Here is a 229764-nt window from a genome sequence, read left to right as displayed (position 1 = left end):
TCACGGACCGCTTCGAGTACAAGCGCTACTTCGAGGACCAGGGCGTCGAGCACGAGGTCTGTGCCGTCCTGCAGGCGACGCTGACCGACACCGACCTCGATCCCGACGAGGGGGAGGTCGCTGGCGTGCTCTGGGCGCCGTACGATCGACTGCACGAGAACCCGCGCTGGTACCGGCAGCTACGACTGTGTCCGTGGTTCGAGATCGCGATGCGGCGGGACGTGGACTGAGGGGAGTCCGGGACCGCTTTCGGTGACTATCCTCGTCTCTGTAGAAGTCTAAGCAAACAGCCCTCAGGGTCTAAACAGGGGTTCATCATCCAGATACTGCTCCGCAGTTCCCCTCACTTTTCGACCGGGAGTAGTCGAACTCGTCGATGTATTCAGTCGGATATCTTGGACCAACCCGCACCCGATCATCTGTTATCTCTATGACGTCTTGATTCAGCTCTGGAATCTCGGTAAATCTGGATGGGCGACGAAGACGTATCGTGGTTGTCGATTCAGTGACAGAGTGAACGGAAATGCCGCGTGCGTTGCATTCATCGACCCGAGCTCACTCGACGCAGAACGGCTCCCTGCTCCCCGTATGCACAGATCGTGAGGCCATCGAGATCTTGGTATCTGGAGTCCACTATTCGCATTCTCACCTCTCCTGCAATTGGATACTGGTCTGAGTCGTTGGGGATGTCGAACGAGATGTCCACACGGCTTTCATATGTGTCAACGTATTCTTCTCCACGTTGATCTCCGGTGTCGATACACCCTCCGAGAAGTACCATCGAACCGACCACGGCGAATAGTAGAATGAGTTGAATTACTCTCATCGATCTATTGATTCTATATTGACATAAGGGATTTCTTCAATTCTAGCAGGTCACAGTACTCATGTATTTGGCACTAACGCTAATTCATCACGGTCGGTTGCTCTTTCGGGCCGGTAGCCAACTCCGTCAATGGAATCCCGAACGTAGTACATTATCAACGTCTTCCCGTCCCAGAGGTCGTCAGAGTGGATTATGATGTATTCCGGGATTTCATCTGTAGAAATGGAGACTGGGAGGGGAGTAGAGTCATTGTAGATGGTTCCCAAGTTCTGGCTATCGATCAATTCGTATTCTTCTGAATATAGATATATCGTGATGTTTTGGTATTTGTCCTGAGGCGGGGTAGGACCTGAGAGCTCGACTTCTCCGTGTATCGCGAATGACTCGTCCTCGTCGGTGGAATTCCCGTCATACTCAATGGTCGCACCTTTCCTGGATCGATGGAGCAGCCACTCATCGCTGCCATGATTACGACGACGCCAATGCCCATCTCCGCTTCATGATTCCTCCACCGTTATCAACATTCCAATAGTCCGTTTTCTGACGTCGCGTGGTTGGACGCCAGTCGCTCGGATTCGTCGAAGTAGCAGTAGGACGTTTCGACGAAGGTCGGATACGCCGTCATATTAGCCAGATTGAATTAACAGTCCAACAACTCCTCATTCGAGGAGGCCCGATTGAAGCCCCATCGTTCCTCTGACTCAAGATAGCAATACGACGCGACAGTCATGTCCTCGTGCCAGAAGTCTGGTGAAGTGAACGTAATGTACTGAGTGGATCGAGGGAGCGTTGTAGAGACGTTCAATCGTTCGTTTGCACTGAGGGTACCGATTCGCTCCTGGTAAATGACAGATCGGTTCCGGTCATATGCCGATACTGTCACATTCTGATAGTTGCCCTGCTCCTCTACCCCATTGATATACAAGTACCCAGTGAGGACAGTACCGTTTCCAGTCTGCTCCATGCGACCTTCGTAGCTCACTCTGGCAGTGTCGTCAGTTGGGGTGTATCCGCACCCAGCGAGGAGAGTCAATATGACGAGTGAGACCGCGATGTAGGAGATTCTGCTTCGGCTCATAACGAATCAGATGTCTATGTCCTCTTCCAAGTATTGCAGCAACGACCGATCCTCATCATAGTCATTCGCCGTGAACAGTTCCTGTATACTGAAGGCGAAATATCGAGAGCCATTATAAGTGTGACTCATTTGAGTATCCCAGCCCGGACCCATTATACTCCAAATTCTTGCGTCAGGTCCGGACACAAGGCGCTCCTGGCTTGGGTCGTCACCCGTATTAGTGTATATTTCCCAGTTTTGTCTTATCATATCGATATCGATGCTGATGGGTGGCCATTCAACTCCCCAACCGACTGTATCTTGGAGTGCTGCATCATCTGCCCGTCCAATATTTACGCCATGGCCGATCTCATGGATGAGTGTTTTCGCTCCAACGACTTCGATTGGACTATCATAATATCGATACTCTGGCATGGTTGCTCTATCGACGCTATTGGCCTCATTGGATAGACCGTCGGTGAACAGTGCGATATGTCGAAGCTTCCAGAGATTGATCCCGGTTTGGTCCCCTCCTCCCGGAATGTTTCCACCGGATCTATCTAATACTAGAACATTCTCGTCATTGTTCCCCGAATCCGATAGATCTGCGATTCCTCGAATTTCCAGGAAACCAAATCCATTATTTGAGTCAGTTACATGGCTGTCAACGAAATTCGCGGAGAGGGTTTGGTCCCTAACAATATTAATATCATATCCATACAACGCGTAATTTGCTTCGATGCCCCTTGTCCAGTTTGAGGTATGCAGTCGTAGATCAGCGTTGGTGTAATAGTCAATTTCATAGGTGGCACTTGGTGAAGGTATTCTACTGTCCGAAGTAGGATCGGTTCCCCAGTGGAGTTCGCCGAGATGTGTTCGAAACCTCGTTCGTCCCGTCATTATCAATGTCCGCACCTCTCGTGGAAGGAGCTTCCGTCACTTCGTGCAGTCCCACCTGGTTTTCAACGATTTCATGTCCTGAAATACCGTCGCCAGATTGGAGGTTCTCTCGATAGAGGATGACGGTATCAGACCTTCCGGCTCCGTACACGCCAATCCAACCATCCCACCAGCCGTCACTGTCGGTGTCTGCATCGGTTGGATCGGTTCCGGATTCATCGAGTGTGTACCGGGCGAACGTCGTGGTAACTGTTCTAGCTGTCCCAGGCAAGGTATACTCGGCACGTCCGTACTCGGGAATCCCGTGCACTTCCTGCCCGTCAGTGAGCCCGTCGTCGTCGGAATCGGGGTCCCACATGTCCAGGCCTCGATTCAGCTCCGCTTCGTTCGGTAGCCACACGTCAGCCCGCTCCGACCCGTCGAGAGCGGTGAACGAGAACTGTCCGAAGCCTGGCTCCCGTTCTTGGTACCCGTCTGCCGTCACGAAGTCGAAGTCGTCGGTGCCGTCGTCGAGTTCCCAAGTCTCGAGTTCGCTAACGGAGTCTGGGTTCCAGTCTTCGTCGTCGACGAAATTCGTCCGTTGTAGGCTGTTGACGTAGTGCTGGTGCGCCTGTGGGAATGTAGTGCTCTCGTATTCGTCTTCGACGTCGACGACAGAATTGATGACGTGTTCTTGGTGCTCCCTGGTGATCTCGTAGGTAACCCGCGATTCGGGGTCGGTGTGATACCGGACCTTCTCTTCGTAATCCGTCAGGCCGTCCAGATCGGTGTCCGAAAACAGCGGACTCGACGTGAAGTTCACTGTCTCCCTGGACTCGCCGGGGTGGAGTTGCTCCGTGCTATTCCAGCGGTACATCGCGTTGTTACGGTTCACCACCGCGACGGTCCAGTTGCCCGCCTCGACGGAGTCGTTTAGCCGGTCGCCGTCGGTGTCGATCTGGTCTGGATGGCTGTTGAGCCGGTAGAACTCCTGTTCCACGCTGTGTAGCTCGCCGTTGACGAAGTCCGCCTGCTCCTCCGATACGAACTCGCCGATCTCCTCTTCATCGTCCAGACCGTCGCCATCGGTGTCGGGGTCGAGCGGATCGGTCGAGATCCGCCCGTAGAACGCGGTCTCGAACCCGATCCGTTCGCGCTGGTCGGTGAAGCCGTCGCCGTCGGTGTCCTTCCAGATGGTGACGCCATCGAGACGCGCGCCAGCCAGGCCGGTGGTTTCGATGCTGAGCGTGAGCTCGTCGCTACTGGCCGACGGCGAGAGGTCCTCGTAGGTCTCCGAAAAGGAGAGGGTGCCGTTGCTCGTCGCCGACGCGAGTACGACGTCCCTGACGCCAGCGACCTCGACGGCGACCTTGGAGTTGTCGCCGACGACGGTCGCCGACCCGCTCCCGGTGATGGTGACGTTAGCGACGTCGCGCGGGATCGGGACCGAGTAGACCGAGACGGCCGAGTCGGGACACTCCCGCTCCTGATCGCCCGGGACGGTCTGGCACAGGTCGATCGGGGTCCCACCGCCGCCACCGTTGTCTTCTCGGGTGTAGTCGATCGAGAGGGAGCGAACGCTCAAGGAAGCAGGCCTGCGGCCAGACACGAGGAGCTGGACCCTCTCCCCACCGTCGACCGAGATGGTTTCTACAATACGCTTGTCGTCGACGCTGCCGCTGTTGATGTCGTAGATGGAAATGCCCCCAGCCAGGAAGGAGGCGCTCGAACGCGGGCCGGCGCTTCCACTGACCGTCGCCGATATCGTCATATGGGTGGCGTCCGCCGGAGTCGTGACGGTACGGACTGTATCTTGGAATCCACTCAACGCAACGAGTTCGCGATCGGTGTCCACTGAGGACGAACTCAGTGAGGTGCCCTGAGCGCCGACGACTCCCCGACCGGTCCCACGACGAGATTGCCGCCATCGACGCCACACTCGCCTTCGCAGTCTGCGGGCTCTTCGAATGATTCTACGTTGTAGGCGGAACTCTCGTTCGGGTCGACGCTGAACTGCTCGTCGAGGACGCTCGGCGAGAGGACGGTGTAGACGCCTGTCTGGTTGGTCCGTCCGCTGATGGTGTCGTTTTCGGCGTCGACGGTCGAAGCGACCGGCTCGTAGAATTGCGCGCTGTAGTTCAGCCGGTAGACGGCGAGATCGGTTTCGTTCGTGGGGACGGCAGATTCGTCGTAGGTGAATTCGACGGTGGCGGTGTCGTAGGACCGCTCCGCGTCGAGGCGGATCAACTCGGTGGCTCGCGCCGGGTCCACGAGGTCGTTCCGCAGGCCGACCCTGGTCTCGTTCGTGACTGAGGCGTCACCCGCGACGTCCCCTGGACCGGTGAAGGTGACCGACACATTCACCGATTCGTTCGCGACGCTCGTGGTGAACGTCTCGTTGCCGTCGAGAATTCCGTCGTCGTCCATGTCGGTATCGAGGGGATCCGTCCCGACGTCGAGCTCCGAGGCGTCCGCGAGGCCGTCGTCGTCGGTGTCTGCCAGCAGCGGATCAGTGCCCAACTCGAGTTCCTCCGGATCGGAGAGTCCGTCCCGATCACCGTCACTCGAGTTGTAGTGGCTCCCGGCTTCGAGCTCTTCCGCGTTGGTCAACCCATCGCCGTCGGGGTCCTCGTCGCCGTCGAGCACGGTGTCGTTGTCCGTGTCTTCGTCCAGCGGATCGGTCGGGAGCAGTCGCAGTTCGTCGCCGTCGAGGAGGCCGTCCGCGTCCGTGTCGTTCACGAGCGGGTCGAGGCCAGCCTCGAGTTCGACGACGGTGGCGAGGTAGTCCGCGTCGAGGTCCTCGACGCCGTCGACGACGCCATTGTCGGACTCGTTCCGGTCGGTCACTGCGGAATCCGAGTCCGCATCGAGCGGATCGGTCTCCGTTACGTTCGCTTCGACGGCGTCGGAGAGTCCGTCCCCGTCGAGCAGGAGCGTCACGGAGTCGGACCCGACGATCCGCTGTCCACGCTCGCTTCGCGTCTCGGCTTCGATTTCGACCGTCGCCGTCTGGCGCTCCAGTTCCAGCGTCGTCGCGAACGGAACCCGAGAGGCAGGTGCCCTGGCACTCCGGAGCGGGATTTCTCGAGCGTCTCCGTTTACGGTGACAGTGAGATTCTCGAGTTGTCCGGATCGAACGGCGAAGACGCTTCCCCGGATCGTGTAGTTCCCGCTCCCGTTCCGGATTGGATCGGCACGGCGCTGGAGTTCGATCTCGGGATCGGTGCGTCGCTGGAGCCGATCCATGAGGCGGTTCGATCGCGTGAAGGCCTGGCGATACCCGGCGATTGCTGCGTTCGACTGCCCGCGCTCACGTCGCTCTTGTCCGACCTCGTACTGGCGCTGGGCCGCGTCCAACTGTTGTCGAGCGCGTTGGATGTTGAAATCCGCATTCCGTGCTTCGAGTGCGTTGACGGTCCGGTTCGCGTCGGCCATCGTCGTCTCGGCGAGTCGAGCCTGGGATGCGAGCAGACGATTAGAGACCTCGGGGGCGGTCTGCTTCGTGCGCGCGATGACCTGCGTGTCCCAGTCGAACAGCCGAACGTCACTCGCCCGGTTCGGCCCGACGTAGTACTGGAACGTGTCGTTGATTCGCTCCTGGAGCCGTTCGTTCGCTCCCGGTCCGCCGCGTATCGACGCGTTCTCCAGAAGCTGGTAGGCTTCGAAGCGAAGTTCCAGAGAACTCGCGTTTTCGTCGTAAGACGTGGGCTCACTGTTCGACTGCTCGCCGGGTGGCGAACTGTCGACCCGTCCGACGTCCTGCGTAGCTGGTTCGGCTGCGAGTGCAGCCGGTGTCACCATCGAGAGGACGAGGAGAACGGTGAACAAGACTGCACAGATACGGTCGGCACTGGCCATTGGCAACGAGATTAAATCGACCCATTATAATTATTTTGGACATCCTCTTTGGATAATCGGATTGCACTGCGTATTTACTCAAATAGTTAGAACGTTTCCGCTCTCCGATTGATACTCCGGCCGCTGCCAACGCTTCCGTCGATTCCGTTGCTGGCTCGGTCGGCACGAGAATATGTTGCTCCGCCTGCGGTCCCGCTTTCGGGATGTGCGCCCGGAAGCGCTCCTCAGCGAGTACCGTTGGACGAATATGCAAATCGGCGGACGAGGCGCTACCATCATTGCAGTTCCAACGGGGCCAGTCTGCCGAATGACGAGATTCCGCCCGAGTGCCGTCCCAACTTCGACCCGATTTTGTTCCATGTTAACGAGCCACAAGGATTTTTACCTCCTCCCTCGTATTTGGGGTGAGGGACGACCTCCCTCGGTGCACAGATGAGCACGACCGCCACTCCCCCAGCGCCCGACGGACTGGACCTCAGCCGAGCCGAGCAGTGGGTGCTCCACCACGTCATGGTCGAGCACGTCGACCGGGCCTACGAGGCCAACGACGCACCGCCCTGGTGGGCGGTATCGATCGCTGGGAAACTCGAGACAGGCGGCGACGCCGGCCCCTCCCCGGGCACCGGCGTCGAGCTCGGCGACCGCGTGACGACCTTCGAAGCCTGGCGGATCCGCCAGGCGCTCGTCGAGTACGCGGATCGCACCGACGTGCCCGAGGACGACGCCGACCTCGCCTGGCGCATCGTCGAACGCCTCGAGACGGACTTCGAGGCCGCGCCGCGCGCGATCAGATAAGTTCCTGTTGAGGATTTTTCCAGGACGTACCGCTACCCGATCCCCCAGAACGTACCCCTGCCCGACTTCGCACGAATAGCGCCCGTCCCTCACGGTCGCGTCGTCGCCCAGACCGCCGCGGCGGCCAGCACCAGCCCCGGAATCATCGGCAGAATGAGCAACCGGACGCGCCACTCCAGCGCCGGCGGCTGCAGGTAGATCACGATCGGGACGACGAACAGCGACAGGAAGATGCCGACGAGCAGGACGTCCCCGCGCCAGCTCCAGGTTCGGCCGTCGGCGTCGGGGTGGGTCACCTCGTCGCCGGGGCGGTGCGTCGTCGTGCGGGTCGGCTCGCCGCTCCCGTCGTCGGCCGACTCCGCCGGACCGTCGGCTGCGTCGCGATCACCCTCGGCAGACTCGCCCGGTCCATCGCTCGTCGCTGACACGCGTCGATCTCGGTGTCGTGGATGCATAGTGACTTCGAAGCCGGCTGGGGGTCCGAGCGTCGACGAAGCGCGCGCACTCGGCACCGTTTCTCCCCAGGAAACGGCGCGAGGGGCCCTTGTGGGGAACGCGCCAACGATCGGATAGCATGACGGAAGACGACGGCCTGCAACGGTGTGGGCTCGGCATCCGTGGTATCGCGATGACGGTCGACTCCTTCGTCTGGCTGGCGCTATTCATGATCGCAACGCTGGCCATCGGGGCAGCGACTGGACAGGTCGAAACGACCGCCAACGAGGTGGACGCGACGGTGGAGGGAACGGCGGGGACGGTCGCGTTCCTGACCTGGCTCGGCCTCGGCGTCGGCTATCACACTGTCCTCGAGTGGAAGTATGGCAAGACGCTCGGCAAGTACCTCGTGGGGATCGAGGCCGTCGAGGCGGACGGCTCCGTCCTCTCCCTCCGCTCGTCGCTCGTCCGGAACCTCCTGCGACTGATCGACTGGCTCCCGATGTTCTACGGGATCGCGATCGTGCTCGTGGCGATCTCCAGCGACCACGAGCGACTCGGCGATCGCCTCGGCGGCACGGCCGTCGTCAGGAACTGATCGGACTCACCGGTTCCCGCTGACGCTCCCCTTCCCTCCGGCCCCGTTTTCGGCGAGCCCCTCCTCGGTTACTCGACCTCGTACCGTGCGACGACGCCGGACTCGTCGTCGACGGTCGCGATTACGTGGACCTCGTCGCCCTCGGGATCGACGTAGACGGTGAGGTACTCGATCACGTCCGTGTCCGAGGTACTGTTCTCCCACTCCGACTCGACGGTCCGGACCGTGATCGAATCGACGTCGAGTTCCGCCTCGACGTACACGTCGACGCGATCCTCAGCGGGCGTGTACTCGAATCGGAACGCGTCCTCGGGCACCCCAGCGTCGACGGCCGGCGGCACCTCGTCGTCCGGATCGGGATGCTCATCGCCGGACCCGCCCTGCTCGTCGCGCGGCTGCATGCGCACGTCGAGCACATCGTTCCCGTATGCCGCCGACACCGACACCCGGTCCGATTCGATGGTGCTCTCGCGGTCGATGCCCGCCGACCCAAACCGCGACGCCACTCGATTCTGGGCCGGGCTTGCGCCGTCGACTCCGTACGCCGACAACGAGGCGCGCAGCTCGGTCGTGTTCGGATCGAACTCGATCGAGGCGTAGAGATCGGTCCAGGGGTCGATCGCGTCTTGGGGCAGGGCGTCCCCCGGCTCGCCGAAGAAGTAGGGCTCGAGGTCGGGATCACCCAGCCAGCCGACCCCGATGTGTCCTTCGCGGGCGGTGTCGAAGAGCCACCCCAGACGATCGTGTGCCTCGGTGGCGGCCGTGCGCTCGCCACGGAACGTGTCGATCACCGCCTCGATCCCTGCGCGATCGTCCGCAACCACGACCGCGGCGTCGTCGACGGCGACGACACCCTGTTGCTGCGTCGTCGGTTCGTACCGTTCGAACCCACCGTACTCGTCGACGCGTTCGTGGGGGATCGAGAACGGACTGTCGGGCGACCCGGAACGGAGTTCCTCCGCCGCCCGTGCGGTGTCGACGTCCCCGGGTGCCACGAGCACGTCGTTCGCGTTGATCAACTTCGTCACCGGTGTCGCCGATTCCTCCGGGTCGACCAGGTAGCCCAGCCCTGCCGCGTAGAGGCCGATGCTCGCGAGCCCGGTCATACGGGCACCCAACGCCAGCGGGACCGTGAGCATCGGATCGTCGACGCCATCCAGTCCACGGATCTGCGGCGTGTACCCCGGACCGCTGGCCTCTTCTGCGTCCGGGAGGATCAACGGTAGCAGTGGTTCGGACTCCTGGGTCTCCGCGTCGATCTCGAGGTCGAGGTGGGCCGCCACGAGCCCGGACTGGCTCCGCGGGAGCCACCGGGTGAACGACCGCTCACCCGCCCCGCCGCGAGCGAAGATGCAGCCAGCCGTCGCTGCCGCCGCGGCGAAGGCTCCGGTGCGAAGTAGCGCTCGTCGATCGAGTCGTGTCATCGGTCGGCTCGAATGCAACGATCTGCGTTCGATCGTCGCCGTTGGACGATCCCACGACCGTGGGCATGAAAAGTGGTCGTGATTGCGGAATCCCGCGGCGTCCCGCTGGCGCCCGCTCCCGACGGCGAACCTGGATCTCCGTCGCTATCGATCGGCGTCGAAGTGCTCTTCGAGGAGCTTCCGCTGGCCCGCCCGGAGGTGATAGAGGAGGGTCGGCGCGGTGATATCGAGCGCCTCGGCGACCTCCTCGGCGGTGCTCCCCCGCGGCGACTCGAAGTACTCGGCGAACAGCGCCGTCCGCAACGCCCGCTCCTGGTACTCGGTGAGTCGGTCGTGCAACGCCGAGCCCACCTCGGCTGCAGTGGGATCGGTTCGCTGGCGTTCCAGCTTCGCTTCGACGCTCGCGTCGAATGCACGGACGAAGGCGTCGGCGATGCGGCGAACGTCCTCCTCGGGCGGGACCTCGACGGTCACGCGGTGCTCGCCGGGTTCGAAGGTCGCGGACTCGAGGGTCAGCCCCTGGGAATCAAGGACGCCGATCGGCGTCGAGGGTGCGATCGCCGCCTCGATCGACCCCGCCGCGTCCTCCGTCGAGACGATGCGCGTCGCCGACACTGCCTCGCGGTCCTGCAGCGCCGACGCGACGGTCGACGGCGCTGCCGACGCGACGTCGAGGTAACAGAGTAGGTCCTCGCCGCGGTGAACCGTTCCTTCCAGCGACAGCGCGGCGTCGGCCTCGACGGCACTCTCGACGAACGGGGACGCGACGCCGGTCAGGTCGAACCGCAGTTCGACGACGGTGCTCGATTCGAGCAGCGCGCGCTGTCGCGTCGCGTTGATCGCGAAGCCCGCCATCTCACCGACCGTGGCGAAGCTACTCGCCTCGCGGTCGGAGAACGCCGCCCGGTCCGACGCGTAGACGCCGACGACGCCGTAGACGCTCGAGCCGTACCGGAGCGGGATCGCGAGCAGCGACTGGAGCCCGTCGGCGAAGGCCGCGCGGCGGATCGGCTCCGGCACCGACTCGTCGGCGCCGAGTGGCTGCACGACCTCGACCGACCCGCTGTCGATCACGCGCCGCTCCGGAATTGCCTCGTCGCCCGCGAGCAGTGTCTCGATCGCGTCGAGCGTCTGATCGGTCGTCCCGTCTGCGGCTCTGATCGCGATGCCGTCCGAGCCGATCTCCCGCTCACCGACCCACGCGAAGTCGAACCGGTCGGCCGTTCCCAGGCGATCGCAGATCCGCGTGGCGATCTCCGAGCGCGTCGAGGCGTCGACCAGCGCGTCGAGCACGTCCGCGACGAGTTCGTTCGTGAGTCCGAGCCGATCGAGGTCGTCGACGAGCTCGGCCTCCCGACGCTCCGCGCGGTGTTCGTCCGTCGTCTCCTCGACGTAGAGGACCGTCCCGCCCTCGCCGTCCGGGACGACCGTCACCGCGAGCCAGTGCTCGAGTGCGGGGTAGTACTCCTCGATGGGCCGATCGCGTGGGTCCCGGTCCACCCCCTCGGTTGCCGGCTCCGCCGCGAGCGCTTCCCGTACGCCCTCGTCCACCGACCGCGGAAACACGTCGTCGAGGGGCTCACCCTCGGCGTCGTCGGGAGTCACGGACAGCAACTCACAGGCACGGGGATTGAGCGACCGAACGCAGTCGTTCGCGTCCAGTGCGACGACCCCGATCGGCGCGTGCTCGAGTGGGTCCCCCATCGCACGTAGGTGGCTCCGTGATCCGCTTAAACGCTCTCGTCCGGGCGCGCCCGGCGGTCGTTCGTGGCGCGTCATCGGGCGTCGCTCTCGGACAGGGTGTCGTCGGCGTCGAAGTCCACGCCAACGATCTCGAAGCGCGCGCCCCCGTCGTCCCCGGTCGTCGCCGCGACCGTCCAGCCGTGTCGATCGGCGATCCGATCGACGATCGCCAGGCCGAGCCCCGTCCCGTGCTCCTCGCCGCTGACGCCGGGGTCGAAGAGCCGGTCTCGAATATCCTCGGGGATCCCAGAACCGTCGTCTTCGACGGAGAACCCGTCGGGATCCGTGAGCCGGTCGACGGTCACAGTCAGTTCCGCCGGCGATCCATCGTCGGCGACCCTGGCTCCCGGGTGTTTCTCTCCACCCGCTTCGGGAGGCAGCCCGTGGTCGGCGGCGTCCTCGCGAGACGACTTCGATCGAGGGCTCGTCGAGCCGTGCTCGACGGCGTCTTCACGAGGGTGTGCCGAGTGAAGGCTCGTCGAGCCGTGCTCGACGGCGTTACGGAACAGGTTCTCGAAGATGCGGCGGACGCCGCTCTCGTCTGCCTCGACCGCGGGGAACGGCCCCCGAACGGCCAGCCTAGCCCGCCCAGTCCGGCAGTCCGCCCAGGCCCGCTCCGCCACGGCGCCGACGTCGATCGACTCGGTGCGGTCGGCCGCGCCGGTGTCTGCCAGGGCGACCACGTCGTCGATGCGTCGGTCCAGCCGGTCGAGGGCACGCTCGACGTGCTCGAAGTGTTCGTCGTCGGCCCGCTCGCGTCCTGCTCGCAGGCGGGCCTTCGCGACGTCGAGTGGGTTCCGGAGGTCGTGGCCGATCGCGCTCGCGAACGCGGCCAACGACTGCTCGGTGGTCGGGTCGGCTTTCCCGCGGTCCTCGCCGTTCGCCACAGCCGTTGCATCGGTCCTCGCATCCGACTCGCCCCGTCCCGGCCCTGGGCCCGGGCCTGCCCAGACATCGGCGAGCAGCACGACCAGCGCACCACCCTCGCTGACCGGGATCGAGAGGAGCACGTGCGAATCGCCAGCGCCCGATGAGCTCTCGTCCTCGTTCGTCCGCCGAATCGACTGCCGTAGCCCGGACTCGAGTCGTGCGGGCGTCAGCGCACCGTCGTCGACGTCGAAGCCCGCAGCTGTGAGCGCGTCGTGGAGCCGGCTGTCCACGGTCACGTCGCCGAATCGCGAGCGGAACGGTTCGTTCACGCCCGCGATCCGTGGCGTGCCGTCGACGATGTCCACGGCGATCGTCGGCAAGGGAGCGTCCTCGAGGGCGACGGTGCCGCCGGTTGGCGCCTCACCCGTCATCGAGGCTCTCGTCGTGGTATTGCAGATGGCGGGGGTGTGGTCGGGCCATTGTCGATGCGTTCGCGTCGATGTTCGATTCCAGTCGGGCCCACAAAGGCCTGCGGTCTAGCTACACAGACGACGCTCGGCGTGTACTCCCTTTCGCAGCGTTGCTGGGGCTGAATCGCTGCCTCGGGGTTTCCGTTCCTGGCGGTCAACCGGTGGAACACATGCGCGCTCGAACGAAGATCGGCACGCTCGTACTGCTCGCAATCGCGGTCCCCGCAGCGCTCGCCGTCTGGGTCGACGAAGACCGTCCTGCACCGGAGCTGCCCGACGACGAGAACTGGTCCTGACGGTCCCGGTCGGTCACTCGTCGGTTCGACCGACGTCGTCGAACGAGGAGAGGAGGTCGCTCGGATCGTCGAGGAGCCGGCCGACGCGGCGCCGGAGCGCCTCGACGCGCGTCTCTAGCTCGCCGTATCGCTCGTGGGAGCGCCGCTCTTCCTCTGGAAACTCCGCCGCGATGACGCGTCGCTTGGCCTCGGTGCCGAAGTAGTCGCCGAGCAGTTCGTGACCGAGGATACTACACTGCTGATCGACCGCGGCCACGAGATCCTCGCGATCGACCGGTTTGCAGAGGTAGTCGTCGAAGGGCATGTCGAGGACGTCGAACCCTGGATCGATCGCCGTGACCATCACCACTCGGCCGCGGAACGCCGCGTCCTGGAGTTCGTCGAGTACCTCGTCGCCGGAGGTTCCGGGCATGTGCCGATCGAGGAGGACGACGTCGAAGGTGCCGTCCGCGACGGTGTCCAGGGCAGCCTGCCCGCCGTACGCCGTCTCGACGTCGGCGACGTCGCGCAGCCGAAGCGCGTAGGCGTCTGCGACCTCGCGTTCGTCGTCGACGATCAGCACGCGTGGGCGATCGGCCGCCCCGGTGTCTGCGTCCTGCTGATCGTCCATCGTTCGACCGGTCGTTTTCGCCGAATCGTGATAAACTGCCCCCGTTCGGCTCCGTCGCCGTCGGTGGCCTCCGACACCTGTAGCCGTCCGAACTGGCGGTCCCCGTGCTAGCAGCCGATGGTTGCGGGGCCGTGCTCGATGCTCCCGATCTAGACTACTAGACGCCACTCGACCCGGCGATCCAGATAGTTAGCACGAGTCGCCAGGGAGCCGGGACCGTTCGATCCAGGTACGATGTCGGACGCATATCGCTCGATCGACGATCCCGGCGGAATCGAGACTGGAGCACCACGCGGTCAGCGCGACGACGAACCGCCTGCGCCGTCGACCGAGGCCGTCCTCGATCTTCTGGGCGACGACTACGCACGCGAAGCGATCGAGGCGATTCGAACCGAGCCTCGCAGCGGCGCCGAGGTCGCTGCGGCGACCGGGATGTCGAAGCCGACCGCGTTCCGCAGGCTCAACGCGCTCGTCGAGGTCGGGTTCGCGTCGGTCCGCCGGCGCATCGACCCCGACGGCGGCCATCACAGCAAGGTGTACTACTTCGTCGCCGACTCGCTCTCCGTCGAGTTCGACGACGCGACCCGCGTCACCGTCGAGCGGGCGGACTCGCCCGACGCTGGCGTCCGGGCCCGCTCCGCAGCGGACTAGCTGTGGCGGTCGACTGCAGCGGGCCCGTGGAACAGAGTTAACGGGGAGCCGGGGTTGAGCATCGATCGTCAGCCGTCGCTCCGGTAGCTGGGCCACCGTCACGCGCCACGACGCCGCACCGCACGACCGCACGTCCGCTTCAGATGATCGCCTCTGCCATCCCACTCGACGCCGTCGCCGCTGCCGTCGCGGTCCTGCTCTCGGTCGGGCTCACCCTGCACCTCCTCCACCGCCGCTCGAGGCCCGCGGCGGGCCCGCTGCTCGGCGTGGCGCTCGCGCTCACGGCCGCGAGCGCGCTCCACCTCGCGACCACCGCTCCGGTCGCGGACGCGCTCTCCCGAGTCCTGCCGATCGGAGTTCGCGTCGATGGCTGGTGGGTAATCCAGGGGGCGACCGTCGGGACCGTCGCCGGCGGCCTCTGGGCACTGTTTGCGCTCGCCTACGTCGGACGCGGCCGCCGACTGTTCGTAGCGGTTGCGGGCGCCGTGGCGGTCCTCTCGACGGCCGCGATCACGGTCACGTTCCTCGCCGCTAGCCGCGGGCGAACCGCAGCACACGTCGATGCACTCGCACTCTGCTATCTCGCGACGGCGATCCTGGCCGCTGTCGGTATCGGGCTCCTGATGCTCGCCTCGGTTCGGCAGAACGCGTTCCCCGTCGCCGAACCGCTGCTCCTGTCGGCCGGAGCGGTGGCGCTGCTTTCGGGGGTGCAGCTGGCGCAGGTGATCGGCCACCGCTGGCTGTTCCCCGGCTCGCTCGCCGTGGCGAGCGCTGCCCTGCTCGTGCCAGTCGTGCGTTATCCACTGTTCGACACGCTGCCAGCCGCCCGCGTCGCCGGTCGGGATCGGGTGTTCGACGCGCTCTCAGCGGGCGTCATCGTCGTCGACGAGGCGGACCGCGTTCGCGACCTGAACGATCGCGCCGCGTCGCTGTTCGACCTGGAACCGGACGCCGTGCAGGGAGCGGCTCTCGACGAGGTGCTCGGTTTCGACCTGGACCTGGAGACGCTCGCGACTGCTCGCGAGGGCGTCCGGACGACGACGGCGGACCACCGGACGCTCGCACTGACGACGACGCCGATCCGCGGGAGCGGCGCCCGGCAGTACGGCCACGTCCTGGTCTGCTCGGACGTCACCGACCGGCGCGTCCGCGAGGAGCAACTGGCGTTGCTCCGCCGGTTCGTCGTCGACGTCGTCGGCACCCGGATGGAGACGGCGGCGACCACCGCTACGGCGGCTGCCGACCAGTGCGACGCTGGGACGTCGCCGACGGCGGCCGCCGACCGGATCTGGGAGAATGCGACGGCCGTGACGCGACTCGTCGCGAGTGCACGGGCGGTCGAACGCGGGATCGATACCGGCGATGGCAGGGCCTCGGACGGCCCGACCTCGACAACGACGTCGAACGGCGAGGCCATTCCAGCCCGGGACCTCCGTGCTACGGTCCGACACGCGGCGGCCTCCGCCGAGATGGACGTATCGCCTCCCCCGTCGATCGACCCCGCCGACGGGCCGCTCCGGACGACGCTACCGACCCCACTCGTCCGGACGATTCTCGAGACGGTCCTCGACGACGTCGCTCGACGTGACCCGTCGGGGGTCGACCTCCGGGTCGCGGCAAGCGAGCGGCCGAGCATCGAGGTGCTCGCGACGTTCGAGACGGCCCCAGAGACGGACCTGCCGTCCATCCCGATCGCGCGCCTCGCAATCGAACGCGCCGGGGGCCGAGTGTCGACGTCGACGCCCGGAGCCGCGAGCCTGCGCCTCTCGATGGAGCTCCCGGGGACCGGTGCTGCCGAGTCACGCCCGCCTGCAGCTACCGCGACCCGGTCGACGCCGAGCGTGACACGGTCCCGTGGACGGTCGGCGGCACCGGACGACGACCCGGACGGTGATCGACCGTGACGATGGCGTGGCTGCTCGCAGGGGTCGCGATTCTCGGCGGCTCGCTGACGCTCTCCGTTGCCCTGGACCCCACGCGGTCACGGCCGGCGACGGTCGCGCTGTCGGTACTCGTCGTCCTCCTCGGCGCGATCGCTGGCGTTCTCGCCCTCCTCGCTGCCAACGTCGGCGGAATCAGGGCCGACCCGACCGTCCAGCTCGCCCTGCTCGGTGGCTACGCGTTCGCCTCGTTGTGCTGGATCGCCTTCGCGACGGAGTACACGGGCACCGCGCCGACGACGACGCGGCGCTGGGTCGGCGCGCTCGCGCTGCTCGGCGTGCTGGCGGTCGGCAGCTCCGCGATCACGTGGCTCCACGACGCAGGTCGACGGGACTTCGGCGTGCTCGGGACGGTGTCGTACCTCAGCTCGTCCGTCCTCCAGATCGCCGTGTTCGCCCTGGGCCTACTCGGCGTGGTGCTCCTGGCCCGATCGACCCTCCGCTACGACGATCTGCCGGCCTGGCGTGGCGCCACACTGAGCCTCGGCGGGCTCGGCGTCGCGCTGTTGCCGTTCACGATCCCGCTCGGCCAGCAGCTGTCGACGACGGCCACGCTGGCGATCGGGCTCGGACAGGTCGGCGTCACCGTGGGCGTTCTGGGCCTCGGCGAGCTGCGAGGGGAGCTGCTCGCACCGGCACCGGCGGCCGGTCACCTCGCGCGGGAGACCGTGCTGGCTGCTCTCGACCACCCGGTCGTCGTCACCGACCACCGCCAGCGCGTGCTCGACGCCAACCGTTCCGCGACCCGAACGTTCGATCTCCCGCGATCGAACCTCCGCCGAGGGACGCTCTCCGAGCTGACCGGCCTCGACGTCGACGACCCCGATCGCACGATCGCGACGCCCGTCACCCTCCGCACGACCGGGGGCCGTCGCCAGTTCGAGGTCCGCCGAACGGACATCGACGGGGACGAGGGCCGCCCTGCGGGTGCCGTCTACCTCTTCCAGGACGTGACGGATCGGCGCACCCGCGAGCAGCAACTGCAGGTACTCAACCGCGTGCTTCGTCACACGCTCCGTAACGACCTCGACGCGATTCGCGGGTTCGCCGAGCCGGTTCGTGAGGGCGCACTGGATCGAGACGTGGCGGTCGAACAGCTCGACCGGATCGAGGGGCTGGCGACGGATCTCGTGGACCTCGCGGAGACGGTCGAGCACTCCGGCCGCCTCCTGACGGCCGAGCAGCTCGATCCGGCGGACTGCGATCTCGAAGCCATCGCGGGATCGGTGCTCGAGGCGGTCGACGCCGACGTGTCGCTGACTCGTTCCCAGTCGGCGCCCGTCGTCCACTCGGACCCGGAGATCGTCCGCCTGGTCGTCGCGGAGCTGGTCGAGAACGCCGTCGAGCACAGCGACCGCGACTCGCCCACGGTCTCCGTCGCCGTCACTGGAACTGCGGATGGCGCGACGCTGACGGTTCGCGACGACGGTCCCGGGATCCCCGAGTACGAGCAGCGCATTCTCCTCGGCGGCGAGGAGACGCCCGCGGCCCACGGCAGCGGCGTCGGCCTCTGGCTGGTCCACTGGGCCGTGACGCGACTCGGCGGGCGCCTGGAGTTCGGGGACAACGACCCGCGGGGCACCGTCGTCACCGTCTCGCTTCCGGATCTGTCCGACGCTCCCGACGCTTCCGGAGAGTACGTCTGACTCCACAGGCGTTCAAGTGCCTCCTACGAGGTCGTCAGCCGCTGCGGTTCGCGTCGCATCCAGTACATCGAAGTGCGCAGCCGGCGTCCGGCACCCTCAGAGTTCGCTGTCGGGCACGAGCACCACCTTTCCGAACCCCTCCCGTGACTCGAGTAGCTCGTGGCCCCGCGCCGTCTCGCTCATCGGCAGCGTCTCGCGGACCTCGACCTCGAACTCCCCGTTCCAGACTAGCTCCAGCGCGCGATCCAGCTCGCCGGGGCTCGCCATCGTCGAGCCGATCACCTGGAGCTGGTTCCAGAAGATCCGGCCGATCGACGTCTCGGGGTTCGGGCCGGTGGTCGCGCCGCAGGTGAGCACCCGGCCGCCCTTCGCGAGCGACCGAAGGGAGTCCTGCCAGGTCGCCGCGCCGACGTGATCGACGACGACGTCGACGCCCCGGCGGTCGGTCAGCTCGCGCACTCGGTCGGCGAAGTCCTCGCGCTCGTAGTCGATCGCGTGCTCGGCACCGAGGTCGCGGGCGGCGTCGAGCTTCGCCTCGCTCGAGCCGGTCGCGAACACGGTCGCCCCTGCGTGGTCGGCGATCTGCACTGCGGCGTGGCCGACACCGCCGCTCGCGCCGAGGACGAGCACCGTTTCGCCGGCGGAGACGTCCCCGCGCTCGATCAGCATGCGCCAGGCGGTGCCGAAGACGAGCGGTGCGGCACCGGCGGTCGCCCAGTCGACGCCGTCGGGCACCGGCACGAGGTTCTCCTCGGGAACGGCGGCGTACTCGGCGTGGACGCCCGGCAGGTGCTCGCCGAGCAGCGCGTACTCGACGCACATCGAGGGCTCGCCGCGCCGGCAGAACTCGCACGTCCCACAGCTGACCCCGGGCCATACGGCGACGCGATCGCCGGGCGCGAACCGTTCGATCGCCTCGCCCACGGCCTCGACGACGCCGGCACCGTCACACCCCGGCGTGTGGGGATAGGAGAGGTCGTTCCCAGGGAGCCCGCGCCGAGCCCAGACGTCGACGTGGTTGAGCGCGCCGGCTTTGACGTCGACGAGGACCTCGCCAGGCCCGGGTTCGGGTCGCTCGACCTCGGCGTACTCGATCACGTCGGTGCCCCCGGTGCCGGTGAACTGGACGGCCTTCATGCTCGCCAGTACCTTCGCTCGCGACATAACGCTCGGGGCGGGTGGTCCAGATCCGGCCCTGTGGCAGCCACGATCGACTCCGGAGGGCAAGACCTATGCCTGCGCCTCACTCAGCCTCGACCATGAGCGGCAGTGGCCAGAACTCCGGCGGCCTGATGTCAAGCGCGGGGCTCGTACGATATTTCGACTCCGAGGACAACAACGCGATCCGCATGGATCCCAAGAGCGTCATGGCCTTCGGCGTGCTCCTGGGCGCGTTCGTCCAGACGCTGACGATCGTCTACTGATCGCGCCGATCGTCTCCTCGATTTTCCGCTCTCGCCTCACCTGGTGACCAGCTAGTCTGGGAGCACCCCTGCCCGGCTTCGTCCGTCGTTCTTTTGCCCGCCCGTCTCCTTCGTACGCACAATGACGATTCGAGCGGGCGTGATCGCCGTGCAGGGCGACGTCGCCGAGCACGTCGCGGCCGTCGAGCAGGCTGGCGAGCGACTCGGACAGGACGTCGACGTCGTAGAGATTCGCGACGCCGGCGTCGTTCCCGACTGCGACGTGCTCCTCATGCCCGGCGGCGAGTCGACGACGATCTCCCGCACCCTCCAGCGCGAGGGGATCGCCCCCGAGATCGAGGCCCACGCGGACGCCGACAAACCGATCTTTGCGACCTGCGCGGGCCTGATCGTCTGCTCGCGGGACCCCCAGGACGATCGGGTGCAGGAACTCGGACTGCTCGACGTCGCCGTCGAGCGCAACGCCTTCGGCCGCCAGAAGCACAGCTTCGAAGCCGCCATCGACGTCACCGGCCTCGACGAGCCGTTCCCGGCGGTGTTCATCCGCGCTCCGGCGATCGACGACGTCGGCGAGGACGTCGAGGTGCTCGCGACCGTTCAGGGCCGCCCCGTCGCCGTTCGCCAGGGCGCCATCGTCGGAACTGCGTTCCACCCCGAACTGACCGACGACGCTCGACTCCACGACCTCGCGCTGTTCGAGCCGCTCGCGGCTGCGGACGCGTAGGCGGCAGCCGCCCCGAATCGGCGACTTTGCTTCCCGTCCTGGCGACCTGCAGAACGCATCGATTTCCGGGAGACAAGCGGACGCACGTCTCTAGCAAATTGAATCGACGAGGGCAGGGGAGTCGGCGGAGGGGCTGCCGGGCTCAGGCCGTCTTCTTCAGCGAGCCCGCGAGGACCTTCGCCGCGGTCGCGATCGGGTCCCAGACGGGGCTGAACGGCGGTGCGTACGCCAGATCGAGGGTTTCTACCTCCGTCACGGTCAGGCCCGCGTGGAGCGCCGTTGCGACTGTGTCGATCCGTTTCGCCCCTTCGCCCCCGACGACGCTCGCCCCGAGCACGCGCTCCGATTCGCGGTCTGCGACGAGCGTGACCGTCAGCTCCTGGGTCCCGGGGTAGTAGTGGGCCCGCGACGGCGCCGTAATCTCGACGGATACCGGGTCGAAGCCCGCGTCACGAGCACGCTCCTCGTCGATGATGCCCGTCCGTGCTGCGCCGACGTCGAACGCTTTCACGATGGCCGTCCCGGCGATTTCACCGACGTCCGTCGGTGTTCCCGTGACCGTCTGGCCGATCGCCCGTCCTGCCCGGTTCGCAGTCAGTGCGAGGGGGACGTGGTCGGCGTCACCGGTGACGACGTTCGTCGCCTCGGCACAGTCTCCTGCTGCGAAGACGGACTCGTAGTTCGTGCGGCCGTACTCGTCGATGGCGATGGCTCCCGTCTCGCCGATCTCGATGCCGGCGTCCGCGGCGAGCTCGACGTTCGGTTCCACGCCGACGCCGACCACGACGACGTCGGCCGGTATCGTCGCCGAATCGAGTTCGACCGAGGAGACGGCTTCTTCGCCGCCGAATCCCGCTACTGGCGTGTCCAGGTGAAGCTCGACGCCCTGTTCTCGAAGGTGGTCTTCGACGACCGTCGCGACCGACTCGCCGAACGGTTGGAGCACGTGCGGCAGCATCTCGAAGAGGTGGACGTCCAGCCCGCGGCTGGCGAGTGCCTCGGCCATCTCGATGCCCACGTAGCCGCCGCCGACGATGGCCGCCGTCTCGGGGTCGGTCTCCGACACGTACGTCTGAATCGCATCGGCATGGTCCAGGTCGTGGATCGTGAAGACGCCCTCGAGGTCCATGCCGGTGAACGGCGGTTCGATCGCTCGAGCCCCCGTCGCGATCAGTAACTGGTCGTACGGCTGCTCGAATCGGTCGTTGCCCGTCGACACCGTCACCGTCTGTGCATCGGGGTCGACGTCGACGACTTCGTGATTCGTCCGCAGATCGATGTCCCGCTCCGTCCGGAAGGCGTCGGGAGTGACCTGGACGAGGTCGTCCAGCGACTCGACGTCGCCTTTCACGTAATAGGGCATCCCACACGCGGCGTACGACACCCAGTCTCCCTTCTCGAAGGCGACGATCTCGAGGTCGGGGTTCTCGCGTCTGGCCTTGCTCGCGGCACTCATCCCGGCGGCGTCCCCGCCAATAACGACGAACGTGTCCGTCATACCTGCTAGTACGTGACCGATCCGCTAAGAGTCGGGATACTATTCTCAGCTACGTAGAATTGTCAAGACCGTACAAAACAGCGGCAGCAGATTATTTCTACCATTATAGGATGGAAGATCACCGTTCGAGCGGATCCAGCGGCCAGAGACGACTCCGCTGGACCCGATCCGCCTTGACCGTTCCAGCCGGCAGCACGCTACTAGCGACGGCAGGCTCCCGTAGCCACGGCAGCGTGCTAGTATCGACGGCGGCATCCTCTACCGACGGCAGCATGCTCTAACGACGCCAGTAACGGGGGATTCGTCTGCGTCGACACTTCAGCTATCGAGAACTGTGACCGATTTATAAAACCCACGTGGTCTAACCTATCACATATGGAATTAGAACTGGAAGACGTCACTGGAACCGTGGTCGTCGGGCTCCTGCTCGTCGCCCTGGGGTTGACCGTCGCCGGCGTCGAAACGGTAGCGGGATTCGACGTACTCGCCGCGGGCGAATCCGCCGTGGGCTATCTAGCTGCCGGAAACTTCAGTGTGGGCGTGCTGTCGACCGGTATCTTTTCCGTCGGCGTATTCGCAGCGGGTATCTTCTCCGTGGGGATCTTCGCCATCGGGATCTTCTCGATCGGCATCTTTTCGTTCGGGATCTACGCGGCTGGTTTCTACGCCGCGCAACGGCATATCCAACCGTCAGAGTGATCGTGAGCCACGCGGAAGACGAATCGAGCACCGATCGTGACGTATGAGTTCCCTTCGATCCCTCCTGACGCGCAGCCGGCCGGGGAAGCTCGGGTTGCTGGAGGTCGTCGCGATGGGCGTCGGCGGGATGGTATCGGGCGGGATCTACGCCGTGCTCGGCGTCGCGATGGCACAGGCGGGGAACGCCGTCCCGATATCGTATCTCGTCGCGGGCGTCATCACGCTGCTGACCGCTTACTCCTATCTCAAACTCACCCTGCACTTCGGCGAGCACGGTGGCGTCTTCTCTTTCGTCGAGCACGTCGTCGACAGCCCGACGGTAGCTGCGTACGTCGGGTGGGTACTCGTCGTCGGCTACGTCGGCGTGATGGCGATGTACGCCTTCGCGTTCGGCGCCTACACGCTCACGGCAGCACGGGCAGTGTTCGGAATTGCCCTCCCCCAGCTTCTTCGCCCGGTTTTGTCCGTCTTGGTCGTCGCTGGCTTCGTCGGCCTCAACCTGACGGGCGTTCAGGAAACGGGCCTCTTCGAGGACGTCGCGGTGTACGTCAAGATCGCGATCCTCCTCTCCCTCGCCGCCCTGGGAATCGCGTTCTACGACGGGAGCGTGACGGCGATCGACTTCTTCAGCGAGGGGGTAGTCAGCCCGATCACCGGGTTCGCGATCATCTTCGTCTCCTACGAGGGGTTCCAGTTGCTGGTGTACGACTACGAGGACATCGAGAACGTCGAGCGAGTGTTGCCGATCGGGATGTACGTCGCCATCACCATCGCGATCCTGATCTACGTCTCCGTCTCGTTCATGGCGACGCTGCACCTGACGCCCGAACAACTCGTGGCGCACGAGGAGGTCGCGCTCGCCGAAGCGGTGTCGCAGATACCTGTCCTGGGCTCCGCCGGGTTCGTCCTCGTGATCCTCTCGGCGATGAAGAGCACCTCATCGGGGATCAACGCGACCCTCTTCGGGACGGCTCGGCTCGTCCACAAGATCGCGACGGAGGGAGCGCTCCCCCGGGCCTTCTCGTTCCGAAATCGCGAGGGGATCCCGGTGTACGCGCTCCTCGTCATGGGCGCGCTCACGGCCGCGTTCGCAGCCCTCGGCTCGCTCAAGCAGATCACCGAGTTCGGCTCCGTCGCCTTCCTGCTCTCCTTCGCCATCACGAACTACACCAACCTCACACTCGCCGACGTGACGGGATCGAACCGGCTCGTTCCCGCGCTCGGCCTCCTCGGAACGGGCGTCGCGATCCCGATCGTCCTCTTTCACCTCTATCGCACCGACGTCGAAATTCTGCTCTGGATCCTCGGCATCTTCGCCTCGATTTTCCTGCTCGAATTCCTCTACGTGGAGCGGCGATCGTTCGATCCCGACGCCGAAAGCGACGGCTGATCGGACCAGCGGTGTCTCGTCGACCGACCGCGAGCCCCGCGCCGCTCGATCGGGCGTGCGTGAACACCATCGGCGCGTGCAATGGCGGCGAAGCGCAACGGGACGATCACGCCTCGGGCGATGGATGCCGTTCCAGCGCGATCGTCTCCGGATCGAGCGTGTAATAGCTCTCCCAGACCGGAGCGAGGCCGACGACCGTCGTGTCGCCAAACGTGCTCTCGACGTGCTCGTGGTGGTGCCCCACCAGACAGCGGTCGGGGGTGAGGGCTCGCAGGATCGCGTCGACGTGCTTGCACCCGACGTCGTACCCGTCGCTCTGTAGCAACCCGTGTGGCGCCTCGTGGGCGAGGAACACGTCGACGTCGGTCAACTCCGTCGCGCGTTCGACGTCATCGCTGACGAAGTGCCGCCGCCGGTCGTTCTCGAGTTCCGAACGCGGCCGGTCGAACTGCGTGGGAGCGTAGTTCCCCGAGAGCCCAGCGACTCGAATCCCGTGGCGTTCGACGGCAGTACTCGCGAGGAGATGCACGTTCCTCGTCCGGTCGGCGTCGCTCCCGGTTCGAAGCGATTCGACGACGTCGAGGTCCTCGTCGTTGCCCGCGACGAACCACGTCGGGACCGGGAGGTCGTAGTAGAGCAGATCGCCGACCTGGAGTGCGGTGTCCGCATCGGCCTCCTCGTACGCGGCCAGCAGCGCGCTGCGGTTCGACTGCTCGTCCGCGTGGGCGTCACCGAGGACCAGCATCTGACTGCTGTTCGTTCCAACGTGAGTAACGTCTGTCGGGCGTTCCCGTGAGCGTAGCACTGGCTGACGGCCGACCTTGGCCCCGTCGTCGACGACGGCGGCGGTCTTCCCGGTCGGGGCCGGCGCGGAGAACGTTACACTGGTCGCGCGATCAGGACCTCGACTGGCCACACCCACGCTCGACGGAGCCGTTCCCGTCGCTCCACCTCGAATCCCGCTTCTTCCAGCATTCGGGCGGCGTAAATCGGCCGACAGCCGAATCGGTCGTAGCCCGGGACGCGCTCGAAGAACCAGTCGTACGCTCGTACGAAGGGGTCGTCTTCGGCGCCAGCCCGTTCCATCGTCACGACACAGAGCCGACCGTCCGGCCGGAGGACGCGTTCGAGTTCCGCGAGCACTGTCCGCATCTCGTCGTCCGCGAAGAGTTCCAGGGTGTCCTCGATAAACGCGACGTCGACGACGTTCGATCGAAACGGAAGCGACCGAGCGTCCCCGAGACAGACGTCGACTTGCGCAGTTGCTCCCCGACGGATCGCCCGCCGACGGGCCAGACGGACCATCCCCGCTGCGGCGTCGAGACCGACGACGTACCCGTCTGGCCCCACCCGTTCGGCGAGCGCCACGAGCGCGTGCCCCGGACCACATCCGACCTCCACGACGTGGTCCCCACGTTCGATAGCGAGCAACTCCAGGGCCCGCTGCCGCGTGCCCATCTCCAACGGAGTGACGAACCAGTCGTACACCGCCGCCAACCGGTGATACGTCGCGACGACTGTTTCGTTGGACACGTCGGGTTCTGGCAGCGTGGTCATGAACTTGGGGTGGCGCGACGATGTTCGGACCGTCCTACCGAGTTGCCTTCGGCGGGAACCGCCACACCGACGTCCGTACTCGGGAGGACGCCTACCGACGGCGACTGCCGACGAGGCGCCGACGACGAACGGACAGCCGTCCGGTTCATCCGACGGCACCGTCGTCCGTTCGATACGTTCGAACGTCCTCGAGCGTCGGGATCCCTCGTCGAGCACCCGTCTCGCGCGTGGCAAGTGCCCCGGCGATCGTTCCGATTTCGACGGCGTCTTGCAACGAGGCCCCGATGGCGAGTTGGGCAGCCAGGAAGCCGTTCAGCACGTCGCCGGCACCGGTCGTATCGACCGCTTCGACCGTCGGTGGCGGTACGGTGAACCGTCGTTTCGCTTCGACGACGACGCCGTCAGCACCTCGCTTGCGAACGAGGACGCCGTCGAACGCTTCGAGGGTGGATCGTAGCGCCCGATACTCGGTTTCGTTCGGCACGAGGTAGTCGATCGCGTCGCAATCGAGGAGCGCTTCGACGCCATCTGCGGGCGCGGGGTCGAGGATGACCGTCGGTCGGTCCCGATCGGCAGCCAACTCCGAGAGGAGTTCCGCGACCGGTTCGACCGGAATCTCGTTCTGCAGGAGGAGACAGTCGGCCGAGCGAATCGCGTCGTACTGCTCCCGGACGTAGGCGCTGTCGATAGCATCGTTGGCCCCTGGCCGGACGACGATCCTGTTGTCGCCCGCCGGTCCGACGAACACGTGGGCCGTTCCAGTCGGGGCCGACGCAGTCTCGACCCGCGAGACGCCGACGCCGGCTTCCGCGAGGTGACTGCGGACCCCGAAGTCCTCGCTATCGGGGCCCACCTTGCCGAGCAGTTCGGCTTCCGCTCCTGCTTTCGCCGCAGCCACGGCCTGGTTCGCACCTTTGCCCCCGTGCCGAACGCCGTCGGGATCGGGTGCGAACTCCGTCGGGAGGTCACGGATCTGGACGGTCTGACCGCGGTCTGGAAACCAGCGATACCGGTCGCTGCAATCGGTGATTTCGACATCGGACGCGTGCTGTATTTTGTCCACGTTGGCGCTCCCGAGACTGACGACGGTTCCCATAGTGCAGATTCACTCTCGCTAGTCGCTCTCGCCGGATGAGCGTCACGGGACGAGCGAGGCGAACGAGCTTGGATCGTCGGTGCTTCCAGTTCGTCTCGACGTCGTGTCCGCGGAGAGCCAACTTCGGAACTGCGACGGTCCGTTCCCGCCCCGAGCGTCCAGGTCGCCGGCGTCGATCCGACGGTGGGCCAGAACGGCCGACGCCTCGACCGGGGTGGATATTTTACGATCCCGCGCCGAGAACGCTGTATGGGGACCGACGAGTCCATCGCGAAACGAATCGGCGAGGCCCTCCGGGACCGCGAGGAAACGATCGCCGTCGCCGAGTCCTGCACCGGCGGCCTGGTCGGATCCATGCTCACGGACGTTCCCGGATCGAGCGACTACTTCGTCGGCGGCATCATCTCCTACATGAATCAGACGAAACTCCAGCAGCTCGCGGTCTCACGGGAGGCGCTCGAAAACCACGGGGTGGTCAGCGAGCCAGTGGCACGAGAGATGGCCCAGCACGTCCGCGACGAGGCCGACGCGACCTGGGGCGTCTCCACGACGGGCTACGCCGGCTCGCCCGTGCATTCGGCGGACCATCCCGCTGGAACGGTCTTCATCGGGGTTGCGTACGCGGGCTCACCCGACGCCAGCGACCCCTACGCGGTCGTCGAGCACCACCAGTTCGACGGCGACAGACACGAGGTGAAAGAGCGAATCGCGACGCAGGCCCTGCGATCGACGCTCGCGCAGATTCGCTCCGGGGACTAGTCCTGACGCGCTGGGACTGTCACCGGGGGAGTTCGGGCGCGGCTGGCTGGGTGCGTTTGTGTTCGGAGTCCTCCATCATTCGCCGGAACCGTTCCGCCTGCTCGACGCCGACGCCCGCCCGCTCGGCTGCCGCTTCGATCGATTCGTCGGCCTCGACGAGGGATTTCAGGACGGTATCGATCGTCTCGTAGGCTGCGCCCAGTTCGCCCTCGTCCGTCTGTCCCTCCCAGAGCCCCGCAGTCGGTGCCTTCCGGACGAACGTCTCGTCGAGATCGAGCGCTCGAGCGACCTGTCGCACCTCCGTCTTGTAGAGGTCAGCCATGGGTCGGAGGTCCGCCGCGCCGTCGCCGTACTTGGTGAAGTAGCCGAGCAGGATCTCGCTCTTGTTCGACGGCCCGAGCACCAGGAGACCGTTCACGTTCGCTTCGAGGTACAGAAACACCATCCGGGTTCGGGCCCGGACGTTCCCCGCGTCCCGCGGCCCCACCTCGTGGGGCGACTCCTGCCGAAACGTCTCCACGGCCGGGGCAATCGAGACCTCTCGACACGTGATCCCGAGATCGGCTGCCAGTTCGCGGGCGTCCGCCATGTTGGAATCCTCGCTGGGTGCACCCGGGAGGATCATGCCAGTGACTGCGTCGTTACCGACCGCTTCGACAGCGAGGGTAGCGCAGACCGCCGAATCGAGTCCGCCGCTGACGCCGACGACGTAGCCGTCGGCCCCCGTCGTCACCAGGGCGTCACCCAGGAACTCGGTCATCCGATCGATGGCGCGGTCGACGTCGACCATGTAGGGAGATCGCCACACAGTGCCAAATACTGTCGGCCGGTCACCGGCAGGGTCGACTCATCGGGGTTCCGATCATCGATCGGCCCGACGAGAATCACGCCGGGTCGCATTCTCCTCTCTACGCTACCGCACGCCGTCCTCCTCGTCGTTCCCGTTCCCGATCGTTTCACGGACGCTCGCGGCCACGATTCCTGATTTCCGACTCGCGCACGTCGGGGAAACAGCACGTGGAATGCAGTGTCCTGTCGGGGCTCGAATCGACGCCGCTCACTCGACGACGGTCGCCCATTCGCGTGGACTTTTCACCGTGGCGCCCGTCCGTTAGCGCATGGATGCCGAGATCGACGCCGTTCGAGTCGCGGGGACGCCACAGGGGCCAGTCCCGGTCGTGGTGCTGTCCGTCGCCGACGAGGACGACGTCGTGCCGATCTTCGTCGGCTTCGAGGAGGCCCGGTCGATCGCCCGCGGGATGGACGCCACCGACATCGGTCGCCCGCTGACACACGACCTCCTGCTCGACGTGATGGAGGAACTCGGCGGGAAGGTCAACCGCGTCGTCGTCAGCGAGGTGACCGAGGAGGGTACGTACATCGCCGACCTCCACGTGGACACGCCGCGGGACGGCGTCGTGATCGACGCAAGACCGAGCGACTCGATGGCGCTGGCTTCCCGAACGAACGTGCCGATCGAGGTCGCCGAGTCGGTCTTCGAGGAGGGCCGCCAGCCGGCCGAAGAGTTCGAGGAACTCGAGGACATCCGCGAACTGAGCGAAGCGGCCTGAGCGCGAGTGTCGTCGCGCACGCCCAGCGCTGCCGGCCACGCCGATAGCGCCTGGACGACCGCAACGCGGGGCGTTTTTCACCCCTCCCCCCGTCGACACCGCCATGACCGAGCCGGTGCTCGACGAGCTGTTCGACGTGATCGAGGCCCGCAAGGCGGAGCTGCCGGAGGACTCCTACACCGCCTCCCTGTTCACCCACGAGAAGGGCCAGAACGCCGTCCTCGAGAAGCTCGGCGAGGAGACGACGGAACTCGTGCTCGCCGCGAAGGACGACGATACCGAGGAAATCGCCCACGAGAGCGCGGACATCGTCTACCACCTGCTGGTGCTCCTGTCGATGCACGACATGGACCTCGCGGACCTGCGGGCGGAACTCCGCGAGCGCCGGTGACGCACACCCTGCAGTAATCAATATTCGTCCGGCCGCTCCACGCCGGTGATCTCGAAGCGCGCGCCGTCCTCGTACTCCTCGTCGAGTTCGACCGTCCAGCCGTGGCGCTCCGCGACCGACCCGACGATGTGGAGGCCGATGCCGGTGCCGCCGTCGGCGCTGGAGTAGCCGGCCTCGAACAACCGATCGCGATCGACGTCGTCGATGCCCGGCCCGTCGTCCTCGACGTAGAAGCCGTCCTCGAGGTCGCCGACGGTGATCGTGACACCGTCGTCACCGTGTTCCACGGCGTCCTCGTGAGCCTGCGATCGAGGGCTCGTGGAACCGTGTTCCACGGCGTCCTGGCGAGCCTGCGAGCCAGGGCCCGTCGAGCCGTGCTCGACGGCGTTCCCGAGGAGATTCTCTAGCAACTGACGGAGCTGCGTTCGATTCGCTTCAATCGGGCGCTCGACCGCTACGTCGAGGGTCGCGTCCTCGGTCTCGATTAGCTGCCAGCACTCCCGAACGAGGTGCGCGAGGTCGACCGGCTCGACCGCCACGTCCTCGCCGCTCTGTGCGAGGGTGAGCAGGTCGTCGATCAGCCCCTGCATCCGATCGTGCGCGTCGGCCACGTGCTCGAGGTGCTCGCTGTCGCACTCTTCCGCAGCGAGTTCGAGCCGGCCGTTCGCGACGGTGAGTGGATTCCGGAGGTCGTGCGAGACGATGCTCGCGAACTCGTCGAGCCGTTCGTTCTGCCGCTCGAGCGCTCGTTCGTGTTCCAGCCGGGTGATCGTGGCGTCGACCTGTCCGACGAACAGTTCCGCGAGTTCGAGGTCCGTCTCGTCGAACGCGTCGGGGCGCTCGGCGACGGCCTGGAAGACGCCGTGGTCTCCGATCGGGACGCTGAGTCCAGCCCGGAACTCCACGTGGTCCAGGGCGGCGTCGGTCTCGGCGAGGTCCGGCGTGAGGTAGCTCTCGCCGGTCCGGTACGTCCGGCCAGCGATCCCGTCGTCGATCGGGACGGTCGTCGTCGCGTCCGCCGGGAGTTGCTCGGACGTCGCCTCCGCCTGGAGCACGCCGTCGCGTTCCAGGGCGATCATCGACTGATCGAAATCGAGGATCGTCTCCGCTGCGTAGATCGCCTCCTCGCAGACGTCCGCGACGGAGTCGCTGGCGGTGAGCCGCGGGCCGGCCTCGTGCAAGGCCGCGAGCGCCCGCTCGTACTGCTTGCGTTCGGTGACGTCCCGGGCTGCCCAGACCACCAGTTCCTCGTCCTCGATCGGTGACACGGTCGCCTCGAACCAGCGATGGCCGGCCTGGACCTCGAGTTCGTACTCGACGATCGACGGGGTTCCGCTGTCGATGGCCTCCCGGACGACCCGGTGAAACCGCTCGGCGGTCTCCGGCGGCAGCACGTCCCGGAACTCCTGGCCCGTCAACGACTCGGGGAGATCGTAGAGCACGTCGCTCCCCTCGCTGCCCTCGATGACCTCCCGGTAGCGACCCTCGCGGTCGACGACGAACACCGCGCCGGCGTAGACGTCGACCAGCGCCTCGAAGGTCGCCGCGGTCTCCACCACCATTCCGGTACACGTCAATCGTCAGTGACAAAAGTACTACCGGTGGTTTCCGGGCGTTGGAGGCTGGAACTGGCCGTCCGCACTCGCCGCTGGCACCCAGGCTAACTGCGGTGGGTTCGCGGCACACCGCCGCTTCGGTTCCCTGGTATCGTTCGCCGCGCCCTCTCCTGGCGGCCGTCGGACCCGATACCCTAATGTGGCGCCCTCCGAAAGTTCGGAATCGAGGGCCCGTAGCTTAGTCCGGTTATAGCGCCCGGCTCATATCGGCGTCGCGATTCGCGGTGCCGTGGGACACCGGGTGGTCCTGGGTTCGAATCCCAGCGGGCCCACTTCGATCTCACTTCGTTCGATCTCGTGTGCCCGCTGACCCTCGCGAACAGACCGCGTTCGCTCGGTCCCAGCGGGCCCACGCGCGGTGGTGGATCTCGTGGCTACACCTCACGAACGTTTGGCGTGTGAGAAGGGGAAACGGATCTGCCTTCGTCAGTATGTGGAAGGAGCCCGTCCGTGAGCGCCGGCAGTAACGAGCGCAGCGGTGATCACTGTAGGAACGACCAGAGGAGCACCGCGAGACCGCAGCTGAGGGCCACGGACTCGACGACGTGGACCTGCGTGAGCGTGAGTTGGGTGAGCTGATAGAGGAATCCCTCGATGAGCACCCCGAGAGTGATCAACCCGAAGCCCACCGTGGCGTTGCGGAGGTACCTCGTCCGGCGCCGACGGTATGCACGATAGCTGATCGCCGTCGTGGCGACACCGAGCCCCAGTAGCAGGACGCGGACGATCACCAGCACGATCTCCCAGCCTCCAGTCATCCGTCGTTCCCTCCGGACGCGGATGTGGGCATCCGACCGTACAGCGAATACAGGATGACGATCATCCCGAAGCCGACGAGCGTGGTCTGAATCGTCCCAGCGAGGAAGATCGAGAGGCCGACGACGTCGAACAGCACCCCCTCGATCACCGCCCCGACGCTGATGAAGAGAAACCCGATCGCGAGGTACAACATTGGCTCGTTGCCGTAGGCCCGATACCCCTTGTAGGCCTGGAATGTGATCAACAGTCCCAATCCAACCGTGACGAGCTTCGCGATGACGAGTTCGATGTGCATGGTCGGTCTATGTCCCCCGGATGTGACTCCAGATACGCGAGAAGCGCTCGGCGGCGTCCTCGCGAACGTGCAGGCTCACCTCGATGGTACCGTCCCCGACGTCGACGCCGACGCGGTCGACGTTCGCGTCGAAGACGCTGTGGTGGCTCCCGTCGGATTCGATCCGCGTCCTTTCCACGAGCAGGTCGTGCTCCACCATCTCATCGACGCGGCGGTAGATCGTCGAGAGGGCGACGTCACACTCCTCGCTCAGCTCCTTCGCCGAGAGCGTCTCCCTGCTCGTCGCGGCCAGAATCTCCCGGTTCCGCGCTTCGCCGAGCAAGTCGAGTAGGTCGCTGGTACCGTCTGTGGACACGGCTGTGCCTCTCAGAAGGGGGTACGCGAGCGGAAGTACTTAATGACCGGACAGGTTTGCGTCTCGCGCAAAACAGCGTTCCAGGCTATGTGTTCACCCCCGGTAGTAAGAAGTGGAGGGTGAAACAACCAATGACAAAAGACGCCCAAATTACGCGCCGGCGGATGGTACAACTGACCGGCAGTGCCGTGGCGATCGGCCTCGCGGGGTGTACAAGTTCCGGGTCGAGTGACGGGGGCGACAGCTCGGACGACGGTGAGGAGAGCCACGACGACGAGCACCAGGACGGTGAGGAGAGCCACGGCGGGGAGGACAGCCACGATGACGGGGGTAGCCACGACGACGGCCACAACCACGACGTGGGGGCACCCGAGGAGCCGTCTGCCTCGGTGGAGGTGTCGCTACGAACGGAGGGCAGCGAGCAACACTTTGCACCGCACGTGGTCTGGGTCGAACCCGGCGGCACGGTCACCTGGCACAACGAGAGCGGCCAGCACAACTCGGTGGCCTACCACCCCGAGAACGACAAGCCGCTTCGGATACCCCAGGACGCCGAGCCCTGGGAGACGGAACTGCTCTCGGAGGAGGGCGCCACCGCGAGTCGGACCTTCGACACCGAAGGCGTCTACGACTACTTCTGTTCGCCCCACGAGGCGGTCGGTATGGTCGGCACCGTGATCGTCGGTCACCCCGATGCCCACGGGCAGCCCGCGCTGGAGGAGCCACAATCGTCCCTCCCGGACGGGGCCCGACACCAACTCGCCGACCTCGGCGAGATGACCAACGAAGCGCTCGGCCACACCCACTGAGGGTCCCGCGGATTTCCGTCCGCGCCGTTCCCGGCCGGGGTACCGCACTGCGGGTAGTGGTTCGGCAACCGTCCCGCTGTGTCGAAATGACCTGGCTCCGAACGCCATGACGAGAACGACGAGGCAATATCGGCACCGGCGGTTGCTTGGGAGTTCAGCGAGTCAGCGGGAGAGTTGGTAATCCAACGCGGTGACGGCGATTCAGTCGACCGCTGTAGTATGACAGTACGCGGTCCGTCGACGGCATAGAAGCAGGTAGCGACTGTTCCCAGACGGCGGATTCCTTCACAGTCAGACGATCCGACGACGCCAGCAGCGGAGATACCACCACGATCGTCTACCGGTCGACCGATACTTCACCACGGCACTCGTGGGAATAATGATTGGCCGGACTTTCTGGACCCGACGATGCCGAGCGGTATCACGGTCAAGCCGCTGCATCGTCGCTGCCCCGCGTTCTCAGTCGCGACCAGGGGAACTGTGGAGCGAGCACGTCGCCGCGGACGGTGCATCGGACGGCATTCGCGGGGCGATTGCAATCCTACTCGGACCACGGACGGAGTGGTTCCCCCGTGGTGACGTGCCCGTCAGCAAAGAGTCGATCGTGGGCCACGCACGTCGCAACGCCGATAAGTGCAGCCACGATGCCAACGACCCCAAACGGCGAAATCACGCGCTCGCTCCCATTTGCGAGGTACACGGACGTGAACACCCCGAGGATGAATGATCCATGAAGCAACGTCGCAGCGAGCACCGACCGAGCCCGGACGGTCAGATAGGTGTACACTGGCGACAGGGCCACCGTCGCAGTCGTTAGCAGGACGATCCCGATGGCTGGCCCCTCCGAGAACTGGAGCCCAAGGAGGATGAGTGGGGTGTGCCACACGCCCCATACGAGGCCCGTCACCAGCGACAGCTTCCAGTATCCGAGCGGCGCCAGTTCCGTGAGTAACAGCCCTCGCCAGCCGAGTTCTTCGCCCAGGGCGGCGAGGGCAAAGAGCGTCCCGCCGAGGGCGAGTCCCATCCCGCCAAGCAGGACGATCAGTGGAACACCAGTCGCTTCGAGGTCCACGACCGTCTCCGCGGCTTCCTCCTCGGTCATGCCCAGTTCGAGCAAAAACGCCGAGTATTCGGTCGCGAACGTCGTGTCCGGGAGGAGGAGACCGACGGCAATCATCACGGCAGTCAGTCCTACCGGGGCGATCCAGGCGAGCAGGAGCCACCGAATCCGTCCCAGATAGAGACCACACTCGTTTCGGATCGATCGGTGGCGGACACGGAGCACAGCAATCGCTGCGATCGCAGGCGCCCACATGAACACGACAGTGCCGACCCCCGCCCCGACACCACTTCCGAGGTCGACATCGAGGAACCATAGCAGCGTCACACCACTCCACGAGATACCGTACGTGAGGGCGAGGAATCGCGATACGATCTGCATATCGACGGGGGCTCGTCGGGACATGGTGGCGATCATACACTACTCGACTTCGCACCTCCTTTATTTCACGTGCCGAACGCGAGACCGCCGATCGCTCCAAATCGTGCGCGAACGCGATCGATCCCACCGTGACGATCTGGCCGACGGCGCCCCTGACTGCGCTCCGAAACGGCGAGCGCGAGCACCGGGACCGGGGCCCTGTCGAGGAGCCTGGCCGTTCCACGAAGTCGGCTGTAACAGAAGCCACGACGAACGGTGCTGGGGTCGACTGGCGGGTCGCGACCGTCGTCGCGGTCAGGCGCTCCCGTGCTCCTCGTAGGGCTGGACGACGACGAAGCCGTCCTGGCCCTCGAAGCGCATCTGGACGTTCTCGCCGGAGGTCTGGCCGATCTCGACCACCTTGTTCGTCTCGAAGGACGGCGAGTTCGCGGTGCTCCAGGCGACAGTGGCCGCGGGATCCGTCGTCACGGGCGGCTCCACGACGAGCGGGTCGCCGTAGGTCGTCAGTGCGACGAGGCCGGGGCCGCTGAGTTCGATATTGGTGAGGCCGCCGGCGAACGCGCCGCTGAGGCTGTCGATCGTCGTGATCTCGTAGCCCAGGTCGGGCTCGAATGCGAGGATGTCCTCGCCGTTGACCGTAATCGTGTCGTCGGCGTCGAGGTCGAGGACCTGGACCTTCTTGCCCGTGTCCGCGAGGTAGGCGTGACCCTGCCCCTCGATCTCCATGATCGGGGTACCTTCCCCGGTTACCTTGTCTTTCAGGTAGCCGGAGATGCCGCCCTCGACCGAGGCCTTGCCGTGGAACGTGAACTCGCCGGTGTAGGCGACCATCGATCCGGCTTTGGCCATCATCGTTCCGTCGACCGCCACGTCGAGGGTGTAGCTGTTCTCGCGCTGGAAGGGCGCGTCGCTGTCCGTCGGTTCGTGTGCCGTGGTGAACTGCTCGATGTCCATGGTCGTATGGTTCCCTGCGTTCTGCCGCTGCGCAGGCCTACCACCAGCTACCGGTCTCGGTGGAAAGAGGCCCCAGGCAGTGGTTCAGGTTCTGCAACTCGGCGAAGGGATGGTCGCCGACGGTGTCGACTCCCCAGTGGGCTGCGTCAGCCTCCGGGATCGTGGACGACCGATCGCTCCTGCGGCGGCTCCGGTGCCGAACCCGTCCTGCGGAGCGAGCCAGCGCCGAAGAGGGCCACGACCGCGACGACCAGCCCAGCGCGGACGGCCACTCCGATCGGTTCGCCGACGGGCGGCACCTCCGTGACTTGCCCGGCGAAGTTCCCAGACGTGTGGAGCACGATCATCGCCAGCACGCTCCGTGCCACGTTGTTGAACAGCCAGGTGTAGAGCACTGATCCCAGGACGATGCTCGTGGCGAACCAGATCGGGGTGGGCGAGTAGTCGAAGTTCGCGTAGTACCCGGGCATGACGAACAGCGGGGCGTGCCAGAGCGCCCAGACGAGTCCGACGAACAGGCCCGACGCGAGCGCCGACCACCGCCGCTGGCACCGATCGAGGAGGTAGCCTCGCCAGCCGATCTCCTCCGGCAGCGGCCCCACGAGGACGATGACGACCGTCGTGCCGACCAACGCGACCGGATCGCCGAGGAGCGCGACGAGTTCCGAGGCGTCGAGTGGCTGGCTCGCGTCGGTCGCGATCGCGATCACGAGCCCGGTGGCGACGACGAGCGCGGGAAACAGGCCGACGACGAGCAGCGCCCACGACGATCGGAGCCAGGCGGTGTCGGTAAGACGGCGTCGGAGGTCGGCGAGTCCCACTCCCCCGTAGGTCACGTACGCCATCGCGATGCCGCCGAGCATCGGCCCGACGCCACCGAGCACGGTGAAGGGCAGTCCGGCGCCGAAGGCGTCGAGGCCGCCGACAACGTTCACGCCCCAGAACGCCCACGTCCAGCCGTGTGAGAACGCGAAGAAGCCAAACAGGTCGCCGTACGGGTGGCCGCCGACGGTGCGGGCGAGGCGATCCAGCATCGATCGGACGATCGAGTCGCTGGCACTTCGATCTGTGGACCTGCTCGTCGTCCGAGTCTGCTCGCTTGCCGGACCGGCACCGTTTTGCCGAGCGCACTCTGAACGCCGTCCATGAACAGACGGTCGTTCCTCGCGAACGGACTCGGTGCGGTAGCGACCACGAGTCTCACCGCCGGCTGTCTCTTTCGAGACGACGAGCAGCAACAACCCGAGGATGGCTCGGCCCAGGGCGGTCCGGGGTACGCGCTGAACCCCCGCGACGTCGAGGCTCCCGACGTGGACCCGTCGACCTTCGAGCGACTCGAAGTCCGTGGCCAGCAGGTTCCGCTCGTCCCGATCGACGTCGCGTACCCGTGGTACCTCCGGCAGGAGACGCGAATCGTCGACGCCCGCTCCCTCACGGCCTACGAGCGATCCCACGTCGCTGGCGCCGTCTTGAGCCCGGCACCGATGGGCTACCGGAACGACGATCCCACGAGCGACTGGCCGAACGCCGACCGAATCGTCACCTACTGTACCTGCCCGCACCACCTCTCATCGAGTCGGGCTGCGGGCCTGCTCGAACAGGGCTTCGAGAACGTCTACGCGCTCGACGAGGGGTTCGGGCCGTGGTACGACCGCGGCTACCCCGTCGCGAGTGCGAACGAGGTCCAGCAGACCATCGGCGAGGCTCGCGCGATCACCGGGCGCGTCGATTCGGCGTACGCCGGCGAGTTCGTCAGGCTCCGCCACGAGCCGACCGGCCAGCGCGAACCCGCCGAGATCGCCGCCGACGGTCGCTTCGAGGTCACCTTCCGGTTCGTCGATGTCGACGCCGACAGCGTCCTGACATTGGAGACGCCGGCCTGGACCCGGACCGCGACGCTGGCGGAGCTCACGAGCGGAACCGTACGCTAGCTGCCGGCCATCCTCGGACCAGGTCACGTTCTCCCGAAGAGTGCGGCCGCTCGCGGATCGAGTTCGGCAGAGAGGAGTAAGCCCCCTTCTGTTCGTCCGGCATTCGGCTCGGCGTCGACGACCGCCCTCGCGGGAGATCGGGCTACCATCGGGCCGTCGACTTGCACCGGCGAGGGTTCGCCGTTCCATCGGTCCTCCGCGGTCGCCCCTCGGTGGGTCAGCAGTCCGTCGCTTGAATCGCCGACGGCCGCCCGCGGGTCACCCCACGGACGCACCGCGACTTGCTCGCTTCGGAGGCGCGCACCTCATCGGTCGCGCGGAGACGTGTCGTGTCTGTTCCAGCGCCGGCGGTCTCCCGCCCCGGGGTTGCCCCCGGTCGCCCGCCCGATCGGTGGGGGGACTTTCCTCACGGTCACGGCTGTGACGCGCGGGAGCCGGGCTCTCTCTACCGGCGAATCGTAGGCACGTCGCGCGGTTAAACCGTTCGGACGGCCCTTGCGGGATCCGTTCGTTCGACCACATGGAGCAGCGCGTCCCTCAGTCGGTCGCCCCCGAGCGTTCTCCAGGTCCGTCCTGCTCGGTTGCCGCATCGCCGAGTACGTCATGCATCCACCGGCCGTCGAAGAACCAGTACGTACCCACGAGCGCTGCGGTGACGTTCGAGAGCGCGATGGCGATCCAGGCGCCGGTCGCGCCGAACCCTAGCAGGAGCACCAGTACGATCGCTGCAATGGCGCGCACGCCCCACAGCGACGACACGCCGATCGACATCGCGAGGCGGGTGGAGCCCGCGCCGTAGAACGCCCCGTTCATCATGTGATAGACGGCCATGATGGCCCAGGCCGGCGCGACGATCCGGAGGAAGGTCGCGCCGTGATCGACGACTGCCGCCGAGCCGTCGCCCGTGATGAACACGCCGACGATCGAGTCCGCGAAGGTGACGGTCAGCGCGCTCGCGACGACGAACGTCGTGGCGAGGATCGCGATCGCGACGTAGACGGTCCGCCGTGCGCGATCGCGGTGGCCGCCCCCGAGGTTCTGCCCGACGATCGTCTCGACGGACATCCCCATGGCCGCCATCGGGAGCCAGACCACCGAGACGAATCGGTTGCCGATGCCGTAGGCAGCGACGGCGTCCTGGCCGACGGTCGCGACGAGTGCGGTCATGACGATCGCCGCGATCGACTGGGTGCTCTGATCGATCGCGCCCGGCGTCCCGATCCGGACGATCTGCTCGATCGTCTCCCGCGACGGCACGAGGTCCTCGAGTGCCAGTCGGAGGCCGACGTACCCGCCGAACAGGAGCCACGCGCCCACGAGCGCTGCGAGGCCCCGAGAGAGGACTGTGGCGACGGCAGCACCTGCGACGCCGAGCCCGCCGAAGCCGGTGGCGCCGTACAGCGTCGTCTGCAGTCCCTGGAGGCCGAGCCACCCGAAGAGCGGGTTGTCGGCGAATCCGAGCACGAAGAACGGATCGAGGAGGACGTTCAGTCCGACGCTGAACACCATCAGGTACATCGGCGTCTTGGTGTCGCCCCAGCCCCGGAGCACCGCCATGAAGACGTGGAAGCCGAACGTGAACGGCATCCCGAGGACCACGATCCGGAGGTACGTCGTTGCCTGCTCGTGGACAGCGGTGCCGGGTGTGGCGCCGATCGCCTGCAGGAGGTACGGCGCGAAGACGAACCCGAACGCCGCCACGACCACCGAGAGCACCGCGTTGAACGCCATCGTCTGCCCGGTGACGTGCCCGAGTCGGTCGTCGTTCCCGGCGCCGGAGTGCTGGGCGACGAGGATCGTCCCGGCGTTCGTCATCCCCGCACCCAGGCTGACGAGCAGGAAGACGATCGGCCACGCGAACGACAGCGCAGTCACCGGGTCCGCGCCGAGGCGGCCGACCCAGAAGGTGTCCGTGAGGTTGTAGGCGACCTGGAGGAGCTGGGTCAGCGTCAGCGGTCCAGCGAGCGCGAGCAGGGGCCAGACGATGGGTCCCTCGGTGAACCGGCGCGAGTGCTCGCTCGCGTCGCCGCTCATCGACGCCCCTCCCCGCGTCCGCGGCTATCGGCTGCAGCTCCGGTCGTACTCGTGTGGCGATGCGTCTGGGCGCCCCGCTCCGGCAGCGTCGAAGGGCGCGTGGGTCGGTCGGCGTACGTGTGTTCGGATCGTCGCATTCGCAGTCGTCGTGCATCGTCGCGTCGTCGCTAGCTCGCGCTACGGCTCCACAGAACGGACGGACACAGGCGCTCGGGCCGCTCTCATTCGAAGCGACGTCAGGACGGACCGCCGATCGAGTGGCGTCGCTGCGGCTGTCGATCGGGGCGATCGACCGTGGGCCTGTCGAGTCCAGGCCCAGTCACAGCACGGCGAGCATCGGAACTGCCCGAGAGGAGGCCCGACCGGTACTTAGGCGTTCCGCCGCTGCACGACGCGGTCACGCTCGCCCGGGAAACGACGAGGCGATCCAGTGGGCGGAACCGCGGCGATCCAGTGGCCGGAACCGCAGCGATCCGTAGCGAGCGATCACGGCGAACGTGCCGCTACAGCGCCGGAACGTCTTTGCCCGTTCCCACGCGACCGTCGATCGTGCAACGGCACTCGACGACTGGCCGTCCGCGGATGGCGGTCGCGCGGAGGCGGGAGCCATGAAGCTTGCGCTCGCCCAGCTCGCTATCGAGGACGGCGCGATCGACGCGAACCGCGAGCGGGCGGTCGACGCCGTCGCGGAGGCAGCGGCTGCGGGGGCGGATCTCGTCGCACTTCCCGAGATCGTCACCGCCGGCTACTTCGCGTTCGACGCCTACGAGCGGGCAGCGGAGCCGGTGGAAGGCCCCACGATCGAAGCGCTCCGACCGGCTGCCATCGAGCACGAGGTCGCGGTCCTCGCGGGCACGATCGTCGAGGACCTCGCTGCGACGGCGTCGGTCGAGACGCCAGCGGAATCTGGGCTCGCGAACACCGCAGTACTGCTCGACGCCGACGGAGCGATCCAGCTGGTCTATCGCAAACACCACCTCTTCGGGTACGACTCGCGGGAAGCCGAGCTGCTCGTACCGGGCGAGCGCCTCGACACCGCCAGCGTCCAGGGTATCGACGTCGGCGTGACGACCTGCTACGACCTCCGCTTCCCGGAGCTGTACCGCGACCTCCTCGAGCAGGGGGTGGAGCTGATCCTCGTCCCCTCCGCGTGGCCGGAACCCCGCGTCGAGCACTGGCAGACGCTCCCGCGAGCCCGGGCGATCGAGAACCAACTCTACGTCGCGGCCGTCAACGGCGCGGCCGTCGATCGCGACGGCCCGTCCTTGCTCGGGCGCTCGACCGTGTTCGATCCGTGGGGGACGCCGATCTCGGCGAGCGGTCCGGAGCCGGCGATCGTCACGGCGACGGTCGATCCCGACCGCGTGGCCGAGGTTCGCGAGGACTTCCCCGCGCTCGACGATCGGCGGGTGTGAGCACTGTCGAGTGGTTGCACCCCTGAGTGGAGACCGACGGCGGGACGCGCGGCAGCTACCGGGGCATCGTTTAAGTGCGGGGGATGGTAAGTGGGGATTGCCGGCTTTCGACGCTTTTCACGTCGGACCGGCAGACGACTCGAGGCGCTCGCACCCGGCTCGTTGCCGCGCCCGGACGGCAACGTGCGACACCCGGCCTACACCGCGCCTGCCCCTTTCGACCGACGCCGTCCTCACGAGCCGCAGGGAACGAGCACCTCGCGTCTCCTACACTGCCGGGGGCGCGGGTGTTTTGTAGCGGGCGAACGGCCCGCGAGTATGCAGGTTCTCCTCATTGGCGGGACTGGCCTGATCAGTACCGGTATTACCCGGCAGCTCGTCGACGAAGGCTACGACGTCGCCTGTTTCACGCGCGGCGAGACCGACGCCCAGGTGCCCGACGCCGTCGAGTTCGTCCACGGCGACCGCGAGAATCCCGGCGACCTCGCGGCGGCCAGGGACGCGGTCGAGCCCGACGCCGTGATCGACATGTTCCTGTTCCATCCCGACCGTGCCCGCGAGGCCGTCGAGGTCTTCGGCGGCGAGATCGAGCAGTACGTCTTCTGCTCGACGGTCGACGTCTATCACCGCCCGCTCGCGACGAATCCCGTTCAGGAGGACGCCCCCCGCGAGCCCGCCGTCTCCGAGTACGGCGCGAACAAAGCTGCAGCCGAGGACGTGTTCATGGAGGCACACGACGACGGTGAATTCGCCACGACCGTGATCCGCCCCTGGAGCACCTACGGCGAGAGCGGGCCGGTCCTCCACAGCCTCGGCATGGGCACCTACTACGTCGACCGGATCCGAAAGGGCAAGCCGATCCTCGTCCACGGTTCCGGCCAGTCGCTGTGGGGCCCCTGCCACCGCGACGACGTGGCCAACGCCTTCGTGAACGCCGTCGGCAACGACGCCGCCTACGGCGAGGCCTACCACGTCACCAGCGAGGAGGTCATCACCTGGGACCAGTACCACGAGACGGTCGCCGCGGCGCTCGACGCGCCAGAGCCCGAGCTCGTGCACGTCCCGACCGACCAGCTCCGCGCCGTCGCCCCGGATCGCACCGACATGCTCATGGACCACTTCCAGTTCTCGACGGTGTTCGACAACAGCAAGGCCCGACGCGACCTCGACTTCGAGTACACCGTCTCCTTCGAGGAGGGCGTCCGGCGCACCGTCTCCTGGCTCGACGAGCACGACGAGGTCGACGCCTGGGACAGCCAGAACGACGACGCGATCATCGACGCCTGGCGCGACGCGACGGAGGAGTTCCAGGCGCAGATCGACGGATCGGATCGGTAGTCGCGGCGTCGAGGATTTCGTTATCGAACTGTTCGACCCTCGGCTCCGTTCGGACGTTCGTCACGGGTCGATCGCTCGGCACCGTTCGGCACTGTTGGAACGTACTCGGCCAGTGGGCAGATCGCGGTGCCGGGACTCCGGCGGCGCGGATCCGCGGCACCGCGATCTGTCCCGTATCACTCCCCGGCACGTGCAAGCACCAGCGACACCGGTCCGGCGGCCGTTTTTCGAGATCGATGCTCCCCCAAACCACGGCAGTCACGGCGGTGAGCGACGGCCTCACGGCTGCGACGACGGTCCCAGCCCAGTTCTTCACCGGCGCGTTCCTCGAGTGGGCGATCCTGTTTTTCGTCCTCGCGATCGTCGCCGCGGTCCTGGGCGCCGGGGACGTCGCGGGCGTGTCCATGGCGATCGGGAAGTGGCTGGTGATCATCTTCGTGGTCCTGGCGGTCGTCGCGCTGTTGTTGTGAACGGCGGCGGATGCCTGCATCGAGGTCATCGAGATCGAACTGCTCGACTGTGCCGAGGCGGGCGTCTCCACGTGATCTGTCGTCGGCCCGCGAAGGCGAACTGGCCCCGATCTGTACGTGCTGGGCAGCGTCACTGACTCCCTCCTCCGCACGACTCCCGTTCCCGTTTTGACGGTTCGGGTCCCTGCGACCGAACCCTCGCATCTGACGGTGGTATCCGGTGACCAGGAGGGCGTGAACAGTGTGGCGAAGCTATGCACGATGTTTTTTACCGGCTCTCGATGTTAGCTACTCGCAAGGACTTTTCCGCCGCAGATGGACGAACACCCGATTCGAACGCCGTGGGCCAAGTCCTCGGCCGAGACCCTCGCTCACTACGACGTTTCTGCCGAGGAGGGGCTGAGCGAGGACGACGTCGAAACGCGACGCGAGCGGGTCGGCCCGAATGCGCTGCGCGAGGCCGAACGACGGGACTGGTGGAACGTGCTGGCGGACCAGTTCAAGAGCTTCATCGTCCTGCTGCTGGCGGTGGCGGGAGTGGCAGCCTTTGCACTCGACGAGACCATCGAGGGCGTCTCCATCCTCGTCGTCCTCCTCATCAACGGACTCATCGGGTTCGTCACGGAGCTGCGGGCCATCAAGTCGATGGAGAGCCTCCAGGAGATGACGGAGATCGAGGCTCGCGTTCGTCGAGATGGGGAGGTCGAGAAAGTCCCCGCGGAGGACCTGGTGCCGGGAGACGTGGTGCTCCTCGACGCCGGGAACGTCGTTCCGGCCGACCTTCGGGTGATCGACCCCTCCAAGCTCCAGGCCGACGAATCGGCGCTTACCGGCGAGTCCGTTCCAGTCGGAAAGACGAGCGAGGTCCTCGAGGAAGACGCGCCCCTCGCCGAGCGAGAGAACATGCTCTACAAGGGGACGAGCGTAACGCGGGGGACCGCCGAAGCGGTCGTCACCATGTCGTTCCTCACGCTCGCGTTCGCCCAGCTCTGGCACGTGTTCAACATGCGCGAGCTCGCGTCGGGCATCGTACGGAACGAGGTTACCAGGAACCCGTACGTCTGGGGCGCCCTCGTTCTGTCTGCCTCGCTGGTGATCGGCACGCTGTACCTGCCGGGCGTGTCGCTGGCACTGAGCACCACGCCCATCGGCCCCGAAAGCTGGCTCGTCGTACTCGGGATGAGCCTGCTTCCCCTCGGCGCTGGACAGGTCGTCCTGGAGTTTCGCCGCCGAGTTGGGACGCCGAACCTTGGAACGAGGCTCGGACGTCTGTTCTCCCGCTGAATTCGATCGGTCCGTCAGCGAACGTCGCTCCCTCCGATCCGGGACCAGTTCTCCAGCCCGACGCGAAGCGTGGCTTTGAGTGCCCCGAGGACGACGGGACCGAAGAACAGTCCCATAATCCCGAACGCGTAGGCGCCGCCGAGAATACCGAGGAGGATGACGGCGGGGTTGAGCTTCGCGTACCTGTCGACGGCGAATGGACGGAGATAGTCGTCGGTGAGTCCGACCACGACGACGCTGTACACGAACAATCCGACGGCGAGCAGCGGTTCGCCGGTGAGATACAGGTACACCACCGCCCCGCCCCAGACGGGGATCGCACCGATGAGCGGTACCATTGCGAGAACTATCATGACGGCCGTCCAGAACACCGCGTTGGGAACGCCGGTAGCGGCGAATCCGATGCCGGCGACGACCCCCTGGACGATGGCGACGAACACGTGCCCGAAGAGAACGCCCCACATCACGTCGTCGATCTCGTCGTAGAGATCGTGCTGGACGTCCGTCGGGAGGGGAACCGTCCGCAGGAGCCAGTCGAAGAGGTCGTCACCGTCTTTGAGCAAGTAGTAGACGAGAAAGAGTGCCAACAGGATCCCGATGAGGTGGAAGGTAATCGTCCCGATCGCCTGGATCGACCGTTCGAACACGATCGTTCCGAACTCCTGTCCCGAGCCGACGAGTGCGCCTACGATGTCGACCTCGAGTCCGGTGAGCTCCTCGATCCGTGTTTCGATCCCCTCGAGCTGTCCCTGTTCGGCGTCGAGGTCCCGGGGAATCCGGTCGGCACTCTCCAGGACGGTCGCAAGGATCACCACGAACGGGGTGACGAATCCAGCGACTGCCACGAACACGAGCGAAAGTGCGGCCAACGCGGGTGACACGTGCGCTTCGAGTCGAATCTGGAGCGGATAGAGCAGGTAGGCGATGAGGACTGCGGCGAGGACGTACTGGAGAAACGGCTGGATCAGCATCGCCGAGAGCACCAGGAGGGTGGCGACGAGGGCGAGGACAAACCCCTTGCTGAGGTTCACGACTCCAAATTTGTCGAGCGATGACAAAAAGATCCCCGCGACCTCCACAGTGGTTGCCTCACCTGCCGTCGATCGGCTGCCGGGGGTACTCGGGGCCGACTCGAATCTGGTCGGTCACACCCCCGCGTCCCCGTTTACGTGTCATAGGAGCTATCCGAATGCTCGCAGCGCCCTTCGGTCGGAGGGATCCCAGGTCGAGCGGAGTCCCGTCGTCGCTTCGCCGAGTCGCAGCCACGTTCGATTCCGGCGACGACACCGCCCTCTCCGCCGCCGACCGTCCGTGACGATGCCACCGTCTGCCACCAGACGGTCGAGGTCGGAGCCGAACGCGACGGCCGGCCGGCATTACGACCGTTTCACGTGTCGAGTTCGAAATCGAATGGGGCGGGCACCGCGAGGGGGTGAGCGGCAGAGCCAGTCGTCTCGCGATCGACGAGAAACTGCACGATACCGTTCACTGCACTCCCTCGCTCTCCATCGTACCGTCAGTCCAGGTCGACGCACGCCGCCTTCAGACGACCAGTTCGTGGAGCCGGTACTTCCACAGCAGGACGAACAGACAGCCCGCGCTCAACAGGAGCCCGCCGCCGACCTCGATCGGCCCCCACGTGCCGTAGCTGTCTTGGAGTTTCTCCTCCGTCGAATCCGAGACGAGGAACTCGTCGCTGCCTGGATCGCGGCTGACCGCGAGCAGGTCAGCCTCCGACGTCTCCATGGTGGCTCCCTCGCGAGGCTCGGCGCTGCCGAAGACGTAGACGTGACTACCCACCGGGAGCACGTTCTCGCTGTACCGGCGTCTGTTCCCCGTGTCGTCCAGTGAGTCGGTAGCGAGGTCGCTCGCGAAGTCAGCGACGTCGTCGAGAAAACCGTCTGCTTCCTCCGACGCAGCTGGCGTGGTCGCGACTGCCGCCGGATCGCCCTTCGCGCGGACGAAGCGGCGGACCTCGTCCGGTGCCGATTCGCCTGAATGGTACGTGTGCTCCCGCCGGTGGCCGTCGCGATTGATGTCGAATTCGGGGTCGTCGTGGTCCGCGCGAATCAACACCGAACCGGTATCGTCCTCGAGATCGAACGCGAGTGTCCGCTCGCCCGACGCGATCGTCACCCACTCGTAGTGGACGTTGCCGTCGTCGTCGACGCGGCGCTCGCGCTTCTCCGCTTTCCAGTCGACGTAGAGGCACTCCTCGTCGGCGATCGGCGGGGTGACACTGGCGTCGCGCTTGTGCGCTGTGCCCTCGAGTTCGACGCGCCCGACGGACATCGAGCGGACCTTCGAGGTCGGCGTATCCTGCACGAGGCGGGAGAGCTGCCAGGTGTCGAACCCGTCGTAAATGAGGTAGAGGCCGCCGAGAAAGCCGATCAGGAGGAAGAGGAACAGTTCGCCGTCGTCACTGCCTTCCGACCCCGACTGGAGTACCCACGTCGACGCGGCAGTGGCGTCGACCAAGAGGGTCGACGGTGCGATCGTCACGGCCATCGTCAGTTCTCGGAGAACGCCGCGCCGACGTCGACGTCTGCTTTCTCCGCTTCGGTCGCCTCGAACAGCTCTCGCTCCTGGAAGCCGAACTGCCGCGCGATGAGGACGTAGGGGAACTGGGCGATCCGGGTGTTGTTCTGCGTGACGGCCTCGTTGTAGAACTCCCGGCGATCGGCGATCTGGGATTCGATCTCGGAGATGCGCTCCTGGAACTGGAGCATGTTCGTCTGCGATCGGAGGTCGGGGTAGGCTTCGGCCCGCGCCTCGAAGTCCATCAGCGCCTGGCGGATCTGCTGGTCCGCGGCGGCCTCTTCGGCGGGTGAGGACGCACGTTCGGCGGCTTCCCGGGCCTCGGTAAGCTGGGTAAGGACCTGCTCCTCGTGGTCCATGAACTCCTGGGCGGCGTCGATGAGCTTCGTGAGTTCGTCCTGGCGTTGCTTCAGCAGGACGTCGATGTTCTGCTTGGCCTGGTCGACCCGCTCCCGGAGGCTGACCAGCTGGTTGTAGATGCTGACCGTGTAGGCGACCAGCAACACGAGCAGGACGAGCGCGACGAACCCCGCGACGATCCAGATGACCATGATAGTACACGTCGCGCAGAGCTGAATCAAAGCCGTTTCGGTCGGTTCGGCCGCTTCGACGGACCGTCTCCGCCCGCTCCAGCAGCCTCGGTCTCGCTACTCCTCGATCGTCACGAGCTGCACGTCGTCGTAGAGCCGCACGATCTCGGTCTCCCAGACGATGTTCAGGCCGACGGCGAGGGTGCCGGTTCCGGTCAGGTCGGCCACGTCGTAGCGGAACGTCTTCCAGCCCTGGTGGTTCTCTGTGGGGTGCTCGCGGTTGAAGTCCTCCTCGACGAGGCCGCCCTCGGGCTTCTCGCCAGCGAAGACGGCGATCTGTCCGATCTCGTTGAACGACTCCTGCTCGCTGTAGACGTCGAGTTCGACGGTGGCCGCGTCGGCGAAGTCGACCTCCTGCTCGACCCAGAGGGTGCCGTCGTCGGCCCGCCCGGAGAGGGTGAACTTGAGCACCGTCTCGCCGTCGGACGCCTCGATTCCGGTGTCGCTGCTCGTGGTGACGTCGTGGTCGACGGTGCCGCTGTCCTCGCCGGGCTTGGGCGGGAGGTCCTTCCCGACGGTCCAGCCCTCGAGGCCGTCCTCGAAGGAGCCGTTGACGAGCGAGGGACTCGGTGGGTCGCCGCCGGGGTCGGTGCCGTTGCCGCCGCCACTGTCGTCCCCCGTACCGCCGTCGCCGTGTGAGTTGTTTCCGTCCGTGTTGTCCGTCCCACTGCCGTCGCTTCCGTCGTCACCATCACCACCCGACCCGAGTGCCGAGCAGCCGGCCAGTCCCGCAGTCAGTGCGCTCGCGATGCCTGCCACGTACGTGCGACGTTGCATACCTGAAGCGTGGGACCACTGGCCCACATAAGCGACGTAAGCGTAAACGCGCCTTTGAGGGGCGAGTGCACTCTGGTGATTTCCGGCTACTCAGGTCTCGTCGAGGCGAATCCCGATTTCCTCGGCCAGCAACCGATCGTACGCCTCGGGCTCGACGTCGCGTTTCTCTGTTTCGCCACGGACCGTCCGCGTGAGCGCCCCCGGCGACAGCGTGACGTGGCCCTCACCGGTGGCCTGCATCGCGATCGAGTCGCCGGTGAAGTGGGAGTCCGGCGCGGTCGAGTGGTACTCGCAACCGGCCTCGAAGAACGAGAGCTCCCTGGCTTCGTCCTGGAGGATGTATCGCGGCGTCCACTCCGTTTCCTCGTTCGACCAGCTCGCCGGTTCGCGATACTCCAGCCGGTAGTCGGCGTCCGGGCGCTGCGGCGCGACGAGGCGCCACTCGACGCCGAGGCCGTTGTCGACGACCGAGCCGTCGAGTGGGACCGGCCTGCGGACGACCGGTGCACCGACGCCGACGTCGACGAGGTGCGGGCTGCTGTCCGCGCGACGGTTGCCGCTCGCCTCGCGGCTACTGCTGCCGTCGTCGAGGTCGACGACGAGCGTCAGGTGGTCGGCCGGGATGCCGTAGCCACCGTCGTCGGAGGCCACCCGGGCGTCACACCGCTGGACGTCGAAGCCGAGGTCGTCGAGCAGCCACGCGAACGCGCCGTTCAGTTCGTAGCAGAACCCGCCGCGCTCGCGCTCGACGAGCTTCTCGTAGAGCCACTCGGTCGTGAGGTCGATCGGTTCGCCGTCGTAACCGGCCCCCGCGTCCGGATGGGGATGGCCACAGATCGAAAGCGTCTCGAAGGGCACCGAGCGCGCGTGAGCGGACTGCAATCGCGCGAGCAGTTCCCGGTCGCGATCGCTCGCCGCGACGGCGTCTGCGTCGAGGCCGATCCGCCGCAGGTAGCGGTCGGCGTCGAGCCTGGGCATGGACGATCACAGGGCCTTCCGGCACAAATAGCTCTGCTGAAACGCGTTCCTGTAGGAAATATGGGAATTGGTGGTCGGGTGCTCGCCACCCGACGATCCTCGTTCCGTTACGCCGCGTGGGGTCCTACTCGTCGCTCTCGTAGACCTCGCCGTCCTCGGCGTAGCGGGCCTGGTCGATGCGGTCGAACTGCTCGTCGGAGAGGTCCACCTCGACCGCCCCGACGTTCTCCTCGAGCTGGTCCGTGGTCCGGGCGCCGACGATCGGCACGCAGGTGAAGTCCTCCTGGGCCATCAGCCAGGCGAGCGCGACCTGCGCCGGCGTCGCGTCCTCCTCGTCGGCGACCTCGCGGATGGCGTCGAGGACGTGCCAGCCGCGCTCGGAGACGTACCAGTCGTCGAAGACGTCCGTGATGTCGCCGCGGGAGCCCTCGGGGACGTCGACGTCGTACGTGCCGTCACCGACGCGCTCGTACTTGCCCGTGAGGAAGCCGCCCGCCAGCGGCGAGTAGGGGCAGACCGCGAGGTCCTGGTCGGCGGCGACGTCGAGGTAGTCCGCGACGTCCTCCTTGTACGCGGCGTGGAACATCGGCTGCGTGACCGTGAACGCCTCGTAGTTGTTGACGTCGGCCTTCCAGAGGCCCTTCATCAGCTTCCAGCCGTCGGCAGTCGAGAGGCCGATGTTGTGGACCTTCCCCTCGGAGACGAGGTCGTCGAGCGTCCGCAGCGTGTTCTCGATCGGCGTCTCGTCGTCCCAGCGGTGGAGATAGAGGATGTCGAGGTAGTCCGTGCCCAGGCGCTCGAGGCTACCCTCGACCTCCGCGCGGACGTTCTTCCGCGAGAGGTTCTCCTGGAAGCGCGAGACCTGCGACCAGTAGCACTTCGAGGCGATGACGAAGTCCTCGCGGTCCTGGTCCTCGAGCCACTCGCCGATCCACTTCTCGGAGTTACCGCCGCCGTAGCCGTTCGCGGTGTCGATGAAGTTCCCGCCTGCCTCCGCGAAGGCGTCGAGCAGTTCGTGGGCGGCCTCGCGGTCCGTCTCGACCACGTCGCCGGACTCCTCGCCGAAGCGCCAGGTACCCAGACACAGCGGTGATACTTCCAGTCCGGTCTCTCCAAGTCGTACGTATTCCATGTGCAAGCAGGACGTTTTCGGCGGAGACTCTTGGCGGTTTCCGCTACGGCGATCCGCGGGGGTGAGTTGGCGATCGATTCACCTGACTCACGCCACTCGCTCCTCCAGTACCTCGCGCAGAATCGTTCGATGACAGCGCTTCTTCTCGGTGTTCTCGAAGCAGACGAGCACGACGTCCGTCCCCTCGCGCAGCAGCTCGGCCAGCCGATCCTCGGCCACTGATCCCTCCTCGGTTTCCAGGTAGTCCCGATACCGCTCCGCGAAGTCGACCTCGTCCCAGGCGACGTTCTGTGCGTCGTCGTCGCAGATCCCCTGCAGTTTCAGGTCCTCCTCGCGCTGTTTCGCATCTTCGAGCAGGTCCTCGGGCGGTCCGAGCGCCGGAACGTTCTCGTCGACGGCGCCGTGGAACCACGAGGTGGGTCGCCGAACGACGCCGATCCGGCGGGCGTCCTCGGGGAGGTCCACGAGGTCGTGCCGGATCGCGGCGACGTAGGTGTCGTGAACGGTGCCAGTCACGACGGGACCCACGGGGCGATCGCTCTTGATTCTGGCCCCGGATCGCTTCGGGGTGTTTCGTGGAACTGAACTACCGGCCCGGGCGGAGCAGCAGGCATTCTCTCGTGCCCAATGTCCCGGCGTGCCGGCCTGGGGTGCTCCCCGGCGCTCCCTGGCGTCGAACGAGGCAAGTGACTTTGGTGGCGCCCCCCAAGCATCTGGTATGGAACGCGTCCTCGTCGCGATGGACGAGTCAGAGCCTGCCGAACGCGCACTCGAGTTCGCACTCGACGAACTTGACGCGCCGTCGGTCACCGTCCTGCACGTCGTCGGCGTCCCCTCGATGCTGATGGGCGAGGCGACGGCACTCGCCTTCGAGGACGACCTCGAAACTGCCGCCAACGAGCGTGCAGCCCCAGTGTTCGAGCGCGCCCGGGAAATCGCCAGCGAGCGCGGTAGAGAGATCGAGACCGTGGTCGGCGTCGGGCATCCCGCCCGCAACGTCGTCGATCGGTCCGAGGACTACGACGCGATCGTCGTCGGATCCCACGGCGCCGATCGCGGTCGGGCGTCCCACCGGTTGCTCGTCGGCAACGTCGCCGAGACGATCGCCAAGCGGGCCGCGGTTCCGGTGACGATCGTCCGCTGAGAACCGCCGGGCGCTGGCGGCCAGGTTGCCGAGAGCGTCGGCCTTTCACCGGTGGGAACGGAACGACCGGCCAGTGACGGTACGCTACGACGGACTCCGATTCGACTGGTTCGGCTACGCGACTGCACGCATCGAAGCCCCCGACGGCACGGTGGTCTACACGGATCCCGGCCGCTACGGCACGCTCGACGGCACCTGGGAGAGCGAGTACGGCGGCGCCCCCGAGAATCTCGACGACGCTCACCCGCACGGCCCGGCGTACGACGCGCAGGACGCCGACGTGGTCGTCGTCACGCACGACCACCACTACAGCGACGACGGCGTCGAGCGCGTCGCGAGCGACGACGCGACCGTCGTCGTCTACGAGGGCGTCTCCGCCGACGGCGTGGCCGCCAACAGCGGTCGGGACGTCGTCGAACCCGAGGAACTGCCGTACGACGTGGTACGGGTCGGCTACGGCGACGACCTGACGATTGCCGGCGTCGAGGTCGACGTGATCCCGGCCTACAACGAGCCCGGTGGCCCCGACGCGGCGCCCGACATCGACGTCACCCATCCCTACGAACTCGGCTGTGGCTACGTCGTCAGCGTCGACGGCACCCGCTGCTTCTGGACCGGGGACTCGGACGCGATCCCCGAGCACGAAGGCCTCGACGTCGACGTGTTCCTGCCGACGATCGCCCGCTCGTTCACGATGGATCGCCACGAGGCGGCTGACCTCGCCGCGCAGCTCGATCCCGGCCTCGTGCTGCCGATCCACTACAACACGTTCGACGCACTTGGATCGGACTCCGCCGCCTTCGCCGCCGACGTCGCCAAGCGCTCCGTCCCGGTCGCGCTGGACGAGGGCTGGCCTGCGGACCTGTAGCGGCGCTGGCTCGGAACTGCCGGAAACGGATCCCCAATCCTTCACTCGGATCGCGGGTCGCTTACTCGATTGGTCGCTCCCTCACTCGAATCACTGGTCGCTCACTCGGATCGCCGCTCGCTTACTCGATGTACGTCGTCGGCACCGGCGAGTCGCCGCCGGCACCGCGCGCCCGGAGTTCGTCCTGGGCCTCGTCGTCGAGCGCCTCGTAGTGCTGGGCCGCCTCGAGGATCGCCGGCACGAGCTTCGGATCGCCGGCGTTCGGAATCGTCGTCATGCCCTGGGACAGCGAGAAGCGCAGGCACTCCTCGAGTTCCTCGGGGTCGTCGTAGGGTTCGTACCAGGTGTTGTAGGGTCGCTCGTCCTCCGGAACGTCGTCGGGCCACGGCCCCTTCGCGAATCCCTTGATGCAGAGCGTCCCGAGTCCCTCCTCGTGGGCCTTCTCGAGGACCGCGTCGTAGTCGTACTCTGGCCCCTCCTTCCCGGCGAGCGTGTAGTTGTAGGGGAACATCACCGTCTCGAGTTCGGGCATCCGGTCGATCGCCGAGCGGATCAGCGCCGGGTCGCCGTGGCTCGTCAGGCCGATGTGGTCGATGAGGCCCTCCTCCTTCGCCTCCACGAACGCCTGGAGCGCGCCGGGATCGTGGTCGCCCTGGGCCATCTCGGGGCTGTAGTCGCCGGTGATCGCGCGGAGTTCGTCGTAGTTCGTGACGGCGTGGAACTGGTAGAGGTCCAGTTTGTCGACGCCGAGGCGGTCGAGGCTCTTGTGCAGTTCACCCCAGGCGCCGTAGTAGGTGCGCTCCTGCGTCTTGCAGCCGAGGAAGATCTCGTCGCGGTGGTCCTCGAGCGTGGGCGCGAGTTTCAGTTCCGCGTCGCCGTACGTCGGAGCGACGTCGACGTGGTTGACGCCCGCGTCGAGGACGTCCTGCATCATCTCGTTGGCCTCGTCCTGTTCGAGGAAGTTCAGCGCGATCGCGCCGAAGGTCAGGACGCTCGAATCGTGGCCGGTCTCGCCGAGCGGTCGGGTTTCCATGGGCAGGGGTACGCAGTGGATCGTGAAACAGTTTGGCCAGCCGGCGAGGCACGAGCCGTCGCTGTGGGGGACGGTGCCGTGCCGCTGGCGGTGCAAGGTGGCTGCGAAAATCGCGGTCCGCGGGCGTCCCGCGCCGGTCAGGTCTTCCGCGCGAACGCGAGGTCGCCCGACGTCGACTCGACGTACGCCTGGACGGTCTCGCCCTCGCGGGCGCCCGAGACGAAGATCGTGTACTTCCCGCGGTTGGCGACGCCGTCGCCCTTGCGGCCAGTGCCGGTGATCTCGACCTCGTAGGTGCCGCCCTCCTCGACGGCCTCCTGTTGCTGCTGTGAGGTGGCGGTCGACCGCTTCGAGATCGGCCGGAACGCGCCGCAGGCGGTGCAGCGCAGCATCTGCGTGCGATTCTCCTTGACGAGCTTGGTGTCGGGGAGGCCACACTCAGAGCAGGTGACGAACTCCGCGATGTACGCGTCGATGGCGTTCTCGAAGTCCGCGCGGGTGAAGGAGCCGCTGTAGCGAGCCTGGCCGCCTTCGAACGTGCCGGCGGTACCCAGTTCGCTCTGGACGTAACGATGGAGGTGGTCGGCGTCGCGGTCGAGGGCGTCGGCGACGCGCTCGATGTTGGTAAAGCGGACGAACGCACCGTCCGTCTCGAGGGCGGCCTCGGGGACGTCGAGGCGGTCTTCCTCGGTGCCGAGCTCGGGGAGATCGTCGTAGGCTCGGTCGAGGCTGGTTTCGTAATCCATACGATTCGAAACGGCAACGAGGCGTAAAGCGGTTGCGACACGGGGATCGGGCCGTGTGGATGTGGGTCATCGTCAGCCGAAACCGACGGGCATGAGGCCGTGGTAATCACCGCGGTACCGCAGGGCAGCCGTCTGGTTGCTGGGACGGCCGTTCGTCAATGGACGACAGCAGCAACCGAACGCGCTATCCGAGCGCTGGGAATGAGTGGCGTGCGGCGACGGAATTCCAAACCGGAGACCGCTTCGCGCGTTCAGAGCTCCGGAACGGACGTGAACAGGAGGACGAACGCGTTCACGCTCAGCAGCGCGAGCACGACCCACTGGAAGATGCGCTCCGGAATGGTGTCGAAGATGTAGACGCCGACCCAGGCACCGAGGAACACCATCGGAACGGCGATCGCTGCCTCGACCAGCAGGGGCGTCGTCACCGCGCCAGTGTAGGTGAGGCTTCCGAGCCGATACAGCATGAGCGTCCCGAAGAAGGCGGTGAACGTCGCCTTCATCTCCTCGTCGGTCCAGAAGTCGCTCGCGGACATGAACGCCCCGTAGACGATCATCGGCGGGCCGGGGACAGCGACGGCGCCGCCGAGGATCCCGGCGAGCATGCCGGCCGTCGCACCGATCAGGTTCCCGGGCCTGTAGTCACTCGCTTCGATCCAGTCGGTGACGACGTCCAGTTGCTGGGTCGCGCCGACGATGACGACCGCCAGCACGAGCACGGCACCGATGGCGACGCGAAGCTGGACCTCGCTGAACGCACTGAACACGTAGATGCCCAGGGGCATCCCGACGACGAGGCCACCGACGGGGACGATCCACTTCCGCCAGTCGAACGCGTCGCGGACGCTCCACCAGACCCGACCGTTGCTCACGACTGCGGTCGCCGTGAAGATGATCGAGGCACTCGAGGCCGACCGGAACAGTGGCATGACGCCCATCGAGACCTGCGCAAAGCCGAACCCGGCGATCCCGTGCACGACGGACGCGACCAGGATGACCAGCGCGGACAGCCCGGTCGTCACCCAGTCACTCGACACGCCACTCACCTCCGCGCCGAGCCAGTGTACGCATCGGGATGGGGTACTTGCTCCGTGCTTACGTCGATTGCCCCGGCATTTGAAAGGACGAACACGACGTGGTCGGTACCTGGATAGTAGCGCGTCGTTTCGATGCAAGCACGGCGAATGCAAGAATCAGCCTGGCCGGCGACGGGTCGGTATCCTGCGCGAATCATCGGATCGTGGACACAACGCTTGACCGGCTGGAACCCGTACCCCGACGGTGCCACGATGACTGCAACCGAGGCGGCCATCGGCGAGTGGCGCACTCTCGACGGCAACCCAGTCCGCGACGGCGAGGGAGAGCCCGATCTCGTGTTCGCACACGTCAGCGACCTCCACGGGCAGCTCACACCGCGGTACCAGGTCTACTACGACAACGCACGATCGAGTCCGCCCGTCGAGTTCGGGTCCGGGGGCCGGACGATCGAGCGCGGTGGCGGGGTTCCGCTCCTCGCAGCCACACTCGAGGAACTCCGCGCTGCCCACGACGTCTGCACGCTGATGAGCGGCGACACGTTCCACGGCTCGGCCGCGACCACGTACACCGACGGTCGGGCGATGCTCGACCCCGTCAACGACCACGTCGACCCCGACGTCTACGTCCCCGGCAACTGGGACTACTCGAACGAGGCCGCCGAAGACGGCGTCTTCCTGGAATTGATGGACGGGCTCGACGCGCCCGTGCTCGCGAACAATCTCTACGACTGGGACACCGGGGAGCGCATCTACGACGCGTACGAACTGCTCGACGTCGGTGGCATTTCCGTCGGCGTCGTCGGGATGACGAACGTGTACGTCGACCGGATGGCGCCGGCGTTCTACGAGGGCAAGTACCGGTTCGGGAAACACCCCGCACTCCTCGAGGAATCCGCCCGGGCCGCCCGCGAGGACGGCGCGGACGTCGTCGTCGCCGTCACCGAGATCGGGCTCCCGTGGATGGTCCAGGCGGCCACGGACTGCCCGACGGTGGACGTCATGTTCAGCGCCCACACTCACGAGTACACCTACGAGCCGATCGTCGTCGAAGCGACCGACACGGTGGTCGTCGAGTCCGGCATGGGCGAGGCCCTGGGTCGCGTGGACCTGCGCGTCCGCGACGGCGAGTTGCAGTTCCGCCACCACCTCTACTGCCTGATCGAGGGCAACGAAGCCACGCCCGAGCCGGACCCTGCGGCGAGGGAGACTGTCGAGCGCGTCCGAGCGCCGTTCTTCAACGACGACCCCGGCTTCGAGCGCGGCGCCGGCACGCTCGATCAGCCGCTGGATACGGTCGTGGGCGAGACGGATACGCCGCTATACCGGCAGTCGTTCCTCGAGAGCGCGTGGAACACCCTGTTCAACGACGCGCTCCGCGCCCACTTCGACGCCGACCTCGCGGTCTCCCACGGGTTCCGGTACGGGACGGCCATCCCGCCTGGCGAGATCACGCTCGGTGACCTGTACACGTTCTTCCCGATGGCGACGCCCGTGGCCCGCGGCGTCGCCTACGGCCAGCAACTCACGTCACACATGGAGTCGTTCCTCGAGGACAACTTCACGCCGTATCCCTACGACCAGGAGGACGGTCGCGTCCGGAACTTCTCCTCGAACGTCGAGGTGACCCTCGACCCGACCGCGAAGCGGGGCCGTCGCCTCGTCGGGCTGCGCGTCGACGGCGAGCCGATCGACCCGGAGGCCACCTACTCGGTGGCGACGTTCCGCCGTCCCGGGGACCCGGAGCGGGACCTCGGCAACTGCGGGTTCCCGTTCCGCGACATCGCTGTCGACGACGGGACGACGCCGGTCGACGTCATCGTCGAGTACCTCGAGGCGAACTCGCCGGTCGACTACGAGGTGATGGGGCTCGTCGAGACGGCCGAGGACGGAGGGCGGGCCCAGAACACGCCCGCGGACGGGCCGTATCCGTTCGTCCAGCCCGGCGTCGACTACCAGGACGGCGAGGCCTACTGCGAGACGGCGATGATACCCGACGGGAACGCTTTCCCCGCTGAGGGGCGTAATCGAAGGCGCTAGGCGGTGACCGAGGCGGGGACCGTGCCAGCGGTAGCTCGGGGGTAGCACGTGACTACACAATGGTGGACAAGATCACCCCGGCCACGCTCGCGGAGCGGATCGACGCCGACGAACAGTTCGCGCTCATCGACACGCGTCCCGAAGACAGCTACGAGGCCTGGCACGTCCCCGACGCGGCGAACGTTCCGTTCGACCCCGACGAGGGGCTGAGCGAGGACCAGCTGAACCAGGTGAACGCCCTCGTCGACGGCCGACCGGTCGTCGCCATCTGTGGGAAGGGTCTGACCTCGACGCCGTTCGCGTTTGCGTTGGAGGAGCACGGGTACGACGACACCTCGGTCGTCACCGGCGGGATGGAAGCGTGGAGCACCGTCTACGAGACCGTCCCGATCGAGACCCGGAACGACGACCTCGTCGTTCGACAGCTCCAGCGTCGAGCGAAGGGCTGTCTCGGCTACGTCGTCGGCTCGAAGCAGGCCGAGGAGGCCGTCGTCGTCGACGTGACCAGACAGACCGACGAGTTCGCAGTCGCCGCACAGGACGCCGGGCTCGCGATCACGCGCGTGCTCGACACGCACGTCCACGCCGACCATCTCTCCGGGGGTCCGGCCCTCGCCGACGAAATCGGCGTCCCGTACCACCTCGGCGAGGCGGCCAGGGAGCGTGGCGTCGAGTACGAGTACGACCCGCTGTCGGACGGCGAGGTCGTCGAACTCGGCGACGTCGAGATCGAGGCGCTCCACACGCCGGGGCACACCACGGAGATGACGAACTACCTCGTCGACGACGAACTGCTCTTGACCGGCGACACGCTGTTCCTCGACTCCGTCGGCCGGACGGAGCTCCAGTTCGGCGAGGCCGACGCTGCCCGCGGGGCCGAACTGCTCTACGACTCGCTCCACGAGACCGTCCTCGACCACCCGGGCGACGCGAAAGTACTGCCGGGCCACCTCAGCGTCGCGAACGACGGGCGCTACGAGACCGGATCGCCGGGGGAACCCCACGTGGCCCGGCTCGGCGACCTGCGCGCGACTCTGGACCTCCTCGGACTCGACCGCGAGCGGTTCGTCGAGCAGTTGGCCGAGAACGCCCCGGAGAAGCCGCCGAACTACGAGCGCGTCATCGCCATCAACACTGGCAAAGCGACCCTCGACGAGGGCGAGGCGACGGAACTCGAACTCGGGCCAAACAACTGCGCGGCGTGAGGACCGGCCGGCTCCACCCGAGGTTGCTGCGGGCCGTACCGTTTTCCGCCGAGCGACCGAACGACCGGCCATGCACGTCCACACCGTCACCGCGGACGCGGAGACGTTCACCTGCAACGCCTACCTCGTCACCGGCGAGCACACGGTGCTCGTCGACGCCGGCGCGATGGACGGCGTCGAGGACGTGATCGCCGAGCACACCGACTCGCTCGACGCCGTCGCGCTCACTCACCAGCACGGCGACCACGTCGACGCACTCGACGCCGTCCTCGACGCCTTCGACGCCGACTGCTACGCCTTCGGCGCGCATCCCCGCCGCTCGCACGTGCTCGAGGACGGCGACCACCTCCAGATCGGCGACGAGTCCTTCGAGGCCGTCTACACGCCCGGTCACGCGGACGACCACCTCGCGTTCGTCAGCGACTCGACGCTGTTCTCCGGCGACGTGGTCGTCCACGACGACGGCGCGTTCGACTACGGTAGCTTCGGGCGCACCGACATGCCCGGCCAGTCACGCGAGCGGCTCGTCGAGTCCATCGAGGACCTGCTGGACCGGTTGCCCGATTCGGTGGAGCACATGTACGCCGGGCACGGCGACGAGTTCCACGGCGACGTTCGGGACGTCGTCGAGACGGCGCTGGGACGGGCGGAGAAGCACGAGCCGAAGTACGACTGAGCGACGGAGGAATCGTCTGAGCAGCCGCTCCCGAGGTGGAGCCGAGGGAGAAACGAGCCGGCAGTTAGGCCGAGCGGGACTCGCGGGCCTTCGGTCGGAGGTTGCCGTGGCCGCACTTCCGGCAGCGGTCCGCGTCCGGGGAGTTTCGTGCGTTGCATCGCATGCAGATCGCCTTGTTGAGCAGGCGATCTTCCGCGGCTTCGAACTTGGGCATGGGACCGCTTGGCCGAGCGCTCGGTTAAGTCTTGCCAGTCTCTGCGAGTGCGGTCGAGGGGTCGGGGCTCCCGGGCGACTCGCAGGTGGATCGAGAAGCGATCGCGTTACTCCTCGCCGTCCGGATCGGCGAGGTACTCCTCCTGCACCGCCACTACCTCACTCGAATCTGCACAGGCCGCGTACCGACGAAGCGGCTCGTCGTTCATCTCGATGAAGGCCTCGCCCCAGGAGAAAATCTCCAGCAGCTCCTCCGCAGCCTGACGCTCGCCTAGGATCGCGAGGCCGCCGGCCAGCGCCTCGGCGGTCGTGAGCTGGAACGGTTTGCCGAAGTTCACTGGATTGGCTGCCACCAGAAACGGCAACGCGCGGTGCTCGCCGGCGATGGAGAACTGCGCGGCCTCGGCGGTCTCCCAGGAGCAGTCGAGCGCGACGAGGCGCTCTGCCAGGCCGCGGTCCGCGGGGGAGAGCGCCTGCTCGGAGTGGGGATTGAGCACGATCCCGTACGGCGTCTCGCGGTCGCTCCGGTGCAGTTCGAGCGCACCCTCGCGTTCGAGTCGGCGCGCAGTGCACTTCTTGGGATCGTCGTCGCCCTCGTAGCGGGCGTGCAGTGCGAGGGAGTCGGCCACTGGAGATGCTACTCGGGGAGGGAAGAAAAGCGCCGCGGGGTCGGCTGTCAGCCGCTCCGGCACGGTGGTGCCCGCAGGAATCGGTCTGGAACCCGTGGCCAGCCGTCGTTACTCGGAGGGGTCGTTGCCGCGCCGGTGGAGGTACACCATCTCCCAGAGCGCGCCTTCGAGGTCCTCGTCGGCCGCCTGGTCGAGCTGGCTGTACAGCGAGTCTGACACCGTGATCTTGGGCATCACTCGAGAGAAGGGCATGCAGGATCATTAAACTACTGCAATTCGTAACAGAGTAAACGAGACACGGTACCGTGCCACGAGGCGTCGACGATGGCCGATTCCACCGGTGTCGGGATTCACAGGAGGGCTCCGGGGGTCACGACGCACGATGGCAAAACCTGCCAGAACACTCTTGTCGGGCCCGGCCCCTGCTCTGTAACGATGCGCGTCGCTACTGGGGTCCCCGGCTTCGACACGCTGGTCGAGGGCGGGTTGCTCACGAACAGGCTCTATATCGTCAGTGGACCGCCGGGAAGTGGGAAGTCGACGTTCGCCTCGCAGTTCGTCACGAAGGGTGCGATCGACGGCCAGACCTCGCTCTTTCTCAGTCTCCACGAGACGAGCGAGGAGCTCGTCCAGGACATGTCCCGGTACGAGTTCGGCTTCGACAAGGCCGTCAGCTCGGGCCGGGTGAAGTTCCTCAACGTCTTCGACAGCGAGGCCAAGCGCTTGCTCGCGCCCTCCTCGCGCTCTGGCGGGGACTTCCCCGACAACGTCGAGAACATGACCAACCAGATCGTCTCCTTCGTCGACTCGAAGGACATCGATCGGCTGGTCATCGACTCCGCGATGCTCCTCGAGTACTACTTCTCGGACGACCTCGACGACTTCATCAAGTTCCTCACGGCGCTCAAGCGAGCGGACGCGACGACGATCGTCATCTCGGAGATGACCGATCCGACCTCCTACTCCGACGAGCACTATCTCGCTCACGGGGTCTTCTTCATGCACAACTACCTGGAGGAAGGCGGGATGCAACGCGGCGTCCAGATCATCAAGATGCGTGGGACCGACATCGACAGCAACATCCACGCCGCACGGTTCTCGGACCGGGGCCTCCGCGTCGACCCCGACCAGATCCTCGGTGAGTGAGATGACGGCCCAGACGCCGGTCCCCGGCACCTGATATGTACGAGGAACGCTTCGGCACCGACTGGGAGGAGATCGAGGATCGAGAGGAAGCCGTCCGCCGGGCCTTCGCCCTCGGCGTCGCCGCGCGGATGGACGAGCACTACCCCGGGGAACTCGATCGCATCAGCGATCAGGTCGAGTCGACCTACGACCGGAGTTTCGTCGAACTTGCCTTCCACGAGGGGCGGGACAAGGCCGACCGGATCGACCCCGATCCCGCCGCCGACGCGGGGGACGTCTGGGAGGAGGTCGTCGAGGGCACGACCCAGCTCGATCCCAGCGATCGGCCAGAGCAGGGCCAGGCCCACGAGAAGCAGGGGATCCCCGACGCCCTCGGCGGCTACCAGATCGACTCCCGGCCCGACGATTCCAGGGAGTCCGTCGGCAGACCGAAGTTCCTCAGCCGCGACGAGGCCCAGGAGCCCGAGCACCGCCGACGCGGTCGGAACCGGTCACAGCAACGCTCCAGCGGGAGCGGCGACGGGGACGATGACGACCAGCTCAGTGAGGAGGACCGCGAGGAGTTCGAGGAGATTCTCGACCCAGATTCGGACGACGGCTAATCGATCGGGGCTCCCGTCCATCGCCGCTCACGTCACAGGTGATCGCACCGCCGTTCACGACTGGCAAGGCGGCGTACTCACGACCGCTCAGTACTTCCGTCGCTGGCCCGGTCGCCAGCGCGGAGCCCCCGGACCAACAGCGCGATTCCGGCAGCGAGCAGCCCCAGCGGAACGAAGACGACGAGGAGTCCGACGACCGGGCCAGCGTCGAGCGAGACGGCGAGCGCGAACAGCAGGAACCAGAGCGGCAGCGTGAGCACCAGCGCTGCGATCCGGAGGAGCCACAATCTGGTTGCTGCTCGCATACCTGTACAGACGGTCCCGGAGCGGGTAGTCGTTGCCGTCCACCGGGTCGAACGCCGGTACTTTACGCCCCAGTGGCCTACCCGACACATGGCCGAACCGACGGATCGCAACCGGCTCGACGCCGAGGCCAGCCCCTACCTCCAGCAGCACGCGGACAACCCCGTCAACTGGCAGCCATGGGACGACGCCGCGCTCGCCGCTGCTCGCGAGCGGGACGTCCCCATCTTCCTCTCGGTGGGCTACGCCGCCTGCCACTGGTGCCACGTCATGGAGGAGGAGAGCTTCGAGGACGAGACGGTCGCCGAGACGCTCAACGAGAAGTTCGTCCCGATCAAGGTCGACCGCGAGGAGCGTCCGGACCTTGACTCGGTCTACCAGACCGCCTGCCAGCTCGTCTCCGGCCGTGGCGGCTGGCCGCTCTCGGCGTGGCTGACGCCCGACGGCGAGCCGTTCTACGTCGGGACGTACTTCCCCCGGGAGTCCCGTCAGGGGATGCCCGGCTTCCTCGATCTCCTCGAGGACGTCGCCGACTCCTGGGCGGATCCCGAGGAACGGAAGGAGTTCGAGCAGCGAGCCAGTCGGATCACGAGTCACATCCGCGAGGAACTGGAGGACACCGGCGAGGCAACGCGGGCCACATCCGCTGCCGGGACCGCCTCGTCGACCGACACCGACGCGGCCAGCGGCCTTGACGACGCCGGTGAGACCGAGCCGAGCCCCCTGGAGCGTGCCGCGAGTGCCGCACTTCGGAGCGCCGACCGCGACCACGACGGCTGGGGCCAGGGCCCGAAGTTCCCGCAGCCCGCACGGATCGAGGCGCTGTTCGACGCCGGCTGGTCCGCCGACAGCGTCGGGGGTGACGCGCAGGAGGACTCGGAGTTCCACGCAGTCGCGAACGCCGCCCTCGCCGCGATGGTCGACGGCGGGCTCTACGACCACGTCGGCGGCGGGTTCCACCGCTACTGCACGGACCGGGACTGGACGGTGCCCCACTTCGAGAAGATGCTGTACGACAACGCCGAGATTCCACGGATCCTCCTCGGCGCCCACCAGCTCATGGGGCACGATCGCTACGCGACGGTCGCCCGCGAGACCTTCGACTTCCTCGATCGCGAACTTGCGCACCCTGACGGTGCCTTCGCCGCCACGCTCGACGCGCGGAGTGCCGTCCCACACAATCGCACGGAGGACGGCCAGCAGGGCGAGCAGGAGGAGGGCGAATTCTACGTCTGGACGCCCGAGGAGGTCGCCGCCGTGCTCGACGATTCGGAGCTGACGGCGCTCGTCTGCGATCGCTTCGGGATCACCGAGCGCGGGAACTTCGAGGGCGCGACCGTCCTGACGATCGACGCGTCGATCGAGGACCTCGCTGCCGAACACGACCTCGACGCGGCCACCGTGCGCGAGCGGCTCGACGCCGCGCGCGAGCAGCTTCGGGAGGCACGCGAGGACCGCCCCCGACCGCGTCGCGACGACAAGGTCATCGCCGCATGGAACGGGCTCGCGATCCGTGCCCTCGCGGAGGGCTCGCTCGTGCTCGACGACGAGGGGCTCGCCGAGCGTGCGCTGGCGGCGCTCGCCGCGGTCCGCGAGCAACTGTGGGACGGCGAGCGACTCGCCCGGCGGTACGTTCCGACAGTCGACGAAGCGGCCGCGACGGGGTCGGAAACCGGCGCGATTGTCGACGTCGACGTCCAGGGGAGGGGCTACCTCGAAGATTACGCCTTCCTGGGCCGTGGCGCGCTCGCCTGCTACGAGGCGACGGGCGATCCAGAGCCGCTCGCGTTCGCGCTCGACCTCGGCGACGCGATCGTCGACGCCTTCTACGACGACGCGGCGGGCACGCTCTACTCGACGCCCGCCGGTGGCGAGGACCTCATCGCCCGCCCGCAGGAGCCCCGGGACCAGTCGACGCCGTCGAGTCTCGCCGTCGGGACGGACCTCCTGCTCGCACTCGACGCGTTCCGGTCCGACCACCGCTTCGAGGAGGCAGCTCGGCGCGTCCTCCGGACACACGAGGACAGGCTCGCGGAGCGCCCGCTGGAGCACCCTTCGCTCGCGCTGGCGACCGAGCGGGCGCGGGCGGGGTCGACGGAGGTCACTATCGCCGCCGGACAGGGGTCCGGCGGAGAGGCTCCAGCAGGCGAGGCTCCTGCGGGTAAGGCACCTGCAGCAGCGGCGTCCGCGGGGGAGGTGCCACCAGCGGGGATCCCCGTGTCCTGGCGATCGTGGCTGGCCGGCCGGTACCTCCCCAGGCGGCTGCTCGCACCGCGACCGCCCGACGCCGGCGGGCTCCACGGCTGGCTCGATCGACTCGGTCTCGACGACGCGCCGCCAATCTGGGCAGGTCGGGACGCGGCCGACGGCCCGACCGCCTACGTCTGCCGAGCGTTCACCTGCTCGCGACCGCTGACTGACCCCGACGCTGCGGATTCCTGGCTCGGCTCCTCCGGCGATACACGGCCTGCTGGCGATTCGGACCCCTCACACGAGAGCTGAAGCGGCGTCCTCGGCGCAGCCGAGTCAACTTCCAATCACAGCAAAGTTTATTGTCGCGGCACTCACACTGTGTCCACATGGCAGACGAAGCCGAACTCCGAGAACAGATGATCGACGCGTTCGAAGGTGCCGACTACCCGATCTCGAGCCCGATGGACCTCGTCCCGGCGCTCCCCGACGGTCCCTCGACCAGCTTCGAGTCCGGCGACTTCTCGATGACCGCGATGGAGCTCAACACCAAGCTCGGTGGCGGCGAGTTCCCCTACGACGACGTCGAGTCCTTCGTCGACGACGTGCTCGAGCAGCTCGAAGACCAGGACCTCATCTGAGAACGCGCGACTCGCGTTCGAGGCACCGGGCGGTTTCTTCGAGAACCTGACGCCGACAGCGTCGCGTAGCTGGAGGGCCGAACGGAGGGCCGGCGGTCGTCAGCGGGTGCTCAGTCGTCGCTCGCGGGATCGGTGTGGGGGACGCTCACCGGCGGATCGGCCGCGAGCTCCTCGCTTGCCCACTCCGGCCCGAGGTAGCGCGTCCAGATCACCAGCAGGCTCGGCAGGACGGCCACGGTCGCGAGGAAGGCGAACCCGATCGAGACCGCCGTGATGAGTCCGAACTGCTGCAGGGCCGGCAGGAACGCGAACGTGAGGACGCCGAAGCCGCCGGCCGTGGTCGCCGCGCTCCCAAGGAGTGCGCCGCCGGTTCCCGCGACCGTCGCGTGGAGGGCGTCGTCGACCGTCTCGTTGCGGTCGAGTTCCTGGTAGTAGCGCTCGCAGACGTGGATCGAGTAGGCGACGCCGATCCCGATCGTGAGGCTGGTGATCAGCCCGGTGATCGAGTTGAACGGCATCCCGATCAGCCACATCGTCCCGAGCACCCAGGACAGCGCCATGAGGATCGGGACCATCGCGACGATCCCGAGCGACCCGCGGCCGGCCGTGAGCCGGTAGGCACCGAGCAGGAGGACGCCGACCACGGCGAGGGTTACGACGAGGCTCCAGAGCACGGTGTCGAGGATCTGCTTCGAGATCTGCTGGGTAATGACCGTCCGCTGCCCCGTCGGGGTGACCTCGACGCTCGGGCCAGGTCCGTCGGCGGGGGTCCCCTGCCCCTCGATCCGGTCCGACTCGTCGCGGACCGCCGACACGAGCGAGCCGGTCTCGTCGCTGCTGGCGGCCAGCACCGTGATCCGGACCGAGCGGTACTCGCCGGATTCGGTGCGGTCGATCACGCCGGCTGCCGTCACCGGATCTGCCGCGTAGAGTGCGTCGTAGACCGCCTCGAGATTTCGATCCGGCAGCCCGTCACCGTCGGTGTCGCTGGCGGCGAGCGTCGCGTTGAACGATTCGTTGGTGGCCGCGACGCGCTCCATGGCCGTCGTCGGACTGGTGAGCGCCGCGCGGCCGTTCGGCAGCCGTGCGGCCGCCTCGGTGTCCCCGAGTCGCGTCGTGGCACCGCCGATCCGTTCGAGCGCCGCTGGATCGGTGACGTTCCCCTCGATCAACAGTTGTGCGTCGAGGTCCTGGCGGACGAACTCGTCTTCGAGGACGTCCATCGTGCCGATCGCGGTGTACTCGCTGGGCTGCATGCCGGCGGGGAGCGACTCCGTCCACTCCGGCGGATCGTCGGCGAGGAAGTCCGTCGTCTGGAAGCTCGAGTCGACCTGCGTCGCGCCGTACGCGCCGCCGAGGCTCACAAGCAGGGCGAGCACGAGCACGATCGCCGGAGCGCGACGTGCGACCCGCGAAGCACCTGCCAGCAGCCCGTTGAGCCGTCCCGACGAGCCGAAGGCCGAGGTCCGGCGATCGAAGCCGTGGGATTCGAGGAACCCGTCGAGTTCCACCTTCACCGCCGGGACGAACAGCGTGAACACGAACAGCGCGGAGACGATCCCGGCGGCGTTGACGATCCCGAACTCCTGAATCGGCGGGAGCGGGCTGACGACGTTCGAGAGGAAGCCCACGGCCGTCGTCACGGTGACGAGAACGAGCGCGAGCCCGACGCCGGCGAGCCCTCGCTTCATCGCGTCGGCTGAGGGCGTCGCGGTGCCGGTCGCATCGCTGCCGAAGGCCCTCCCACGGTCGCGGGCCTCCCGCGATCGCATGAACACGTGGATCGCGTAGTCGATCGAGAGCCCGATCAGCAACACCGGCACGGCGACGAACAGCTGGTTGAACGCGATCCCGGCCCAGCCCATGAAGCCGAAGGTCCAGACGAGCACGAGGCCGATCCCGGTCAGCCCGAGCAGGACGTCCACCACGTCACGGTACGCGATGGCGAGGACGAGGAGGACGAAGAGCAGGGCGAAGGGCCCGAGGATCGCGAGGCTCTCGTTCATCGACGTCGCGAACTCGTCGGCGGTGATCCCGACGCCGAAGACGCGGTAGGTCGCCCCGCCGCGCTCCTCGCCGATGGCTGCCATCGCCTGCTGGCTCTCGACCAGGAACTCGGGCGCGGTGTCGATCGAGACGAACTCGCCGCGCGTGTCCTGGCGGACGAGTACCATCGTGGCGTCGGCGGTGGTCTCGCCGGCCTCGTAGTCGGCGGGGAGGAGCATCAACAGCTCCGCGCGGTCCTCGGTGAGCACCGCCTGGATCGTGGCCTCGATTTCGGCGTCGCTCATCGATTCGATCTGGGCGATCTGGGCGTCCATCGACGGCACGCCGCCGGAACCGGTCGCTGCAGCAGTCCCGTTGGCGTCCCCGGAGCGATCAGCGGACTGCCCACGCGCGTTCCCGACTCGCCGTTCTCGGGCGATCGCGGCCGTCGCGATGGCCGAGGCCACGCTCGTGGTCGCCTGCTGCCCGGGCCGGTGCGCGAGCGTCCCGGCGACCGTCTCGTTTTGCCGTAGTGCACGCTGGTACCGCAGCGCTTCGAGCAGTCCCTCCTTGCTCAGGACGTTCTCGCGCTCGACGACTACCTGCGCCGTCGTCACGTTCTCGCCGGTTCGATCGTAGCGCGCCTGGATCCGATCGAGCGCTTCGGCCTCCTCTGAGTCCGTCTGGAACCCGTCGAGGGAACTCTGCTCTTCGACCTGCATCGCGCCGGCGATCATGCCGGTGGTCACGAGCAGGAAGGCGACGATCACCAGCCGGCGGTGATCGACGATCGCCTCCGCGAGGTCACTCACCGTCACGATACACCACCTCTGTCTGACTTACCGAACGAACGTTCGGTCATGTGTCGAACGAACGTTCGGTCTGCAATAACTGTTGTGGAACCCGTCTCCGCCGCCCGTCGGCACGTCGTTTAAACCCGCGTGGACCGAATGATCGGTCGAATGAGCGATCCCGTCGCCCTCTTCGCCGATCCCGAGACCAGCGAGGAGGAGATCTATCGAGCGACCTGGGAGGCCCTCCAGGCCCACGGGCTCACGGACCTCTCGATCCAGCGGATCGCCGACCAGACCGACCTCGGCAAGTCGACGATCTATCACCACTTCGAGGGCAAGGACGACCTCCTCACGTCGTTCGTCTCGGAGTTCATGCGGGAACACGTCGACGCGCTCGTGCTCCAGCTCCCCGAGGACGACATGCTCACCCTCTTCGATCGCTCGCTGGACCTGTTCATCCTCGGGGAAGGGCCGGACGGGACGACGCTCGACTCGCTCGTCGGCGACAAGATCAACGACGTCTACCTCCAGCTTCGCGCTCACGCCGCCACCGATCCTGCCTACCAGAGCGCGATCGCCGAGGCCGACGCCGTCGGCCGCGAACGGATGGTCGCGATGATCGAAAGCGGGCAGGCCGAGGGGCTCATCCGCGATACCGTCGACCCCGAGCGCGCCGCCGCGACCATCTACGCGTTCGTCGAGACCGCCCTGCTGGTCCAGAGCACGAGCGACGACACCGACTGGCTCCGGCACGTCCGCGCCAGCGCCGACGACTACATGGCGGACATCGTGGCCGACGGCGTCTCGTGGCCGCCCGACGACCAGTAATCGTCCGCCCGCAAGCGACACCACGGTGCGACCGACTCCGAGCCGTTTTAGCGCCCCCGGCGCGAGCACTCGTCCGTGATCGGGATCGTCGAGAGTCGCGCGGACGAGGCGTCCGAACACGTCTGTGAACACCTGCGCCGACTCGGGTCGTTCGAGGCGCGGACCGACCCCGACCGGGCGAACGCCGAGGGCGGGGGCACCTACCACCGTTCGGACGCGTTCGAACTCCGCAGCTTCGACGCCCTCCACCTCGAACTCGACCGCGTCGCCGACGCCTTCGACGACCCCGACCTGATCGTGTTCGCCTCCCGGCACTCCGGCGACACCGGACCGCTCCTCTCCGCGCACCCGACCGGCAACTTCGGCGACGCGGAGTACGGCGGGGCGGATCGTTCGCTCGCCCGGGCACCGCCGAACGCGCTCGCGGCGGTGATCGAGGCGCTCGCCGAGCACGCGCCCGAGGCATACGACGTCAGCCTGGAGTGCACCCACCACGGGCCCACGGACGTCGGGGCGCCGTCGATGTTCGTCGAACTCGGCAGCGGCCCCGAACAGTGGGCCGATCCAGCGGGCGCCGAGGCGGTTGCGCGAGCGATCCTCGACGTCGCTGGCGTGGCCGCTGACGCGCCGTTGGAGAACGATATCCGCCGACACGTCGTCGGCTTCGGCGGCAACCACTACGCGCCGCGATTCACCCGAATCGCTCGCGAGACGGACTGGGCAGTCGGGCACGTCGTGGCGGACTGGTCGCTCGACGAACTCGGATCGCCGGCCGCGAACGCCGACGTCGTCGAGCAGGCGTTCGCACAGAGCGCCGCAGACTGCGCCGTCGTGGAGGGCAGCCACCCCGCCCTGGAGTCAGCGATCGCGGACCTCGATTTCCGGATCGTCGGCGAGACGTGGCTCCGCGAGACCGCCGGCGTCCCCCTCGCACTCGTCGAGACTGCTGAGGACCGCCTGGTGGGCGTCGAGGACGGACTTCGCTTCGGCGATCCCGTCCGCGAGCGGGGCGGCGAGCGAGCCACCGCTAGCGGGTACGGTGCTGGAAGCGAGCTCACGGGATCCGGCGAACCGGCATCGACCCGTCTCGCGGTCGTCGATCTCCCTACCGACCTCCTCGACGTAGCGGCGGGGATCGACCGCGAGGCGACGATGGCCGCCATCGACGAAGCGTGCGTCGCCTACGAGACGACGGAGGCCGGCAACCGGCCGGGCGATCGAGCGCTCGTGCCCGGCGATGGGCTCCCGGACCACGACGTCCCACAGCGGCTCCTCGGCAGCCTCGCGGCGATCCTCCGGGAGCGCTTCGACTCGATCACCGTCGAGGCCGATCGCATCGTCGCCGAGGAGACGGCGTTCGACCCTGCGCTCGCGATCGAAGCCGGCGTCCCCGAGGGGCCGGCGTTCGGGAAGCTCTCGGCCGGCGAGCCGGTGGCGGTCGATGGCGAGACGGTCGCGCCAGAGGACGTCCACGAGCGCCGACGAGTCGAGTTCCCGCTCGGTGGCGAGTAACCCGGCCAGGAACCGCCGCGCCGGACGCTCGCCAGACCTCTGATTCATGTGGAAATCACGCCGAACGATCGGGCAAATAAGGATTTGCCAATCGGAAGTGGCCGAAATCGAAGGAGGGCACGACGTCTTGCGCACGTCTGACAGAGGGGGAACAGTAATAACCCTTCGTCCGTAATCGATTCGCCAAATGGACTCGCTCGTAGACGAGGCAATCGAAGAGGCCGAGGATGGGGAGGCCGAGCACACCGACGCGCCGGTCGACGGCGGGTCGGCAGACGACACCGTCGCCCCGGAGAATCGCACGGGCAACATGACCGACGAGGAACTCAAGGACGTCCTCGAGGACCTCCAGACGAACATCACCGTCGTGGGCTGCGGTGGCGCCGGCAACAACACGGTCAACCGGATGTTCGAGGAGGGCATCCACGGCGCGAAACTCGTCGCCGCGAACACCGACGTCCAGCACCTCGTCGAGATCGAGGCCGACGAGAAGATCCTCATCGGCGAGGAGAAGACCGGCGGCCGCGGCGCCGGCTCCCTGCCCCAGGTCGGCGAGGAGGCGGCCATCGAGAGCCAGGAGGAGATCAACGAGGCCATCGACGGCTCCGACATGATCTTCGTCACCGCCGGGCTCGGCGGTGGCACCGGCACCGGCGCGGCGCCCGTCGTCGCCAAGGCTGCGCGCGAGTCCGGCGCCCTCACGATCTCGATCGTCACGACGCCCTTCACCGCGGAGGGCGAGGTCCGCCGCACGAACGCGGAGGCCGGTCTCGAGCGCCTCCGCGACGTCTCCGACACCGTCATCGTCGTCCCCAACGATCGCCTGCTCGACTCCGTCGGCAAACTCCCCGTCCGCCAGGCGTTCAAGGTCTCCGACGAGGTCCTGATGCGCTCCGTGAAGGGCATCACCGAACTGATCACCAAGCCCGGCCTCGTCAACCTCGACTTCGCCGACGTCCGCACCGTCATGGAGCGCGGTGGCGTCGCGATGATCGGCCTCGGCGAGTCCGACTCCGAGGCAAAGGCCCAGGACTCCGTCAAGAGCGCGCTCCGCTCGCCGCTGCTCGACGTGGACATCTCCGGCGCGAACTCCGCGCTCGTCAACGTCACCGGTGGCAACGACATGGCCATCGAGGAGGCAGAGGGCGTCGTCGAGGAGATCTACGATCGGATCGACCCCGACGCCCGCATCATCTGGGGGACCTCGATCGACGAGTCCCTGGAGGGCTCGATGCGCACGATGATCGTCGTCACGGGCGTCGAGTCGCCCCAGATCTACGGCGGCGGTGGCACCCAGCCCGACATGGCCGCGGCGAGCGCGCCGGAGCCCGCCGCGAGCCAGCCTCCGGTCGACGACGACGGCGACGACATCGACTTCGTGGAGTAATCTCGCTCCGGCAGGCCAGGCTTCGTTTTCCCTGCGATTCGTATTCCGCACGAGTTCCCGGACGAACACTCAACCGTCCTGCGCCCGTTCGCTTGCACATGGAGGTCACGGTGTACGGCCAGCTCAGGGCCGTGACGGGCCAGAAGCAGGTCGACGTCGACGCCGACGGACGGACGGTTCGCGACGTGCTCGACGCGTTCGTCGCGGCGTATCCTCGCGCCGAGCCGCACCTGTTCCGGGACGACGAGACGCCCCACCCGAGCGTCAGGGTCGCCGTCGACGGCACCATCGTGGAACTCGGCGACGCCTGTCCGGCGGACGCGTCACTGAGCATCCACCCGGCGATGCAGGGCGGGTGATCCGGTGGTCGTCCCTCGTCACTGCAACTCCCGTTTCTAGAGCCCGTACTGCTCTCGGACGAGGTGGGCCATCCCCTGCTCCTCGAGGACGTCCATCGGCGCGAGCATCGTGAGCTGGACCAGTCCCGGCAGCCGACCGATCTCCACCCCGCCCGTGAAGGTACAGCGCGTCCGGACCTCGCCCTCACTCATGTCCAGCAGGTCCCCGGCCCGATCGAAGGCGTTCTGGGTGGCGTCGTTGACCGTCGCGCCGGAGCCGATGACCTGGATCGGGCCCACGTCCGTCTCGACGTCGACGCCGTACTCCTCGCCGAGTTCGCGCCCTCGTTCGACGTCCTCGTCGCTGTAGGGCTCGGCGATGTGCGGCAGGTCTTCCACGTTCGGGAGGAGTAGCGGGCCGTCGAGGTCGAGACCGTCGATCACCTCGACCTCGAACTCGGCGTGGCCGCTGACGTCCGTCGTGTGGAGCGCGAGTTCGCCGTCGCCCTGGTTGGCGTGCATGTCGCCGACGTAGATGCCGCCACCGTCGACCTTCACCGGGCAGACGAGGATCGCGCCCTCGCGAACCGCGTTGACGTCCATGTGCCCGTCGGTGCGGGCCGCGAGTTCCTCCTCGTCCTCGAGGCCCCAGTCGTGGCCGGCGCCGATCAGGAACTGGCCGAAGTCCCCGGCGTTGTGGGAATCGGGCAGTTCGACCGGTGGCGTCGTCCCGATGTTCCCGATGAACGGGCGGAGGTGTCCGAGCGTCCCCGGCATCTCGGATGGCTCGTAGAGCAAGATCGGGTGCTGTCGGGAGTGCTCCGGGAGCGCAGCCGCCTCCTCGGCGCGCTCGGCGAGGTCGTGGGCCGCGTCGTGGTCGACGGTGATGCCGACCTCGCGATCGTCGTCGAAGACGGTCGTGATGCCGTACTCGAAAGCGAAGGAGGAGGCGTTCGCGCCACACTCCGCACAGCGGATCGACTCCTCGCCGGTGCCCTCGACGACGCTTTCCGGCCACTTCGCCCCGCACTCTGGGCACTGGTGATCCACGAACGGATCGTCGCCGAAGGCGCCTTCACGCTCTGCCATCGACCCGGTGCTCGTGGCGACGCTCGTGACCTCGATGTCGCGAATCCTGATCGCGATGGCGTCGCCGACCTCCGCGCCCTCCACGGCGATCGGTTTCGTCACCTCGTGGCCGCCGCGGAACTTCGGGGTGATCATCGGCCCCCAGCAGGCCGGTGGGGTGTGCGTCCGGACCGTCCCGCCGTCGGCGACCGTCCCCGCCCACTCCTGGTCGGGGCCGACGAGTCCGAGCGTGTACTCCTCGACTGCGAGCTGGTCGACTATCTGTTGAGCCATGGTCCGTGTGAACGTTCGACAGAGATGGCAATAAGAATTCCCTCCCGCTTGCACGCTGCCGTCACGAATCGACAGTTCGACAGTCTCGGTGCGCAGGTCCCTGCGGACCCGTACCGTGCGATCGGGGGAAACCATGGGGCAGCCGATGCGATGGGCATGGCCGATGGGATTATTTGTCCCGTCCGTCCACGTTTTCTCGGTGTAGGTGGGGTGACTACGCAGACGCAATCCGTTCGGATCCTTCACGTCGACGACGAGCCCGGGTTCGCGGACCTGGTCGCTACGTACCTCGGTCGTGAGGACGACCGGATTACCGTCGAGACCGCAACCGCCGCCAGCGACGCACTCGACCTCCTCGCCGAGCGCCAGTTCGATTGCGTGCTATCCGACTACGACATGCCTGGCCGAAACGGGATCGAGTTCCTCGAGGCCATCCGGGAGCGCCACGGGGACCTTCCCTTTATCCTGTACACCGGCAAGGGGTCCGAAGAGATCGCGAGCGAGGCGATCGCCGCGGGCGTCACGGATTACATCCAGAAGGATTCCGGCAGCGACCACTACGAGGTGCTGCGCAACCGGTGCCTGAATGCGATCGAAGCACACAGCGCCAGGCGGCGCGCGGAGAACCTGGATCGAATCCGCAGCGTCGCCCGGGACGTCAATCAGGCGCTCTTGCGGGCGGAGACGCGGAAGGAAGCCGAGGAAGCGGTTTGCCAGGTAATCGCCGAGGCCGAACCGTACCAGTTCGCCTGGATCGGTCAGGAGGATCCGGAGACGGAGACGGTCGTCCCGCGGGCCTCGGCAGGAGCCGACGAGGGCTACCTCTCGTCGGTCGAGATTACGACCGACGACAGCGAGACGGCCCGTGGCCCGACGGGACGAGCGATCGCAACCGGCAGCCTTCAGGTCGTCCAGAGCGTCCGCGAGTCGTCGACGTACGACCCCTGGCGGGGAGATGCACTCGACCGGGAGTTCCGCTCGAGCGCCGCGGTTCCACTGCTCCACGAATCGGCCAGTTTCGGCGTGTTGAACGTGTACGCCGACCGGACTCGCCCGTTCGACGCGGACGAACGTGAATTACTCGAAGAACTCGGGAGCGACGTCGCCCACGCGTTACACACGCTCCAGATCCAGGCGGACCTTCGAGAGACATCGACCAGACTCGAGGCGCTCTTCGAGCACTCACCTGACATGGTCGACATCCACGGCATCGACGGCACGATCCTCGACGCCAATCCCCGGCTGTGCGATTCGCTGGGCTACTCGAAGGAGGAACTGTGTGGGATGGACGTCTGGGAGATCGACGAGACCATCGATCCAGCGGCGGCCACGCAGATCTGGGAAGAGATGGACGCGGGCGACCGATGCGAACTCGAGGGATCGTATCGCCGGCGGGACGGGACGACGTTTCCGGTCGAAGTGCACCTCGAGCGACTGGACATCGAGGGCGAGGGGCCACTCTTCATGGTGATCAGCAGGGACGTGACCGAACGCAAGCGGTCCGAAGACGTGCTCACTGCGCTGCACGAGGCCGGGTCGCGCATCACGGCGTGCGATACCGTCGGCGCCGTCTGTGAGGAAACGGTTCGGGTCGCCGCGTCGATCCTGGAGTTCGACGAGTCCATGATCGCCCTCGAGGAAGACGGAGTCCTCGAGATTCGAGCGACGTCGGAGCACATGCGCGACGACGCTGTCCGGCCGATCCCGGTCGACGAGGGTGTCGCTGGCAAGACGTATCGGACCGGTGAACCGGTCCTCACCGAGGATATGCGGGACGAGCCGGACGCCGATCCTCAGGGGGACTTCCGCTCGGGCATCAGCCTCCCGATCGGCGATCACGGAAACTTCCAGGCGGTTGCCGACGAACCCGGCGCGTTCGACGAGACCGACATCGAACTCGCGGAGCTCCTCCTCTCGCAGGTCGATTCCGCGCTGACGAGACTCCGTCACGAGGAGCAACTGCGGGAACGGAACGAGCGCCTCGACGAGTTCGCGAGCCTCGTGTCCCACGACCTCCGGAATCCACTGACCGTCGCGACCGGTCACCTCGAACTCGCCAGGGAAGACTGTGAGAGCGAGGCGCTCGAGACCGTCGAAACGGCGCTGTCGCGCATGGACGATCTCATCGAGGAACTCCTCACAGTCGCCAGGGGTGACGTGGACAAGCTCTCGACCCGTCCGGTGTCGCTTCCATCCGTCCTCGAGGAGTGCACGGAGGTCGTCGATACGAACGACGCGACGATCGAATCCCGCACCGAGCGCACAATTCTGGCCGATCACCAACAGCTCCGACAGCTCCTGGAGAATCTGCTCGCGAACGCGGTCGAGCACGGCTCGACCAGCCCAGGCTCGCAAGCTCCCCAGGACGCCGTGGAATCTGACAACGACGGCGTGACGATCACCGTCGGCGATCTCGAGGACGGATTCTTCGTCGAGGACGACGGGCCCGGCATCCCGCCGGAGCGACGCGACGACGTCTTCGAACTGGGCAACTCGACGGACGACGACGGGACGGGCATCGGCCTCCACATCGTCGCCCAGGTCGCGGAGAACCACGGCTGGTCCGTGTCGGTAACGGAGGGGAGCCGAGGGGGCGCGCGATTCGAGATTACGGGCGTCGAGGACGCCTAGGGAGGTCCCCGCCGACTGACACAGCCGTCTTTTGAGCGCACCGTTCAGGCTCCCCTGTGCAGGAACGATCCGGCGTTCGTTCTCACTGCTTCGAGTTGCAGCCCGCCGTCTGGTCGGTCAAATGCCCGTTTGAGTTTTCACAATGCCATTTGTGGGCCGCCACAGAGTAGCGGTCGATGAAGGACCTCGCGCAGCTCCAGGCGCCCGTCGAGGCCGACCACGGGCCGCCGCGCGTCCTCGACCTGACGGGCGAGCGCGCCGACGAGGTGTTCTCCGCGCTCTCCTCGGCGACCGCGCGCACGATTCTCTCGGCGCTCTACGAGGAACCGAAGCCGGCCAGCCAGCTCGTGGGCGAGACCGACACCTCGCTCCAGAACGTCCAGTACCACCTCGATCGGATGCAGGACGCCGAGTTGATCGAGGTTGCCGACACTCGCTACTCCGAGAAGGGCAACGAGATGTGCGTCTACGCGCCAACCGACGCTGCGGTCGTCCTCTGTGGCAGCGAACAGAGCGCGACCGACAGGCTCCGGGACGCCGCGCCCCGACTGCTCGGCGCCGTCGGCGTCCTCGGCGGTGCCAGCCTCGGCGTCCAGTTCCTCTGGACCGAGTACGTCGTCGCGACCGGGTCGTCGGGTGGCTCGGCCGAGCAACCGATGACGATGGATACCACCTCGACGGCCGCCAGCAGCGCCGGGAGCGAGACGCCACTGCTCGCCGAACCCGGCGTCGTCTTCTTCCTGGGCTGTCTGGCGGCCCTGCTCCTCGTCGGGATCGCACTCCTCGCTCGGCGACGGTACGCCGATCGGCAGTCCGGCAGCGATCGACCTGCCACCACCGCGCGCTAGGCCGTGCGTTCGGTCGCCCATCGCTCGTTCGGTCCGAGAGCGCTCCGTTCGGTCGCCGCCGCTCTATTCAGTCCCCGATCGCGTCTATCACGCGCTGGTGGAACTCCTGGAGCACGGCGCTCTCGTCTTCGGCGAGCACGACGTCGCTGGCCGCCAGCGTCGCGAGCCCGAACGCCGCCGGCGACGGCGTGTCGACGGTGAACTGCTCGACCGCGAGGTCGCCGGCCTGGACGCGCTGGCAGGCCCACTCGATGCCGGCGACGTGGAGGCGGTCCTCCAGGATCTCGCGGTAGGTCTCCTCGATGACGGCGAAGTCCTCGAGGCTCTCGGCGAAGGAGAGCAACATCTCGCTGGAGACCTGCTGTTCGCTGGCGGACTTCTCGTAGCCCTTGTACCGCTTGAGGATGAGCAGCGAGCGCGTCGCGTTGATCCGGAAGTACCGCTGGAGGAGGTCGGTGCCGTCGAGCGCGCTCCGGAGATCCGCCCGGACGTCGGCGGGATCGAGGTCCTCGAGGATGCCCGCGAGATCGATCTTCCGGTTGAGCGGCATCGAGAGCGTGAACCCGGTGTCCGCGACCGCCACCGAGACGTTCGCGCCGGTCTCCCGGGCGCAGCGATAGGCCAGCAGGCGCGACATGCCGTCGTTGAACCGGCGGCCGTACGCCGAGCGGACGTGGTAGTGGCGCTTGTACTCGTCGTGGTCGCGCTCGACCTCGACGACGAGTCGGTCGGGCGTGCTCACGCTCTCGGTCCCCGCGAACTCCAGTTGCGTCTCGAAGAAGCGCACGAGCGCTCGAACGGTGTTGTCGTCGAGGGGGAACTGCCTGAGCCAGGTACGGGCGGCCGCCGGACCGCGGTTCGCGAGGACCTCGACGAGTTCCTGCTGGAACGCGAGGATCTCCTTCCCGAGGTCGAAGGAGAGCGGGAGGCGCTCGGAGTACCAGGAGGGCACGGTCGGCCGCGCGCTCGTCCGGTCGACGTACACCTTCGACCCGCGTCGGTAGCGGTACGCGAAGCGGTCGCCGCCGAGGACGAACACGTCGCCGGGTTCGAGCGTGTCGAGGTACCCCTCGTCGAGTTGGCCGACCCACTCGTCGCCAGAGCGGGTGACTACCTGGCAGGTGAAGGAATCGGGGATCGTCCCGATGTTGGTCATGTAGATGACCCGGGCGAGGCGGCCCCGCTTGCCGATCAGCTGCTGCCCGACGTCGTAGTCCTCGTAGTGGTGGCGTCCGCTGGGGGGATCGTTCTCGTCGCGCCAGATCTTCGCGTAGACGTTCTTCTCCTCGAGGTTGTCGTACTCGGCGCGGAGGTAGCGGACGAGTTGCTCCCACTGGGCGTCGTCGTAGTCCCGGTAGGGGTACGCACGCCGGAGGATCCCGACGACCTCCGATTCCGGCCGTGGCCCGTTGATCGCCATGCCGTAGACGTGCTGGGCGGCAACGTCCTGGGCGCCCTCGGGGATCGACACGGCGTCGACGAACCCCTCCTCTGCCTTCTTCAGCATGACCGCACACTCGATCAACTCGTCGCGGTCGAGCGCGATCACCCGGCCGGTCACGGTCTGGCCGACGCGGTGGCCGGCCCGCCCCACGCGCTGGAGCAGCTCCGCGACGGACTTCGGCGAGCCGACCTGGACGACCATGTCGACGTGGGGCATGTCGATGCCGAGCGCGAGACTCGTCGAGGAGGTCACCACGTCGAGGTCGCCGTCTTTGAGCCCCTGCTCGATGTCCTCCCGGCGCTCTCTGGAGAGGCTACCGTGGTGACAGCCCGAGGTCTCCTCGTCGTACTCGTCGTAGCGCTCCCGGAGCGTGTGGAGGACCCGCTCGGCGCCCGAGCGAGTGTTCGTGAAGACGATCGTGTTCGTATTGGCCTGGACGAGTTCGTGGAGTCGGTCGTAGAAGCGGCCGGTGACGGCGTCCCTGGGCGTGTTGATCAGGTCCTCGGTCGGACACTCCAGCGCGAGGTCGAACTCGCGAGCGAAGCGGGTGTCGACGATCTCGACGTCGCGGTGGTCACCGGCAGACTCGCTCCGCTCGTCTCCCGAGCCCTCGCTCCCGCCGCTCGCGAGGACCCCGCCTGGCTCCTGCTGCCCGACGAGGAACTCGCCGACGTCCTCGAGTGGCTCGATCGTCGCCGAGCAGCCGATGCGGGTCGGCGAAGCGTTCGCGAGGTGCTCCAGGCGTTCCAGGGAGACGGAGAGGTGGGTGCCCCGCTTCCCGTCGGCGAGCGCGTGAATCTCGTCGACGATGACGTACTCCACGGAGCGGAGTTTCTCCTTGAACTTCGGCGAGTTGAGGAGGATTGCGAGCGTCTCCGGCGTCGTGTTCAGGATGTGCGGAGTCGTCTCCAGCATCGCCTGGCGCTCGGCGTCGTCGGTGTCGCCGTGGCGGATCGCGTGGCGGATCTCGACGGGGTCGTCGTCTCCCTGCGATGCCATCACCGACTGGATCCCCTCCAGTGGCTCGGTGAGGTTCCGGTGGATGTCGTTTGCCAGCGACTTGAGCGGCGAGACGTAGAGGCAGTACACCTCGTTGTCGAGGTCGTCGGCGCGGCCCTTCCGGACGAGGTCGTCGATGACGGCTGAGAAGCTCGCTAACGTCTTGCCTGATCCAGTTGGCGCACAGACCAGCGCGTTCTTGCCGTCGAGGACGTGCGGAATCGCCTCCTCCTGTGGCGGCGTGAAGAAGCCGCCGTTCTCGGGGACGTACTCGCCGAACTCCTGGATCCACCACTCCCGGATCGCGGGGTCGAGGCGGTCGAGGACGTCCGCGTCGGAGATGCGGTGCTCCTCGGGATCGAACCCGGTCGCGGCCGCGAAGCCCTCCCGCCAGTCCATCGAGACGCGTTCGGGGTTCGAGGGGTAAGACGATTCGCCTCCCGGAGTGGAAGTGGTCGGTGGGCGTCGATTTGCTACCGCTTGAATCCAATACGCAATACGAACGCACCAACTCCTCGTACTCTGGCTACTCATCAATTTCAAACTCAATACCAAGCGACTGCGAGCACGGTACCAGATCGAGACGTCCGTAAGGCTTGTATACAAAGTAAACATAGCATACGCCATGGGAACCATCTCGGCCCGCGTGCCCGACGATCTCGAGGAGCAACTCGAAGCCTACCTCGAGGCCGAGCAGTTCGACCGCAGTACTGCTGTCCGGAAGCTGCTCGCTGATGGGCTCGATTCCTGGCGGAAGGAGCACGCCCTCGACCTCCTGGAATCCGGGGACGTCTCCTTCAACAGGGCAGCCGAGATCGCCGATCTCTCCGTGTGGGACTTCGCCCGGCTCGCCGAGGAGCGTGACGTGACGTGGGTCGGTGGTGACCACCTCGCCGACGATCTCGACGATCTCTGAGGGATGTACGTCTTCGACGCCACGCCGTTGATCTATCTCGCCACGGTCGAACGACTCTCACTCGTCCTCGAGCACGTGGACGATGCCGTGCTCCCAGAGCGAGTACACGAGGAAGTCGTAGTGCGCGGGAACGAGGAAGGACACGCCGATGCTCGCCGCATCGAACGAGTGGTCGATACCGGGAGCCTGCGAGTCGTTTCGGCGTCGGGTAACGACGTATTCGGTCGGATCGCACGGAATCAGCAGTTGACCGACGCGGATGCCGCAGTGCTCGCGATCGCCGATACCAACAATGCGGTCGCAGTTATGGACGAGCAGTACGGTCGCGACGTCGCGGATGCCGAAGGGATCCGGACGCGCGGCACTGCGTTTCTGGTCCTTCGACTGCTACGGGAGGGGATCCTCGACGCTGAAGCGACCCGGACGATCGTCGACGAGATGGTCGAGGCCGGATGGTACTGTGCGCCGAATCTGTATGCGCGTATCCTCGGGAAGATCGAGGAACTGGAGACTACGTAAGCCCGCCCGGACCGGAGCGTTTTTGCTCGCGACGGCAGCCATCTGATACATGACCGAGGACGGGGACGCTGGCGCGGACGGACCGGACCACCCGCACGGCGACGAGCCGGACGCCGAGGAGGGACTCACCTACTCCGAGGCGGGCGTCGACATCGGCGAGAGCGAGGCCGCGACTGCAGCGTTGCTCGACGCCGTGGGCAACGTCGTCGACACCGAGTACGCCGGCATGCTCGAAGTGGGCGACCAGTATCTCGCACTGGCGACCGACGGCGTCGGAACGAAACTCATGGTCGCCGAGGCGATCGAGGACTACACCACGATCGGCATCGACTGCGTCGCGATGAACGTCAACGACCTCGTCGCGGCGGGCGTCGAGCCGCTGGCGTTCGTGGACTACCTCGCGGTCGACGAGCCCGGCGAGACGCTCGCCAACGAGATCGGCCAGGGACTCGCCGATGCAGCGGAGGAGACGGGCATCGCCCTCCTGGGTGGCGAGACCGCCGTCCTCCCGGAGGTCGTCACGGGCTTCGACCTCGCCGGCGCCTGCGTCGGGATGGCCGACCAGGACGCCGTGTTCCCGGGCGAGGCCGAACCGGGCGACGCGCTCGTCGGCGTTCGATCGAGCGGGATTCACTCCAACGGTCTCACGCTCGCCCGCGAGGCCGCGACGCTCGACCACGAGTACACCGATCCCTTCCCGCCGGACCCCGACAGGACGATCGGCGAGGTGCTCCTCGAGCCGACGGCGCTCTACTCTGACCTCCTCGAACCGATGCGCGAGCACGGGGTGCGCGCCGCGGCCCACGTCACCGGCGGCGGCTGGACGAACCTCGAACGGATGGGCGAGCACCGTTACGAGATCGAGGACGCCTTCGACCCCCAGCCGGTCTTCGAGTTCGTCCAGGACGCCGGCAACGTCTCCGAGAAAGAGATGTACCGCACGTTCAACATGGGCACCGGCTTCGTCGCGGCGCTCCCGGCCGAGCGCGCCGACGACCTCGCAGAGGCCGTCGACGGGCGCGTCATCGGCCACGTCGAGGCCGGCAGCGGCGTCTCCATTCGCGACCTGGAACTGGGCGGCGAGTAACAGTCCGGAACTGGGCGGCGAGTAACAGTCCGGAACTGGGCGGCGAGTACCCGTCCGAAGGCCGGCCAGCGCGCCAACTCGGTCCTTCCTCCTTCGATCTACCCGAGACTTACGTCGAGAAAGAGCATGACGATCGTGCCGGCCATCAGGCCGAGCGTCGCGAGCCGTTCGTGGCCCCTGATGTGGGTCTCCGGGATGATCTCATCGGAGATGACGAACAGCATGGCACCGGCGGCGAAGCCCATCGCGTAGGGGAGCAGGGGTTCGACCTGCGAGACGGCCACTGCGCCCAGCACCGCGAGCGGAATCTCGACGACGCCGGCCCGCACGCCGGCGAAGGCGGCGTAGAAGTTCCGATCGAGTCCGGCGTTGATCGCGGCGACGGAGACGGCCAGGCCCTCCGGAATGTTCTGGATGCCGATCGCGATCATCAGCGAGATGCCGGTGTCCACGTCGCCGGAGCCGAAGCCGACGCCGACGGCCAGCCCCTCGGGCATGTTGTGCAGCGTGATCGCGAGGATGAAGAGGACGACCGGCGCGAGGCGCTCCTCGTCGAGCGGCAGCGTCTCGGACGGGTTCGCGGCGTCCGTCCGACGGCTACCGGTCAGGAGGTAGTGGGCGTGGGGAACGAGGCCGTCGGCCTGGTCGAGGAAGGCAGCGCCGAGTGCGATCCCGACGAGCACTGGGATCGGATCGCCGCCAGCGTAGTCCTCGATGCCCGGGATGATCAGGCTCGTGAAGGCGGCGGCGAGCATGACGCCGGCAGCGAAGCCCAGCGCCGCGTCGAGGGCGCGATCGGAGGGATCCCGCCAGACCATGACGAGCGACGCGCCGACCAGATTCATTCCAGCGATCACGAGGCCACCGACGAGCCCCTGGACGACGGGGTCTGTGCCGACGAGGTCGACGAACGTCTCGGTGACGGTCATGGCGGGTGCCACCCTCGCACTGGTCCGAACCTCGAACCGCCGACGGTCCGCCGCATGTGCTCTCGCGTACGGAAGCGTCCATCAAGAAAGCACCCGGTCGCCCACGCGTGCTGCTCTCGTTCGTTCGGCGCTTCAGAAGTCCTCTCGACCGACCTGCGCCCTCTGGAGACCACCCAAATCGCTCTGCGTCCTCAGGAGACCTGCGCGGCGATGTCGGCCTCGGTGATCAGTCCCTGGAGCTTCCCCTTCGAGACGACCATCACGGCCTTGTTGTGATCGAGCGAGCTGTCGATCTCGTCGAGCGTCGCGTCCAGCCCCTTCTGGCTGATCGACTCGTCCATGACCTCGCTCACGGGCAGTTCGCCGACCGGCGAGTCCGTCTCCGAACTCGCCTCGCGGATCGCAGTGTGGGAGATCAGCCCCTCCGGCGACTCGTCGCGGACGACGGGTAGCTGTGAGAAGCCCGCCTCGTCCATCCGGTCTTCCGCCTCCTGGACGGAGTCGTCGGGCGCGACGGTCGCGACGTCCTCCGTCATCAGGTCCGCAGCCCGCGTCACCCCGGTCTCCTCCTCGTCGAGTGCCTGGACGATCCGGCGCAGCGTCGAGAGTCGCGGATCGACGTCACCGCCCTCGATGCGGGCGATCAGCGGCTGTGAGACGTCCGCGGCGTCGGCCAGCTCTGCCTGCGTGAGGTCGATCTCGTCGGACTTCCGGCGCTGCTTGAGATCCTCCGGCGTCGGTAGCTCCATGGGAAAAGATAACCGAAGGTAATACTAAAGCGTTCGGGTGGGCGACTCGGGGCCGCTATCGCTCGAGAGGGGTTCGGCGATCGCTCACCGAAGGAGTTGGTAGCGAACGTACCGGTACACCGGGAACAGGGAATCCTCGATGCGCTCGGGTACGCCCGAGGGCTGGGCGTAGACCAGTACCGGAACGTCGACCTCGTCCGCGCGGCGGACGACCCGATCCGGCGTGCTCCCGAACACCCACTGGCTGAGTCGACGATCCCGCGACGCTCCGATCACGAGGACCGCGCCTTCCCGTCTCGCGACGTCCACGAGACCCTCTTCGACCGTCGGCGCGTCCACGGTGTGCACTTCCAGCTCCTGGAGGTCGGGTAGCTGCTCCACGGTCCCTTCGGGATCCTCTGGGGTTCCGGGGCCCATTGGATCGACCGAGACGACGTCCACCGCAGCACCCTGCTCGCCGAGCGCACGGACCATCGGCATCGCGCCGCCATGGTGGGGGCCGCCCCCAGCACCGATGGCGACCGTCTCGAACGTCTCGTCGCCGACGAACCCGCTGGCGAAGACGACATCGCAGGGTGCCTGATACGCGACGGTTTCGGTCACCCCGCCGCTCTCCTCGGGATACCCCATGAGGATCAGGTTAACCTCGTCATTCCTGGCCGTCTGAATGATGTCGAACGCGACGTCTCGACAGGTGTGGCCCTCGACGGTGTACTCGATGGAGTGCTCGTCTTCGGCGAGGATGTCCTCGATGCGATCCGCGCGCAGCCTCGCCGTGTCGGACACCATCTCGTGGGGCGTCTGATCGGGAATCTTCGTGACGGTCAGCACCTGCACGATCGGGGTCCGGTCTCGCCCCTGGGCGAGGTGCTCTGCGAGCGCGACGTACTTGGAGGCGTCTTCGGGTCTGGCGATGGGGACGAGGATCCGGAACCGGTCCTCGTCCGCCGTCCCTGAAGCGGCAGATTCGGGCGCTTCGAGGTCGGATTGTTCCTCGGCGCCTGCCCGTCCTGCACTCGCCTCCACGTGGCTATCTCCCCCGGTACTCGTCGAGGCCGGCGTGGCCGTAGGTTCGCGCACGCGCTGGAATAGCTCCTCGACGTCCGGTCGTCCGCCCCACGCGAGGTAGACGAGCACGAGCGATAGCGTCAGCGCGACCCCTGTTCCGACGCCTTTCACCGGCAGATTGGTGATCAAGGCGAGGTTCGCGAGGATCCCGAGGATCGGAACGACCGGCACCCCGGGCACCCGAAAGCCCCGCTCGATGTCCGGGAACTTCCGGCGGTGGAGGATCAACGCCGTGTTGACGACTGCCAGTGGCAGCAGGAGGTTGAACGTGGCGAATCCGGTGAGCGCCTCCAGTCCGAGGTCCAGTGGCGTCGGGCCGCCGTGGGCCGGGAAGACGACGATGAAGCCGACGATCATCGCGACGATCGTCGCCGTCGCCGTCGTCACGCTCCAGAAGGGCGTACCGAAGTCGGGGTGGATCCGGGTCATCGAACGGGGCGCCTGCCCCTGTCGCCCCATCAACGAACCGATGCCCGAGGCCGCGAGGATCGACGCGTTCGAGGCCGAGATCATCGAGAAGACCGCGCCGGCGACGATCAGCGACTGGCCGATCGGGCCGAGGAAGCCCTCCGCGACCCGGCCCATCGCCGTCTCTCCTTCCTGGGCGACGACTTCCGCGGGCACCGGCGAGTTCGTCATCGCGACGATGACGAACGCGTAGAGGATCGTGACCGTGACGATGCTCGCCGCGATCGCCTTCGGGACCGTCTTCCGCGGCTCGATGATCTCGCCCGCGCTCGCCGCGATCGCTGAGAAGCCAAAGAACGTGATGAACGCCAGCGCGGCGATCGACACGATACCGCCGACGTCTGTGCTGAACTGGGAACTGAACGTCGTCGTCGCGTCCGCCGGGCCGGCATAGGAGAACGCGCCGGCGATGAAGGCGATGAGGACGGCGACCTTCGCGCCGGTAACGATCACCTGGAAGGTACCCGACTCTTCGGTCCCGCGGGCGTTCAGGACGCCGAGCAGGACCGCCGCGGTGACGCCGCTGGTCCCGTGGGGCAGGAAGGAGAGCTGTTCGGGAATGATGAAGCGAACGAACCACTCGTCCATCGTCGCGAGGTAGAACGCCGTCGTTCCGGTGTAGCCGAGGAACAGCGACATCCCGATGCCGTAGGTCAGCAGGTCGCGGCCGTCGAACGTGCGGGACGTGAAGAGGTAGCCACCGCCGTTCTCGGAGTAGATCGACGCGAACTCCGAGTAGCTCGCGGCGGTGATCCCCGCGATCACTGCTGCGAGCACGAACGCGATCACAGCACTCGCACCGATCTCTGCGACGGCCGTTCCGGAGAGCGAGAAGATCCCGGCCGCGATCATCGTCCCGAGCCCGATCGCGTAGGCGACCCGGAAGTCCAGCGTACGCGTGTGCTCCGCTATTGCATGACATGGGGTCGTCGAGGGTAAAAAGGTGCATCCAACTCGGAACATGACCCTACGGGCGCCGCCCTGGGGATGCCCTATCCGTCGCAGTTGTCGACATCGGTCGATCGCTCGCACGCTCGAGACTGTAAGAGAACAGAAAATGAGCACGGCGAAGAACCATCTCCGAGTGCCCGATCCCGGTGGCTTTTCCCCCGGCCGCGCGACGGTGCTACCATGACCGTTCGACTGGTGGGCGAGGGACCTGCGACCGAGGCCGTCGCCGCGGCGCTGGGCGACGTCGACGTTCGCGTCGAGCGCGGTGGCCTCGAAGGCCTCGCCGACGCGACGCTCGGCGTCGTCTCGGGCACTGCCGGCGACGATCGGTTCGAGCGTGCCACCGAAATCGTCGCCAACTCGGCGTCGATCGACCGCTGGATCGCCGTCGAAATCGGTGGGATCGGCGGCGTTCCGATCGAGGGGATCGACGCCGCGATCGCCGGCTTCGCTGCCGACGGGCCGTGCTATCGCTGTCTCCAGCAACGCGTCGCGGCCAACGGCCCCGAGACAGCCGACGCCCCGAGCGCGGATCGGAGCGCCGTGCGGATGGCCGGTGCGATCGCGGGCCGGGAGGTGGTCCGCGCGCTGGCGGGCGAGGACCGCCTCTCGGGCCGCGTGATCGAGGTGCCACACGCCGAGCGAGAGCTAGTGCCGGTCCCCGGCTGTGACTGCGGTGACGGCGAGATCCGCGGGCCGTCGCTGGACGATCGGGTACCCCGTTCGTTCGAGGACCGGCCGCTCGAGGAGACGGTCGCGCGGATGGACCGCTCGATCGACCCGCGGATCGGGATCGTCGCGGAGATCGGCGAGGCCGAGTCCTTCCCCGCGCCGTACTACCTCGCGACGCTCGCGGACACGACCGGGATCAGCGACGGCGACGCGCCCCGGCAGGCCGCCGGCGTCGCCGACGACTGGAACGCCGCGCTCGCGAAGGGCGTCGGCGAGGCGCTGGAACGGTACGATGGGGCGCTGTATCGCGACGCCGCATTCCGCACCGCTGCCTCCGGCGAACTCGACGACGCAGTGCTGCCCGCGGCCTTCGCCGGCGCGGGCGAGGACGCGCCGGGTGCCGACGCAGACCGATCGCTTCCCTGGGTCCGCGGGGAGACGCTGTCGAATTCCGAGAGCGCCCAGAACGAATCCGAGGACGTCTGGCTCCCTGCCGCCGCCGTCCACTTCCCGCCGCCGGAGCCCCGCGTCCTCCCCAGCATCACGACCGGCCTCGGCCTCGGCTCCTCCGGCGTCGGCGCGCTGCTCGCCGGCCTGACCGAAACGATCGAGCGCGACGCGACGATGCTGGCGTGGTACTCGACGTTCGAGCCGCTCGGGCTCTCCGTCGAGGACGAGGCGTTCGAGCGACTCGCGAAACGCGCCCGGAGCGAGGGGCTCACCGTCACGCCGCTGCTGGTCACCCAGGACGTCGACGTGCCCGTCGTCTCGGTCGCGGTCCACCGGGAGGACCCGTGGCCCCGTTTCGCCGTCGGCTCCGCGGCGGGCCTTGATCCGACGGCGGCCGCGACGGGCGCACTGGAGGAGGCCATCCAGAACTGGATGGAACTCCGTTCGATCGGGCGGGAGCAGGCCCTGGACCGCCAGGACGCCATCGGTCACTTCGCCGACCTGCCCGACTCGGCACGCGAGTTCGTCGACGTCGAGTCGGCCGTCCCGGCGAGCGACGTTGGCCCGGCGGAGCCGCCCGAGGGCGAGGCGGCGCTCGACGCGCTCCTCGCTGCGCTCGACGACGCCGGGCAGGATGCCTACGCAGCCCGCCTGACCACCCGCGATCTGGCGGCGCTCGGCTTCGAGGCGGTTCGCGTGCTCGTACCATCCGCGCAGCCGCTCTTCACGGGGACCGCCCGGTTCGGTGAGCGGGCCGAGTCCGTACCGGAATCGCTCGGGTTCGAGTCGTGGCTCGACCGCGAGCACCACCCGTATCCCTGATCGGACGCCGCGATGTGGTCTGCGGCTCTTCTTCCGTCCGTTCACGGCAGTCTGTTCATCGTCACAGACGCCGGCCGTTCCGTGGGGTGGCGACGAGGCTTTCGGGCCAGCACTGCTACCCGGGCCCACAGATGAACATGCTCGTCGACGGCGAGTGGACGACCGACGCGGGCGAGTACACGGACGAGACCGGTGCTTTCCAGCGTCAGTCCACGACCTTCCGGGACCGCGTCGAGGACGCTCCCGACGCCGACCACCCGGTCGAACCCGGTCGCTACCACCTCTACGTGTCCTACGCCTGCCCCTGGGCGCACCGGACGCTGCTCGCCCGCTCGCTGAAGGGCCTCGAGGACGCGATCAGCGTCGACGTCGTCGATCCGTTCCGCGCCGAGGACGGCTGGCAGTTCACGCCCGCGAAGGACGGCTGCACGCCCGATACCGTCAACGGTACCGAGTACCTCCGGGAGGTCTACGTCGAGGCCGATCCCGAGGCGACCTGCCGCGTGACCGTGCCCGTCCTCTGGGACAAGCAGGAAGACACGATCGTCAACAACGAATCGAAGGAGATCCTTCGGATGCTCGACGTCGAGTTCGACTCGATCGCGACTCGTGACGTGGACCTCTATCCCGAGGGATATCGCGACGACGTCGACCGGATAATCGAGGAAATCTACGACCCGATCAACGACGGCGTCTATCGCACCGGCTTCGCCAACTCACAGCAGGCCTACGACGAGGCCGTCCACGAACTGTTCGACGCGCTCGACCACTGGAACGCCGTCCTCGCCGACCAGCGCTACCTCGCGGGCGACCGACTCACCGAAGCCGACCTCTGCATGTTCACGACGCTGGTTCGTTTCGATCGGGTCTACCACACGCACTTCATGTGCAACCACAGGCTGATCAGCGAGTACGACAACCTCTGGCCCTACCTTCGGGATCTCTACCAGACGCCGGGCGTGGCCGAGACGGTCGAGATGAACCACATCGAGGAACACTACTACACGACCCACCCGGACGTGAGTCCGAAGCGCATCGTTCCGATGGGGCCGGACCTCGACTTCGCGGCGCCACACGATCGCGACGACCTTCCGGGCGGGCCGCCCGAGGCACTCGCGACGTCCGGCTGAGAGCGCCCGTCGCCGCCGACCCGATCGCAGGCGACTATTTCTCCCTGCCGGAGGGCACTACGTTAAGTCGACGCCGCCCGAACGGCCTGCCATGCCGAGCTTTCGGATCGGATCGGCCTTCGGGGTCCCCGTCAAGCTCGATCTCACGTTCCTGCTCGTCCTGCCGCTGTTCGCGTACATCATCGGCTCCCGCATCGAGTCGACGGCCGAACTGTTCAACGACGTCCTCGGCGCGGGGCTCTCCGTGAACGCGCTCACCGGCGGAGCGACGCCGTGGCTCATCGGGGTCGTCGCCGCGGTCGGGCTCTTCGCCTGCGTGCTCGCCCACGAGTTCGGTCACTCGCTGGTGGCGATGCACTACGGCTTCCCGATCGACTCGATCACGCTCTGGATCTTCGGCGGGATCGCCTCGCTCTCGGAACTGCCCGAGGACTGGAAGCAGGAGCTCCAGATCGCGATCGCCGGGCCCGCGGTCAGCGTCGCGATCGGGATCGGCGCCTACGCACTCTCGACGGTCGTGCCCGCCGGCAACGACCAGGTCACGTACGTCCTGCTGTACCTGGGCGTGTTGAACGTCGCGCTCGCGGTGTTCAACCTCCTGCCCGCGTTTCCGATGGACGGCGGCCGGGTGCTGCGAGCGCTGCTGGGTCGCACGCGCTCGTTCGCGGAGGCAACGCGCATCGCCGCCAACGTCGGGAAGTGGCTCGCGATCCTGATGGGCCTGCTCGGCCTCTTTCGGCTCGACATCATCCTCGTCGGGATCGCCTTCTTCGTCTACATCGCGGCCGCCGGCGAGGCCCAGCAGGTCATCACCAAGGCCGCCTTCGAGGGCGTGCAGGTCCAGGACGTCATGACGCCCGTCGATCGGCTTCACGTGGTCTCTCCGGACGTCTCGGTCACGGAACTCCTCCAGCGGATGGTCCGCGAGCGCCACACCGGCTACCCCGTGATCGAGAACGGGGAGCCGGTCGGCGTCGTGACGCTCGGGGACGCCCGGGAGGTCCGCGAGGTCGAGCGCGATGCCTACGAGGTCCGCGAGATCATGAGCACGGACCTCGTGACGATCGCGCCCGACGGCGAGGCGATGACCGCGCTGACCCGGATGCAGGAACACGGCGTCGGGCGCCTGCTCGTCGTCGACGACGGGATGCTCGTCGGCCTGCTCTCGCGGAGCGACCTGATGGCCGCGCTCGACGTCCTCCGAGAGGGCGGCGAACTCGCCGAGTCGGCGACGGCCGGACGGCCCCCGGTCGACCGCCCCACGTAGGCCGTCTGGCGGCGTCGCCGACGGGTTCCTCGAATGGCCAGCGCGTGGGCTGCGTGTGCTCCGCTATCGCACGGGCCGCGCCCGGCAGCGTCGGCCCCGTGTCGGACGTTTTATGATGCGTGCCTGCCGGTATCCGATCGATGGTTCGGGATCCGTTCGAGGAGGCCGACGCGACCGACCTCGCCGCCCTCCTCGACGCGCTGAGTGATCCGGACTGCCGGGAGCTCCTCAGCGCGATCGACAGCCCGATGACGGCCGCGGAGCTCTCCGAGGAAACGGGGATCCCCCAGTCGACGACCTACCGCAAGCTCGACCAGCTCTCGGAGGCGTCGCTGCTGGAGGAACTCACCGAGATTCGCTCGGACGGCCGACACACGACGCGGTACGCACTCGCGTTCGAGAACGTCGAGGTCGGTCTCGACGAGGACAGGGAGTTTACCGTCGAGATCACGCGACCGACGCGGTCGGCCGACGAGCGGCTGGCCCGCATGTGGTCGGAGGTACAGAAGGAACTATGAGCCCACACGCAACCGCCGGAACGGAGGTACAGTTCGCAATCGCGATCGTCAAGACGCTGCTCCTGTTGACCGGCGGCGCCGTGACGTTCTTCGCCTACCGTGCCTACGCGCGGACACAGGATCGCTCGCTTGGGATGCTCGCGACCGGGTTCGGCCTGATCACGTTCGGCGTGTTGATGGCCGGGTTCTCCTCGGAGTTGCTCGAGCAGACGCTCGCGGTCGGAGTGCTCGTGGAGAGTCTCCTGGTACTCGCTGGCATGCTCGTCATCGCGTACTCGCTGTACGAGCCACAGTAATCAGCGTCGCTGCACATCGCGCTCGACCTCGTGTCGCTGCCACCGGTTCCATCCGACGACTTCTTCCTCCGACCGACTCGCTGCTCGCTCGATCGTTCCCGAGCGATTACTCGGCCTCGACCGTCTCGTCGCCGCCGTCGGCGTCGGTCGCGTCGCCCGCCGCCGCAGCCGCTTCCTCCAGCGAGCCACGGAGTTCGGGGATCGTCGACGTCAGGTTGCCGACGTCCTCGTGTGCGGCGTCGACGGTCTCGATCAGCTCCTCGACGGACTCGATCTCGGCTTCGAGGTCCTCGGCGTCCTCGAAGGCGTCGGCGCGCTCGCCCATCGTGTACCACTTCTTGGCGTCGCGGAGGTGGTCGACGGCGTCCCCCACGTCGAGGGCGGTCTTCAACCCGTTGAGCACGCCCAACGTGTTGTCCGCGTCGACGTCCCAGACGTCGTCGGCGGCGGGGAGGGCGCCGCGGGCCTGTTCCAGGGAGTCCTCGACGTCGGCGCGCATCTCGGAGGCGGCCTCGCCGAAGAGGTCGTCGTCAGCGAGCGTTGACTGGCTCATACCTCTACTTCGGTCCGAGGGGACCTAAGGGATCGCCCGACAGTGAAAGTGAAACTGAACGGCTCGGGGGCCCAGGCTCCCGATATTGGCCGGACGGTGTTTCACTATCGTTTCGCAATCGATTCGTGGCTATCGAGGTTCCGCCGCGAATCCACCTGAGTCACCCGAGCGCCGCTCCCTGGCCCCGCGTCGCTTCCCGAAGGTCCGGCACGAGGTCGAGTCCCGGGTCCGTGTCCCCGAGCACGAACAGCGCGTAGATCCAGAGGTAACACTGGAAGGGAACCGCGACGGCGGCCGAGGCGACGATCCCGACGAGCGCGAAGATCGCGACGAGCAGTCCCAGCACAGCCAGCGACCCCGGCCCGATCGAACCGAACCCTCCGGCGGCGACCACGACAATCGCGCCGATCGTCCCGAGCACGACCCCTGCGAGTGCGAGCACCACCGCCACGCCGATCCCGGCGGCGATCCCGACCGCGACGCCGAGGGCCACCCGGACCACGCCGTAGAGCGCGTACTCCACGGGCTGGCTGCGTAACGTCGGCCAGAACCGTCGCCAGCCGGCGAGCACCCCCCGATCCGCCGCGATCATCGTCGGCACGACGAACTGGAGCGTGAGCACCTCGATCGCCCAGGCGAGCACGAGCGCCACCGTGGCGAGGGCCGCCAGCGCGAGGGTGCCGACGCCGCCGAGGTCCAGCGGGCCCACCCCGGCCGTCGAGAGCGCGGCGAGTACGACCACCGGGAACACGAGCGACCAGAGGACGATCCGCACCGCGAGCACGCCGAGCGATCCACGGAGGTGTCGTCCCGCGTCCCGTCGGATCCGGACCTCGTCCGACCCGAGGGTCTCGACGAGGACGAACCGCATGACGACGCCGAGGAAGCCGTAGGCGACGACGAGGAAGAGTCCGATCCCGACCGCCGCGAGCAGCCACGCTGGCCACGCGTCGGGGGAGGCGACCGCGACGCCGCCGATCGTCCCGGGGTCGACGTCGCCGTTCGCGGCGTCACCTGGGCTCGAGTAACGCCAGTACGTCGGATCCGCGAACTGCGGACTCGCCGGGAGCGGCGTTCCGGGGGTCCCCAGGAACAGTGCGACGAGGACGAGTTTCGCGAACCGTCCGACCGAGAACGGCAGCAGGAAGGACCGGGTCGCCTCGATCGCGTCGCTGACGCTCCGGAGCGCCGTACGGGCCATGCTCGGGCCATCGGCCCACCGCGGCTAATAGCTCCCGATCGCAGCAGGGTGTCCGTGGGGATTCAGGCAGCGTCGTCCGCGTCGTCGTTTTGGCCGCCGTCGTCCGTGTCGGCGTCGGCCGTCTCGGTTTCCTCCTCGTCCATTTCACCCTCGTCGGCGACCATCTCTCCCTCGCCCTCCAGGCCCACGTCGACCTCTGCGGTCGCGACCTTCGGCAGGCGGACCTCCAGGGTCCCACGATCGGTCAGCGTCGCGCTCGCCTCGTCGGCGGTGACGACGGCGTCGTCGGGCAGGTCGACCTCGCCGTCGAGCGAGAGCCCCCGGCCCGGGAATTGCATCGTGAAGCCGTCGTGGAACGAGCGGAATCGGTCGACGCGCACGAGCACTCGGCCGTCGCTGTACCGGACCTGCACGTCGCTCGCGGCGGCGCCCGGCACGTCGAAGACCGCGAGGTAGGCGTCGTCGCTCTCCAGCAGGTCCGCGGGAAGCGGTCGCCGCTCCTGGACGCCCGCGGCGGCCCGGCCGGTCCGCTTGAGTACCGCCTCGCCGACGGACTCGCCGAACTCCCTGATCACAGCTCGATCGCCCTGAGGTCTGTCCCCTGACAGACGGGACAGGCCAGCTCGTCGATCCCGTAGTCCTCGGGGACGTCGTAGGTGTAGTGGTTCTCGAACATGTCGAGGAAGCAGTCGTCGTTCTCGCAGGCGACTTCCTGGGTCGGTGGCATGCCCTGACGTTCGGCGGCGGTCCTATTCAAAGGCTGGTCTCCGGTCACTGCTCGGGCCAGCATGAACGGTCGCGTGCACCCATCGAGGCTCCGTTCAGACCGCCGCGTCGCCGTCGCCGTCGATGTCGTCCTCCTGTTGTTTCTGGAGGGCCCGTAACGTGTCGCCGGTCAGCTTCACGACGTGACACAGCGGGTTCCCTGGATAGACGACGGGGTTCTCGAGCACGCCCACGAGCAACCCGGTGAACGGCGCTTCGACGACCTCGTCCTCCATCTTGAACGGGCTCGTGATCGTACAGATCGACTCGCCCTCCCGGACGAGGCCGCCCACTTTGGCGTGCATGTCGACGATGCCGCCGACGTCGGCGCGGAGCCACGTCTTGTTGGCGCTCTCCTCGATGACGGTCCGCCAGCCGGGCCACTTGACGGGAGCGTCGGGGTGGAGACCGAACTCGGCGAAGACGCTCGCGACGCCGGTGAGCGCGCGGTCGATGAGTCCGCGCTGGAAGCGGTGAGCCTCGCCCATCTCGACGGTGATCGTCGGCACGCCCGCTTCGCTCGCCTCCCGGCGCAGCGAGCCACTCGGCCCCTCCGAGTCGATGATGACGTTGGAGGCGAAGCCCCGGGCCACCCGGCTCACGGACTCGTCCGCCATGTCCGCGCGGACGTGGAGCATGTTGGTCCGGCCGCGCGTCGAGGTGTGGAAGTCGATCCCGAGGTCGCAGGGGTCGATGAAGTTCCGGAAGATGGAGTCGGCGATCCGCTTGGCGCTCGTGGACTCGGCGTCGCCGGGGAAGGACCGGTTGATGTCGCGGTCGTAGATCGGGAGGTAGCGCTGCTGGGCGAGGAATCCCGGGACGTTCAGGACAGGCAGGCAGACGAGCGTGCCGTGGAGGTCGTCGTGGTTCCAGTCGTGGGCGACCTCGCGGACGACCTCGATTCCGTTGAGTTCGTCGCCGTGGGCCGCGGCCGTGAGCGAGACCGTCGGGCCGGGGTGGGCGCCGTTGACGATCGTGACAGGGATCCGCACCGGGTCGCCGAGGTACGTCTCGCTAACGGTAAAGCGGAGGTTGGCGGTGTCGCCTGGCTCGACCTTGCCTCCGCTGAAGGTGAAATCCGCCGCGTCGGGCATAGACCCTCGTCGGCGGTCCGGCGGGATAAAGTCGCTGGGACTGGCTCACCGGAATCGCTGCGATCGCTGGACATCGAAACGGCGCCTCCCGGTGCTACTGGGCCGTCGGCACGCACTTCTGAACGCCGTCCTCGTTCGCCGTCGGCCTTCCCGACGTCCGGGAGCGTCGCCGCTCTGGCGAGACGCGGTTCGATCGCTGTTCAGGCTGCGACAATCGAGCTCCCACTCGACGGATAACGCCGTCACTTCGCTTCGCTCGTGACGAGCTCCCGCTCGACACGTTGCGTCCTCGCCCTTACGGGCTCAGCCGCTGCCGGTCTCGCGGGAACAGAACAGTCTCGCGGATGTTGTCCAGGTCCAGCATCGTCATCACCAGGCGCTCGGCGCCGAGGCCGAAGCCAGCGTGGGGCGGCATGCCGTACTTGAACATCTTCGTGTAGTACTCGAACTGCGCGGGGTCGAGGCCCTGCTGTTCGAAGCCCTCCACCAGTTGCTCGTGGCGGTGTTCGCGCTGGCCGCCGGAAACGAGCTCCATGACGGGGTGCATGAGGTCGAAGCCGGTGGACTCCTGGGGGTCCTCGTCGGTGTCCTTGATGTAGAAGGGCTTGACCTCGCTGGGCCAGTTCGTGATGAAGTAGTGCCGGCCGACGTCCTCGCCGAGGGCCTTCTCGGCCTCCGTCGAGAGGTCGTCGCCCCACACGAGCTGCTCGTCGAGGGCGCCGGTCGCGTTGACGCGCTCGATGGCCTCCTCGTAGGTCAGTCGGGGGAAGTCGCCCTCCGGCGGGGCGAACTCCTCCTCGAGGTCGAGCAGCTCGAGCTCGCGCTGGTTCTGCTCGGACACTGCCTCGTAGGCCGCCGTGACGATCGCCTCCGCGACGTCCATCGCGTCGCCGGCATCACAGAACGCGCCCTCGAAGTCGATCGACGTCGCCTCGTTGAGGTGCCGCGGCGTGTTGTGCTCCTCGGCGCGGAAGATCGGGCCGATCTCGAAGACGCGCTCGAAGCCGCCGCCCGCGGCGAGCTGCTTGAACAGCTGCGGGCTCTGGTTCATGAACGCCTCCTGGCCGAAGTACGTGATCGGGAACAGCTCCGTGCCGCCCTCGGTCCCGGTCGCGACGATCTTCGGCGTCGTGATCTCCGTACAGCGGAGGTTACGGAACTCCTCGCGGACCGCTTCGAGGACCGTCGAGCGGATCTCGAAGATCGCCTTCACTTCGGGCTTTCGAGTGTCGAGCGTCCGGTTGTCGAGTCGCGTCGGAAGCTCCGCGTCGACCTTGCCGGAGGGGTCCAGCGGCAGTTCGGGTTCGGCCTCGGCGACGACCTCGAAGGAATCGATGGTCATCTCGACGCCGGTCGGCGCGCGCTCCTCCTCCTCGACGGGGCCGGTGACTTCGACGACGCTCTCGCGGGTGACTTCCGTTGCCAGTTCCTCGAGGTCCTCGTCGATCTCGCCCTTCTCGACCTTCACCTGGATGCGTCCGGTCGCGTCTCGCACGATCACGAAGGCGATGCCCCCGAGGTCCCGGACCTCGTGGACCCACCCGGCGATCGTGGCGGTCTGGCCGGGTTCGGCCTCTGCAGCATACGTTCGGTCGTCCATACGGTCCGGTGCGAAGGCTGGCCTGTAAACCCCGTCGATTCGTCTAGGGAACGTTGTGGTTGCTGTCGGTAGTTGACCTGCTTCCGTTTCAAGGAGCCCCGAAAGCCCCCGAACGCTCGACATTCCGGGGCTCGCTGTACTCCTCACCTCGCTTCGCTCGGTTGCGGTGCTTGCTTCACCCGGGAACGACCGACCGTCCGGCCCCTTTCGAAGTCCCACCCCACAACCGCATCCTCAATCCTCCCCAGCCTCCTCCCTCGCGCCGCAAGACGTTCCTGCTCGCTTCGCTCGCGGGCTGCGACTTCCGGGCCCTCGTTCGCTTCGCTCACGAGGACTACGCTCGGTCGTCCACCGGAAGACTCGCTTTGCTCGTCTTCCGAGCCCTCGTTCACTACGCTCACGAGGACCTCGCACGCTACGCGGCCGCGTGGCAGCTGCGAAACGCGCGCCACCGCATCCCACCGGGGTTTCGGCTGGCCTGAGCTAACCAGAGGGTGGATCTCCGGGAGGGGCTTCCGTATGCGGTTACAGCCCGCAATTTTCCTCGCGCCGAACCTTTACCACACCACGAGCCAACCCCTCGCGCGTGAACGTCTTCGTCATCGACGTCGACTCGCTCCGGCCGGACCACCTCGGCATCTACGGCTACGACAAGCCCACGTCTCCGAACATCGACGACTTCGCGGAGGACGCGATTCGCTTCGACCGTGCCTACGTCGCGAACTCGCCGTGCATGCCCTCCCGCGCGGCACTGCTCTCGGGTCGCCACGGCGTCTCGAACGGCATCGAGACGCACGGGCCGCGCTCGCAGGTCCTCTCCTCGCCCGATTCCTGGACGGACTACGATGGCGACATCTTCGACGCCGCGCCGCAGTATCGCACGCTTCCGGAGGTCTTCTTCGACGCCGGCGAGGCCGCGGTCGCGGTCTCCTCGTTCCCGCGCCATCCCTCGCCGTGGTTCTACCAGCTCTGGACTGACTTCCACCACCCGCGCGAGCCCACGACCGGCGGTCCGGGCGAGACGACCGATCCCAGCCGCCTCGAGAACTTCCAGACGCCACGTGGCTCGACCGTCACCGACCTCGCCATCGACGCGCTCGACGACCTCGACCGCCGCGGCGGCGACGGCCTCTGTTACCTGCAGTACTGGGATCCCCACGCGCCCTACCTCCGGAGCGACGAGGCGGTCGAGCCGTTCCGCGACGGCGAGCTACCGCCCTACCCCACGCAGGAGCAGATCGAGACCCACCGCGAGTGGGATCGCTGGCGCAGCGCGGCGGACCCGGCCTTCGAACACTCGCTCCGGCACTCCGTGTACGACGAGGTCGAAAATCGCGAGGCACTCGGCGAACTGATCGCCCACTACGACGCCGAGATCAGCTACGTCGACGAACAGGTCGGCCGATTCCTCGACGAACTCCGATCCCGCGACCTGTACGCCGACTCGCTGATCGTCCTCACCGCCGACCACGGCGAGGAGTTCGGCGAGCACGGCCTGTATCGCGAGCACTGGAGCACCCACGACGGCACCCAGCGGGTCCCGCTGCTCGTAAAGCCGCCAGCGGATTCCGCCGGTGCCTCGGACGCCGACGCGGCAGCAGCGTCCGCTGCCGGCGAATCGCGCGACGCCCTCGTCACGAACGTCGACTACGCTGCGACGATCGCCGACTACGCCGATCTCGACGCCTCCGGCGCGTGGCAGGGCGCCTCGCTCCGCCCGGTCCTCGAGGACCCCGAGACCGACTGGCGCGACCGGATCGTCGTCGATCACGGCCTCTACACTGCCCAGCGTGCCGTCCGGACCGACCGCTGGAAGTTCGTCCGCACCTACGACGACGGCGAGTGGGACCTGCCCGAACGGGCGCTGTTCGACATGCGCGAGGATCCCTGGGAGCAGGAGAACCTGATCGATGAGCACCCGGAGGTCGCCGCCGAACTGGAACGCGAGATGGCGGTCTGGGTCGAGCACCACGTCGGCGAGGAGGGCGACGAACTCAGACACGTCGCGCGGAGCGGTCCCGCCGGTCTTGAGCTGTATCAGTAGCGTCGCGCGTGCAGGCAGCGCCCGGTTTCAGGCGTCCTTCGCGCCCTGCACCGTTTCCTGAACGGCGTCGACGCCCTCCTCGTGGACGAGGTCGCCGACGATCACGACGTCGGCCTCGCTGGCCATCGTGTGCGCCGAGTCGTAGTCGTGGATGCCGCCGCCGTAGAACAGCGTCGTCTCCTCGAGTACGTCTGCAGCTGCCCGGACCTTCTCGGGGTCGCCGAGCATGCCCGAGTACTCGAGGTAGACGATCTCCTGGCCGAACATCTCCTCTGCGATCTCGGCGTAGGCCGCGACGTCCTCGGCGTCGAGATCGCAGTCCGCCTCGGTGAGCTGGCCGACGCTGGAATCCGGATTCAGGATGATGTAACCCTCCGTCGTCGTCCGAGCCCAGTCGACGTGGTCGGTCTTGACCCACTCCTTGTGGAAGCCGGTCATCCAGGCCATGTCGCCGGCGTTGAACACGACGGGCACGAGGAAGCCGTCCACGGCCTCGTCGTCGACGACGACCGCGGGGTTGCTCGGCTCCTGATAGAGCGGCACGTCGTACTCGGCACAGGCCTCGATCACGCGGCTCATCTTCTCGCTGGTGATGTCGAGCGTGCCGCCGATCTCCAGGGCGTCCGTACCGGTCTGGCAGACGTCGGCGAAGGTCTCGCCATCGACGAGTTCCTTGTCGGGATCGATCTTCAGGATGTGATCCCACTCCGTCCACGGCGCGGTCATTACGCCAGCGTGGTCTTGCGGCCCGGAAAAAGGCTCCGGAAGGGCGAATGGCCCGATTTGGCCGCTCCGGCGACGGAATACGTGCTATTGGTCCCCGCTCAGGCCTTCGCCTTCCACTCGCGCAATCTATCCGCGCTCACGCCGTCGACGTCCGCGGCGATGCGATCCGCGTCGGCGTCCACGAGGTCCTCGATGCTCTCGACGCCGGCGTCCATCAGCTTCTCAGCCGTCGCCGCGCCGACGCCGTCCAGCGCTTCGAGGTCGCTTCCGGACTCGGACTCCCGGGCCTGGTACTCGCGGTAGTTGCAGATCGGGCAGCCGAGCTCCCAGGGCTCGTCGTCGTCCTCGTCGTCTTTGACCAGTAGCTCCGGGAGCCCGTGCTGGTCGCACGTCTCGTCGGTCACCTCGATCTCGCCGTTTCGGGGCAACGGCAGCGAGTAGTCGCAGTCGGGATAGCGCGTACAGCCCACCAGCCGCGATCCGTTCTCCAGGGTCTTGATAGCGAGCTCCCCGCCGTGAGCGGTTCCGCACTCGGGACAGTCGCCCAGAATCTCGCCCTCGCCGGCCTCTTCCTTCCGGCAGAGCGGGCAGCCGTGGACGAACGTGTTGCGCCCGGCGAGCATCTTGACGTGGCGGAGGCCGTGGGTCTCACAGCGTTCTTCGAGCAAGAGGGGCTCGCCGGAGTCCGGCAGCGGCAGCGTGTACTCGCAGTCGGGGTAGCCGTCGCAGCCGACGAAGGAGCCGCCGTAGCGGGACTCCCGGAGGAGGAGGTCCTCGCCGCACTCGGGGCACTCGCCGAGGGCCTTGTCGGCCTTGAGCGACTCCCGCAGGAGGTCGCCGATCTCCTCGCGGGACTCGACGAGCTCCTCGAAGACGGTATCGAGCATCTCGCGGGACTCCTCGGTGACCTCGTCGAGGTCGATCTCGCCCTCCGCGATCGCGGTCATGTCCGCTTCGAGCTGGGCGGTCATGTCCTCGCTGACCACGGTATCCGCGTACTCCTCGGCGGCCTCGACGACGGCCATCGCCAGTTCGGTGGGCCGCGGCGGATCGCCCTCGATGTAGCCGCGGTCGTAGAGCTTCTCGATGGTGTTGTGGCGGGTGGACTTCGTCCCGATGCCCATGTCCTCCATCGTCTCGATGAGCCGGGACTGGCCGTACCGCCGGGGCGGCTGGGTCTGCTTGGCCTCGAGCCGCGAGTCGTCGATCGGGAGGACCTCGCCCTCGCTCACGTCGGGGACGAAGTTCTCGCTGGTGGAGAAGTACGGATAGACGTCGTGGTAGCCCGCTTCGAGCAGGCGCTTCCCGTTGGCCTTCAGGCTGACCTCGGTGCCGCCGTCGGGCAGGACTGCTGCGGGATCGGAGAGAGCGTCGCCGGCGGGCACCGCCGCGGTGACGCGGAGGTGCTCCCAGCGTGCGGGGTCGGCGACGGTCGCGAAGAAGCGCCGGACGACGAGTTCGAAGACCTCCCACTCGTCGTCGGAGAGTTCGCCCCGGTCGGGCCACTCGCCGGTCGGGTGGATCGGCGGGTGGTCGGTCGTCTCGTCGTCGCCCTCCGTGGGGTCGTTCAGGCCCGCCTCGAGCAGCGCTTCGGCGTCTTCGCCGAGTGTGGGGTGGCCCTCGTAGGCCGACACCAGCTCCTCGGGGTCGAGGTCGTCGGGATAGACCGTGTTGTCCGTCCGCGGGTAGGTGATGAACCCGGCCGTGTAGAGGTCCTCGGCGATCGACATCGCGCGCTGGGCGCCGTAGCCCACGGCGCCGGCGGCGCGGATGAACGCGGTGGTGTTGAAGGGTGCGGGCGGGGCGTCGGTGCGGGTGCGACGGTTGACGTCCTCGACGGTCGCGGCCGCGGCGTCGGCAGCGAGCACCTGCTCGACTGCTTCGGCAGCTTCCTCGTCCCAGACGCGCTCGGCCTCGGTGTCCTCGGCGTCCAGGTAGAAGTACTGCGACTCGAACGTCGCCGACGTGTCTCCGTCCTCCCGCTTCTCCAGGTCGGCGAACAGCTCCCAGTAGTCCTCGGGGTCGAACGCGCGGATCTCCCGCTCGCGATCCACGAGGAGCTTGAGGGTCGGCGTCTGGACCCGCCCGACGGAGATGAAGTCCTCGCCGAGCTGGCGCGATGACAGCGAGAGGAACCGGGTGAGTGCGGCGCCCCAGATCAGGTCGATGACCTGCCGGGCCTCGCCGGCCGCTGCGAGGTCGAAGTCGATCTCGTCGGGATCGTTGAACGCGGTGCGGACCTCCGTTTGCGTGATCGAGGAGAAGCGCACGCGGTCGATCGGGACGTCCTCGTTGACGTCCCGCACCAGTTCGTAAGCCTCCTTCCCGATCAACTCGCCCTCGCGGTCGTAGTCAGTGGCGATCGTGACGCGATCGGCTTTTTTCGCGAGCGATTTGAGCGTGCTCACGATCCCCTCCTGGGTCGCGCGCTTCTCGATCGGAGCGTCGATCAGTTCGACTGGTTCGACGTCGCGCCAGTCGGAGTACTCCGGCGGGAAGTCGACGCCGACGACGTGCCCGGAGAGGCCGACGCAGGCGCGGTCGCCCCACCGGTAGACGGCGACGTCACCCCGGCGATCGACGTCGGCGCTCCCGTCGCTCAGGATCTCCGCGATGCGGCGGGCCGCGTTGTCCTTCTCGGTGACGATCAGGTCCATTCGGTCGCTACCACCTACGGCAAATGTGCTCCTAAAGCTTCCGGAATCGCAAGAAGGCGCGGGTGTGCGCGCCCGCCGGCGGGAGTGTGCGGGTGCGCGCTAGCGGGTGGGCGGCCGCGGCCGACGCACGCGCACTTTCGCGCGCGAGCGCCCGAACGACCGTGGCTTGGCCGGGCGGTTGCGGGATACAGATGACCTGGTCACATCGTGTGTCCCTGGCCAGCCCGACGGCCGTTCGGTACGCGCCGACCGATGCCGCAAGGTCTACGACCGCGGCGGCTGGAGCCGTGTGCAGTGTCGGCGGACAGCCGCGTGGACATGACGACGGGGCCGATCACGTCCAGACTCTTCTACCTCGCGTGGCCCCTCGTCGTCGGCAACCTCCTCCAGACGCTCTACAACCTCGCCGATATGTTCTGGGTCGGGCGGGTCAGCTCGGAGGCCGTCGCCGCGGTCTCCCTGATGTTCCCGCTCTCCTGGCTGTTCGTCTCGACGGCGATGGGGCTCTCCGCCGCGACGATCGCGATGGTCTCCCAGCACGTCGGCGCGGGGAACGACCGCCGCGCGGACGCCGTCGTCGGCCAGACGATGCTCCTCGCGGTCGCCGTCGCCTCGGCCCTTGCGATCGCCGGCTACCTCGGCCGTCACGAACTCATGTACCTGATCGGCGCACGCGGTGACGTCCGCGTCGAGGCCCTGCGCTACATCGAGGTGATCTTCCTCTCCCTGCCGCTCACCTTCCTCTTCATCGCCTTCCGCGCCGCGCTCCAGGGCGCCGGCGACACGAAAACCGCGATGTGGCTCGTCGCGATCTCCGCCGTCGCGAACGCGGTCGTGGATCCGTTCGTGATCCTCGGCGTCGGCCCGCTGCCTGCGATGGGCGTCCGCGGTGCGGCCTGGGCGACGTTCGGCGCTCGCGGACTGGCCGCCGCGGTCGGCGTCTACATCCTTCTCCGGGGCGACTGGGGCATCAAACTCCACCCCGGAGACCTCCGCCCCGATCGGGAACTGCTCGCCAAACTCGTCGACGTCGGCTATCCCTCTACGCTCGACGGCTGGGCGCGTTCCTTCGCCGCCGTGGCAATGGCGGGCCTCGTCGCACGCTTCGGCGAGGCGGCGACCGCGGCCTACGGCATCGGGATCCGGTATATGTCCGTGACGTGGACGGTGTCTGGAGCGGTCGGGCAGGCGACGGCCACCGGCGTCGGCCAGAACCTCGGGGCGGAGTCCCCCGATCGCGCGGCCTCCGTCGCCTACCGAGCGACGGCTGCGACGATGGCGCTGCTGTTCGCGGCCGGCGGGCTCGTCTGGCTCGTGCCGGCGACGGCGATGCGAATCTTCGTCGACGATCCGGCCGTCGTCGACGAAGGCGTTCGCTTCCTCCGGATCGTCACGATCGCCTGGGGCTTCTTCGGCGGGCTGATGGTCCTCCAGGGTGCGTTCCGCGGCGCCGGCTCGACCCGGATCGCGATGGCGCTCTCGCTGTGCTCGCGGTGGCTCTTCCGTATTCCGCTGGCAGTGGGCCTGGCCTTCGGCTGGGCGATCACGATTCCGCTGCTCGGCGTCGAGATCGCCGCGCTCGATTGGGGTGCGGTGGGGCTGTGGTGGGCCTACGCCGTCGGTGCGATCGCCTCCTTCGCCCTCGGACTCGTCTGGTTCCTCCGGGGTACCTGGACGGAGGGCGTCATCGACCGTGCTGACGAGGTGCCGACGGACTCGACAGCGAGCGGCGGGACGGCGGGTGACACCCGGTCGGGAACTGACCCCGCGAGGACTACCGAGACGGACGTCCCCGACGAGTAGGAATCGCTCGCGGACGGGAGCGCCCGTTCCCCCGTTGCCTTCCAACCAACCGTTCGTCACTGCCTGGATCGTTTCACACGAACGCCTGGCCGTCCACGTGGTTCCTCCCAGTTTCCTGAAGTCCTCAGCGTTCCCGAAGACTCCCGACCCGTTCTCGGGAACTCCTGGCCGTTCCCGAGGTGCTCCTGACTGTTCTGAACGCAGTGTGTTCCTGACCGCTCTGAACGCAGTGTGCTCCTGACCCCGCTACACTCGGTGTCCTCGTGGCCGCTCTCAACTCGGGGCGTTCTTGGTGGCGCCCCGCAGCTCACGTGTCACATGGTAGCGCGCGCCCGAGCAAACCGGGTCACTTTTGCCGGAAAATATTGTCAGTTGCTGCCGGATCGTTCTTCACCTGCGTATCAATGCCTTGCACGTCCCGGCAGGTGTCGCCGATAGTACTGGCCCATTTCCTACAATTTGTAAAAATAATTGTTGTAGTTATTATAGTTAAAGGCCAGGGTCGGTTAATCGAACGGAGTTTCAAAATTGCATCAGAGGTTCGTGATATATTAGGATTATTCACACAAAGATCCGATCCACTGTGGTATCATTAGTGTTCTATACCGCCATCCACGACGTTGGATGCCGTATTATAGGGGTGAAATGATCGAAGCGGATATATGGGTGAACTCGTTTTCGGAATTCTGTTGGTCGTGATCCCTGCTACACGCTACCGCGGTTCGATTGGTGGCGTCAGACGAGGTGGCTGGTCTCGCGCGGGCCGATCAGTGACCACTGCACGCTGGTGGTCACTGAGCGGGGGAGTGCTGCCGATCGACAGGGGGTCGGCGGCACACTGGTGGAAACACGCTGTAATCGCCGGACTATCATCGAACCTATGAACGAAACTCGACGCAGCATCCTACGCAAAGCATCGGCACTTGGCGCACTGGCCCTCGGGGCGAGTGCCACAGCATCGGCAGCGGACTGTAGCGGCGTCTCCGAGTGGGATCCCGACACCGCCTACAACGGCGGCGACCAGGTCACCTACGACGGCGACCTGTTCACCGCCGAGTGGTGGACGAAGGGCTCCACGCCGGACGGATCGAAGTCCGTCTGGACCAACGAGGGCCCCTGTGACGGCGGTGGCGGCGGTGGCGGTGGTGGAGGCGGCGATCAGGCCGACTGTAGCGGCGTCCCAGCGTACGATTCCAGCGCGGCGTACACGGGCGGCGATCAGGTGACCCACGAGACCTCGCTCTGGACGGCAGAGTGGTGGACCCAGGGCACCGAACCTGCAGAGAGCGAGAACGTCTGGACGCTGGAGGGAGCCTGTAACGAGGGGCCGACGCCATCGTTCGCTGTCAGCCCGTCGAACCCGGCACCCGGCGAGTCCGCTACCTTCGACGCGTCGGACTCCTCGGATCCTGACGGCTCGATATCGTCCTACGAGTGGACCATCGACGGCACCTCCGCGAGTGGACAGACGGTGACGGAGACGTTCCAGAGCGCTGGCTTCTATACGGTCGAGCTCACCGTCACGGACGACAGCGGTACGTCGGCGACGACGAGTCAGGAGATCACGGTCGGCGACCCGAACCTCCTGCCCTCGGCGTCGATCGACGCGCCGGACTTCGTGAACCCCGGCGAAGTCGCCAGCTTCGACGGATCGGGATCCTCGGATCCCGACGGTTCCATCTCGTCCTACGAGTGGGACTTCGGCGACGGTTCGACCGGCAGCGGCGCGACGGTCGATCACACCTACAGCAGCGAGGGACAGTACACGGTCACGCTCACTGTGACGGACGCCGACGGCGCGACTGCGACTGCCGAGACGACCGTCGGCGTCGGCGTCGCCACGGGCGACCAGCGCGTGGTCGCCTACTACCGGCAGTGGTCCCAGTACGAGCGGGAGTACCTGCCGGCGGACATTCCTTTCGACGAGATCACCCACGCCCAGTACGCGTTCGGGCGACCCGAGAAGGACGGATCGCTGAACCTCGTCGGCGACAGCTACGGTCAGCAGGTCTTCTACGCCGAGGAGGACTGGCAGGGCCCCGATCGCGGGAAGACGTTCAGCGGTTACGCCCGCGAGCGCGACGACGTCACCTTCCTGCTCTCGATCGGGGGCTGGGGCGACTCCGAGTACTTCTCGCCGGTCGCCCAGGACCCGGCCAAGCGCGAGAAGTTCGCCCAGGAGTGTGCGGACCTCGTGACGAAGACGGGCATCGACGGCGTCGACATCGACTGGGAGTATCCCGGCGGTGGCGGCTGTACTGCCGACTCCCCGGTCTGTGACATCGACAACATCTCACAGCCCGGCGACCAGGAGAAGTACACCCTCCTCCTCGAGGAGATCCGCGCCGCGCTCGACGAGGCGCAGGCGAACAATCCCGATCGCAACGAGCCGTACGTGCTCACTGCCGCCCAGAGCGCAGACCCCGGCAAACTCGACGGCCTCGAGCACGGGAAGCTCTCGGACGTCCTCGACTTCGTCTCGGTCATGACCTTCGACTATCGCGGCATCTGGAGTGACTACACGGGACACCAGTCGCCGCTGGACGCGGATCCCGACTCGCCGCTTCCGAAGGCCGACACCTGGAACGCGTCCTCGGCGCTCCAGTACTACGTCGACCAGGGCTGGGACCCCCAGCAGCTCAACATGGCCGTGCCGTTCTACGGCCGCAGCTGGACCGACGTCCAGCAGCCCGAGAGCGGCGTCGGCTCGTCTGTCGACGACGGGCTGCACCAGCCGTTCCAGGGCGAGGACGAGGACGCGAGCGGCGAGGGCTCCTACCCCGGCCCGGGCCAGCAGGGCACCAGCCTCGGTGGCGTCTGGGACGCCTTCGACCTCGTCGGTGACGGTCGGACGGGCTCCAACCCCGTCAACCTCGACGGCGCCAACTGGGAGACCTACTTCGATGAGGACGCCGCCTCCTCCTGGAGCTTCAACGCCGAGAGCCGGCTGATGATCACGCACCCGACGACGCAGTCGATGGAAGCCAAGGGCAGCTGGCTGTCGAATTCGCCCTACGGTGGGACGATGCTCTGGGCGATCGGCGCAGATACGAAGGAAGGCACGCTCATCACCGCGCTCTGGAACGCGCTAAACGGATAACGAGCGAGCAGCCACGCGTGGGCCGCACACGCGGCACGGCTCGCGGCCCGGTCGAGGGCCGACGCGGCGTTCGAGCCCACGCGGCCGTGGCGGCGAGGCGGCCTGCGAGTCGACGCGGGAATTGCGGCGACGCGGCATTCGATCCCAACCATGAACGAAACTCGACGCAGCATCCTACGGAAGGCATCGGCACTGTCAGCGCTCGCTCTCGGCGCGAGCGCGACTGCATCGGCAGCGGACTGTTCGGGCGTCCCGGCGTGGGATCCCGACACGGCCTACAACGGCGGCGATCAGGTGACCTACGACGGGACCCTCTACACCGCGGAGTGGTGGACCCGCGGCTCCACGCCGGACGACTCGAAGTCCGTCTGGACCGCAGAGGGCTCCTGCGATGGCGACGGCGGTGGCGGGGGCGGCGGTGGCGGCGGTGGCGGCGACGGCGCCTCCTGTGACGGCGTGTCCGTCTGGGAATCCGACGTGGCCTACACTGGCGGCGACCAGGTCGTCCACGACGGCAAGCTCTGGACCGCCGAGTGGTGGACGCGCGGGACCGAGCCCGCCGAGAGCGAGAACGTCTGGACGCTCGAGGGCAACTGCGGGAACTTCTCGCCCACGGCGGTCGCCTCGGCGACCCCGACGAACCCGGCCGTCGGCGCGACGGTCGAGTTCGACGGCTCGGGCTCCTCGGATCAGGACGGCACGATCAGCTCCTACAGCTGGGCATTCGGCAACGGCGCGTCGGCGACGGGCCAGACTGCCAGTCACAGCTACGGCTCGAAAGGCGACTACACCGCGACGCTCACGGTCACGGACGACGCCGGCGCGACCGACACCGACTCGATCACGATCTCCGTCGGCGACGACGGTGGCGGCGGTGGCGGTAGCAAGGAGGACGACGTGTTCGCGCCCTACCAGGGCACCTGGGGCGACGTCCCGAACGCGACGCTGAACGCGAACACCGATCGCGTGGTGCTGTCGTTCGTCGGCGACGCGACCGACGGCGACGGCGTCAACCCCGGCTGGCTCACATCCGGTGGCCAGCGCCCGCTCTCGGACTTCGCCGGCGAGATCCAGACCCTGCAGGACAACGGCGTCGAGGTCTGGGTCGCCATCGGCGGCTGGGACGGCCGGACGGTCGCACGCGACGCGACCGACGCGACCGTGCTCAAGGACGCCTACGCGGAGATCCTCGACACGCTCGGCGTCACGCACCTCGACATCGACGACGAGAACGCCAACGAGGCGGGTCGCGACGGCAGCGTCTACCGGATCCGCAACGAGGCGCTCGCGATGCTCCAGGACGAGCGGCCCGAGGTGAAGATCTCCTACACGGTGCCGGCGGGCTCCGGCGGCATCGAGAACCGGAACTACTCGCCCGCGAAGGACATGGTCGCCGACGCCGTCGCGCAGGGCGTCGACCTGTCCTACGTCAACGTCATGACGATGGGCTACTCCGGCGACTACACGAGCTTCATCTCCGGCGCCGCCCAGGGCACCGTCGACTGGCTCGCGAACCCCTTCCCGAACAAGACCGAGGCCGAGCGCTGGGAGATGCTCGGCGTGACGCCGAACGTCGGCGAGAGCAACTTCACCGAGAGCGACGGGCAGTGGCTCGTGGACTACGCCGAGCAGCATGACATGGGCCTGCTCTCCTTCTGGGCCATGTACAAGTCCAGCGCGAACGCGCAGGCTGACATCTTCTATCAGTTCGAGGACGACGAGGACTGATCACCCTCGTCTGCAGCTACTCCAGAGCACACGGACCAGCACGCTCCCTACGACGCGAACCAGCACACGACGCGAATCACCACACGACACACGACTCATGAACGAATCACGACGCAGCATCCTACGGAAGGCATCGGCACTCTCCGCGCTGGCGGTCGGCGCGAGTGCAACAGCATCGGCAGCGGACTGTAGCGGCGTCTCGGAGTGGGACTCCACCACAGCCTACAACGGCGGCGATCAGGTCACTCACGACGGCGACCTGTTCACCGCCGAGTGGTGGACGAAGGGCGAGGAACCAGACGGCAGCAAGTCAGTCTGGACGAACGAGGGCGCCTGTGACGGCAGTGGTGGCGGTGGCGGCAGCGAGACCGACTGTTCCGGCGTCTCCGCCTGGGACTCCTCGACCGCCTACAACGGCGGCGACCAGGTCACTCACGACGGCCAGCTCTGGACCGCCGAGTGGTGGACCCAGGGCACCGAGCCCGCGGAGAGCGAGGCCGTCTGGACGCTCGAGGGCGCCTGCACGACCAACGAGGCCCCGACCGCATCGTTCACCGTCAGCCCCTCGAACCCCGCCCCAGGCGAGTCCGTCACCTTCGACGCGAGCGGTTCGTCGGACCCGGACGGCACCATCTCGTCCTACTCCTGGGAGTTCGGCGACGGCACGAGCGGCAGCGGCGAGTCGACGACTCACACCTACGACGCCGCCCAGGTCGTCACGGTCACGCTGACCGTCACAGACGACGGTGGCGAGACCGCGAGCACCACCCAGGACGTGACGATCGGCGATCCGAACGCCGCTCCGACCGCGTCGTTCACCAACGATCCGGCCTCGCCAGAACCCGGCCAGACGGCGACGTTCGACGCCAGCGGCTCCGGCGACTCGGACGGTTCGATCGCCAGCTACGAGTGGGAGTTCGGCGACGGCACCACGGCGACCGGCCAGACCGTCGACCACACGTTCGCGAGCGAGGGGACCTATTCGGTCACGCTGACCGTCACCGACGACGACGGCGCGACCGGCACGACGACGACCGACGTCAGCGTGACGACCGGCCCCTCCGACGAGTTCAAAGTCATCGGCTACTACCCCGGCTGGAAGGCGTCCTCGCCCTACGACTACTACCCCGAGGACATCCCGTGGGACAAGGTCACCGACGTGCAGTACGCGTTCCTCGGCGTCGACGCATCGGCGGGCGAGCCGACGATCATGAGCACGCGAGACGAGGAGAACCTGCAGACGTTCAAGGAGCTCAAGTCCGGGCCCGCCTCGGACACGCGGGTCACCCTCTCCATCGGTGGCTGGGAGGACTCCGAAGGCTTCAGTCAGATCGCCGGTAGCTCGAGCAAGCGCCAGTCTTTCGCGGACCGCTGCGTCGAGATCCTGCGCCAGTACGATCTGGACGGTATCGACATCGACTGGGAGCACCCCGGCAGTTCGCAGGGCAAGTGTCAGTGTGGCTCCAACGAGGACTACGAGACGCACGTCGACCTGTTGCAGGCGATCCGCGACGCGCTCGACGCGGCCGGCCAGGAGGACGGCAAGCAGTACCACCTCTCCGTCGCGAACGGTGGCTCCGACTGGAACGCCGGCGGCCTGCGCCACGGCGAGATCGGCGAGGTGTGTGATTACACCTCGATCATGGCCTACGACTTCACGGGCTCCTGGATGGATCAGGTCGGTCAGAACGCGCCGCTCTATGGCACCCAGCACCCGCTGGAGACGACCGAGTACGGGACGCAGTACCAGAATCAGTACTACGTCGAGTACGCCGTCGACAAGCTCTACGGTGGCGAGCACGACGAGACCGGCTACTGGCCCGGCCAGTGGGAGTACCCGCCCGCACCGCCGGCGGAGTACAACGAGCTCGTCCTCGGCCTGCCGTTCTACGGCCGTGGCTTCAACGGCACCGAGATGTACGGCAGCTACTCCGGACTGCCGGAAGGTACCTGGCACAGCGCACTCGAGGACGGCGCCGATCCGACCGGCGCGTTCGACTACGGCGACATCGAGGAGAACATGGAGGGCGCCAGTGGCTGGAACAAGTCCCGCCACGACCCCGGCGCGGTGCCCTACATCGTCAACGAGAGCGAGGAGACGATCATCAGCTACGACGACGCGCAGTCGATCGCCGAGAAGGTCAGCTTCGCCAAGGAGCGCGGCATGCAGGGCGTGATGTTCTGGGAGCTGTCCCAGGACTGGAACCACACGCTGCTGGACGCGATCCTCGCGGAGATCTGAACGGAACGCACGACCCACAGACGGCATGACTCCCATCCGGCCGCGGGCTGTCACGAAGCAGCAGTCGCCCGCAGTCGGCAGCGGGAGGCGGTCTTTCTTCGGGGGCGCCCCACCCAGCGGCGCCACCGGCGCTCGGCACCGTCCTACCAGTCCGTGCTGTCGACGAGCGCCGATCGAATCGGGCACTCTGTCGGGAGCACGACGCGGCGGATCGGTGGACGGTAGCCGACCCCTCGGATCCGGTAACCCGGGCATTACTACGACGCGGTGGGCCGATTGCACCTCCAACCGCCCGTGAGCCTCCTCCAGGTCCTCCCGCTGGCGATCGTGATGGTCGCGGGTCCCCAGTTCCTGAGTGCCATCTTCCTCGCGACGACCGATCGGTGGCGAGCGAACTCCCTGGCCTTCGTCGCCGGCGCAGCGCTCTCGATTTCGGCCGTGGTGACCGCCGCCTACCTCCTCGGTGGAGGCGTGCGCGACCAGACCGGATCGAGCGGCGTCCTCGACGCGGTTATCCTCGGGTTGCTGCTTCTGGCGATGGTTCGGGTGTACCTGAACAGGGAGGAATCCGAACCGCCGGAGTGGATGGGGAAGTTGACGACCGCCTCGCCGCGCTTCTCCTTTCGCCTCGGCGTCCTCCTGCTCGGGTTCTTTCCGACGGACGTCATCACGTCCGTCTCCGTGGGTTCCTTCCTCGCGGCGCAGGAAGCCCCACTCACGGACGCCCTCGGCTTCCTCGCGGTCACGCTCACGTTGCTGGCCCTCCCGTCGCTCACCGTCCTGGCGTTCAGCGAGCGGGCGGAGGCGTTCCTGCCCCGAGTCCGTGAGTGGATGAACGACAACGCCTGGATCGTCAACGAGGTCGTCCTCCTCTTCTTCGTCGCGATCGTCGGGAGCAATTTCCTGTGAGGCCGTGGCCTCGCGTCGCTGGTGGCCTGCCGGCCGACTGTCGGAGCTACTCCCGGCGCTGGAGCGCGAGCACGGTACCGAGCAGCGCGATGGCCGCAGCACCGACGCCGAAGCCAGGCAGCGCGTCGCCCGAACTACCTTCCGAGTCGCTCGTCGCCTCCTGGTAGGACTCGTTGTGTAGCTGTTGGGTGACCTCCTCGACGGCGAGGACGATCCGCGGCGCAGGCTGGTTCCAGTAGTTACCGTTCACGGTGATCACGTTGCCCTCCTGGACCGCGGTGGTCTGCTGGACCGGATGGTCCTCGGGTAGCGTGGTGCCTTCGGAGACGAGGATGTAGTCGGGGTCCTCGGCGACGATGGCTTCGGGTTCGGCTGCGGCCCAGCCGGAGATGCCCATGTTCGCGGCGGCGTTGTCGGCGCCAGCGAGCTGGAGGAGTTCGCCCTGGAAGGTGCCCGAGCCGGCCGTGTAGCCGCCACCGAGCCAGTAGAAGACGCTCGGCCGATCGACGCCCTGCGTGGTCTCGTTGACCACAGCCAGGCGTTCGTCCATCCAGGAGACGGTGTCGTCGGCTGCGTCGCAGGCACCGAGCAGTCGGCCAGTGCTCGTGACGCGATCCCGGACGTCCTGAATCGAGTTCCCGTCGTTCGTGACGTACACCGTGAGCCCTGCGTCGCGCAGCGCCTGGACGTCTTCGGGGGCGATAATACCGCCCGGTGCGATCACGACGTCGGGATCGAGGTCGACGACGGTCTCCGTCTGGACCCGGATGCCGTCGAGCACGTGCGTTCGATCCTGCGAGCCGTCGAGATACGCCGTGCTCGGACCGACGGGCATCCCGACGACGCGGTCTTGCTCGCCGAGTTCCCAGACGGTCTGGGCGCTACTGGCGCCGAGGACCACGACGTCCTCCGGCGATTCATCGAGCGTCACGTCTGTTCCCGACGCGTCGGTGAGCGTCACCGGGAACGAGCAGTTCTCCTGGGCGAGCGCCGCCTCCGCGGTCGTCGGGCCGACCGCGTCCGCTGCGGCCACGTGGCCGACGCCCCCCACGAGCGCGGCCACCACGACCAGCGCGGCGACGAGTGCCTTGCTTGTGCGCGTCATCGTCAGAGCGAGGCCACGGGAGCAATAAAAATGTATCTACTTCAAGCCAACTTTACTTCCGTTCATGGCCGCCTGGCAGGTTCCAGATGGCTTCGAGCGGCTCGCTACTGCCCGGAAATACACTGAACCACCAGACTTTAGGAAACACAAATCGGATGAACGACCCATGCACGCCCACCGGCGCGCGGCGACGTACTCCTCCGGGCTGCTCGCGGTGCTGGTCGCGACGGTGCTGGCCAGCGCCGCGATCGGCACGGTCCACGTCGCTCCGGGAGCCGTCGTCGCCGCGGTGGCAAATCAGTTCGCGATCCCGACCGCCGTCGGCGTCTCGACGACGACGGTCGGACTCCCGTTCGTCGACGCCGCCCTTCCCGTCCCGTCGCTGGACGCTAGCTACTGGCAGCCCTTCGCGTTCGACGTCGCCGGGACCGACGAGACGATCGTCGTGGATCTGCGCCTCCCTCGCGTCTTGCTCGCGGCCACGGTCGGCGTGGGACTCGCCGCCGCCGGCACCGTCATGCAGGGACTGTTCCGGAACCCGCTCGCGGATCCCTCGATCATCGGCGTCTCGACCGGCGCCGCGGTCGGTGCGGTCGCCGCGATCACGTTGCCCGCGCTCGTCCCGCTCGGCCTGCAGCCGATGGCGTTCGTCACCGGCCTGTTGACCGCCTTCGGCGTCTACTGGATCGCGACCGAGAACGGCCGGACGCCGGTCGCCACGCTGTTGCTCGCTGGCGTGGCGATCCAGGCACTGCTCGGCGCGGTGATCTCCTTTCTGATGATCAACAGCGGCCGGAGCATGGAGGAGGTCGTCTACTGGCTGATGGGGAACCTCCACGCCGCGCAGTGGAGCGACGTCGAGTTCGCGCTGCCCATCGTCGTCGCCGGCACGCTTGCACTCTGGGCGTTCAGCCCCGACATGAACGTCTTGCTGCTCGGCGAGGAGGATGCCCACCACCTCGGGATCGAGGTCGAGCGAACCAAGCGGCTGCTGCTGGGCCTCGCGACGGTCGTCACCGCCGCGGGCGTCGCCGTCGCCGGCGTCATCGGCTTCGTCGGCCTGATCGTCCCGCACGTCCTCCGCCTGCTCGTCGGTCCGGACCACCGCGTCCTCCTGCCGACGAGCGCGCTCGCCGGCGGCACCTTCCTCGTCGCCGCGGACACGCTCGCCAGGACGACGCCGGAGGTACTGCCGGTCGGCATCGTGACCGCTGCCGCCGGCGGTCCGTTCTTCCTCTACCTACTCCGGGAACGGGAGGTGCACGGACTGTGACCGGTGAGGAGGTTTCCACGGCGAGCGAGTCGGACGGACCCCCCGGGATCCAGGCCAACGACGTCGTCGCGTCCTTTGGCGCGGAGTCCGTCCTCGAGGACGTCTCCGCGACCGTCGCCAGGGGCGAACTCGTCGGCCTGGTCGGCCCAAACGGCGCCGGGAAGACCACGTTCCTGCGGACGATCAGCGGCGCGCTGGCTCCCGACGACGGCGAGATCCGGGTCGTCGGCGATTCGATCGCGGCGCTCTCCTCGGCCGCCGCGAGCCGCCGTATCGCCGTCGTCCCCCAGACCACGCACCTCTCCTTCGCCTTCTCCGTGCGCGAACTCGTCGAGATGGGCCGCCACCCACACCGCTCGCGGTTCGACCCACCGAGCCGCGAGGATCGCGCGCTGGTCGAGGCGGCCATGGAGCGCACCGATACCGCCCGCTTCGCCGACCGCTCGATCGAAGACGTCAGCGGCGGCGAGCGCCAGCGCGTGCTGCTCGCCCGTGCGATCGCCCAGGACGCGCCCGTCCTCCTCCTCGACGAACCCACGGCCAGTCTGGACCTGCACCACGCGGTCGAGACGATGGCCATGGTCAGGGACCTCGTGGACGAGGACGACGCCGCGGCACTCGCGGCGATTCACGACCTCGAACTCGCTGCGCGCTTCTGCGATCGCATCCTCGTGCTCGCCGGCGGAGCGATCGTCGCCGCCGGACCGCCCGAGGACGTCCTCGAGGCAGACATCCTCGAGGCGGCTTTCGACGCCCGGATCGCGGTCGAGCACTCGCCGCTGGACGGCGGCGTGACGGTACGTGCGCTGGCCGACCCCGAACTCGACCGGCGCGTCCACGTCGTCGGCGGCGGTGAGCGCGCAGCCTCCGCTCTCGGCCGACTCGGGGAGGCGGGCGCGTCGCTCTCGCTCGGCCCGGTCCCGGCAGGCGACCGCGCCGTCTCGACCGCCGAGGCCGTCGACGCCGAGCCCGTGACGGTTCCGCCGTTCGCCCCAGCCGACGGCGGGGCGATCGAGCGCGCCCTCGACCTCGCGGCCGAGGCCGACGCCGTCGTCCTCGCCGCCACGGACCTCCCGGAGGCCTGGCGACGCTGTGTCACCGGCACCGACACGCCGCTGGTCGCAGTCGGCGAGGGACCCGTCCCCGTCGAGGGCGCCCTCCGGACCGATCCGGACTCGCTTCCGGGGACGATCGAGGCGGTCGCCCGACGGTCGGCAGACACCGCGAAGGAGTCCCGCAATCGGCGAGCGCTCGCCGACGCGACGGTCGCCGACGGCGGGGTCGACGTCGATGTCGACGGAGTGCCCGACGGCGACGCGGACGAGGAGACCAACCTCGACGCGGACCAGGAGACCGACGTCGGCGTCGACGGCGAGACCGACGGCGACGTGGACGAGTAGGTCCGGGCGATCGGCCAGACCGATCCAGTCGATCCTCCAACGGGAATCGGTTGCAGCGAGCGCTTTTGGCTCCCTGCCCACAACGGGTGGACGTGACCGACGCAGTGCTCCTGGAGGGCTCGGGCCCGTTCCGGCTCGACTACGACCCCGGCGCGATCCGCTACGGTGCGGGCGCCACGGCCTCGCTGTCCGACGACCTCGCCGAGATGGGCTTCGACCGCGCGCTCGTGGTCACCGGCACCACGATCGGCGAGACGGCGGCCGTGATGGACCCGGTCAGTTCTGGACTCGGCGACCGACTCGCCGGCGTCTTCGCGGAGACGACGCCCGAGAAGCGCCTCTCGACGGCGGTCGCGGGGGCCGCTGCCGCTCGCGAGCGCGACGCGGACGTGCTCGTCGCCGTCGGCGGCGGGAGCAGCATCGACACCGCGAAGGCGATCGCCACGGTCCGGACACGGGACGACGACCCCCAGGCACTCGGCGCGGAGTTCGCCGAGCGGCAGACGCTCACCGTCCCGGACGATCCCCTGCCGATCGTCGCCGTTCCCACGACCTTCGCCGGGGCCGACTTCACGATCGGGGCAGGCCTCTCGGCCTCGCCGGCGGCAGGGGACCTGGTCGACGCCGAGGTCGCTGGCGGGCTCGGTGGGACCCAACTCGGTCCGGTCGAGGCCGTGTACGATCCCGAGGTCGTCGCGACGACGCCGCGGTCGATCCTGGCCGGCTCCGCGATGAACGGCTTCGACAAGGCGATCGAGACGCTCTACTCCCGCCACGCGACGGCGATCACCGACGCGACGGCGACGCGGGGCGTCCGTCGGTTCCGGGAGGGCCTCCTCGCGTTCGGGGAGGCTGGCTCCGGGGACTACCACGACGGTGTTCCGGCCGCCGTCGAGGGACTGCTCCTCGCGCAGTACGGCATCTCGCGGACGGACTGCACCACGATGTCGGTGATCCACGCGGCCGGCCAGGCGGTCTCCGCGCGCGGCGACGTGCAGCAGGGCGTCGCCCACGCCATCTGCGCCCCTCACCTCCTGGAGCACCTCCTCGAAACCGCAGCCGTCCGGATCGGACTCGTCGCGAACGCGTTCGGCGTGGCAGATGGGGCGGATCCCGAGACCTCGATCGTCGACGAACTCGTAGCGGTGCGCGACGCCCTCGGCGTCACCACCGCCCTCCGCGACGTCCCGGGCATCGATCGCGAGGATCTCCCGGAGATCGCCGCCGCCGTCGCCGATCATCGGTTCGTCGCGAACGGTCCGGCGGACTACGAGCCGACCGCGCCGTCGCTGGAAGCCGTGCTCGACGCGGCGTGGTGAGTCGGGCGTTACTCTCCGGCGCTCTCGCTCCCTGGGGTGTCCTCCGTCCCAGCGTCGTCCAGGTGCTGGCGATCGACGTCGAGGCCGTACTCGTCAGCGCGCTGGCGCCAGAACTCCTCGAACGCCTCCTCGTCGCTGGCGACCGTCGACTGGCCGTCGTGGACGTAGTCGAGTTTGAGGTCGACCTCTTCGAGCAGGCGCTCGCCGACGTCGTCGGCGACGACGCCGCTGCGAGCCGCGTCGATGAGCGCGCTCTTCTCACGCTGGAGGAGCCGCCGCTCGCCGGCCAGAATCTGCTCGTGGCGCAGTTCGGGCGTCTCCGCGAGGAGTTCCCGAATCGCGCCCGCGAGCGCTGCCTTCTCCCGCTCGTACTCCGCGGTGAACTCCTCGTACGCTTGCTGGGGGATGTCGCCGCGCTCGTTGAGGTCCTCGGCTGCCTCGAGCGCGGCGTCGACGGCCCGCGCTCGGCCGATCAGTAGCTCGAAGAGCTCCTCCGCGTCGCTGCGCGTGACGACCCCCAGCGAGTCGAGTAGCGGCCCCATCGTCAGTCCCTGGACGACCAGCGAGAACGCCGCGACGCCGAACACCATCGCCCGGAGCATCTCCCGCTCGGGCGTCCCAGGTGGAAGGCCGAGGACGAGCGCGATCGGAATCGAGCCGTGGAGCCCGCCCCAGACCCAGACGTGCTGGTAGGCCAGCGGGACGCTGGGTCGCGTCGCCCGGTTGGTCGTCGCGATGATCGGATACACCATTACCGCCCGGGCGAGGAGCACCAGGGGGATCGCCAGCAAGATCGCCCACCCGTGCTCGACCACGGAACTGATCGGCACGGTCACGCCGATCATCAGGAAGATGAACGTGTTGACGATGAACGCGCCGGTCTCCCAGGTGGTGAAGATCGCGATCTTCGTCTGCGGGCTCATCGCGTACTCCGCGCCGCGGTTGCCGATGAACAGCCCGGCGACGACGGTCGCGATGACCCCCGACACGTGGAAATAGTGCTCGGCGAGGACGAACGCGCCGTACGCCAGCACGATCGTGAGCACGATCTCTGTCATGTGATCGTCGAGCCCGCGCATGACGGAGTAGGTCGCGAAGCCCGCCGCGAGGCCGACGAGCAGGCCGCCGCCACTGACCACGAGGACGTTCAATCCCACGTCGCCCAGTCCGTCGAGCGTCGTGAGTGCCGGTCCGGTGGCGTCGCCGGCCGCCTCGGCGCTTACGCGGGCGAGCAACGCGGAGAAGAGCACGACGCCGACGCCGTCGTTGATCAGGCTCTCGCCCTCGACCAGGACGGCCAGTCGGTCGGGCGCGCCGAGGTCCTCGAACAGCGCGAGCACGGAGACGGGGTCCGTCGGGAGGATCATCGCCGCGAACAGCAGGGCGAGCAGGAGGTCGAAGCCGAAGACGTACTGTCCGGCCGCGCCGAGCAGGACGATCGAGCCGACCAGCCCGACCACCGCCAGCGAGAGGATCGGCAGGAGGTTGCGCCGGAGCCGCTCGAAGTCCGTCGTCGCCGCACCCTCGAACAGCAGTGGCGGGAGCAAGACGAGGAGGATCAGGTCGTGGGAGAGTTCGATCGCGACCTCGATGCCGATGACCGACGCCGCGATTCCGGCCAGCAGGAGCGCGATCGTGTACGGGAAGTCGCCGACTTTCGCGACGAAGATCCCGACCGCCGCCGCGATGATGAACACGTCGATCAGGTCGACGAGGATCGCGACGTCGACTGCGCCCGGGGCCATTTGGGATCGCTACAGCGGGGCGTCAATTAGGCGGTTCGGTCGGCTGCGGGTTCGGCGTCGTCCGCAGCCGCTCGATCCGTGCGCCGACGGACGGCTCGACGTCGACGAGTGCGTGCCAGCGTCGTCCGGTCTCCAGCGAGGCCCCGCGACGCCGTGCGGCTCGTTCGATCGCGTCGCAGAGGACCGTGCGGCCGACCAGTTCGCCCGCAGCGTCGTCTGCTGCGTAGTACTGGCGGCGAACCAGCGCGATTCCACCGAGGACGATCGCCCATCCGACGAGAAACGTCGGCAGGACTGGGAGCGACGTCACGTAGGCGGCCGCGACGACGGCCACTGCGACGCCCGAAGCAAGCGCCTGCGGAATCTCGATCCGGGAGCGGGCCCGTTCGACTTCGACGGCGACCAGCGCGCGGAGCGATTCGTCCTCGAGCCCCTCGAACGCGGCGTCGGCGACGACCAGCGTCCGATCGCCCGGCAGGCCGAGGAGATCACACTCGATCGCCCCGTCTCGGGTGGTGGTCCGCACTGCCGTCTCGACGTCCGGTGCGCCCACGTCCTCGAGTAGCTGTTCGATCCGCTCGGCCTCCGTCTCGCTCGGTTCACGGAGAGAGTACCCCAGCCGCGGCGCGTACGCGAGGAGGACGAGGGAGAGGCCTGCCGCGAACAGCCCGACGACGATCGCGAGCCAGAGCATCTACGGACGAGAGTGGTGCCTGCTGAAAAAGCGTTCCCACTTCGCAGGTTGCTCGGTACGGGCAGGCTGGCGTCGGGTTACAGCACGCCTCAGGACTCCGATAGCTCGACTCAGGACTCCAACAGCACGGCTCAGGATTCCAGTTCCTCGCGCAGTAGCTGGTTCACCGTCCCGGGATCCGCACTCCCGCCGGTCGCCTGCATGACTTGCCCGACGAGGAAGTTGATCGCGCCGTCGTCGCCGTCGTGGTAGTCCGCCACGGCGTCGGGGTTCTCGTCGATCGCGGCCTCGACCGCGGCTTCGACCTCGCCCTCGTCGGTCTTGCCGAGGTCTTCGGCCTCGACGATCGCGTCCGGGCCTGGCCCCTCGCCAGTCTCGTCGCCCTCGTCGAGCATCGTGCGGAGGACGACCTCGCTGGCGTTTTTCGCCGTGATCTCCTCGGCAGCGACGAGTTCGACGAGCCGGTGGAACTCGTCGAGACGGCCCTCCACGTCGGTGATTGCCATGTCGCGGTAGTTGAGTTCGCCGAGCAGTTCGTCGGCGACCCACGTCGCCGCGAGGTCGGGCTCGAAGTCGGCGGCGACCCGTTCGTAGAAGTCCGCGACCTGCTTCGTGGAGGTCAGCTTGTCCGCGGCCTCCTGCCCGAGCCCATACTCCTCGCGGAAGCGCTCGCGGCGGGCGTCGGGGAGCTCCGGGATGTCGATCTCTTCCTTCCAGTCGGCGACCTCCAGCGGCGGGAGATCGGCCTCCTCGAAGTACCGGTAGTCCTTCTCGGCCTCCTTGGAGCGCATCGAGACGGTGACGCCCTTGCCCTCGTCCCAGTGACGGGTCTCCTGTTCGACCTCCCGGCCCCGCGAGATGGCGTTCTTCTGGCGAGTGACCTCGTAGGCCAGCGCCTGTTCGGCGGCCTTGTGCGAGGAGATGTTCTTGACCTCGGTACGGTTGGCGGCCTCGAGCGTCTCGATCGAAATCTCGCCCGTCTCGTCGTCGACCTCCTCGGCGTCGACGATCGAGATGTTGGCGTCGACGCGCAGCGAACCGTCGCGCTCGGCGTCGAACACGCCGAGGTACTCCAGCACCTCCGTCAGCTTCGCGAGGAAGGCCCGGACCTCCTGGGGCGCGCGGAAGTCCGGCTCCGTGACGATCTCCAGCAGCGGGGTTCCCGCCCGGTTGTAGTCGACGAGCGTGTACTCCGCCGTGTCGATGGAGCCGCCGACGTGCCGCAGCGAGCCGGGGTCCTCCTCGAGGTGGGCGCGCTCGATGCCGACGACGCGGCGCTCGCCCTCGTGGCTGATCTCCAGTTCGCCGTCCTGGCAGATCGGCTCGTCGTACTGCGTGATCTGGAAGTTCTTCGGCAGGTCGGGGTAGAAGTAGTTCTTCCGGTGAAACCGGGTGGTCTCGGGGATCGTCGCGTCGATGGCCTTCCCGACCTTCACCGCCGCCTCGACGGCGCCCTCGTTGAGGACCGGGAGCGCGCCGGGGAGCCCCAGGCAGGTGGGGCAGGTGCGGGTGTTGGGCTCGTCGGCCGGTTCGGTCGAGCAGCCACAGAAGATCTTCGTGTCCGTCTCGAGCTGGACGTGGACCTCCAGCCCGATGACGACCGCGAGTTCCTCCGTCGCGGCGGCCTGCGTACTCATTGTCCGCGGATTCGGCGTGGCGTCGCTAAAGCGCTTCGCTGCGCGGGCGAGAGGTCGCACGGTCGAACGAGGCAACCGATCGCACGTCCGAACGATGCAACCAGTCGAACCCCCGAACGAGGCAACTGGCCGAACGTTCGAACGGGGTGCCGACGGATCGCGCCGGGTGCGGTCAGAAGAACTCCCGGAGATACACCGGCTCGGCGGGGAACGCGGTTTCGAGGGTCTCCCGGGAGGCATCGTCGTGTACCTGGAGGTCCCGGAGTCGCTCCGCACGGTCGACGTCGATCGCACCGATCGCTAGCCGCGAGAGCGTGCCGATCCCGAGCGTCGCGTCCCCGGCGAGGTCGCCCCCTGCAGACTCGACGGTCGCCTCGCCGTCCGCGACGTGCACGAGGAACTGGTCGGCGTTGCGATCGAGGAGCGGATCCGCGACGTCGAGGACGAACCGATCCTCCACGCTGGCGGGCCACTCGTATCCTTCGAGCCACCGCTGCACGTCAGTTAGCCGGATCATCGTCCCGACCGATTCCGTCACGTCCAGTTCGCCGGGATCGGGCACCAGTTCCGGCAGGTCGCCGGCGAGCGGACCGTCGAGCACCACCGTCTCGACCTGGGAATCGTAGTTCGCGAGGAAGCCGAGCAGGGTTCGTTCTGCGGCGTGATCGACGCCGGCGAGATCCTGCACTTTCAGCTCCTTCCCGTCCTCGCCCTCCCGGACGTGCGTGAGTACGTACCCCCGGAGGTCGCCGTCGACCTCGTCGCCGTAGACGTACGGTCCGGGGCCACTCGGCCACGCGGCGAGCGTCCGTGTGCGCCACCACTCCTCGGTGCGTCGGAGCGAGAGTCCGAACCGCTGGGCGCGCTCGACTTCCACGCTTCGCAGGCGTTCCCAGTCGTCGGCGTCGAGCTGTCGGAATCGGCCATCGTCGCCGCCGGCCGGTTCCGGCCCCTCGATCTCCACGAGCTGTGCCGGTGGGACTCGCGCCCGCTGCGTCCGGTTCGCGACGCCCCAGCCGAGGCCGCGGTAGAAGCGGACGGTGGAGGGCCACAGTGCGACGAGGTCGACGCCCTGCTCGCGGTACTCCGTCAGTGCACCCTGGAGCGTCTCGCGGGAGTACCCTTTCCGGCGGTGCTCGGGTGGCGTGGCGACGCCGCCCAGGCCGCCGATCTCGGTCCACTCGCCGCGAACCGTCGCGTCCAGGTAGTACAGCTTGCAGGTGGAAACGACTTCGTCGTCGGCGACGAGGCCCCGGGGATCGGAGAGGTCAGGGGGCCAGTCCTCCGGGTCCTCGTCGGCGTCGCCGTCCGCGTAACTCGGCGCCGGGCCGCTCTCGGCGTCGAACGCCTGCTGCATGATCGCGTGGTACCTCGCCCGGCGGTCGTCGGTGACGGGGCGATAGTCGGCCATACAGCCGCGTCGCCCGGCGGCACAATGAGCGTGTCCCTCGACGAAGCGGATCCGATCGGACGTCCCCCGGCGGGCTGTGCTGGATTCCGGCGGCCCCGCCGCGCGGCGTGCCGATGCCCCGAGCGTTTTGGTCCACGGGGTGGTTGCTCCGCACATGGAGTACACCACTCTCGGTTCGACGGGCATGGAGGTCAGCCGAATCTGCCTCGGCTGCATGAGTTTCGGGACGAGCGACTGGCGCGAGTGGGTTCTCGACGAGGAGGAGTCCCGCGAGATCATCGAGCGCGCCATCGATCTGGGGATCAACTTCTTCGACACCGCGAACATGTACTCGCTGGGCGAGTCCGAGCGGGTCCTGGGGAACGTCCTCGCCGACTACGACCGCGACGAGCAGGTCGTCGCGACGAAGGGCTTCTTCCAGATGGACGAGGACAATCCGAACTCCGGCGGTCTCTCCCGGAAGGCCATCGAGCAGGAGCTGTCGAACTCCCTGGAGCGCCTGGGCATGGACACCATCGACCTCTACCAGATCCACCGCTACGACTACGACACGCCGATGGAGCAGACGCTCCGCGCGCTCGACGACGCGGTCCGCCGCGGCCAGATCCGTCACGCTGGCGCGTCCTCGATGTGGGCCCACCAGTTCGCCGACGCCCTGCACACCAGCGACCGGCTCGGTCTCGACCGCTTCGCGACGATGCAGAACCACTACAACCTCGTCTACCGCGAGGAGGAACGCGAGATGCTGCCCCTCTGTGAACGGGAGGGCGTCGGCGTGATCCCGTGGAGTCCGATGGCGCGTGGCTACCTCACGCGGCCGCACGAGGACATCGACGCCACCACGCGGGGCGAGACGGAGGAGCACATGTACGAACACCCCTACCGCGAGGGCGGTGGGCAGGAGATCAACGAGCGCGTCGCGGAACTCGCCGCGGAGAAGGGCGTGACGATGGCTCAGATCGCCCTGTCGTGGTTACTCCACCAGGACGCCGTCGACGCACCGATCGTGGGCACCACGAGCGTCGAGCACCTCGAACAGGCCGTCGAGGCGCTGGAGATCGACCTCTCCGAGAGCGACCAGGCCTACCTCGAGGAGCCCTACGAGCCGGTCCGGGTGTCGGGCCACGAGTAGTCGGCGCCGCGGCGCTGCTTCGTCGACCAATTGAGAAGGCGGCTACAGTGAACCCCGCTCGTTCACTCCACCGACGTCTGCCAGTAGGAGACCGACGCGAGTGCGTTCCCGCCGGGGAGCGACCCGAGCGTGCCGTCGAGAATCCGGAACGGTCTGGCGACCGCACCGGGGAGCTGTCGGTAGAAGCCGTAGGGGAACACCCAGTCGTGCCAGGCCTGACGGAGTTCGAGGTCGGCCGATTCGAGGAGGCCGTCGACTTCCGACCGGGAGTAGAGGCGCGACCCCATCGGGAGCGCCCAGTTGTAGATCGACCGGGTCGAGAAGCGCCGGAAGGTGTCGAAGACGACGAGATCCTTCGTGACCCGCTCCATCTCCGAGAGGAAGGCCTCCGGCGTATCCGCGAGGTGGAAGAAGCGCATCGCGAGGACTGCGTCGAAGTGATCGTCGGGGAAGGGCAGTCGGCCGGCGTCGCCGCGCAGGAAGTCGAGACTGTCCTGGACGCCCGCGGCGCGGGCCTTCTCGCGGCCCTGGGCGAGCATGGCGTTCGAGATGTCGAGGCCGACGACGTCCGCGCCACGCTCGGCGAGCATCACGGTAAAGCGGCCGGTGCCACACGCGATCTCGAGCACGCGCTTGTCCTCGACGGGCCCGAGCGCGTCGAGCACGGCCTCTTTCTCGCGTCGGTCGATGAGCCGGCCGCCGCCGGAGAACCGCTTGTCTTCGTAGGCCTCGGCGACGTCGTGCTCCTGGTACCACTCCTGTCCCTTCACGCTGTGGTGCGGATCGACACTCCGATGATAAAATAGTACTGAATGCTCGTCGCGCACGTGGTCGCCGATCGCCTCGTCTGGGAGCACCGACGTCCGAGGCGATCAGCCTCCGTTGGCCATTTCCGCGTTCGCTCCGCGTCGATCACTCCGCTCCAGTCACTCTCCGCCGGTCACGACCTCGTCGGCTTCGATCCGGACGATCACGCGTGCGCCCTCCTCGTCGCCCTTGTTGGGGTACTCGTCGACGTCCATGTACCGCCGTGCGAGTTCGTCGATGTGCTCGACGGCGCCGTCCTCCGTGACCTCGACGACTTCACCCCACGCCGAGCAGTAGCGATAGGGATCGTCCGGGTCGCACATGGAGACGCCGACGGCGGGGTTCGCTCGGACGTTGCGCTCCTTCCGACGCCCGCGGGCGGTGTTGAAGAGCAGGTGGTCGCGCTCCGGATCGTAATCGATCCAGACCGGCGTGACGTGGGGCAGTCCATTCGGGAGCATCGTCGCCACGTGGGCGAGGGTCTGCTTCTCGAAGAGGTCCTGGAACTCGGGTGGAATCGCTGCCATGGCTCGTCCTCGGCGTGCGAACGGGAAGTGTTCGACGGCTCCTCGCGTGGTTTGCCGGCGATTCGGGCCGGGTTCGGGCGTGAGGGTCGTCCACGCCGCTCTGGCGGTATCCTCTCGCTATCGGGGCGGTCGGCGTCGACGGCGTCTCGTAACGCCCGTATAACAGTGGCCCGCTCGTCGAATGCCTCCGTATGGCTCGCTCGACTGTCGGTCCCGCGGCCCAGTCTCCAGGCGCTCGTCAGGGGGGAGCATGAGCGGCTCGACCGAGAGCGGGGCCGCCCACCGCACCGATACGGCGGTGTCGCTCCGGGGCGTCGGCAAGACGTACCAGACCGCACAGCCGGTCCGCGCGCTCCACGACGTCTCCTTCGAACTCCCGCGTGGTTCCTACACGGCGGTCATGGGGCCGAGCGGCTCCGGAAAGAGCACGCTGATGAACCTGATCGGGTGTCTCGACACGCCGACGGAGGGGACGATCGTCATCGACGGCCAGGACGTAACTGCCCTCTCCGATCGCGAGCGGACGCGACTCCGGGGCGAGGAGATTGGCTTCGTCTTCCAGACGTTCAACCTGATGCCGCGTCTCACTGCCCTGCAGAACGTCGCCCTCCCGATGGTCGCCAGGGACGCCTCTCGCACCGCGCGACGGGAGCGGGCACGGAGCCTCCTCGAGCAGGTCGGACTCGGCGAGCGACTCGATCACCTGCCGAACGAACTCTCGGGCGGCCAGCGCCAGCGCGTCGCGACCGCCAGGGCGCTCGTCAACGACCCGACGTTGCTGCTCGCCGACGAACCGACCGGAAACGTCGACACGACCACCGGAGACACGATCATGCGGCTGTTCAGCGAACTCCACGCCGCGGGGAACACGCTGCTCGTGGTGACTCACGAGCGCCGGATCGGCGAGCACGCCGACAGGATCCTCCACCTGCTGGACGGCGAACTCGAGCGCATCGAGGTCGTGGAATCGCCGCGACGGCCGACGGTGGACGCTGGATCGAACGACCGCCGGCGTGACGGCGACCGGGAGGGCGAGTGATGGACGTCCTCGAGAGCCTCCGGATGGCCTGGCAGTCGATCGGGAGCCACCGCCTCCGATCGGCGCTGACGCTGCTCGGCGTCGTCATCGGCGTCGGTGCGGTCATCACCTTCGTCGTGCTCGGTGCCAGCCTCGAGGAGGCCGTCGTCGGCGAACTCACGACCGGCCGGTCTCCGGCGATGACCGTCTTCACCCAGCCGGAAGGGGCGGACGGCTTCGGCGGGTTCGACGGCGGGCAGGTCGTCTTCACCGAACGCGACCTCGAAGAGATCCGGGCCTTACAGGGGGTCGAAACGGTGGTCCCGCAGGGAACCGTCTCGCTGTCCGGCGTCACCTACGCCAACCAGACCGTCGGGCTCCCGGCGCTCACCGCGACGACGCCAGCGTACTTCGAGGAGACCGGGGAGGAGAACTTCTCGGCCGGCGGTCCCTTCGAACCCGGCGAAGCCCAGGTCGTGCTCAACCAGCAGGCGGCGACCGTCTTCCGGACCAACGTCTCGGTCGGCGACGAAATCGAAATCAGGCGCGACGGTGGGGAGACGGTCACTGCGACCGTGGTCGGAATCCTCGAAGCACCGGATGACACCGCGTTCGGACCGTCCGTCTCGCTTCCCCAGGTGTACGGCCCGACCGATCCGTTCGTCCAGACGACGCTCGAGAGTCCGACGACCGGCGAGCGCCAGCGCGTCTACTCGCGGCTGACCGTCGTCGCCGTCGACTACGACCGGGTCGACGACGTCTCCGATCGCGTGTCGACCTATCTCGAGAGCGACTCGGACGCCGCCCAGCTCCTCCCGGGCTCCTACGAGACAGTGGTTCGGACGAACGAGCAGTTCGTCAGGCAGATCCAGACCGTGTTGAACCGCTTCACCGGGTTCGTCACCGCCATCGCGCTCATCTCGCTGGTCGTCGGCGCTGTCGGCATCGCCAACATCATGCTGGTCAGCGTCACCGAGCGCACCCGCGAGATCGGGATCATGAAAGCTGTCGGCTTCCAGAACCGAGACGTCCTCCAGTTGTTCCTGGTCGAGGCGGTCGTGCTAGGGCTGTTCGGGGCGATCCTTGGGTTGGCCGTCGGCATGCTCGCGGGCTACGGCGTCACGCAGTGGCTGGACCTCCCGTTCGTCCTTCCGGTGACGTGGGGCGCCGTCGCCATTCTCGTCGGGATCGTCGTCGGGGTGATCGCGGGACTCTACCCCGCCTGGAGCGCGGCGCGCATCGATCCGATCGAGGCGCTCCGCTACGAGTGACCGTACCGCCGTTCGCGCGGTCGAGTTCGAAGAACGGCCGGTCCAGTCCCGGGAAGCGAGCGCCAGACACCCGAGAAATCCATATGCGAATTAAACACCTTATATTCTATTTATTGTATGAACACCAGTATACTAAGTTTTACCATTGGCTGAATCCTGTAGTGGACGTATGAGCACGACGACGGCGGAAGAACGGGCGGACGAGGCAGAAACTCTCTCTGAAACCGAATATCGTGACAGGCTTCGCGAGCTCCCGCCGAGCGCGAAACTGGTCGCGAAGGTACTCGAGAGCGACACCCCGCTCTCCCAGGGGCAGCTCGCGGAGGAGTCCCTGCTGCCGGACCGCACCGTTCGCTACGCCCTCAACCGCCTCGAGGACGCCGGCCTCATCGGCTCCCGGTACTCCTTCCGCGACGCGCGCAAGCAGGTCTACTACCTCCGGACCTGAGGCGGCCACGCGACCCGCTTCCTGTCGGTACTCCCGATATCGCAAGCAGCACCGCCGCGCCGAAATTCTCCGTTCGGGCAGCTTTCTCCGCTCCTATCGACGAATCAGAAAGACGGGTGGGCCGTTCGCGCACCAGGCGGATCGCTGGAACGCCTGCCTGGCGTCGTGACCGGTCGTCTCAGTCGTCGGCAGCAGGCGCAGCCCGCGGCTGAAGTGCACGCACGTCCGCGAGGAACGACTCCAGCATCTCCCGGGTGACGTGTGGCATGCAGACGATCCGCAGCTCGCCGGCCCGGGTTCGCGAGACGCGCCAGCCCTCCTCGCGAAGCGAATCGAAGAGCGAGGCGTCGAGGTCCGCTGCGACCAGCGGCAAGGAGGGCTCGACGACGTCGAAGCCAAGGTCCTCGAACTCGCCAGCGAGCCACTCCGCCAGCGCCTGCTGGCGCTCGTAGGTCTCGCGGTAGCCCTCCGGCCAGAGCGCGTCGAGGGCCGCGGCCGCGCTCGCGACGCCCGCGCCGGAGCGGGTCCCCGTCAGCGTCGCCTGCGTCGTCGATTCGAGGTACGGCGTCTCGACGGCGAGTGCGTCGACGGTCGCCTTCTCGCGGGCGAGCAGCCCGCCGGCGGGGATCGCGGCCTGCCCGAGTTTGTGGGGATCGATCGTCAGCGTGTCCACGGCTTCGACCGCGAAGTCCCACTCGTAGTCGGTGAAGGGGAGGACAAAACCGCCCCACGCCGCGTCGACGTGTAGCATGGCGCCGGTGTCGGTCGCGACCTCGCCGAGCGCCGGAATCGGATCGACCCGGCCGTACTCCGTCGAGCCGGCGACGCCGACGATCAACGCGGTGTCGGCGTCGGTCGCCGCGTCGATGGCGGCTGGTTCCGCCCGGTAGTCCGCGTCGACGGGCGTGGTTCGCAACTCGACGCCGAGCACGTCGGCGGCCTTCCGGACCGAGAAGTGGACCGTTTCCGGGGCGACGACGTTGGGGTCCCGTGAGTCAGAGCGATCGCGAGCGGCCCGGACCGCCTGGATGTTCGCCTCCGTGCCCCCGCTGGCGACGAAGCCGTGGGGGTCTGCGAGCGACGTAATCTCGCCGAGCCGGTCGACGACGTCCGCTTCGAGGTCGGCGATGGCGGGATAGGTCGCCGGATCGCCGGGGTTGGTCGCGAGGAAGGTTTCGGCGGCCTCGCGCGCTGCCGGATGTGGCTCCGTGCACATCGAGGACAGCACCCGGTCGAACGACTGCGGCTCGGCACGCATACAGGACCGACGACGGTAGCGGCGATGTTAGGGGTTGCGCTTCCCGAAGCGCGACAACTGGTGCGTCGTTGTACGGACACCTACAGGAGTGAACGATCGCGCTACCCGCCGACCGGGATCGGTGTCGCTGGTGCCGAGGCGGCCGATTCGTCGACCGCTGGAACGCGGACCGGCCGAGCCCCAGGGGCCGATTCGCGGAGCCGCAGCCAACTGTTCGGGCGTTCAGTGAACGCCCCAGCGGTCCCCCACGACGGCGCTCAGTACTGCCCGAGCAGTCCCTGGCGACGCGCCCGCCGCTGAGCGTACTGGAAGCAGGCGTAGCCCGCGAGCAGGTAGGCCGTCGAGGTCACGAGCAGGAGCCCGAGCTCCCAGGCGGGCATCGCCCAGATCGCAGTCCCCTCTGCCATCGCCTCTCCTGTGAGGTAGCTCCCGTGGCTCATCGGCAACAGGCGAAGCGCCGGGACGCCCTCGACCGGTGCGGCGATCAGGCCGATGAAGACGAACTGGACGAGCTGGAAGAGGTTCTCGACGCGCTTGTAGAGCAACGCAAGCCCCGCGATGGCGAACCCGATCCCGACGACGGATCCCAGCGTGAGCAGGAGGAGCGGCAGGATCGTCACCGGATCGAGCGTCACGACTCGCCCCGACACGGCCATCATGAACGCGAGCATGAGCGTGCCCCAGAGGAAGCTCATCAGGACGTTCACGGCGGTCTTGACCGTCATGACGCGGCCGAAGCCGTGTGGCGACATGAACAGTCGCTCGAGGGTCCCCCACTGGGCCTCGCGCGTGACGTTCCAGGAGAGCCCGGAGTACGCCACGATCGCCATCGTCCAGAGGAAGAACCCGACGATGAGGCCGTCCAGCGAGTCGGTCAACGCCGCGCCCGCGACGGCCTGGCCCCCGTAGAAGATGGCGAGGAAGAAGGCGAAGATCGTCGCGAACTGGCTGAACGTGTTCACTGGGTAGCGCACGAGCAGGAGGACCTGCTTGTGGAGGACGACCCGCACCAGCGCGAGCAACGACGGGGCGCCAGTGCGATCGGAACGAGCGCCGGCGCCGTCGGACTCGCCGACCGCCGGGGCGGGCTCCTCAGCGGTCGCCATCGGCGATCACCCCCGTGCCAGCGGCTGCCGGCTCCGGATCGTCGTTCGTGGCCGCTGATTCGTCGCCGCTGCCGTCACCGCTCCTGCCGCCGTTGGCGTCGCCGCTCCCGCTGCCGTTGGCGTCGCCGCTCCTGCTGCCGCTGGGGTGGGCGTTCCCGCCGGGTTCCGAGCCATCGCCGTCTCCACCGTCACCGGTGCCGGTGACGCGCAGGAACACGTCTTCGAGCGTCGGCTCCGCCGTCTCGACGTCCTGCAGCGAATGGCCCGCGTCGCGAACCGCGTCCAGCAGCGCCGCCGCATCCTCGGCACCGATTCCAGTGGCGTCGATCGTCACGGACTGGCCCACCTCGGTGTCCCCACCGCGTTCCGATGGGTCGGACTCGCGGATCGTCGCGCCGAAGCGGTCCGCGAGGTCGCGTTCCAGGTCCTCGTCGATCGGACCGTCCGTCACCACGCTGAAGCGCTTCTCCCGGAGCACGTCCACCAGGTCGGCCATCGGGTCGTCGGCGATCACGCGCCCGTCCTGGAGGATGACGATGCGGTCACAGACCGCCTCGATCACGTTCATGTCGTGGCTACAGAGCACGATCGTCACGTTCTCGCGCTCGGCGAGTCGCCGGAGTTCCGAGCGGAGTTCGATCGAGGACTCCACGTCCAGCCCGAGCGTCGGCTCGTCGAGGAAGACGACGTCCACGTCGCGGGCGAGCGTCGAGGCCAGCGAGACCTTCTGTTTCATCCCGCGCGAAAGGTCGTTGACGACGGTGTCGGCCTCGTCAGCGAGCCCGAGCGACTCGAGCAGCCGCTCGTGGCGGTCGGTGAGATCGTCGGGATCGTCGCCACCCAGGCCCGCGAAGTAGCGAAGGTTCTCTTCGACGGTGAGCCGCCAGTAGACGTTCCGCGCACCTTCGAGCATCGCGTCGACGTGGCGGTACGCCGCGGCAGGTTCGTCGTGGACGTCGATGCCACAGACCTCGACCGTCCCGTCGTCGGGCAGGACGAGGCCGAGCATCGACTTGATCGTGGTCGTCTTGCCGGCGCCGTTGGGGCCGAGCACGCCGACGACTTCGCCGTGGTCGACCGACAGCGAGATGCCGTCGACCGCCCGGACGGCTCCCTCGCCCTCGCCGAACGTCTTCGCGAGGCCCTCGACGCGGAGCGCCGGCGCCCTGGAGTCGTGATCACCTGTCATCTGGACAGTTCCAGGGCAGGATCGGCCCTAAAAGTTCCCAGAACGGTCGTTCAGTTCGAATTCTGATAGTTACGGCGTGGTAGCCGGTGTGCCGAGTCCGTCGGACCGGGCCGGTCCCGTCCGCTCACCGACCACAATCGATACGGTCGATGCGACGAACGTTCGGGTATGACCGAGGAGGATACCGATTCGCTCAGCGACGACTCCGAGGCGGTGTTCTCGGTGCTGGGCGACGAGACGCGACTCCGAATCCTGCTCGAGCTCGCGGAGCGGTCCCAGCCCGACGCGTCCGCCGAACCGTACGCCTTCTCCGAACTCCGCCGGGCGGTGAGCGTCGACGACGCGGGGCGGTTCAACTACCACCTCGACAAACTCCAGGACACGTTCGTCAAGAAGACGGAGGACGGCTACCGGCCCACCTTCGCGGGCCTCAACGTCGCCTCGTCGATCCACGCGGGCCGGTTCGGCAGCAGCGCGGACGTCGAACCGACGGAGACCGAGTACGAGTGTCCCGTGTGTGAGGACCCACTCTACGCGCGCTACGAAGACGAGTCCGTCCGTATCGAGTGCGACGACGAACACACGTGGTTTGCCTACCCGGTGCCAGCCGGCGCCGCGACGGACCGGTCGATGGACGAACTCCTCGACGTGACCGTCCGTCGCACCGGCGCCAACGTCGAACTGGCCCGGAACGGGCTGTGCCACCGGTGCTGGGGGACGATCGACGCTCGCGTCGTCGATCCCGACGGCACGTTCGAGGAACTCGGTACGGACTGGCCGCGGGTCGACGTCGAGTGCGAGCGATGCTGGCTCGCGTACACGGTGCCACTGCCGATCTTCGTGGCGCAGTCTCCGCCCGTCGTCGCCTTCTACCACGAGCACGGCCTCGGGCCGGAGGACGCCATGCTCAGCGAACGGAACGCGCTCGAGGACGCGACGGCCGAGCTGGAGGGTTCGTCGTCCGATCTGTTCGAGGTGACGATCGAACTGGCCGCGGATCACCTCACCATCGTCGTCGATCGCGAGGGGCAGATTCAGGCGTTCGAACGGACGAGGGGCGACTCGACGACGTAGCGACACCGGCGGGCCACCGGGGCCGAGTCGACGAGGAGTTGCAGCTAGGCTTGCTCCTCCCGCACCGACTCGAGCAGCAGTCGCTGCTCGACGCGCTCGACCTCGCGCTGGACGTCCGCGACCGCGTCGACGTTCGCGGAGATGGAGGTGATGCCGGCGTCGACGAGGTGCCGGACCATCGCCGGCTTGGAGCCAGCCTGCCCGCAGATGCTCGTCCGCACGTCGTGTGCGCGGCAGGTCTCGATGACGTCGCCGATCAGTTCGAGCACCGCGGGGTGGAGTTCGTCGAAGCGGTCGGCCACCCGCTCGTTGTTCCGATCGACGGCGAGCGTGTACTGCGTGAGGTCGTTCGTGCCGAAGGAGACGAAGTCGACGCCCTCCTCGCAAATTCCCTCGACGCAGAGCGCGCTCGCTGGCGTCTCCACCATCACGCCCCAGGTCGTGTGGCGCGGATCGAGTCCGGCCGCTCGCATGTGCTCTTTCGCCGCCCGGACGTCCTCGGCGTCGGTGACGAGCGGGAGCATCAACTCGACGTTGTCGTAGCCGAGTTCGTGGCACTTCGCGACGGCAGCCAGTTCGGCCCGGAACGGGTCCGTCCGATCGAGCGAGCGACGGATGCCCCGGTAGCCGAGCATCGGGTTGTGCTCCTCGGGTTCGTCGGCACCGCCTTCGAGCGTCCGGAACTCGTCGGTCGGGGCGTCCAGCGTCCGGACGCGGACCGGTCGGGGGTAGAACGCCTCCGCGACGGGCTGGATCCCGTCGGCCACGACGTCGACGAAGGCGTCCTCGCCGTCCCGAGCGATCATATGCTCCGGCGTCTGGCCCGTCGAGAGCACGACGTGCTCCATCCGGAGGAGGCCGACGCCGTCGGCGCCAGTCGCGGCCGCGCGCTCGGCGGCCTCCGGGATCGAGACGTTGACCTTGACCTCCGTGGCGGTCGCGGGCGGGACGCGATCGGTGGCCTGCGAGCCCGCTCCGGCCGCGGTCGCGGTTGCGCTCGGTCCGGCACTCTCCGCTCCCGATCCGCTGTCGGGTGTGTCCGCCTCGCCAGCCTGGAACTCGGCTTCGTCGCCAGTCGTCACCCGGCCGGTCTCGCCGTCGATCGCGATGGCCTGGCCGTCTTCGATCTCGTTCGTCGCGCTCCCCGTCCCCACGACGGCCGGCACGCCGAGTTCGCGGGAGACGATCGAGGCGTGGCTGGTCATCCCGCCCTCGTCGGTGACGATGCCCGACGCGCGCTGCATCGCGGGCACCATGTCCGGGGTCGTCATCTTCGTCACGATTACGTCGCCGGCCTCGACCTTGTCGAGTTCGTCGAGCTTCTCGACGATCCGCGCCGGGCCGGCGGCGGTGCCCGGCGACGCGCCGAGGCCGGTGACGAGTAGCTCCTCGCTCGCCATCGCCTGGCTCCCGCCGTCGGCGCTCGCTGCGTCGCTCTCGGTCGATCGCTCGGGGTCGCCGTCCTGGTCGCCGACGGCCGTCGTCGGGTCCGGGCCGCCTGCGCTCGCCGCGTTGCTTGCGGTCTCGGCCGCGGTCTCGCTTCGCACGTCGCTGGCGGTGTCGGTCGGGGTCGCGTCGTCGGGGAGCGTCGTGATCGGGCGAGACTGCAGCAGGTACACCGTCGCGTCGTCGAGGCCCGCGCCGGCGTCGACGCCGCTGACGGGCGCCTGGCCCGCCTCGTGCTGGACGAGGGCCCACTCGACGTCCTGTGGGGTCCCGTAGTGGGACTCCACGCGCTCGCCGATCTCGCGGAGCCGATCCAGCGCCTCCTCGTCGAGAACGCGCTGCTCGCGCCGGTCGTCTGGCACCGGCTCCTCGATCGTCTCGCCGGTGTCGGGATCGCGGACGTACTGGATGCGCTTGTCCGCGACGGCGACGTCGCTCACCGTCTCGCGCTCCCGGTCGACGACGTAGTTGTCGGGGGAGACCTCGCCCGCGACGACGGCCTCGCCGAGTCCCCACGCCGCCTCGAGGATCATCCGCCCGTCGCCAGTGGAGGGGTGACTGGTGAACATCACGCCGCTGGCGTCGGCGTCGACCATCAACTGGACGACGACGGCGATGTCGACGTCGCTGGCGGGGTAGCCCTGCTGCTGGCGGTAGTAGATCGCGCGCTGGGTGAACAGCGACGCCCAGCACTCCCGAACCGCCTCGAGCAGCCCGTCGCGGTCGACGTTGAGGAAGGTCTCCTGCTGACCGGCGAAACTCGCGTCCGGCTGATCCTCTGCGGTCGCCGAAGAGCGGACCGCCACGAATGGCTCGCTCGCCATTCCCGCGCCGAGGTCGTCGTAGGCGCCGAGGAGCTCCTCGCGGAAGGAGTCGGGTACGGACGCGTCACGAATCATCGTCTGCGCGCGCTCGGCGGCGCCGGCGAGTTCGCTCGGGTCGTCAGCGTCTACCGACACTGCCGCGTCGAGGTCGGCTTCGAGGTCTGCTGCCTGGAGGAACGATCGGTAGGTGTCGGCCGTGACGACGAAGCCCGGGGGAACGGGGAGTCCTGCGGCGGTCAGTTCGCCCAGCGAGGCGCCTTTCCCGCCGACGCTCGCTCCGTCGTCGGCCCGGACGTCGTCCAGCCATCTGAGGCCCATCTGTACGCGTTCCCAGTCCGAGCGCGACAAAGAATGTTGTGAACGTTCATGCACGAAATAGATTCGGACGTGAGTGAGTCTCCCCACCCGCTGTCAGGTAGCTACGTGCTTCGCGCCGGCACCGCGGCTCGCGCGATATCCGGCGTAGCTGGTCCGTCGCGCCGTGCGCCGAACGGTAGCCGCCGTGTTACCCGCACCCCGTCAAAGGGTCCCGTATACCGAGCGCTCCTGGCCGCGGTCAGCGTTCGTCCTCGTCGTCCGCGTCGCCCTCGCGCTCGATCGTCTCGACCACGTCGAGGGGCACGTCGCGCAGCGCGCCGCCGACCTCGCTCTTGGCGATGCGCTGGGCGTGCTCCTCGCTGTCGGCGTTGAAGATCTCCATCTCGAGGACGAGGCCGACGAGCGCGGTCTCAGCGGCGATAAAGGCCGAGTCGAACGGCTCGCCACAGGCCGGACAGCCGGTCGCGCCGACGTCGACCTCGACGTAGTCCATGTCCTTGTCGTTGAGGCGTTTGCCCGCCTCGCTCACGGCGACCCCGATGGCGTCGTCGATCGACTCCACGTCTCGCACGAGCCACGCTGCCTCCATCACGACGAGGTAGTTGCTCATACAGCGGCTTGCGGGCCGAAGGGAGTGATACCTTGTGGTTCGGACGCGCCGCGACTGCCGGGCGCTCCCGATCTGGCCGCCGTCGATGGCGTCGGCCAGGGCGCGCAGACGACCCGTTGAACGATGCGCACGATCACTCCATTATCGCCATAAGTTATGCCTCGCCAGCGGCTCATGGAGCGTTTACTTCGGCGTCACAGCGCCCCGAACCCCCATCCGGTTGAGACGAAAACAACTCAGCTTGAATCGCACGACGAGAGCGGGGTAATTCGTCACGATCGTCCGAGCTATCGGCGAGCGAGCAGTAATTCTTATATACTACCCGGGAACCATCGACGAAGCACACCCGATGATCGACCGCGCACACCGCGCAACCCTGTTCGCACTGTACCAGCTCTCGATCGCGCTGGGCATCGTCATGCTCCCGCTCGCGATGGCGGCCAACCGCGTCGGCCTGCGGCTCCCCGTCCACCGCGTCGTCGAGGGCCTCGGCAACAAGTACGAGGCAGCCACCGGACGCTGAACAGGCACTGACCGCACGTTTTCGTCGTTCTCTACCCCTCGAGCCCTCGCTCGGTTCGGCGAGTGTCCATTCCGACTGACGTCAGCGTTGCCACTGGCGCCTGGGTCGATCCGATCCGTTTCGACACCGCCCGCGCTCACCGCGACCGGACGCCTTTTTATGCTCGGGGCCAGAACCACCGGTCAATGCGACAGCCACCGACCGCCCCGCAGACGCCCGCCGGAATCGACGACGGTCCCGAGGACCCCTTCGCGCCACGCCTCGGTTCCCTCCCCGACACCGGTCAGGAGGACCTCGACTCCGTCGCCAAGACGGGTACCACGACGATCGGTATCACGACCGAGGACGGCGTCGTGATCGCGACCGACCAGCGTGCCTCGCTCGCGGGCCGCTTCGTCGCCAACAAGGACGTCCAGAAGGTCGAGCAGGTTCACCCGACGGCCGCGCTCACGATGGTCGGCTCCGTCGGCGGCGCCCAGTCCTTCATCTCCAGTCTCCGCGCCGAGGCGAACCTCTACGAGGCCCGCCGTGGCGAGTCGATGAGCATGCAGGCGCTCTCGACGCTCGCGGGCAACTTCATCCGCGGCGGTCCGTTCTTCGCGATCAACCCCATCCTCGGGGGCGTCGACGAGGAGGGCGCCCACGTCTTCACGATCGACCCCGCGGGCGGCGTCATGGGCGACGACTACACCGTGACCGGCAGCGGGATGCAACTCGCTTACGGCACCCTCGAACAGGAGTACGAGGACGGCATGTCCAACGAGGAGGCCATCGGCGTCGCCGCTCAGGGCATCCAGAGCGCCACCGAGCGCGACACCGGCTCCGGCAACGGTATCTACGTCGCCGAGGTCACCGACGAAGGCGTCGAGATCCACGGCCACGAGAGCTACGACGACGTGCTGTAACGGTTCCAGTCTTCTTCCTGCCGTCCACTCGATCGCCTCGTACCCTATGGCGAGCGTGATCGAGCGTCCGTCGACCTCGCTACGGGCCGACTCCCCGAGCACTGCACGTTCGACACAGTTGCCAGGGCGCGTTCGCCGTCCGCCGCCGACAAAATTGGACGATATTTGACTGTAGGGACAGCTAACCGTTCGAATGCCGTGCTATCTAATGTATTAGTGGATGTTGAAGCTCCTTTAGGCGAGTAAAGTTACTGCTCGGTAAGTGTTATTGGGCGCCGCGGCCGAGGCGACATCGATGACTGCCCAGCGGGAGACCGCCGCAAACGCCCTCGACGCAGAACGGTTTCGCCACCTCTTCGAACACGTCCAGGACGCCATCGTCGACTTCGAGTTCGTCGACGACGAGCCGATCATTCGAGAGGTCAACGACGCCTTCGTCGACCTCTTCGGCTACGAATCGCCGGCGATCATCGGCGAGTCGCTCAACGATTTGATCGTCCCCAGCTGGCTCGCCGGCGAGAGCGACGAGTTCGACGAACGAACCGCCAGCGGCGAACACAACCACGCCGTCGTCGATCGGCAGACGAAAAACGGTGTCAAGACCGTCCTCTACCGCGGCGTCCCGTACGCCGACGGCGACCGCGGGCTCGCGATCTACACCGATCTCACCGACGAGATTCGACAGGAACGACAGCTCGCCGTCCTGAACCGCGTCTTGCGGCACAACCTCAGGAACGAGGTGAACGTCCTCGCCGGTAACGCCGAGGAGCTGCTCGAGACGGCCGACTCGCCGGCGATCGAAGCCGCTGCGGAGACGATCCGGGACAGCGCGCTCACGCTCTCACGGCTCGGCGACGAGGCGCGGGACATCGAGCGGGTGCTCGACGCGGATCCGGACCTGGAACCGACGGAGCTCGGTCCAGTCGTCGCCGCAGCCCGCGACGCGGTACCGCTGACCGAGCGCGCTACGGTCGCCGTCGACGTCGCCGACGCGCCGCCGGCGCTGACCGGCGGCCACCTCGATCGTGCCATCGCCGCACTGCTCGACAACGCCGTCCGGCACTCGGAGGCGCCGACCCCATGCGTCGCCATTTCGGCGTCGGCCTCGGCCGATCGCGTCGGGCTCACGGTCGCCGACGACGGTCCCGGTCTGCCAGAGCGCGAGCGTCGACTGCTTACTGGCGATCTCGAACTGACGCCACTCGACCACGGCAACGGACTGGGGCTCTGGCTCGTCCGCTGGATCGTGACTGCCTACGGCGGCTCCGTCGAGTACACCGACCGGCCCAACGGTGGGAGTGCGATTACGCTCTGGGTGGCAGCGGCCTGAGGCCGTTCGGCACGACCAGCGCGCGGTCGATCCGCAGGAACTTCTTTGGCGTGCCCCGCGGTACCTCCGGTCATGCCAGACGACGATCCGGAGCCGCCAGGCCCCACCCGCCAGCGAAATATCTACATGCAAGGGCTGGCGGACGTCACGCCCGACCTCCCCGTTCGCTACGAGGACCTCGAAGCCACAGCGCTCGACGCACTCGACGACGGCGCAGCGGGCTACGTCGCCGGCGGCGCGGGCGGCGAGGAGACGATGGACGCAAACCGCGAGGCGTTCACCGAGTGGCGGATCGTCCCGCGGATGCTCCGCGACGTCGAGGACCGTGATCTCTCCGTCGAGGTACTGGGCCAGGAGTTCGCTGCGCCGGTCCTGCTCGCGCCGATCGGCGTGCTCTCGATCGTTCACGAGGACGCCGAGATCGCCGTGGCGGAGGCCGCTGCGGATCTCGACCTGCCGATGTGTCTGAGCACCGTCTCCTCCTTCCGGCTGGAGCAGGTCGCCGAGACGCTCTCCCACGAGGACGGCCGCGGCTGGTTCCAGCTCTACTGGAGCAGCGACCGTGCGGTCACGGAGAGCCTGGTCGAGCGCGCCGAGGACGCCGGCTTCGAGGCGCTGGTCGTGACGCTCGACACGCCCCTCCTGAGCTGGCGGGAACGGGATATCGAGGAGGCCTACCTCCCCTTCCTCGACGGCGAGGGGCTCGCGAACTACTTCGCCGATCCCGCCTTCCTCGATCGGCTCGACGTCGATCCGGCCGAGAACGAACTCGCTGCAATCCGCGAGTTCGTCGACGTCTTCGGCGATCCCTCCCTGACCTGGGACGACCTCGAACTGCTCGTGGGCGAGACGGACCTCCCGGTCGTCGTGAAGGGTATCCTCCATCCCGACGACGCCGCGGAGGCCGTCGACCGCGGTGCCGACGGCGTGATCGTCTCGAATCACGGCGGTCGGCAGGTCGACCGGGCGGTGCCGGCACTGGAGATGCTCCCGGAGGTCGTCGATCGGATTGGCGAGGACGCGTCGGTGCTCTTCGACAGCGGGATCCGGCGGGGCTCGGACGCCATCGTCGCGCTGGCGCTCGGCGCCGATGCCGTCATGCTCGGCCGGCCGTACGTCTACGGCCTCGCACTCGACGGCGCCGACGGCGTCCGGGCCGTCGGGCAGAACTTCCTCGCGGATCTCGATCTGACGCTCGGTCTTGCCGGTCAGTCGTCGATCGAAGGGCTCGATCGGTCCGTGCTACGGGAGCGCTGACGTCCTGAAAGCAACGGGCGCGCCTACGCGGATTACTGAGCGTTCTGCTTCCAGATGACTCCCGATGTCGCTCCCGCGGCGACGACGTCGCCGCCGTCGTTCCGGTATTCGACGTCGATCTCCAGCAGGTAGCGGTCTTCCTGCTCCGACCGGGACTCGACCGTGCACTCGCAGGTGATCCGCTCGCCGGTGTACACTGGTTTCCGGAACTCGAACTCCATCGTCCGCGCGACGTAGTTCAGGTCGCCACCGATCTTCGTGGCGAGCGAGCCGGTGAGCAGCCCCTGGACGACGAGCCGTCCGTCCTCGTCGGGTTCGGTGTGGATCGGCTGGTCGTCGCCCGTGAGTCGACCGTATTCGAGGACCTCCTCGGTGGTGAACGATCGCTCGTGCGTCAGGCCGTCCCCGACTACCGGGACCTCGGGTGGCCCGTCAGGATGCTCCGTCATGACAGGTGATTCGACGTGATCCTCGAAAAACGTCCCGCGCGCGCATAGCTACATCTTACTGGCTGCAGTGGGAGACGCTTCCTGGCAGTCCATACGACGGGTGACGGCGTGCACCGGGGTCGGAGGGTCGGAAGCAGCGTCAGCGGGATCGCCGTGGTGGAGGGTGGCGTGGGCGGACTGCTCAGCCCTCGTAGTGCACGCGGTGTACTACTGTCTCCTCGCCGTCGTCGATCGCGGTCACGACGATCTGGTCGCCCTCGGGATGCAGCGGGATCGACGCCCAACTCCCCGCCCAGGTGGATGACACTGGGCCGTTCTGCTCGCTGTAGAACTCGGCCTCGGCGTCGGCGATCGTCGACTCGACGCGAATCGTGTCGGCGTCGATACCCGGGTCGTCGGTGAGCACGACGCGAGCCCACTCGGTGTTTTGCTCGCGCCCCTCGCCGTCGGACGACGGCTCGTAGTCCCAGTCGATCCGGTCGACGACGTCGTTCGCCTGGTCGTGGATCGGCTCTTGGAAGGCGTCCTCGGGGTCGGTCGGGACCGACGATTCGGTGCTGGCCAAGAAGAGCCGCCATTCGCCGTCGGCGGTCGCGAAGACCCAGTGATCCTGCTCGTTGGCCTCGAGGACGTCGGAGTCCAGTTCGACGATCGCGACGTCCTCGCCGTCGAGAATCGTCTCGAGTTCGTCGCCCTCGAACCAGAACTCGGCGTACTCGAGCGTCCGGACGTCCGCCACCGTCGCGTCCGTCTGAACCGCGTCGATTTCGTAGTCCACGTTCGTCGCGCCGTCCTCGGTGGCGTAGCCCTGGAACTCCCAGTCGTCGTTGTCGTCCCAGTAGTCCGGGTGCATCGGACTGGAGGGGTGTACGACCTCTGCCAGTGCGTCGGGGTTCTCTCCTTCGACCGCCGCGAAGTAGTCCTCGATGCGAGCCCGGAGTGTCGACTCTGTGCTGTCGTCGCCGTCGTCTCCGGGGAGTTTCGAGGCGACGTCAGCGCACCCTGCGAGTGCACTTGCGAGCGTTCCGCCTGCTGCGAGTAGTACCGTCCGTCTGCTGCGGTTGCCGTGGGAGGGCATACGATTCCCTTCGACGGTGGGTTGCCTATAGCCGGGCGCACCGTTTCCTGCCGAGAAACGCCACGAAACTCGCCTGGGGCAATGCCCCGTCTCGCCTCTTGGCCGCGTCGACTCAGTCCCCGCCGGACAGCTCCGCGCCGCACTCCGGACACCGCTCGTGCCGGAGTTCCGCGCTCGACGACCTGACCTCCCGCATCACCGCGGAGATGCGGTCCTCTGCCTCGAGTTCGTCCTCGACCGAGAGTTCCACGCCCTCGACCTCCAGCAGGAACTTCGCGACCTCGGTGGCCTCGTACATCACGTCGTCGAGTTCCTCGGCGGTGAAGAAGTCGCTCATCGCACCGTAGAGGAAGGTCGCCCCGGCGGTCCGGACCTTGTCCTCGAACGAAGAGCGGGCCTGGTTCACGGCCTGGGGCGTGTACGTGTCGGTCATGAAGGGGACGAGTTCGGGCAGGTTCTCGCCGATCTTCGTCATCTCCACGCCGGTCTCCGTGCGGAAGTCCGAGCACAGCCGGGCGATCGCCCACTCGCGGGCGGTGATGTAGGTCCGATCGCGGAGGAACTCGTTGACGCGGTCGTACTGCGAGCCGTCGACCTTCTTGAAGCGATCGTACTTCTGGACGTCGGAGGGGACGCCGGGCTGGTGGTCGGGTTCGTCGGCTGCTGCCGAGTCGTCGGACGCGTCCGTTTCTTCCTCGGCGGCTTCGGTGTCGGGTTCGGCCTGCGCCGCGTCCGCCGTCGCTCCGGCTGGGGCCGCCGACTCGGCAGCAGCCTCCTCGTCAGCAGCGTCGGCGTCGTCGGTCGCATCGTCGTCCGCTGCTCGCTCGTCGGTATCGACTTCGTCTTCGAGCGAACTGGTAACCTGTGGCTCGTCGGGGTCGCGAACCAGATCCTCGGGGTTCGGATCGTCGTCGCCCTCCGTTTCGTCCTCGGCTCCGTCGTCCGGTGCCTCGGCGGCTGTCGACTCCCCGGCGGCTGCTGGCTCCCCGGCTGCTTTGGGTGCCTCGGCGTCGGTCCCTGACTCGGGCGTCGGGTCGTCGTCTCCCTCGTCCGACTCGTCGACGATCTCGATCGCCGGCGAATCGTCGGCGTCGGGTCCTTCGCCTTCGACATCGTCGTCGCGCCCGAGCGCTTCGCCGTCGTCGCGCTCTGGCCCTACGCCCAGGCCTTGTTCAGCCCCTACGCCGTCGTCGTGCTCCACCTCTCGGCCCTCGTCGTGCGCTGACCCTTCGTCGCCATCGTGCGCTGACACTTCGCCGTCGTCGCGATCAGGGTCCTCATCCTCGTCGTCCGGCCCGGTGCCCACGGCCTCGAGTTCGGCCTTCGCTGCTTCGACGTCCGGTTCCTCCTCGCTCCTGGCGGGTGCGAGGCCGCGCTCGTCGAGGAACTCGTCGTCTGCGTGCTCCTCGTCGTCGGCTGGCCCCTCGTCGGCGTCCCGCTCGTCCGCGTCGCCGGACGACTCCTCGGTCATGCACCCGGGTTCCCTGCCGGCGAGCAAAAGCGTTGTGCGGCGCTGACGGGGAAATCGGGACCTGGAGACGAACAGTCGCTCAGTTCGGGAGGTCGACCGCGTCCGCGACGTCGATTGGGACCTTCCCGACCTCGAAGCCCTCGATCCGACCCTCCGGCCTCGCGCGGATCACGAGCGTCGGTTGGTAGGGGAGGTTGGGCTGCTCGGCGCGGAGCGACCGCCACGCGTCGTCGGGGAAGCTGGTACAGTCCACGACGAGCAGGGCGCCAGCGTGGGTGTCCAGCTGCCCGCGACCCTTCGAGCGAGCGGTCTCCTTGACCGCCGCGATCGGGGTGTTCGCGTTCGAGCGCTTGGCAGGCGGCTGCGGCCGGGCGACCTCCACGAGGGTGTCGTCGACGCGGTAGTCCAGCGCGTAGCCGCTGCCGAGTTCGATCTCTGGCTCGAAGACATAGCCGGCGTCGTGGAGCACCTTGCCGACGGTGAACTCGCCCATCGCGGCGCGCATCCGCGTGAGGTCCAGCCGGCCGCTGGTACCGAGCTTCCCGGCCATCGTCTCGCGGTCGTCCTCGAAGACGCCGGATTTGAGGAACTCGTCGTAGAATTCCAGGCCGGCTTCGCGGGAGGCGTTCGGGAACCCCGCAGCGTGCTCTTTGAAGAACTTCAGCGCGGTCTCCGTGCCGTCCTTGCTCATCAGGACGGGGAGGAAGAACCAGGTGAGGTACTCGTAGTTCTCGAGCCACGGCGCTCGATCGTAGAGATCGACGAGGAGCTCCTTGCGCGCCCAGCGGGCCAGCTCGAAGGGGACCTCCTCCCAGCCGTGCTTGTTCGTCCGCCAGAGCGCGCTCGGCGTCTCGGTGTTGCCGAGCCAGTAGGCCTCGCCGTCGCGCCAGACGAACAGCGCGAGGTCGCCGTTGTCGAGTTCGAATCGCGCGGCCTCCCAGCCGTGGAGGTCGTGCTCGGGTTCGACCCAGGTCACGCCGGCGTAGTCGTCGAGAGAAGCATACAGTTCCCGGCGTACCCGCTTGTCGGACCAGCCTGCGGGATCGTACCGGAATCGGAGGGGACTCGCCACACCTGTTGTTGGCATCCGGCCCGGATACCGGTTCCGGGTGGTGAGTTGGCATACCGCGGGGGATTCGTGCGGGTCCCCGTCGTCACGAGCGGGTTCGGGCCGAACGCAGGACACTTTGGCTCGGGGTCGTAACGTTCAGGCAATGGCCACCGCCGAGACCCCGCTCCCCGACGAGGTCGGCGGGCACGTCCCCGACGACGCCGACCTCGACGTGCCCGACGGCGCGGAGATCTATCGCTGCCCCTACTGTGAGTACCCACTGCAGACCGAGCGGCTCTGGATCCTCCACGTGGGCGTCGAGCACCCCGAAGCGATGGACCCCGCCCAGCGCGAGCGCTACGAGGAGGAGTACGACGAGGAGAGCCACGACCTGTTCACGCTGCACGTGAAGCTGACCGTCGTCATCATCCTGCTGTACTTCTTCCTCTCGTACTCCTACATGTTCGTCTGGTCCTGAACGCCTGTCCGACACTGGCGACCGCGATTCGACCCCATCCAGCCTTGACAATCCTTAAGAGCGGGCTCCGGGTAGCCGTTGCCAACATGAACGTCGTCGTTTCGGTGGGTGGAAGCGTGCTCTCGCCGGGGGATCCCGAGCGCGTCGCAGCCCACGCGGCAGTCGTCGAAGCGCTGCACGACGCCGGCCACGAGGTGTCGGTCGTGGTCGGCGGCGGATCGACCGCGCTCGAGTACATCGAGGTCGCCCGCGAGCTTGGCGCCAACGAGATGAAGCTCGACGACATCGGGATCGCGGCGACGCGGCTGAACGCGCGGCTCCTGATCGAAGCGATCGGCGAGGCCGCCGTCCAGACGCCGCCGGAGACCTACGACGAGGCCAGCGTGGCGCTCCGCCGCGGCGACGTCGCGGTGATGGGTGGCGTCGCGCCGGCCCAGACGACCGACGCCGTCAGCGCCGCACTCGCGGAGTACGTCGACGCCGACCTCCTCGTCTACGGTACGAGCGTCTCGGGCGTCTACACCGCCGATCCGAAGAAAGATCCCGACGCCGAGCACATCCCCGAGATCTCCGCCGCCGACCTCGTCGAGCGCATCGCTGGCATCGAGATGAACGCGGGCGCCGCCGCGCCGGTCGACTTGCTCGCCGCGAAGGTGATCCAGCGCTCGGGTCTCCGGACGATCGTCCTCGACGGCACCGAACCGGAGCGGATCCAGCGGGCCGTCGAGACCGGCGAGCACGACGGAACCGACGTGCTGCCGGAAAACGGCGGCGCCGACCCCGACGACTGGAGCACTGGCTCGGTGACCGACGCCGCCGGCGGGGACGAATGAGCACTGACGACGACGCGGGCGAGCGATCGACGACCGGCGCTCCCGCCACCGGGAGCGACGACGACCTCTCCGCCAGCGACGACGCGGATCCCTACACCCTGCAGGCGACCGGCGGCGAGGACGCCGAACAGACCCAGGACGCCGACGCCGGGTACCACTCCTTCTGGGCGGACGAGATAGCGGATCAGATTGAGGCCCGGGACCCCGAGGAACCGATCGTGATCAAGGGCGGCATCTCGCCGTCGGGCATCCCCCACCTCGGCAACGCCAACGAGATCGTCCTCCCCTACTTCGTCGCCGAGGTCCTCCGGGAGCGCGGGTTCGAGGTGCGCCAGATCTTCACGACGGACGACCGCGACCCGCTCCGCGGACTCCCCCGCAAACTCGCGGACCTCGACGGCGAGATCGTCGGGCTGGGCGACGTCGACGCCGCCGCACTCGGACAGAACCTCGGCAAACCCTACACCGACATTCCCGATCCGTTCGGCTGCTGTGACTCCTACGGCGCCCACTTCTCGACGCTGATCGCCGGCATCGCCGAGCAACTGCAGGTGCCGGTCGACGTGGTCTCGAACACGGAGCTGTACGAATCGGGGGCGCTCGACGACCAGACACGACTCGTCCTCGAACGGGAGGACCTCGCTCGCGAAACGCTTGCGCAGTACCAGGACAAGGTCGACGAGGACTACGTCCCGTTCAACCCGATCTGCGAGGAGTGCGGGAAGCTCACCGAGACGGTCACGTCAGTCGATCTCGATGCTGGCGGCCCCGTCCCCGGGGCCGACGACCCGACGGCCGAGACCGACTCTGACGATGCCAGTGCCACGCCGATCGGCACCGTCGACTACCGCTGTACGGACCTCGACGCCGGCGACGACACGATCGAGGGCTGCGGGCACGAGGGCACCGCGACGCTCCGCGAGGGGAAGCTGCCCTGGCGCTTCGAGTGGGTCGCCCAGTGGGCGGAACTCGGCGTCGACTTCGAACCGTTCGGCAAGGATCACGCCGAGGGCTCCTGGCCGAGCGGCGTCGACGTCGCGGAGACGGTCTTCGAAATCGAGCCGCCGCTCCCCATGGTCTACGAGTGGTTCACGCTCGACGGCGAGCCCTTCTCCTCCTCGGGCGGTCACGTCGTCCTGGTCTCGGAGGTCCTCGAGTTGATCGAGCCGGAGGTCGTCCGATACTTCTTCGCGAAGGACCCGTCGAAGGCCCGGGACTTCTCGATCGAGCACCTCGACCAGCTGGTCGCCGAGTTCGACCGCATCGAGCGGCTGTACTTCGCCGCGGCGGAGGGCGCCACCGCCGACTCCCTCGACGCGACAGAGGCCGAGGTGGCGTTCGCGGAGCGCGTCTACCCATTCCTCGTCGACGAAGTGCGCGAGGAACGGATCCGCATCCCCTATCCCTTCGCCGCCGTGCTCGGCATGACCGACGATCCGGAACTCCGCGAGGAGATCGCCCGGCGAGAAGGCCACGTCCCAGACGACGCTCCGGAGTGGGCCGTCGAGGAGGCCCTGGACCGCGTCGAACGCGCCCGGGAGTGGGCCCGCAGCACGGACAACGAGTACAACTACGAACTCAAGCGCGAGTCGATGCCCGATATCGACATCGATGCCGACACCGAGGCGGCGCTCGACGACCTCGCCGATTTCATCGCCGCGAACGACGATCCCGACGCGATCCAGGGCGAGGTCTACGAGGCCGCCAAGCGCCACGACCTCGACGTCGGCGAGTTCTTCGCGACGGGGTACCGGCTCTTCTTCGACCAGGAGGAGGGCCCGCAGCTCGGCAATTTTCTCGCGAAGCTCGACGAGGCGTTCGTCCTGCGGCGGCTGCGACGGGAGGGGTAGTCGTCTCGATCCAGCGCGGCCGGACCCCGTCCGTCGGTCGGCTCCGCCAACCCTTTGACAGCACGCCCCCGACCAGTGATCAATGAACCTCGTGCTGTGGATCGTCGTCGGGATCCTCGCCTACTGGTTGCTGGCGGTGACGCTCGATCGCCAGGGGGTCCTGCCAGAGTGGGTCCACGTCAGTGGTCCGCTCCTGACGCTGCACACCCAGCGAGGCAAGGACGTCCTCGACTGGCTCGCGCGGCCCAAGCGGTTCTGGCGTGCGTGGGCCAACGTCGGCCTCGGGATCGCGCTCGTCGTGATGGTCCTGTCCTTCCTCTTCGTGATTCTCTCGGCGATCCTCACGATCCAGAACCCCGGCTCCGCCTCCCAGGTCACGGAGCCACGGAACGTCGTCGTGATTCCGGGATTCAACGACTTTCTACCGCTGGAGGTCGCCCCCGAGATCCTGCTGGGCTTGCTCGTCGGGCTGGTCGTGCACGAGGGAGGTCACGGCCTGCTCTGTCGGGTCGAGGACATCGAGATCGAGTCGATGGGGCTGGCGCTGCTGTCGATTATTCCGATGGGCGCGTTCGTCGAACCGGACGAGGAGAGCCAGCGGAAGGCCAATCGCGGCGGCCGCTCGCGGATGTTCGCCGCCGGCGTCACCAACAACTTCCTGATCACGGTGCTGGCGTTCGCGCTCCTCTTCGGGCCGGTGATCGGCTCGATCGGGCTCGCCGCCGGCGCGGGCGTCGGCGGTGCGCTCTCGGGCTCCCCCGCCGACGAGGCCGGCATCAGTGGCGGGGATCGCATCGTCGCGGTCGAGAACCAGTCCGTCGAGACGAACGAGGAACTCCAGGCCGTCCTCGCCAACGAGTCCGACCGCCGGATCACGATCGAGACCGGCGACGGCGAGCGCCTCAGCGTCGACCGGCGCTTGATCGTCACCGGTGCGCTCGAGGACAGCGGCGTCGACGCGGGCAGCGAGGTGGTCGCGGTCGACGGCACCGCCGTCAGCACGACCCCGGCCTTCCGTGAGCAGCTCCGGGCGGCAGGCGATCGCGCCACGCTGACGGTCGAGAACGACACTGCGACCCACGACGTGGCGATCACCGTCGGTGCTCGGGTCGTCGTCGTTCCCGACGGTCCGCTCGCGGACGCCGGGGCGTCCCGAAACGACGACCTGACCATCGTCTCGATGGGCGAGGAACGGATCGTCGATCAGGAGGACATCGGCGAAGCCATCGACGGGCTGGAGCCCGGCGAGACCGTCACGGTCGTCGGCTACGTCGAGGGCGACCGCCAGACCTTCGACGTGGAGATGGGCCGAGACGACGGCGAGGCGTACCTCGGTGTGCGTGGCTATCCGGGCATCGACGGCCTCACCGTGGACGACCTCGGGGTGCGGTACTACCCCGCCGGGAACTACCTCGCCGTCCTCGGCGGGGACGGCTCCGTCGATGGGCTCCCGACCGACTCTTTCGTCGGCAAGACGTTCTACGCCGTCTTCCTGCCGATCGCGGGCTTCGCGGGTGGCAACGCCCTCCCGTTCAACTTCGCCGGCTTCACCGACCAGATCCAGTCGTTCTACGTCGTCGAGGGGCCACTGGCGTTCCTCGGCGACGGCGTGTTCCTGCTCGCGACGGCGCTGTTCTGGATCGGGTGGATCAACATCAACCTCGGCTTCTTCAACTGCATCCCGGCTTTCCCGCTGGACGGCGGCCACATCCTCCGGACCGGCGCGGAGTCGATCGTCTCCCGGTTGCCGGTCGAGGCGGACTTCGCGCTGACGAAGGTGATCACGGTCTCCGTCGGCCTGCTGATGGGCCTCGGGCTAGTCGTGATGATCTTCGGGCCGCGGTACTTCCTGTAGGCGAGCGGCGGCCACCTGGAACGGGTGGCTCGTCGGTCGCGGGTGACCTCTTGCGTGTCGGCGGTTGCGGCTCCTCTCTCGCGGGTCATCGGTGGCGGGTCACCTGTTTCTGGTCGTCGATCACAGGCCGTCAGTCGCGGGCGGCGGTCGCGGGTCGTCGATCGCAGGGCGGCGGTCGCCGTCGGTGGTCCCCACCGCAGCCCTCGACACTCAGTCGTCCATCTCGACGCCGTGGGCCGCGTAGAACTCCTCGGGGGTGGCGTCGATACGCTCGAACTCGCCGAAGTCCCGCTCGTGGTGGCGAATCATCTGCTCGATCATCCAGGCGCTGAACTCCTCGTCGAAGCACCAGGCGTCGGGCTTGCAGGGAACGTCGAGGCGCTCGTCGCGGGCGAGCGCGACGTAGACGTGGTAGAACCCGAGGATGGTGTCCGCGAAGTCGTGGGCCTTGCCGGCGCTCTCCTCGCGGCGGTCAGCGAGTTCGTCCTCGCCATCGGCGGTGAGCTGGAAGTACTTGCGATCCGGCTCGTCTTCGCGCTCGATGCGCTCTGCCCACCCTTCCTCTTCGAACTTGTAGAGGACGGGGTAGACGGAGCCGTAGGAGGGCTCCCAGTGGCCACCGCTGATCGCCTCGATTTCTTTTAGAATCTCGTAGCCGTAGCGCGGCTTCTCTTCGAGTAGCTCCAACACGAGGTAAGAAACGAGGCCCTTCGGTGGCCCACTGTGCTCCATTTGTCACTCGTCGTTTGCGCGCGAGAAAAGGGGTTTCGGTTCCTGTACCGCTTACATTCGTGGAAGCGAAGCCGGTCCATACTGTCCGAACGTCCAGGCAGGACCCCGAGCCTGCGGAGTCCAGCCCGTCGAGAATATTTCCAATTTTAGCAAAAAATGTGTCGGGAGGTGCTCGATAGCGGATCGCAATTGCACGAACCCCTCACTGTGGGGTCCCTTGCGGACGCCAGCGAGCGGCGACTCGCAAGGGACAAAGGCCCCGACCGCGAAGGCCCTCCCATGCCACGACCGCCCGAAACCGACGAGGGCTGGTACGTGCTCCACGACCTACGGACGGTCGACTGGGACGCCTGGCGCGAGGCGCCCGAACGGGAGCGCGACCGCGCGATCGCCGAGGGCCGCGAGTATCTCGAAGACGCAGTCGCCGTCGCGGACGCCGACGGTGGCGACTCAGCCGTGTTCGCCGTGCTTGGCCACGAGGCGGACCTCATGGTCGTCCACCTCCGGCCGACCCTCGACGACCTGGACTACCTCGAGCGACAGTTCGCCCAGACCGCGCTCGCGGGCTACACCGAGCGCACGGCGTCCTACGTCTCCGTCACGGAGGCCTCCGGCTACACTGGCGCGGAGGACTACTTCGATCCCGACGCCGAGGCGGATCCGGGCATCCGGAACTACATCGAGTCGCGGCTCTACCCCGAGATTCCCGACTCGGAGTTCGTGAGTTTCTATCCGATGGACAAGCGCCGCGAGCCAGAGCAGAACTGGTACGACCTCTCCTTCGAGGAGCGCGCGGAGTACATGGACGCTCACGGCGACATCGGCCGCTCCTACGCGGGCAAGGTCAGCCAGATCATCTCCGGCTCCGTCGGTCTCGACGACTTCGAGTGGGGCATCACGCTGTTCGCCGACGACCCGACGGACGTGAAGGACCTGCTCTACGAGATGCGCTTCGATCCCTCCAGTTCGCGGTTCGCGGAGTTCGGCCCGTTCTACTCCGGCCGACAGTTCCTGCCCGCCGACCTGGAGCCCTTCCTTGCCGGGGAGCGCGTGCCGACGACAGATCCTTCGGCCGAGGACGGCGACGCCGGTCGATCCGCGCTCGACGAGGCCCTCGCCGACCTCGAGGTCGAGCCGCCCGCGGACGGCCACGCCGTCCTCGTCACGTCCGAGGCCGACGCCGAGGCCGTCCAGGAGGAGGTGGACGGACTCCGTGGCAACTTCGAGCACTACGACACCCACCGCGGCACCGAGGTCCACCCGACGGACGACGGCGCGGCGGTCGTCTCCGTCTGGGAGACCTCGTCGGCGGCCGACACCGCCAGCGGGTTCCTCGCGGAGATTGCCGGCGCCGTCGAGACCCAGGTCGGACCGGTCGGTGACGCGGTAGCGGACGGGGAGGAGGAATCGGATGCGGCCAGCGACGCCGCTGCAGGAGACGCCGACGCGCAGGGCGACGGTGGCACCGCAGCGTCCACCGATCCGGGCATCCGCGCCGACCTCGAGGAGCAGGGCATCTACGCCGGCACGCCCCACGGCGAGGACGTGTTCGCGCTCGTGTGTTACTCCGAGGCCGACGTCGACGAACTGGCCGCGGAGGTCGAGGACCTCGCGGACGGCTTCGACCGCTACGACACCCACCGCGGCACCGAGGTCTACGAGGCCACCGACGAGGGCCGCGACGATGCCGGGCGCGACGCCCAGCCAGCCGTCGTCTCCCTCTGGGACACCGAGGACGCCGCCGGCACGGCTAGCGACTACCTCTCCGACTTGCCGGGCATCGTCCGGGAAGCCGGCGAGGGCGAGGGCTTCGGCACGATGGGAATGTTCTATACCGTCAAGCCAGAGCACCGTGAGGACTTCACCGAGCAGTTCGACGTCGTCGGCGACCTGCTCGGCGACATGGACGGCCACCGCGAGACGACGCTGTACGCCAACCGCGAGGATCCCAACGACATGTTCATCGCCTCGCAGTGGGCGAGCAAGGACGACGCGATGGAATTCTTCCGCTCCGACGCCTTCGCGGACACCGTCGAGTGGGGCCGCGACGTGCTCGCGGACCGCCCGCGCCACGTCTTCCTGGCCTGATCCGCGGATCCTCGGTGCTGACTACTGTTTGACTCGCGCTACCGAACCGCACGGAAGCACGCGGATCTTAGGCGGACCAAAACCCTTTTTGCTTTAGGCTCGCCTAAGATCTGGTATCGATGGCATCCGCGGACGCGAACGAATCGGCGGCCGAAGCCGAGGACCAGGACGCAGAGATCTGTATCGCTCAGAGCCGCCCGGGGCGCACCGTCTTCTCCGAGTCGGGTAACCCCGACGGCTGGATCGGGACCGATCTCGTCGTCGAGATCGAGCGATAGCGGCGGGATTTCTTTTTTACTGCAGCTTCCAGTCTCTTCTGAATTTCGTGCGTCGAATGCTGGTTACTGGAGCGATGCTCGAAAGCTAGCGAAGCAGTCGTTTCCGAAAGCCCCCGATCGCTCCAGTCGCGGGCCTCGCTGCGCGCTTCACTCGCTTCGCTCGCTCCAGTGCTTACTTCGTCCGGCTTCCCGGAGCGATCGGCCCCTTTCGAAGCCCACCCAGACGCCTCACTCCTCCCCAGCCTTCTGCGCTACTCGCGTCGCTCCGCTCGCTGCGTTGCTCGGCCCTCGCACGGTGTCGCGCGGCTGGCTGCTCGCCGGGAAGCGGCTCGCAGCCAGCGCCAGCGCGCGCCGACATGATCCACAGGGGATCGGGATACTGCAAAATATCCGCCGGGTGGGACTGGAAGGGGCCGACCGCTCGCCGCGCGTAACGAAGCTAGCACCGCAGCGACCGGAATCCTGCCGAGCGGAGCGAGGCAGGGCTCGGAAGAAGAGCGAAGCGAGGCTTCCGATGGGAGCGAGGAGCACAGCGAGTTAGGTGCGGCGAGCGGGAGGGGGCTTCCGAGGCTGATGCTGTGTAGTTGCCGTCGGAAGTTTGCTTCCATTACCCAGTATTCGACTCGCGTGCTGAACGCTCCTCGTGGGACCCCAACTCGAAAAACGAATCGCCGACCGAAATCTCGCTGCCGACTATTCCATCGCGCCCTCGAAGACGAGGGTGTCGTCCTCGAGGTAGTGCTCGATGTGGTGAGCGTGTTCCTCGGTCTCCTCGAGGATCTCGCGGAGCTCCTCCTCGGTCGTGTAGTCGCCGAGGTTGTTCGCGAGCGCGATGTGCTCGCGGAGGGACTCGATGACGTCGCCGTAGCACTCCATGTCGTGCTCGAGCGAGGTGCGGATGTCGTAGGCGTCCTCGTCCTCGGGCTCGATCGTGGCGTGTTCCTCGAAGGTGGCGCCGCCGGAGTGCGGGACGCCGCCGAGCGCCTGGACGCGCTCGGCGAGGACGTCGGCGGCCTCCTCTGCGTCCTCCGCAGCCTCTCCGAGGAACAGGTGCAGGTCGAGGAACTCGGCGCCTTCGACGATCCAGTGGTGCTTCTTCAGCTGGTGGTAGAGGACGTACGTGTCGGCGAGGTCGGTCTGGAGGGCCTCGACGATCTCCTCGGCCTTGTCAGCGGGCATCCGGAGCGCGTCGCTGCCCTCGACGGTGCCTGCTTCCTGACGGACGGTCTTCTGGGTGCTCATTGCGTTCCCAACTACGCCGGCATCCCACTTAAAGATTCACGTCTTCGAAAGGGAAGTTCGTGCTACTCGAAGATAAGTTTACAATTCTACAAACATCTGCCACCCGCTCACCCCGCTCCAGTCCGTGGAAAGACGTCGTTACCTGACCGCGCCGGCGGGTCCGCCTGGCCTACCGGTGGCGTGCGATTCATACCCGGGCGCGACACAGGTCGCGCCATGACCGAGACGCCGCCGCTCGTCGCGGGCGAGACGCTGATCGACTTCGTGCCCGAGACCGCCGAGCCACTCGCGGCCGTCGAGCGCTTCGATCGCCGCGCCGGCGGCGCGCCCGCCAACGTCGCGGTCGGACTCGCACGCCTGGGCCGGACGCCACAGTTCTGGACGCGGGTCGGCGCCGACCCCTTCGGCGACTTCCTCGCCGACCGTCTCGCCGAGGAAGGCATCCCCGAGCGGTTCGTCGAGCGCGACGACGAGGCTGCCACCACGCTTGCCTTCGTCAGCGGCGCCGACGAGGGCCCTCGATTCTCCTTCTACCGCGACGGCACCGCCGACACTCGGCTCCAGGACGGTACCGTGCCCGACGAGGCCCTCGACTCCTCGCCCTTGGTTCACGCCGGTGGCGTCGCCCTCGCGGACGAACCGGCCCGGAGCGCGACGCTCGACCTCCTCGACCGCGCCACTGCCGCCGACTGTACGGTCTCGTTCGATCCGAACGTCCGCCCCGAACTCTGGGCCAACGACGCCGAACTCGCGACGATCTGTGGCTGGGCGATCGAGGAGACGGACGTCTTGATCGCGACGCCCGACGAGCTCGAGACGCTCGGGTACGAGGGCGACGACCCGGAGACGCTCGCCAGCGCGGCGGCGGAGGACGGCCCGCATACGGTCGTCCTGACGATGGGCGAGGTCGGTGCGCTCGCGCTGGCCACGGGGGACGCCCCCTGGGGGCCAGCGACGGAGCGCCACGAGGGGTACGCGATCGACGCCGTCGACGACACCGGCGCGGGCGACGCGTTCTCTGCCGGGCTGATCGACGCGCTCGATCGAGTGACCCGTCGCGACGATCCATCGACGGCGTCGCTCGGAGACGCCCTCGCGTTCGCGAACGCGGTGGCTGCCATGTCGACCACCGAACGAGGGGCGATGGAAGCGCTCCCGACGAAGCGCAACGTCGAAGTGTTCCTCGAGTCCTGAACGGTCCCGTCCAGGCAGCCCGAGACCCCGTACTGCTCACTTCCCGTGACGCGATTCCCCGCTGGCCTCCAGCGACCGCGCCTTCGCCTCACTGGGCGGCTCGGAGCGATCGGCGAACCCCGCGGAGATAACGCGAATGAGCGCGTCCTCGACGGACTCGTCGGCGGGGATCACGCGGGATTCCTCGAGTTCGATGACCCAGCCGACGAAGATGACCGGGGAGGCAGGAACGTACACGGTCGTTCGGCCGTCGTCGGCTTCCCGGCCGGTCGGAAACGCCGTCATCCGGGCGTCGTTCCACAGTTCGACCTTCGCGGGCGAGTTGAGGTCGACGTCCTCGTCGACGACGGTCTCGATCGCGATCTTCGAGGCGTTGTAGACGACGCGAAAGCCGGGGAGGGTGTTGACGCTCGCCTCGATCCGATCGTCGAGGAAGGGGCCGAGCTTCGTGCGCATCAACCAGGAGGCGAGCAGGAGCGAGCCGAGGAGCACGCCGATCGTGAGGAGCACTCGTGCGACTGCGGGATCGAGGACGTGGAGCACGGTGATCCGCTGCGCGATGGTGCCCATCAGCGGGACGCCAGCGACGAAGTTGAACACCCACCAGAGGGTGTAGATGGTCGCGAACAGGGGCGTCAAGACGATGAGCCCGCTAGCGGCGTCTCGCTTGATCGACGACCACACGCGAGGAGCTTCGAGGGCCCCCGTTATCCGTGTTTTCGTCTTGGATTGGTCCGGGTCGCGGACGGCGACCGCCCGGCCCCTGTCTCAGGGATCGGGATTGAAGATCTCGGGTTCGGGTTCGCCTTCGACCTGGATCACTCCGAGCATCCCCCGGTGGACGACGCGGGAGAGCGCGTGGTCGACGAGCTTGATAGGACCGGGCACCGGCGTGTCGATCACGGCCGCGCCGACGGAGCCTGGCACGACGGGCCCCGTCTCGACGTAGTGGTCGGGATCGGACGCCAGCGCGCCGTTGGGGTAGTACGTCTCCCAGACGTTCCCGATCGCGTGCCAGGAGCTGGTGAGGTTGGGTCCGCCGCTGGCGTGGAAGATCCGGACGCGCTCGCCCTTGTCCACGGTGACGGGACCGTACCCGTCCCCGGTGAATGCGTACGCTTCGCCGTTGAGGGTCACGTAGGTCGGCTCCTCGGCCTTCATCGCCTCGTAATCGAAGCTGTGGTGACCCTCTTCGCCCGGCGCACCGTTCGTGTAGATCTCGTTCTGTCCGAAGTACAGCTCGCGGTCGACCTCGGGGAGGCCGTCCTCCGGCTCGACCAGGATCGCGCCGTACATCCCGGCGCTGATGTGGTGGTCCATGTTCGGGACCGCGCAGTGGTATACGTGGACGCCGGGGTACATCGCCGTGAACTCGATCTCGGCGGTCTCACCCGGGCTGATGGTGGTGTCGTCCGCACCGCCGCCGGGGCCGTAGACCGCGTGGAAGTCGACGTTGTGCGGCATGGCGTTCTCCTCGGCGTTCTCGAGGGTCAGGTGCACCGTGTCCCCGCGGCGGACCCGGACCATCGGCCCCGGCACCCGATCGTCGAAGGTCATGTAGTCGAACGTGACGCCGGGTTCGATCTCTGCGGTCCGTTCGGTGGTCGTCATGCTGATCTCGTGCCTGCGCGGGGTGGACCAGTCCACCGGGTCCGGGATGTCCTCGGGGTCCGCGGCGATGCGGTCGAGGTCGGTCTCCTTCGCGGCGTCGAGCGACTCTTCCTCCTGCTGGGTCACGGGATCGCTCTCGTTCGCGCTCACTTCGCCGTCAGCCGGCGTGGAAATACACCCTGCCAGTCCGAGTGCTGCGCCAGCACCGAGTGCCGTCATGATCCCCCGTCGGGAGCTGTCTGGGAATTCCATGGGTGGTCACCTCTACAGGTCAATCTGGAGGCTCCCGTAGATATACGGGTCATGCAGTTTCTCGAACCCCGGGCCGGGGCCCGAAGATGTTCTAGGTGTACCCAAAAATTGGGAATCGATAGACGTAGTGGTGATACCCGGATCCCCGGGAGCGCTCGCTCCGGGTTCTCCGGGTGACCGACAGAGTAACCGGGGCGTACTACGAAGACTCGACCGTGCAGCAGGGGCCGACGCTCCCGGGCGTCGAGACCGGCGACGACGAGGACCGCATCGTTCTCCACGTCGATCTCGACTGCTTCTACGCGGCCTGTGAGCGCCTCCGGGAGCCGAAGCTGGCGGGAAAGCCCCTCGTCGTTGGCATGGGCTACGAGGGAGGACAGCCCGACGGCGCCGTCGCCACGGCGAGCTACGAGGCTCGCGAGCACGGCGTCGAGAGCGCGCAAGCCATCTCGACTGCGCTGGAGCGGCTCCCGCGGGCGGCCGATCACCCGGATGGAATCGAGGCGGAGAGCGACGGTCCCGACGCAGTCGGCTACTACCGCCCCGTCGACATGGCATACTACCAGGAGATCGCGGCGGAGATCAAGGAAATCCTCCACAACTGCGCGGAGACCGTCCGCGAAGTGTCGATCGACGAGGCGTATCTCGACGTCACAGATCGCACCGAGTGGTCGGTCGTCGAGGGCTACGCCCGCCACGTCAAGCAGCGGATCGACCGAGAGGTGGGCCTGACCGCGAGCGTCGGCGTCGCACCGACGATGCACGCTGCCAAGGTCGCCTCCGACCACGACAAGCCCGACGGCCTGGTCGTCGTCGAACCCGGCGACGTAGAGGCGTTTCTCGCGCCGTTGCCGATCGACGACCTCCACGGGATCGGGCCGGTCACTGCGTCGACCCTCCGCGAGCACGGAATCGAGACCGTCGCCGACCTCGCCGACGCGGATCGGGAGTGGGTCCACGAGCAGTGGGGCGATCGGGGGCTCGAACTCTACGAACGGGCCCGCGGGATCGATCCACGGAGCGTCGAGCCGCGAGGCCGCCCGAAGAGCCTCTCCCGTGAGTCCTCCCTCGGCGGCGCCGAGGACGACTTCGACGCCGTCGAGCAGCGAATCCGCACGCTCGCGGAGGCCGTGGCAGAGCGCGCCCGGTCGAAAGAGGCCCTCTACCGGACGATCGGGATCAAGGTCGTCACGCCGCCGTTCGACGTGAACACGAGAGCCCAGTCGTTACCGGGCCCTGTCGACGACCCCGACCTCGTCGAGACGGTCGCGATAGACCTCCTCGAAGAGTTCGAGGACGCGACGCCGCGGAAAGTCGGCGTTCGCGTCTCGAACCTCTCCTTCGCCGACGCCGACCAGTCGACGCTCGGCGGCTGGGACGGCGACTCGACGGCGACCGATCCCGACGATCGGGAAGCGGTCGAACCAGCCGAAGTGGGAACGGACGCGTCCGCGGACTCCTCGATGGATTCGCCAGCGGACTCGCCTATGGAATCACCGCCGGAATCGCCGCTGGGTTCGCCAGGAGACTCGCCGACGGAATCGACACTGGACTCGTCGGCGGAATCGACACTGGACTCGTCGGCGGAATCGCCCGCAGCATCCTCGACGGGATCGCACACGGAGTCGCCAGGCGCGCCGTCAACAACGTCGTTCACGACCCAGTCCACCGAATCGCCGGACACACCTCCCACCGAATCGCCGAACACATCCTCCGCCGGACCGCCGGACGAATCATCCACAGAATCGCCGGACGACGGGCAGCCAGGTCAGTCGGTCCTCGATCGGGTCTGGTCCGACGGCCCCGCCGAACGCGCCGATCCGGAACCGATCGGCCAGCCACCCGATCAGACGACGCTCTCGGAGTTCGAGTGAGTCGTCTGGGACGACGATCCTTTTTTACGGACTCCCCCGCCTCTCAGGAACGACCCCGACGCCGTGCCATGATAATTATAAACCTGGGCACGTTCCCGCAGGGTATGGAGGGGACCTCGTATGGCGGATGACTTCTACGCCCTGCTCGAGGTGCCCAGGGACGCGTCACAGGACGAGATCAAGACCGCGTTCCGCGAGAAGGTCCGGGAGTACCACCCCGACCACAACGACGATCCCCGCGCCAACGCCCAGTTTACGGCGGTGAAGAAGGCCTACGACACGCTCGGGGATCCGGTCGAGCGCAACGCCTACGACCGGATGGGCCACATCGACTACGTCGCGAAACGGCTCTCGGGCCTGCCGGACCCCGAGAAGTGGGCGCCCGATAGCGGATCGAGTCGCTCGTCGGGGAGCAGTTCTGGAACCACGTCCACTACGAGCGGTTCCTCGTCTACGGGGAGCACGTCGAGCAGGAGTAGCCGATCGTCGACGAGCACCTCTGCGGGCAGTGCGAGCAGGTCGACGGGTAGTTCGAGCACGTCGACGAGCAGTGCGAACACGTCGACCTCGACGTCGAGTACGAGTGCCACGAGCACGGGCTCCGGTCGATCCTCCTCGACGGGGTCGAGCACCGGCAGTGCGAGGACGAGCGCGCCGAACGCGTCCTCGACTCGCTCCCAGCGTGCTGCCTCCGACGGTGCGGGTGCCACTACCTCCAGACGGAGCGTCGCTTACGCCGACGATCCGATCGTCGACTTCGTCGCCCGCCACGACTGGGCGCGCCGGGCCGTCGGCTGGCCGTTGCTGTACTTCGTCATGCTCGTGTACGCGATGGGGCTGGCTGCGGTAGTCCTGAAGCACGCCGATGCCTTCGGCTCCCTCGCGGACCGGATCAGTGCCGCTGGCACCGACGCCACCGCGCTCTCGGCCGCACTCGAACGCGAGGCCGTCCCGATCGTCTACGACGCCACGATCGGTGCGCTCGTCTCGAGCTCGTCGCCAGAGACGACGGTGCTCGCCGGTGGCGTGCTCGTCGCGCTCGGCACCGTGCTACTCCCGACGGTCGTCTTCCTGCTCGTCTATCTCACCCGGCTCTCGCCGGGCTGGAAGCCGACCTATCTCTACCCGGTGGCCGTCCTGGGACCGGCCGCGGGGCTCGCGGCTGGCGCCACTATTGACGTGCCGCTGACCGCCGAACTCGCACTGTTCGGGCTGCTTCCCTTCGGCGCACTGGTCGTAATGATGCTCAGCGCATTCGTACGGCCGAAGTTGAAGGCTGTGCTGTTTTCCTGAATCAGGTCCCGCGACGCGCCGTTGCGTCGTCAGCCCCGCTGCAACCCAGCTACCGAAGGCTGCAACCACGTCCGGCCGCTGAACCCCGCCGGCTTCCCCGACGAACCGGCGACTATCGGACCAGATACGACTCGTCGGTCGCCAGGAACCGTCCGAGATCGGTCGTCTGCCGGTAGTCACGCGAGAGGAGCGTCTCCAACCCGTCGATCGCGGCCTCGCGACCCTCTTCATCCCACTCGCTGGGGTCCTGGAGTGGCAGGACCAGCCAGCCACTGCCCTTGACCTCCCTCGCGTGGAGGGCGTCCATGTCGAGATGGGCCTCGCCCGCAGCGACGTCGTCGAAGCCGGCGCGTTCGGCGGTCCCGTCGAGGGCGACGTCGGCGTAGGGCTCGGCGGTGAAGTGTTTGAGGACGTGGGCCGTCGCGCGTTCCCCGACGGGAACGAGGACGTGCGCGGCGATCGCGCGGAGTTCGGCGTCGAAGAACGGCTCGAGGTCGGCGTAGTCCGCGGGCGAGGGCGTCTCTCCGGTCGCGGGGCAGCACATGTGGAGGTAGCTCAGATAGGTACCTTCGGGCCTCGGCTCGTTACCGGGGTCGGACAGGAGGTCGACGGCTTCCAGCACCTCATGGACGGCCAGTCCCGTGTCCGTGCCCGAGAATGGGACGCCGGTCTCGGCGCCGCCGTGGACGCCGGGGTGGTCACCGACGACGTGCACGTCCGCGTTGGCGTCGCCGTAGCCGAAGACGGCCTCGACGTCCGCCGAGCAGCGGTGCTCGCAGGGCGGGGACATTCCGAAGGGATTGCTCGTCCGGTCCGTGACGTTCTGCACGCTGTTCGATAGGCTACGGAGGCGTCAAAACGGAATCGGTTCCGCTCGAATCCGGGCGTCGTTCCGGCGTTCAGGCCGAGCCTTCGTAGCCCGCCATCTCGACCTTGTCGACGAGGACCTCGACGTCGGCGTCGCCTTCGACGGTCGCGGTGTCCTCGTAGCGGTCGGCCTCGGCGGACTCGACGCCGTCGGCCATCTCGAGTGCCTCTTCGACGACTTCCTCACAGCCCTCACAGGTCATGCCTTCGACGGTGATCTCGGTCGACATGGATCTCGCTTCGCCCGCGTTCGTATCAACCTTGTCGCTCCGGACTGGCCACGCCACCTGTTCGCACGATCTGGCGCCTCGGCCGGCTGCGACCGCATCGATCGCGATCCCGGATCTCAATCCTTAATGGCCCGCTCGGAGAACGCTCGCCCATATGACGACCTCGTTGACGCCGCCCGGTCGAACCCTGGGGATCGTCGGCGGCGGGCAACTCGGCCGAATGCTCGCCGAGGCGGCCTCGCCGCTGGGCGTCGAGGTGATCGTGCTCGATCCGACGCCGGACTGTCCCGCGTCGTCGGTCGCCCGCGACCAGCTCGTCGCGGACTTCGACGACGCCGACGCGATCGCCGAACTCGCCGAGCGTTCCGACGCGCTCACGTTCGAGATCGAGCTAACCGATCCCGAGGGCCTGGAGCGCGCCGCCGAGGAGGCTGGCGTTCCGGTCCACCCGAAGCCCGATACGCTCCGGACGATCGAGGACAAACTCGTCCAGAAGCGCAGCCTGCGAGACGCCGGGATTCCAGTACCCGAGTTCCGCGAGGTCGATGACGCCGACGACCTCCGCGCGGCAATCGACGACCTCGGCGCATCGCTGATGCTCAAGGCCCGCACCGGCGGTTACGACGGCCGAGGGAACTTCCCCGTCGAGTCCGCCGCCGACGCCGAGCGAGCGATGGAGGAAATCGGCGGCCCGGCGATGGCCGAGCGCTTCGTCGACTTCGAGCGCGAACTCTCCGTGATCGGCGTCGCTGGCGCCGAGGCGACCGACGCCTTCCCCGCTGGCGAGAACGTCCACCGCGAAGAGATCCTCCGCGAGACCGTCGCGCCCGCACGTGCCGACGACGCCGTCCTCGAGGAGGCCCAGTCCGTCGCCGCGGACGTGCTCGAATTGCTCGAGGGCCGCGGCGTTTACGGCATCGAACTGTTCGAGCACAGCGAACCGCGCGAGGACGGCGCGCGAATCACGGTCAACGAGATCGCCCCTCGTCCGCACAACTCCGGGCACTGGACCATCGAGGGCGCGATCACCTCGCAGTTCGAGAACCACGTCCGCGCGGTGCTCGGGCTCCCACTCGGGAACACCGACGTCCGCTCGCCGACGGTGATGGCGAATCTATTGGGTGACTCCGACCGCGCGCGGCCGATCGCCCAGGAATCCGTCGGTGACACGCCGGACGCCGTACCGGTCCGCGGCGTCGACGACCTGCTCGCCACCGGCGGCGCGCACCTCCACTGGTACGGCAAGCGCGAGGTCCGGCCCCTTCGCAAACTCGGGCACGTGACGCTGACCGGCGACGGCACCGGGATCGAGGACCGCGGCGAACTGCTCGACCTCGTTCGCGACCTGCGGGACGATGTGACTTTCTCCTGAATCGGTTTCCCGTCGTCCGTCCGCGGTCGCTCGCTGCGGACCACCGCGTTTGATTGCCCCCCGTCGCCAACCCCCGATCATGACCGATTCCGTCGCCGACCTGATCGACGACCTTCGCGCGGAGGCCGAACGCGATCGACCGACCGAGGAGACGCCCGAGATCGGGATCGTGATGGGCTCCGATTCCGACCTCGAGACGATGATGACGGGCGGGCGGCGCCCCGGCGCCTACGACGCCCTCGTCGACCACCTCGGCTTCGAGGAGCAGACCGACTACGACGAACCGCCCGAAGCCCGATTCACTTTCGAGACGTACGTCACCTCCGCCCACCGAACGCCGGACCTGATGACGGCCTACGCCGAGACCGCCGCGGACCGCGGCCTCGACGTCCTGATTGCGGGCGCCGGCGGGAAGTCCGCCGACCTCCCCAACATGACCGCGTCGATCGCCTACCCGCTCCCGACGATCGGCGTGCCGGTCCAGGAGAAGTCCGTGGATTCGGTGATCGGAATGCCCCAGGGCGCGCCGCTGACCGCCGTCGACGCCGGAAAGTCGTTCAACGCCGCGCTCTCGGCGGTCCAGATCCTCGCTCGCCAGCACGAGGAACTCGAGGAACGCCTCGTCGCGTACCACGACGACCTCCGCCAGGGCGTCGGCGAGGACTCCCGCGGGCTGCACGAACTGGGGACCCCGGCATACCACGAGCAGATGGACAGCTGAATCGGTCCCACCGGCTGAATCGCCACCGAGGTCGACGCTCTCCTTGATTGCATCGGGGAACCGCTCAGACGATCGCGCGGACGATCTGCACCACGAGCAACAGCGATCCCACGGAGAACACCGTGGTCGCAAAGACGTTGAGCGAGGCGAGTTTCCGGTCGCCGCCGAGTTCGCTCGCGAAGACGTACGTCGAGACCGCGGAGGGCATCGCCATCATCACCACGCCCGCGCGGATCGTCGAGTCGTTCGCGCCGACGAGCCAGAAGGCCCCGAGCGCGACGATCGGCATCGCGACGAGTTTGAGGACCACGACGGTGCTGACAGTGCCGAAGGGAATCTCGTCGGCCTCGAGCGTGAGCGCCGCGCCGACGCAGAGCAGCGCGATCGGCAGGGCGAGTTCGCCCAGGTAGCCCAGACCGGCGTCCGCGAGTTCGGGAATGGCGATCCCGGCCACGGAGGCGGCGAGCCCGACGATCACCGAGACGATCGCCGGGTTCGTCACGACGCCGCCGAGTTCGGAGGTGAGCGACGCCTCGGCGTCGTTCGCGGTCGTGAGGATCGTGATCGTCAGGCCGATCTGGACGAGCGCGGCGACGCCGAGGATGAGCGCAGCCTTCGCGGTCGCCAGCCCGCCGAACGTCGTCGCGACGACCGGGACGCCGAGGTAGCCCAGGTTCGAGTGGTAGGACTGGACCGTGGCGACGCTCCGGACGCCCGGATCTACCTCCCGACGGTAGACGAGCGTCGCGATGCCGGCGATCACGAGGAGCGTGCCGGCGACGCCGACCACCAGCCGACCGGAGAGCACCTCTGACAGTGGCTGGTCGTACGTCGAGGAGAGGATCAGTGCGGGGAGCGCGACGTAGTACGCGAAGGCGTTGAGCCGTTCGCGGCGGGTGGGGTCGAGGATCCCTACGCGGCGAGCGGCGATGCCCGCCGCGAGCAGGACCAGCATCGCGAGCAGCGAGAGCAGCAGCGACACGCGAGAGGCTCGCCGACTGTGCCGTTTAGCCGTTCCGTTCCCGGCGAGCCCCACCCGATGACGCGTTCGGTGCGTAGCGACCTCCTGCAATTGCTCGGATGCGACACCAGCCCGCTTGGAAGCCCTCGCCAGGGCCGATTTTCGCCCTGTCCTCGCAGCGGTGTATCGGCCGCTCCGCTGTCAGAGCGGTTGATCCCTATCGGTCAACGGTGGCGGAAACTCGCCCATCAGTTCGAGATTCACACCTCGATTCGAGGCCTGCAACCACAGTTGGGGTGTGGCTCCCGGACGATGCCGTGGTGGAACTCCGCAACTGTGGTCGAACCGGAGCCATCCAGCCACGAACCGAACTCACCCAGAGCAAGCTGGGAAATTCGACAGCGAAATCACGAGAGGAAACGCCGAAAACGTAGTTCTGAACCCTTATATGGGAGGCTCACAAAGCTCCGCTCGACACCGAGTAATGAGTGATTGGATCGCAATCGGGGCGCTCGCGCTCGTGGCGGTCGGCATCCCACTCGGGATGATGGGGCTGTCCGCCCTGCTACGGCCGAGGGTTCCGGAACGACACAAGACCGCCACCTACGAGAGCGGGGAGGTGCCGACGGGGACGACCAAGATCCGTTTCAATATCCAGTACTACATGGTCGCCCTGCTGTTCGTCGTCTTCGACGTGGAGACGGTGTTCATCTTCCCCTGGCTGGCGATCTACCGGGAGGCGATCGGCGAGGTCGGGCTCGCGCGGGCCCTCGTGCCGATGCTGTTTTTCCTGTCGATCCTGGTGATCGCCCTCGTCTGGGCGTGGCGCAACGGCGCCGTCGAGTGGGCCCGCTCGCCGCGGGCGACGGTCCGCGCACGGAGGGAGGACCAATATGAGTAGTGACGAACCACGTACGGCGATTTCGGGGAGTACAGCGCCGGTAACCGACACGCGCGAAGCCCGCATGGGCGAGGGCGTCGACGACCGGTTCAACTCGAAGCTGCGAGAGGCCTTCGGCTCCTCGCCGTTCATCCTCACGAAGTTCGACAAGTTCATGAACTGGGCGCGGGGCTCCTCGATGTTCCTGCTCCAGTTCGGGATCGCGTGCTGTTCGATCGAGATGATGCACACGTTCGCCGTCAAGCACGACAGCGATCGCTTCGGGGCCGGCGTGCCCCGCGCGTCGCCGCGTCAGGCTGACGTCATCATCGTCCCCGGGACGATCGTCTCCAAGTTCGCCCCGCGGATGAAGCGGGTCTACGACCAGATGCCCGAGCCGAAGTTCGTCATCGGCATGGGCTCCTGTACGATCTCCGGCGGCCCGTTCCAGGAGGGGTACAATGTCATCAAGGGCGCCGAGGAAGTCATCCCGGTCGACATCCACGTCCCGGGCTGCCCGCCCCGCCCAGAGGCGCTGCTCTACGGGATCGCGAAGCTGCAGGAGCGCGTCGCGAACGGCGAGTCCTCGCCGGTCGTCGTCAAGCCCTACGAACTCCAGCAGTTCTCCGAGATGGAACAGGACGAGGTCGTCGAGCACCTCGCGAACGAAATCGACGAGGACGACCTCGCGATGCGGTACAACTGGGCTGATTCGCCATGAGCACGGGCGAAGAGCAATCTGAGGAGCCGGGCGAGCAGGCCATCGAGCCGACGGAAGCGAAGCTCACCGAGCTCCGATCGCTGCTCGGCGAGCACGTCCTCGACACCGAAGAGCACCTCAACGCGCCCGGGATCGTCATCCGTCCCGACGACGTCCAGGCGGTGCTCTCGACGCTGAAAGAGGAGGCCGGCTACGACCACTGCTCACTCGTCACCGCACAGCAGTACGACGACCGGTACGAGTCGATCTACCACCTCAAGAAGTACGCCGACCCGACCGACGAGGTGAGCGTCGTCGTCCCGACGGCGCGAGACGACCCCGTCAGCGAGAGCGCCGCGCCGGTCTACACGACCGCCGACTGGCACGAGCGCGAGGCCTACGACCTCGTCGGCATCGAGTACGAGGATCACCCGGACCTGCGCCGGATCCTCCTGCCGGAGACGTGGCAGGGCCATCCGCTTCGCGACGACTACGATCAGGACCGACCCCAGATCGTCACGCTCCGGGAGAACGCCAACCCGCTGGAGCCCGACCACCGTGGTGACGCCGAGGAGGGCGAGTCCGACACGATGTTCCTAAACATCGGACCGCACCACCCGGCCACCCACGGCGTCCTCCACCTGAAGACGGTGCTCGACGGCGAGCAGGTCGTCGACGTCGAGTCCGACATCGGCTACCTCCACCGCTGCGAGGAGCAGATGTGCCAGCAGGGCACCTACCGCCACCAGATCATGCCCTACCCCGACCGGTGGGACTACATCTCGGCCGGCCTGCTCAACGAGTGGGCCTATGCCCGCGCGGCCGAGGACCTCGCGGACATCGAGGTCCCCGAGTACGCGCAGGTCATCCGGACGATGTCTGCCGAACTGTGCCGCATCGCCTCGCACATGCTCGCGATGGCGACCTTCGCGCTGGACATCAACGGCGACTTCACTGCGACCTTCATGTGGGCGATCCGGGAGCGCGAGAAGGCCCAGTCGATCCTCGAGGATCTGACCGGCCAGCGGATGATGTTCAACTACTTCCGGCTCGGCGGCGTCGCGTGGGACCTCCCGTCGCCGACGGAGGACTTCTTCGAGAAGACGCGGGACTTCCTCGACGGCCTGCCGGGAGCGACCCAGGAGTTCCACGACCTCTTGACGAACAACGAGGTCTTCCAGCTCCGGACGATCGACACCGGCGTCATCGACCCCGAGACTGCCAAGGACTTCGGTACCACGGGCCCGGTCGCCCGGGGTTCGGGGATCGACTACGACCTCCGCCGCGACGACCCGTACGGCTACTACGACGAACTCGAGTGGGACGTCATCACCGAGGACGGCTGCGACAACTACGCGCGCCTCCTCGTCCGGATGCGCGAGGTCGAGCAGTCCGCGAAGATCATCGACCAGTGCGTCGACCTGCTCGAGGACTGGCCCGACGAGGAACGCGAGATTCAGGCCAACGTCCCGCGCACGCTCAAGCCCGAACGCGACACGGAGATCTACCGGGCGGTCGAGGGCGCGAAAGGCGAACTCGGGATCTACATCCGCGCCGACGGCACGGACAAGCCCGGCCGGTTCAAGATCCGATCGCCCTGCTTCTCGAACCTGCAGTCCCTGCCCGCGATGGCCGAAGGGGAGTACATCCCCGACCTCGTCGCCGCCCTGGGTAGCCTCGACATCGTACTCGGGGAGGTGGATCGATAATGTCCGGTGCGCTCGCGACCCTCGCGGCCGCGCCGACGCTCCTGCAGTCCGGTGACGGTACCGGGGACTCGGCAGTCCTCCTCCCGGAGTGGCTCGCCGACGCCCTCGGCCTCGACGGGCTCGGCGGCGTCGGCACTGCGATCGCCGCGCTGATCGCCGCCTTCGCGATCGCGAACGTCATGCTGATCCAGGCGGCGCTCGCCGGCCCGTGGCTCAAGCGCAAGATCGCGGCGGCGTTCTGGGGCAAGCTCGGCCCGAACCGGATGGGCCCGGGCGGGAGCCTGATCATCGTCGCGGACGCGGTCCGGATGCTCTCGAAGGAACTCATCGTTCCCGACGGCGCCGACCGCCCCGCCTGGGACCTCGCACCGATCGTGGTCGCCGGGTCGGCGATGGTCGGCTTCGCGGTCATCCCCTTCGGCGAGATCGGCGGCGTCCAGATCCAGCTGGCCGACCCCGAGATCGGCCTCGTGCTCGTGTTCGCGATCGCCTCCGTCACCTCGGTCGGGCTGGTGATGGGCGGCTACGCGTCCTCGAACAAGTACTCGATGCTGGGCTCGCTGCGCGCGGTCGCCCAGAACATCGCCTACGAGATCCCGCTCATCCTCGCGGCCGGGTCGGTCGTGATCTTCGCCGGCTCGCTGCAGCTGAGCGAGATCGTCGCCGCCCAGCAGGAGACGCTGGTCGGCCCGATCCCGGCGTGGTACATCCTCGTCAACCCCTTCGCCTTCGTCCTGTTCCTGACAGCGAACCTGGCGGAGGTCGGCCGGAACCCCTTCGACATTCCGGAGGCACCGACGGAGATCGTCGCGGGGTACCAGACGGAGTACTCCTCGGTGTACTTCGTCCTCATCTACCTCGGGGAGTTCCTCCACATCTTCCTGGGCGGCGCCATCGCCGCGGTCGTCTTCCTCGGCGGGGGAGCCGGGCCGGTCCTGCCGGGACCGATCTGGTTCGTCGCCAAGATGTGGGCGTTCTTCCTGTTCACGCAGTGGGCTCGCCAGACGTTCCCGCGCGTCCGGATCGACCAGCTGATCGAGATCGGCTGGAAAGGGCTGCTCGTGCTCACCTTCGCGAACCTCATCCTGACTGCGGTCCTGGTCGGGGTGCTCGAAGGTGACCTCGAGCTCTCGATGGCGGCACTCCAGGTGATCACAGCATGATTGGCGTCCTCAAGGCGATGGCGACGACGATGAAGCGCGCGGTGGGCGACAACACGTTCACCGTCCAGTACCCCGAGGAGACGCCGGACGTCTCCGCCCGGTTCCGCGGGGTCCACAAGTTCAGCCAGGAGCGGTGTATCTGGTGCCGGCAGTGCGAGAACGTCTGCCCGAACGACACCATCCAGATCGTGACGGACGAGCAACGCAACGGCGAGCAGTACAACCTCCACATCGGGCAGTGCATCTACTGCCGGCTCTGTGAGGAGGTCTGCCCCGTCGACGCAATCCTGCTCACCCAGAACTTCGAGTTCACCGGTGACACGAAGGACGACCTCGTCTACAACAAGGAGCAGTTGATGTCCGTCCCGTGGTACAAGGACATCGACCCGCTCGAATCGCGCGAGCCCGACAGGGGCGCGTGGATCGGCGAGGGCGAGGGCGAAGTGGACTACCAGTAGTCGTTTTCACCTTCTGTCTGGGCCGAGCGAAGCGAGGCCCGGCGGTTTTTCGCCCACGTTTTTCGAGGAGCGGATCGCGAGCGGAGCGAGCGATCCCGACGAGAAAAAGGTGGGAGGGCGAGGGCGAAGTGGACTACCAGTAGCGTTTCTGGGCGTCGTTTTCCCTCACTGCCGTCCGTGTGAGCGAACCGACGAGCCGTGGCGCTCGAAGCTGTCTCCCTCGTGGTAGTAATCCGCTGGTACCACGGGCGCGTTCCGCGCTCTCCGAATCGGCCGTCCCTGACAGGTTCGGCCGGGTTCGCAGGGCCGTCTCGAAATCTTGAAAGGGGCGCCAGAACGAGGTTGCACCAATGGTACTCGATACGATCGCGTTCGCGCTGCTCGCCGCCGTCCTGGTGGGGAGCAGCCTCGGCGCCGTCACGGTGCGCGACGTCTGGCACGCGGCCCTGTTGCTCGGCGTGTCGCTCGTGACCGTGGCAGCGCTGTACGTGACACTCGCGGCGGAGTTCCTCGCCGCCATCCAGGTGCTCGTGTACGTGGGTGGCGTGCTCATCCTGATCACGTTCGCCGTGATGCTCACTCGCCGGGCCGGCGAGGACGAGGAGGTGTCGGCATGAGTACACCGACGCGCTCCACCGCCGACCGGGGGACCGGGGGATCGAACGCGACGAACGCGAGTGCGGATCCGGGGGGATCGCGATGAGCCGGCCGCGCCTCGCGCTCGGCCGTCACATGGTGCCGGGCCTCGTTGCCGTCGCGCTCTTCGCCGTGATGGCGTGGGTCTTCCTGGGCGCCTCCTTCGGTGAGGCGGCCGGGTTCCCGGGCGGCGCGAGCGTGATCGACACGATCGGCTACGCGCTCATGGACGCCAACCAAACGGACATCCCGACGGAAGGGTTCATGGCCGCGCTGATCATCATCGCGCTCGTCCTCGACGCCGCGCTCGACGGTGCGATCCACCTTGCACGCCGGGACGACGAGGGCGATACCGTCACCGCCCTCGGAGGTGACGACGAATGACGGTGGCCATCGAGGCGTACCTCGTGCTCTCTGCCGCCGTCTTCAGCTGTGGTCTGTTCGGCGTTCTGACGCGGCGAAACGCGCTGGTCTTCCTGATCTCCGTCGAGTTGATGCTCAACGCTGCGAACATCAACCTGATCGCGTTCTCCCACTTCTACGGGAATGCGACCGGGCAGGTGTTCGCCCTGTTTACGATCGGACTCGCGGCGGCGGAGGTCGCGATCGGGATCGGCATCATCCTGGTGCTCTCCCGGAACTTCGGCGAGGCAGACGTCACGTTGCCAACGGAGATGAGGTGGTAAGATGGTGAACGCATTCGATCTCGTGCCGCTGATCGCAGCGCTTCCCTTCCTGTCGTTCGTGATCGCGGTCACCGTCGGTCGGTGGCTGCCCAAGGAGGGTGCACTCCCCGGCGTCGCCGCGACGGCGGCCTCCCTCGCCCTCTCGATCTGGGCGTTCCTGACGGTCCGGGCCGACGGCGCCCACTACGACAACGAGCTGTACACCTGGATCGACGCGGGCGCGTTCGAACTCAGCTTCGGCGTGCTCGTCGATCCGCTCTCCTCGATGATGCTCGTCATCGTCTCGCTCGTGGCCTTCCTCGTCCACGTCTTCTCGATGGGCTACATGAACGACGACGAGCTTCACCGGGAGAAGGGCGGCTTCCCGCGGTACTACGCAGGCCTCGGCCTGTTCTCCGCGAGCATGCTCGCCTTCGTCTTCGCCTCGAACCTGCTGATGGCGTTCATGTTCTTCGAACTGGTCGGCCTCTGCTCGTGGATCCTCATCGGCTTCTGGTTCCGCGAGGAGGCACCGCCGAGCGCGGCGAAGAAGGCGTTCCTGGTCACCCGCTTCGGTGACTACTTCTTCCTCGTCGGCGTCGTCGGCGTCCTCGCGACGTTCGGCACCGCCGGCTTCGCACAGGAGGGCTTCCCGCAGATCGCCGCGCACTTCCTCGAGACCGGTGAGGGCGCCGACCACATCTGGGTTCCGGGCGATCTCGGCACCCAGCAGTGGTTCTCGATCCTCGGCCTGCTCGTGCTGGGCGGCGTGATCGGCAAGTCCGCGCAGTTCCCGCTGCACACGTGGCTCCCCGACGCGATGGAAGGTCCGACGCCCGTCTCCGCGCTCATCCACGCGGCGACGATGGTCGCGGCAGGCGTCTACCTCGTCGCGCGGATGTTCGGCTTCTACGCCGGGCTCCCGACGGTCCTCGCGATCATCGCGTTCATCGGGGGCTTCACCGCGCTGTTCGCGGCGTCGATGGGCGTGGTCAAGGACGACATCAAGCAGGTGCTCGCGTACTCGACGATATCACAGTACGGCTACATGATGCTCGCACTCGGCGTCGGCGGATACGTCGCCGCGAGCTTCCACCTGCTCAACCACGCCTTCTTCAAGGCGCTGCTGTTCCTGGGCGCGGGTGCGGTCATCGTCGCGACGCACCACCACCAGGACATGTGGAAGCTGGGCGGCCTGAAGCGGTCGATGCCCGTGACCTACTACACGTTCCTCGCGGGGTCGCTCGCGCTGGCCGGCATCGTGCCGTTCTCCGGCTTCTGGTCCAAGGACGAGGTGCTCTACGACGCGCTCCTCGTCGGCCTCGAAGAGCCGCTGTTCATGGCCGCGTACGCGATGGGGCTCGCGGCCGTGTTCCTCACCGGCTTCTACACCTTCCGGATGGTGTTCCTCACGTTCCACGGCGAGCCACGCAGCGAACACGCTCGGAACCCCGAGCCGCTCCGCTGGAACACCAAGGGCCCGCTCGCGGTGCTGGGCGTCCTCGCCGCGGTGACCGGCCTCATCAACATGAAACCGATCGCGGAGGTGCTGGGCTCGGACGACATCCTCTACCTCGAGCACTGGCTCGACGACGGCGCTGCCGCCGACGGCGGCGCGTGGATGGGCGATCTGACCTACCACCACTACGGTGACCTCGTCCACGAGGTCGCCGGCCTCCACGAGGCGTCGCTTGCACCGTACGCGCCGGCAGCGGTTTCGCTGGCCCTCGCGATCGGCGGTGCGCTCCTCGCCAAGCGCCTCTACGACGTGCCCGACCCCGAGCCTGCGACCGAGCGACTCGGCTCGGCCGGCACGCTGCTCCAGCGCAACTACTACCTCGACGAGTTCCAGGTCTGGCTCGCGACCGGTGTCACCGAACCCGTCGCTCGCGCCTGCAACACGTTCGACCAGGGGATCATCGACGGCACGGTCAACGCGACCAGCAGCGTGAGCCTGTTCTCGGGCCAGCGCGTCCGTCGCGTCCAGTCCGGTCTCGTCACCAACTACGTCGCTGTCATCGTCATGAGTCTCATCGTCTTCGTACTCGCCGTCGGGATCGTCGGGGGGTGGTTCCTGTGATTATCGAAGCGCTGCTCGCGGTCGCGCTGGTCGGCGGGTTCGCGGTCTTGCTCGCGCCGAACCGGCTCGCCGGGAAGCTGGCGTTCGGCATCAGCCTCGGCCCGCTGCTGGGCAGCCTCTGGATGTTCTGGCAGTTCGACGGCGACGGCAACCTGATGTTCGACTCGGCGGCCCGAAGCTTCGAGTCCTCGCTGTCGGGCACCACCGTCCTCTCGATGGGACCCTGGGACATCCAGTGGCTGGCCGCCGTCGACGGCATCAGCCTGCCGCTGGTCGTGCTCTCGACGATCCTCACCACGCTCGCGATCGTCTCCGCGTGGACGCCGATCGACGAGCGCCAGTCCCAGTTCTACGCGCTCGTCCTGTTCATGGAGGCGGCGTTGATCGGCGTGTTTACCCAACTGGACTTCTTCGTCTGGTTCGTCTTCTGGGAGGGCGTCCTCGTGCCGATGGTCCTGCTGATCGGCGTGTGGGGCGGCCCGCGCCGGAAGTACGCCGCGATCAAGTTCCTCGTCTACACGAACGTCGCGAGTGCCGTGCTGTTCGTGGGCTTCCTGGGCCTGCTCGCCGGGCTTGAAGGGTCGATCACCTCCTTCGCCCTGCCGGAGATCTCCCAGGCGATCCACGCAGATCAGCTCCAGAGCGTCGGACCATTCAGCGCGGAGGAACTGGCGACGATCAGCTTCTTCGCCATGTTCGCCGGTTTCGCGGTGAAGGTCCCGATCGTGCCGGTCCACACCTGGCTACCGGACGCCCACGTCGAGGCACCGACCCCGGTGTCGGTGCTGCTGGCCGGCGTCCTGCTGAAGATGGGGACGTACGCGCTGCTGCGGTTCAACTTCACGATGCTCCCGGAGGTCGCCGCGGCCAACGCCGAACTGATCGCCGTGATCGCCGTGATCTCGATCCTCTACGGCGCGATGCTCGCGCTCGCCCAGCGCGACCTCAAGCGCATCGTCGCGTACTCCTCCGTCTCCTCGATGGGGTACGTCATCCTCGGACTCGTCGCCTACACCATCTACGGGGTCGGCGGCGCGACCTTCCAGATGCTCTCCCACGGCCTCATCTCGGGCCTGCTGTTCATGACCGTCGGCGTGATCTACAACACGACGCACACGCGCATGGTCGGTGACATGTCGGGACTGGCCGATCGGATGCCGATCGCCTCCTGGGTGTTCGTCGCCGGCGCGTTCGGCTACATGGGCCTCCCGCTCATGTCCGGGTTCGCCGCGGAGCTGTTCGTGTTCATCGGCGCCTTCGGTGCCGCCGGCCTCGACTACTCGCCGGTCTTCACCGCGGCGGCGATGTTCGGTATCGTCGTCGTAGCGGGCTACCTGCTCGCCGCAATGCAGAAGTCGCTGTTCGGACCGTTCGAACTCGCGACCGACTACGAGATCGGTCGCGCGCCGTTCCACGACGTCGCGCCGCTGTTCGTGCTGCTCGGCCTGATCGTCGTGCTCGGCGTCGCGCCGGACGTGGTGTTCAACATGGTCGAAGACGCGACGCAACCGATCATCGAGGCGGCGAACGGAGGTGGTGCCTGAATGGCACTGGACACCCTCGGCGGCGAGGACTGGTTCCTCCACATGGCGCCCGCACTGCTGATGATTGCGACTGCGATCGCGCTGTTCGGCGTGGACGCGATCGATCCCGAGTCCACGAACCACCCGGCGGTCTTCGGCGTGACGATCGTCGGCACGCTCGCCGCGCTCGGATCGGCGGTCGCCCTGCTGCTCGGCTTCGGACCCGAGACGGGAACGACGCTGTTCGCGGATCAGCTGGTCGCCGACGAGGGCAGCCTCCTGTTCACCGTGATCGTGACGAGCGTCACGAGCCTCGTCGTGCTCGGCAGCTACGACTACATCCGCGACCTGCCGGACAAAGGCGAGTTCTACTCGCTCACCCTGCTCGCGGCGACCGGGATGGTCCTGATGGCCCACGCCAACTCCCTGGCGACGGTGTTCGTCGCCCTCGAACTGGCGAGCCTGCCGTCCTACGCGCTGGTCGCCTTCCTCAAGCACAACCGCGGCAGCGTCGAAGGGGGCCTGAAGTACTTCCTCATCGGCGCCGTCTCCTCGGCGATCTTCGTCTACGGCATCAGCCTCGTCTACGCGGCGACCGGCTCCCTCCAGCTGTCGGCGGTCGGCACTGCCGTCTCCGAGGGCGTCGACCAAACGGGCGTGCTCGGGCTCGGCGTCCTGCTGATGGTCGCCGGCTTCGGCTTCAAGATCGCCAGCGTGCCCTTCCACTTCTGGGCACCCGACGCGTACGAGGGCGCCCCCGCCCCGATCTCCGGGTTCGTCTCCTCCGCGTCGAAGGCCGCCGGCTTCCTGATCGCCTTCCGCGTGTTCACGACGGCGTTCCCGATCGGCCCGATGCAGGACGCGGGCATCGACTGGGTGTTCGTCTTCGGCGTGCTCGCGGTGCTCACGATGCTCCTGGGCAACCTCGCAGCGGCGACTCAGGACGAGGTCAAGCGCATGCTAGCGTACTCCTCGGTAGCCCACGCAGGCTACGTCCTGATCGCCCTCGCGGCGCTCAAGGACGGCGGCACGTACAACGACTGGGTGCTCGCGGGCGGCATGCTCCACCTGTTCGTCTACGGCTTCATGAACACCGGCGCGTTCCTGTTCGTCGCGCTGGCGGAGCAGTGGGACGTCGGACGGACGTTCGAGGACTACGCTGGTCTCGGCGAGGAGGCACCCGTCGCGTCCGCCGCGGTGACGGTCATGCTCTTCAGCCTGGCCGGCCTCCCGGTCGGCGGCGGGTTCTGGAGCAAGTTCATGCTCTTCGGCGGCGCCATCGAGAACGGGTTCTGGTGGTTCGCGGCGATCGGTCTCGCCGCGAGCGCGCTCTCCCTGTTCTACTACTGGCGCCTGATCCGGGCGCTCTGGATCGACGAGCCAGAACACGGCGGCCACGACCTCGGCTCGAAGCCGACGTCGCTGTACGTCGCTGTGCTGATCGCCGCACTCGTCACCGTCGCGTTGCTCGCCGCGGTCGGCCCGGTCGAGAACGTCGCGACGGACGCGGCGCAGGCGCTGGTCGGCTGAGGCCTCCCTCGCGATCGACTGGTTCTTCGCGTCGGTACGACCTCCCAGCTGTCGCTCGATCACCCTCGACGACAGCGGTGCCTGGTAGCTGTCCCCCGCCTCCTGTGGGCCGTTCTCGACTGCCGCCACCAACCGCAGGGACTTATTAGCCGCCCTCCCCACGACCCGACCATGACACCACACGCCGCCGGGGTGCGATCGCCATGAGCGATCTCGTGACCTTCGGCGAGACCATGCTTCGCCTGTCCGCGCCCCAGGGCGAGCGTCTCGAGCGGACCGAGGAACTGGACGTCTACGTCGGCGGCGCGGAATCGAACACCGCGATCGCCGCAGAGCGTCTCGGCGCGGTCTCGACGTGGCTCTCGGCCCTGCCGGACTCGCCACTGGGCCGACGGGTCGCCGCAGAGCTACACAGCCACGGCATCGACACCGAAATCGTCTGGTCGGACGACGGCCGCCAGGGACTCTACTTCGTCGAACACGGTGGGGAGCCCCGCGGCACGAACGTGATCTACGATCGGGCAGACGCACCGATCGCGAGCGTCGGTGCCGACCAGTTCGACCCGGCGGTCTTCGACGATGCGCGGCTCTTCTACACGAGCGGGATCACGCCCGCCCTTTCCGAGCAGGCCCGGGATACCACCTACCACCTGCTCCAGGGAGCCCGCGAGGCGGGGCTCCGGACCGCGATGGACCTCAACTACCGCTCGAAGCTCTGGACTCCAGAAGAGGCCAAGGCGACGCTGACGAAGCTCTTCCCGGCGCTCGACGTCCTCTTCGTGGCCAACCGCGACGCCCGGACGGTGCTCGGGTACGACGGGAACGCGACGGAGTTCGCGAACCACCTCATCGCCGAGTACGACCTCCAGACGGTCGTGGTGACCCGTGGCGAACATGGCGCGCTCGCGATCCACGACGGGGTCGTCCACGAGCACGACGTCTACGAGGCCGACACGTACGACCCGATCGGCACCGGCGACGCGTTCGTCGGCGCGTTCCTCGCCCGACGGCTCTCTGGCGACGACGTCGGCCGTGCACTCGAGTACGCCGCGGCGACGGCCTCCTACAAGCGGACGATCGCTGGCGACGTGGCCGCGGTCACGAAAGAGGAGGTCGAGGAACTCATCGAGAGCGGCGCCGAAGACGTCTCGCGGTAGCCGATCCGCCTCCGGTTCTGGCACTTTCTCGCTCCGGCACTGGCTACTCACCCGGCGACGCTCGTTCGATTTCCCTCCATGCTGCGGGGCTGCCGTGGAATTTATGCCCGTCAAACGGATAGTTACGAACGAACATGGGATTCGGTAGCTACGACGAATCCGAACAATCGAACCAGGAGATCGATACTGATCTCGACGAGGAGAACGTAGCGAGCGGGGAGACCGACCACGACGGGGACGTGGAGTTCGAGATCGGCGCGTCGAACGACGAACTACTCGATCGGCTCTCCGACATCAAAGACCAGCAGGCGGAGTGATGAAGTCCGGCGCCCGGGCAGTCGGGGTCGCGGAGTCCTACGCCCGTGGTGCCGATCGAAGCACGCTGGCTGGCGTCGTCTGTCGCGCCGACCGGACGGTGGACGGCTGTGCATTCGCCACCTGTACCGTCGGTGGCACCGACCTCACCGACGGCATCGCCACCGTCTACGATCGTCTCGATCGCGAAGACGTGAGCTACGTCCTCGTCGCCGGCGTCGCGCTCGCGTGGTACAACATTCTGGAACTCGAATCGGTCGCCGAGCGCGTCGACCGCCCGGTGATCGCGGTCACCTTCGAGGACAGCAGCGGACTCGAGTCGTCGCTGCGGGACGCGTTCGACGGGCAAGCGCTGTCCGAGCGACTCGAACGGTACCGAGCGCTGCCCGACCGACGCGCGACGACCGTCGACGGGCACGACCGCTACTACCGGGTGGCTGGCATCGACCCGACCGAGGCCGCCCGGGTCCTCGAGCACTTCACGGCCGAGGGTGGCCGGCCCGAGCCCCTTCGGGTCGCGCGGTTCGTCGCGCGAGCGGGGGACGACCTCCGGCGCGAGTGATGCCGGGAGCCCTCGTCCTCGTGAGGCGAGGCGTCGCTCGGGACCCTATCATTGAAACCCCGGACCGGCCTACTCCCTGGCAATGGAGGACGTCGAGGGAGGGACGGGCGACGGCGACGGCTGTATGGACGGCGTCGCCGTACAGCGCTGTGAGCGCTGCCCGGAACTCGTCGACTCGCGGAGCCGAATCGTCAACGGCGTCGGGCCCGAGGACGCCGCGCTCTGTTTCGTCGGCGAGGCGCCCGGCGCACAGGAGGACGCCGAGGGCGAACCGTTCGTCGGTCGGAGCGGCGACGTGCTCGACGAGGTGCTGCGCGACGTCGGCCTCTCGCGAGCGGACGTCCGGATCACGAACTGCGTGCGCTGTCGGCCGCCCGACAACCGCGATCCGAAGCAGGGGGAACTCGCGAACTGCCGGGGCTACCTCGAGCGCGAACTGTCGATCGTCGATCCCGAGATCCTCGTGACTCTCGGCAAAGTGCCGGCCGAACACCTGCTGGATCGAGACGTCGCGATCACGGCCGAGGCAGGCGACCTCGTCGAGACGCGGATCGGGGACCGGCCGCAACGACTCCTGCTGTCGGTCCACCCCGCAGCGACGCTGTACGATCGCAGTCAGCGCGAGCCCTTCGAGGAGACCATCGAGCGTGCCGCCGAACTCGCGGGCGAGGCGGTCGGCGACCAGTCGCGGCTGGGCGACTACTGAGTCGGCTTCGTCGGCCACTGGCTCAGCGGCGATGGGGAGACGGATCAGCGTCGATCGGTGGACGTTCAGCGCCGATCGGGGGCCGGTTCAGTGCCGATCGGTGACCGGTTCACGCCAGGGCGGTGGTCCTTTCATGCCCGGATTGCGTGACTCGACGGCTATCGGCTACCCGTCGTCGCCGTCGGTGCGAACCCGGAGGTCGACGAGGTGGTTCACGGCGCCGGGCCCCTGCCCGACGTCGTAGTGGTGACGCACGGCTCGTTCGAGAAAGTCCGTGCCCTCGCCGACGGCCGCGTCGAGCGGTTCGCCGCGGGCGAGCAGGGCTGCGATCGCGGAGGAGAGCGCACATCCCGAACCGTGGGTGGCCTCGGTGTCGACGCGGCCGTGCTCGAAAACCTGGGTCCGCTCCGGCGTGACGAGGACGTCTCGGATCGGGTCGCCGGCGACGTGGCCGCCCTTGATCAGCGCCGCGTCCGCACCCATCTCCAGGAGGGCATCGCCGGCCCGCTCGGCGCTCTCACGGCCGGTCACTTCGGTCCCCGTCAGGACGGAGGCCTCGTCGGCGTTGGGCGTGACGAGCGTCGCCTCCGCGATCAGGTCCTCGTACGCGGCCTCGGCGTCCTCGGTGAGCAACCGGTCGCCGCTCGTCGCGACCATGACTGGATCGACGACGGCGGGGAGCCCCGCGTCGGCGACCCGATCCGCGACGGCCTCGACGATGGGCGTCGTCGCGAGCATCCCGGTCTTGATCGCCTTTACGTCGAAGTCCGAGAGGACGGCGTCGTACTGGGCCTCGACGACCTCGACGGGGAGCACGTGGCTGTCCTCGACGCCGCGGGTGTTCTGTGCGGTCACGGCCGTGATCGCCGTCGTGCCGTAGACGCCGTGGGCCGCCATCGTCTGGAGGTCGGCTTGGATCCCGGCACCGCCGCCCGAGTCGCTGCCGGCGATCGACAGTGCGACCGGCGGCTCGGTCGGTGAGGGCGCTTGCATGGCGTGTGCTACTACCGGGTCGTACTAATCCGTGGTGTTCCGGTCGGGCTGCGTGTTTCGACGGCGTCGGCCCGTACCGGCCCGGCGCGTAGTTTCACCGCCGGACCAATCCTTATGGAGCTATCAGGCATAGGATACGCCACATGCGCAGTCTCACGATCGGCCGCGTGCTGGACATCCCGATCCGGATCAACGTCTCGTTGCTCCTGTTTCTCCCGATCCTCGTCTGGCTGATCGCGGGACAGATCGAACTCTACGCCGACGTCGTCAACGCCGTCTCCCCGACGACGGTGGACGCGGAGGTGCTCACCGAGGGGGAGACGCCCTGGATCATCGGGGTCGTGGCCGCCGTCGGACTCTTCGTCGGCGTGTTGCTCCACGAACTGGGCCACTCCGTGACCGCGATGCGCTACGGCATCGGCATCGCCTCGATCACGCTCTGGATCTTCGGCGGACTGGCCCGGATGGAGGACCTCCCCGAGGACTGGTCGATCGAGTTCTGGGTCGCCCTGGCTGGTCCGGTGACCAGCGTCGCGCTCGCGGGAATCTGCTATCTCGCACTGTTCGCCATCCCGTCGTCGGCACCCGCGGTCCTGATCTTCGTCGTGGCGTGGCTGGCGGTGATCAATCTCACGCTGGCAATCTTCAACATGCTGCCGGCGTTCCCCATGGACGGCGGGCGAATCTTCCGCGCCCTGCTCGCACGGAACCGTCCCTACGTCGAGGCGACCGCCATCGCTGCGAAGACGGGACGGTTCTTCGGCGTCGCGATGGTGTTGGTCGGCGTGTTGAACTTCGCGCCACTCCTCGCGCTCGTCGGCTTCTTCGTCTACGTCGCCGCCGGGGCAGAGTCACGCGTCGTGACGCTCCGCGACCTCCTCCGCGACGTGCGGGCCGACGACCTCTTGCAGACCGACTCGTCGACGGTCGGCACCGACACGACCGTTCAGGACCTCCTCCAGCGGATGTTCGAGGACCGTCGAACGGGCTATCCTGTGCTCGACGCCAACGGCCGGCTCGCGGGACTCGTGTCGCTGGGGGCGCTCCGGTCGGTGCCGCCGGCCGATCGATCGACGGTCACCGTCGCCGACGTCATGTCCCGGGACCCACCGACGGTCTCGATCGAGACGCCCGCCTTCGATGTCCTGGAACGCCTGGCGGAGACCGGAAGCGATCGCGTCGTCGTCCTCGAGGACGACCGCCTCGTCGGCACCCTGGACAACGAGGCGATCGTCGCCTACATCGATCTGGTCCAGGGGATCGGGCCGCTGCCCGAGACGGAGACGCCCGACGCGACGCCGCCGGACGGTTACGCCTGATTTCGGTGGCCGAGAACGGCTGGGACGACTGCTCGGTGCTGCACGCGATGCCGCTCCAGCAACGATCGCTCGTCGCGGAGACCTGCCGGTACTGGGGCGTTCGTCGACGAAAAACGGCGGATCGGCCCGCGATCAGTGACCGCGGTCCGAGCCCTCGGAAGCGCTCGGTCGGTTGGACTCGGCGCCCTTGCCGCGGTTGTTCAGGCCACGGTTGGACTGCCCAGCGGACGTCTTGCCGCGGAACGCGCGACCGGACTGGGAGTCCTCGCAGATCCAGTTGAGGTCGTCGTCGTTTTCGATCGCCGGGTGCTCGGGGTCCAGGAGGATGACCTCGTGCCACTTCTGGGAGCCGTCCTCACCGACCCAGTAGCTGTTGAGCACGCGGAGGTTCGGGAACGCTCGCGAGGAGCGCTCCTCGGCGATGCGCTGGATGTTCTTGCGACGCCCGATGCGGTTGACGCCCTGGCGCTTCGAGCGCCGACCAGCGGTGAACCGCTCCTTGCGAGCGGTCCCCTTGCGAACCGCGACGCGGGCGACGACGACGCCCTGCTTGGCCTTGTAGCCGAGTTCGCGAGCGCGGTCGAGGCGGGTGGGGCGGTCGACGCGGACGATCGCGCCCTGGTCGCGCCACTCCTGCTTTCGTTGCCACTGCAGTTCTGCGAGCTTGCCGTCGCCGGGATCGCGCCAGGCGTCCCGGATGTGCGAGTAGAAGCTTCGTGCCATTGTATTCTCCTCGGGCGTTTGGTGGTTCAACCCGATCGGCGTCGCGGTGGTGCCGTGCCGGCACGCGCGTCGCCTCTCCCGACGAACGCGTCGGCGTCCGTCGGCCAGGGTCACATCCCGGCCCGTCGCGAGACGGGTGCCCGCTGGAGCCCGACTGCCAGCGAGTTGTCCATTCTCCGCCCGTTCGGTGGTTAAACGCTTCGAATGGCGGTCGACGACCGGTTCGGCCTCCGATCACCGGGCGAACTGCGTTCGCTCCACACGTCGGGGACGAGTGAGCCGAGTCGCTCGACTGGTTCGCACGACACCGCGCAGCCGGGGATCGGTCGTCTCACTCCGCAATCGCTGAATCGGCCGTAATTTGTTTGCCCCGTGAGCCCACTTGCCTAATGCAGATACCAGTGCATCCGGACGGGAGGGGACCTGCCAGGTGGGCCTGGGGCGCCCGCCACCATCTCGGAGCGCAGCGAACGCCGGGGTGGTCACGATGGCAGTGACGGCGACGGGTTGGATGTATATAGGTTTGCTAACAGTTGCTGCCGTCGTCACTGCTATCCTCGCCCGCTACGCGATGGCGCGACGTCAGGAGCCCGGTGCGCTCGGGTTCGCCGGGATGATGGCCGCGGAGACGGTGTGGTCGGGAACGTACGTCGTCGCCCTCTTGGTCCACGACCCCGCCGCGCGAACGGTCCTCGAGAACGTAAAGTGGTTCGGGACCTGCGTCTACCTCTTCTTGCTACTGTTCGCCCTCGAGTACACCGGTCACGACGAGTTCGCGACGAGACGAATCCTCGGCCTGCTCTCGCTGCCCTGGATCGCCTCCGTCGGACTCATCTGGACGCAGCAGTGGCACGACCTCTGGTGGTCGACGTCCCTGATGGAGATTCACGGCCTCGCTATCCTCCAGTTCTCCTACGGCCCCGGCTTTCTCGCACACACGCTCTATAGCTACGTGATCATCTTGCTGGCCTCCGCGCTGTTGCTCCGCCTCGTCTTCGTCTCGGATTACCTCTACGCCGACCAGTCGGCGCTCCTCGTCTTCGGGATCCTCGCGCCAGTCGGGTTCAACGTCGCCGACATCGCGCTCCTCGAACCCGGCGCCGTCGTCGACCTCACGCCGGTCGCGTTCACCGTCTCCGGCCTCGCCTTCGGCTACGCGCTGTTCCGCCACCGGCTGTTCGACCTCGTGCCGGCGACGCGTCGCCTCGGCCGGAACGCCGCGATCGGGCAACTCGAGACCGGTATCGTGATCGTCGATACGGCCCACCGCGTCGTCTACTGCAACGCGGCCGCCGAACCCGTCCTCGGGCGTGAGCCAGCGGACGCCCTCGACGAGCCGTTACGCTCGCTCGTCGACGTCGACGAGGTCGACTTCGACGCCCCCGACGGCCTCGCCGAAATCGAGCGCGACGGAACTGTCTACGAGGTTCGAACGTCGCCGATCACCGACCGTCACGACCGCACCATCGGCCACACGCTCGTCGCGCACGACGTGACCGCTCGAAAACGCCGGGAGCGAGCCCTCGCCGCTCAGCGCGACGAACTCGAGACGCTATCGGCACTCAACGTGCTCATCCGCGGCGTCGTCCAGGCACTCGTCTCCGAGAACGAACGCGACGGGATCGAACGGGCAGTGTGCGATCGGATCGTCGAGGGCGACCTCTACCACACGGCCTGTGTCGGTGACGTGCAGACCTGGAACGGCGAGGCCGAACGCTGGACCGTCGCGGGGTCGAGCAGCGGTGCCGACGCCCCGTCCGTGGACACCGAGAAGCTCGACGTTACAGAGGGCCCCACGGTCGAGGGTGGTGCCGACGTCGATCGTCCGGCTGCGTCCGGGGCGGGGACCACGTCCGTGAGCGACGGTGCCGGGTCGGCAGGTGCGCACCTCCCCGCGGTGTCCGAGGACGCCCACACCTGGGTCGTCGTTCCGATCGTGTACGGCCGGACCGTGTTCGGCGCCATCGGACTCGCGACGGATCGCGACACCGTCTCCGCACGGGAGCGCTCGGTGCTCGGTGAACTCGGCGAAGCCGTCGGCCACGCCATGAACGCCGTGAGCACCCGACAGCTCCTCTCGACGGAGGCGGTCGTCGAGGTCGAGTTCGAGAGCACGACCGACGCCGACGCGCTCGTGGCAGCGACCGCCGGGACCGACTGCGAGCTCGAGCTGGCAGGCGTCGTCCCGGCGGGCGATCGATCGACGCTCGCCTACGTGCGGGTCGACGGTGACGTTACGGCCGCCGAGAACGCCCTCGCCGACGCGACCGAGGGCGAGGTCCGATCGATCCGCGGCGACGACTCCGGCGGGTTGCTCGAGTGGCGAGTCTCCGGCGCGGACCTCCTCGGGGCCGTGGTCGACCAGGGTGCGCAACTCCGGTCGTTCGAGGCGTCGGACGGACGGGTCGACTATCGGGCAGAAGTCGCCTCCGACGACGCGGTACGTTCGTTGCTCGACTCGCTGGACGGTCGGTTTGGCGGCGTCCGACTCCTGGCCAAACGCGAACGGGCCAGCTCGATCGAGGATTCGGCCGCATTGCCTGCAGATGGCATCGACGATCTCACGGACAGACAGCAGGAGGCGATCGAGGCAGCCTACCGGGCTGGCTACTTCGACTGGCCGCGGGAGTCGACGGCCGAGGAGGTCGCCTCGGCGATGGAGATCGCGCCCTCGACGCTGCACTCTCACCTCCGGAAAGCGGAAGGGACGTTGCTCGCGTCGTTGTTCGAGTCCGGACCGGACGATCAGTGAGTCGCTCGGTCGCACAGCGATCTCTAGGACGCTGGCGTCTCAGGCGACCGGCTCCCGATTCGTCCGTCACCGGCTACACTCACTTTCGAATATTGATTCTCGCAAACTGACTGCTCCAGCGGTCGAGCCCCGAGTTTTTTGCCACGTCCCACCGTGCGATCCCGTATGGCGGGGGACCAGGGTTCGACAGAACCCCTCGAACGGTTACTGTCCGGGTTGCTCGGCGACGAGGGCGTCGCGGTGCTCGACGACGTCACGACCGGCGACGTCACGTTCGAGGCGGTCACCGGCGTGGCGTACGAGGGTCGCGAGGTGATCAAGGAGGTCCTCTCCGAATCGATGGCCGCCTACGACGAGTACGACCTCGAGATCGAGTGGACCGTGGCCGACGGCGATCGAATCGTCGCCTCGACGCGGACGACGGCCAAATCACGACGGGGGATCCTCGGCATCCCGCCGCCGGAGGACACCCGGACCATCGAGACGATCTTCGACGGCCGCCTCGAGGACGGCAAGATCGCGTACCTCCGGCAGACGTTCGACACCCGCCAGATGATGCCGGTAGCGGTCCGTCGGGGTCGCGGGGCCGTGCTCGAACAGATGCGCGACGGCGTGATCGTCCTCGACGATCGCGAACTCGTCGTCGACGCCAACGCCGCGGCCTTCGAACTGCTCGGGGTCGAGCGCGAGGACGCAATGGGCGAGTCGATCGAGGACGTGCTCGGACTCGAGGACTACGAGATCGCTCCCTCGACCGATCCGACGGAGTACGAGCGCGATGGCCGCATCTACGAGCTCCGGAGTTCGCCGATCTTCGCGGAAGCCGACGAACCGGTCGGGCACACGGTGGTCGCCCGGGACGTCACCGAGCGCGAACGGCGTACACGGCAGCTCGCCGAACAGCGTGACGAACTCGAACGGCTCGCGGACCTCAACAGCATCCTCCGCGGGGTCAACCAGGCGCTCGTCGCCGCGACGACCCGTCAGGAGATCGATCGCACGGTCTGTGACCGCCTCGCAGCACCCGACCTCTACGATGCTGCCGTCGTCGGCGACGTGCAGACCTGGGCCGGCGACGCCGAGCGATGGACGGTTGCCGGGTCGCGAGACCCCACCGGGCTTCGCGTCCCGGAACTCGATCGCCCGCCAGCAGCGCGGAGCGACGGCGGTGCGTCGGTTCGACGGGCGTACGAACCGACCGTCGAGTCCGGTGCGGCCCCGTCGTCTGCGAACGCGAGTGCGACCCAGTCCAGCGCCGACGGCGCCGCCGATGACTCTGATCCTGCCGATTCGGGGGTTGCTTCCGGCGATAGCGAATCCTCGGCCGCTCCCGACCCTGCCGACACCTGGACCGTCGTTCCGCTGGTCTACGGAACGACCGTCTACGGGGCACTCGGCCTCTGTACCGATCGGGAGGCCGTCGGACAGCGCGAACGCGACGTCCTCGTCGAACTCGGCGAGACGATCGGTCACGCCATCAACGCGCTCGAAACGCGCCGGTTGCTCTCCGCGGACGCCACCGTCGCCCTCAAACTTGACTCCAAGGACTCGTCGGATCCGCTGGTCGCCGCGACAGCCAACGCGGACGGCGATGCGGCGATGGCCGTAGACGGCCTTGTGCCCGCTGGCGAGGGTCAAAACGTCGCGTATCTCGCCATCGAGGGCGAGCGGCCTGCGTCCGTCGCGTCGTCGTTCGAGTCCGAGGCGGCGGGCGACGTGCGGTGCGTCCGGGGCGAGGGCGACGGAGCAGACTGGCTCCTCGAGTGGTCGATGACCGGCGATTCGCCACTCGCGGCGCTCGTCGAATCCGGTGGCCACCTCGACGACGCCAGCGCAACCAACGGTCGTGCGACCTACCAGGTCGAGGTCGCGTCCGACGCCGACGTCAGGTCCCTGGTGGATCGGCTCCGATGTCGGTTCCCGGAGGTTCACCTCGTCTCGAAGTCCGAGCGCTCCGGGCCGCCGTCCTCTCCCGAGTCCGTCGTCGTCCCGGAGCGAACTGACCTCACCCAGCGACAGCGCGAGGCCCTCGAGGTCGCCTACCGGTCGGGCTACTTCGGCTGGCCCCGCGACTCCACCGCCGAAGAGGTCGCGGACGCGCTCGACGTCGCGCCGTCGACGCTGCACTCCCACCTCCGCAAGGCCGAGGCGGCCGTATTCGACTCGTTCTTCGGGGACCTCCACGCCGACGACTGATACTCTTCCCTCGGCGCGGGAATCGGCTCCCCGACGTTTGTCCTCCGACCGCGTCTGTACTCACATGCAACCACGATTCGTGGACCGTCTCGCAGACGGGACCCGACTGCTCCTCGGCCTGACCTACCTCGGTGGAGCGATGGTCCACCTGCTGTTCTGGGCGACCGACCGGAGCGTCTACGCCGACATCACCCAGTACGTGCAGTTCGACTGGTACCGCACCGTCTGGACCGACCTGGTCCTCCCGAACCTCGGCGTCTTGCTCCCGCTGCTCGCAGCGTTCGAACTCGCCGTCGGGGTGGCGATCTGTCTCGCGGGACGACGAGCACGACTCGGACTCGCCGCGGGTGCCGCGTTCAATCTCGTGGTCGCGCCACTCGGATTCTGGTGGCCGAGCAACGTCGCACTCGCGGCACTCCACGGTCTCCTGCTCCGCCGCGAGTTTCCGGATTCGGTGATCGGCGGCCTGGCTCTGCATCAGGGCCGCCGATCACGCGGCGACTGATCGATTCACCCGTTCGTTCCATCCGTCGATCCGGCGATCCGATTCGCCGCTATCTCGCGCGATCGTGTCTCGATTGGCGCCGAGGATCGATTTCGATTCGCTCCAGGCGTGCGATTTCGCCGGACCCGCGGCGTTCTCGGTGGCTATCGGCTCGTTTGGCCCGTTTTCCGTCGCGGACCGATTTGCTATCGCGATATATGGTATATACGTTCCCTGCGCGTCGCCGCTGCTGTCAGTTATGCTACTGTTCGACGTCGGTCACTCCCGATTCCAGGCGCCGCGGCGACCGATACGGTCGATTCGATCGTCGTCGGTCGAGAAGCTGCTACTCGGTGAACGAACGTCACGATCGGGAGGCGTGGTGGCAGTCGGCCCGTGGCTGGACCGACGATCTACGCCAGTTCGGCGATCCCGTGGAACTCGTCCTCGCGAATCGCGTCGGCGATCGCGGAGGCCGAAACGTCGCCCACGAACCCGGGGTATTTACGCTCGAAGTACCCGAGCACGTTCCCAACGTCACGGTCGAGATACTCCTCCGCGTTCTCGTGGTCCGTCGGGATCGACTGGGGCCAGTCGAAGATCGTCACGCCGTCCTCGGCGACGAAGACGTTGTATTCGCTCATGTCGCCGTGAACGTACCCCTCGGCGTAGGCGGTCTGGATCTCTCTGAGCAGGAGGTCGAGCACGCCCAGGACCTGCTCGTCTTCGAGACGCGTGCGCGAGAGCTCCACCCCGTCCATCTTCTCCATCACGATGGCGTGGCGGTTCTGGTCGATCGGCCGGGGAACCGAGACGTCAGGGTAGAGCGCTTCGAGGGCCTCGTACTCGCGTTCGGCTGCCTTTCGCGCGGTGTAGAGCCAAGAGACGTGCTCGTGGTCGGACGTGTAGTCGCGTTCCTTGGCGACCTTCCGGAAGTTGGTCACGCCCTCGCGGTGGTACTTCAGGGCGAGGGGCCTGTAGGACTCCACCTCGTACACGTCGCTTTCCTTCCCGACGCCGAGGCTCGCACCGACGCCGGTGATCGTCTCGCGCTCGGCGAACGTGTAGAGTGCCAGCGCGTCGTAGCCCTCGTAGGTTAGCTTGAACCCCTCGTACTGGATGGTCTTTCGCTCCACCAGTTCGAAGTCCACGCATCGCTCGAGACGGTAGTCGACGTTCTCGGGCGTGAGTCCAGAGAACTCCGGTAGCTTGCTCCGGGCCACCCACTCCGAGAATCGCATGCCGTGCTCGACGCCCGAGAGGAGGTGGACGTCCTCGGGCTCGAGCTCGGCGACGATCCCGGCGACGTTCTGGACCATAGACGTGGGTGGCGTCCTGGTGGGAAAAGCCCCTCGCGTTGCCCGCTGACGCCCCTGTTCTTAAATAGTATATCGAATAACGCGATAGAGAATATCGGGGGATGGCCCACGGGCGCGTGTACTCAGGAACGGGACGATCGACACGTTCAGGCCGTCTACGTCGGAAATCCGGGACAATTGCCGTCGTCGGCGGGACGGGTGGAACTTCGGCGTCGATCGAGTGCGCTCGCGAGCGAATCGCAACTCGACGTTCGGGAACGGCGCCAGCACCGGGGATCGCGATATACTGCCCGCCGCTGGGGCCACGCTTCCCCGACAGCGGATCGATAGTAACAGTCCTCGCCCAGGGCGTCGTCTCCGTCTTCGCCGAGCGCGCACTCGTGTCTTTGCCAGTTTGTGGCCGCGTGGTCTGGCACGCCGAACGCACGACTGCACCTAGTTTGATGCCCGTGCTGACCGTGGTTCGGGCCATGGACGAGGACTCCGATGCGAACGAGTACGAGGTCGTCGTGGTCGGCGGCGGCCCGGCGGGGATGACTGCGGCGCTCTACACCACCAGACTCGGGCACGCGACGGCGCTCGTCGACCGCGGCGGCGGTCGGGCGGCGATGATGCAGGAGACGCACAATCTGCTCGGCGTCACGGAAGACACCAGCGGCGCAGAGTTCCTGAACGTGGGCCGCGAGCAACTCGACGCCTACGGCACCGAGCGCCACCGTGACCTCGTCGGAACCTGTGCCCGGACCGAGGACGGTCGGTTCCGTCTCACCGGCAACGAGGGAGAGTACGTCGCCGACGCCGTCGTGCTCGCGACCGGCTTCAACGACGTCCGCCCGGAGCCGCCACTGCCCCGGACCGGCCGTGGACTTCACTACTGCCTGCACTGCGACGCCCACATGTTCGTCGGCGAGTCCGTCTACGTGATGGGCCACGGCGAGAGCGCCGCCCACGTCGCCGGTATCATGCTCAACTTCACCGACGAGGTCGACCTCCTCCTGCGCGGTGACGAACCCAGCTACAGCGACGAGACCGCCGAGATGCTCGCGAACCACCCGATCGACGTGATCGACGAGGACGTCACCGGCGTGAACAACGGCGAGAACGGCTGGCTCGAGTCCCTCGAGTTCGAGGACGGGACGGTCAGGGAGTACAAGGGCGGCTTCGCGATGTACGGCTCGGAGTACAACAACGGGCTGGCGCGGGAACTCGGCTGCGAGATCAACGAGGACGGCACGATCGTCGTCGACGACCACGGCCGCACGAGCGTCGACGGGGTCTACGCAGTCGGCGACTGCACGCCCGGCCACAACCAGCTTCCCGTCGGGATGGGCCAGGGCGCGAAGGCGGGCATCGACCTGCACTTCCAGCTTCGCGAGTTCCCCCGAGACTCCGAACTCCTGGCCGAACAGGGCCCCGTTCGCGAGGACGAGGTCCCGGGGATCCCGGATGCCCTCCTGGAGCAGGCGATCGACTTCCACACGTACGGATAGGACGGTCGGCAGCGGAACGGCGCGTGTGAGTGCTTGCGGTTCTCCCTGCTGAGGGGCGCGTCTCCGGCGACCGACCGGCGGGTCCGCAGTCTGCAGGACCGTTCCCAGTCGGTCTGACCGTCGATTCTCAGGCGCTCTGGTCTGTCTCGGCGCCGTGTTCCTCGCGGGCGTGGACTTCTAGTTCGTCCATGCTCTCGAACGTCGCCCCACAGGCCTCACACTTGTGTTGGTCTGACATGCGTCACCTGGTAGCACGCGGAAGCGTGTATCGGTATTCCAAGACTGGAGGCGGATTGGCTGCCAGCTACGGTGGATTCGATCCTTCGTCGCCGGGGTGCAGCCGGGACTCTCGGTACGCCCGCTCCTCGCGGGCCTGGTCCAACTGATCCGGACGGACGCCCTACTCCTCGGAGCAACGTTGAAACGGGTGCCCGACGTCGATACGACTCCCGAAGCGTCCACTCGTCCTGCTCTCCCCAAATCGGTAGGCGACGAACGGAGCCTCTTTCCACCACTATGATTCCTGACGCGTTCCGAACGGTCGACGGTCGCACCGTCCCAGCAGTGACGGCCGCAGAGATGCGCGACGTCGACCACGTGGCCGTCGAGACAATCGGCGTCGGCGTCCTGCAGATGATGGAACACGCCGGCCGGGGGCTCGCCCTCGAGGCGCTGTCGCTCCTTGACGGCGATTCCGTCGGTGGCTCCGGCCCCAGGGCGCCCCGACACACGGCGGCTCCGATCCCGGACGAGCCGGTCGTCGTCCTCGCTGGAGCGGGCGGGAACGGTGGCGGTGGCCTCTGTGCGGCCCGCCACCTCGCGAACCGCGGCGTCCCGGTTCGGGTCGTGCTCGATCGCGATCCTGGTGCGCTCGACGGGCCTGCGGCGACGCATCTGTCGATTCTCGAGTCGATGCAGATCGACGTCGAGCGTGGTCCCGACGCCACTGCAACCGTGGCTCCGTCGGTAATCCTCGATGCCCTGGTCGGCTACGGCGTCGATGGGGCGCTGCGTGGCACCAGCGCTGCGCTCGCTGGACTCGCCAACGAGACTAGCGCCCCGACGCTCTCGCTGGACGTGCCCTCAGGACTCGACGCGACGACTGGCGACCGGCCCGGCACCGTGGTCGACGCCGACGCCGTGCTCACCCTCGCGCTGCCGAAAACGGGCCTCGACGCCGATCCCGCACCGGTGCTCGCGGACATCGGGCTCCCGGCAGCGGTCTACGAAGCGCTCGACATTCCGTACGAGTCGCCATTCGATCGTCGATTCCGCGTGCGGCTGGTCCGGTCGTAGATCCGCGGGCAGGATGGGTCGTTCGTCGTTCGCCCCCGAGTGACCGCTCGCCCCCGTCGCCACTTGCTTAGACGCGCTCGTCCTCGGCCGGCGGTCGGAGGTGCTCGTTTCCCCACTCGCGCATCGCTTCGATCACCGGTTCGAGCGATGCGCCGTGCTCGGTCAGTTCGTACTCCACCCGGAACGGCTTCTCGCTGACGACGGTCCGATCGACGAGGGAACGCTCCTCGAGGTCTTCGAGGCTCTCGGAGAGCACCTTGCTCGAGATGCCGTCGACGTGGTTCTGGAGCTCGCTGAAGCCGCTGGGGCCGGCGTCGAGCAGCCGGTGGACGATCACCGGGTGCCACTTCTTCCCGATCAGGGTCGCGGTGGTGGTGACCGGACACCAGTGCTCACCGGCGCACCAGACCTCGAGGCGCTCCGGGGCGTCCACGGTGCCTCCGCTGCCGTCAGTCATGGATTCCGGGGATCATCGCATGACCTCGAGGTCGACGGCGAGCGTCGACTGGAGCCAACCGTCCTCCTCGTCGCGGTCGTAGATCAGCACCTGGCCGTCGTCGATGCGGATCTGGTCGTACCGGTCGTAGCTGACGGCGTCGACGCCGCTGGTCTCGAAGGATCGGTCGGTGCCGTTCCGGGAGCTGACTGCCATTGTAGGGGTTACCTCTCACTACCTGATTACGACTCGTCACCCAAAAGTGCGCGGTTACACTGGCGTAACCGGTGCGGGTCGGCCGTTCGGCGATCCGCTACTGGACGAGCGCGGCCCGCGCGGACGGGAGGCTGGCGACGGTCGCCACGCCGTCGAAGCCGAATCGTCTCACCGATTGCAGCGATCGAACGGTCTGTAGAGAACGGGCGATCTCACCGAACGTTCTGCCGTCTGGACGACCACGAAATTCGCTTTTATATAATCTATAGATCAATTCCGATAGAATCGAAAACCAGGATCGCTGAGTGGCGAGTACTCTCACGGAGTACTGCGGTTGGGCGGCCGTTCGACACGACCACACGACCCCCGAATCGTGAAGCGACCTTTCGTCGAGCCGATATAACGGTTTCCCGGTGGTGTGCGGCAGTGATTTTCCGGGCTACACCCATGCCCGTGCCGGCGTGACAACTGTACGCACATGAACCACGAACGACGGCGATTCCTGCAGATCGGCGGCGCAGCTGCGGTCGCGGCGATCGCCGGCTGCACCGGCGACTCGAACGACGGCGACGACTCCGGCAACGGAACGAACAGCGTCGACGGCTCCGCTGGCGGTGGCACCACCGACGGCGATAGCGGGTTCGGGAGCGGCGACGGTGCCGAGTTCGACTTCGGCGGCTGGCTCGCGGACACCGACAACTACGACGGGACCACCGTCGACGAGCGCGGGGCGAGCAGCGTCACGATTCAGGTCGGCGCCGAGGCCAACGGCGGCGCCTTTGGCTTCGCGCCGCCCGCGGTCTGGGTCGACCCAGGTACGGACGTCGTCTGGGAGTGGACCGGTGACGGCGGTAGCCACAACGTCGTCGCCGAGTCCGGCGCCGAGTTCCGGAGCGGCGATCCGACGGGCGACGCGGGAACGACCTTCTCCCAGAGGTTCGACGATACGGGCATCGTGACCTACTACTGCAACCCTCACCGCGACATGGGGATGAAGGGTGCCGTCGTGGTCGGGGAGCCCGAGGAGGGTGCCGGCGAGAACGGCGCCAGCGCGTACGGGTTCCAGGCCGCGTCGATGGACGCCTACTGGTACTCACTGTACAACATGAGTACGAACATCGCGATGAGCGGCAACGGCGTCCCGTTCCCGCTGAACGACCAGATGGAGGAACTGCAGGACCAGCGCATGCCTGCGATGCTCGAAGCGGCCGACGTCGACCGGCCGCCGATCGCGAACCCGAACCTGAGCCTGGCCGCCTTCACCGAGGGCGATCCCCACTTCACCCAGGAGCCGGTCCTGGAGGACGACACTGGTCGGCCCGACGCGAGCACGCTGGGATGGGACAAGAGCCAGTCCTCCGGCGTCGTGAGCCCCTCCTCGGTGGCATGGACGCACCTCAAGGGCGTCACCTGGGCGAAGAACTTCCAGGCCCACTTCGACGTCCTCCCGACGGAGATGGCGCCGAAGTTCCGGGCCCAGCTGCTGAGCACGCTCGCACAGGTCGGGATCAACGCCGCCATCCTGGTGGGTGGCTCCCGCGAGAACGGCGCGTTGACCCACGGCGACTCCTGGGAGTTCCTCTCGCAGTACCGCCCCAGTGCGGGTGAGATCGTGGACGATTCCCGGCGACCCCACCACCACGCCGCGATGGTGTGGTTCCTCTCCGATATGACCAGCCTCGCTCAGAACGGCTGGTTCGGCTACGAGAACCCGCGACCGCTCCTGCCGAAAGCGGAGGGCGCCGACGCCGTCTTCGATCCACCCGTCGGCATCCAGGAGATCACCGACGGCGTGGCCGCGACCACCATGGATCTCTTCACGCCGGCGGAGATCGTCGAGCAGGAGTCCACGCGTTCGGTCGGACTCATGCTCGCTGCGATCGGGTACTACGGCCCGCAGGCTGGTGGCGAGGCGCAGCGCAACGCGGCTGCGCAGTACGCCAACGACCTCGCGTCCGTGATCGAGGACACTCTCACCGACGACGGTCGGGTCGAGAATGGCGCAGCGAATCAGGCCGCCACGCAGGGCATCGTCGCCCAGGGACTGCTCTGGGCGTCCCAGTTGGACGGCGTCGACCACGCCGACACGGCCGATCGCGTCGTCGACTTCCTCATAGAGGAGCTGTGGGACGAGAACGCCGGCACCTTCGCCTCCGGCACCGACGACGCGACGTACACGATCACCGCTCGCGACGCGGGGGACCTCACCGGCGGCCTCAACGCTGCCGACGTCCTGCTCGAGCGCTCCGACGTCCAGGAGACGTTCGCGCGCTTCTTCGACCAGACGTTCAACCGCGGCGAACTCCAGCGCGCCGAGCGGCCGCCCTCTCGCGACGAGAGCGCCGAGCACACGCTGCCCCTCCCACCGGCGGCGGGTGGCGAGTTCGGCCAGGCCGCGGTCTACAACGGGGCGGTCGAGTACGATCCCGCGGCCGACGAGTGGACCGTCACCGACGACAGGTTCTACACGGAGGAGGCGCTCTACCTCGCGAACCAGGACATCTGGGTTGGGAACTGGGCGGGCGACTTCTACCAGGGCCGGGGCGTCCCCGGGGAGAGCGACTCGCCACCGTAGGAACTCCCGCCTTGCCCGGTTCTGGCCAATCGGACGTCCCGGTCGGCCAGTAACCAGCCCTCGGCCGGTCTTTGGTCGATCCTTGGTCGGTAGCTGGTGGGCCCTCGACGTCAATCGGTCGAGCACGGACGGGCGAGCCGGTTACACACCGGCGGAACTGCTACGGCGAGTGAGACGCAATGGCTGAGCCATGACCCGCACCGACGTCCTTCCTCGCGACGCGATCCGGAGTATCGACGACCCGACGTTCGCGTCCGTCCACCACGGCGATCCCACCGACGAGGCGTTCGTCGTCGACGGCGATCCCCCGCGAGCCTATCCGACCCGGATCCTCGACGGGCACGAAATCGTCAACGACGTGCACAGCGGGGTGGCCGATCACGACGCCGTCGACGCCGGGAGCGGCACCGGTGGATCGGCCGTTCCGATCGCGGTCACCTGGTGTCCGATCTGTGCCAGCGGCGCCGTCTACGACCGTCGCGTCGGCGATCGAACCCTCACGTTCGGCGTCTCCGGCGTGCTCGTCGACGACGCGCTCGTCATGTACGACCGCGAGACGGAGAGCGAGTGGCGCCAGACGACCGGCGAGGCGATCGCTGGCGACCTCGAGGGGACGACGCTCGACGCGCTCTCCGTCGCGGTGATGCCGGTCGGCGAGTTCCTCGAGGAGCACCCCGACGGGGAGGTCCTGCAACCCCACAGGGTCCAGGGCGATCCGGCGGAGGCGCTTCGAACGACGTACGAGTCGAAACGCTACCGCGGCTACCACCTCGCCGACGACTTCGGACTCCGGGCCATGCGTGGCGAAGGTACCGAGCGGTCGTGGGATCGGAGCGATTTCGGGCCCAAGACGCCCGTCATTGGTATCGACCGCGGCGACGTAGCTGTCGGCTACCCGCTTCCGGTCGTCGAGGACGCGGACGGTGTACTCCGCGATTCGGTCGGCAGCGAGTCGATCATCGTGGTCGCCGCGGACGGTCGCCTCCACGCCTTTCTGGATCCCGGATTCTCCGTCGAGCGCCGCGACGGTGGCCTCCGCGGCGACGGTACTACCTGGGATCCCGCCACCGGGGAGAGCGAGGACGGCCGACAGCTCGAGCGCGTCGTCGCTCGCCATCTCTACGCGTTCGCCTGGCAGGACGCCCACGGTCCGGATTCGTTCTACGGACGATAGCGCGACCGCAAGCGCTTCGCTACCGCTCCGCGGACCAGCGCTTGAGCCTTACTCCCCTTCGACGAGTCGGCGGAGCTGCTCGGGTGGGACCGCACCGCGTGCGGCATACCCCTCGTACGCGAACGTCGGGACCCCCGTCACGCCCTCCTGCGTGGCGGCCTCGAACTGCTCGAACACCTCGGCCCGGCGTTCGTCGTCTTCGATAGCGTCTCGAACTTCCTCGCCATCGACCCCGACGTCCTCGGCGAGGTCTGCAAGCACGTCTGGGTCGTCGATCGGCTCGCCCCCCTCCCAGAGTGCCCGATACAGTGCGTCGTCGAAGGCCGGCCACTCCTCGGGGTACTCGCGCTGGACGAACAGCGACGCGACCTGGGCGTCGAGGGAGTCGACGTCGGGCACCTCGTCGATGCCGAGCATCTGGTCGGCATCGTACTGGTCCCGGAGCCGGGCGACGTTGTCGCGGACCGTGTCGAAGTAGGCGTCGTCCTTCCCGTCGTCGACGCTGTCGTCGATTTCGCCGTCGGGGCCCCGCTTCTGGGATCGGAGGTCGAAGGGGTGCCACGCGACGGACAGAGGTTCCACGCGGTCGTCCTGGTACTGTGCCAGCGACTCGCGGCCGAGGTAGCAGAACGGGCAGACGTAGTCGGCGTACACGAGCAGCTGGTCGGAATCGTCGCTCATGCCAGCGACCTGGGGCCGGACGGGGAAAAGCTCCAGCGTGACGGCCGTTCGCGCCCGGCAGGTACCCCCGGAACTGACGCGTCGGCTCGCACCGGTCTCCGCTCAGGCCGACTCCTGCCAGACCGCGACCGTCGCCATCCCGAGTCCGAGTGCGAGCCACACGAGCAGCGACAGGCTGGCGACGAGCGGCGAGGCCATCCCGTCGCCCGGCTCCGAGGCGAGCGCCGGCCCGAGCGCGAGTTCGAAGACGAGCCCGCGGAACGCGCTCGCCGGGCTCAGCCCCTCGAAGAGCGCGATCGCGTTGCCGCCGATCGCGCCGCTCGACACCAGCGTCAGCAACGCGAGGTCCAGTCCGATCGCGATCACGAGCACGCCGCCGATCGCCGCGGCGAGTGCGCCTCGCGTCGTCCGCGTCCCCGCGGAGACGGCGAGAGCGAGCGCGGCCACGACGAGCGTGTAGATCGCGGTAAGCAGGACGAATCGCACGTACACGAGCACCGTGTCCCCGGCGTCGTGGGTCGCGAGGAACGTCTGCGGTGCGCCGCCGCTGCCGCTGGCGAGCGCGCCGGCGATGCCGAAGGCCGCGAGCACGACCACGAGGAGGCCGAGCACGCGCCCGACGAACACGCCGAGGACGTACTCCAGTCGGGTGATCGGGTAGGTCCGGATCACGTCGAGTTCGCCCCGTTCGTCGTCGCCGCGGATCGATCGAAAGACGAACGCGAAAGCGATCGTGGGGACGAGCACCTCCACTACGAGCAGCAGGTCGTATGTCAGGGAGACGTAGCCGCCCGCCGCGTCCCGGGAGAGCGCGCCGAGCCCGACGACGACCGCGAAGAACGCGACGGCCACGGCGACGAGCGCCCGGTTCCGGACCAGCGTGCGGAGTTCGCGATCGACGACGACGAAGACGCGGTCGACGGGCCCCATCACGAATCACCTCCCGTGGGTGGCGCGTCGAGTTGCACAGCTTTGCGCTCGGCGCCCTGTACCGCGTCGGAGAAGGCGGCACGAAGCGTCGATGCGCCGGTCGCTTCGACGACGTCTGCGGGTGCCCCGTCCTGAACGAATCTGCCGTCGACCAGCGTCACGACGCGATCCGCGGTTTCCTCGATCGCTTCGAGGTCGTGGCTCGCGATGACGACGGTTCGCCCGTCCCTGGCGATCGCCTCGACCGTGGCGAAGATGTGGTCCGCGACGTCGGGATCGAGGCCGCTCGTCGGCTCGTCGAGGACGACGACCGGCGGATCGCCGACGAGCGCCTGCGCGACCCCGAGCAATCTGGTCATCCCGCCGGAGAGCGCCTCGACCCGGCGATCCGCGGCGCCCTCCAGACCAACCCGCTCGAGCAGGTCCGTCGGCGACCGCTCGTCGTCGACGAGGTCCATGTAGAAGGAGAGCGTCTCCCTCGCGGTGAAGCCGCTCCGGAACTGGGGCGTCTGTGGCAGGTAGGCGACCGACCGCGCCGTGCCCCCGGGGCGCGAGACCGACCCCGAGTTCGGTGACCGGAGGCCCGCCAGAAGTTCGAGGACGGTCGTCTTCCCGCTGCCGTTCGGCCCCACGAGCGCGGTCAGCGTCCCGGCGTCGAGGTCGAGCGTCGCGTCCTCGAGGACGGTCACCGACCCGAACGCGAAGGAGACCTCCCGAAGGGACAGCGTCGAGTCGTCGTCGCCAGCGTCGCTGGGCGATCGCTCGGTACTCCGCTCGTCGTCTGTCTCGGGGTTCATCGTGGTTCCATCGTCGTCGGCGCTCACGTCGATCCCTCCGTCGTGGCCGTCCGATTCAGCGCTGCGGCGAGGACGTCAGGGCGAGCCGGCGCGGTGCGCGGCGCGGTGTCCACGACGCCGCCGGAGCGGAGCCCCGGTACGTTGTCCTGGACGCTCCGGACGAGCTGGAACGCCGGCGAGCGTGCGAGCGTCCAGGCGCCGTTGGCGTCGTGGATCTGTCCGTCGACGCTGCCCGTCGGCCGGAACGTGCGGTCGTAGTGGCCGTCGCCGTCGTCGTCGGCGCTCGGCATCGGTCCCCAGAAGTTCCCCGCGCCGCGGACCGTCCACACGCGGAGGACGCCCTGGCTCGAACTGCTCGCCTGCTCGTTAGCTACCACGTCGTTCGCGGTGACGAGGTTCGTCGGCGGACCGAGGCTCGTCCGGAAACCGGCCCCGTTCCGAACGATCGTGTTCCGCTCGATCAGCGACTGGTAGCCGAGCACGTCGATGCCACGCTCGTTGTCGACGAGGACGTTCTCGGCGTAGTAGGCGTTCGACCCCGCCGTCGAGATGCCGACCCTGGAGGATCGCACGTCGTTGCCCACGATCAGGTTTCCGACCGGGTGCGTCATGACGATGACGCCGATCTGCACGTTTCGGGCCGTGTTGTTCGTGACCAGTGCGTTCGAGGTGTACATCTCGTGGACGCCGAAGCGGCCGTCCCGGAACTCGCTGTCGCGGACGACGATGCCGTCGGCGCGGTGGGTGTAGACGCCGTCGCGACCACCCCGGAACCGGCTGTCCTCGACGACGATCGGGTCGTACATCCCGACGACGCCCATGAACCCGTCGTCGACGCCTCGCGTGATGGTGACGTTCAGTCCGCGGAGCGTCGCACCGGCGCTGTCGGTCACGATCACGCCCGAGGACGGCGACTCGATCCGGACGTCGGCGACCAGCGAGCCGTTGGCGTCGACCAGTTTGACGGCGGCGTCCCCGCGTCCGTAGGCGAGTTCGATCCGCTCCGACCAGCCGATGTCCTCGGGTTCGGAGCCGTTCACGGTCGTGCCCCGGCTGCCGACGGGGCCGACGCCGTCGATGGACAGGTTCACGAGCCCTGTTCGCGGCGCGGTGAAGGCGAGGACGGAGCCGTTGCCGTCGCCGTGAAGCTGCGTCGCCGCGCCCTGCCCCTCGATCGTGACCGACCGGTTCACGACGAGGCCGTCGGTCTCGTAGGTGCCAGCGGGCAGTTCGATCGTCGTGTTCGACGGCGCCGCTCCGACCGCGGCCTCGAGCGTCGGAACGTCCTCACCGACGACGATCGACGTCGGGCGATCGCGAAGCTGCTCGGCGTCCCTGGAACTCGCGTTCGCCCACGCAGATCGTTCCCGAACGTCGCGCTGGAAGCGCTCGCGGGTGAGCGCTTGCTGGGGACTGACGTGGTCAGGGAGGTCCTCCCAGTCGATCACTCGCCCGCCGTACTGGTCGGCGAACTGCTCGGCCGCGTCGCGATCGTCGAAGGGCACGGCGACGGGGCCACTCGGCAGGCGTGCCTCGCTATCGACGACGACGTGTGTGCCTGTCGCCGACACGAAGTTCGGCGTGTCCTCGGTCTGCAGGAAGCCGTCGTCGGTGAGCGATGGATTGGCGTTCCCGAAGTCGGTGACGAAGATCTCGACGGGTCGGCCGAACTGCCTGCTGTGGCCGGTTCGGTCCTGTTCGGCGACGAACGCCTCGAGCCCGTTGAACCCGACCACGTACTGGTAGCCGGAGTAGTAGACCTGGACGCGCGGGATCGCGTACCCGCGCTCCTCGGCCTCCCGGACCGTCGTGTCGGTGAGGCCGAGTTCGAAGGTGTCCCCGAAGGCCGCGGCATCGGGCGGCTGGCTCCCGCCGATCGGGACGACGAGCGAGAAGCTCAACAGGACGAGGACGCCGACCACCGCGAGTGCGAGGAGTCGGCCGATCATCCAGCGGTCACATCCCGAGCGACGAGATCAGCTCCGGCGTCACGTCGTCGATCGTCCCCAGGTCGCCGCCGTACTCGTCGGCGAACGACTCGGCGTCGCTCTCCTCGGAGAACGCGATCAGGTCCCGGCCCATCGTGCCCAGGACCTCCGAACCGACGACGAACGTGACGTCGTTCGCGTCGGCGAAGTCGCCGGCCGCCGCGTGCCGGGAGATGAGTTGCTGGCCGTCGTCGCTCCGGATCTCGTAGTCGACCGCGGAGTAGTCGGTGACGTAGAAGGCCTGGCGCGACCAGCCCGAGCGCTCGAAGTCGAACTGGAAGGCTTCCCAGGTGCTGTCGAACCGCGCAGGATTGTCGTGGCCCGCGGGCTGCTCGTCCTCGTAGAAGATCAGGGACGTCGGCCCGGGGTGCTGGACGATCACCATGCCACAGACGTCGCAGGTCGCGCCGTCGGGAACCGTGATCGCCGCCGGTGCGTCGTCGCCGTCGCCACCGCCGTCGCCGCCGATGCAGCCCGCGAGGCCGGCGACGGCGACTGCCCCAGCACCGTGGAGGACGCGCCGTCGCGTGATACCGTCGCCCTCGCTGCCCGCGGGCGCGTCGCTGGTCCGCCCCTCGTCGTCCGTGCTGTGCGCGTGGTCGGTGCAGTGGGTGTGTCTCGGCATTGGCATGGAAGTCTCTCCGCCAGCGATTTTCGTGCTGTGTCGTCACTAGGCCGTTCACAGTAAAGTGGTGACGGTCCAATTCTCGCCGCCTGGGACTGGACGTTCGCTCTTCGTCCACACCTGTAGTGACCCCACGTGGCTACAGTGGCCCCGCGCGGCTGCAGGCCCCTAGCGGCTGCAGCGGCCTCAGGCGGCTGCAGCCACTCTCCGCTGTACAGCGGTCCCATCGTCACGTCATCTTCGGTGCGGTCGGCGGCTGGAGCGACAGTAGCGCGCCGCCCAGTCCTCAGCAATGGAGCGTTCCGTCGAGGTCGTAGATGCGCTGTCGGGCGTCCACGAAGGAGATCCGCGAGTCGACGAGTCCGGCCGAATCGAGTTCGGAGAGTCCCGATCGAACCGTTCGCGGCGGTAACAGCGTCTCTTCGGCCAGCTGTGCCTGCGTGAGTTCGCCCTCGTGGGCGAGCACCGTGGCTACGAGTTTCGCACTCGGTGGAAGGTCGGCGAGGGCTGTACGGGCGTCGGTTCCGTCGCAAGTACCGGTTGCTGCCATTCGTCTGCGGCTGGACCGCGAGATTGCCTAAACCTCTCCCGGGAGTGCGCGAACGGTACACGAGGGAAAGAGCTATATCATCAGATCCTAATATTTGGTATTGTTAATATGGCATCCGACGACGCGACTGCGACCGGAGCCGATCCCCGGTCCGAACCGTGCTGTACGCCGCCAGGGTCGGTCGACGAGGACGCCGTCCTCGCGGACGTCCAGTTGCTCTCTGCGGCCGGCAACGACACGCGCTACGAACTGCTCCGTCGGATCGCTGGCGCCGAGACGGACGTCTGCGTCTGCGACCTCGAAGCCGCCGTCGGCGTGAGCCAGAGCGCGGTGAGCCAGGCCCTGTCCCGGCTCTCCGCGGCGGGGCTCGTCACGCGCCGGAAGGAGGGTTCCTGGCGCTACTACGGCACGACGCCAGTCGCCGAGGCGCTGCTTGACACGCTCGACGACCTGCGAGCAGCGACGGAACCGGACGAGGTGGCGTCCGATGAGTGAGGAGGTCGCCCCGACGGACCGCGATCCAGACGAGCAGCGCCGAATCGTCCGCGAGCGCTACGCCGGCATCGCCGAGGACAGCGATTCGGGCTGCTGTGCCGACGACGGCTGCGGCGACGGCTCCGGTGACGCCGACACCTGTGGCGACGACGCTACCGGCGCGCCCGACGGCAGCGACGACGTCGGCGGCACCGACAGCGAGCAACTCGGCTACGACGACGAAGACGTCGCGTCGGTCGCCGACGGCGCAGACCTCGGACTGGGCTGTGGCAACCCGAAGGCGCTCGCCGACCTCTCGGTCGGCGAAACCGTCCTCGACCTCGGCTCTGGCGCCGGCTTCGACTGCTTCCTCGCCGCAGATGAGGTCGGCGACGCCGGGCACGTGATCGGCGTGGACATGACCCCAGAGATGGTCGCGAAGGCCCGCGAGAACGTCGCGAAGAACGATGCGTCGAACGTCGAGTTTCGCCTCGGCGAGATCGAGCACCTCCCAGTCGCGGACGGGACTGCCGACGTGATCATCTCGAACTGCGTGATCAACCTCTCGCCGGCGAAGGAGCAGGTCTTCGCCGAGGCGTTCCGTGCCCTGCGTCCCGGCGGCCGACTCGCGGTCTCGGACGTCGTCCAGACCGCGCCGTTCCCCGAGGACGTGCGGCTCGACCCCGACTCGCTGTCTGGCTGCGTCTCCGGCGCGGCGACCGTCGACGACCTGGAGTCGATGCTCGCGGCGGCAGGGTTCGAATCGATCGCGATTGCGCCGAAAGACGACAGCGAGGCGTTCATCAGCGAGTGGGACGACGAGCGGAATCTCGAGGAGTTCCTCGTGTCGGCGACGATCGAGGCGGAGAAACCGGCAAGATAGTCCGGCCTCTCTGGGTGTCTCGGCAGTCGAACCGCTGTGGCCAGCGTATCCAATCCAGCGAGTCGGGACCGGTGTCCTTTTCCTGCGCGTTGGCAAATCCAGCGTCGATGCGACTGGTCCCCGACCTGCTCCTCGACAACGCTTCGCCAGGGGATCTCCGCGATCGGCTCCGCGCCGCGATCCGCGCCAACCCCCGTCTCGCGCTCCTCCTCGTGCTCGGCGCGCCGCTCTTCCTCTACGGCATCTGGCGCGCTCAACTCTACCAGATGATCCCCGACGAGCGCGGCGCGATCATGCGCCCGCTCCTGCTCGTCCACGGCGGCCCCGGTATCTCCGATTTCGAGAAGGGCGGTAACCTCCACGTCTGGATTCTCGCCCTGTTCTATATTCCCGTCATCGTCGCCTTCGTCGCCTACTACGCCGCGACGGGAAAGCTCGGCTCGGTGCTCGACACCGCACAGACGTTCCAGACCTACGAGGACCTCTGGGCCGCGCCGGCGTCGATCCAGGATCCGTTCTTCGCGATCGTCGTGGCGGGCCGGTTCGCCTCCGCGCTCGCGGGGCTGCTCGGCGTCCTCGGCGTCGCGTTGCTCGCTCGCCGGCTGGCTGACGACGACCGGGCCGGCCTGCTCGCCGGCGCAGCGCTCGCGACGACGATGGGGTACGTCCTCACCGCACACTACGCGACGGAGGACGTCCTGGCGGGCGCGCTCCTCGCGTGGACGTTCGTATTCGTCGCCCGCTACACCGACCTGCGAACCGATCGGCAACTCCTCCTCGCCTCCGCGGTCGCGGGGCTCGCGATCTCCGCGAAGGCGACGAACGGCCTGACTGCGCTCCCGATCGGCGCCTACGCGTTCGCCCGCCACGACCCGCGATCCTTCGACCTCGGGAGCAGCGACGGGCGCCGATCCTTCGGCCGTGCGATCGGGCGGTACCCGGCGGCGGCGATCGCGACGTACGTCGTCACGACGCCCTCGCTGTTTCTCCATCCCGGAGCCTGGCTTGGCGAACTGGGGCGCTACTTCGGGAAGGTGTCGGGTGAGTCCACCTTCTACGCGAGTCCCGACTCCGGACTCGTTTCCCACACGGGGAACCTGATCGGCGCGATGGGGGTGCCGCTCTTCCTGCTGGCGGTCGTCTCGCTCGTGGGCGTCGTCGCCCTCGCCGCCACCGACCGGATCGACCGGACCGCGCTCGCACCCGTCACCTTCGTCGTCCCCTACTTCCTGATCATCACCTCCTGGCAGAACGTCCAGTACAACCGGGCGCTACTGCTCACGCCGCTGCTCGCCGTCTTCGTCGGCGTCTTCGGCGCGTGGCTCCTGTCGCTGGATCGTCCAGTCCTCGGTCGGTCTGGCGTCCGAGGCCTCACCGTCCGCCGGATCGCTGCCCCGGTGCTCGCGGTCGTCCTCCTGCTCTCGCTGGTCTACACCGGTATCGGCGTCGCATCCTTCAACCAGTCCCGCGCCGAGGCGACGGAGTGGACCCACGCCAACTTCGACGCCGACACCGACGTCGCCGTCATCGGTCAGCGGATCTACCTCCCCGCCTTCCCCGAGGAAACGAACGTCTCTCGCACCGAGATCCTGATGGAGAACGATCCGGCGACGTGGCAGGAGGGCCTCGCCCGGGTCCGGTGCAACCAGCACGAATACCTCGTGCTCACCAGCTTCCAGTACACCCGTCACTTCCAGGACCCGACCGTGCTCCCGGAGGTCGCCGAGACCTACCGATCCCTGCTGAACGAGGAGGACTACGAGATCGTGCGGACGTTCGGGCCCGACGTCAACCGGAACAACGACGCCGCGGGGATGGTCGAGAACGCGCTCCGGCTCCAGCCGCCCGCGAAGAACGTCGGCAACCCGCGGATCCTCGTGCTCCAGCGGACCGCCGAGCCAGCGGAATCATGCCCCGAACTGGCGAACGGGTCGGCAGCCAGCGGACGGTAACCGGTCGCGGACGCTCTCACGCCGTGGGTGAATCCCCCGCACGTCGCGGCCGAACGCGGCGTTTTTCCCCGTCGGACCCAGACCCGGAGGTATGACTTCCACGCCACCGATCCGGCTCGCGACGCGGGGCTCGGACCTCGCGCGAACCCAGGCCGGCTCGGTGCAGGACGCGCTCGAGCGGCGCCGTCGCGACGCGGAGCTGGTCACCGTCGAGACGACGGGCGACCGGCTCCGCGACGAGCTGATCCACCGCCTCGGCAAGACCGGGGCCTTCGTCCGCGCCCTCGACGAGGAGGTGCTCGACGGATCGGTCGACGCCGCCGTTCACTCGATGAAGGATATGCCGACGGAGCAACCCGACGACCTCGTCGTCGCGGCAGTGCCAGAGCGGGCGTCGGCCAACGACGTGCTGGTGACCCCCGACGGCCGAACGCTCGAGGACCTGCCGGAGGGAGCGACGGTCGGTACCTCCAGCCTCCGACGCGGCGCACAGCTCCAGGCCGAGCGATCGGATCTCGAGATCGAACCGCTCCGGGGGAACGTCGACACTCGCGTCGAGAAGCTCCTCGCTCCCTCGCTCCAGGCCGAGCGCGAACGGCGGAAGGAGGCCGCACAGGCCGAGGACGCCGGCGAGACCGAACGCGCCGCCTTCGAGGACTGGCTCGCGAACCGCTCCGCGCTGGAGGACCGGGCGCTCGACCGACCGATCGAAACGGAGTACGACGCGATCGTCCTCGCGGCTGCCGGGCTCGAGCGCGTCGGGCTCCTCGACGAACTGCAGGTCCAGCACCTTCCCCGGAATACGTTCGTCCCCGCCCCTGGACAGGGCGCGCTGGCGATCACGGCGGCCGCGGGCAGCGACGTGGTCGACCTCCTCCGCACCTCGCTGGACCACCGGCCGACCCGGATCGCGACGACTGCCGAGCGCATCGTCCTCGCCGAACTCGGCGGTGGCTGCGTCGCACCGCTCGGCGTCCACGCGACTCTCCAGGGCGCCCACGTCCGCGTAACCGTCGCAGCCTACAGTCGTGACGGCAGCGAGTCCGTCGAGATGAACCGCGATCTGCCGGCCGAATCCTACGCCTCGGCGGCCCGATCCTTCGCTCGCGAGGTCGCCGACGCCGGCGCTGCCGAACTGATCGAGGAGGCGAAGCGAGACGCCAGCGTCGAGGCCGCCGAGGACGCCGCCGCGAGCGCGACGGGTGAGGAGGAATGAGCGACGACGCCGGCGGATCGGCCGAGGACGTTCCAGCCAACGACCGTGACGACGCCGCCCTCGGCACCGTCTATCTGGTCGGGAGCGGCCCCGGCGATCCGGAACTTCTCACGGTCCGCGCGAAGCGGCTCCTTGAGTCGGCCGACGTCGTCCTCCACGACAAGCTTCCAGGGCCGGAGATCATCGAGGCGATCCCACCCGAGAAGCGCGAGGACGTGGGCAAGCGCGCCGGCGGCGAGCGCACGCCCCAGTCCGAGATCAACGAACGACTCGTCGAACACGCCCAGGCCGGCCGGGACGTCGTCCGGCTGAAGGGCGGCGACCCGTTCGTGTTCGGGCGCGGCGGCGAGGAACTCCAGTACCTGGCCGACCACGGTGTCCCGGTGGAGGTCGTCCCCGGCGTCACCTCGCCGATCGGCGGGCCCGCCGTCGCGGGGATCCCGGCGACGCACCGCGACCACGCCTCCTCGGTGACGCTCGTCACCGGCCACGAGGATCCGACGAAGGAGGAGTCGGCGGTCGACTGGGACGCCCTCGCCGCGACCGGCGGAACGCTGGTCGTACTGATGGGCGTCGGGAAGCTCCCCGAGTACGTCGCGGCGCTCCGCGAGGCTGGAATGGACGCCGACACGCCGGTCGCACTGGTCGAGCGCGCGACCTGGGCCGATCAGCAGGTCGCGACCGGGACGCTCGACACCATCGAGACAGTGCGGGACGAAGCGGGAATCGAACCGCCCGCGGTCACGGTGATCGGCGAGGTCGCGGCGACCCGGGAGCAGGTGCTCGACGCGCTCCGATCGCCCTACGGCACCGATCGATCCCCGGAGGCCGAGGAATGACTTCCACGCCGACGGTCGCCGTGTTCCGTCCCGACGACGAACGCATCGACGAGGCGGTGACAGCGCTCACCGAGGCGGGGCTCGACCCGGTCGCCGATCCGATGCTCGCGATCGAGCCGACCGGTGCGATTCCACGCGTGGAGGCGGCCGACGTCGTGATCTTCACGAGCAAGACTGGCGTCGAACTCGTCGCCGAGGCCGGCTGGTCGCCGCCGACCGACGCGACGATCGCCGCCATCGGCGACGCTACTGAGACAGCGCTCCGGGACGCAGGCTACGAAGTGGATCTCGTGCCCGAGGAGTATTCCTCTCGCGGCCTCGTCGACGCGCTCACGTCGGCGATCGAGCGCGGCGAGGTCGAGTCGATCGAGGTCGCCCGCTCCGACCACGGGAGCGACGTGCTGCTCGACGGGCTCGCGGCGGCCGGCGCCACGGTGCAGGAGACGGTGCTCTACGAACTCCGGCGACCGGCGGACGCCGGCGAGTCGACCGAACTCGCGGCCGAGGGGTCCCTGGACGGCGCCTGTTTCACGTCGTCGTTGACCGTCGAGCACTTCCTCGCCGCGGCTGCCGACCGCGGGCTCGAGGCGGCGGCGCGAGGGGGGCTCGAGACAGCCGTCGTCGGTGCCATCGGCGAACCGACGGCAGAGACGCTTCGCGAACGGGGGATCGCCGTGGACGTGATCCCGGCGACGGCCGACGTCGACGTGCTCGTCGACGACGTCGCGGCAGCGATCGAGGCACGCCTCGACTGACGCCGGGCCGCATCGGGACTGGCCGTGGCACTCGATCGACGTTCCTCGGAATTGACTGCAGTCGCGGCGGCATCGGTCGGTTGCGACTGTCGGGTCGCTGCGATCGCGCGATCTCCACGGCCATGATACTTTTTACCACGCCTGTCCTTACACCAGAGAATGACACCCGTCGGGGCCGCAAACGCGCGCGGCGTGGAGGCCCCGCACGTCCTCCACGTCGACGACGAGCACGGGCTCGTCGACCTCGCTGCGACCTTCCTCGAACGCGAGGGGCTCGCGGTCACGACCGCGACCGACGCGGAGACCGGGCTCGATCGCCTCGAGGACAATTCGATCGACGCCGTCGTCAGCGACTACGACATGCCCGGCACCGACGGTCTCGAGTTCCTCGCTGCCGTCCGGGAGGACTATCCGGATCTCCCGTTTATCCTCTTTACGGGCAAAGGGAGCGAGGAGATCGCGAGCGAGGCGATCTCTCGTGGTGTCACTGACTACCTCCAGAAGGAGACCGGAACTGACCAGTACGCCGTCCTCGCGAACCGGATCGAGGAGTCCGTCCGTCGATACCGCGCCGAGAGCGAACTCGCAGAGACCCGTAGACGCCACGAGACCTTACTCGCCAACCTCCCGGGCATGGCGTATCGCGCGACGACCGAGCCGGGCTGGCCGATGTCGTTCGTCAGCGAGGGCTGTCGGGCGGTCACAGGGTACGAAGCGGCGCAATTGACCAGCGGGACGGTCGACTGGGAGACGGACGTGATCATTCCCGAGGATCGGGTCCCTGCTCGGCGGACGGTGGAGACGGCCGTCGAGCAGGGTGAGCCGTTCGAGGTGACCTACCGCATCACTCGCAAGGACGGCGAAGAACGGATCGTCTGGGAGCAGGGCCGGGCGATCGACGACGGCGAGTCCGCCGACGTCACCGTACTCGAGGGGTTCATCACCGACGTCACGGCTCGCGAACGCAACGAACGTGCGCTTCGAACGGTCTCAGCGACGCAGCGGGCGGTGCTCCAGCAGGTGACCGACGGCGTGTTCGTCGTCGACCTCGAAGCCGGGGAGGTCCTCGAGACCAACGCCGCCGCTGCCGACCTCACGGGCTACCCGGAGGGCGAACTCGTGGGGAGCGACCCCAAAGCGCTGTTGTCGGCCGCGGAAACGGCGCTGGCCGATCTCACGAGCGCCGGGGAAGCCGATCTGGAACTGCCGATCGCCAGGGCCGACGGCTCCCCCAGGCGCTTCACCGTGAGTTGCTCCACGCTCACGTTCGACGAGCATCGCCGGCTGGTCCTCGTGCTCTCCCCAACGGAGTGAGACGGCTGCATCGTCCTTCAGGACCTCACCGCTCAGCGGCTCCGTCGGGCGCCACGGGCAGACGGCACCAGATCCGCCGGGACCACACCTTTAACCTCGAAACCGATCCTACCCTGGATCGATGACCGGGCCGATTCCGGCGCTGACCGACCGCGCGAACCGCGCAGCCGAGCGGCTGGCCGCGGCCGATCACGTCCTGTTGGCCTCTCACGCCGACGCGGACGGGCTGGCCAGCGCGGCGGTCGGTGCGGCGGCGCTCGAGCGTGCCGGGATCCCCCACGACGTGCAGTTCGCCGACCAGCTCGACGAGGCGACGATCCAGCGCCTCGCGTCCGGTCGCGAGGACGTCGTCTTCCTGACAGACTTCGGGAGCGGCCAGCTCGACGACGTGTACGCCCATCTCGACCCCGAGGCCACGATCGTCGCGGATCATCACCAGCCGCTGTCGCCCGATGCGGTCCCGGCGGGCGCGCCAGCGACGGCGGAGTACGCCGACGCGCCCTACCACGTCAATCCGCTACTGGTCGGGCTGGACGGCGCCCGTGAGTGCTCCGGGGCGGGGGCGACGTACGCCGTCGCCCGCGCCATCGCAGAGCGCGACCCGCCAGCGGCACTCGGCCCCGAGCACGCGATCCAGCCCGGCAGCGACCCCGATCCGCGGAACCGCGACCTCGCGGCGCTCGCTATCGTCGGCGCGGTCGGCGACCGACAGCGCGAGGACGGCGAACTCGTCGGCGCGAACGTCGCGATCGCCGCCGAGGGCGAGGCGGCCGGGGTCCTGACAACCGAGACGGACCTCGGGGCGTACGGCACGCAGACCAAACCGCTCCCCGAGCTGCTCGCCCACGCCGACGAGATCAGGGTTCCCGGCGTCGCGACCGACCGGAACGCCGCCGCACGATTCCTGGACGGACTCGACCTGAAACTCCGCACCGACGGCGAGTGGCGACGGTGGGCAGAACTCACCGGCGAGGAGCGCCAGACCGTGGCCAGCGGACTCTGCCAGCGTGCCATCCAGCGAGGCGTCCCGGCCGAGCGCATCGACGAGATGGTCGGCACCGCCTACACCCTCTCCGGCGAGGAACCAGCGACGCAGCTCCGGGACGCCAGCGAGTTCGCGACCCTGCTCAACGCGACCGCTCGCTACGAGCGCTCGGCGGTCGGCCTCGCCGTGCTGCTCGGCGACCGCGACGGTGCACTCGAGGAGGCAACCGATCTACTGGCCGAGCACCGGCGCAACCTCTCCCGCGGCGTGCGGTGGGTCGAGGACCACGGCGTGACGATCGAGTCCCACTGCCAGTGGTTCGACGCCGGCAGCGAGATTCCGGCGACGATCGTCGGCATCGTCGCCGGGATGGCCGTCGGCGCCGACGGCGTCGATCCGTCGATCCCGATCGTCGCCTTCGCCGAGGACGGCGACGAAGTGAAGGTCTCGGCCCGAGCGACCGGCGGACTCGTCCGGCGCGGCGTCGACCTCTCCGAGGCCATGGCGACGGCAGCGTCCGCCGTCGACGGGAGCGGCGGCGGTCACACGGTCGCCGCGGGGGCGACTATCCCGCCGGATTCGACGGACGAGTTCGTCTCAGTCGTGGACGACGTCCTGGCGACGCAGCTCCAGACCTGAGCGTCGGGGGTCGGCTCGCTGCCCGACCTGGAGGGCCACAATCGCTTTGGGTTGCGCTTGCGTACCACGACTATCGTGCAGACCGTGCGAGCGTTGTTGATCGGCGTCCCCGACAGGACGAGGGCCGATCTGCTCGACGCTGGGATCGACGTGGAGTCCGTGGGCTCGATCGACGAGGCCACCGATCGACTCCACGAGCTCCGCGACGGCGCTCCGATTCACTGCGTCGTCGGCTGGATCGACGACGATCGCGACGTCGATCTGGACGTTCCGGCCACCGATGCCGTCCCGCGGCCGCCCCGCGTCCTCGCCGGCGAACGGCCGCTCGCTGCCATCGCCGCCGACGTCGTCGGAGCGGGCGTCGACGAGTACGTCCAGTTCGATCCGGACGCCGACGCCTCTGCGGTGGTCGAGGTCGTCGAACGGACTGCCGCCGAGTACGAGGCGTCGCTCGATCGTGCCCGCGTGCCGATCGATGCACCGGACCCGGGTTTCCTCCTTCGTAAAGGACGGATCGCAGTCGCGGCCGACGACCTCGAGTCGTGTTTCGTCGCCGACGAACTCGTGGGCGTCGAGATCACGTCCCTCGTCGCCGACGCGGATCGCGACGGGCTGGGTGACGTTCTCCGGTCCGTCGGGGCCAAAGCGACGAGTCTGCGGGTGACCCCACTCGGCGATCGCCACCGGACGACCGAACTCCGGCTTCGTCGCTCGCCGATCGACGGGGCGATCGTCGGCACCGCCCGCGACGTGACCGACGACGAGCACGAGCGCGCTGCCATGGCCGAAGCGGCAGCCCAGCTGGACTCGTTACTCCAGAACATCCCGATGTCGATCTATTTCAAGGACGAACTCGGCCGCCACGAGCGCGTCAGCGACAACATCACGCAGACCGATCCGGACGAGTACATCAGGAACGACGAGGGGAAGGTCCACCCCCATTCGGACGACGTCATCGGCAAGACGGACTTCGACCTCTACGCGCCGTCCTTCGCCGAGCAGACGTACGAAGACGACATGCGCGTTATCGAGGACGAGGAACGAATCGTCAACCACATCGAATCGGGCACGACGAACCTCGGTGAGCCTCTCTACACGTCCACGACCAAGGTGCCTCGCTACGACGCGGACGGCGACGTCGTCGGGCTCGTCGGCGTCACCATCGACGTCACCGAGCGGGTGACCCAGCGCGAGGAACTCGAGCGCCAGAACGAGCGGCTCAACGAGTTCGCGGAGGTTCTCACGCACGACCTGCGCAACCCGCTGAACGTCGCCAACGGCTACCTCGACGTCCTCGAAGCGACCGACGATCAGACTGCGATCGAGGAAGTGGCCAACGCCCTCGCCCGGATGGAGTCGCTGATCGAGGAGATACGGGCCTTCGTCCTGGAGGGCCGCCTCGTCGAGGAGCCCGAGGCGGTCGATCTCCGCGCTGTGGCACGCGAGGCGTGGACGACCGTCGAGACAGGCGAAACGTCCCTCGAGTTCGACGGCGACCTGCAGCTCAGTGCCGATCGAGCGCGCCTGCGCCGATTGCTCGAGAACCTCTTCCGGAACGCGATCGAGCACGGTCGTCCCGGGACCGCCACGGAGGGCCTGACGATCACCGTGACCAGCGGCGACCACGAGTTTGCCGTCGAGGACGACGGCGTCGGAATCTCGCCCGACGAAGCCGAACGCGTCTTCGAACGGGGCTTCACCACGAGCGGCGACGGCACTGGCTTCGGATTGGCGATCGTCGAGAGCATCGCGGAGGCACACGGCTGGAGCATTTCCGCCACCGAGAGCGACGCCGGTGGAGCACGGTTCGTATTCTCCGACGTCGTGCACGCCGACACCGGCATCGGTCGAACGATCGCCTGAGGCCGTTCTGACCGGTCCTGCCGTCCCGCTCCTCGATTCTCTCGTTGCTCCTCCTGCCAGTGGCTGGTTGAATCAGCCTGTCCGGCTGTTCGAGTCTGTGTCGCCCCCGGCCGCCGCGTCGAAATTGCTGTCTTGCCCCATTAGTATAGAATATCTAACTAATATCCGGCAATCGCCGTCCTCTCGGGCGATCCTGCGTCTCCAATATGACCATCCATAGGAGTCATAAATCACATGCCGCGATACAAAATTTCTGGGAGGCGTCCGGGCCTTTCCACCGTTCGACCGCCGCAGCACGCCCGCTCGACGTCGAATTCTGGAAGTACGTCCCAACTTTCGGTGTGGGCGGCTTTTCCACGTCGCGACCGTGGGAGGGGTCGCGGCGTGCCCCCGGGTACCGTGGCGTGCTCGCACAAAGCATGGCGGTCCGCCGAAATCGTGGCGCCGTTTCGCTGCCTGCTCACGTCCGGTCCCGTCAATAGCTCGAGTCCTGGCAACCTGCGGGTGGTACGATCCGCTTACCACCGACGGGTCCCGTCGAATCCGGCGCCTTCCTTTCTCGATACGCGATCATGCTGGCTGTGTGAACGAGACTCGTTCGTCGACCGTGTCACGACGGGAGGCACTGACGGCCGCTGCGACCGCGCTCGCGGGGGGCGCGATCGCAACCGACGACGTCGAGGCCCAGGAGCAGACGGTCATCGACATGACCGACGACCTCGTGTTCGCTCCGGACAGCGTCACCGTCGCACCTGGCACCACCGTGGTCTGGGAGAACGTCGGTCAGATCCCCCACAGCGTCACCGCCTACGAGGACGAGATTCCCGAAGAGGCCGAGTACTTCGCCAGCGGCGGCTTCGAGAACGAACAGGATGCCCGTTCGTCGTATCCCGACGGTGAGATCGTGGGCGGCGACAGCTACGAGCGAACCTTCGACGTCGAGGGCGAGTACGGCTACTTCTGCATCCCACACGAGGCCAACGGGATGGTCGCGACACTCACGGTCGCGGCGGGCGGTGGTGGCGGCGACGGCGGCGGTGCAGCCGGCCCACCGGAGGTTACTGACGACGCGCTCTCCCTCGCGATCGGGCTGATGGCGGCCCTGGGATCGGTCATCGGTCTCGTCTTCTTCTTCCTGAAGTACAACGTCGGTGCGACTGAGGAGCCCGAGTGAACCATCGGTTCCCGACCCCGTCAGTCACTGAACGGTCAGGTTGCACCGTACGGTCCAACGGGGTACTGCTACGCAGTGGGGCTCCCGTAGGGGAACGGGATCCAGCCCGTCGGCGCCACGCCGTCACCCCTGATCTGGACCTCGCGATCGCCGGCGTCGGTCTCGCGGAGCCGGATGACCGCGTCGAACTGGCCGAGGATGGTGTTTCGCGCCTGGGCGTCGTGGGCCTCGCCGGTGAAGGTGACGACCCCGAGCCCGTCGGTGTCCTCGACGCGAGCGGTGTAGACGTGCAGAAACTTGAACACCGTCTGGACGTCGAGGAACTGCAGGAGCGTCGAGACGGAGTCGAGCCCGTACCGGAGCCCGTCCAGTCGGTGGGTCGGTAGCGCTTTGAACTGCTTCGCCATCCCGATGCTGATCCCCGTGAGGTCCGCGGGCGTCGACACGTGCTGGTTCGCGCCGCGTGCGGCGCCCAACCCGTCGTTGCCGGAGCAATCGAGAATCTCGACCCGGTCGCGGTCGAGGTCCTCGACGTGGCGTTCGAACTCGTCGATGCCGAGGTTGCCGTCCGTCGTAGACCGCTCGGACGCCACCTACCGTCCGTCGTAGACCACCCGGCCCTCGACGACGGTCAGCGCGACGTGCGTATCGGCGATCGATTCCGGCTCTTCCCACGGGGAATCTGCCAGTGCCACGAGGGCTGCCTGCTTGCCGACCTCGATCGAGCCGATCCGGTCCTCGTCGAATCCCGCGAACGCGGCGCCGCCGGTGTAGGCCACGAGCGCGGCGCCGACCGACAGCGACTGTGCATCGGTCGGTGCGGTCACGGCCTGCTCGACGCCGAACAGCGGATCCATCGGCATCCCGTCGCTCCCGAAGGCCAGCGGCACGCCGGCGTCTGTGACGGTCTGCAGGCGGTTGCTCCGGGCCGTCCGCTCCGGTCCGAGCGCCGTCTCGTAGAGTCCCCCGGCGCGCGCCCAGCGGTGGAAGTTCGGCTGCATCGAGGCGACGATTCCGCTCGCCGCCATGCGCTCGATCTGGGCGTCGGTCGCGAGTTCGGCGTGCTCGATCCGGTGGCGGGCGTCGGCGAGTTCCGCGGGCGTGCCGCTGGCTTCGAGTGCGTCGATCGTCTCGCCGATCGCCTCGTCCCCGATCGCGTGGGCCTGCACCTGGAGTCTGGCGTCGGTCGCGTCGTCGACGATCTCCCGGAGTTCCGCGGGTGGCACGACCCAGGTCCCGCGTTCGTCCTCGGCCTCACCGTCGCTCTCCGTCCCGGCAGCCGCGCCAGTATCCCCCGCAGCGTCGGCGTAGGGCGCTCGGAGCTTCGCGCTCCGACCCCCGATCGACCCGTCGGTGAACGTCTTCAGCGAGCCGACCTGTACCAGTTCCGTCCCGTCGCCGGTTCGGAGCCCCAGTTCCGCGAGCGCCTCGCGGTGGTCCGCCCAGTAGTCGATCCGGATCCGGCAGTCGAGGTCGTCGGCTCGGTCGAGGTCGCGATAGACGCGGGGGGCGTGGGAGTTGCGCACCTTGTCGTGGACGCCCGTGATCCCGCGCCGCGTCGCTTCGTCGATCGCAGCCCTGACGGCTCGATCGGTCGCCTCGCGGCCGGGATCGTACACCGGTTCGACGACGCCGACGGCGTCCTCGCGCACGAGGCCGGTCGGTTCGCCCGCGTCGTCGGTCTCGACGTCGTCGGGATCGGGGTCGTCGAGCAGGTCCAGCGCGGCCGAGTTCAGGACGGCAGTGTGGAGGTCGACGCGAACGGCTGCGACCGGTCGATCGTCGGCGATCCGGTCGAGGTCGGCGCGAGTCGGGTGGTCGCCGGAGGGCCAGTCGCTCTCGTCGTAACGGACGCCGACGATCCAGTCGTCAGACGAATCCTCCGGTTCGTGGGTGGGAGAAGATTCCGCCGCTTCGTCGACGTCGGATGAATCCCCCGGTTCGTGGGTGGGAGACGATTCCGCCGCTTGGTCGATGTCGGACGATTCCGCCGCTTCGTCGACGTCGGACCAATCCGCCGCTCCGTCGGCGTCGCCGCCTGCCTGCTCGGCGAGCAGTTCGAGCGCGGCCTCGCGATCCTCCGCGACGCTCAGGTCGGCGTGGACGAGCGCGAGGCCGGCCTGGACGAGGTGAGTGTGCGCGTCGATAAAGCCCGGGAGTATCGTCGCGCCCTCGAGATCGATTTCGGCGGTCTCGATGCCCACGAGCCACTGCACGGCACGGTCGCTCCCGATCGCGACGATTTCGCCGTCGCGGATCGCAATCGCCGACCCGTCGGGCTCGGGCGGTTCGTCGTTCGGTGCGTCGGGAGCCAGCGCGCCTCGCCACGTCCGCGGATCGCCGGGGTCGGGGACGGCGAGTCGGTGGACGCGGCCGTTGGTGAGTACGAGGTCGGCCGGATCGGTCATGCGTATGCTGCGAGTCGCTATCGCCTTACAGCTACGGGTCGCCGAGGCGATCGTCGGCGCTACTGGTCCGCCGCTCGGTCGATGGGACTGCTCATCGCAGCCAGCGTAGCAGCGTCACGTCGGGACGCCAGGTCAGGAGTCCGAGCGCCGCGAGGTAGACCAGCACCGCGAGGTCGTAGGAGTAGGCCGTCGAGGCGGCGGCACCCGCGGCGCCGCCGACGGTGCTCGAGAGGATCAGGGCGAGCACGGGCAGCGTACAGCTCACGCAGGAGAACACGCCGACGATCGCGCTCAGGGGCGTGGCCTCGGCGTCCAGCGCGGCGACGTAGATCAGGTACGCGAGGACGCCGTACCCGAAGATGCGGTAGGGAATCGGCGCGATGCGAATCGGGCCGAGGCCGGCGATCACCATCGGCCCCCATCCCGGCGGCAGATCCCAGTGGACGGTCACGCCGCTGACGTCGCCGAACGCGATCGCGCCCCCGATCCAGGTGAGCGCGAGGAAGTACCCGACTGCGACGCCGACGCCGGCGATACGGCGGCGGGAGGCCCCCGGCGGCTGTGCGTCGTTGGACGGCCGGGACACCCGGCGCCGTCGAACGATCCAGATCGCGAGCACGCCGGCGTTGATCCAGGCGAACGGATAGACGAGGTAGCGCGGCGCGGTGACCGTGGCCTGCGTCGTCTGGAGGTAGCCGACGAGCAGGGCGGCCTCCGCGAAGAGGAGTGCGGCGAGCGCCGTCACCTCTCGTGGCTCCGGTTCGTAGCGCCGCAACCGCTCCACGTTCATTCGGATTGCACCTCTGGCTCGGGTTCGCGATCCGGCTCCATCAGCTCCCCGGATGAGTCGTCCCGCTCCCCGTGCTTGCCGTCCCATTCGACGTCGTGCCCTGCATGCTCGCCGTCGCGATCGTTCTCGGGCAGCGTTCTCGAGGAGGTCTCGACCAGCGCACGCGAGGAGTTCGCGACCACGAGCAGACTGCTCGACGCCATGGCGACGGCGGCGAACAGCGGGTTCAGCAGCCCTGCGACCGCGAGCGGGAGGGCGATGGCGTTGTACAGGAACGCCCAGCCGAGGTTCTGCTTGATCCGGCCGTTCGTCGCCCGGGTGCGCTCGAAGATCCGCGGGACGGCGCGCAGGTCGTCGGTCGTAACGACCGCTCCGGCGGCGTCCGCGGCGAGTGCAGTGTGGTCGAGCGCGATTGCCACGTCCGCTGCAGCGAGCGCCGGTGCGTCGTTGACCCCGTCGCCGACCATCGCGACGGTCTCCTGGGCCTGCAGCCGACGGACGACCTCCGTCTTGCCCTCCGGCGGGAGGCCGGCGTACACCTCGTCGACGCCGGCGTGCTCGTCGAAGCGCTCTGTCGAGGCGTCGTCGCCGGTGAGCACGACGACCCGGCGCTCCGCGGCGAGGTCCTCGACGACGCGCTCCCACTCCGTCCTGGGCTCGTCCCCGGCGACGATCACCCCTTCGACGCGCCCGTTCCAGCCGACGAGCACGGGGACGTTCCCGGCGGCGCGGGCCGACTCGGCGCGATCGGCGAACGCGTCCGGAATCGACCAGCCGCGCTCCTCGAAGAGACCGAGTCGACCGACGAGGACCTCGATTCCTACTGTCGCCTCGTCGGTCGTCCCCGGTTCCCCGGTCGCCGCTCGCGCACCGCCGTCGGGTGTGGCGACGATCATGCCGCCGACGCCGCTTCCGGGGACGCGTTCGAACTGATCGACGGTGTCCACGGGGCCGTCAGCGGCCTCGACGATCGCCGCGGCGACCGGGTGATCGGCGTACTGTTCGAGGGCTGCGGCGCGCGAGAGGAGGGTCGCCTCCTCGACGTCGTCGCTGCTCGCGACCTCGTGGACCTGCATCTCGGCGGTCGTGAGCGTCCCGGTCTTGTCGAAGGCGACCACGTCGGCCTCGTGGGCGGCCTCGAACGTGGAGACGTCCGTCACGACGACCCCGTCCGCCAGGGATTCCCGGACGCCGCGGGCGACCGCGAGCGGCGTCGCGAGTCCCAGTGCGCAGGGACAGGAGACGACCAGGACGGAGAGGGCGATCAGCAGGGCACCCTCGAACCCCGCGCCGAGACCGAGGTGGACGGCGCCAGCGACGGCCGCGAGCACGAACACGAGCGGGACGAACACCGCGGCGATGCGGTCCGCGATGCGCTGGGCTCCCGGGCGGGCGCTCTGCACGTCCCAGAGCACCTCGACGACCCGATCGAGCGTGCTCTGCGCGTCGGCCTCGACGCGAACGACGAGTCGCCCGTCGCGCAGGACGGAGCCGCCGATCGCCTCGTCGCCAGCCGTCTTGTTCACCGGGCGGGACTCGCCGGTGACGAGCGACTCGTCGAGGATCCCGTCGCCCTCGACGATGGGGCCGTCGATCGGCACGCGCTCGCCGGGCTTCACGACCAGTTCGTCGCCGGGTTCGAGGGCGTCGACGCCGACGGTCTCGGTCTCGGCCGTGCTCGCGGTGGCCCCGTTACTCCGGCGCTCGGCACCGATCCGTCTGCGGGCCTCGTCGACCCGCTCGGTCGTGAGGTCGGCGAGTCGGCCGGCGGCGCGGCGTTTCGTGCGGTCCTCGTAGAAGTTGCCGATCGTGACGGCCATGACCACGACGATCGCGACGTCGAAGTAGACGTCGGTGCCGCCGGTGAGCGCGACCGCACTGCTGTAGGTGTAGGCGGCAGCCGCCGCGATCGCGACGAGGAGGTCCATGTTCGGGTGGCCTGCCCGGAGGCTGACGTAGGCGCCGCGAAAGAGCGGGTAGCCCGTGTAGCCGAGCACGACGGTCGCCATCAGCCAGACGTTGACGAGCAGGTAGGTGCCCGCCGAGCCGGTGAGGTCGACCAGGAGGGAGTCCGCGGGGACGCCGACGTAGACTGGGTAGAGGAAGAGAACGTACCACAGCATCGTCATCATCCCGAAGAAACCACCGACGAGCAGCCGGCCGACGTCCGCCTGGTCGTCGCGATCGTCGTCGAGTTCCCGGTGGCTCGCCTCGTAGCCCAGGGCGTCGACGACGCCGGGAAGCGCGTCCCGCTCGACCGCTTCGGGATCGTAGGTCACCTTCAGCGTCTCGGTGGGGTAGCTCGCTGCGGCGGCAGCGACGCCGTCCGCGCTCGTCGCCCGGGACTCGAGGAACGCCTCGCAGGTCGCACAGTGCATCCCAGAGACGGAGAGGTAGGCCGTCTCGCCGTCGATCTCGTCCTCGTCCCGGTCGACGTCCCCGGAACTGGTCCCGCCGCCCGCCTCGCTCCCGGCGCCGAGGGCTTCCGCAGCGGCGTCGGCGTCCGCGCTCGCTGGATCGTCGAGCGTCCGCGAGACCTCGAGACAGCCCCGGCAGCAGTACGTTCCCGGCACCTCCTCGTCTGTGATCGGTGGCTCGGGCGTCGGGAGGTCACACAGCGTGCAAGCGTCCGCGTCGCTCACGCCGGATCGCGCCTCGTCGATCGGCTGCATGGAGCGGCGTCTGTCATGGAGGATCACCCCATCATTGGCGGCATCGGGAGGGGAACGTGGGGAACCGCGTACCCAAGCGCGCCGAGTCCCTTCGCGAGCGGGATCGTTCCCGCGACGACGAAGACGACGCCGAGGGCGCGGTGCAGTCGACCCCGGACGGTCGGGCTGGCAGTGTCGAGAACGGTGCCGTAGACGAACAGGGCAGGAACGGTCCCGAGTCCGAGCGCGGCGAGTGCGAGACCGCCGTGGATCGGCGAGCCCGAGGCCGCGGCGTAGAGGAAAGCGGGGTAGAGCAACGGACAGGGCAAGAGCCCGTGGATCGCGCCGAGGCCGACGATGCCCGGGCCGGCGGCCCAGTCGTCGATCCGTGCGTGGAGGCTGCCGCTGACGGTCGCGAAGAGGCCGCCGACGCCGGGGATCGATCCTGCCGTGAACCTTGGCTGGCCACGCGTGATGTAGCCGATGCCCGCCGCGACGATGAAGGTGCCGACGAAGATGCCGACCACCCCGCGGACGCCGTTGGCGGCCGAGACCAGCGCGCCTGCGTCGAAGAGCAGTCCCCCGAGGAGTCCGAGGAACGCACCGATGACGGTGTAACTCGCCGTCCGTCCTGCGTTGAACAGGAGGTGCTGTCGGAGCGCGCTCGTCGTCGGTCCTCTGCCGTCGCTCTCGAAGCGCTCGGCGTACATCGTCACGAGCGGCCCACACATGCCGAGGCAGTGCGCGCCTCCGAAGAAGCCGACGAGGAAGAACACGACGAGGCCGGCGTCGCTGGGGATCATGTTCGGGTCACGGTGTGCTGTCGGTCCCGTTCAGTGCGTCGAATGCCCGTGCGGGCTCTCCGCGGGGCCGAACATGACGTACAGGCTAGCGTAGATGATCACTATGTTGACGAGCGAGACGGCAGCGACCATCGTCTGCCCGGTTGCGTACAGTGCCATCGGTACCATTGCGAGCAAGAGCACGCCTGCGACGTATCGAAGATCCATGCGCGTGCTAATGGGTTGCCCGTGCATAGTATGATCGGTAACGCCGATTCCAAATCGGTGGCATTCAGGGGTAGCCTTTACATACGCTCGCTCGAAGGGCCGCCCGTGTCATCGCTAACGCGCACGGAACGTCGAGAGACGGAGGGTCACCGTCTCGGTCACGGTGCGGGTCGCCGGAACTGGCCCACGCAGTGTACGGACGATACGTGTCCGAGGACGATCGTCTCGACCGATCGGGGCGGGTGGTCTCCGTGACGGATCGCGCGGGACAGCTATCCAGACGACGGGTCTTGCAGACCGCCGCCGGCACCGCGGCCGCAGCGGCGGCGGGCGCTGCCGCAACGGGAACCGCCGCTGCCCAGGACGAGGACGGCGGTGAGGGCGTCCCTGCGGAGTTCGGCAACTGGTTCACGGGCGACGCCCGCGGCGGTGAGGTCCAGAACTACGACGGAACGACCGTCGACCGGACCGGCGAGTCGGAGATCACCGTCACCGTCGGCGCGGACGGCAACGGTGGAACCTTCGCGTTCGACCCGCCGGCGCTCCGGATCTCGCCGGGGACGACGGTCACCTTCGAGTGGGTGTCGGACACCCACAACGTGATCGTGGAGTCCCAGCCGGAGGGCGCCGGCTGGGAGGGCCACGATCCGATCGAGGACACCGGGTTCTCCTTCACGCACACTTTCGAGACCGAGGGGACCTACACGTACTTCTGCGAACCCCACCTCTCGCTGGGGATGAAAGGGGGCATCGTCGTCGGACCGGCGCCCGCCGGTAGCGGCGGTGGCGAGGGCGTCCCGGCCGAGTACGGCAACTGGTTCACGAGCGACGCCCGCGGCGGCGAGGTCCAGAACTACGACGGGACCACGGCCGACCAGACCGGTCAGTCCGAGGTCTCCGTCACCGTCGGCGCGGACGGCAACGGCGGGACGTTCGCGTTCGACCCACCGGCGCTCCGGATCTCACCGGGGACGACGGTCACCTTCGAGTGGGTGTCGGACACCCACAACGTGATCGTGGAGTCCCAGCCGGAGGGCGCCGGCTGGGAGGGTCACGAACCGATCGAGGACACCGGGTTCTCCTTCACGCACACTTTCGAGACAGAGGGGACCTACACGTACTTCTGCGAACCCCACCTCTCGCTGGGGATGAAGGGTGCGATCGTCGTCGGAGCGGCGCCCGCTGGCAACGGCGGCCAGCCCGGTGCGACCGCTGGTGGTGGTGGCCCACCGTTCTGGGTGACTGGGCTCGCCGGCGGTATCGTCGCCGCGCTGCTCGCGCCGATCCTCGTGAGCTACTATCGCTACTGGGATCGAGACGAACGAGGCAGGGGTACCGAAGCCGGCAGGGCGGCAGGGATTCCCGCCGGCGAACCGATTCCCGAAGCGGCCGAGCCCGAACCGGTCGAGGAGATCGGTCACGACGAGTACGACCCGATGGGGACGGCGGCACTGATCGTCGTCTACGCGCTCATCCTGCTCGGGATGTGGGTGTTCATGTACTTCGTCGAGTTCCTGGGCAAGGGACCCACGGTGATCGGGTGATCTAACGCATGGAGATTCATCGATTCGAGAAACTCTGGCTCGTCGCAGCACTACTACTGATCGTCGCGTTCATCGGTACGATCGTCTACGGCGCCCTCGGCGCCGGCGTCGCGATGGTCGACGACAGCGGCGGAACGGTCGATCCGGACGACCCGACCGCGTCTGACAACTTCCGCGAACCAGGCGTCTACACGACCGAGGACGGCGACGTCGAGGTGTACGTCATCGCGCGGCAGTTCCTCTTCAGTCCAGGCTCCACGGAGCCGATCCAGGTGCCAGCCGACACGGAGGTCACCTTCTACGTCACGAGCGGTGACGTCACGCACGGCTTCTACCTGCCAGGGACGAACGTCAACACTATGATTATTCCAGGACAGGTCGCCGAGATAACGGTCGAGTTCGACGAGACCGGCGACCACCACATCGTCTGTCACGAGTACTGTGGCGCCAGTCATCACACCATGCGGGGAACGGTCGAAGTCGTCTCGCAGTCGAACTTCGACGGTAACGGGGTGAGCGGCGAATGACCTACGTCGACGAGTTCCCGACCGAGGCGAAGATCGTCCGGTGGCACTGGGGCGTCGCGTTCATCGCGCTGGGACTCGGTGGCGCATTCGGGCTAATCCAGGCGCTGTTCCGGACCGGCTACTTCCGCGACGCGCTTCCGATCACCGCCCAGGAGTACTACACCGTCCTGACTGGCCACGGCGTCCTGCTCGCGCTCGTGTTCACGACCTTCTTCATCTGTGGCATGTTCGTGTGGGCGCTCACGCGGAGCTTCGACAGGGAGCTTCACGACGCCAGGATCGTCTGGACTGGCTTCCTCTCGATGCTGATCGGCACCGTCCTCGCGACGATCGCGATCCTCAACGGGTTCGCACCTGGCCTGCCCTTCGGATCTTCGGACGTGCTCTACACGTTCTACTCGCCGATGAAGGCGCACCCGGCGTTCTACGTCGGCGCAGCGCTGCTGATCGTCGGCTCCTGGATCGTCGGGGCCGACTACTTCCTCACGTTCCGGGAGTGGCGCGCGGACAATCCCGGCGCGCGCATCCCGCTGCAGGCCTTCATGGTCCTCACCACGTGGATCATGTGGTACCTCGCGACCCTCGGGGTCGCCGTCGAGGTCGTCTTCTTCCTGATCCCGTGGTCCTTCGGCTGGATCGAGACGGTCGATCCGCTGCTCACGCGATCGCTGTTCTGGTTCTTCGGCCACCCGGTCGTGTACTTCTGGCTGCTGCCCGGCTACGTCGCCTGGTACACGATCCTGCCGAAGCTCGCGGGCGGTCGGTTGCTCTCCGATCCGCTCGCCAGGGTCGTCTTCGTGCTCTTCGTCCTGCTGTCGACGCCGGTGGGCTTCCACCACCAGTACGTCGACCCCGGGATCGCTGAGGGGTTCAAGACGATCGCCATGACGAACACGATGATGTTGCTGTTACCGTCGTTCCTGACGGCGTTCACCGTCGTCGCGTCGATGGAGTACGGCGCGAGACGGAACGGCGGGAAGGGCTTCCTGAAGTGGCTCCGATCGCTCCCCTGGGGTGATCCGGCGTTCGCGGGGATGGCGCTGGCCGGCCTGATGTTCGCCGCCGGCGGGTTCTCCGGGATGATCAACGCCGGGATGAACATCAACTACCTCATCCACAACACGCTCTGGGTGCCTGGCCACTTCCACCTCACCGTGGGAACGGCGTTCGCGCTCACCGCGATGGCGACGACCTACTGGCTCTACCCGCAACTGACGGGCAAGCGCCTCCAGCACCGGACGCTCGCGCTGATCCAGCCGTACCTCTGGTTCATCGGCATGACGCTGATGTCGAACGCGATGCACCGCGGCGGTCTCGCGGGACTGCCGCGCCGGACCGCCGAGCCGCTGGCGAACGCGAGCGGCGCCGACGCGTTCGCCCCGGTCTTCGGTACCATCGCGGAGATCCAGTTCCAGATCGCGCTCGGCGCGACGTTGCTGACGACCTCGCTCGCGCTGTTCCTGGTGGTCGTCACCGGTACCTGGCTCTCCCGGCCGCGCGAGGGGGCGCTCCGGGTCAACGGCGACCTGCCCGAGGCGCTCTCCGGACCCGAGGACAGTCCACGGGTTCTCGACAACCTGACGCTCTGGGCGGCGATCGCCGTCCTGCTCGTCTTGATCGCCTACGGCGTCCCGCTGTGGAGCATGGTCGCCGACGGCCTGCTCTCACCCGGTTCCGCACCGGTCCCGACCTGAGCTGCGACGCCCGTAGCGAACCGATTCGCGTTCCCGTTTCCATCGATGCCCGACACACCCACTGAGCCCGACGACGAGTCAGACGCCGATACTGGAGCGACGCGAGCAGATTCCACAGCCGGCGAGGACGAGTCAGCGGCACCTACCACGGTCGCACCGGCGGGCCAGGACGACGTCAATCGCCGCTGGCTCATCCGCCTCCTCGTCGCGCTGGGGATCGGAATCCCGATCCTCGTCGAGGGCGCGACCTTGCTACGGATGCTTCGCTCGTTCCTGCTGGGCGGCGGTGGTGGGGGCGGCAACGAATCCGACAGTGGTGGCGATCCCGACACGGCAGTGGAGATCGGTGACGAAATCCTGCCGGAGACGCCCCCGCCCGAGATCCTGCGTCGTGCAGTGGTGGTGTCGGGCGAGAACGTCTGGGAGTTCCAGGCGAGGATTCGCGTCGAGAACACCGGCGAGGACCCCTACACGTTCCGCGTGAGCGCACTCCGCACGGACGAGGGGAAGCGCATCGCGGACCCGGTAGCCACGGAACGGCTCGCGCCGGGCGAGCCCCAGACGCTCGACCACACCTGGCGCATGCCGGCCGGCGAGCGGCCGGCCAGTTTCGAGGTGCTCGCCAGTACCGAGACGGCGACCGGCACCGAGCGGGTCGAGCGAACGGTGGAACTCGGCAGCTTCCCGCTCCAGAACTGAGTCTGGAGTCGCGTTCCTGCTCGCGTACTCGACGTGGCAGCTATCCCGCTTTTCTGCTCGCGTACTCGACGCGGCCGCTATTCTGGTCGCGTACTCGACGTTGCCGCTATCCCGAACGCCCAGCGATGCCGCCGCCGTCGGCTGGGTTCTCACTGCACGACGAATCCGTCCCGACGGACCGTGCGAACGGCCGACCGAGTGCGAGAATCCCGACCGTCAAGCTGCCCAGCACCGCGCCGAACAGGGCGACCGTCGAGAGCGGGCCGAGTAGTTCGGCGACGCTGCCCGCACCCAGTTCGAAGGGTACGGTCAGCGCCGTCGCGACCATCCCCTGCGCCGAGAGCACGGTCGCACGACCCACGCTGCCGATCCGGTCGTTGAGCCAGTCGGCGGCCAGCGGCGTGGCGGTGCTCTTGGCCGTTCGAATCGCGACGAAGGCCGGAATCGCGAGTGCGGGCAGGAACGCGACGGCGACCAGCAACGCCGCGAGACCGACCGGGATGGCCCGGAACCAGGTGTCGATCCCGATTCGCTCCGCGATCCACTCCGCCCGGTAGCTCCCGAGCGCTCCGAGTCCGGTGAAGCCGGCGTAGAGCACGCCGAGTCCGGTTCTAGAGACGCCGAGGTCCACCGACACCGGCTGGACGAAGAAGTTCACGCCCCAGTGGACGCCCGTGAAGAGGCCGATCAGCAGGACGAACGACCGGACGCCGGGCCGGCCGAGTTCCTCGCGGAGGACGGGCAGCGCCTCGAACGTCCCGAGCGTCTCGTCGTCGGGATCGCGACTCGCCGGGAACGTCCAGAGGATCGGCAATCCGAGTGCCGAGACGATCGCCGCCGCGAGGAAGGTGTACTCGATGTTCGCCTCGGCGAGCCAGCCGCCGACCAGCGCGGTCGCGCCGGTCGTCACGAGCGCGAGGGCCGTCCCGCGGCTCCGTAGGTGGAGGAAGGTCGCGTCCGAATCGTCCTTGTCGAGCCCGTCGTAGAGCCAGGCGTCGTCCGCGCCCGACCGGAACGTCTGCCCGGCAGCCCACACCGCGAAAACGACGGCGAAGGCCGGGAGTGTGCTGGCGGGGATCATCGCGAGCGTCGCGACCGTCACGGTCCCGGTGCCAAGTAGCAGGCTCTCTCGGCGGCCGATCCGATCGCCGACGTAGCCAGTCGGGAGTTCGAAGAGGAGCAGCCCGCTCCACCAGACGGCGTTGACGACGGCCACCTCGAAGTAGGACAGGCCGTTGGCGTAGAGGTAGAGGTACCAGATCGGAGCGGTAAACCCCGCTGCCGAGGTGACGCGATAGGCGTAGTAGCGGAGCGCGAACGTGGACGGTCGGCCCATCGATCGAAGCTACGTGCCTCGTTCACGTAGGCGTTCCCGGACGCGAATTTTTGTAGAATTCTGGATCGGTGTGGCGACCCGAGGCCCATCGGCGACGCCCGCGAGTGTTGTCCCGCTCAGCGCATCCGATAGGTCGTCACGACCCCGACGACGCCGACCAGCACGAGCAGCGCCGCGAGTCCCCCGGCGGCGTGCTCGATTGCAACGGAGTCGGCGAGGGCGGCGCTCGCCGCGAGCTGCGCCGGGTGGTGGCCCGGTAGCCACGCCGTCCACCAGGGCTGCTCGGAGAGCGGACTCTGGAGGATCATCACGTCGATGATCGGTGCGAACAGCAGGGAGTAGACGCCGGGCATCCGATCGAGCACGAGCCCGAGCATTGCACCGATCGCGCCGTAGATGCCCCCTGCCAGCATCACGGCGAGGCCGAACCAGAGCGGGTGTTCGGGGACGAGGTGGATCCAGCTCGCAGCGATGGTGACGACGGTGACGAGCACGGCGATCCCGCCGAGGAGCGACAGGCGGGCCGCGAGCAGTTCGACCGGTCGGTAGCCAGCGATCTGGAGCCGACCGTCGACGTCGCGGGAGCGCTGGACGACGAACAGCGCGGTGATTCCGACCACCAGCGCGCCGGCCACCGGCGCGATGATCGCGACGATCAGCTCCGGCATCGAGGCCTGGACCGTCTGGGCTCCCTCGCCCGAGGGAATCGACGCGGTCATCGTCGCGTCGGGGACGATCACGCCCCACGCGCCAACGAAGTAGGCCGGCAACGCGACGAGGAGGACGAGCAACAGGGGATCCCGACGGACCTGCACCGCCTCGATCCAGGCCGCGAATCCCGTACGCCGGAGTGAGTCAGCCGCAGTTTCGTCCCCCGGGCGGCCCGTTTCGCCCCCCGGCCGACCCGTCGCCGCGCCCGAGGAGGCGTCGGCGTCCGCGCTCACACCAGGTCACCCCGGAACTCGACGACGGCGACTGCGATCCCGAGCAACACCACGAGGTACGCGATCGCACCGAGCAGGTCGCCGGTCTGGATCGTCCCCCTCGTGACGGCGTCGGCGAGCAACCGCGCGGGTCGCTCCAGCGGCGTATACTCGAGGAGTTCGGACTCGGTCGGGATCACGCCCAGCGAGGTGAACGAGTCGAAGTCGGCGACGAACACGAGGAGCAGGGAGCCCTCCAGCTCCCGGCCGATCACCGTCCCGACGATCACGCCGACGAGTGCGTAGGTCGTGGCGGCCAGGAAGAGGGCGAGGATCGCGAGGCCTGGCGCGGCGATCGCCTCCGGGCTCATCCACGCGAACGTGGCGTACGTGATCCCGGTGACGAGCAGGCTCGCAAGCCCGATCGCGACGAGACGGGCCCCGACGACCTCTGCGGGGCGGTAGCCACAGACGACGAGGCGGCCGTCGGCCTCCGCGGCCCCGACGATCTGGAAGACGCCGAGCAGTCCGGCGAGGAACGCCGTCGAGAACAGCGCGCCGCCCCGCTCGGCCTCCGTCGCGCCGACCTCGATGCCCGGGGCCGCGCCGTAGGTCGCCAGCGCGACGTCGAAGACGGCGACGACGAGCGGCGGCAGCGCGAGCAGGAGGACGACCGTCGTCGGCTCCCGGAGCGTCGAGCGGATGCCGGCGGCGACGGCCGCTCGCTGGCGACCGACGGCGCCCATCAGTCCGTCACCTCCGACGACCGATCGACCTGTGCTGCGTCGCCGGCACTGCCCGGGACTGCCGAGTCGGCGTGCTCGGCCGCCTCCTCCCGGCCGTCCTTCCGTCCGTCCTCGCGGAGCCCACCGTCCCGGAGTTCGTAGATCGCGTCGAAGCGGTCCCGGTCCTCGACGAAGTGACTGATGATCGCGATTGCGGTGCCCGCCGCCGCCAGTTCGTCCGTCAGCTCCCAGAACGCGAGGTACGTCTCCCAGTCGAAGCCGGTGTAGGGCTCGTCCAGCAGGAGGACGTCCGGATCGTGCAGCAGCGCCACCGAGAGGTTCACTTTCTGGCGGTTCCCGCCGCTCAGTCGGTCGATCCTGGTGTCGAGGTACTTCGCGAAGTCGAGACGGTCGGTGAGCCAGTCGACGCGCTCCCTCCGTCGGTCCTCGTCGAGTCCGTAGGCTTCCCCGAAGAGGCGCATCGTCTCCCGGACCGTCAGCCTGTCGTACAGGAGCGGGTCCTGTGGACACCAGCCGACGGTGCCGCCCCGTTCGACGGTCCCCGCGTCGGGGGCGAGCGCGCCGACGAGGATCTGCATCAGCGTGGACTTGCCGGAGCCGTTCTCGCCGACGATGCCGACCAGTTCACCGCGCTCGATCTCGATCGCGGCGTCGTCGAGCACCTCGACGGTGGGCTCCCAGGGGAACCAGGAGTCGTAGGCCTTGTCGATGCCACTCGCTCGGATCGCGAGGTCGTCGTTGTCGGACGCTGCTCCGCCGTCAGACGCCGATCCGCCGTCGGCCACCGCAACTCGAGCATCTATATTCGGCATTTACCGAACGTTCCGAACGTGCGGTTTTTACTGCTTTCGGTCGTTGTGTGCGTATGAGCGAGGACGACGCGCTGGCGGAGCCGGGACCGGCCTGCGAGGGCGGCGAGGACGTCGACGAGGCGGTCGCGAACGCCCGCAACGACGTCATCGCCGCGATGGAACAGGCCGCCACGATGTACGGCCTCCCGCGAAGTGCGGGGCGGATCTACGGACTGCTCTACTTCGCGGAGGAGCCGCTCTCGCTGGACGTGCTCGCCGAGCGAAGCGGGTACGCGAAGTCGACGGTCAGCGACGTCACCAACAGCCTCGAGGAAATCTACTTCGCGCGCCGCGTGAGCGGTGCCGGCGGCGGCAGGAAGTCCTACTTCGAGGCCGAGCGAGACATCTGGTACGCGATGCGGCAGGCGATGCAGGACGCCGGCCGCCGGGAGGTGGAACTGATGCGCCGGACGCTGAGCGAGTCGGAACGCGAACTCGAAGCCGCTCTCGACGCCGCGGAGCGAGCCGCCGACCCCGAGCGCGCGGCAACGATCGCCGACAATCTCGAACGGGTGCGCGACCTCCAGTCGCTCTATCGGCAGTTCGCCGTCTCGCTGGAGCTCTTCGAGCAGTTCCCCGTCGAACGGATGCTCGGGATCCTCGCACGGTTCGCCGACGACGTTGACCACGAGGCGTTCCCCGAGTCAGACGATCCGTCGGGCGACGACCACGAGGAAACCGAAACGTAGCATCGAGGCCCGGCCCGCCCGGCGATCGATTCCAGCGATTCCGAGCCTGCTACCCGGAAGAGCAACCCTTAGGCCCCGGGCCACCGACGCATCGCCCATGACAGACCCCCAGGACCTCGCCGACCGCGTGCTCGACGGTGAGCTCCGACTCTACGAACTCGATGACCAGGCCGACGCCGACGCGGCCGCGACGGCCCGCCGGCTGGTGATCGAGGCCGAGACCGGCGCCGACCTCGAGGCCGTCGGCGAGTACGCCTTCCCGGCCGGGCAGGCCGAGCCGAACATCGAGAACATGCTCGGCGCAGCGCAGGTCCCGATGGGCGTCGTCGGGCCACTCGCGGTCGACGGCGGTGCCGCGAGCGCGGCGGCGACCGACGCCGTGGACGACCCGAACGGCCCACCGGAACACTACCTTCCGCTCGCGACGACGGAGGGCGCGCTGGTCGCCTCGGTCAATCGCGGCGCCAGCGTCATTACTGAGTCCGGCGGTGCAGACGCCCGCGTCGTTGAGAACGGAATGACGCGCGCACCGGTGTTCCGCGTCGCAGGGATCGCCGAGGCCGAGCAGGTCGTCGAGTGGGTCGACGAGCACGAAGCCGACCTGCGGGAGGCCGCCGAATCCACCACGAGCCACGGTGAACTCACCGCGGTCGACCCCTACGTCGTGGGCGACTCCGTCTTCCTGCGATTCGTCTACGACACCAAAGACGCGATGGGGATGAACATGGCGACGATCGCGACGCGCGAGGCCGCCGGACTCGTCGAGGACGAGACCCCGGCCGACCTCGTCGCGCTCTCGGGGAACCTCTGTTCGGACAAGAAGCCTGCCGCGATCAACGCAGTGGAGGGCCGTGGCCGCACGGTCGTCGCGGACGTGACCATCCCCACCGAACTCGTCGAGGAGCGCCTCGGCACGACGCCCGCCGCGATCGAGGAGGCGAACACCCGGAAGAACCTGATCGGCTCGGCGAAGGCCGGCGCGCTCGGGTTCAACGCCCACGCCGCGAACGTCGTCGCCGCGGCGTACCTCGCGACGGGCCAGGACGCCGCCCAGGTCGTCGAGGGCTCGAACGCGATCACGACGATCGAGGACCGCGGCGACGAACTCTACGCGAGCGTCTCGCTGGCGAGCCTCGAAGTCGGAACCGTCGGCGGTGGGACCAACCTCGCGACCCAGTCCGAGGCCCTCGAGGTGCTGGGCTTCGGCGGCGGTGGCGATCCGCCGGGATCGAACGGCGACGCCCTCGCCGAGGTCATCGCAGCGGGTGCGCTGGCGGGCGAACTCTCCCTGCTCGCCGCGCTGGCCTCGCGGCACCTCTCTTCTGCCCACGAGGAACTGGGCCGGTAGTCGGTCTGGTCGGTAGCGGGTGGCCGGCAGCCGACGCGCCGACGTCAGAACCGATTCTGCCGGCGGTCGATAGCCACCGATTGCTCGGCGTCCGTGACGCCGTTCAGCGGACTCGCCGTCGCTTCCGCCGGGAAATCTCCGAGTAACGAAGCCCGCATTCGCCCTGGCTCACGGCATGGATACCGTCGATGCTCGGGCGATCGACGGTCATCTCCCGGACCGGCCGGCAGCGCCCCGAATCCGCCCAGCGGCCGCCTCGCGGGCCCGTGCCGTGCAGGAGGGCCGGTCGCGATGACCGACTTCGAGTGGCTCTCCGAGAACGCCGTTCTCCTGCTCCTCTTCGTCGTCTTCGGCCTGCTGTCCGTGGCGCTCGTGTTCCCCTTCTTCCAGGCGATTCTCGCGGCGGGCCTGCTGGCGTTTCTCCTCGTGCCAGTCAGCGACCGGCTCTCTCGTCGGCTGGGGCCGACAGCGGGCGCGCTCGTGACGGTGTTCCTCCTGTTGCTCCTCGTGCTCGTGCCGGTCGTGCTGGTCCTGCGAATCGCCATCGAACAGGCGGTCGCGCTGGCGGAGACGGCGTCGATTCCGGACGACGCGTTCCTCGAGACCCTCCTCCGGGACTACCTCGGCGTCGAGCGCGACCTCTCGTCGTTTGAACAGCAACTGGGCGAGGTGGCACGGCGAGCCTTCTCCGGCCTCGTCGGTGGCCTGTACGGGTTTCTCGCCGGCATCCCGGCCCTCCTCGTCAACGCCTTCGTGTTCACCTTCGCGCTCTTTTACTTCCTCAGGGACGGCGACCGGCTCGTGGCGTGGATCCGCGAGACGCTGCCGCTGGACGCGGCGACGACCGACCACCTCGTCGCCCGCACCGACGACCTGCTCTGGTCGGCGGTCGTGGGAACCATCGTCGTCGCCGGTCTCCAGGCGGTGCTCACGGTCCTCGGCTTCCTGGTACTGGGGTTCGACGACCTCGTCTTCTGGGGCGTCGTGACCTTCTTCCTCTCCTTGCTCCCGTTGATCGGCGCCTCGATCGTCTGGATTCCGGCGACGCTCCTGCTCGCGGCGGAGGGCCGACCGACTGCCGCGCTCGCACTCGGCGTCTACGGCGCGGTGATCGTCAGCGGCTCGGACAACGTCGTCAGGCCGCTCGCGATGCAACGGGGCGCCGGCCTCAACTCCGGCCTGCTCGTGCTGGGCATCTTCGGCGGCGTCGCCGTCTTCGGCTTCATGGGCCTGTTCGTGGGCCCGGTCGTGCTGGGACTCACGGTGACGATTCTGGAACTCCTCCTCGATGAGGATGCAGAGCTAACCACCACCTGAATGGACGAGCCGGACGCGTCGGTGGTAATCGGTCGAGAAGGGAGCGATCAGCGCCCGGTGACGAGCGGGATGGTTCGGTCCGCACCGATCCACTCGCAGCCGTCGCAATCGAGGATCCCCTGCACGTTCGTCAGGTCGTCGCCACAGTCCGGGCAGGCGGGTCGCGATTCGCCCGCAGCCATCGTGGGGCGGTTCCACGAGGGCAGGTCGCCGCTCGGTGGCGCCGTTGCCGGCCGCGGGGTGGTCCGCTCGGCGACGCCGCCGCGTCGGAGCAGTGCTTCCGGGAGTTCGCCGGTCCGGAGCGACGCGATGGCTT

At 67.7% G+C, this 229764-nt stretch carries 206 protein-coding genes, 1 tRNA gene, 1 other RNA gene and 4 pseudogenes (2 of these 212 cut by a window edge); 115 read left to right on the top strand and 97 right to left on the bottom strand.

Annotated elements, in window-relative coordinates:
• Positions 1-230 carry the final stretch of an NUDIX domain-containing protein gene (locus tag L593_RS04545; RefSeq protein ID WP_020445758.1) on the top strand. The gene continues 394 nt to the left of window position 1, outside the view, so only the last 230 of its 624 coding nucleotides appear in the window; its start codon lies beyond the left edge, outside the window; it ends in the stop codon at positions 228-230.
• 1680 nt (positions 231-1910) lie between these two features.
• Here L593_RS04545 and L593_RS15525 read toward each other — a convergent pair.
• The 3 genes from L593_RS15525 to L593_RS04535 form a co-directional block, all read right to left on the bottom strand.
• Positions 1911-2783: a hypothetical protein gene (locus L593_RS15525; RefSeq protein WP_144060696.1), complete on the bottom strand. Its 873-nt coding sequence runs from the start codon at positions 2781-2783 to the stop codon at positions 1911-1913.
• Entirely contained in the window at positions 2710-4533 is a 1824-nt protein-coding gene (locus L593_RS04540; RefSeq protein WP_049893852.1) for a hypothetical protein, read from the bottom strand. The genes L593_RS15525 and L593_RS04540 overlap by 74 nt, the downstream gene beginning before the upstream one ends.
• A 95-nt stretch (positions 4534-4628) precedes the next feature.
• Complete coding sequence (locus L593_RS04535) at positions 4629-6620, bottom strand: hypothetical protein (RefSeq protein ID WP_049893850.1); 1992 nt, start codon at positions 6618-6620, stop codon at positions 4629-4631.
• Positions 6621-7052: 432 nt separating this feature from the next.
• On the opposite strand from L593_RS04535, the gene L593_RS04530 reads away from it, so the two are divergent.
• Entirely contained in the window at positions 7053-7415 is a 363-nt protein-coding gene (locus L593_RS04530; RefSeq protein ID WP_020445757.1) for a hypothetical protein, read from the top strand.
• 89 nt (positions 7416-7504) lie between these two features.
• Here L593_RS04530 and L593_RS04525 read toward each other — a convergent pair whose 3' ends face one another.
• On the bottom strand, positions 7505-7843 hold the full coding sequence (locus tag L593_RS04525; RefSeq protein WP_020445756.1) for a hypothetical protein: 339 nt from the start codon (positions 7841-7843) through the stop codon (positions 7505-7507).
• A gap of 146 nt (positions 7844-7989) precedes the next feature.
• Between L593_RS04525 and L593_RS04520 the strand changes: the two genes are divergently transcribed.
• Positions 7990-8448, top strand: a complete 459-nt coding sequence (locus L593_RS04520; RefSeq protein ID WP_020445755.1) for an RDD family protein — start codon at positions 7990-7992, stop codon at positions 8446-8448.
• A gap of 68 nt (positions 8449-8516) precedes the next feature.
• Here L593_RS04520 and L593_RS04515 read toward each other — a convergent pair whose 3' ends face one another.
• The 3 genes from L593_RS04515 to L593_RS04505 form a co-directional block, all read right to left on the bottom strand.
• On the bottom strand, positions 8517-9872 hold the full coding sequence (locus L593_RS04515; RefSeq protein WP_020445754.1) for a hypothetical protein: 1356 nt from the start codon (positions 9870-9872) through the stop codon (positions 8517-8519).
• A gap of 144 nt (positions 9873-10016) precedes the next feature.
• Positions 10017-11576 (bottom strand): bacterio-opsin activator domain-containing protein, encoded by a 1560-nt coding sequence (locus L593_RS04510; protein ID WP_020445753.1) that lies wholly within the window; start codon positions 11574-11576, stop codon positions 10017-10019.
• A 71-nt stretch (positions 11577-11647) separates the two neighbouring features.
• Positions 11648-12916: a HAMP domain-containing sensor histidine kinase gene (locus tag L593_RS04505; RefSeq protein ID WP_020445752.1), complete on the bottom strand. Its 1269-nt coding sequence runs from the start codon at positions 12914-12916 to the stop codon at positions 11648-11650.
• Between the two features lie 209 nt (positions 12917-13125).
• On the opposite strand from L593_RS04505, the gene L593_RS16385 reads away from it, so the two are divergent.
• Positions 13126-13251 carry a hypothetical protein gene (locus L593_RS16385; protein WP_255347063.1) on the top strand — a complete coding sequence of 42 codons (126 nt, stop codon included), beginning with the start codon at positions 13126-13128 and terminating at the stop codon, positions 13249-13251.
• 13 nt (positions 13252-13264) lie between these two features.
• Here L593_RS16385 and L593_RS04500 read toward each other — a convergent pair whose 3' ends face one another.
• Entirely contained in the window at positions 13265-13861 is a 597-nt protein-coding gene (locus tag L593_RS04500) for a response regulator (RefSeq protein WP_020445751.1), read from the bottom strand.
• A gap of 234 nt (positions 13862-14095) precedes the next feature.
• On the opposite strand from L593_RS04500, the gene L593_RS04495 reads away from it, so the two are divergent.
• From L593_RS04495 to L593_RS04485, 3 genes are all read left to right on the top strand, one after another.
• The gene (locus L593_RS04495; RefSeq protein WP_020445750.1) at positions 14096-14512 is read left to right on the top strand and encodes a winged helix-turn-helix domain-containing protein; all 417 of its coding nucleotides are present in this window, start codon (positions 14096-14098) and stop codon (positions 14510-14512) included.
• A 143-nt stretch (positions 14513-14655) separates the two neighbouring features.
• Positions 14656-16416 (top strand): PAS domain-containing protein, encoded by a 1761-nt coding sequence (locus tag L593_RS04490; protein WP_020445749.1) that lies wholly within the window; start codon positions 14656-14658, stop codon positions 16414-16416.
• Positions 16417-16418: 2 nt separating this feature from the next.
• Entirely contained in the window at positions 16419-18098 is a 1680-nt protein-coding gene (locus L593_RS04485) for a sensor histidine kinase (RefSeq protein WP_020445748.1), read from the top strand.
• Positions 18099-18194: 96 nt separating this feature from the next.
• Here L593_RS04485 and L593_RS04480 read toward each other — a convergent pair whose 3' ends face one another.
• Entirely contained in the window at positions 18195-19235 is a 1041-nt protein-coding gene (locus L593_RS04480) for a zinc-binding dehydrogenase (RefSeq protein ID WP_020445747.1), read from the bottom strand.
• Positions 19236-19357: 122 nt separating this feature from the next.
• On the opposite strand from L593_RS04480, the gene L593_RS04475 reads away from it, so the two are divergent.
• Both L593_RS04475 and pdxT read left to right on the top strand, forming a co-directional pair.
• Complete coding sequence (locus tag L593_RS04475; protein ID WP_020445746.1) at positions 19358-19522, top strand: preprotein translocase subunit Sec61beta; 165 nt, start codon at positions 19358-19360, stop codon at positions 19520-19522.
• A gap of 127 nt (positions 19523-19649) precedes the next feature.
• Positions 19650-20246 (top strand): pyridoxal 5'-phosphate synthase glutaminase subunit PdxT, encoded by a 597-nt coding sequence (gene pdxT / locus L593_RS04470; protein ID WP_049894299.1) that lies wholly within the window; start codon positions 19650-19652, stop codon positions 20244-20246.
• A gap of 142 nt (positions 20247-20388) precedes the next feature.
• On the opposite strand, the gene L593_RS04465 is transcribed toward pdxT, so the two are convergent.
• Entirely contained in the window at positions 20389-21744 is a 1356-nt protein-coding gene (locus L593_RS04465; RefSeq protein WP_020445744.1) for an FAD-dependent oxidoreductase, read from the bottom strand.
• Positions 21745-22152: 408 nt separating this feature from the next.
• Here L593_RS04465 and L593_RS04460 point away from each other — a divergent pair, with 408 nt between their 5' ends.
• Both L593_RS04460 and L593_RS15245 read left to right on the top strand, forming a co-directional pair.
• Positions 22153-22443, top strand: coding sequence for a hypothetical protein (locus L593_RS04460; RefSeq protein WP_201764638.1), 291 nt, complete (start codon positions 22153-22155; stop codon positions 22441-22443).
• A gap of 43 nt (positions 22444-22486) precedes the next feature.
• Entirely contained in the window at positions 22487-23833 is a 1347-nt protein-coding gene (locus tag L593_RS15245; RefSeq protein WP_020445742.1) for an APC family permease, read from the top strand.
• Positions 23834-23939: 106 nt separating this feature from the next.
• Here L593_RS15245 and L593_RS04450 read toward each other — a convergent pair whose 3' ends face one another.
• The 3 genes from L593_RS04450 to L593_RS04440 all read right to left on the bottom strand — a co-directional run bounded on the left by L593_RS04450 (position 23940) and on the right by L593_RS04440 (position 26486).
• Positions 23940-24578 carry a metallophosphoesterase gene (locus L593_RS04450; protein ID WP_020445741.1) on the bottom strand — a complete coding sequence of 213 codons (639 nt, stop codon included), beginning with the start codon at positions 24576-24578 and terminating at the stop codon, positions 23940-23942.
• Between the two features lie 134 nt (positions 24579-24712).
• Positions 24713-25390 (bottom strand): methyltransferase domain-containing protein, encoded by a 678-nt coding sequence (locus tag L593_RS04445; RefSeq protein ID WP_020445740.1) that lies wholly within the window; start codon positions 25388-25390, stop codon positions 24713-24715.
• Between the two features lie 145 nt (positions 25391-25535).
• Positions 25536-26486 carry a PfkB family carbohydrate kinase gene (locus L593_RS04440; protein WP_020445739.1) on the bottom strand — a complete coding sequence of 317 codons (951 nt, stop codon included), beginning with the start codon at positions 26484-26486 and terminating at the stop codon, positions 25536-25538.
• 249 nt (positions 26487-26735) lie between these two features.
• Here L593_RS04440 and L593_RS04435 point away from each other — a divergent pair, with 249 nt between their 5' ends.
• Positions 26736-27245 (top strand): CinA family protein, encoded by a 510-nt coding sequence (locus tag L593_RS04435; RefSeq protein ID WP_020445738.1) that lies wholly within the window; start codon positions 26736-26738, stop codon positions 27243-27245.
• A 19-nt stretch (positions 27246-27264) separates the two neighbouring features.
• On the opposite strand, the gene L593_RS04430 is transcribed toward L593_RS04435, so the two are convergent.
• A complete protein-coding gene (locus L593_RS04430) occupies positions 27265-28035 on the bottom strand; it encodes an NAD+ synthase (RefSeq protein ID WP_020445737.1) in 771 nt (256 codons plus the stop codon).
• A 328-nt stretch (positions 28036-28363) separates the two neighbouring features.
• Between L593_RS04430 and L593_RS04425 the strand changes: the two genes are divergently transcribed.
• Both L593_RS04425 and hisE read left to right on the top strand, forming a co-directional pair.
• Positions 28364-28816, top strand: a complete 453-nt coding sequence (locus L593_RS04425; RefSeq protein WP_020445736.1) for a bifunctional nuclease family protein — start codon at positions 28364-28366, stop codon at positions 28814-28816.
• 103 nt (positions 28817-28919) lie between these two features.
• A complete protein-coding gene (hisE, locus tag L593_RS04420; protein ID WP_020445735.1) occupies positions 28920-29207 on the top strand; it encodes a phosphoribosyl-ATP diphosphatase in 288 nt (95 codons plus the stop codon).
• A gap of 17 nt (positions 29208-29224) precedes the next feature.
• Here the strand turns inward: hisE and L593_RS04415 are convergent, their stop codons facing one another.
• Positions 29225-30769, bottom strand: coding sequence for a PAS domain-containing sensor histidine kinase (locus L593_RS04415; RefSeq protein ID WP_020445734.1), 1545 nt, complete (start codon positions 30767-30769; stop codon positions 29225-29227).
• A 221-nt stretch (positions 30770-30990) separates the two neighbouring features.
• Here L593_RS04415 and L593_RS04410 point away from each other — a divergent pair.
• Positions 30991-31095: transfer RNA gene (locus L593_RS04410), tRNA-Ile, on the top strand.
• A 210-nt stretch (positions 31096-31305) separates the two neighbouring features.
• On the opposite strand, the gene L593_RS04405 is transcribed toward L593_RS04410, so the two are convergent.
• Genes L593_RS04405 through L593_RS04395 form a run of 3 tightly spaced genes read right to left on the bottom strand, consistent with a single transcriptional unit; the run spans position 31306 to position 32232 of the window.
• The gene (locus L593_RS04405) at positions 31306-31581 is read right to left on the bottom strand and encodes a hypothetical protein (protein WP_020445733.1); all 276 of its coding nucleotides are present in this window, start codon (positions 31579-31581) and stop codon (positions 31306-31308) included.
• Positions 31578-31877 carry a hypothetical protein gene (locus L593_RS04400; RefSeq protein WP_020445732.1) on the bottom strand — a complete coding sequence of 100 codons (300 nt, stop codon included), beginning with the start codon at positions 31875-31877 and terminating at the stop codon, positions 31578-31580. The genes L593_RS04405 and L593_RS04400 overlap by 4 nt, the downstream gene beginning before the upstream one ends.
• A 7-nt stretch (positions 31878-31884) precedes the next feature.
• A complete protein-coding gene (locus L593_RS04395) occupies positions 31885-32232 on the bottom strand; it encodes a helix-turn-helix domain-containing protein (RefSeq protein WP_020445731.1) in 348 nt (115 codons plus the stop codon).
• Between the two features lie 131 nt (positions 32233-32363).
• Here L593_RS04395 and L593_RS04390 point away from each other — a divergent pair, with 131 nt between their 5' ends.
• Positions 32364-33041 carry a plastocyanin/azurin family copper-binding protein gene (locus L593_RS04390; RefSeq protein ID WP_236608599.1) on the top strand — a complete coding sequence of 226 codons (678 nt, stop codon included), beginning with the start codon at positions 32364-32366 and terminating at the stop codon, positions 33039-33041.
• Positions 33042-33582: 541 nt separating this feature from the next.
• Here the strand turns inward: L593_RS04390 and L593_RS04385 are convergent.
• The 3 genes from L593_RS04385 to L593_RS04375 all read right to left on the bottom strand — a co-directional run bounded on the left by L593_RS04385 (position 33583) and on the right by L593_RS04375 (position 36470).
• Positions 33583-34482 (bottom strand): CPBP family intramembrane glutamic endopeptidase, encoded by a 900-nt coding sequence (locus L593_RS04385; protein WP_187292637.1) that lies wholly within the window; start codon positions 34480-34482, stop codon positions 33583-33585.
• 294 nt (positions 34483-34776) lie between these two features.
• Positions 34777-35436: an AIM24 family protein gene (locus L593_RS04380; RefSeq protein ID WP_020445728.1), complete on the bottom strand. Its 660-nt coding sequence runs from the start codon at positions 35434-35436 to the stop codon at positions 34777-34779.
• A 146-nt stretch (positions 35437-35582) separates the two neighbouring features.
• A complete protein-coding gene (locus tag L593_RS04375) occupies positions 35583-36470 on the bottom strand; it encodes a CPBP family intramembrane glutamic endopeptidase (RefSeq protein WP_020445727.1) in 888 nt (295 codons plus the stop codon).
• 111 nt (positions 36471-36581) lie between these two features.
• Between L593_RS04375 and L593_RS04370 the strand changes: the two genes are divergently transcribed.
• On the top strand, positions 36582-37367 hold the full coding sequence (locus L593_RS04370; protein ID WP_020445726.1) for a rhodanese-like domain-containing protein: 786 nt from the start codon (positions 36582-36584) through the stop codon (positions 37365-37367).
• Positions 37368-37432: 65 nt separating this feature from the next.
• Here L593_RS04370 and rnpB read toward each other — a convergent pair.
• Positions 37433-37817, bottom strand: an RNA gene (rnpB, locus tag L593_RS15180) — RNase P RNA component.
• Between the two features lie 87 nt (positions 37818-37904).
• Positions 37905-39401, bottom strand: a complete 1497-nt coding sequence (locus L593_RS04365) for an MATE family efflux transporter (RefSeq protein WP_020445725.1) — start codon at positions 39399-39401, stop codon at positions 37905-37907.
• A gap of 608 nt (positions 39402-40009) precedes the next feature.
• Here L593_RS04365 and L593_RS04360 point away from each other — a divergent pair.
• The 5 genes and pseudogenes from L593_RS04360 (at position 40010) to L593_RS04345 (ending at position 43908) form a co-directional block, all read left to right on the top strand.
• Positions 40010-40816, top strand: a complete 807-nt coding sequence (locus tag L593_RS04360) for a nitrilase-related carbon-nitrogen hydrolase (RefSeq protein WP_049894297.1) — start codon at positions 40010-40012, stop codon at positions 40814-40816.
• A gap of 318 nt (positions 40817-41134) precedes the next feature.
• Positions 41135-42154 carry an NAD-dependent epimerase/dehydratase family protein gene (locus tag L593_RS04355; RefSeq protein ID WP_020445723.1) on the top strand — a complete coding sequence of 340 codons (1020 nt, stop codon included), beginning with the start codon at positions 41135-41137 and terminating at the stop codon, positions 42152-42154.
• A 236-nt stretch (positions 42155-42390) separates the two neighbouring features.
• Complete coding sequence (locus tag L593_RS04350; RefSeq protein ID WP_020445722.1) at positions 42391-42624, top strand: DUF1328 domain-containing protein; 234 nt, start codon at positions 42391-42393, stop codon at positions 42622-42624.
• 90 nt (positions 42625-42714) lie between these two features.
• A pseudogene (locus L593_RS15520) lies at positions 42715-42912 on the top strand (hypothetical protein); the annotation flags it as partial.
• Positions 42913-42939: 27 nt separating this feature from the next.
• A complete protein-coding gene (locus tag L593_RS04345) occupies positions 42940-43908 on the top strand; it encodes a cation-translocating P-type ATPase (protein WP_020445721.1) in 969 nt (322 codons plus the stop codon).
• Between the two features lie 14 nt (positions 43909-43922).
• On the opposite strand, the gene L593_RS04340 is transcribed toward L593_RS04345, so the two are convergent.
• The 7 genes from L593_RS04340 to L593_RS04310 form a co-directional block, all read right to left on the bottom strand.
• On the bottom strand, positions 43923-44939 hold the full coding sequence (locus tag L593_RS04340; protein WP_020445720.1) for an AI-2E family transporter: 1017 nt from the start codon (positions 44937-44939) through the stop codon (positions 43923-43925).
• A gap of 511 nt (positions 44940-45450) precedes the next feature.
• Positions 45451-46416, bottom strand: a complete 966-nt coding sequence (locus L593_RS04335; RefSeq protein WP_049893847.1) for a hypothetical protein — start codon at positions 46414-46416, stop codon at positions 45451-45453.
• Between the two features lie 2 nt (positions 46417-46418).
• Entirely contained in the window at positions 46419-46997 is a 579-nt protein-coding gene (locus L593_RS04330; RefSeq protein ID WP_020445718.1) for a LemA family protein, read from the bottom strand.
• Positions 46998-47093: 96 nt separating this feature from the next.
• Positions 47094-47813: a hypothetical protein gene (locus L593_RS16255; RefSeq protein ID WP_020445717.1), complete on the bottom strand. Its 720-nt coding sequence runs from the start codon at positions 47811-47813 to the stop codon at positions 47094-47096.
• A gap of 90 nt (positions 47814-47903) precedes the next feature.
• Entirely contained in the window at positions 47904-48791 is an 888-nt protein-coding gene (locus tag L593_RS04320) for an arylamine N-acetyltransferase (RefSeq protein WP_020445716.1), read from the bottom strand.
• Positions 48792-48915: 124 nt separating this feature from the next.
• Positions 48916-49923, bottom strand: a complete 1008-nt coding sequence (locus L593_RS04315; protein WP_020445715.1) for an aldo/keto reductase — start codon at positions 49921-49923, stop codon at positions 48916-48918.
• An 87-nt stretch (positions 49924-50010) separates the two neighbouring features.
• Entirely contained in the window at positions 50011-50439 is a 429-nt protein-coding gene (locus tag L593_RS04310; protein WP_049894294.1) for a DUF488 domain-containing protein, read from the bottom strand.
• A 202-nt stretch (positions 50440-50641) separates the two neighbouring features.
• Between L593_RS04310 and L593_RS04305 the strand changes: the two genes are divergently transcribed.
• Positions 50642-51067, top strand: coding sequence for a universal stress protein (locus L593_RS04305; RefSeq protein ID WP_020445713.1), 426 nt, complete (start codon positions 50642-50644; stop codon positions 51065-51067).
• A gap of 73 nt (positions 51068-51140) precedes the next feature.
• On the top strand, positions 51141-51935 hold the full coding sequence (locus L593_RS04300) for an MBL fold metallo-hydrolase (RefSeq protein ID WP_020445712.1): 795 nt from the start codon (positions 51141-51143) through the stop codon (positions 51933-51935).
• Positions 51936-52056: 121 nt separating this feature from the next.
• Here L593_RS04300 and L593_RS04295 read toward each other — a convergent pair whose 3' ends face one another.
• From L593_RS04295 to L593_RS04285, 3 genes are all read right to left on the bottom strand, one after another.
• Positions 52057-52968 (bottom strand): aldo/keto reductase, encoded by a 912-nt coding sequence (locus L593_RS04295; protein WP_020445711.1) that lies wholly within the window; start codon positions 52966-52968, stop codon positions 52057-52059.
• A gap of 137 nt (positions 52969-53105) precedes the next feature.
• Positions 53106-53714 carry a translation initiation factor IF-2 subunit beta gene (locus tag L593_RS04290; protein ID WP_020445710.1) on the bottom strand — a complete coding sequence of 203 codons (609 nt, stop codon included), beginning with the start codon at positions 53712-53714 and terminating at the stop codon, positions 53106-53108.
• A gap of 251 nt (positions 53715-53965) precedes the next feature.
• Complete coding sequence (locus L593_RS04285; protein ID WP_049893845.1) at positions 53966-54751, bottom strand: sulfite exporter TauE/SafE family protein; 786 nt, start codon at positions 54749-54751, stop codon at positions 53966-53968.
• A 252-nt stretch (positions 54752-55003) separates the two neighbouring features.
• On the opposite strand from L593_RS04285, the gene L593_RS04280 reads away from it, so the two are divergent.
• The 3 genes from L593_RS04280 (at position 55004) to L593_RS04270 (ending at position 58669) form a co-directional block, all read left to right on the top strand.
• Positions 55004-56788 (top strand): bifunctional metallophosphatase/5'-nucleotidase, encoded by a 1785-nt coding sequence (locus L593_RS04280; RefSeq protein WP_049894293.1) that lies wholly within the window; start codon positions 55004-55006, stop codon positions 56786-56788.
• 59 nt (positions 56789-56847) lie between these two features.
• Positions 56848-57993, top strand: a complete 1146-nt coding sequence (locus L593_RS04275) for a rhodanese-like domain-containing protein (RefSeq protein ID WP_020445707.1) — start codon at positions 56848-56850, stop codon at positions 57991-57993.
• A 70-nt stretch (positions 57994-58063) separates the two neighbouring features.
• Complete coding sequence (locus tag L593_RS04270) at positions 58064-58669, top strand: MBL fold metallo-hydrolase (protein ID WP_020445706.1); 606 nt, start codon at positions 58064-58066, stop codon at positions 58667-58669.
• Between the two features lie 64 nt (positions 58670-58733).
• Here L593_RS04270 and L593_RS04265 read toward each other — a convergent pair whose 3' ends face one another.
• The 3 genes from L593_RS04265 to L593_RS16380 form a co-directional block, all read right to left on the bottom strand.
• Complete coding sequence (locus L593_RS04265; RefSeq protein ID WP_020445705.1) at positions 58734-58883, bottom strand: 50S ribosomal protein L40e; 150 nt, start codon at positions 58881-58883, stop codon at positions 58734-58736.
• Between the two features lie 106 nt (positions 58884-58989).
• Positions 58990-59511 (bottom strand): DUF367 family protein, encoded by a 522-nt coding sequence (locus tag L593_RS04260; RefSeq protein ID WP_020445704.1) that lies wholly within the window; start codon positions 59509-59511, stop codon positions 58990-58992.
• 108 nt (positions 59512-59619) lie between these two features.
• On the bottom strand, positions 59620-59745 hold the full coding sequence (locus tag L593_RS16380) for a hypothetical protein (protein WP_020445703.1): 126 nt from the start codon (positions 59743-59745) through the stop codon (positions 59620-59622).
• Positions 59746-59946: 201 nt separating this feature from the next.
• Between L593_RS16380 and L593_RS04250 the strand changes: the two genes are divergently transcribed.
• Together L593_RS04250 and L593_RS04245 are read left to right on the top strand one after the other, a co-directional pair.
• Positions 59947-60657, top strand: a complete 711-nt coding sequence (locus L593_RS04250) for an ATPase domain-containing protein (protein WP_020445702.1) — start codon at positions 59947-59949, stop codon at positions 60655-60657.
• A gap of 35 nt (positions 60658-60692) precedes the next feature.
• Positions 60693-61259, top strand: coding sequence for a hypothetical protein (locus L593_RS04245; RefSeq protein ID WP_020445701.1), 567 nt, complete (start codon positions 60693-60695; stop codon positions 61257-61259).
• Positions 61260-61336: 77 nt separating this feature from the next.
• On the opposite strand, the gene L593_RS04240 is transcribed toward L593_RS04245, so the two are convergent.
• Positions 61337-61564 carry a hypothetical protein gene (locus tag L593_RS04240; protein WP_020445700.1) on the bottom strand — a complete coding sequence of 76 codons (228 nt, stop codon included), beginning with the start codon at positions 61562-61564 and terminating at the stop codon, positions 61337-61339.
• Positions 61565-61652: 88 nt separating this feature from the next.
• Between L593_RS04240 and L593_RS04235 the strand changes: the two genes are divergently transcribed.
• Both L593_RS04235 and L593_RS04230 read left to right on the top strand, forming a co-directional pair.
• Entirely contained in the window at positions 61653-64064 is a 2412-nt protein-coding gene (locus L593_RS04235) for a thioredoxin domain-containing protein (protein ID WP_020445699.1), read from the top strand.
• A 77-nt stretch (positions 64065-64141) separates the two neighbouring features.
• A complete protein-coding gene (locus tag L593_RS04230; RefSeq protein ID WP_020445698.1) occupies positions 64142-64393 on the top strand; it encodes an MTH865 family protein in 252 nt (83 codons plus the stop codon).
• Positions 64394-64503: 110 nt separating this feature from the next.
• On the opposite strand, the gene L593_RS04225 is transcribed toward L593_RS04230, so the two are convergent.
• Entirely contained in the window at positions 64504-67197 is a 2694-nt protein-coding gene (locus L593_RS04225; protein WP_236608597.1) for an RND family transporter, read from the bottom strand.
• A 144-nt stretch (positions 67198-67341) separates the two neighbouring features.
• Here L593_RS04225 and L593_RS04220 point away from each other — a divergent pair, with 144 nt between their 5' ends.
• The 4 genes from L593_RS04220 to L593_RS04205 all read left to right on the top strand — a co-directional run bounded on the left by L593_RS04220 (position 67342) and on the right by L593_RS04205 (position 71259).
• Positions 67342-68001 carry a TetR/AcrR family transcriptional regulator gene (locus tag L593_RS04220; RefSeq protein ID WP_187292636.1) on the top strand — a complete coding sequence of 220 codons (660 nt, stop codon included), beginning with the start codon at positions 67342-67344 and terminating at the stop codon, positions 67999-68001.
• Positions 68002-68076: 75 nt separating this feature from the next.
• Entirely contained in the window at positions 68077-69513 is a 1437-nt protein-coding gene (locus L593_RS04215) for a D-aminoacyl-tRNA deacylase (RefSeq protein WP_020445695.1), read from the top strand.
• 187 nt (positions 69514-69700) lie between these two features.
• Entirely contained in the window at positions 69701-70900 is a 1200-nt protein-coding gene (gene ftsZ / locus L593_RS04210) for a cell division protein FtsZ (RefSeq protein ID WP_020445694.1), read from the top strand.
• Positions 70901-70998: 98 nt separating this feature from the next.
• Positions 70999-71259, top strand: coding sequence for a ubiquitin-like small modifier protein 1 (locus L593_RS04205; protein ID WP_020445693.1), 261 nt, complete (start codon positions 70999-71001; stop codon positions 71257-71259).
• A gap of 36 nt (positions 71260-71295) precedes the next feature.
• On the opposite strand, the gene L593_RS04200 is transcribed toward L593_RS04205, so the two are convergent.
• Complete coding sequence (locus tag L593_RS04200) at positions 71296-72600, bottom strand: acetamidase/formamidase family protein (protein ID WP_020445692.1); 1305 nt, start codon at positions 72598-72600, stop codon at positions 71296-71298.
• Between the two features lie 210 nt (positions 72601-72810).
• On the opposite strand from L593_RS04200, the gene L593_RS04195 reads away from it, so the two are divergent.
• The gene (locus L593_RS04195) at positions 72811-75231 is read left to right on the top strand and encodes a GAF domain-containing protein (RefSeq protein WP_020445691.1); all 2421 of its coding nucleotides are present in this window, start codon (positions 72811-72813) and stop codon (positions 75229-75231) included.
• Positions 75232-75407: 176 nt separating this feature from the next.
• Entirely contained in the window at positions 75408-76079 is a 672-nt protein-coding gene (locus L593_RS04190; protein ID WP_020445690.1) for a helix-turn-helix domain-containing protein, read from the top strand.
• Between the two features lie 67 nt (positions 76080-76146).
• On the opposite strand, the gene L593_RS04185 is transcribed toward L593_RS04190, so the two are convergent.
• Positions 76147-78921: an ATP-dependent helicase gene (locus L593_RS04185; RefSeq protein ID WP_020445689.1), complete on the bottom strand. Its 2775-nt coding sequence runs from the start codon at positions 78919-78921 to the stop codon at positions 76147-76149.
• 226 nt (positions 78922-79147) lie between these two features.
• On the opposite strand from L593_RS04185, the gene L593_RS04180 reads away from it, so the two are divergent.
• Genes L593_RS04180 through purM form a run of 3 tightly spaced genes read left to right on the top strand, consistent with a single transcriptional unit; the run spans position 79148 to position 81044 of the window.
• Entirely contained in the window at positions 79148-79438 is a 291-nt protein-coding gene (locus L593_RS04180; protein ID WP_020445688.1) for a UPF0175 family protein, read from the top strand.
• Between the two features lie 3 nt (positions 79439-79441).
• Positions 79442-79957, top strand: a complete 516-nt coding sequence (locus tag L593_RS04175) for a DUF3368 domain-containing protein (RefSeq protein WP_020445687.1) — start codon at positions 79442-79444, stop codon at positions 79955-79957.
• 49 nt (positions 79958-80006) lie between these two features.
• Complete coding sequence (gene purM, locus L593_RS04170; RefSeq protein WP_020445686.1) at positions 80007-81044, top strand: phosphoribosylformylglycinamidine cyclo-ligase; 1038 nt, start codon at positions 80007-80009, stop codon at positions 81042-81044.
• Between the two features lie 98 nt (positions 81045-81142).
• On the opposite strand, the gene L593_RS04165 is transcribed toward purM, so the two are convergent.
• The 3 genes from L593_RS04165 to L593_RS04155 form a co-directional block, all read right to left on the bottom strand.
• A complete protein-coding gene (locus L593_RS04165) occupies positions 81143-81973 on the bottom strand; it encodes a ZIP family metal transporter (RefSeq protein ID WP_020445685.1) in 831 nt (276 codons plus the stop codon).
• 191 nt (positions 81974-82164) lie between these two features.
• The gene (locus tag L593_RS04160) at positions 82165-82722 is read right to left on the bottom strand and encodes a CBS domain-containing protein (RefSeq protein WP_020445684.1); all 558 of its coding nucleotides are present in this window, start codon (positions 82720-82722) and stop codon (positions 82165-82167) included.
• 84 nt (positions 82723-82806) lie between these two features.
• The gene (locus L593_RS04155; RefSeq protein ID WP_049894292.1) at positions 82807-85170 is read right to left on the bottom strand and encodes an amino acid permease; all 2364 of its coding nucleotides are present in this window, start codon (positions 85168-85170) and stop codon (positions 82807-82809) included.
• Positions 85171-85389: 219 nt separating this feature from the next.
• Here L593_RS04155 and L593_RS04150 point away from each other — a divergent pair, with 219 nt between their 5' ends.
• The 5 genes from L593_RS04150 (at position 85390) to L593_RS04130 (ending at position 90364) form a co-directional block, all read left to right on the top strand.
• Positions 85390-87153, top strand: coding sequence for a YcaO-like family protein (locus L593_RS04150; protein ID WP_020445682.1), 1764 nt, complete (start codon positions 85390-85392; stop codon positions 87151-87153).
• Between the two features lie 131 nt (positions 87154-87284).
• The gene (locus L593_RS04145; protein WP_020445681.1) at positions 87285-88283 is read left to right on the top strand and encodes a glutathione S-transferase family protein; all 999 of its coding nucleotides are present in this window, start codon (positions 87285-87287) and stop codon (positions 88281-88283) included.
• 91 nt (positions 88284-88374) lie between these two features.
• On the top strand, positions 88375-89550 hold the full coding sequence (locus L593_RS04140; RefSeq protein ID WP_020445680.1) for a CBS domain-containing protein: 1176 nt from the start codon (positions 88375-88377) through the stop codon (positions 89548-89550).
• A gap of 140 nt (positions 89551-89690) precedes the next feature.
• Complete coding sequence (locus L593_RS04135) at positions 89691-90068, top strand: transcriptional regulator (protein WP_020445679.1); 378 nt, start codon at positions 89691-89693, stop codon at positions 90066-90068.
• The gene (locus tag L593_RS04130) at positions 90065-90364 is read left to right on the top strand and encodes a hypothetical protein (RefSeq protein ID WP_020445678.1); all 300 of its coding nucleotides are present in this window, start codon (positions 90065-90067) and stop codon (positions 90362-90364) included. The genes L593_RS04135 and L593_RS04130 overlap by 4 nt, the downstream gene beginning before the upstream one ends.
• A gap of 106 nt (positions 90365-90470) precedes the next feature.
• Here L593_RS04130 and L593_RS04125 read toward each other — a convergent pair whose 3' ends face one another.
• The 6 genes from L593_RS04125 to aspS form a co-directional block, all read right to left on the bottom strand.
• Complete coding sequence (locus L593_RS04125) at positions 90471-90917, bottom strand: DUF5790 family protein (protein WP_020445677.1); 447 nt, start codon at positions 90915-90917, stop codon at positions 90471-90473.
• A gap of 160 nt (positions 90918-91077) precedes the next feature.
• The gene (locus tag L593_RS04120; protein WP_020445676.1) at positions 91078-92118 is read right to left on the bottom strand and encodes a hypothetical protein; all 1041 of its coding nucleotides are present in this window, start codon (positions 92116-92118) and stop codon (positions 91078-91080) included.
• Positions 92119-92180: 62 nt separating this feature from the next.
• A complete protein-coding gene (locus L593_RS04115; RefSeq protein ID WP_020445675.1) occupies positions 92181-92693 on the bottom strand; it encodes an Hsp20/alpha crystallin family protein in 513 nt (170 codons plus the stop codon).
• Positions 92690-92845, bottom strand: coding sequence for a hypothetical protein (locus L593_RS15875; RefSeq protein WP_020445674.1), 156 nt, complete (start codon positions 92843-92845; stop codon positions 92690-92692). The genes L593_RS04115 and L593_RS15875 overlap by 4 nt, the downstream gene beginning before the upstream one ends.
• 94 nt (positions 92846-92939) lie before the next feature.
• The gene (locus L593_RS04110) at positions 92940-93977 is read right to left on the bottom strand and encodes a succinylglutamate desuccinylase/aspartoacylase family protein (RefSeq protein WP_020445673.1); all 1038 of its coding nucleotides are present in this window, start codon (positions 93975-93977) and stop codon (positions 92940-92942) included.
• 295 nt (positions 93978-94272) lie between these two features.
• Entirely contained in the window at positions 94273-95577 is a 1305-nt protein-coding gene (gene aspS / locus L593_RS04105; protein ID WP_020445672.1) for an aspartate--tRNA(Asn) ligase, read from the bottom strand.
• Between the two features lie 586 nt (positions 95578-96163).
• Here aspS and L593_RS04100 point away from each other — a divergent pair.
• Positions 96164-97621 carry a sulfatase gene (locus L593_RS04100; RefSeq protein ID WP_020445671.1) on the top strand — a complete coding sequence of 486 codons (1458 nt, stop codon included), beginning with the start codon at positions 96164-96166 and terminating at the stop codon, positions 97619-97621.
• A gap of 27 nt (positions 97622-97648) precedes the next feature.
• Here L593_RS04100 and L593_RS04095 read toward each other — a convergent pair whose 3' ends face one another.
• Together L593_RS04095 and L593_RS04090 are read right to left on the bottom strand one after the other, a co-directional pair.
• Positions 97649-98347 carry a phosphoglycerol geranylgeranyltransferase gene (locus tag L593_RS04095; protein ID WP_020445670.1) on the bottom strand — a complete coding sequence of 233 codons (699 nt, stop codon included), beginning with the start codon at positions 98345-98347 and terminating at the stop codon, positions 97649-97651.
• Positions 98348-98445: 98 nt separating this feature from the next.
• Positions 98446-101004, bottom strand: coding sequence for a DNA topoisomerase I (locus L593_RS04090; RefSeq protein ID WP_020445669.1), 2559 nt, complete (start codon positions 101002-101004; stop codon positions 98446-98448).
• Between the two features lie 318 nt (positions 101005-101322).
• On the opposite strand from L593_RS04090, the gene L593_RS04085 reads away from it, so the two are divergent.
• The 5 genes from L593_RS04085 (at position 101323) to L593_RS04065 (ending at position 110786) form a co-directional block, all read left to right on the top strand.
• A complete protein-coding gene (locus L593_RS04085; RefSeq protein ID WP_020445668.1) occupies positions 101323-102807 on the top strand; it encodes an MATE family efflux transporter in 1485 nt (494 codons plus the stop codon).
• 880 nt (positions 102808-103687) lie between these two features.
• Positions 103688-105907, top strand: a complete 2220-nt coding sequence (locus L593_RS04080) for a glycosyl hydrolase family 18 protein (protein WP_020445667.1) — start codon at positions 103688-103690, stop codon at positions 105905-105907.
• Between the two features lie 150 nt (positions 105908-106057).
• A complete protein-coding gene (locus L593_RS04075) occupies positions 106058-107635 on the top strand; it encodes a PKD domain-containing protein (protein WP_020445666.1) in 1578 nt (525 codons plus the stop codon).
• Positions 107636-107732: 97 nt separating this feature from the next.
• On the top strand, positions 107733-109877 hold the full coding sequence (locus tag L593_RS04070; RefSeq protein ID WP_020445665.1) for a glycosyl hydrolase family 18 protein: 2145 nt from the start codon (positions 107733-107735) through the stop codon (positions 109875-109877).
• Between the two features lie 294 nt (positions 109878-110171).
• The gene (locus L593_RS04065; RefSeq protein ID WP_020445664.1) at positions 110172-110786 is read left to right on the top strand and encodes a GAP family protein; all 615 of its coding nucleotides are present in this window, start codon (positions 110172-110174) and stop codon (positions 110784-110786) included.
• Between the two features lie 46 nt (positions 110787-110832).
• Here L593_RS04065 and L593_RS04060 read toward each other — a convergent pair whose 3' ends face one another.
• On the bottom strand, positions 110833-111891 hold the full coding sequence (locus tag L593_RS04060; RefSeq protein WP_020445663.1) for a PGF-CTERM-anchored ABC transporter substrate-binding protein: 1059 nt from the start codon (positions 111889-111891) through the stop codon (positions 110833-110835).
• A gap of 166 nt (positions 111892-112057) precedes the next feature.
• Here L593_RS04060 and btuC point away from each other — a divergent pair, with 166 nt between their 5' ends.
• The 3 genes from btuC to L593_RS04045 all read left to right on the top strand — a co-directional run bounded on the left by btuC (position 112058) and on the right by L593_RS04045 (position 115883).
• Positions 112058-113164, top strand: coding sequence for a vitamin B12 ABC transporter permease BtuC (gene btuC, locus L593_RS04055; protein WP_020445662.1), 1107 nt, complete (start codon positions 112058-112060; stop codon positions 113162-113164).
• Entirely contained in the window at positions 113161-114564 is a 1404-nt protein-coding gene (locus tag L593_RS04050) for an ATP-binding cassette domain-containing protein (RefSeq protein ID WP_020445661.1), read from the top strand. The genes btuC and L593_RS04050 overlap by 4 nt, the downstream gene beginning before the upstream one ends.
• 92 nt (positions 114565-114656) lie before the next feature.
• The gene (locus tag L593_RS04045) at positions 114657-115883 is read left to right on the top strand and encodes an iron-containing alcohol dehydrogenase family protein (RefSeq protein WP_049894291.1); all 1227 of its coding nucleotides are present in this window, start codon (positions 114657-114659) and stop codon (positions 115881-115883) included.
• 8 nt (positions 115884-115891) lie between these two features.
• Here the strand turns inward: L593_RS04045 and L593_RS04040 are convergent, their stop codons facing one another.
• From L593_RS04040 to eis, 4 genes are all read right to left on the bottom strand, one after another.
• Positions 115892-117628, bottom strand: a complete 1737-nt coding sequence (locus L593_RS04040) for a sodium:proton antiporter (RefSeq protein WP_020445659.1) — start codon at positions 117626-117628, stop codon at positions 115892-115894.
• 22 nt (positions 117629-117650) lie between these two features.
• Complete coding sequence (locus tag L593_RS04035; protein WP_020445658.1) at positions 117651-118322, bottom strand: peptidase; 672 nt, start codon at positions 118320-118322, stop codon at positions 117651-117653.
• 131 nt (positions 118323-118453) lie between these two features.
• A complete protein-coding gene (gatB, locus tag L593_RS04030) occupies positions 118454-119959 on the bottom strand; it encodes an Asp-tRNA(Asn)/Glu-tRNA(Gln) amidotransferase subunit GatB (protein WP_020445657.1) in 1506 nt (501 codons plus the stop codon).
• A 172-nt stretch (positions 119960-120131) separates the two neighbouring features.
• A complete protein-coding gene (eis, locus tag L593_RS04025) occupies positions 120132-121370 on the bottom strand; it encodes an enhanced intracellular survival protein Eis (RefSeq protein WP_020445656.1) in 1239 nt (412 codons plus the stop codon).
• Between the two features lie 154 nt (positions 121371-121524).
• Between eis and L593_RS04020 the strand changes: the two genes are divergently transcribed.
• Positions 121525-122502: an aldo/keto reductase gene (locus L593_RS04020; RefSeq protein WP_020445655.1), complete on the top strand. Its 978-nt coding sequence runs from the start codon at positions 121525-121527 to the stop codon at positions 122500-122502.
• 62 nt (positions 122503-122564) lie between these two features.
• On the opposite strand, the gene L593_RS04015 is transcribed toward L593_RS04020, so the two are convergent.
• Together L593_RS04015 and L593_RS04010 are read right to left on the bottom strand one after the other, a co-directional pair.
• A complete protein-coding gene (locus L593_RS04015; RefSeq protein WP_020445654.1) occupies positions 122565-123272 on the bottom strand; it encodes a class I SAM-dependent methyltransferase in 708 nt (235 codons plus the stop codon).
• A gap of 156 nt (positions 123273-123428) precedes the next feature.
• Positions 123429-123836 carry a pyridoxamine 5'-phosphate oxidase family protein gene (locus L593_RS04010; protein ID WP_020445653.1) on the bottom strand — a complete coding sequence of 136 codons (408 nt, stop codon included), beginning with the start codon at positions 123834-123836 and terminating at the stop codon, positions 123429-123431.
• A gap of 250 nt (positions 123837-124086) precedes the next feature.
• Between L593_RS04010 and L593_RS04005 the strand changes: the two genes are divergently transcribed.
• From L593_RS04005 to L593_RS03995, 3 genes are all read left to right on the top strand, one after another.
• A complete protein-coding gene (locus L593_RS04005) occupies positions 124087-124875 on the top strand; it encodes an ABC transporter ATP-binding protein (RefSeq protein ID WP_020445652.1) in 789 nt (262 codons plus the stop codon).
• On the top strand, positions 124875-126125 hold the full coding sequence (locus L593_RS04000) for an ABC transporter permease (protein ID WP_020445651.1): 1251 nt from the start codon (positions 124875-124877) through the stop codon (positions 126123-126125). Before L593_RS04005 ends, L593_RS04000 begins: the two co-directional genes overlap by 1 nt.
• Positions 126126-126294: 169 nt before the next feature.
• On the top strand, positions 126295-126573 hold the full coding sequence (locus tag L593_RS03995) for a helix-turn-helix domain-containing protein (protein WP_020445650.1): 279 nt from the start codon (positions 126295-126297) through the stop codon (positions 126571-126573).
• A gap of 178 nt (positions 126574-126751) precedes the next feature.
• Here the strand turns inward: L593_RS03995 and mfnA are convergent, their stop codons facing one another.
• From mfnA to L593_RS03980, 3 genes are all read right to left on the bottom strand, one after another.
• On the bottom strand, positions 126752-127831 hold the full coding sequence (mfnA, locus tag L593_RS03990; RefSeq protein WP_020445649.1) for a tyrosine decarboxylase MfnA: 1080 nt from the start codon (positions 127829-127831) through the stop codon (positions 126752-126754).
• Between the two features lie 257 nt (positions 127832-128088).
• Complete coding sequence (locus tag L593_RS03985) at positions 128089-128937, bottom strand: hypothetical protein (RefSeq protein WP_020445648.1); 849 nt, start codon at positions 128935-128937, stop codon at positions 128089-128091.
• Positions 128924-130126 carry an ABC transporter ATP-binding protein gene (locus tag L593_RS03980; RefSeq protein WP_020445647.1) on the bottom strand — a complete coding sequence of 401 codons (1203 nt, stop codon included), beginning with the start codon at positions 130124-130126 and terminating at the stop codon, positions 128924-128926. The genes L593_RS03985 and L593_RS03980 overlap by 14 nt, the downstream gene beginning before the upstream one ends.
• Positions 130127-130294: 168 nt before the next feature.
• On the opposite strand from L593_RS03980, the gene L593_RS03975 reads away from it, so the two are divergent.
• On the top strand, positions 130295-131200 hold the full coding sequence (locus tag L593_RS03975) for a winged helix-turn-helix domain-containing protein (protein WP_020445646.1): 906 nt from the start codon (positions 130295-130297) through the stop codon (positions 131198-131200).
• 44 nt (positions 131201-131244) lie between these two features.
• Here L593_RS03975 and ppsA read toward each other — a convergent pair whose 3' ends face one another.
• Complete coding sequence (gene ppsA, locus L593_RS03970; RefSeq protein ID WP_020445645.1) at positions 131245-133788, bottom strand: phosphoenolpyruvate synthase; 2544 nt, start codon at positions 133786-133788, stop codon at positions 131245-131247.
• A 238-nt stretch (positions 133789-134026) separates the two neighbouring features.
• Entirely contained in the window at positions 134027-134398 is a 372-nt protein-coding gene (locus tag L593_RS03965) for a DUF555 domain-containing protein (protein WP_020445644.1), read from the bottom strand.
• 349 nt (positions 134399-134747) lie between these two features.
• On the opposite strand from L593_RS03965, the gene L593_RS15870 reads away from it, so the two are divergent.
• The 4 genes from L593_RS15870 to L593_RS03950 all read left to right on the top strand — a co-directional run bounded on the left by L593_RS15870 (position 134748) and on the right by L593_RS03950 (position 138413).
• The gene (locus L593_RS15870) at positions 134748-134921 is read left to right on the top strand and encodes a hypothetical protein (protein ID WP_020445643.1); all 174 of its coding nucleotides are present in this window, start codon (positions 134748-134750) and stop codon (positions 134919-134921) included.
• Positions 134922-135106: 185 nt separating this feature from the next.
• Entirely contained in the window at positions 135107-135826 is a 720-nt protein-coding gene (psmB, locus tag L593_RS03960; protein WP_020445642.1) for an archaeal proteasome endopeptidase complex subunit beta, read from the top strand.
• Between the two features lie 295 nt (positions 135827-136121).
• On the top strand, positions 136122-137156 hold the full coding sequence (locus L593_RS03955; protein ID WP_020445641.1) for a PAS domain-containing sensor histidine kinase: 1035 nt from the start codon (positions 136122-136124) through the stop codon (positions 137154-137156).
• Between the two features lie 72 nt (positions 137157-137228).
• Positions 137229-138413 (top strand): alpha-hydroxy-acid oxidizing protein, encoded by a 1185-nt coding sequence (locus L593_RS03950; RefSeq protein WP_049893835.1) that lies wholly within the window; start codon positions 137229-137231, stop codon positions 138411-138413.
• A gap of 32 nt (positions 138414-138445) precedes the next feature.
• Here the strand turns inward: L593_RS03950 and L593_RS03945 are convergent, their stop codons facing one another.
• The 4 genes from L593_RS03945 to L593_RS03930 all read right to left on the bottom strand — a co-directional run bounded on the left by L593_RS03945 (position 138446) and on the right by L593_RS03930 (position 142483).
• Positions 138446-138862 carry a hotdog domain-containing protein gene (locus L593_RS03945; protein WP_020445639.1) on the bottom strand — a complete coding sequence of 139 codons (417 nt, stop codon included), beginning with the start codon at positions 138860-138862 and terminating at the stop codon, positions 138446-138448.
• A gap of 181 nt (positions 138863-139043) precedes the next feature.
• On the bottom strand, positions 139044-139940 hold the full coding sequence (locus L593_RS03940; RefSeq protein ID WP_020445638.1) for a hypothetical protein: 897 nt from the start codon (positions 139938-139940) through the stop codon (positions 139044-139046).
• Positions 139941-140052: 112 nt separating this feature from the next.
• Positions 140053-140829: a DUF5806 family protein gene (locus L593_RS16425; protein WP_049894289.1), complete on the bottom strand. Its 777-nt coding sequence runs from the start codon at positions 140827-140829 to the stop codon at positions 140053-140055.
• 661 nt (positions 140830-141490) lie between these two features.
• Positions 141491-142483, bottom strand: coding sequence for a DUF5784 family protein (locus L593_RS03930; protein WP_020445636.1), 993 nt, complete (start codon positions 142481-142483; stop codon positions 141491-141493).
• Between the two features lie 142 nt (positions 142484-142625).
• Between L593_RS03930 and L593_RS03925 the strand changes: the two genes are divergently transcribed.
• The 4 genes from L593_RS03925 (at position 142626) to L593_RS03910 (ending at position 147478) form a co-directional block, all read left to right on the top strand.
• On the top strand, positions 142626-142940 hold the full coding sequence (locus L593_RS03925) for a hypothetical protein (RefSeq protein WP_020445635.1): 315 nt from the start codon (positions 142626-142628) through the stop codon (positions 142938-142940).
• A gap of 86 nt (positions 142941-143026) precedes the next feature.
• Entirely contained in the window at positions 143027-143773 is a 747-nt protein-coding gene (gene pyrH, locus L593_RS03920) for a UMP kinase (protein ID WP_020445634.1), read from the top strand.
• On the top strand, positions 143770-145623 hold the full coding sequence (gene lysS, locus L593_RS03915; RefSeq protein WP_020445633.1) for a lysine--tRNA ligase: 1854 nt from the start codon (positions 143770-143772) through the stop codon (positions 145621-145623). The genes pyrH and lysS overlap by 4 nt, the downstream gene beginning before the upstream one ends.
• Before the next feature lie 82 nt (positions 145624-145705).
• Positions 145706-147478 (top strand): site-2 protease family protein, encoded by a 1773-nt coding sequence (locus L593_RS03910; protein ID WP_020445632.1) that lies wholly within the window; start codon positions 145706-145708, stop codon positions 147476-147478.
• 210 nt (positions 147479-147688) lie between these two features.
• Here the strand turns inward: L593_RS03910 and L593_RS03905 are convergent, their stop codons facing one another.
• A complete protein-coding gene (locus L593_RS03905; RefSeq protein ID WP_020445631.1) occupies positions 147689-148210 on the bottom strand; it encodes a PadR family transcriptional regulator in 522 nt (173 codons plus the stop codon).
• A 279-nt stretch (positions 148211-148489) separates the two neighbouring features.
• Between L593_RS03905 and L593_RS03900 the strand changes: the two genes are divergently transcribed.
• Positions 148490-150298: a heme-binding protein gene (locus L593_RS03900; RefSeq protein ID WP_020445630.1), complete on the top strand. Its 1809-nt coding sequence runs from the start codon at positions 148490-148492 to the stop codon at positions 150296-150298.
• A 119-nt stretch (positions 150299-150417) separates the two neighbouring features.
• Positions 150418-150576: a hypothetical protein gene (locus L593_RS15865; RefSeq protein WP_020445629.1), complete on the top strand. Its 159-nt coding sequence runs from the start codon at positions 150418-150420 to the stop codon at positions 150574-150576.
• A 693-nt stretch (positions 150577-151269) separates the two neighbouring features.
• Here L593_RS15865 and dpsA read toward each other — a convergent pair.
• The gene (gene dpsA, locus L593_RS03895; protein WP_020445628.1) at positions 151270-151818 is read right to left on the bottom strand and encodes a DNA starvation/stationary phase protection protein DpsA; all 549 of its coding nucleotides are present in this window, start codon (positions 151816-151818) and stop codon (positions 151270-151272) included.
• A gap of 216 nt (positions 151819-152034) precedes the next feature.
• Between dpsA and L593_RS03890 the strand changes: the two genes are divergently transcribed.
• Entirely contained in the window at positions 152035-153012 is a 978-nt protein-coding gene (locus tag L593_RS03890; protein WP_020445627.1) for a carbohydrate kinase, read from the top strand.
• Between the two features lie 36 nt (positions 153013-153048).
• Here L593_RS03890 and L593_RS03885 read toward each other — a convergent pair whose 3' ends face one another.
• Both L593_RS03885 and nirK read right to left on the bottom strand, forming a co-directional pair.
• Positions 153049-153696, bottom strand: coding sequence for a DUF502 domain-containing protein (locus L593_RS03885; RefSeq protein WP_020445626.1), 648 nt, complete (start codon positions 153694-153696; stop codon positions 153049-153051).
• Between the two features lie 84 nt (positions 153697-153780).
• Positions 153781-154875 carry a copper-containing nitrite reductase gene (gene nirK, locus L593_RS03880; RefSeq protein WP_020445625.1) on the bottom strand — a complete coding sequence of 365 codons (1095 nt, stop codon included), beginning with the start codon at positions 154873-154875 and terminating at the stop codon, positions 153781-153783.
• A gap of 215 nt (positions 154876-155090) precedes the next feature.
• Between nirK and dinB the strand changes: the two are divergent.
• Positions 155091-156356: pseudogene (gene dinB / locus L593_RS03875) on the top strand (DNA polymerase IV); the annotation flags it as partial.
• A gap of 513 nt (positions 156357-156869) precedes the next feature.
• A pseudogene (locus L593_RS16505) lies at positions 156870-157004 on the top strand (DnaJ domain-containing protein); the annotation flags it as partial.
• A gap of 77 nt (positions 157005-157081) precedes the next feature.
• Here the strand turns inward: L593_RS16505 and L593_RS16240 are convergent.
• Positions 157082-157459, bottom strand: a complete 378-nt coding sequence (locus L593_RS16240; protein ID WP_020445623.1) for a hypothetical protein — start codon at positions 157457-157459, stop codon at positions 157082-157084.
• A 106-nt stretch (positions 157460-157565) separates the two neighbouring features.
• On the opposite strand from L593_RS16240, the gene L593_RS16235 reads away from it, so the two are divergent.
• The gene (locus tag L593_RS16235) at positions 157566-158042 is read left to right on the top strand and encodes a hypothetical protein (RefSeq protein ID WP_020445622.1); all 477 of its coding nucleotides are present in this window, start codon (positions 157566-157568) and stop codon (positions 158040-158042) included.
• Positions 158043-158154: 112 nt separating this feature from the next.
• On the opposite strand, the gene L593_RS03860 is transcribed toward L593_RS16235, so the two are convergent.
• Together L593_RS03860 and L593_RS03855 are read right to left on the bottom strand one after the other, a co-directional pair.
• Positions 158155-158871 carry a uracil-DNA glycosylase family protein gene (locus tag L593_RS03860; protein WP_020445621.1) on the bottom strand — a complete coding sequence of 239 codons (717 nt, stop codon included), beginning with the start codon at positions 158869-158871 and terminating at the stop codon, positions 158155-158157.
• 70 nt (positions 158872-158941) lie between these two features.
• Positions 158942-159139, bottom strand: coding sequence for a cation transporter (locus tag L593_RS03855; RefSeq protein ID WP_020445620.1), 198 nt, complete (start codon positions 159137-159139; stop codon positions 158942-158944).
• 154 nt (positions 159140-159293) lie between these two features.
• Here L593_RS03855 and L593_RS03850 point away from each other — a divergent pair, with 154 nt between their 5' ends.
• Positions 159294-160511, top strand: coding sequence for a 5-(carboxyamino)imidazole ribonucleotide synthase (locus L593_RS03850; protein ID WP_020445619.1), 1218 nt, complete (start codon positions 159294-159296; stop codon positions 160509-160511).
• A 79-nt stretch (positions 160512-160590) separates the two neighbouring features.
• On the top strand, positions 160591-161232 hold the full coding sequence (locus L593_RS03845) for an AIR carboxylase family protein (protein ID WP_020445618.1): 642 nt from the start codon (positions 160591-160593) through the stop codon (positions 161230-161232).
• Positions 161233-161296: 64 nt separating this feature from the next.
• On the opposite strand, the gene L593_RS03840 is transcribed toward L593_RS03845, so the two are convergent.
• Positions 161297-162214, bottom strand: coding sequence for an AEC family transporter (locus L593_RS03840; protein WP_020445617.1), 918 nt, complete (start codon positions 162212-162214; stop codon positions 161297-161299).
• 463 nt (positions 162215-162677) lie between these two features.
• Between L593_RS03840 and L593_RS03835 the strand changes: the two genes are divergently transcribed.
• The 15 genes from L593_RS03835 to L593_RS03765 all read left to right on the top strand — a co-directional run bounded on the left by L593_RS03835 (position 162678) and on the right by L593_RS03765 (position 176277).
• Complete coding sequence (locus tag L593_RS03835) at positions 162678-163094, top strand: NADH-quinone oxidoreductase subunit A (RefSeq protein WP_020445616.1); 417 nt, start codon at positions 162678-162680, stop codon at positions 163092-163094.
• Positions 163087-163794, top strand: coding sequence for an NADH-quinone oxidoreductase subunit B (locus tag L593_RS03830; protein ID WP_020445615.1), 708 nt, complete (start codon positions 163087-163089; stop codon positions 163792-163794). Before L593_RS03835 ends, L593_RS03830 begins: the two co-directional genes overlap by 8 nt.
• The gene (locus L593_RS03825; RefSeq protein ID WP_020445614.1) at positions 163791-165482 is read left to right on the top strand and encodes an NADH-quinone oxidoreductase subunit D; all 1692 of its coding nucleotides are present in this window, start codon (positions 163791-163793) and stop codon (positions 165480-165482) included. Before L593_RS03830 ends, L593_RS03825 begins: the two co-directional genes overlap by 4 nt.
• Positions 165479-166645 carry an NADH-quinone oxidoreductase subunit H gene (locus tag L593_RS03820; RefSeq protein ID WP_394296469.1) on the top strand — a complete coding sequence of 389 codons (1167 nt, stop codon included), beginning with the start codon at positions 165479-165481 and terminating at the stop codon, positions 166643-166645. Before L593_RS03825 ends, L593_RS03820 begins: the two co-directional genes overlap by 4 nt.
• The gene (locus tag L593_RS03815; protein ID WP_020445612.1) at positions 166642-167103 is read left to right on the top strand and encodes an NADH-quinone oxidoreductase subunit I; all 462 of its coding nucleotides are present in this window, start codon (positions 166642-166644) and stop codon (positions 167101-167103) included. Before L593_RS03820 ends, L593_RS03815 begins: the two co-directional genes overlap by 4 nt.
• 350 nt (positions 167104-167453) lie before the next feature.
• Positions 167454-167720: an NADH-quinone oxidoreductase subunit J gene (locus L593_RS03810; RefSeq protein ID WP_020445611.1), complete on the top strand. Its 267-nt coding sequence runs from the start codon at positions 167454-167456 to the stop codon at positions 167718-167720.
• Positions 167721-167802: 82 nt separating this feature from the next.
• Complete coding sequence (locus L593_RS03805) at positions 167803-168123, top strand: hypothetical protein (RefSeq protein WP_049893830.1); 321 nt, start codon at positions 167803-167805, stop codon at positions 168121-168123.
• On the top strand, positions 168120-168425 hold the full coding sequence (gene nuoK, locus L593_RS03800; RefSeq protein WP_020445609.1) for an NADH-quinone oxidoreductase subunit NuoK: 306 nt from the start codon (positions 168120-168122) through the stop codon (positions 168423-168425). The genes L593_RS03805 and nuoK overlap by 4 nt, the downstream gene beginning before the upstream one ends.
• A gap of 1 nt (position 168426) precedes the next feature.
• Entirely contained in the window at positions 168427-170484 is a 2058-nt protein-coding gene (gene nuoL, locus L593_RS03795) for an NADH-quinone oxidoreductase subunit L (RefSeq protein ID WP_020445608.1), read from the top strand.
• Positions 170481-172028, top strand: a complete 1548-nt coding sequence (locus L593_RS03790; RefSeq protein WP_020445607.1) for a NuoM family protein — start codon at positions 170481-170483, stop codon at positions 172026-172028. The genes nuoL and L593_RS03790 overlap by 4 nt, the downstream gene beginning before the upstream one ends.
• Entirely contained in the window at positions 172029-173537 is a 1509-nt protein-coding gene (locus L593_RS03785) for an NADH-quinone oxidoreductase subunit N (protein WP_020445606.1), read from the top strand.
• A gap of 203 nt (positions 173538-173740) precedes the next feature.
• On the top strand, positions 173741-174694 hold the full coding sequence (gene kdgK1, locus L593_RS03780; protein WP_020445605.1) for a bifunctional 2-dehydro-3-deoxygluconokinase/2-dehydro-3-deoxygalactonokinase: 954 nt from the start codon (positions 173741-173743) through the stop codon (positions 174692-174694).
• A 134-nt stretch (positions 174695-174828) separates the two neighbouring features.
• Positions 174829-175011: a DUF5786 family protein gene (locus tag L593_RS03775; RefSeq protein WP_020445604.1), complete on the top strand. Its 183-nt coding sequence runs from the start codon at positions 174829-174831 to the stop codon at positions 175009-175011.
• The gene (locus L593_RS03770; protein ID WP_020445603.1) at positions 175011-175571 is read left to right on the top strand and encodes a DUF99 family protein; all 561 of its coding nucleotides are present in this window, start codon (positions 175011-175013) and stop codon (positions 175569-175571) included. Before L593_RS03775 ends, L593_RS03770 begins: the two co-directional genes overlap by 1 nt.
• Positions 175572-175695: 124 nt before the next feature.
• Entirely contained in the window at positions 175696-176277 is a 582-nt protein-coding gene (locus L593_RS03765) for a uracil-DNA glycosylase family protein (protein ID WP_049894287.1), read from the top strand.
• 192 nt (positions 176278-176469) lie between these two features.
• On the opposite strand, the pseudogene thiD reads toward L593_RS03765, so the two are convergent.
• Positions 176470-177270: pseudogene (gene thiD, locus L593_RS03760) on the bottom strand (bifunctional hydroxymethylpyrimidine kinase/phosphomethylpyrimidine kinase); the annotation flags it as partial.
• Positions 177271-177413: 143 nt separating this feature from the next.
• On the opposite strand from thiD, the gene L593_RS03755 reads away from it, so the two are divergent.
• Positions 177414-178589 (top strand): site-2 protease family protein, encoded by a 1176-nt coding sequence (locus L593_RS03755; RefSeq protein ID WP_020445600.1) that lies wholly within the window; start codon positions 177414-177416, stop codon positions 178587-178589.
• Between the two features lie 132 nt (positions 178590-178721).
• Here L593_RS03755 and L593_RS03750 read toward each other — a convergent pair whose 3' ends face one another.
• Positions 178722-179312 carry a 50S ribosomal protein L15e gene (locus tag L593_RS03750; RefSeq protein WP_020445599.1) on the bottom strand — a complete coding sequence of 197 codons (591 nt, stop codon included), beginning with the start codon at positions 179310-179312 and terminating at the stop codon, positions 178722-178724.
• Between the two features lie 487 nt (positions 179313-179799).
• Here L593_RS03750 and L593_RS03745 point away from each other — a divergent pair, with 487 nt between their 5' ends.
• The 3 genes from L593_RS03745 to L593_RS03735 all read left to right on the top strand — a co-directional run bounded on the left by L593_RS03745 (position 179800) and on the right by L593_RS03735 (position 184765).
• Positions 179800-182064, top strand: coding sequence for a histidine kinase N-terminal 7TM domain-containing protein (locus L593_RS03745; protein ID WP_144060693.1), 2265 nt, complete (start codon positions 179800-179802; stop codon positions 182062-182064).
• A 165-nt stretch (positions 182065-182229) separates the two neighbouring features.
• Positions 182230-184260 carry a bacterio-opsin activator domain-containing protein gene (locus tag L593_RS03740; protein ID WP_020445596.1) on the top strand — a complete coding sequence of 677 codons (2031 nt, stop codon included), beginning with the start codon at positions 182230-182232 and terminating at the stop codon, positions 184258-184260.
• Between the two features lie 64 nt (positions 184261-184324).
• Positions 184325-184765 (top strand): hypothetical protein, encoded by a 441-nt coding sequence (locus L593_RS03735; RefSeq protein WP_049893828.1) that lies wholly within the window; start codon positions 184325-184327, stop codon positions 184763-184765.
• A gap of 392 nt (positions 184766-185157) precedes the next feature.
• Here L593_RS03735 and L593_RS03730 read toward each other — a convergent pair whose 3' ends face one another.
• Positions 185158-186063 (bottom strand): serine/threonine-protein kinase RIO2, encoded by a 906-nt coding sequence (locus L593_RS03730; protein ID WP_020445594.1) that lies wholly within the window; start codon positions 186061-186063, stop codon positions 185158-185160.
• Between the two features lie 470 nt (positions 186064-186533).
• Between L593_RS03730 and L593_RS03725 the strand changes: the two genes are divergently transcribed.
• Together L593_RS03725 and L593_RS03720 are read left to right on the top strand one after the other, a co-directional pair.
• Positions 186534-187553: an NAD(P)/FAD-dependent oxidoreductase gene (locus L593_RS03725; RefSeq protein ID WP_049893826.1), complete on the top strand. Its 1020-nt coding sequence runs from the start codon at positions 186534-186536 to the stop codon at positions 187551-187553.
• Between the two features lie 516 nt (positions 187554-188069).
• Positions 188070-188849, top strand: a complete 780-nt coding sequence (locus L593_RS03720) for an NAD(P)H-hydrate epimerase (RefSeq protein ID WP_020445591.1) — start codon at positions 188070-188072, stop codon at positions 188847-188849.
• A gap of 67 nt (positions 188850-188916) precedes the next feature.
• Here L593_RS03720 and L593_RS03715 read toward each other — a convergent pair whose 3' ends face one another.
• Entirely contained in the window at positions 188917-189306 is a 390-nt protein-coding gene (locus tag L593_RS03715; protein ID WP_020445590.1) for a helix-turn-helix domain-containing protein, read from the bottom strand.
• A 12-nt stretch (positions 189307-189318) separates the two neighbouring features.
• Positions 189319-189501: a hypothetical protein gene (locus tag L593_RS03710; protein ID WP_020445589.1), complete on the bottom strand. Its 183-nt coding sequence runs from the start codon at positions 189499-189501 to the stop codon at positions 189319-189321.
• A 478-nt stretch (positions 189502-189979) separates the two neighbouring features.
• Between L593_RS03710 and L593_RS03705 the strand changes: the two genes are divergently transcribed.
• Both L593_RS03705 and L593_RS03700 read left to right on the top strand, forming a co-directional pair.
• Entirely contained in the window at positions 189980-192076 is a 2097-nt protein-coding gene (locus L593_RS03705; RefSeq protein ID WP_020445588.1) for a halocyanin domain-containing protein, read from the top strand.
• 190 nt (positions 192077-192266) lie between these two features.
• Entirely contained in the window at positions 192267-193250 is a 984-nt protein-coding gene (locus tag L593_RS03700) for a DUF3179 domain-containing (seleno)protein (protein WP_020445587.1), read from the top strand.
• A gap of 48 nt (positions 193251-193298) precedes the next feature.
• Here L593_RS03700 and L593_RS03695 read toward each other — a convergent pair whose 3' ends face one another.
• The 6 genes from L593_RS03695 to L593_RS03670 all read right to left on the bottom strand — a co-directional run bounded on the left by L593_RS03695 (position 193299) and on the right by L593_RS03670 (position 198821).
• A complete protein-coding gene (locus L593_RS03695; protein WP_020445586.1) occupies positions 193299-193931 on the bottom strand; it encodes a DsbA family protein in 633 nt (210 codons plus the stop codon).
• A 102-nt stretch (positions 193932-194033) separates the two neighbouring features.
• Positions 194034-194861: an ABC transporter permease subunit gene (locus L593_RS03690; protein WP_020445585.1), complete on the bottom strand. Its 828-nt coding sequence runs from the start codon at positions 194859-194861 to the stop codon at positions 194034-194036.
• The gene (locus L593_RS03685; RefSeq protein WP_020445584.1) at positions 194861-195685 is read right to left on the bottom strand and encodes an ABC transporter ATP-binding protein; all 825 of its coding nucleotides are present in this window, start codon (positions 195683-195685) and stop codon (positions 194861-194863) included. Before L593_RS03685 ends, L593_RS03690 begins: the two co-directional genes overlap by 1 nt.
• Positions 195682-197607, bottom strand: coding sequence for a NosD domain-containing protein (locus L593_RS03680; protein WP_020445583.1), 1926 nt, complete (start codon positions 197605-197607; stop codon positions 195682-195684). Before L593_RS03680 ends, L593_RS03685 begins: the two co-directional genes overlap by 4 nt.
• Positions 197608-197614: 7 nt before the next feature.
• On the bottom strand, positions 197615-198277 hold the full coding sequence (locus L593_RS03675) for a nitrous oxide reductase accessory protein NosL (protein WP_236608595.1): 663 nt from the start codon (positions 198275-198277) through the stop codon (positions 197615-197617).
• Positions 198278-198557: 280 nt separating this feature from the next.
• Positions 198558-198821: a helix-turn-helix domain-containing protein gene (locus L593_RS03670; RefSeq protein WP_020445581.1), complete on the bottom strand. Its 264-nt coding sequence runs from the start codon at positions 198819-198821 to the stop codon at positions 198558-198560.
• A 108-nt stretch (positions 198822-198929) separates the two neighbouring features.
• Here L593_RS03670 and L593_RS03665 point away from each other — a divergent pair, with 108 nt between their 5' ends.
• The 10 genes from L593_RS03665 (at position 198930) to L593_RS03620 (ending at position 210915) form a co-directional block, all read left to right on the top strand.
• Complete coding sequence (locus L593_RS03665; protein WP_020445580.1) at positions 198930-199316, top strand: helix-turn-helix transcriptional regulator; 387 nt, start codon at positions 198930-198932, stop codon at positions 199314-199316.
• Positions 199309-200178, top strand: coding sequence for an arsenite methyltransferase (locus L593_RS03660; protein WP_020445579.1), 870 nt, complete (start codon positions 199309-199311; stop codon positions 200176-200178). Before L593_RS03665 ends, L593_RS03660 begins: the two co-directional genes overlap by 8 nt.
• A 107-nt stretch (positions 200179-200285) precedes the next feature.
• Positions 200286-202130: a glycosyltransferase family 39 protein gene (locus tag L593_RS03655; RefSeq protein WP_020445578.1), complete on the top strand. Its 1845-nt coding sequence runs from the start codon at positions 200286-200288 to the stop codon at positions 202128-202130.
• Positions 202131-202221: 91 nt separating this feature from the next.
• Positions 202222-203346 (top strand): hydroxymethylbilane synthase, encoded by a 1125-nt coding sequence (gene hemC / locus L593_RS03650; protein ID WP_020445577.1) that lies wholly within the window; start codon positions 202222-202224, stop codon positions 203344-203346.
• A complete protein-coding gene (gene cobA, locus L593_RS03645; protein ID WP_020445576.1) occupies positions 203343-204185 on the top strand; it encodes a uroporphyrinogen-III C-methyltransferase in 843 nt (280 codons plus the stop codon). The genes hemC and cobA overlap by 4 nt, the downstream gene beginning before the upstream one ends.
• Positions 204182-204940, top strand: coding sequence for a uroporphyrinogen-III synthase (locus tag L593_RS03640; protein WP_020445575.1), 759 nt, complete (start codon positions 204182-204184; stop codon positions 204938-204940). Before cobA ends, L593_RS03640 begins: the two co-directional genes overlap by 4 nt.
• 159 nt (positions 204941-205099) lie before the next feature.
• Positions 205100-206254: a response regulator gene (locus tag L593_RS03635; protein ID WP_020445574.1), complete on the top strand. Its 1155-nt coding sequence runs from the start codon at positions 205100-205102 to the stop codon at positions 206252-206254.
• A 121-nt stretch (positions 206255-206375) separates the two neighbouring features.
• Positions 206376-207878, top strand: coding sequence for a DHH family phosphoesterase (locus L593_RS03630; RefSeq protein ID WP_020445573.1), 1503 nt, complete (start codon positions 206376-206378; stop codon positions 207876-207878).
• A gap of 75 nt (positions 207879-207953) precedes the next feature.
• Positions 207954-209741, top strand: coding sequence for a sensor histidine kinase (locus L593_RS03625; RefSeq protein ID WP_020445572.1), 1788 nt, complete (start codon positions 207954-207956; stop codon positions 209739-209741).
• A 583-nt stretch (positions 209742-210324) separates the two neighbouring features.
• Positions 210325-210915, top strand: coding sequence for a plastocyanin/azurin family copper-binding protein (locus tag L593_RS03620; RefSeq protein ID WP_020445571.1), 591 nt, complete (start codon positions 210325-210327; stop codon positions 210913-210915).
• A gap of 68 nt (positions 210916-210983) precedes the next feature.
• On the opposite strand, the gene L593_RS03615 is transcribed toward L593_RS03620, so the two are convergent.
• From L593_RS03615 to L593_RS03590, 6 genes are all read right to left on the bottom strand, one after another.
• A complete protein-coding gene (locus tag L593_RS03615; protein WP_020445570.1) occupies positions 210984-211508 on the bottom strand; it encodes a hypothetical protein in 525 nt (174 codons plus the stop codon).
• Positions 211509-213323, bottom strand: a complete 1815-nt coding sequence (locus L593_RS03610) for an amidohydrolase (RefSeq protein ID WP_020445569.1) — start codon at positions 213321-213323, stop codon at positions 211509-211511.
• Positions 213324-213414: 91 nt separating this feature from the next.
• Positions 213415-214113: a hypothetical protein gene (locus L593_RS03605; protein WP_020445568.1), complete on the bottom strand. Its 699-nt coding sequence runs from the start codon at positions 214111-214113 to the stop codon at positions 213415-213417.
• Positions 214110-216785: a cation-translocating P-type ATPase gene (locus L593_RS03600; RefSeq protein ID WP_020445567.1), complete on the bottom strand. Its 2676-nt coding sequence runs from the start codon at positions 216783-216785 to the stop codon at positions 214110-214112. Before L593_RS03600 ends, L593_RS03605 begins: the two co-directional genes overlap by 4 nt.
• 23 nt (positions 216786-216808) lie before the next feature.
• Positions 216809-217567, bottom strand: a complete 759-nt coding sequence (locus tag L593_RS03595; protein ID WP_020445566.1) for a sulfite exporter TauE/SafE family protein — start codon at positions 217565-217567, stop codon at positions 216809-216811.
• A 30-nt stretch (positions 217568-217597) separates the two neighbouring features.
• Positions 217598-217774, bottom strand: a complete 177-nt coding sequence (locus L593_RS03590) for a cytochrome-ba3 oxidase subunit (RefSeq protein WP_144060692.1) — start codon at positions 217772-217774, stop codon at positions 217598-217600.
• 206 nt (positions 217775-217980) lie between these two features.
• Between L593_RS03590 and L593_RS16230 the strand changes: the two genes are divergently transcribed.
• Genes L593_RS16230 through L593_RS03570 form a run of 4 tightly spaced genes read left to right on the top strand, consistent with a single transcriptional unit; the run spans position 217981 to position 222238 of the window.
• Positions 217981-219318 (top strand): halocyanin domain-containing protein, encoded by a 1338-nt coding sequence (locus L593_RS16230; RefSeq protein WP_020445564.1) that lies wholly within the window; start codon positions 217981-217983, stop codon positions 219316-219318.
• A gap of 8 nt (positions 219319-219326) precedes the next feature.
• Entirely contained in the window at positions 219327-219845 is a 519-nt protein-coding gene (locus tag L593_RS03580; RefSeq protein ID WP_020445563.1) for a cytochrome c oxidase subunit II, read from the top strand.
• The gene (locus L593_RS03575) at positions 219842-221539 is read left to right on the top strand and encodes a b(o/a)3-type cytochrome-c oxidase subunit 1 (RefSeq protein WP_020445562.1); all 1698 of its coding nucleotides are present in this window, start codon (positions 219842-219844) and stop codon (positions 221537-221539) included. Before L593_RS03580 ends, L593_RS03575 begins: the two co-directional genes overlap by 4 nt.
• 45 nt (positions 221540-221584) lie before the next feature.
• Entirely contained in the window at positions 221585-222238 is a 654-nt protein-coding gene (locus L593_RS03570) for a hypothetical protein (RefSeq protein WP_020445561.1), read from the top strand.
• Between the two features lie 106 nt (positions 222239-222344).
• On the opposite strand, the gene L593_RS03565 is transcribed toward L593_RS03570, so the two are convergent.
• The 4 genes from L593_RS03565 to L593_RS03550 all read right to left on the bottom strand — a co-directional run bounded on the left by L593_RS03565 (position 222345) and on the right by L593_RS03550 (position 226028).
• Positions 222345-223574 carry an MFS transporter gene (locus L593_RS03565; protein WP_020445560.1) on the bottom strand — a complete coding sequence of 410 codons (1230 nt, stop codon included), beginning with the start codon at positions 223572-223574 and terminating at the stop codon, positions 222345-222347.
• Between the two features lie 116 nt (positions 223575-223690).
• Positions 223691-224518, bottom strand: a complete 828-nt coding sequence (locus L593_RS03560; protein ID WP_020445559.1) for a hypothetical protein — start codon at positions 224516-224518, stop codon at positions 223691-223693.
• A complete protein-coding gene (locus L593_RS03555; RefSeq protein ID WP_020445558.1) occupies positions 224515-225243 on the bottom strand; it encodes a hypothetical protein in 729 nt (242 codons plus the stop codon). The genes L593_RS03560 and L593_RS03555 overlap by 4 nt, the downstream gene beginning before the upstream one ends.
• Positions 225243-226028: an ABC transporter ATP-binding protein gene (locus L593_RS03550; RefSeq protein ID WP_020445557.1), complete on the bottom strand. Its 786-nt coding sequence runs from the start codon at positions 226026-226028 to the stop codon at positions 225243-225245. Before L593_RS03550 ends, L593_RS03555 begins: the two co-directional genes overlap by 1 nt.
• Before the next feature lie 80 nt (positions 226029-226108).
• On the opposite strand from L593_RS03550, the gene L593_RS03545 reads away from it, so the two are divergent.
• The 3 genes from L593_RS03545 (at position 226109) to L593_RS03535 (ending at position 229448) form a co-directional block, all read left to right on the top strand.
• A complete protein-coding gene (locus L593_RS03545; RefSeq protein WP_020445556.1) occupies positions 226109-226783 on the top strand; it encodes a GbsR/MarR family transcriptional regulator in 675 nt (224 codons plus the stop codon).
• Between the two features lie 97 nt (positions 226784-226880).
• The gene (gene hmgA / locus L593_RS03540; protein WP_020445555.1) at positions 226881-228131 is read left to right on the top strand and encodes a hydroxymethylglutaryl-CoA reductase (NADPH); all 1251 of its coding nucleotides are present in this window, start codon (positions 226881-226883) and stop codon (positions 228129-228131) included.
• Between the two features lie 291 nt (positions 228132-228422).
• Positions 228423-229448 (top strand): AI-2E family transporter, encoded by a 1026-nt coding sequence (locus L593_RS03535; protein WP_020445554.1) that lies wholly within the window; start codon positions 228423-228425, stop codon positions 229446-229448.
• Between the two features lie 47 nt (positions 229449-229495).
• On the opposite strand, the gene L593_RS03530 is transcribed toward L593_RS03535, so the two are convergent.
• Positions 229496-229764 carry the final stretch of an HTH domain-containing protein gene (locus L593_RS03530; RefSeq protein ID WP_020445553.1) on the bottom strand. Its footprint extends 403 nt past the window's final position, so 269 of the gene's 672 nt are visible here — the last part of the coding sequence; the start codon falls outside the window, past its right edge; its stop codon occupies positions 229496-229498.

The sequence above is a fragment of the Salinarchaeum sp. Harcht-Bsk1 genome, from assembly GCF_000403645.1.
Lineage (GTDB): Archaea > Halobacteriota > Halobacteria > Halobacteriales > Salinarchaeaceae > Salinarchaeum.
Note: the sequence above shows the minus strand (reverse complement) of the source record. Positions and strands in the feature narration are given on the sequence as shown.

Excerpts from the sequence above, each read along its gene's own strand:
- L593_RS15525 (WP_144060696.1), bottom strand. The coding sequence starts at position 2,783 with ATGACGGGACGAACGAGGTTTCGAACACATCTCGGCGAACTCCACTGG.
- L593_RS04540 (WP_049893852.1), bottom strand. The coding sequence starts at position 4,533 with ATGACGATATCGGCGACGGTCAGTGGAAGCGCCGGCCCGCGTTCGAGC.
- L593_RS04535 (WP_049893850.1), bottom strand. The coding sequence starts at position 6,620 with ATGGCCAGTGCCGACCGTATCTGTGCAGTCTTGTTCACCGTTCTCCTC.
- L593_RS04530 (WP_020445757.1), top strand. The coding sequence starts at position 7,053 with ATGAGCACGACCGCCACTCCCCCAGCGCCCGACGGACTGGACCTCAGC.
- L593_RS04520 (WP_020445755.1), top strand. The coding sequence starts at position 7,990 with ATGACGGAAGACGACGGCCTGCAACGGTGTGGGCTCGGCATCCGTGGT.
- L593_RS04515 (WP_020445754.1), bottom strand. The coding sequence starts at position 9,872 with ATGACACGACTCGATCGACGAGCGCTACTTCGCACCGGAGCCTTCGCC.
- L593_RS04510 (WP_020445753.1), bottom strand. The coding sequence starts at position 11,576 with ATGGGGGACCCACTCGAGCACGCGCCGATCGGGGTCGTCGCACTGGAC.
- L593_RS04505 (WP_020445752.1), bottom strand. The coding sequence starts at position 12,916 with ATGACGGGTGAGGCGCCAACCGGCGGCACCGTCGCCCTCGAGGACGCT.
- L593_RS16385 (WP_255347063.1), top strand. The coding sequence starts at position 13,126 with ATGCGCGCTCGAACGAAGATCGGCACGCTCGTACTGCTCGCAATCGCG.
- L593_RS04500 (WP_020445751.1), bottom strand. The coding sequence starts at position 13,861 with ATGGACGATCAGCAGGACGCAGACACCGGGGCGGCCGATCGCCCACGC.
- L593_RS04495 (WP_020445750.1), top strand. The coding sequence starts at position 14,096 with ATGTCGGACGCATATCGCTCGATCGACGATCCCGGCGGAATCGAGACT.
- L593_RS04490 (WP_020445749.1), top strand. The coding sequence starts at position 14,656 with ATGATCGCCTCTGCCATCCCACTCGACGCCGTCGCCGCTGCCGTCGCG.
- L593_RS04485 (WP_020445748.1), top strand. The coding sequence starts at position 16,419 with ATGGCGTGGCTGCTCGCAGGGGTCGCGATTCTCGGCGGCTCGCTGACG.
- L593_RS04480 (WP_020445747.1), bottom strand. The coding sequence starts at position 19,235 with ATGAAGGCCGTCCAGTTCACCGGCACCGGGGGCACCGACGTGATCGAG.
- L593_RS04475 (WP_020445746.1), top strand. The coding sequence starts at position 19,358 with ATGAGCGGCAGTGGCCAGAACTCCGGCGGCCTGATGTCAAGCGCGGGG.
- L593_RS04465 (WP_020445744.1), bottom strand. The coding sequence starts at position 21,744 with ATGACGGACACGTTCGTCGTTATTGGCGGGGACGCCGCCGGGATGAGT.
- L593_RS15245 (WP_020445742.1), top strand. The coding sequence starts at position 22,487 with ATGAGTTCCCTTCGATCCCTCCTGACGCGCAGCCGGCCGGGGAAGCTC.
- L593_RS04450 (WP_020445741.1), bottom strand. The coding sequence starts at position 24,578 with ATGCTGGTCCTCGGTGACGCCCACGCGGACGAGCAGTCGAACCGCAGC.
- L593_RS04445 (WP_020445740.1), bottom strand. The coding sequence starts at position 25,390 with ATGACCACGCTGCCAGAACCCGACGTGTCCAACGAAACAGTCGTCGCG.
- L593_RS04440 (WP_020445739.1), bottom strand. The coding sequence starts at position 26,486 with ATGGGAACCGTCGTCAGTCTCGGGAGCGCCAACGTGGACAAAATACAG.
- L593_RS04435 (WP_020445738.1), top strand. The coding sequence starts at position 26,736 with ATGGGGACCGACGAGTCCATCGCGAAACGAATCGGCGAGGCCCTCCGG.
- L593_RS04430 (WP_020445737.1), bottom strand. The coding sequence starts at position 28,035 with ATGGTCGACGTCGACCGCGCCATCGATCGGATGACCGAGTTCCTGGGT.
- L593_RS04425 (WP_020445736.1), top strand. The coding sequence starts at position 28,364 with ATGGATGCCGAGATCGACGCCGTTCGAGTCGCGGGGACGCCACAGGGG.
- hisE (WP_020445735.1), top strand. The coding sequence starts at position 28,920 with ATGACCGAGCCGGTGCTCGACGAGCTGTTCGACGTGATCGAGGCCCGC.
- L593_RS04415 (WP_020445734.1), bottom strand. The coding sequence starts at position 30,769 with ATGGTGGTGGAGACCGCGGCGACCTTCGAGGCGCTGGTCGACGTCTAC.
- L593_RS04405 (WP_020445733.1), bottom strand. The coding sequence starts at position 31,581 with ATGACTGGAGGCTGGGAGATCGTGCTGGTGATCGTCCGCGTCCTGCTA.
- L593_RS04400 (WP_020445732.1), bottom strand. The coding sequence starts at position 31,877 with ATGCACATCGAACTCGTCATCGCGAAGCTCGTCACGGTTGGATTGGGA.
- L593_RS04390 (WP_236608599.1), top strand. The coding sequence starts at position 32,364 with ATGACAAAAGACGCCCAAATTACGCGCCGGCGGATGGTACAACTGACC.
- L593_RS04385 (WP_187292637.1), bottom strand. The coding sequence starts at position 34,482 with ATGCAGATCGTATCGCGATTCCTCGCCCTCACGTACGGTATCTCGTGG.
- L593_RS04380 (WP_020445728.1), bottom strand. The coding sequence starts at position 35,436 with ATGGACATCGAGCAGTTCACCACGGCACACGAACCGACGGACAGCGAC.
- L593_RS04375 (WP_020445727.1), bottom strand. The coding sequence starts at position 36,470 with ATGCTGGATCGCCTCGCCCGCACCGTCGGCGGCCACCCGTACGGCGAC.
- L593_RS04370 (WP_020445726.1), top strand. The coding sequence starts at position 36,582 with ATGAACAGACGGTCGTTCCTCGCGAACGGACTCGGTGCGGTAGCGACC.
- L593_RS04365 (WP_020445725.1), bottom strand. The coding sequence starts at position 39,401 with ATGAGCGGCGACGCGAGCGAGCACTCGCGCCGGTTCACCGAGGGACCC.
- L593_RS04360 (WP_049894297.1), top strand. The coding sequence starts at position 40,010 with ATGAAGCTTGCGCTCGCCCAGCTCGCTATCGAGGACGGCGCGATCGAC.
- L593_RS04355 (WP_020445723.1), top strand. The coding sequence starts at position 41,135 with ATGCAGGTTCTCCTCATTGGCGGGACTGGCCTGATCAGTACCGGTATT.
- L593_RS04350 (WP_020445722.1), top strand. The coding sequence starts at position 42,391 with ATGCTCCCCCAAACCACGGCAGTCACGGCGGTGAGCGACGGCCTCACG.
- L593_RS04345 (WP_020445721.1), top strand. The coding sequence starts at position 42,940 with ATGGACGAACACCCGATTCGAACGCCGTGGGCCAAGTCCTCGGCCGAG.
- L593_RS04335 (WP_049893847.1), bottom strand. The coding sequence starts at position 46,416 with ATGGCCGTGACGATCGCACCGTCGACCCTCTTGGTCGACGCCACTGCC.
- L593_RS04330 (WP_020445718.1), bottom strand. The coding sequence starts at position 46,997 with ATGGTCATCTGGATCGTCGCGGGGTTCGTCGCGCTCGTCCTGCTCGTG.
- L593_RS16255 (WP_020445717.1), bottom strand. The coding sequence starts at position 47,813 with ATGCAACGTCGCACGTACGTGGCAGGCATCGCGAGCGCACTGACTGCG.
- L593_RS04320 (WP_020445716.1), bottom strand. The coding sequence starts at position 48,791 with ATGCCCAGGCTCGACGCCGACCGCTACCTGCGGCGGATCGGCCTCGAC.
- L593_RS04315 (WP_020445715.1), bottom strand. The coding sequence starts at position 49,923 with ATGGAATACGTACGACTTGGAGAGACCGGACTGGAAGTATCACCGCTG.
- L593_RS04305 (WP_020445713.1), top strand. The coding sequence starts at position 50,642 with ATGGAACGCGTCCTCGTCGCGATGGACGAGTCAGAGCCTGCCGAACGC.
- L593_RS04295 (WP_020445711.1), bottom strand. The coding sequence starts at position 52,968 with ATGGAAACCCGACCGCTCGGCGAGACCGGCCACGATTCGAGCGTCCTG.
- L593_RS04290 (WP_020445710.1), bottom strand. The coding sequence starts at position 53,714 with ATGGATTACGAAACCAGCCTCGACCGAGCCTACGACGATCTCCCCGAG.
- L593_RS04280 (WP_049894293.1), top strand. The coding sequence starts at position 55,004 with ATGACTGCAACCGAGGCGGCCATCGGCGAGTGGCGCACTCTCGACGGC.
- L593_RS04275 (WP_020445707.1), top strand. The coding sequence starts at position 56,848 with ATGGTGGACAAGATCACCCCGGCCACGCTCGCGGAGCGGATCGACGCC.
- L593_RS04270 (WP_020445706.1), top strand. The coding sequence starts at position 58,064 with ATGCACGTCCACACCGTCACCGCGGACGCGGAGACGTTCACCTGCAAC.
- L593_RS04265 (WP_020445705.1), bottom strand. The coding sequence starts at position 58,883 with ATGCCCAAGTTCGAAGCCGCGGAAGATCGCCTGCTCAACAAGGCGATC.
- L593_RS16380 (WP_020445703.1), bottom strand. The coding sequence starts at position 59,745 with ATGCCCAAGATCACGGTGTCAGACTCGCTGTACAGCCAGCTCGACCAG.
- L593_RS04250 (WP_020445702.1), top strand. The coding sequence starts at position 59,947 with ATGCGCGTCGCTACTGGGGTCCCCGGCTTCGACACGCTGGTCGAGGGC.
- L593_RS04245 (WP_020445701.1), top strand. The coding sequence starts at position 60,693 with ATGTACGAGGAACGCTTCGGCACCGACTGGGAGGAGATCGAGGATCGA.
- L593_RS04240 (WP_020445700.1), bottom strand. The coding sequence starts at position 61,564 with ATGCGAGCAGCAACCAGATTGTGGCTCCTCCGGATCGCAGCGCTGGTG.
- L593_RS04235 (WP_020445699.1), top strand. The coding sequence starts at position 61,653 with ATGGCCGAACCGACGGATCGCAACCGGCTCGACGCCGAGGCCAGCCCC.
- L593_RS04230 (WP_020445698.1), top strand. The coding sequence starts at position 64,142 with ATGGCAGACGAAGCCGAACTCCGAGAACAGATGATCGACGCGTTCGAA.
- L593_RS04220 (WP_187292636.1), top strand. The coding sequence starts at position 67,342 with ATGAGCGATCCCGTCGCCCTCTTCGCCGATCCCGAGACCAGCGAGGAG.
- ftsZ (WP_020445694.1), top strand. The coding sequence starts at position 69,701 with ATGGACTCGCTCGTAGACGAGGCAATCGAAGAGGCCGAGGATGGGGAG.
- L593_RS04205 (WP_020445693.1), top strand. The coding sequence starts at position 70,999 with ATGGAGGTCACGGTGTACGGCCAGCTCAGGGCCGTGACGGGCCAGAAG.
- L593_RS04200 (WP_020445692.1), bottom strand. The coding sequence starts at position 72,600 with ATGGCTCAACAGATAGTCGACCAGCTCGCAGTCGAGGAGTACACGCTC.
- L593_RS04190 (WP_020445690.1), top strand. The coding sequence starts at position 75,408 with ATGAAGGACCTCGCGCAGCTCCAGGCGCCCGTCGAGGCCGACCACGGG.
- L593_RS04185 (WP_020445689.1), bottom strand. The coding sequence starts at position 78,921 with ATGGACTGGCGGGAGGGCTTCGCGGCCGCGACCGGGTTCGATCCCGAG.
- L593_RS04180 (WP_020445688.1), top strand. The coding sequence starts at position 79,148 with ATGGGAACCATCTCGGCCCGCGTGCCCGACGATCTCGAGGAGCAACTC.
- L593_RS04175 (WP_020445687.1), top strand. The coding sequence starts at position 79,442 with ATGTACGTCTTCGACGCCACGCCGTTGATCTATCTCGCCACGGTCGAA.
- purM (WP_020445686.1), top strand. The coding sequence starts at position 80,007 with ATGACCGAGGACGGGGACGCTGGCGCGGACGGACCGGACCACCCGCAC.
- L593_RS04165 (WP_020445685.1), bottom strand. The coding sequence starts at position 81,973 with ATGACCGTCACCGAGACGTTCGTCGACCTCGTCGGCACAGACCCCGTC.
- L593_RS04160 (WP_020445684.1), bottom strand. The coding sequence starts at position 82,722 with ATGGAGCTACCGACGCCGGAGGATCTCAAGCAGCGCCGGAAGTCCGAC.
- L593_RS04150 (WP_020445682.1), top strand. The coding sequence starts at position 85,390 with ATGACCGTTCGACTGGTGGGCGAGGGACCTGCGACCGAGGCCGTCGCC.
- L593_RS04145 (WP_020445681.1), top strand. The coding sequence starts at position 87,285 with ATGAACATGCTCGTCGACGGCGAGTGGACGACCGACGCGGGCGAGTAC.
- L593_RS04140 (WP_020445680.1), top strand. The coding sequence starts at position 88,375 with ATGCCGAGCTTTCGGATCGGATCGGCCTTCGGGGTCCCCGTCAAGCTC.
- L593_RS04135 (WP_020445679.1), top strand. The coding sequence starts at position 89,691 with ATGGTTCGGGATCCGTTCGAGGAGGCCGACGCGACCGACCTCGCCGCC.
- L593_RS04130 (WP_020445678.1), top strand. The coding sequence starts at position 90,065 with ATGAGCCCACACGCAACCGCCGGAACGGAGGTACAGTTCGCAATCGCG.
- L593_RS04125 (WP_020445677.1), bottom strand. The coding sequence starts at position 90,917 with ATGAGCCAGTCAACGCTCGCTGACGACGACCTCTTCGGCGAGGCCGCC.
- L593_RS04120 (WP_020445676.1), bottom strand. The coding sequence starts at position 92,118 with ATGGCCCGTACGGCGCTCCGGAGCGTCAGCGACGCGATCGAGGCGACC.
- L593_RS15875 (WP_020445674.1), bottom strand. The coding sequence starts at position 92,845 with ATGCCACCGACCCAGGAAGTCGCCTGCGAGAACGACGACTGCTTCCTC.
- L593_RS04110 (WP_020445673.1), bottom strand. The coding sequence starts at position 93,977 with ATGCCCGACGCGGCGGATTTCACCTTCAGCGGAGGCAAGGTCGAGCCA.
- aspS (WP_020445672.1), bottom strand. The coding sequence starts at position 95,577 with ATGGACGACCGAACGTATGCTGCAGAGGCCGAACCCGGCCAGACCGCC.
- L593_RS04095 (WP_020445670.1), bottom strand. The coding sequence starts at position 98,347 with ATGACCGCGCCGTGGACGGAGTGGGATCACATCCTGAAGATCGATCCC.
- L593_RS04090 (WP_020445669.1), bottom strand. The coding sequence starts at position 101,004 with ATGGACCTGATCGTCACCGAGAAGGACAACGCGGCCCGCCGCATCGCG.
- L593_RS04085 (WP_020445668.1), top strand. The coding sequence starts at position 101,323 with ATGACGACGGGGCCGATCACGTCCAGACTCTTCTACCTCGCGTGGCCC.
- L593_RS04080 (WP_020445667.1), top strand. The coding sequence starts at position 103,688 with ATGAACGAAACTCGACGCAGCATCCTACGCAAAGCATCGGCACTTGGC.
- L593_RS04075 (WP_020445666.1), top strand. The coding sequence starts at position 106,058 with ATGAACGAAACTCGACGCAGCATCCTACGGAAGGCATCGGCACTGTCA.
- L593_RS04070 (WP_020445665.1), top strand. The coding sequence starts at position 107,733 with ATGAACGAATCACGACGCAGCATCCTACGGAAGGCATCGGCACTCTCC.
- L593_RS04060 (WP_020445663.1), bottom strand. The coding sequence starts at position 111,891 with ATGACGCGCACAAGCAAGGCACTCGTCGCCGCGCTGGTCGTGGTGGCC.
- btuC (WP_020445662.1), top strand. The coding sequence starts at position 112,058 with ATGCACGCCCACCGGCGCGCGGCGACGTACTCCTCCGGGCTGCTCGCG.
- L593_RS04040 (WP_020445659.1), bottom strand. The coding sequence starts at position 117,628 with ATGGCCCCGGGCGCAGTCGACGTCGCGATCCTCGTCGACCTGATCGAC.
- L593_RS04035 (WP_020445658.1), bottom strand. The coding sequence starts at position 118,322 with ATGCTCTGGCTCGCGATCGTCGTCGGGCTGTTCGCGGCAGGCCTCTCC.
- gatB (WP_020445657.1), bottom strand. The coding sequence starts at position 119,959 with ATGAGTACGCAGGCCGCCGCGACGGAGGAACTCGCGGTCGTCATCGGG.
- eis (WP_020445656.1), bottom strand. The coding sequence starts at position 121,370 with ATGGCCGACTATCGCCCCGTCACCGACGACCGCCGGGCGAGGTACCAC.
- L593_RS04020 (WP_020445655.1), top strand. The coding sequence starts at position 121,525 with ATGGAGTACACCACTCTCGGTTCGACGGGCATGGAGGTCAGCCGAATC.
- L593_RS04010 (WP_020445653.1), bottom strand. The coding sequence starts at position 123,836 with ATGGCAGCGATTCCACCCGAGTTCCAGGACCTCTTCGAGAAGCAGACC.
- L593_RS04005 (WP_020445652.1), top strand. The coding sequence starts at position 124,087 with ATGAGCGGCTCGACCGAGAGCGGGGCCGCCCACCGCACCGATACGGCG.
- L593_RS04000 (WP_020445651.1), top strand. The coding sequence starts at position 124,875 with ATGGACGTCCTCGAGAGCCTCCGGATGGCCTGGCAGTCGATCGGGAGC.
- L593_RS03995 (WP_020445650.1), top strand. The coding sequence starts at position 126,295 with ATGAGCACGACGACGGCGGAAGAACGGGCGGACGAGGCAGAAACTCTC.
- mfnA (WP_020445649.1), bottom strand. The coding sequence starts at position 127,831 with ATGCGTGCCGAGCCGCAGTCGTTCGACCGGGTGCTGTCCTCGATGTGC.
- L593_RS03985 (WP_020445648.1), bottom strand. The coding sequence starts at position 128,937 with ATGGCGACCGCTGAGGAGCCCGCCCCGGCGGTCGGCGAGTCCGACGGC.
- L593_RS03980 (WP_020445647.1), bottom strand. The coding sequence starts at position 130,126 with ATGACAGGTGATCACGACTCCAGGGCGCCGGCGCTCCGCGTCGAGGGC.
- L593_RS03975 (WP_020445646.1), top strand. The coding sequence starts at position 130,295 with ATGACCGAGGAGGATACCGATTCGCTCAGCGACGACTCCGAGGCGGTG.
- ppsA (WP_020445645.1), bottom strand. The coding sequence starts at position 133,788 with ATGGGCCTCAGATGGCTGGACGACGTCCGGGCCGACGACGGAGCGAGC.
- L593_RS03965 (WP_020445644.1), bottom strand. The coding sequence starts at position 134,398 with ATGAGCAACTACCTCGTCGTGATGGAGGCAGCGTGGCTCGTGCGAGAC.
- L593_RS15870 (WP_020445643.1), top strand. The coding sequence starts at position 134,748 with ATGATCGACCGCGCACACCGCGCAACCCTGTTCGCACTGTACCAGCTC.
- psmB (WP_020445642.1), top strand. The coding sequence starts at position 135,107 with ATGCGACAGCCACCGACCGCCCCGCAGACGCCCGCCGGAATCGACGAC.
- L593_RS03955 (WP_020445641.1), top strand. The coding sequence starts at position 136,122 with ATGACTGCCCAGCGGGAGACCGCCGCAAACGCCCTCGACGCAGAACGG.
- L593_RS03950 (WP_049893835.1), top strand. The coding sequence starts at position 137,229 with ATGCCAGACGACGATCCGGAGCCGCCAGGCCCCACCCGCCAGCGAAAT.
- L593_RS03945 (WP_020445639.1), bottom strand. The coding sequence starts at position 138,862 with ATGACGGAGCATCCTGACGGGCCACCCGAGGTCCCGGTAGTCGGGGAC.
- L593_RS03940 (WP_020445638.1), bottom strand. The coding sequence starts at position 139,940 with ATGCCCTCCCACGGCAACCGCAGCAGACGGACGGTACTACTCGCAGCA.
- L593_RS03925 (WP_020445635.1), top strand. The coding sequence starts at position 142,626 with ATGGCCACCGCCGAGACCCCGCTCCCCGACGAGGTCGGCGGGCACGTC.
- pyrH (WP_020445634.1), top strand. The coding sequence starts at position 143,027 with ATGAACGTCGTCGTTTCGGTGGGTGGAAGCGTGCTCTCGCCGGGGGAT.
- lysS (WP_020445633.1), top strand. The coding sequence starts at position 143,770 with ATGAGCACTGACGACGACGCGGGCGAGCGATCGACGACCGGCGCTCCC.
- L593_RS03910 (WP_020445632.1), top strand. The coding sequence starts at position 145,706 with ATGAACCTCGTGCTGTGGATCGTCGTCGGGATCCTCGCCTACTGGTTG.
- L593_RS03905 (WP_020445631.1), bottom strand. The coding sequence starts at position 148,210 with ATGGAGCACAGTGGGCCACCGAAGGGCCTCGTTTCTTACCTCGTGTTG.
- L593_RS03900 (WP_020445630.1), top strand. The coding sequence starts at position 148,490 with ATGCCACGACCGCCCGAAACCGACGAGGGCTGGTACGTGCTCCACGAC.
- L593_RS15865 (WP_020445629.1), top strand. The coding sequence starts at position 150,418 with ATGGCATCCGCGGACGCGAACGAATCGGCGGCCGAAGCCGAGGACCAG.
- dpsA (WP_020445628.1), bottom strand. The coding sequence starts at position 151,818 with ATGAGCACCCAGAAGACCGTCCGTCAGGAAGCAGGCACCGTCGAGGGC.
- L593_RS03890 (WP_020445627.1), top strand. The coding sequence starts at position 152,035 with ATGACCGAGACGCCGCCGCTCGTCGCGGGCGAGACGCTGATCGACTTC.
- nirK (WP_020445625.1), bottom strand. The coding sequence starts at position 154,875 with ATGGAATTCCCAGACAGCTCCCGACGGGGGATCATGACGGCACTCGGT.
- L593_RS16235 (WP_020445622.1), top strand. The coding sequence starts at position 157,566 with ATGCTCGTGTACGCGATGGGGCTGGCTGCGGTAGTCCTGAAGCACGCC.
- L593_RS03855 (WP_020445620.1), bottom strand. The coding sequence starts at position 159,139 with ATGTCGACCGAGATCACCGTCGAAGGCATGACCTGTGAGGGCTGTGAG.
- L593_RS03850 (WP_020445619.1), top strand. The coding sequence starts at position 159,294 with ATGACGACCTCGTTGACGCCGCCCGGTCGAACCCTGGGGATCGTCGGC.
- L593_RS03845 (WP_020445618.1), top strand. The coding sequence starts at position 160,591 with ATGACCGATTCCGTCGCCGACCTGATCGACGACCTTCGCGCGGAGGCC.
- L593_RS03835 (WP_020445616.1), top strand. The coding sequence starts at position 162,678 with ATGAGTGATTGGATCGCAATCGGGGCGCTCGCGCTCGTGGCGGTCGGC.
- L593_RS03830 (WP_020445615.1), top strand. The coding sequence starts at position 163,087 with ATGAGTAGTGACGAACCACGTACGGCGATTTCGGGGAGTACAGCGCCG.
- L593_RS03825 (WP_020445614.1), top strand. The coding sequence starts at position 163,791 with ATGAGCACGGGCGAAGAGCAATCTGAGGAGCCGGGCGAGCAGGCCATC.
- L593_RS03815 (WP_020445612.1), top strand. The coding sequence starts at position 166,642 with ATGATTGGCGTCCTCAAGGCGATGGCGACGACGATGAAGCGCGCGGTG.
- L593_RS03810 (WP_020445611.1), top strand. The coding sequence starts at position 167,454 with ATGGTACTCGATACGATCGCGTTCGCGCTGCTCGCCGCCGTCCTGGTG.
- L593_RS03805 (WP_049893830.1), top strand. The coding sequence starts at position 167,803 with ATGAGCCGGCCGCGCCTCGCGCTCGGCCGTCACATGGTGCCGGGCCTC.
- nuoK (WP_020445609.1), top strand. The coding sequence starts at position 168,120 with ATGACGGTGGCCATCGAGGCGTACCTCGTGCTCTCTGCCGCCGTCTTC.
- nuoL (WP_020445608.1), top strand. The coding sequence starts at position 168,427 with ATGGTGAACGCATTCGATCTCGTGCCGCTGATCGCAGCGCTTCCCTTC.
- L593_RS03785 (WP_020445606.1), top strand. The coding sequence starts at position 172,029 with ATGGCACTGGACACCCTCGGCGGCGAGGACTGGTTCCTCCACATGGCG.
- kdgK1 (WP_020445605.1), top strand. The coding sequence starts at position 173,741 with ATGAGCGATCTCGTGACCTTCGGCGAGACCATGCTTCGCCTGTCCGCG.
- L593_RS03775 (WP_020445604.1), top strand. The coding sequence starts at position 174,829 with ATGGGATTCGGTAGCTACGACGAATCCGAACAATCGAACCAGGAGATC.
- L593_RS03770 (WP_020445603.1), top strand. The coding sequence starts at position 175,011 with ATGAAGTCCGGCGCCCGGGCAGTCGGGGTCGCGGAGTCCTACGCCCGT.
- L593_RS03765 (WP_049894287.1), top strand. The coding sequence starts at position 175,696 with ATGGACGGCGTCGCCGTACAGCGCTGTGAGCGCTGCCCGGAACTCGTC.
- L593_RS03755 (WP_020445600.1), top strand. The coding sequence starts at position 177,414 with ATGCGCAGTCTCACGATCGGCCGCGTGCTGGACATCCCGATCCGGATC.
- L593_RS03750 (WP_020445599.1), bottom strand. The coding sequence starts at position 179,312 with ATGGCACGAAGCTTCTACTCGCACATCCGGGACGCCTGGCGCGATCCC.
- L593_RS03745 (WP_144060693.1), top strand. The coding sequence starts at position 179,800 with ATGGCAGTGACGGCGACGGGTTGGATGTATATAGGTTTGCTAACAGTT.
- L593_RS03740 (WP_020445596.1), top strand. The coding sequence starts at position 182,230 with ATGGCGGGGGACCAGGGTTCGACAGAACCCCTCGAACGGTTACTGTCC.
- L593_RS03735 (WP_049893828.1), top strand. The coding sequence starts at position 184,325 with ATGCAACCACGATTCGTGGACCGTCTCGCAGACGGGACCCGACTGCTC.
- L593_RS03730 (WP_020445594.1), bottom strand. The coding sequence starts at position 186,063 with ATGGTCCAGAACGTCGCCGGGATCGTCGCCGAGCTCGAGCCCGAGGAC.
- L593_RS03725 (WP_049893826.1), top strand. The coding sequence starts at position 186,534 with ATGGACGAGGACTCCGATGCGAACGAGTACGAGGTCGTCGTGGTCGGC.
- L593_RS03720 (WP_020445591.1), top strand. The coding sequence starts at position 188,070 with ATGATTCCTGACGCGTTCCGAACGGTCGACGGTCGCACCGTCCCAGCA.
- L593_RS03715 (WP_020445590.1), bottom strand. The coding sequence starts at position 189,306 with ATGACTGACGGCAGCGGAGGCACCGTGGACGCCCCGGAGCGCCTCGAG.
- L593_RS03710 (WP_020445589.1), bottom strand. The coding sequence starts at position 189,501 with ATGGCAGTCAGCTCCCGGAACGGCACCGACCGATCCTTCGAGACCAGC.
- L593_RS03705 (WP_020445588.1), top strand. The coding sequence starts at position 189,980 with ATGAACCACGAACGACGGCGATTCCTGCAGATCGGCGGCGCAGCTGCG.
- L593_RS03700 (WP_020445587.1), top strand. The coding sequence starts at position 192,267 with ATGACCCGCACCGACGTCCTTCCTCGCGACGCGATCCGGAGTATCGAC.
- L593_RS03695 (WP_020445586.1), bottom strand. The coding sequence starts at position 193,931 with ATGAGCGACGATTCCGACCAGCTGCTCGTGTACGCCGACTACGTCTGC.
- L593_RS03690 (WP_020445585.1), bottom strand. The coding sequence starts at position 194,861 with ATGGGGCCCGTCGACCGCGTCTTCGTCGTCGTCGATCGCGAACTCCGC.
- L593_RS03680 (WP_020445583.1), bottom strand. The coding sequence starts at position 197,607 with ATGATCGGCCGACTCCTCGCACTCGCGGTGGTCGGCGTCCTCGTCCTG.
- L593_RS03675 (WP_236608595.1), bottom strand. The coding sequence starts at position 198,277 with ATGCCAATGCCGAGACACACCCACTGCACCGACCACGCGCACAGCACG.
- L593_RS03670 (WP_020445581.1), bottom strand. The coding sequence starts at position 198,821 with ATGGCAGCAACCGGTACTTGCGACGGAACCGACGCCCGTACAGCCCTC.
- L593_RS03665 (WP_020445580.1), top strand. The coding sequence starts at position 198,930 with ATGGCATCCGACGACGCGACTGCGACCGGAGCCGATCCCCGGTCCGAA.
- L593_RS03660 (WP_020445579.1), top strand. The coding sequence starts at position 199,309 with ATGAGTGAGGAGGTCGCCCCGACGGACCGCGATCCAGACGAGCAGCGC.
- L593_RS03655 (WP_020445578.1), top strand. The coding sequence starts at position 200,286 with ATGCGACTGGTCCCCGACCTGCTCCTCGACAACGCTTCGCCAGGGGAT.
- hemC (WP_020445577.1), top strand. The coding sequence starts at position 202,222 with ATGACTTCCACGCCACCGATCCGGCTCGCGACGCGGGGCTCGGACCTC.
- cobA (WP_020445576.1), top strand. The coding sequence starts at position 203,343 with ATGAGCGACGACGCCGGCGGATCGGCCGAGGACGTTCCAGCCAACGAC.
- L593_RS03640 (WP_020445575.1), top strand. The coding sequence starts at position 204,182 with ATGACTTCCACGCCGACGGTCGCCGTGTTCCGTCCCGACGACGAACGC.
- L593_RS03635 (WP_020445574.1), top strand. The coding sequence starts at position 205,100 with ATGACACCCGTCGGGGCCGCAAACGCGCGCGGCGTGGAGGCCCCGCAC.
- L593_RS03630 (WP_020445573.1), top strand. The coding sequence starts at position 206,376 with ATGACCGGGCCGATTCCGGCGCTGACCGACCGCGCGAACCGCGCAGCC.
- L593_RS03610 (WP_020445569.1), bottom strand. The coding sequence starts at position 213,323 with ATGACCGATCCGGCCGACCTCGTACTCACCAACGGCCGCGTCCACCGA.
- L593_RS03605 (WP_020445568.1), bottom strand. The coding sequence starts at position 214,113 with ATGAACGTGGAGCGGTTGCGGCGCTACGAACCGGAGCCACGAGAGGTG.
- L593_RS03600 (WP_020445567.1), bottom strand. The coding sequence starts at position 216,785 with ATGCAGCCGATCGACGAGGCGCGATCCGGCGTGAGCGACGCGGACGCT.
- L593_RS03595 (WP_020445566.1), bottom strand. The coding sequence starts at position 217,567 with ATGATCCCCAGCGACGCCGGCCTCGTCGTGTTCTTCCTCGTCGGCTTC.
- L593_RS03590 (WP_144060692.1), bottom strand. The coding sequence starts at position 217,774 with ATGGATCTTCGATACGTCGCAGGCGTGCTCTTGCTCGCAATGGTACCG.
- L593_RS03580 (WP_020445563.1), top strand. The coding sequence starts at position 219,327 with ATGGAGATTCATCGATTCGAGAAACTCTGGCTCGTCGCAGCACTACTA.
- L593_RS03575 (WP_020445562.1), top strand. The coding sequence starts at position 219,842 with ATGACCTACGTCGACGAGTTCCCGACCGAGGCGAAGATCGTCCGGTGG.
- L593_RS03570 (WP_020445561.1), top strand. The coding sequence starts at position 221,585 with ATGCCCGACACACCCACTGAGCCCGACGACGAGTCAGACGCCGATACT.
- L593_RS03565 (WP_020445560.1), bottom strand. The coding sequence starts at position 223,574 with ATGGGCCGACCGTCCACGTTCGCGCTCCGCTACTACGCCTATCGCGTC.
- L593_RS03555 (WP_020445558.1), bottom strand. The coding sequence starts at position 225,243 with ATGGGCGCCGTCGGTCGCCAGCGAGCGGCCGTCGCCGCCGGCATCCGC.
- L593_RS03545 (WP_020445556.1), top strand. The coding sequence starts at position 226,109 with ATGAGCGAGGACGACGCGCTGGCGGAGCCGGGACCGGCCTGCGAGGGC.
- hmgA (WP_020445555.1), top strand. The coding sequence starts at position 226,881 with ATGACAGACCCCCAGGACCTCGCCGACCGCGTGCTCGACGGTGAGCTC.
- L593_RS03535 (WP_020445554.1), top strand. The coding sequence starts at position 228,423 with ATGACCGACTTCGAGTGGCTCTCCGAGAACGCCGTTCTCCTGCTCCTC.